General features: G+C 67.6%; 219 protein-coding genes, 3 tRNA genes and 3 pseudogenes (2 of these 225 only partly in view). 115 read left to right on the forward strand and 110 right to left on the reverse strand.

The genetic code is table 11. The features are described from left to right. Positions 1-58, forward strand: a pseudogene (locus L3V85_RS26435) (LysR family transcriptional regulator) (its annotated part extends 296 nt beyond the left edge of the window); the annotation flags it as partial. 58 nt (positions 59-116) lie between these two features. On the opposite strand, the pseudogene L3V85_RS26440 reads toward L3V85_RS26435, so the two are convergent. Further along, positions 117-1,843 (reverse strand): annotated as a pseudogene (locus L3V85_RS26440) (IS1634 family transposase). A gap of 90 nt (positions 1,844-1,933) precedes the next feature. On the opposite strand from L3V85_RS26440, the gene L3V85_RS26445 reads away from it, so the two are divergent. Then, complete coding sequence (locus L3V85_RS26445; RefSeq protein WP_272934138.1) at positions 1,934-2,515, forward strand: LysR substrate-binding domain-containing protein; 582 nt, start codon at positions 1,934-1,936, stop codon at positions 2,513-2,515. Between the two features lie 104 nt (positions 2,516-2,619). Beyond that, a complete protein-coding gene (locus L3V85_RS26450; protein ID WP_237675633.1) occupies positions 2,620-2,814 on the forward strand; it encodes a hypothetical protein in 195 nt (64 codons plus the stop codon). A gap of 3 nt (positions 2,815-2,817) precedes the next feature. Here the strand turns inward: L3V85_RS26450 and L3V85_RS26455 are convergent, their stop codons facing one another. From L3V85_RS26455 to L3V85_RS26480, 6 genes are all read right to left on the reverse strand, one after another. Continuing rightward, complete coding sequence (locus L3V85_RS26455; protein WP_237675634.1) at positions 2,818-3,393, reverse strand: TetR/AcrR family transcriptional regulator; 576 nt, start codon at positions 3,391-3,393, stop codon at positions 2,818-2,820. An 82-nt stretch (positions 3,394-3,475) separates the two neighbouring features. After that, positions 3,476-3,565: transfer RNA gene (locus tag L3V85_RS26460), tRNA-Ser, on the reverse strand. A gap of 59 nt (positions 3,566-3,624) precedes the next feature. Beyond that, positions 3,625-4,956: a serine--tRNA ligase gene (serS, locus tag L3V85_RS26465; RefSeq protein ID WP_237675635.1), complete on the reverse strand. Its 1,332-nt coding sequence runs from the start codon at positions 4,954-4,956 to the stop codon at positions 3,625-3,627. Between the two features lie 23 nt (positions 4,957-4,979). Then, on the reverse strand, positions 4,980-5,945 hold the full coding sequence (locus tag L3V85_RS26470; RefSeq protein WP_237675636.1) for a threonine/serine dehydratase: 966 nt from the start codon (positions 5,943-5,945) through the stop codon (positions 4,980-4,982). Continuing rightward, positions 5,942-6,910, reverse strand: coding sequence for a 4-hydroxy-3-methylbut-2-enyl diphosphate reductase (ispH, locus tag L3V85_RS26475; RefSeq protein ID WP_237675637.1), 969 nt, complete (start codon positions 6,908-6,910; stop codon positions 5,942-5,944). Before ispH ends, L3V85_RS26470 begins: the two co-directional genes overlap by 4 nt. After that, the gene (locus L3V85_RS26480) at positions 6,907-7,350 is read right to left on the reverse strand and encodes an FKBP-type peptidyl-prolyl cis-trans isomerase (RefSeq protein ID WP_237675638.1); all 444 of its coding nucleotides are present in this window, start codon (positions 7,348-7,350) and stop codon (positions 6,907-6,909) included. The genes ispH and L3V85_RS26480 overlap by 4 nt, the downstream gene beginning before the upstream one ends. A gap of 108 nt (positions 7,351-7,458) precedes the next feature. On the opposite strand from L3V85_RS26480, the gene radC reads away from it, so the two are divergent. Further along, the gene (gene radC / locus L3V85_RS26485) at positions 7,459-8,136 is read left to right on the forward strand and encodes a RadC family protein (protein WP_237675639.1); all 678 of its coding nucleotides are present in this window, start codon (positions 7,459-7,461) and stop codon (positions 8,134-8,136) included. Beyond that, entirely contained in the window at positions 8,136-8,792 is a 657-nt protein-coding gene (locus L3V85_RS26490; protein WP_237675640.1) for a Smr/MutS family protein, read from the forward strand. Before radC ends, L3V85_RS26490 begins: the two co-directional genes overlap by 1 nt. 60 nt (positions 8,793-8,852) lie before the next feature. Here L3V85_RS26490 and L3V85_RS26495 read toward each other — a convergent pair whose 3' ends face one another. From L3V85_RS26495 to fabV, 4 genes are all read right to left on the reverse strand, one after another. Then, positions 8,853-10,937, reverse strand: a complete 2,085-nt coding sequence (locus tag L3V85_RS26495; RefSeq protein WP_414080247.1) for a bifunctional 2',3'-cyclic-nucleotide 2'-phosphodiesterase/3'-nucleotidase — start codon at positions 10,935-10,937, stop codon at positions 8,853-8,855. A gap of 106 nt (positions 10,938-11,043) precedes the next feature. Continuing rightward, a complete protein-coding gene (locus tag L3V85_RS26500) occupies positions 11,044-12,273 on the reverse strand; it encodes an NAD(P)/FAD-dependent oxidoreductase (RefSeq protein WP_237675642.1) in 1,230 nt (409 codons plus the stop codon). Positions 12,274-12,323: 50 nt separating this feature from the next. After that, on the reverse strand, positions 12,324-12,743 hold the full coding sequence (locus L3V85_RS26505; protein ID WP_237675643.1) for a group II truncated hemoglobin: 420 nt from the start codon (positions 12,741-12,743) through the stop codon (positions 12,324-12,326). Positions 12,744-12,770: 27 nt separating this feature from the next. Beyond that, complete coding sequence (gene fabV / locus L3V85_RS26510) at positions 12,771-13,967, reverse strand: enoyl-ACP reductase FabV (RefSeq protein ID WP_237675644.1); 1,197 nt, start codon at positions 13,965-13,967, stop codon at positions 12,771-12,773. Between the two features lie 270 nt (positions 13,968-14,237). On the opposite strand from fabV, the gene L3V85_RS26515 reads away from it, so the two are divergent. The 5 genes from L3V85_RS26515 to L3V85_RS26535 all read left to right on the forward strand — a co-directional run bounded on the left by L3V85_RS26515 (position 14,238) and on the right by L3V85_RS26535 (position 18,528). Further along, the gene (locus L3V85_RS26515; protein ID WP_237675645.1) at positions 14,238-15,065 is read left to right on the forward strand and encodes an ABC transporter substrate-binding protein; all 828 of its coding nucleotides are present in this window, start codon (positions 14,238-14,240) and stop codon (positions 15,063-15,065) included. Positions 15,066-15,226: 161 nt separating this feature from the next. Continuing rightward, entirely contained in the window at positions 15,227-15,922 is a 696-nt protein-coding gene (locus L3V85_RS26520; RefSeq protein WP_237675646.1) for an amino acid ABC transporter permease, read from the forward strand. Positions 15,923-16,079: 157 nt separating this feature from the next. Beyond that, positions 16,080-16,790, forward strand: a complete 711-nt coding sequence (locus L3V85_RS26525) for an amino acid ABC transporter permease (RefSeq protein ID WP_237675647.1) — start codon at positions 16,080-16,082, stop codon at positions 16,788-16,790. Next, positions 16,787-17,530 carry an amino acid ABC transporter ATP-binding protein gene (locus L3V85_RS26530; RefSeq protein ID WP_237675648.1) on the forward strand — a complete coding sequence of 248 codons (744 nt, stop codon included), beginning with the start codon at positions 16,787-16,789 and terminating at the stop codon, positions 17,528-17,530. The genes L3V85_RS26525 and L3V85_RS26530 overlap by 4 nt, the downstream gene beginning before the upstream one ends. Then, positions 17,527-18,528, forward strand: coding sequence for an isopenicillin N synthase family dioxygenase (locus L3V85_RS26535; protein ID WP_237675649.1), 1,002 nt, complete (start codon positions 17,527-17,529; stop codon positions 18,526-18,528). The genes L3V85_RS26530 and L3V85_RS26535 overlap by 4 nt, the downstream gene beginning before the upstream one ends. On the opposite strand, the gene L3V85_RS26540 is transcribed toward L3V85_RS26535, so the two are convergent. After that, positions 18,504-19,427, reverse strand: a complete 924-nt coding sequence (locus tag L3V85_RS26540; protein WP_237675650.1) for a LysR substrate-binding domain-containing protein — start codon at positions 19,425-19,427, stop codon at positions 18,504-18,506. The genes L3V85_RS26535 and L3V85_RS26540 overlap by 25 nt on opposite strands. 115 nt (positions 19,428-19,542) lie before the next feature. On the opposite strand from L3V85_RS26540, the gene L3V85_RS26545 reads away from it, so the two are divergent. The 7 genes from L3V85_RS26545 (at position 19,543) to L3V85_RS26575 (ending at position 27,101) form a co-directional block, all read left to right on the forward strand. Next, positions 19,543-20,097, forward strand: coding sequence for a PCC domain-containing protein (locus tag L3V85_RS26545; protein WP_237675651.1), 555 nt, complete (start codon positions 19,543-19,545; stop codon positions 20,095-20,097). Further along, positions 20,090-20,488, forward strand: coding sequence for a PPC domain-containing DNA-binding protein (locus tag L3V85_RS26550; protein WP_093238206.1), 399 nt, complete (start codon positions 20,090-20,092; stop codon positions 20,486-20,488). Before L3V85_RS26545 ends, L3V85_RS26550 begins: the two co-directional genes overlap by 8 nt. Before the next feature lie 25 nt (positions 20,489-20,513). Next, positions 20,514-21,320, forward strand: a complete 807-nt coding sequence (locus L3V85_RS26555; RefSeq protein WP_237675652.1) for an SDR family NAD(P)-dependent oxidoreductase — start codon at positions 20,514-20,516, stop codon at positions 21,318-21,320. A 13-nt stretch (positions 21,321-21,333) separates the two neighbouring features. Then, positions 21,334-22,503, forward strand: a complete 1,170-nt coding sequence (locus L3V85_RS26560) for an acetyl-CoA acetyltransferase (RefSeq protein ID WP_237675653.1) — start codon at positions 21,334-21,336, stop codon at positions 22,501-22,503. Beyond that, the gene (locus tag L3V85_RS26565; protein ID WP_237675654.1) at positions 22,500-24,089 is read left to right on the forward strand and encodes an acyl-CoA synthetase; all 1,590 of its coding nucleotides are present in this window, start codon (positions 22,500-22,502) and stop codon (positions 24,087-24,089) included. The genes L3V85_RS26560 and L3V85_RS26565 overlap by 4 nt, the downstream gene beginning before the upstream one ends. Positions 24,090-24,150: 61 nt before the next feature. Continuing rightward, positions 24,151-25,164 carry a TRAP transporter substrate-binding protein gene (locus L3V85_RS26570; RefSeq protein WP_237675655.1) on the forward strand — a complete coding sequence of 338 codons (1,014 nt, stop codon included), beginning with the start codon at positions 24,151-24,153 and terminating at the stop codon, positions 25,162-25,164. Continuing rightward, positions 25,161-27,101 (forward strand): TRAP transporter large permease subunit, encoded by a 1,941-nt coding sequence (locus L3V85_RS26575; RefSeq protein ID WP_237675656.1) that lies wholly within the window; start codon positions 25,161-25,163, stop codon positions 27,099-27,101. Before L3V85_RS26570 ends, L3V85_RS26575 begins: the two co-directional genes overlap by 4 nt. Before the next feature lie 22 nt (positions 27,102-27,123). On the opposite strand, the gene L3V85_RS26580 is transcribed toward L3V85_RS26575, so the two are convergent. Together L3V85_RS26580 and L3V85_RS26585 are read right to left on the reverse strand one after the other, a co-directional pair. Next, positions 27,124-27,810, reverse strand: coding sequence for an HAD family hydrolase (locus L3V85_RS26580; protein ID WP_237675657.1), 687 nt, complete (start codon positions 27,808-27,810; stop codon positions 27,124-27,126). Between the two features lie 83 nt (positions 27,811-27,893). Continuing rightward, the gene (locus L3V85_RS26585; protein WP_237675658.1) at positions 27,894-29,231 is read right to left on the reverse strand and encodes an MFS transporter; all 1,338 of its coding nucleotides are present in this window, start codon (positions 29,229-29,231) and stop codon (positions 27,894-27,896) included. Positions 29,232-29,408: 177 nt separating this feature from the next. On the opposite strand from L3V85_RS26585, the gene cyoA reads away from it, so the two are divergent. The 8 genes from cyoA (at position 29,409) to trhA (ending at position 36,973) form a co-directional block, all read left to right on the forward strand. After that, positions 29,409-30,434 (forward strand): ubiquinol oxidase subunit II, encoded by a 1,026-nt coding sequence (cyoA, locus tag L3V85_RS26590; protein ID WP_237675659.1) that lies wholly within the window; start codon positions 29,409-29,411, stop codon positions 30,432-30,434. A gap of 1 nt (position 30,435) precedes the next feature. Continuing rightward, positions 30,436-32,439 (forward strand): cytochrome o ubiquinol oxidase subunit I, encoded by a 2,004-nt coding sequence (gene cyoB, locus L3V85_RS26595; RefSeq protein WP_237675660.1) that lies wholly within the window; start codon positions 30,436-30,438, stop codon positions 32,437-32,439. Beyond that, entirely contained in the window at positions 32,432-33,073 is a 642-nt protein-coding gene (cyoC, locus tag L3V85_RS26600; RefSeq protein ID WP_237675661.1) for a cytochrome o ubiquinol oxidase subunit III, read from the forward strand. Before cyoB ends, cyoC begins: the two co-directional genes overlap by 8 nt. Then, on the forward strand, positions 33,070-33,477 hold the full coding sequence (cyoD, locus tag L3V85_RS26605) for a cytochrome o ubiquinol oxidase subunit IV (protein WP_237675662.1): 408 nt from the start codon (positions 33,070-33,072) through the stop codon (positions 33,475-33,477). The genes cyoC and cyoD overlap by 4 nt, the downstream gene beginning before the upstream one ends. Beyond that, on the forward strand, positions 33,477-34,274 hold the full coding sequence (locus L3V85_RS26610; RefSeq protein WP_237675663.1) for an SURF1 family protein: 798 nt from the start codon (positions 33,477-33,479) through the stop codon (positions 34,272-34,274). Before cyoD ends, L3V85_RS26610 begins: the two co-directional genes overlap by 1 nt. Further along, entirely contained in the window at positions 34,258-35,670 is a 1,413-nt protein-coding gene (locus L3V85_RS26615; protein ID WP_237675664.1) for an ATP-binding protein, read from the forward strand. Before L3V85_RS26610 ends, L3V85_RS26615 begins: the two co-directional genes overlap by 17 nt. Beyond that, positions 35,667-36,212 carry a response regulator transcription factor gene (locus L3V85_RS26620; protein ID WP_237675665.1) on the forward strand — a complete coding sequence of 182 codons (546 nt, stop codon included), beginning with the start codon at positions 35,667-35,669 and terminating at the stop codon, positions 36,210-36,212. The genes L3V85_RS26615 and L3V85_RS26620 overlap by 4 nt, the downstream gene beginning before the upstream one ends. A gap of 74 nt (positions 36,213-36,286) precedes the next feature. Next, on the forward strand, positions 36,287-36,973 hold the full coding sequence (gene trhA, locus L3V85_RS26625) for a PAQR family membrane homeostasis protein TrhA (RefSeq protein ID WP_237675666.1): 687 nt from the start codon (positions 36,287-36,289) through the stop codon (positions 36,971-36,973). Positions 36,974-36,983: 10 nt separating this feature from the next. On the opposite strand, the gene L3V85_RS26630 is transcribed toward trhA, so the two are convergent. Then, entirely contained in the window at positions 36,984-37,208 is a 225-nt protein-coding gene (locus L3V85_RS26630) for a SlyX family protein (RefSeq protein WP_237675667.1), read from the reverse strand. 238 nt (positions 37,209-37,446) lie between these two features. Next, positions 37,447-38,958 (reverse strand): MFS transporter, encoded by a 1,512-nt coding sequence (locus tag L3V85_RS26635; RefSeq protein ID WP_237675668.1) that lies wholly within the window; start codon positions 38,956-38,958, stop codon positions 37,447-37,449. Between the two features lie 111 nt (positions 38,959-39,069). On the opposite strand from L3V85_RS26635, the gene L3V85_RS26640 reads away from it, so the two are divergent. Genes L3V85_RS26640 through L3V85_RS26650 form a run of 3 tightly spaced genes read left to right on the forward strand, consistent with a single transcriptional unit; the run spans position 39,070 to position 40,587 of the window. After that, positions 39,070-39,960, forward strand: coding sequence for a LysR family transcriptional regulator (locus L3V85_RS26640; protein WP_237675669.1), 891 nt, complete (start codon positions 39,070-39,072; stop codon positions 39,958-39,960). Positions 39,961-39,994: 34 nt separating this feature from the next. Beyond that, the gene (locus L3V85_RS26645; protein ID WP_237675670.1) at positions 39,995-40,267 is read left to right on the forward strand and encodes a type II toxin-antitoxin system Phd/YefM family antitoxin; all 273 of its coding nucleotides are present in this window, start codon (positions 39,995-39,997) and stop codon (positions 40,265-40,267) included. Beyond that, a complete protein-coding gene (locus L3V85_RS26650) occupies positions 40,264-40,587 on the forward strand; it encodes a type II toxin-antitoxin system RelE/ParE family toxin (protein WP_237675671.1) in 324 nt (107 codons plus the stop codon). Before L3V85_RS26645 ends, L3V85_RS26650 begins: the two co-directional genes overlap by 4 nt. Before the next feature lie 25 nt (positions 40,588-40,612). Here the strand turns inward: L3V85_RS26650 and L3V85_RS26655 are convergent, their stop codons facing one another. Next, entirely contained in the window at positions 40,613-42,217 is a 1,605-nt protein-coding gene (locus L3V85_RS26655; RefSeq protein WP_237675672.1) for an AAA family ATPase, read from the reverse strand. Between the two features lie 91 nt (positions 42,218-42,308). Then, positions 42,309-44,825: an ABC transporter permease gene (locus L3V85_RS26660; protein WP_237675673.1), complete on the reverse strand. Its 2,517-nt coding sequence runs from the start codon at positions 44,823-44,825 to the stop codon at positions 42,309-42,311. 200 nt (positions 44,826-45,025) lie between these two features. Here L3V85_RS26660 and L3V85_RS26665 point away from each other — a divergent pair, with 200 nt between their 5' ends. The 11 genes from L3V85_RS26665 (at position 45,026) to L3V85_RS26715 (ending at position 57,971) form a co-directional block, all read left to right on the forward strand. Then, entirely contained in the window at positions 45,026-45,325 is a 300-nt protein-coding gene (locus L3V85_RS26665; protein ID WP_237675674.1) for a hypothetical protein, read from the forward strand. A 90-nt stretch (positions 45,326-45,415) separates the two neighbouring features. Next, positions 45,416-48,493 carry a formate dehydrogenase-N subunit alpha gene (gene fdnG / locus L3V85_RS26670; protein ID WP_237675675.1) on the forward strand — a complete coding sequence of 1,026 codons (3,078 nt, stop codon included), beginning with the start codon at positions 45,416-45,418 and terminating at the stop codon, positions 48,491-48,493. A 164-nt stretch (positions 48,494-48,657) separates the two neighbouring features. Next, positions 48,658-49,620: a formate dehydrogenase subunit beta gene (gene fdxH / locus L3V85_RS26675; RefSeq protein WP_237675676.1), complete on the forward strand. Its 963-nt coding sequence runs from the start codon at positions 48,658-48,660 to the stop codon at positions 49,618-49,620. Positions 49,621-49,633: 13 nt separating this feature from the next. Next, entirely contained in the window at positions 49,634-50,257 is a 624-nt protein-coding gene (locus L3V85_RS26680) for a formate dehydrogenase subunit gamma (protein ID WP_237675677.1), read from the forward strand. A 10-nt stretch (positions 50,258-50,267) separates the two neighbouring features. After that, positions 50,268-51,296, forward strand: a complete 1,029-nt coding sequence (gene fdhE / locus L3V85_RS26685) for a formate dehydrogenase accessory protein FdhE (protein ID WP_237675678.1) — start codon at positions 50,268-50,270, stop codon at positions 51,294-51,296. After that, entirely contained in the window at positions 51,296-52,744 is a 1,449-nt protein-coding gene (selA, locus tag L3V85_RS26690; protein ID WP_237675679.1) for an L-seryl-tRNA(Sec) selenium transferase, read from the forward strand. Before fdhE ends, selA begins: the two co-directional genes overlap by 1 nt. A gap of 34 nt (positions 52,745-52,778) precedes the next feature. Continuing rightward, positions 52,779-53,894 (forward strand): acyl-CoA dehydrogenase family protein, encoded by a 1,116-nt coding sequence (locus L3V85_RS26695; protein WP_237675680.1) that lies wholly within the window; start codon positions 52,779-52,781, stop codon positions 53,892-53,894. A gap of 14 nt (positions 53,895-53,908) precedes the next feature. Further along, positions 53,909-54,772, forward strand: a complete 864-nt coding sequence (locus tag L3V85_RS26700) for a phosphate/phosphite/phosphonate ABC transporter substrate-binding protein (protein ID WP_237675681.1) — start codon at positions 53,909-53,911, stop codon at positions 54,770-54,772. Then, positions 54,738-55,940: a ferritin-like domain-containing protein gene (locus L3V85_RS26705; protein WP_237675682.1), complete on the forward strand. Its 1,203-nt coding sequence runs from the start codon at positions 54,738-54,740 to the stop codon at positions 55,938-55,940. The genes L3V85_RS26700 and L3V85_RS26705 overlap by 35 nt, the downstream gene beginning before the upstream one ends. 13 nt (positions 55,941-55,953) lie before the next feature. Then, a complete protein-coding gene (gene selB / locus L3V85_RS26710; RefSeq protein ID WP_237675683.1) occupies positions 55,954-57,861 on the forward strand; it encodes a selenocysteine-specific translation elongation factor in 1,908 nt (635 codons plus the stop codon). A gap of 17 nt (positions 57,862-57,878) precedes the next feature. Then, positions 57,879-57,971: transfer RNA gene (locus L3V85_RS26715), tRNA-Sec, on the forward strand. 18 nt (positions 57,972-57,989) lie between these two features. On the opposite strand, the gene selD is transcribed toward L3V85_RS26715, so the two are convergent. Further along, complete coding sequence (gene selD / locus L3V85_RS26720) at positions 57,990-59,057, reverse strand: selenide, water dikinase SelD (protein WP_237675684.1); 1,068 nt, start codon at positions 59,055-59,057, stop codon at positions 57,990-57,992. A gap of 74 nt (positions 59,058-59,131) precedes the next feature. Between selD and L3V85_RS26725 the strand changes: the two genes are divergently transcribed. The 5 genes from L3V85_RS26725 to mnmH are packed head-to-tail and all read left to right on the forward strand — an operon-like array spanning position 59,132 to position 63,531. Beyond that, positions 59,132-59,992, forward strand: coding sequence for a putative selenate ABC transporter substrate-binding protein (locus tag L3V85_RS26725; RefSeq protein ID WP_237675685.1), 861 nt, complete (start codon positions 59,132-59,134; stop codon positions 59,990-59,992). Between the two features lie 10 nt (positions 59,993-60,002). Then, the gene (locus tag L3V85_RS26730; RefSeq protein WP_237675686.1) at positions 60,003-60,815 is read left to right on the forward strand and encodes a phosphonate ABC transporter ATP-binding protein; all 813 of its coding nucleotides are present in this window, start codon (positions 60,003-60,005) and stop codon (positions 60,813-60,815) included. A gap of 44 nt (positions 60,816-60,859) precedes the next feature. Then, positions 60,860-61,651 (forward strand): PhnE/PtxC family ABC transporter permease, encoded by a 792-nt coding sequence (locus tag L3V85_RS26735; protein ID WP_237680655.1) that lies wholly within the window; start codon positions 60,860-60,862, stop codon positions 61,649-61,651. Further along, positions 61,648-62,457, forward strand: coding sequence for a phosphonate ABC transporter, permease protein PhnE (gene phnE, locus L3V85_RS26740; protein ID WP_237675687.1), 810 nt, complete (start codon positions 61,648-61,650; stop codon positions 62,455-62,457). Before L3V85_RS26735 ends, phnE begins: the two co-directional genes overlap by 4 nt. Before the next feature lie 24 nt (positions 62,458-62,481). After that, the gene (gene mnmH / locus L3V85_RS26745; RefSeq protein WP_237675688.1) at positions 62,482-63,531 is read left to right on the forward strand and encodes a tRNA 2-selenouridine(34) synthase MnmH; all 1,050 of its coding nucleotides are present in this window, start codon (positions 62,482-62,484) and stop codon (positions 63,529-63,531) included. A gap of 109 nt (positions 63,532-63,640) precedes the next feature. On the opposite strand, the gene L3V85_RS26750 is transcribed toward mnmH, so the two are convergent. The 9 genes from L3V85_RS26750 to modB form a co-directional block, all read right to left on the reverse strand. Beyond that, complete coding sequence (locus tag L3V85_RS26750) at positions 63,641-64,486, reverse strand: hypothetical protein (RefSeq protein WP_237675689.1); 846 nt, start codon at positions 64,484-64,486, stop codon at positions 63,641-63,643. Between the two features lie 343 nt (positions 64,487-64,829). Further along, entirely contained in the window at positions 64,830-65,711 is an 882-nt protein-coding gene (fdhD, locus tag L3V85_RS26755) for a formate dehydrogenase accessory sulfurtransferase FdhD (RefSeq protein WP_237675690.1), read from the reverse strand. 19 nt (positions 65,712-65,730) lie between these two features. Further along, positions 65,731-66,021: a hypothetical protein gene (locus L3V85_RS26760; protein ID WP_237675691.1), complete on the reverse strand. Its 291-nt coding sequence runs from the start codon at positions 66,019-66,021 to the stop codon at positions 65,731-65,733. After that, positions 66,018-68,366 carry an FdhF/YdeP family oxidoreductase gene (locus L3V85_RS26765; protein WP_237675692.1) on the reverse strand — a complete coding sequence of 783 codons (2,349 nt, stop codon included), beginning with the start codon at positions 68,364-68,366 and terminating at the stop codon, positions 66,018-66,020. The genes L3V85_RS26760 and L3V85_RS26765 overlap by 4 nt, the downstream gene beginning before the upstream one ends. Before the next feature lie 123 nt (positions 68,367-68,489). Beyond that, positions 68,490-68,804: a type II toxin-antitoxin system RelE/ParE family toxin gene (locus L3V85_RS26770; RefSeq protein ID WP_237675693.1), complete on the reverse strand. Its 315-nt coding sequence runs from the start codon at positions 68,802-68,804 to the stop codon at positions 68,490-68,492. Further along, positions 68,801-69,082, reverse strand: a complete 282-nt coding sequence (locus L3V85_RS26775; protein ID WP_237675694.1) for a YlcI/YnfO family protein — start codon at positions 69,080-69,082, stop codon at positions 68,801-68,803. The genes L3V85_RS26770 and L3V85_RS26775 overlap by 4 nt, the downstream gene beginning before the upstream one ends. A 34-nt stretch (positions 69,083-69,116) precedes the next feature. Continuing rightward, positions 69,117-69,905 carry an ABC transporter ATP-binding protein gene (locus tag L3V85_RS26780; protein WP_237675695.1) on the reverse strand — a complete coding sequence of 263 codons (789 nt, stop codon included), beginning with the start codon at positions 69,903-69,905 and terminating at the stop codon, positions 69,117-69,119. Continuing rightward, positions 69,902-70,651, reverse strand: a complete 750-nt coding sequence (gene modA / locus L3V85_RS26785; protein WP_237675696.1) for a molybdate ABC transporter substrate-binding protein — start codon at positions 70,649-70,651, stop codon at positions 69,902-69,904. The genes L3V85_RS26780 and modA overlap by 4 nt, the downstream gene beginning before the upstream one ends. 44 nt (positions 70,652-70,695) lie before the next feature. Next, positions 70,696-71,379 carry a molybdate ABC transporter permease subunit gene (gene modB, locus L3V85_RS26790; RefSeq protein WP_237675697.1) on the reverse strand — a complete coding sequence of 228 codons (684 nt, stop codon included), beginning with the start codon at positions 71,377-71,379 and terminating at the stop codon, positions 70,696-70,698. A gap of 110 nt (positions 71,380-71,489) precedes the next feature. Here modB and L3V85_RS26795 point away from each other — a divergent pair, with 110 nt between their 5' ends. Both L3V85_RS26795 and L3V85_RS26800 read left to right on the forward strand, forming a co-directional pair. Further along, positions 71,490-71,729, forward strand: a complete 240-nt coding sequence (locus L3V85_RS26795; RefSeq protein WP_237675698.1) for a hypothetical protein — start codon at positions 71,490-71,492, stop codon at positions 71,727-71,729. Positions 71,730-71,746: 17 nt separating this feature from the next. Continuing rightward, a complete protein-coding gene (locus tag L3V85_RS26800) occupies positions 71,747-72,406 on the forward strand; it encodes a nitroreductase family protein (protein WP_237675699.1) in 660 nt (219 codons plus the stop codon). Here L3V85_RS26800 and tsaA read toward each other — a convergent pair. Together tsaA and L3V85_RS26810 are read right to left on the reverse strand one after the other, a co-directional pair. Then, positions 72,367-72,864: a tRNA (N6-threonylcarbamoyladenosine(37)-N6)-methyltransferase TrmO gene (gene tsaA / locus L3V85_RS26805; RefSeq protein ID WP_237675700.1), complete on the reverse strand. Its 498-nt coding sequence runs from the start codon at positions 72,862-72,864 to the stop codon at positions 72,367-72,369. The two genes, L3V85_RS26800 and tsaA, sit on opposite strands and share 40 nt — an antisense overlap. Beyond that, positions 72,861-73,208 (reverse strand): winged helix-turn-helix domain-containing protein, encoded by a 348-nt coding sequence (locus tag L3V85_RS26810; protein ID WP_237675701.1) that lies wholly within the window; start codon positions 73,206-73,208, stop codon positions 72,861-72,863. The genes tsaA and L3V85_RS26810 overlap by 4 nt, the downstream gene beginning before the upstream one ends. Before the next feature lie 112 nt (positions 73,209-73,320). On the opposite strand from L3V85_RS26810, the gene L3V85_RS26815 reads away from it, so the two are divergent. Further along, positions 73,321-73,899, forward strand: coding sequence for a hypothetical protein (locus L3V85_RS26815; protein ID WP_237675702.1), 579 nt, complete (start codon positions 73,321-73,323; stop codon positions 73,897-73,899). 16 nt (positions 73,900-73,915) lie between these two features. Here the strand turns inward: L3V85_RS26815 and L3V85_RS26820 are convergent, their stop codons facing one another. The 3 genes from L3V85_RS26820 to apbC form a co-directional block, all read right to left on the reverse strand. Beyond that, positions 73,916-75,613 carry an OFA family MFS transporter gene (locus L3V85_RS26820; RefSeq protein WP_237675703.1) on the reverse strand — a complete coding sequence of 566 codons (1,698 nt, stop codon included), beginning with the start codon at positions 75,611-75,613 and terminating at the stop codon, positions 73,916-73,918. Positions 75,614-75,740: 127 nt separating this feature from the next. Further along, entirely contained in the window at positions 75,741-76,688 is a 948-nt protein-coding gene (locus tag L3V85_RS26825; RefSeq protein WP_237675704.1) for a LysR substrate-binding domain-containing protein, read from the reverse strand. Positions 76,689-76,690: 2 nt separating this feature from the next. Continuing rightward, positions 76,691-77,782: an iron-sulfur cluster carrier protein ApbC gene (gene apbC / locus L3V85_RS26830; RefSeq protein WP_237675705.1), complete on the reverse strand. Its 1,092-nt coding sequence runs from the start codon at positions 77,780-77,782 to the stop codon at positions 76,691-76,693. 76 nt (positions 77,783-77,858) lie between these two features. Between apbC and L3V85_RS26835 the strand changes: the two genes are divergently transcribed. Next, positions 77,859-79,070, forward strand: a complete 1,212-nt coding sequence (locus L3V85_RS26835) for a patatin-like phospholipase family protein (protein WP_237675706.1) — start codon at positions 77,859-77,861, stop codon at positions 79,068-79,070. 3 nt (positions 79,071-79,073) lie between these two features. Here L3V85_RS26835 and L3V85_RS26840 read toward each other — a convergent pair whose 3' ends face one another. The 3 genes from L3V85_RS26840 to L3V85_RS26850 form a co-directional block, all read right to left on the reverse strand. Then, complete coding sequence (locus L3V85_RS26840) at positions 79,074-79,703, reverse strand: DUF4337 domain-containing protein (protein WP_237675707.1); 630 nt, start codon at positions 79,701-79,703, stop codon at positions 79,074-79,076. Between the two features lie 93 nt (positions 79,704-79,796). Further along, a complete protein-coding gene (locus L3V85_RS26845) occupies positions 79,797-81,026 on the reverse strand; it encodes a diaminopropionate ammonia-lyase (RefSeq protein WP_237675708.1) in 1,230 nt (409 codons plus the stop codon). Between the two features lie 5 nt (positions 81,027-81,031). Further along, a complete protein-coding gene (locus tag L3V85_RS26850) occupies positions 81,032-82,219 on the reverse strand; it encodes a M20 aminoacylase family protein (RefSeq protein ID WP_237675709.1) in 1,188 nt (395 codons plus the stop codon). Positions 82,220-82,304: 85 nt separating this feature from the next. Between L3V85_RS26850 and L3V85_RS26855 the strand changes: the two genes are divergently transcribed. Further along, positions 82,305-82,775 carry an Lrp/AsnC family transcriptional regulator gene (locus L3V85_RS26855; protein ID WP_237675710.1) on the forward strand — a complete coding sequence of 157 codons (471 nt, stop codon included), beginning with the start codon at positions 82,305-82,307 and terminating at the stop codon, positions 82,773-82,775. Positions 82,776-82,941: 166 nt separating this feature from the next. Here the strand turns inward: L3V85_RS26855 and L3V85_RS26860 are convergent. After that, positions 82,942-84,266 (reverse strand): annotated as a pseudogene (locus L3V85_RS26860) (IS1182 family transposase). Positions 84,267-84,338: 72 nt separating this feature from the next. Between L3V85_RS26860 and L3V85_RS26865 the strand changes: the two are divergent. Continuing rightward, positions 84,339-84,932: a TMEM175 family protein gene (locus L3V85_RS26865; protein WP_237675711.1), complete on the forward strand. Its 594-nt coding sequence runs from the start codon at positions 84,339-84,341 to the stop codon at positions 84,930-84,932. Here L3V85_RS26865 and L3V85_RS26870 read toward each other — a convergent pair. From L3V85_RS26870 to L3V85_RS26885, 4 genes are all read right to left on the reverse strand, one after another. Next, complete coding sequence (locus L3V85_RS26870) at positions 84,902-85,381, reverse strand: hypothetical protein (protein WP_237675712.1); 480 nt, start codon at positions 85,379-85,381, stop codon at positions 84,902-84,904. The genes L3V85_RS26865 and L3V85_RS26870 overlap by 31 nt on opposite strands. Before the next feature lie 88 nt (positions 85,382-85,469). Further along, positions 85,470-86,156 carry a YceH family protein gene (locus L3V85_RS26875; RefSeq protein WP_237675713.1) on the reverse strand — a complete coding sequence of 229 codons (687 nt, stop codon included), beginning with the start codon at positions 86,154-86,156 and terminating at the stop codon, positions 85,470-85,472. Positions 86,157-86,239: 83 nt separating this feature from the next. Further along, entirely contained in the window at positions 86,240-87,274 is a 1,035-nt protein-coding gene (locus L3V85_RS26880; protein WP_237675714.1) for an isocitrate/isopropylmalate dehydrogenase family protein, read from the reverse strand. A 74-nt stretch (positions 87,275-87,348) separates the two neighbouring features. After that, positions 87,349-87,651 (reverse strand): hypothetical protein, encoded by a 303-nt coding sequence (locus L3V85_RS26885; protein ID WP_237675715.1) that lies wholly within the window; start codon positions 87,649-87,651, stop codon positions 87,349-87,351. A gap of 19 nt (positions 87,652-87,670) precedes the next feature. Between L3V85_RS26885 and metG the strand changes: the two genes are divergently transcribed. Next, positions 87,671-89,767, forward strand: a complete 2,097-nt coding sequence (gene metG, locus L3V85_RS26890) for a methionine--tRNA ligase (RefSeq protein WP_237675716.1) — start codon at positions 87,671-87,673, stop codon at positions 89,765-89,767. Continuing rightward, on the forward strand, positions 89,731-89,997 hold the full coding sequence (locus tag L3V85_RS26895; RefSeq protein ID WP_237675717.1) for a hypothetical protein: 267 nt from the start codon (positions 89,731-89,733) through the stop codon (positions 89,995-89,997). The genes metG and L3V85_RS26895 overlap by 37 nt, the downstream gene beginning before the upstream one ends. 7 nt (positions 89,998-90,004) lie before the next feature. Here L3V85_RS26895 and L3V85_RS26900 read toward each other — a convergent pair whose 3' ends face one another. Then, the gene (locus L3V85_RS26900; RefSeq protein ID WP_237675718.1) at positions 90,005-91,726 is read right to left on the reverse strand and encodes an enoyl-CoA hydratase-related protein; all 1,722 of its coding nucleotides are present in this window, start codon (positions 91,724-91,726) and stop codon (positions 90,005-90,007) included. A gap of 146 nt (positions 91,727-91,872) precedes the next feature. On the opposite strand from L3V85_RS26900, the gene L3V85_RS26905 reads away from it, so the two are divergent. Further along, positions 91,873-93,552 (forward strand): SulP family inorganic anion transporter, encoded by a 1,680-nt coding sequence (locus L3V85_RS26905; RefSeq protein WP_237675719.1) that lies wholly within the window; start codon positions 91,873-91,875, stop codon positions 93,550-93,552. 16 nt (positions 93,553-93,568) lie between these two features. On the opposite strand, the gene L3V85_RS26910 is transcribed toward L3V85_RS26905, so the two are convergent. Next, positions 93,569-94,045 carry an outer membrane protein assembly factor BamE gene (locus L3V85_RS26910; protein WP_237675720.1) on the reverse strand — a complete coding sequence of 159 codons (477 nt, stop codon included), beginning with the start codon at positions 94,043-94,045 and terminating at the stop codon, positions 93,569-93,571. Between the two features lie 69 nt (positions 94,046-94,114). Between L3V85_RS26910 and L3V85_RS26915 the strand changes: the two genes are divergently transcribed. The 7 genes from L3V85_RS26915 (at position 94,115) to L3V85_RS26945 (ending at position 99,707) form a co-directional block, all read left to right on the forward strand. Next, positions 94,115-94,321 carry a DUF3460 family protein gene (locus L3V85_RS26915; protein ID WP_237675721.1) on the forward strand — a complete coding sequence of 69 codons (207 nt, stop codon included), beginning with the start codon at positions 94,115-94,117 and terminating at the stop codon, positions 94,319-94,321. A 78-nt stretch (positions 94,322-94,399) separates the two neighbouring features. Then, positions 94,400-95,236 carry a segregation and condensation protein A gene (locus tag L3V85_RS26920; protein ID WP_237675722.1) on the forward strand — a complete coding sequence of 279 codons (837 nt, stop codon included), beginning with the start codon at positions 94,400-94,402 and terminating at the stop codon, positions 95,234-95,236. A gap of 33 nt (positions 95,237-95,269) precedes the next feature. After that, positions 95,270-96,844, forward strand: coding sequence for an L-aspartate oxidase (gene nadB, locus L3V85_RS26925; RefSeq protein WP_237680656.1), 1,575 nt, complete (start codon positions 95,270-95,272; stop codon positions 96,842-96,844). A gap of 69 nt (positions 96,845-96,913) precedes the next feature. Then, entirely contained in the window at positions 96,914-97,807 is an 894-nt protein-coding gene (panB, locus tag L3V85_RS26930) for a 3-methyl-2-oxobutanoate hydroxymethyltransferase (protein ID WP_237675723.1), read from the forward strand. 19 nt (positions 97,808-97,826) lie between these two features. Continuing rightward, on the forward strand, positions 97,827-98,669 hold the full coding sequence (gene panC / locus L3V85_RS26935) for a pantoate--beta-alanine ligase (protein ID WP_237675724.1): 843 nt from the start codon (positions 97,827-97,829) through the stop codon (positions 98,667-98,669). Next, entirely contained in the window at positions 98,666-99,304 is a 639-nt protein-coding gene (gene queE / locus L3V85_RS26940) for a 7-carboxy-7-deazaguanine synthase (RefSeq protein WP_237675725.1), read from the forward strand. The genes panC and queE overlap by 4 nt, the downstream gene beginning before the upstream one ends. 40 nt (positions 99,305-99,344) lie before the next feature. Next, positions 99,345-99,707 (forward strand): 6-pyruvoyl trahydropterin synthase family protein, encoded by a 363-nt coding sequence (locus L3V85_RS26945; RefSeq protein ID WP_237675726.1) that lies wholly within the window; start codon positions 99,345-99,347, stop codon positions 99,705-99,707. Positions 99,708-99,824: 117 nt separating this feature from the next. Here the strand turns inward: L3V85_RS26945 and nadA are convergent, their stop codons facing one another. From nadA to L3V85_RS26975, 6 genes are all read right to left on the reverse strand, one after another. Continuing rightward, positions 99,825-100,961 carry a quinolinate synthase NadA gene (gene nadA / locus L3V85_RS26950; protein ID WP_237675727.1) on the reverse strand — a complete coding sequence of 379 codons (1,137 nt, stop codon included), beginning with the start codon at positions 100,959-100,961 and terminating at the stop codon, positions 99,825-99,827. A gap of 11 nt (positions 100,962-100,972) precedes the next feature. Next, positions 100,973-101,851: a carboxylating nicotinate-nucleotide diphosphorylase gene (gene nadC, locus L3V85_RS26955; RefSeq protein WP_237675728.1), complete on the reverse strand. Its 879-nt coding sequence runs from the start codon at positions 101,849-101,851 to the stop codon at positions 100,973-100,975. 26 nt (positions 101,852-101,877) lie between these two features. Then, on the reverse strand, positions 101,878-102,912 hold the full coding sequence (locus L3V85_RS26960; protein WP_237675729.1) for an NAD(P)H-dependent glycerol-3-phosphate dehydrogenase: 1,035 nt from the start codon (positions 102,910-102,912) through the stop codon (positions 101,878-101,880). A 24-nt stretch (positions 102,913-102,936) separates the two neighbouring features. Next, complete coding sequence (gene secB / locus L3V85_RS26965) at positions 102,937-103,401, reverse strand: protein-export chaperone SecB (RefSeq protein ID WP_093133231.1); 465 nt, start codon at positions 103,399-103,401, stop codon at positions 102,937-102,939. 127 nt (positions 103,402-103,528) lie between these two features. After that, positions 103,529-103,789 carry a glutaredoxin 3 gene (gene grxC / locus L3V85_RS26970; RefSeq protein WP_106937051.1) on the reverse strand — a complete coding sequence of 87 codons (261 nt, stop codon included), beginning with the start codon at positions 103,787-103,789 and terminating at the stop codon, positions 103,529-103,531. Between the two features lie 20 nt (positions 103,790-103,809). Then, positions 103,810-104,193, reverse strand: a complete 384-nt coding sequence (locus L3V85_RS26975; protein ID WP_414080248.1) for a rhodanese-like domain-containing protein — start codon at positions 104,191-104,193, stop codon at positions 103,810-103,812. A gap of 105 nt (positions 104,194-104,298) precedes the next feature. Here L3V85_RS26975 and gpmA point away from each other — a divergent pair, with 105 nt between their 5' ends. The 3 genes from gpmA to L3V85_RS26990 all read left to right on the forward strand — a co-directional run bounded on the left by gpmA (position 104,299) and on the right by L3V85_RS26990 (position 107,359). Beyond that, positions 104,299-105,042, forward strand: a complete 744-nt coding sequence (gpmA, locus tag L3V85_RS26980; RefSeq protein ID WP_237675730.1) for a 2,3-diphosphoglycerate-dependent phosphoglycerate mutase — start codon at positions 104,299-104,301, stop codon at positions 105,040-105,042. Positions 105,043-105,145: 103 nt separating this feature from the next. Continuing rightward, a complete protein-coding gene (locus L3V85_RS26985) occupies positions 105,146-106,588 on the forward strand; it encodes a S41 family peptidase (RefSeq protein ID WP_237680658.1) in 1,443 nt (480 codons plus the stop codon). A gap of 12 nt (positions 106,589-106,600) precedes the next feature. After that, positions 106,601-107,359 (forward strand): HesA/MoeB/ThiF family protein, encoded by a 759-nt coding sequence (locus L3V85_RS26990; protein WP_237675731.1) that lies wholly within the window; start codon positions 106,601-106,603, stop codon positions 107,357-107,359. On the opposite strand, the gene L3V85_RS26995 is transcribed toward L3V85_RS26990, so the two are convergent. Next, positions 107,356-109,377 carry an AsmA family protein gene (locus L3V85_RS26995; protein ID WP_237675732.1) on the reverse strand — a complete coding sequence of 674 codons (2,022 nt, stop codon included), beginning with the start codon at positions 109,375-109,377 and terminating at the stop codon, positions 107,356-107,358. The two genes, L3V85_RS26990 and L3V85_RS26995, sit on opposite strands and share 4 nt — an antisense overlap. A gap of 237 nt (positions 109,378-109,614) precedes the next feature. Between L3V85_RS26995 and L3V85_RS27000 the strand changes: the two genes are divergently transcribed. Further along, entirely contained in the window at positions 109,615-110,022 is a 408-nt protein-coding gene (locus L3V85_RS27000; protein ID WP_237675733.1) for a response regulator, read from the forward strand. Positions 110,023-110,062: 40 nt separating this feature from the next. Here the strand turns inward: L3V85_RS27000 and L3V85_RS27005 are convergent, their stop codons facing one another. Beyond that, positions 110,063-110,695: a response regulator gene (locus L3V85_RS27005; protein WP_007837167.1), complete on the reverse strand. Its 633-nt coding sequence runs from the start codon at positions 110,693-110,695 to the stop codon at positions 110,063-110,065. Positions 110,696-110,826: 131 nt separating this feature from the next. Here L3V85_RS27005 and L3V85_RS27010 point away from each other — a divergent pair, with 131 nt between their 5' ends. From L3V85_RS27010 to L3V85_RS27035, 6 genes are all read left to right on the forward strand, one after another. Next, a complete protein-coding gene (locus L3V85_RS27010; protein ID WP_237675734.1) occupies positions 110,827-112,146 on the forward strand; it encodes a CHASE3 domain-containing protein in 1,320 nt (439 codons plus the stop codon). 192 nt (positions 112,147-112,338) lie between these two features. Beyond that, entirely contained in the window at positions 112,339-112,503 is a 165-nt protein-coding gene (locus L3V85_RS27015) for a DUF1328 domain-containing protein (protein ID WP_237675735.1), read from the forward strand. Positions 112,504-112,557: 54 nt separating this feature from the next. After that, entirely contained in the window at positions 112,558-112,932 is a 375-nt protein-coding gene (locus tag L3V85_RS27020) for a hypothetical protein (protein WP_237675736.1), read from the forward strand. 35 nt (positions 112,933-112,967) lie between these two features. Next, positions 112,968-113,351: a phage holin family protein gene (locus L3V85_RS27025; RefSeq protein WP_237675737.1), complete on the forward strand. Its 384-nt coding sequence runs from the start codon at positions 112,968-112,970 to the stop codon at positions 113,349-113,351. Then, complete coding sequence (locus L3V85_RS27030) at positions 113,338-113,850, forward strand: hypothetical protein (RefSeq protein WP_237675738.1); 513 nt, start codon at positions 113,338-113,340, stop codon at positions 113,848-113,850. The genes L3V85_RS27025 and L3V85_RS27030 overlap by 14 nt, the downstream gene beginning before the upstream one ends. Next, a complete protein-coding gene (locus L3V85_RS27035) occupies positions 113,847-114,407 on the forward strand; it encodes a ferritin-like domain-containing protein (RefSeq protein ID WP_237675739.1) in 561 nt (186 codons plus the stop codon). Before L3V85_RS27030 ends, L3V85_RS27035 begins: the two co-directional genes overlap by 4 nt. A 97-nt stretch (positions 114,408-114,504) precedes the next feature. Here L3V85_RS27035 and L3V85_RS27040 read toward each other — a convergent pair whose 3' ends face one another. The 20 genes from L3V85_RS27040 to serA form a co-directional block, all read right to left on the reverse strand. Continuing rightward, the gene (locus L3V85_RS27040) at positions 114,505-115,023 is read right to left on the reverse strand and encodes a BON domain-containing protein (protein ID WP_237675740.1); all 519 of its coding nucleotides are present in this window, start codon (positions 115,021-115,023) and stop codon (positions 114,505-114,507) included. Between the two features lie 73 nt (positions 115,024-115,096). Then, positions 115,097-115,294: a CsbD family protein gene (locus L3V85_RS27045; RefSeq protein WP_237675741.1), complete on the reverse strand. Its 198-nt coding sequence runs from the start codon at positions 115,292-115,294 to the stop codon at positions 115,097-115,099. Between the two features lie 127 nt (positions 115,295-115,421). Then, positions 115,422-116,246 carry a DUF429 domain-containing protein gene (locus L3V85_RS27050; RefSeq protein ID WP_237675742.1) on the reverse strand — a complete coding sequence of 275 codons (825 nt, stop codon included), beginning with the start codon at positions 116,244-116,246 and terminating at the stop codon, positions 115,422-115,424. Positions 116,247-116,250: 4 nt separating this feature from the next. Beyond that, positions 116,251-117,132: an EamA family transporter gene (locus tag L3V85_RS27055; RefSeq protein WP_237675743.1), complete on the reverse strand. Its 882-nt coding sequence runs from the start codon at positions 117,130-117,132 to the stop codon at positions 116,251-116,253. 7 nt (positions 117,133-117,139) lie between these two features. After that, the gene (locus L3V85_RS27060; RefSeq protein WP_237675744.1) at positions 117,140-117,562 is read right to left on the reverse strand and encodes a BLUF domain-containing protein; all 423 of its coding nucleotides are present in this window, start codon (positions 117,560-117,562) and stop codon (positions 117,140-117,142) included. Positions 117,563-117,565: 3 nt separating this feature from the next. Beyond that, positions 117,566-118,297, reverse strand: a complete 732-nt coding sequence (gene folE / locus L3V85_RS27065) for a GTP cyclohydrolase I (protein WP_237675745.1) — start codon at positions 118,295-118,297, stop codon at positions 117,566-117,568. 73 nt (positions 118,298-118,370) lie between these two features. After that, a complete protein-coding gene (locus tag L3V85_RS27070; RefSeq protein WP_237675746.1) occupies positions 118,371-119,138 on the reverse strand; it encodes an endonuclease/exonuclease/phosphatase family protein in 768 nt (255 codons plus the stop codon). Continuing rightward, a complete protein-coding gene (gene nudB / locus L3V85_RS27075) occupies positions 119,135-119,611 on the reverse strand; it encodes a dihydroneopterin triphosphate diphosphatase (protein ID WP_237675747.1) in 477 nt (158 codons plus the stop codon). Before nudB ends, L3V85_RS27070 begins: the two co-directional genes overlap by 4 nt. Positions 119,612-119,618: 7 nt before the next feature. After that, positions 119,619-121,424 carry an aspartate--tRNA ligase gene (gene aspS / locus L3V85_RS27080; RefSeq protein WP_237675748.1) on the reverse strand — a complete coding sequence of 602 codons (1,806 nt, stop codon included), beginning with the start codon at positions 121,422-121,424 and terminating at the stop codon, positions 119,619-119,621. A 37-nt stretch (positions 121,425-121,461) separates the two neighbouring features. Beyond that, on the reverse strand, positions 121,462-122,094 hold the full coding sequence (locus tag L3V85_RS27085; protein ID WP_237675749.1) for a DUF502 domain-containing protein: 633 nt from the start codon (positions 122,092-122,094) through the stop codon (positions 121,462-121,464). Positions 122,095-122,103: 9 nt separating this feature from the next. Beyond that, entirely contained in the window at positions 122,104-122,448 is a 345-nt protein-coding gene (locus tag L3V85_RS27090; RefSeq protein WP_237675750.1) for an FmdB family zinc ribbon protein, read from the reverse strand. A 105-nt stretch (positions 122,449-122,553) separates the two neighbouring features. After that, positions 122,554-124,005, reverse strand: a complete 1,452-nt coding sequence (locus tag L3V85_RS27095; protein WP_237675751.1) for a sodium:solute symporter family protein — start codon at positions 124,003-124,005, stop codon at positions 122,554-122,556. Between the two features lie 13 nt (positions 124,006-124,018). Then, positions 124,019-125,584 (reverse strand): ubiquinone biosynthesis regulatory protein kinase UbiB, encoded by a 1,566-nt coding sequence (gene ubiB, locus L3V85_RS27100; RefSeq protein WP_237675752.1) that lies wholly within the window; start codon positions 125,582-125,584, stop codon positions 124,019-124,021. Next, on the reverse strand, positions 125,581-126,150 hold the full coding sequence (locus tag L3V85_RS27105) for a ubiquinone biosynthesis accessory factor UbiJ (protein ID WP_237675753.1): 570 nt from the start codon (positions 126,148-126,150) through the stop codon (positions 125,581-125,583). Before L3V85_RS27105 ends, ubiB begins: the two co-directional genes overlap by 4 nt. A 131-nt stretch (positions 126,151-126,281) precedes the next feature. Further along, positions 126,282-127,313, reverse strand: a complete 1,032-nt coding sequence (locus L3V85_RS27110) for a Tim44 domain-containing protein (RefSeq protein ID WP_237675754.1) — start codon at positions 127,311-127,313, stop codon at positions 126,282-126,284. Between the two features lie 32 nt (positions 127,314-127,345). Continuing rightward, positions 127,346-128,077 carry a bifunctional demethylmenaquinone methyltransferase/2-methoxy-6-polyprenyl-1,4-benzoquinol methylase UbiE gene (ubiE, locus tag L3V85_RS27115; protein ID WP_237675755.1) on the reverse strand — a complete coding sequence of 244 codons (732 nt, stop codon included), beginning with the start codon at positions 128,075-128,077 and terminating at the stop codon, positions 127,346-127,348. Positions 128,078-128,190: 113 nt separating this feature from the next. Beyond that, positions 128,191-128,604 (reverse strand): gamma-butyrobetaine hydroxylase-like domain-containing protein, encoded by a 414-nt coding sequence (locus L3V85_RS27120; RefSeq protein ID WP_237675756.1) that lies wholly within the window; start codon positions 128,602-128,604, stop codon positions 128,191-128,193. Further along, a complete protein-coding gene (locus L3V85_RS27125; RefSeq protein WP_237675757.1) occupies positions 128,604-129,050 on the reverse strand; it encodes an HIT family protein in 447 nt (148 codons plus the stop codon). The genes L3V85_RS27120 and L3V85_RS27125 overlap by 1 nt, the downstream gene beginning before the upstream one ends. Continuing rightward, positions 129,047-132,925 (reverse strand): DUF3683 domain-containing protein, encoded by a 3,879-nt coding sequence (locus tag L3V85_RS27130; protein WP_237675758.1) that lies wholly within the window; start codon positions 132,923-132,925, stop codon positions 129,047-129,049. The genes L3V85_RS27125 and L3V85_RS27130 overlap by 4 nt, the downstream gene beginning before the upstream one ends. A gap of 143 nt (positions 132,926-133,068) precedes the next feature. Beyond that, a complete protein-coding gene (gene serA / locus L3V85_RS27135) occupies positions 133,069-134,298 on the reverse strand; it encodes a phosphoglycerate dehydrogenase (RefSeq protein WP_237675759.1) in 1,230 nt (409 codons plus the stop codon). 177 nt (positions 134,299-134,475) lie between these two features. Between serA and ugpB the strand changes: the two genes are divergently transcribed. From ugpB to L3V85_RS27165, 6 genes are all read left to right on the forward strand, one after another. After that, positions 134,476-135,789, forward strand: a complete 1,314-nt coding sequence (gene ugpB, locus L3V85_RS27140) for a sn-glycerol-3-phosphate ABC transporter substrate-binding protein UgpB (protein ID WP_237675760.1) — start codon at positions 134,476-134,478, stop codon at positions 135,787-135,789. Between the two features lie 130 nt (positions 135,790-135,919). Next, positions 135,920-136,801, forward strand: coding sequence for a sn-glycerol-3-phosphate ABC transporter permease UgpA (gene ugpA / locus L3V85_RS27145; RefSeq protein ID WP_237675761.1), 882 nt, complete (start codon positions 135,920-135,922; stop codon positions 136,799-136,801). Between the two features lie 48 nt (positions 136,802-136,849). After that, positions 136,850-137,698 (forward strand): sn-glycerol-3-phosphate ABC transporter permease UgpE, encoded by an 849-nt coding sequence (gene ugpE, locus L3V85_RS27150; RefSeq protein WP_237675762.1) that lies wholly within the window; start codon positions 136,850-136,852, stop codon positions 137,696-137,698. Positions 137,699-137,713: 15 nt separating this feature from the next. Then, on the forward strand, positions 137,714-138,721 hold the full coding sequence (ugpC, locus tag L3V85_RS27155; RefSeq protein ID WP_237675763.1) for a sn-glycerol-3-phosphate ABC transporter ATP-binding protein UgpC: 1,008 nt from the start codon (positions 137,714-137,716) through the stop codon (positions 138,719-138,721). A gap of 127 nt (positions 138,722-138,848) precedes the next feature. Then, entirely contained in the window at positions 138,849-139,592 is a 744-nt protein-coding gene (gene ugpQ / locus L3V85_RS27160) for a glycerophosphodiester phosphodiesterase (RefSeq protein WP_237675764.1), read from the forward strand. Between the two features lie 52 nt (positions 139,593-139,644). Next, positions 139,645-142,110, forward strand: coding sequence for a DUF3772 domain-containing protein (locus L3V85_RS27165; protein WP_237675765.1), 2,466 nt, complete (start codon positions 139,645-139,647; stop codon positions 142,108-142,110). Positions 142,111-142,132: 22 nt separating this feature from the next. Here the strand turns inward: L3V85_RS27165 and L3V85_RS27170 are convergent, their stop codons facing one another. Beyond that, on the reverse strand, positions 142,133-142,603 hold the full coding sequence (locus L3V85_RS27170) for an Lrp/AsnC family transcriptional regulator (protein ID WP_237680659.1): 471 nt from the start codon (positions 142,601-142,603) through the stop codon (positions 142,133-142,135). A gap of 244 nt (positions 142,604-142,847) precedes the next feature. On the opposite strand from L3V85_RS27170, the gene L3V85_RS27175 reads away from it, so the two are divergent. The 4 genes from L3V85_RS27175 (at position 142,848) to L3V85_RS27190 (ending at position 146,092) form a co-directional block, all read left to right on the forward strand. Continuing rightward, positions 142,848-143,792 (forward strand): ABC transporter substrate-binding protein, encoded by a 945-nt coding sequence (locus tag L3V85_RS27175; protein ID WP_237675766.1) that lies wholly within the window; start codon positions 142,848-142,850, stop codon positions 143,790-143,792. Between the two features lie 82 nt (positions 143,793-143,874). Next, a complete protein-coding gene (locus tag L3V85_RS27180; protein WP_237675767.1) occupies positions 143,875-144,771 on the forward strand; it encodes an ABC transporter permease in 897 nt (298 codons plus the stop codon). Continuing rightward, positions 144,771-145,565, forward strand: coding sequence for an ABC transporter ATP-binding protein (locus L3V85_RS27185; protein WP_237675768.1), 795 nt, complete (start codon positions 144,771-144,773; stop codon positions 145,563-145,565). Before L3V85_RS27180 ends, L3V85_RS27185 begins: the two co-directional genes overlap by 1 nt. Continuing rightward, positions 145,565-146,092: a GNAT family N-acetyltransferase gene (locus L3V85_RS27190; RefSeq protein WP_237675769.1), complete on the forward strand. Its 528-nt coding sequence runs from the start codon at positions 145,565-145,567 to the stop codon at positions 146,090-146,092. Before L3V85_RS27185 ends, L3V85_RS27190 begins: the two co-directional genes overlap by 1 nt. 7 nt (positions 146,093-146,099) lie before the next feature. Here the strand turns inward: L3V85_RS27190 and L3V85_RS27195 are convergent, their stop codons facing one another. Then, positions 146,100-146,378 carry a hypothetical protein gene (locus tag L3V85_RS27195; RefSeq protein ID WP_237675770.1) on the reverse strand — a complete coding sequence of 93 codons (279 nt, stop codon included), beginning with the start codon at positions 146,376-146,378 and terminating at the stop codon, positions 146,100-146,102. Between the two features lie 112 nt (positions 146,379-146,490). Between L3V85_RS27195 and hemA the strand changes: the two genes are divergently transcribed. The 6 genes from hemA to L3V85_RS27225 all read left to right on the forward strand — a co-directional run bounded on the left by hemA (position 146,491) and on the right by L3V85_RS27225 (position 152,054). Continuing rightward, positions 146,491-147,762, forward strand: coding sequence for a glutamyl-tRNA reductase (gene hemA / locus L3V85_RS27200; protein WP_237675771.1), 1,272 nt, complete (start codon positions 146,491-146,493; stop codon positions 147,760-147,762). A gap of 96 nt (positions 147,763-147,858) precedes the next feature. Next, on the forward strand, positions 147,859-148,947 hold the full coding sequence (gene prfA, locus L3V85_RS27205) for a peptide chain release factor 1 (protein WP_237675772.1): 1,089 nt from the start codon (positions 147,859-147,861) through the stop codon (positions 148,945-148,947). Further along, complete coding sequence (gene prmC, locus L3V85_RS27210; RefSeq protein ID WP_237675773.1) at positions 148,947-149,798, forward strand: peptide chain release factor N(5)-glutamine methyltransferase; 852 nt, start codon at positions 148,947-148,949, stop codon at positions 149,796-149,798. Before prfA ends, prmC begins: the two co-directional genes overlap by 1 nt. A 29-nt stretch (positions 149,799-149,827) precedes the next feature. Continuing rightward, on the forward strand, positions 149,828-150,157 hold the full coding sequence (grxD, locus tag L3V85_RS27215) for a Grx4 family monothiol glutaredoxin (protein ID WP_198082926.1): 330 nt from the start codon (positions 149,828-149,830) through the stop codon (positions 150,155-150,157). A 16-nt stretch (positions 150,158-150,173) separates the two neighbouring features. Beyond that, positions 150,174-150,692 carry a cupin domain-containing protein gene (locus L3V85_RS27220; protein WP_237675774.1) on the forward strand — a complete coding sequence of 173 codons (519 nt, stop codon included), beginning with the start codon at positions 150,174-150,176 and terminating at the stop codon, positions 150,690-150,692. Between the two features lie 51 nt (positions 150,693-150,743). Then, positions 150,744-152,054: a hemolysin family protein gene (locus L3V85_RS27225; protein ID WP_237675775.1), complete on the forward strand. Its 1,311-nt coding sequence runs from the start codon at positions 150,744-150,746 to the stop codon at positions 152,052-152,054. A gap of 13 nt (positions 152,055-152,067) precedes the next feature. Here the strand turns inward: L3V85_RS27225 and L3V85_RS27230 are convergent, their stop codons facing one another. Both L3V85_RS27230 and L3V85_RS27235 read right to left on the reverse strand, forming a co-directional pair. After that, positions 152,068-152,736 (reverse strand): lytic transglycosylase domain-containing protein, encoded by a 669-nt coding sequence (locus L3V85_RS27230; RefSeq protein WP_237675776.1) that lies wholly within the window; start codon positions 152,734-152,736, stop codon positions 152,068-152,070. After that, positions 152,733-154,478 (reverse strand): proline--tRNA ligase, encoded by a 1,746-nt coding sequence (locus L3V85_RS27235; RefSeq protein ID WP_237675777.1) that lies wholly within the window; start codon positions 154,476-154,478, stop codon positions 152,733-152,735. The genes L3V85_RS27230 and L3V85_RS27235 overlap by 4 nt, the downstream gene beginning before the upstream one ends. 135 nt (positions 154,479-154,613) lie before the next feature. Between L3V85_RS27235 and L3V85_RS27240 the strand changes: the two genes are divergently transcribed. Together L3V85_RS27240 and L3V85_RS27245 are read left to right on the forward strand one after the other, a co-directional pair. Continuing rightward, the gene (locus L3V85_RS27240; RefSeq protein ID WP_237680660.1) at positions 154,614-155,279 is read left to right on the forward strand and encodes an RNA pyrophosphohydrolase; all 666 of its coding nucleotides are present in this window, start codon (positions 154,614-154,616) and stop codon (positions 155,277-155,279) included. Next, positions 155,230-155,820: a CNP1-like family protein gene (locus L3V85_RS27245; protein ID WP_237675778.1), complete on the forward strand. Its 591-nt coding sequence runs from the start codon at positions 155,230-155,232 to the stop codon at positions 155,818-155,820. The genes L3V85_RS27240 and L3V85_RS27245 overlap by 50 nt, the downstream gene beginning before the upstream one ends. Positions 155,821-155,863: 43 nt before the next feature. On the opposite strand, the gene proB is transcribed toward L3V85_RS27245, so the two are convergent. The 4 genes from proB to rplU all read right to left on the reverse strand — a co-directional run bounded on the left by proB (position 155,864) and on the right by rplU (position 158,810). After that, the gene (gene proB / locus L3V85_RS27250) at positions 155,864-157,003 is read right to left on the reverse strand and encodes a glutamate 5-kinase (RefSeq protein WP_237675779.1); all 1,140 of its coding nucleotides are present in this window, start codon (positions 157,001-157,003) and stop codon (positions 155,864-155,866) included. A 74-nt stretch (positions 157,004-157,077) separates the two neighbouring features. After that, positions 157,078-158,154 carry an Obg family GTPase CgtA gene (cgtA, locus tag L3V85_RS27255; protein WP_237675780.1) on the reverse strand — a complete coding sequence of 359 codons (1,077 nt, stop codon included), beginning with the start codon at positions 158,152-158,154 and terminating at the stop codon, positions 157,078-157,080. 71 nt (positions 158,155-158,225) lie between these two features. Beyond that, the gene (gene rpmA, locus L3V85_RS27260; protein WP_081267930.1) at positions 158,226-158,486 is read right to left on the reverse strand and encodes a 50S ribosomal protein L27; all 261 of its coding nucleotides are present in this window, start codon (positions 158,484-158,486) and stop codon (positions 158,226-158,228) included. Between the two features lie 12 nt (positions 158,487-158,498). Further along, positions 158,499-158,810, reverse strand: coding sequence for a 50S ribosomal protein L21 (rplU, locus tag L3V85_RS27265; protein WP_057592097.1), 312 nt, complete (start codon positions 158,808-158,810; stop codon positions 158,499-158,501). 183 nt (positions 158,811-158,993) lie between these two features. On the opposite strand from rplU, the gene L3V85_RS27270 reads away from it, so the two are divergent. The 10 genes from L3V85_RS27270 to L3V85_RS27315 all read left to right on the forward strand — a co-directional run bounded on the left by L3V85_RS27270 (position 158,994) and on the right by L3V85_RS27315 (position 168,394). Then, positions 158,994-159,986 carry a polyprenyl synthetase family protein gene (locus L3V85_RS27270; protein WP_237675781.1) on the forward strand — a complete coding sequence of 331 codons (993 nt, stop codon included), beginning with the start codon at positions 158,994-158,996 and terminating at the stop codon, positions 159,984-159,986. 52 nt (positions 159,987-160,038) lie between these two features. Then, positions 160,039-160,115 (forward strand) — tRNA-Pro (locus L3V85_RS27275). 113 nt (positions 160,116-160,228) lie between these two features. Next, on the forward strand, positions 160,229-161,962 hold the full coding sequence (gene pilB / locus L3V85_RS27280) for a type IV-A pilus assembly ATPase PilB (RefSeq protein WP_237675782.1): 1,734 nt from the start codon (positions 160,229-160,231) through the stop codon (positions 161,960-161,962). Positions 161,963-161,988: 26 nt separating this feature from the next. Beyond that, positions 161,989-163,218, forward strand: a complete 1,230-nt coding sequence (locus L3V85_RS27285) for a type II secretion system F family protein (RefSeq protein WP_237675783.1) — start codon at positions 161,989-161,991, stop codon at positions 163,216-163,218. Next, positions 163,218-164,183 (forward strand): prepilin peptidase, encoded by a 966-nt coding sequence (locus tag L3V85_RS27290; RefSeq protein WP_237675784.1) that lies wholly within the window; start codon positions 163,218-163,220, stop codon positions 164,181-164,183. The genes L3V85_RS27285 and L3V85_RS27290 overlap by 1 nt, the downstream gene beginning before the upstream one ends. An 11-nt stretch (positions 164,184-164,194) precedes the next feature. Further along, entirely contained in the window at positions 164,195-164,803 is a 609-nt protein-coding gene (gene coaE / locus L3V85_RS27295; protein ID WP_237675785.1) for a dephospho-CoA kinase, read from the forward strand. 69 nt (positions 164,804-164,872) lie between these two features. Next, positions 164,873-166,366 carry an MBOAT family O-acyltransferase gene (locus L3V85_RS27300; protein ID WP_237675786.1) on the forward strand — a complete coding sequence of 498 codons (1,494 nt, stop codon included), beginning with the start codon at positions 164,873-164,875 and terminating at the stop codon, positions 166,364-166,366. Position 166,367: 1 nt separating this feature from the next. Next, positions 166,368-167,402 carry a hypothetical protein gene (locus tag L3V85_RS27305; RefSeq protein WP_237675787.1) on the forward strand — a complete coding sequence of 345 codons (1,035 nt, stop codon included), beginning with the start codon at positions 166,368-166,370 and terminating at the stop codon, positions 167,400-167,402. 30 nt (positions 167,403-167,432) lie between these two features. Then, positions 167,433-168,188 (forward strand): cell division protein ZapD, encoded by a 756-nt coding sequence (gene zapD / locus L3V85_RS27310; RefSeq protein WP_237675788.1) that lies wholly within the window; start codon positions 167,433-167,435, stop codon positions 168,186-168,188. Then, positions 168,185-168,394 carry a DNA gyrase inhibitor YacG gene (locus L3V85_RS27315; RefSeq protein WP_237675789.1) on the forward strand — a complete coding sequence of 70 codons (210 nt, stop codon included), beginning with the start codon at positions 168,185-168,187 and terminating at the stop codon, positions 168,392-168,394. Before zapD ends, L3V85_RS27315 begins: the two co-directional genes overlap by 4 nt. 11 nt (positions 168,395-168,405) lie before the next feature. Here L3V85_RS27315 and L3V85_RS27320 read toward each other — a convergent pair whose 3' ends face one another. The 6 genes from L3V85_RS27320 to secA form a co-directional block, all read right to left on the reverse strand. Continuing rightward, on the reverse strand, positions 168,406-170,379 hold the full coding sequence (locus tag L3V85_RS27320) for an acyltransferase family protein (RefSeq protein ID WP_237675790.1): 1,974 nt from the start codon (positions 170,377-170,379) through the stop codon (positions 168,406-168,408). An 18-nt stretch (positions 170,380-170,397) separates the two neighbouring features. Next, complete coding sequence (locus L3V85_RS27325) at positions 170,398-172,362, reverse strand: acyltransferase family protein (RefSeq protein ID WP_237680661.1); 1,965 nt, start codon at positions 172,360-172,362, stop codon at positions 170,398-170,400. Between the two features lie 86 nt (positions 172,363-172,448). Next, positions 172,449-172,883: an NUDIX domain-containing protein gene (locus tag L3V85_RS27330; RefSeq protein WP_237675791.1), complete on the reverse strand. Its 435-nt coding sequence runs from the start codon at positions 172,881-172,883 to the stop codon at positions 172,449-172,451. After that, complete coding sequence (locus tag L3V85_RS27335) at positions 172,880-173,755, reverse strand: ATP-binding protein (protein WP_237675792.1); 876 nt, start codon at positions 173,753-173,755, stop codon at positions 172,880-172,882. The genes L3V85_RS27330 and L3V85_RS27335 overlap by 4 nt, the downstream gene beginning before the upstream one ends. Continuing rightward, positions 173,752-174,981 carry a bifunctional glutamate N-acetyltransferase/amino-acid acetyltransferase ArgJ gene (gene argJ / locus L3V85_RS27340; RefSeq protein WP_237675793.1) on the reverse strand — a complete coding sequence of 410 codons (1,230 nt, stop codon included), beginning with the start codon at positions 174,979-174,981 and terminating at the stop codon, positions 173,752-173,754. The genes L3V85_RS27335 and argJ overlap by 4 nt, the downstream gene beginning before the upstream one ends. Before the next feature lie 30 nt (positions 174,982-175,011). Then, positions 175,012-177,798 (reverse strand): preprotein translocase subunit SecA, encoded by a 2,787-nt coding sequence (gene secA, locus L3V85_RS27345; protein ID WP_237675794.1) that lies wholly within the window; start codon positions 177,796-177,798, stop codon positions 175,012-175,014. A 169-nt stretch (positions 177,799-177,967) separates the two neighbouring features. Here secA and L3V85_RS27350 point away from each other — a divergent pair, with 169 nt between their 5' ends. Both L3V85_RS27350 and L3V85_RS27355 read left to right on the forward strand, forming a co-directional pair. After that, positions 177,968-178,276, forward strand: coding sequence for a hypothetical protein (locus L3V85_RS27350; protein WP_237675795.1), 309 nt, complete (start codon positions 177,968-177,970; stop codon positions 178,274-178,276). A gap of 62 nt (positions 178,277-178,338) precedes the next feature. Beyond that, entirely contained in the window at positions 178,339-179,325 is a 987-nt protein-coding gene (locus L3V85_RS27355; RefSeq protein ID WP_237675796.1) for an ornithine cyclodeaminase family protein, read from the forward strand. A 19-nt stretch (positions 179,326-179,344) separates the two neighbouring features. Here L3V85_RS27355 and L3V85_RS27360 read toward each other — a convergent pair whose 3' ends face one another. Then, positions 179,345-180,493 carry a threonine synthase gene (locus tag L3V85_RS27360; protein WP_237675797.1) on the reverse strand — a complete coding sequence of 383 codons (1,149 nt, stop codon included), beginning with the start codon at positions 180,491-180,493 and terminating at the stop codon, positions 179,345-179,347. Positions 180,494-180,588: 95 nt separating this feature from the next. Between L3V85_RS27360 and L3V85_RS27365 the strand changes: the two genes are divergently transcribed. Next, positions 180,589-181,215 (forward strand): helix-turn-helix transcriptional regulator, encoded by a 627-nt coding sequence (locus L3V85_RS27365; protein ID WP_237675798.1) that lies wholly within the window; start codon positions 180,589-180,591, stop codon positions 181,213-181,215. Between the two features lie 12 nt (positions 181,216-181,227). On the opposite strand, the gene L3V85_RS27370 is transcribed toward L3V85_RS27365, so the two are convergent. Beyond that, complete coding sequence (locus tag L3V85_RS27370; RefSeq protein WP_237675799.1) at positions 181,228-182,208, reverse strand: Bug family tripartite tricarboxylate transporter substrate binding protein; 981 nt, start codon at positions 182,206-182,208, stop codon at positions 181,228-181,230. A gap of 16 nt (positions 182,209-182,224) precedes the next feature. Next, positions 182,225-183,466, reverse strand: a complete 1,242-nt coding sequence (locus L3V85_RS27375) for a pyridoxal-phosphate dependent enzyme (RefSeq protein WP_237675800.1) — start codon at positions 183,464-183,466, stop codon at positions 182,225-182,227. Between the two features lie 84 nt (positions 183,467-183,550). On the opposite strand from L3V85_RS27375, the gene L3V85_RS27380 reads away from it, so the two are divergent. Next, positions 183,551-184,471 (forward strand): LysR substrate-binding domain-containing protein, encoded by a 921-nt coding sequence (locus L3V85_RS27380; RefSeq protein WP_237675801.1) that lies wholly within the window; start codon positions 183,551-183,553, stop codon positions 184,469-184,471. Positions 184,472-184,478: 7 nt separating this feature from the next. Here the strand turns inward: L3V85_RS27380 and L3V85_RS27385 are convergent, their stop codons facing one another. The 3 genes from L3V85_RS27385 to L3V85_RS27395 form a co-directional block, all read right to left on the reverse strand. Then, positions 184,479-185,138, reverse strand: a complete 660-nt coding sequence (locus tag L3V85_RS27385) for a hypothetical protein (RefSeq protein ID WP_237675802.1) — start codon at positions 185,136-185,138, stop codon at positions 184,479-184,481. 127 nt (positions 185,139-185,265) lie between these two features. Continuing rightward, on the reverse strand, positions 185,266-186,273 hold the full coding sequence (locus L3V85_RS27390) for a response regulator transcription factor (RefSeq protein WP_237680662.1): 1,008 nt from the start codon (positions 186,271-186,273) through the stop codon (positions 185,266-185,268). 29 nt (positions 186,274-186,302) lie between these two features. Continuing rightward, the gene (locus tag L3V85_RS27395; protein ID WP_237675803.1) at positions 186,303-189,941 is read right to left on the reverse strand and encodes a hybrid sensor histidine kinase/response regulator; all 3,639 of its coding nucleotides are present in this window, start codon (positions 189,939-189,941) and stop codon (positions 186,303-186,305) included. Between the two features lie 104 nt (positions 189,942-190,045). On the opposite strand from L3V85_RS27395, the gene L3V85_RS27400 reads away from it, so the two are divergent. The 7 genes from L3V85_RS27400 (at position 190,046) to ureG (ending at position 195,063) form a co-directional block, all read left to right on the forward strand. Further along, positions 190,046-190,348, forward strand: coding sequence for an urease subunit gamma (locus tag L3V85_RS27400; RefSeq protein ID WP_237675804.1), 303 nt, complete (start codon positions 190,046-190,048; stop codon positions 190,346-190,348). A gap of 25 nt (positions 190,349-190,373) precedes the next feature. Further along, a complete protein-coding gene (locus tag L3V85_RS27405; protein ID WP_237675805.1) occupies positions 190,374-190,973 on the forward strand; it encodes a HupE/UreJ family protein in 600 nt (199 codons plus the stop codon). Positions 190,974-190,986: 13 nt separating this feature from the next. Further along, positions 190,987-191,292 (forward strand): urease subunit beta, encoded by a 306-nt coding sequence (locus tag L3V85_RS27410; protein ID WP_093057422.1) that lies wholly within the window; start codon positions 190,987-190,989, stop codon positions 191,290-191,292. After that, on the forward strand, positions 191,292-193,010 hold the full coding sequence (gene ureC, locus L3V85_RS27415; RefSeq protein WP_237675806.1) for an urease subunit alpha: 1,719 nt from the start codon (positions 191,292-191,294) through the stop codon (positions 193,008-193,010). Before L3V85_RS27410 ends, ureC begins: the two co-directional genes overlap by 1 nt. Before the next feature lie 91 nt (positions 193,011-193,101). Next, on the forward strand, positions 193,102-193,716 hold the full coding sequence (ureE, locus tag L3V85_RS27420; RefSeq protein ID WP_237675807.1) for an urease accessory protein UreE: 615 nt from the start codon (positions 193,102-193,104) through the stop codon (positions 193,714-193,716). A gap of 12 nt (positions 193,717-193,728) precedes the next feature. Then, positions 193,729-194,397, forward strand: a complete 669-nt coding sequence (locus tag L3V85_RS27425) for an urease accessory protein UreF (protein ID WP_237675808.1) — start codon at positions 193,729-193,731, stop codon at positions 194,395-194,397. Between the two features lie 15 nt (positions 194,398-194,412). After that, positions 194,413-195,063, forward strand: a complete 651-nt coding sequence (gene ureG / locus L3V85_RS27430) for an urease accessory protein UreG (RefSeq protein WP_237675809.1) — start codon at positions 194,413-194,415, stop codon at positions 195,061-195,063. A gap of 23 nt (positions 195,064-195,086) precedes the next feature. Here the strand turns inward: ureG and L3V85_RS27435 are convergent, their stop codons facing one another. The 9 genes from L3V85_RS27435 to L3V85_RS27475 form a co-directional block, all read right to left on the reverse strand. Then, positions 195,087-195,266: a DUF3606 domain-containing protein gene (locus L3V85_RS27435; protein WP_237675810.1), complete on the reverse strand. Its 180-nt coding sequence runs from the start codon at positions 195,264-195,266 to the stop codon at positions 195,087-195,089. Positions 195,267-195,408: 142 nt separating this feature from the next. Further along, positions 195,409-195,933 carry a hypothetical protein gene (locus L3V85_RS27440; protein ID WP_237675811.1) on the reverse strand — a complete coding sequence of 175 codons (525 nt, stop codon included), beginning with the start codon at positions 195,931-195,933 and terminating at the stop codon, positions 195,409-195,411. Between the two features lie 99 nt (positions 195,934-196,032). Further along, positions 196,033-197,544: a tripartite tricarboxylate transporter permease gene (locus L3V85_RS27445; RefSeq protein WP_237675812.1), complete on the reverse strand. Its 1,512-nt coding sequence runs from the start codon at positions 197,542-197,544 to the stop codon at positions 196,033-196,035. A gap of 37 nt (positions 197,545-197,581) precedes the next feature. Beyond that, positions 197,582-198,070: a tripartite tricarboxylate transporter TctB family protein gene (locus tag L3V85_RS27450; RefSeq protein WP_237675813.1), complete on the reverse strand. Its 489-nt coding sequence runs from the start codon at positions 198,068-198,070 to the stop codon at positions 197,582-197,584. A gap of 130 nt (positions 198,071-198,200) precedes the next feature. Then, on the reverse strand, positions 198,201-199,571 hold the full coding sequence (locus L3V85_RS27455) for a sensor histidine kinase (protein WP_237675814.1): 1,371 nt from the start codon (positions 199,569-199,571) through the stop codon (positions 198,201-198,203). After that, entirely contained in the window at positions 199,568-200,251 is a 684-nt protein-coding gene (locus L3V85_RS27460; protein WP_237675815.1) for a response regulator transcription factor, read from the reverse strand. Before L3V85_RS27460 ends, L3V85_RS27455 begins: the two co-directional genes overlap by 4 nt. A 214-nt stretch (positions 200,252-200,465) precedes the next feature. Then, positions 200,466-201,077: an ATP-binding protein gene (locus tag L3V85_RS27465; RefSeq protein WP_237675816.1), complete on the reverse strand. Its 612-nt coding sequence runs from the start codon at positions 201,075-201,077 to the stop codon at positions 200,466-200,468. Beyond that, positions 201,074-201,292, reverse strand: a complete 219-nt coding sequence (locus tag L3V85_RS27470; RefSeq protein WP_237675817.1) for a hypothetical protein — start codon at positions 201,290-201,292, stop codon at positions 201,074-201,076. The genes L3V85_RS27465 and L3V85_RS27470 overlap by 4 nt, the downstream gene beginning before the upstream one ends. An 85-nt stretch (positions 201,293-201,377) precedes the next feature. Continuing rightward, positions 201,378-202,535, reverse strand: a complete 1,158-nt coding sequence (locus tag L3V85_RS27475; RefSeq protein ID WP_237675818.1) for a porin — start codon at positions 202,533-202,535, stop codon at positions 201,378-201,380. A gap of 213 nt (positions 202,536-202,748) precedes the next feature. Between L3V85_RS27475 and L3V85_RS27480 the strand changes: the two genes are divergently transcribed. The 3 genes from L3V85_RS27480 (at position 202,749) to L3V85_RS27490 (ending at position 206,568) form a co-directional block, all read left to right on the forward strand. Beyond that, positions 202,749-203,357: a nuclease-related domain-containing protein gene (locus L3V85_RS27480; RefSeq protein ID WP_237675819.1), complete on the forward strand. Its 609-nt coding sequence runs from the start codon at positions 202,749-202,751 to the stop codon at positions 203,355-203,357. 75 nt (positions 203,358-203,432) lie between these two features. Next, the gene (bamA, locus tag L3V85_RS27485; RefSeq protein WP_237675820.1) at positions 203,433-205,835 is read left to right on the forward strand and encodes an outer membrane protein assembly factor BamA; all 2,403 of its coding nucleotides are present in this window, start codon (positions 203,433-203,435) and stop codon (positions 205,833-205,835) included. A 16-nt stretch (positions 205,836-205,851) separates the two neighbouring features. Beyond that, positions 205,852-206,568, forward strand: coding sequence for a response regulator transcription factor (locus L3V85_RS27490; protein WP_237675821.1), 717 nt, complete (start codon positions 205,852-205,854; stop codon positions 206,566-206,568). A gap of 2 nt (positions 206,569-206,570) precedes the next feature. Here L3V85_RS27490 and L3V85_RS27495 read toward each other — a convergent pair whose 3' ends face one another. Both L3V85_RS27495 and L3V85_RS27500 read right to left on the reverse strand, forming a co-directional pair. After that, positions 206,571-207,437: an intradiol ring-cleavage dioxygenase gene (locus L3V85_RS27495; RefSeq protein WP_237675822.1), complete on the reverse strand. Its 867-nt coding sequence runs from the start codon at positions 207,435-207,437 to the stop codon at positions 206,571-206,573. Next, positions 207,434-207,595 (reverse strand): hypothetical protein, encoded by a 162-nt coding sequence (locus L3V85_RS27500; protein ID WP_237675823.1) that lies wholly within the window; start codon positions 207,593-207,595, stop codon positions 207,434-207,436. Before L3V85_RS27500 ends, L3V85_RS27495 begins: the two co-directional genes overlap by 4 nt. A gap of 192 nt (positions 207,596-207,787) precedes the next feature. On the opposite strand from L3V85_RS27500, the gene L3V85_RS27505 reads away from it, so the two are divergent. Both L3V85_RS27505 and L3V85_RS27510 read left to right on the forward strand, forming a co-directional pair. Next, positions 207,788-209,389: an ATP-binding protein gene (locus L3V85_RS27505; protein ID WP_237675824.1), complete on the forward strand. Its 1,602-nt coding sequence runs from the start codon at positions 207,788-207,790 to the stop codon at positions 209,387-209,389. After that, the gene (locus L3V85_RS27510) at positions 209,386-210,084 is read left to right on the forward strand and encodes a response regulator (RefSeq protein ID WP_237675825.1); all 699 of its coding nucleotides are present in this window, start codon (positions 209,386-209,388) and stop codon (positions 210,082-210,084) included. The genes L3V85_RS27505 and L3V85_RS27510 overlap by 4 nt, the downstream gene beginning before the upstream one ends. A 21-nt stretch (positions 210,085-210,105) precedes the next feature. Here L3V85_RS27510 and mgtA read toward each other — a convergent pair whose 3' ends face one another. The 8 genes from mgtA to L3V85_RS27550 all read right to left on the reverse strand — a co-directional run bounded on the left by mgtA (position 210,106) and on the right by L3V85_RS27550 (position 222,034). Next, positions 210,106-212,871, reverse strand: coding sequence for a magnesium-translocating P-type ATPase (mgtA, locus tag L3V85_RS27515; RefSeq protein WP_237675826.1), 2,766 nt, complete (start codon positions 212,869-212,871; stop codon positions 210,106-210,108). Beyond that, a complete protein-coding gene (locus tag L3V85_RS27520) occupies positions 212,868-213,299 on the reverse strand; it encodes a hypothetical protein (RefSeq protein WP_237675827.1) in 432 nt (143 codons plus the stop codon). Before L3V85_RS27520 ends, mgtA begins: the two co-directional genes overlap by 4 nt. A 17-nt stretch (positions 213,300-213,316) precedes the next feature. Beyond that, positions 213,317-214,630 (reverse strand): TolC family protein, encoded by a 1,314-nt coding sequence (locus L3V85_RS27525; RefSeq protein WP_237675828.1) that lies wholly within the window; start codon positions 214,628-214,630, stop codon positions 213,317-213,319. Beyond that, positions 214,627-217,758: an efflux RND transporter permease subunit gene (locus tag L3V85_RS27530; protein WP_237675829.1), complete on the reverse strand. Its 3,132-nt coding sequence runs from the start codon at positions 217,756-217,758 to the stop codon at positions 214,627-214,629. The genes L3V85_RS27525 and L3V85_RS27530 overlap by 4 nt, the downstream gene beginning before the upstream one ends. Next, positions 217,751-218,881, reverse strand: coding sequence for an efflux RND transporter periplasmic adaptor subunit (locus L3V85_RS27535; RefSeq protein WP_237675830.1), 1,131 nt, complete (start codon positions 218,879-218,881; stop codon positions 217,751-217,753). Before L3V85_RS27535 ends, L3V85_RS27530 begins: the two co-directional genes overlap by 8 nt. A 68-nt stretch (positions 218,882-218,949) precedes the next feature. Next, positions 218,950-219,282: a hypothetical protein gene (locus L3V85_RS27540; protein WP_237675831.1), complete on the reverse strand. Its 333-nt coding sequence runs from the start codon at positions 219,280-219,282 to the stop codon at positions 218,950-218,952. Between the two features lie 611 nt (positions 219,283-219,893). Next, positions 219,894-220,586, reverse strand: a complete 693-nt coding sequence (locus L3V85_RS27545; RefSeq protein ID WP_237675832.1) for a TetR family transcriptional regulator C-terminal domain-containing protein — start codon at positions 220,584-220,586, stop codon at positions 219,894-219,896. After that, positions 220,583-222,034: a PLP-dependent aminotransferase family protein gene (locus L3V85_RS27550; protein ID WP_237675833.1), complete on the reverse strand. Its 1,452-nt coding sequence runs from the start codon at positions 222,032-222,034 to the stop codon at positions 220,583-220,585. The genes L3V85_RS27545 and L3V85_RS27550 overlap by 4 nt, the downstream gene beginning before the upstream one ends. Positions 222,035-222,312: 278 nt before the next feature. Here L3V85_RS27550 and L3V85_RS27555 point away from each other — a divergent pair, with 278 nt between their 5' ends. Further along, positions 222,313-222,885, forward strand: partial view of an NAD(P)-dependent oxidoreductase gene (locus tag L3V85_RS27555; RefSeq protein WP_237675834.1) — the beginning only. It continues 786 nt past the right edge of the window; the window shows 573 of its 1,359 coding nt (coding positions 1-573); its start codon is at positions 222,313-222,315; its stop codon lies beyond the right edge, outside the window.

Here is a 222,885-nt window from a genome sequence, read left to right on the forward strand (position 1 = left end):
TCCCGACGACTACGCGGTGGTGTTCCTGCCGTATCTGCTGCAGGGCTTTGCCACCCGAGTTCGACACCAACCGCGCTAAGTGCTTGATTTGTATGGGCCAAGACTCTCGGCTGCCACTACAGCAGGCTCAATTGGGTGTCTTGCTGGGGTTTTTTGATCTTCAGTGCGGCCAGCACATCGGTCTGGCGTTGGACGATGGAAGAGACGCCCGCAATGGGCGCGGCATTGTTGATGCTCACACGGTGGCGCTGAATTCGCCGCAAGTCCGCCAGGGCAGCCTCCGGTGACAAATCGCTGCCACTCATCTTCAGGCGCTGGCGCATCACGCGGTACAGGATCAGGGCCAGCATGCAAATGCTCGCATGCGCCTTGATGCGCTCGGGCAGGCGGTGGAACACCGGCGCAATCTCGATCTCCGACTTCAGCACCCGAAATCCCCGTTCGATGTCTGCCAGTGCCTTGTAGCGCTGCACCACCTCTTTGGGTGTCAAGTCCGCCACGTTGGTCACCAGCAGCAGCTTGCCATCCATCGCCTGGGCGCGGGCCAGAGCTGCCTGGTCGATGTCATACGTGAACAGATCGGCATGCAAATCGACCTTGATGATGCGCTTGAGGTGCGCCTCGCTCACCTCATGGAAGAAGCGTGCCGTCACACCCGCATCAGACAGCTTTCTACCCCGGTGTGCCTTGCCTGCATCTTGCGAATCGAGCTTGCCCACCAGCTGGTCGGCGCGCTGGCGCAATTGGTCAATGCGCGCCTGACGACTGGCAGTCTGCTCGGCCGCCTGCTGCGGGTTATGGGCCGCCACCAGACGAAGACCCTGCCATTGCGCCTCATCGATAGTCTCTTCTGTCGTTTCTTGCTCTGATGCGCGGGCTCGGGCTCGGGCGTTGATCGGCTCCAGTATGTCTGCGAACTCGCCATAGCGCCGCCCCGGCACTGCCAGGATGAACTCCAGCGCTTGATCGGTTGATCCGCTGGCCCCACCCGACAAGCGCAACTCGGACAAGGCCTCTATGTTGTCCAGCGAAAGCAGCCCACGGTCAGCCACCACCACCAGGCGGCGGATGTGCGGGTAACGCGCCATCACCTTCTTCAAGGTCGGCTCCAACGTCGGTGCCTCGGCTGTGTTGCCCGCAAACACCTCGTGATAGATAGGCATGCCGTCGGCTGTTTGCACCACGCCGAGCATGAATTGGCGCACCACCATGCCTTCCTTGGACATCCCATAGCGGCGCACGTCACCCTCTTGCTGGCTCAGTCCTTGGGCGCGGATGGTGGTCAGGTCGTAGAACACCACCGACAGATCCTCATCAATCAGCGGGCGCAAAGGCCCGCCACGCATTCATCCACCGCGTCCTGGTGGTCCATGAGCGCATCCATGCTGCGCAGCAGTTGCTGGTGGGTGAGTGCCTCTGCATCGATACCCGGCATGCTGACGGTTTGCAGCCAGCGCAGCACCCCGAGCTTGGAGTCGGGGTCGCACAGCCGGTTAAAGACCATCACCCGCAGGGCATGCTCGATGGGGTTGGTAAAGCGTGCGCGGCGAAAGACAGCAGCCAAGCCATCGAAACCCAACTCGTGCCAGAGTTGATCCAGCGCCCAGACATCGCCCAGGGCCAGTGCGGATTCAAAACGCACCTGGGGAACGGATGTCTCACTCAGTGAGCGACCCTTGGCGCGAAGCAGACCGCCCAGCAGTGAGTCGACTTGTCCATCTGTTTCGTCCACCCGCCCGATGGTGGCCAGCGTGCGCTGGCGGGGTTTGCCGTGTTCGTCTCGGAAGGACTCCACCAACTGGGCGTAGGTGTGGCCGCCTGAGCGGGTGAGCTTGATGAACATAGAAGAAGTGTAGCAAAAAAATACGGGCAATTGCCAACACATCAGCAATAAAACATTGCCACTACATAAAAATCAAAACGCCTCAGCTAAGTGCTTGATTCATATGGCACCGGTCCGCGAAAACATCGGAAAACGGCGGTTTGGTGTCGAACTCGGGTTGCCAGCCTGCATCCACGGGTACAGCTGGAAGTGATGTGCGGGCCGACGCCGCGGCTGCACGAGTTGCTGGCCCGGCATGCAGTCGACCTGGCACTGGTCTCGGTGGCGGGCGATGGCGCGGGCGGCGACGTGATCCGGCGCGAGCCGCTGGTCTGGGTGGCGCAGCGTGGCGGCACCGCCGCATCGCTGGACCCGCTGCCGCTGGCGCTGGGCGCACCGGATGCGCTGGACCATCTGCTGCCGAAGCAGGCGCTCGAGGCTGCGGGCCGGGCGTACCGGCTTGCTTACGCGAGCAGCAGCCTCTCTGGGCTCGTGGGGATGGCGCGATCTGGCCAGGCGGTCATCGTGCTCACGCGCACGGCCGTGCCCGACGATCTGCAGATCCTCACGTCGGAACACGGGCTCCCCCACTTGCCGAGCGTCGGGGTCACGCTCGCATTCGACCGTGAAGAGCCGACCGCATTGACCGCCGCGTTCGCGGCGCACGTCAGGAAGTTTCTTCCCGCGGCTTGAGCAGTACCGTCGGCCTTTCCAAGAAGCAGACCGAGACGGTTGTTATTCAACCGAATCGGTAGAATAATGAAAGCACCCGAATACAGAAATCAAGGAAAGACAGGTTGGCCCTCCCGCACACCGCACGCTCGATCGTCACTCGACGCATGAGGGCGATCGTGCTCTTCGGCGCGGCGCTTTACGGGCTTTATCTGGCGAGCACGACCGTTGCGGCACTGATGCCCACAGTGCGCATTTCGGTCAGCGTGGGACGCGGGATTCTCGGCCCCAGGTTCATCAGCTTCATCTGCGGCTTGTGAGACTCAGCGCGTTGGCGCCGGCCTCTTTTCACCGTGGCCGAGTGCGTCCATTGCCGACGCGACGATGTCGCCACGCCATTCCTTTTTCTGGTCCAAGCGAACGGCCAGCAGTGCCGTGACCGAGAGGCCGGTGAACGCGCTGGTCACGCGGATGATCCGCTCCAGCGTGGTGTTCTGCAGGTCGGTGCCCAGCACCTTGTAGACCAGCAGGCCCATCTCCGTGAGCTTCGGATCGACGTCTTCTTCGCTGCCGGCAAGCCGATTGGCGAAGGCCGACACGCCGGGCCATTCGAAAGCGAAGTCGACGGAAGCCTCCACCGCGGCCCTGTCGCGCTCGATGCCGGGGGGAATGTCTTCGACGCTGGCCAAGAGGGCCATCAGATGGTCGGTGCTGGCCTTGAAGCCCGCCTCGTAGATCGCCTGCTTGCTGGGGTAGTGATGCAGCAGCCCCGCTTTCGAGTAGTTGACGGCATCCGCGATCTGCTGGAGCGACGTATGGTCGAAGCCATGCTTGGCGAACAATCCGGCAGCACGGTCGACGATCTCGGCGTCTATTTGAGCTTTGGTCGGCTTGGGCATCGGGGCAGTCTATGCGCGACCCTTGCGGTCGACGGGCTGGGGACGAAACAGGCAAAAAAATAGCCCCTTGCGGGGCCATTCTTGGAGGAGAGGGAGGGATTCGAACCCTCGGTACTATCGCTAGTACGCCTGATTTCGAGTCAGGTACATTCGACCACTCTGCCACCTCTCCGGTGCTGTCGAGCCTCTGATTATAGCGGAGAAATTTCCGTTATTTGAAGCCCTCGTGCTTCAGGCACGCAAAACTTCGATGCCGCCGATGTACGGCCGCAACGCGGCAGGCACGTTGATCGAGCCGTCTTCGTTCTGGTGGTTCTCCAGCACGGCCACCAGCGCGCGGCCCACGGCCAGGCCGGAACCGTTGAGCGTATGCACGAGTTCGTTCTTGCCCTGCGCGTTCTTGAAACGGGCCTGCAGGCGGCGCGCCTGGAAGGCTTCGCAGTTGGAGACCGAGCTGATCTCGCGGTAGGTGTCCTGCGCCGGCAGCCACACTTCCAGGTCGTAGGTCTTGGCGGCGGTGAAGCCCATGTCGCCCGAACACAGCAGCACCACGCGGTACGGCAGTTCCAGCGCCTGCAGCACGGCCTCGGCATGGCCGGTCATCTGCTCGAGCGCTTCGTAGCTCTTTTCGGGGTGCACGATCTGCACCATCTCGACCTTGTCGAACTGGTGCTGGCGGATCATGCCGCGCGTGTCGCGGCCCGCACTGCCGGCTTCGGAGCGGAAGCACGGCGTGTGGGCCGTGACCTTGATCGGCAGTTGCGACTCGGCCACCACTTCGTCGCGCACGAAGTTGGTCAGCGGCACTTCGCTGGTCGGAATGAGGTACAGCGCCGAATGATCGGGCGCGGGTTCGCCGTCCTGGCCGCCCTTCTTCGCGGCGAACAGGTCGCCCTCGAACTTGGGCAACTGGCCGGTACCGCTGAGCGTGGCGGCGTTGACGATGTAGGGCACGTAGCACTCGGCGTAGCCGTGCTTCTCGGTCTGCAGGTCGAGCATGAACTGCGCGAGCGCGCGGTGCAGGCGGGCGATCGGCCCCTTCATCACGGTGAAGCGCGAGCCCGCGAGCTTGGCGCCCATCTCGAAGTCGAGGCCCAGCGGCGCGCCGAGATCGACATGGTCCTTGGCGGCAAAGCCCAGCGGCTTGGCATCGGCACCGGCGCCGCCTTGCGGGGCCCAGCGGCGCATTTCGACGTTGCCGGCTTCGTCTTCGCCCAGCGGCACGCTGGCGTGCGGCAGGTTCGGCACGGCGAGCAGCAGGGCCTGGATCTCGGGCTGGATCTCTTCGAGGCGCTTGGACTGCGATTCCTGTTCGGCCTTGAGCGCGTTGACCTCGGCCATCAGCGCATCGACAGATTCGCCCTTGGCCTTGAGCGGGCCGATCTGCTTGTTCAGCGTATTGCGGCGCGCCTGGATTTCCTCGGTGCGGGTTTGCAGCGTCTTGCGCTCGGCCTCGAGCGCGGTGAACGCCGACACATCGAGGTAAGGCTGGTTTTTCTTGCGTTTTTCGAGGCCGGCCACGGCGGAGGCCAGGTCTTTGCGGAGCAGGGTGATGTCGAGCATCGGTCGATTTTAGGGGCCGCCCGTCAGGCGACGGTGGCGGGGTCGACGTTGGCGCCGCAGATGATCAGGCACACCTTCTCGCCCGCGCGCGGCACATAGGCGCCGGTCTGCAGCGCCGCCAGCGGCAGCGCGGCGGCCGGCTCCACGGCGAGCTTGAGTTCCTTCCAGAGCCACTGCTGCGCGGCTCGGATGGATTCGTCGGACAGCAGCAGTGCCTGCTCGACCTGCTGCTGCGTGATGTCCCAGGCGATGGCGCCGATGCGGCGCGCACCGAGCGAGTCGGCCGCGATGCCGCCCACTTCGACGTCGACCGGCTCGCCCGCCTCGCGGGCGCGGAACAGGGTCGGCGCCTTCTCGGGCTCCAGCGCCACCACGCGGGCGCGCTTTTCGAACCAGCCGGCAAGGCCGCCGATCAGGCCGCCGCCGCCCACGCTCACGAGCACCGCATCGGGCAGGCCGCCCTGCTGCTCGATCTCGCGGCCCAGCGTGCCGGCGCCGGCCACCACTTCGGGCTGGTCGTAGGCATGCGTGAGCAAGGCGCCGGATTCTTTCTGGCGCGTGAGGCAGGCGGCCAGCGCGTCGGGATACAGTTCGCCGACGACCACCACTTCGGCGCCCAGCGCGCGCAGGCGCGCACGCTTGGCCTCGGGCGAGACGCCCGGCAGGAACACCTGGCAGGGCACGCCCAGCGCACTGGCCGCGGCGGCGGTGGCAATGCCTGCATTGCCGCCGGAGGCCACGACCACGCCGCTTGCGGGAATATCGTTGGCCAGCAGCCGGTTCATCATGCCGCGCGCCTTGAAGCTGCCGCTGACCTGCATGTGCTCGAGCTTCAGCCAGACCTCGGCGCCCGGCGCCGTGACGCCGAAGGCCGACGCCGGCAGTTTCCACAGCGGGGTTTCGCGCAGGAAGTGGCCGGCACGCTCGCCCAGCCTTTGGGCTGCGCTATCTATTTCAGAGCGCCAGTCGGTGTTTTGCTTGTCGTTCAAGAGATGTGTCCAGGTGGCGGAATGTCGTCGAGCTTGAGGCCCTTGGGAAGCGGAAACTTGATGGTTTCCTCGATGCCGTCCATCTTGCGGACCGACACCGCGCCGAGCGCGCGCACCCGGTCGATCACCTCGCGCACCAGCACCTCGGGGGCCGAGGCGCCAGCCGTGAGGCCGATGCGCGTCTTGCCCTCGAACCACTCGGGCTTGAGCTCTTCGGCCGAATCGACCATGTAGCTCTCGGTGCCCAGCCGCTGCGCCAGTTCGCGCAGCCGGTTGCTGTTGGAGCTGGTGGGGCTGCCGACCACGATCACCAGGTCGACCTGCGGGCTCATGATCTTCACCGCGTCCTGGCGGTTCTGGGTGGCGTAGCAGATGTCCTGCTGCTTGGGCTCGCGCACGGCCGGAAAGCGCGCGCGCACCGCGGCGGCGATCTCCGCCGCGTCGTCCACGCTCAGCGTGGTCTGGGTGACGACCGCGAGCTTGTCGGTCTGCGCCGGCGCGACCTTCGCCACGTCTGCCACGTCTTCCACCAGGTGGATGCCGCTGGACAGCTGGCCCATCGTGCCCTCGACCTCGGGGTGCCCCTTGTGGCCGATCATGATGAACTCGTAGCCCTCTTTCGCGAGCTTGGCCACCTCGACGTGCACCTTGGTCACCAGCGGGCAGGTGGCGTCGAAGATCTCGAAGCCGCGGTCGCGCGCCTCCTGCTCCACGGCCTTGCTCACGCCGTGCGCGCTGAACACCAGCGTGGCGCCGGGGGGCACGTCGGACAGCTCCTCGATGAAGATCGCGCCCTTGGCCTTGAGCTCGTTCACCACGTAGGTGTTGTGCACGATCTCGTGGCGCACGTAGATCGGCGCGCCGAACTTGGCGATGGCGCGCTCGACGATCTCGATGGCGCGGTCGACCCCCGCGCAGAAGCCGCGCGGCTCGGCCAGGATGACTTCGGAAATGCCGGTGTTCATAGCACGCCGATGAGCTTCACTTCGAAGGTCACGGGCTGGCCGGCCAGCGGGTGATTGAAGTCGAAGCGCACGCCGGTCTCGTTCGACTCGATCACCGCGCCGGCGTAGCTGCCGCTGCCGTCGGGCGTGGGGAACTGCACCACGTCGCCCACGGCGTACTGCTCGTCGGGGTCGCCCATCTGGGCGAGCAGCTTGCGGGCCACCCACTGCTGCATGTCGGGGTTGCGTTCGCCGAAGGCCTCGCCAGCGGGCAGTTCGAAGGTGGCGTGGGTGCCCTCCTCCAGGCCCATCAGGCGCTGCTCCATGGCGGGAGAAAGCTCGCCGGTTCCCAGCGACAGGGTCGCGGGCTTGTCGGCGAAAGTATTGATGATGTCGCCTGCCGGCCCGGCCAGCCGGTAGTGCAAGGTCAGGAAGGAGCCGAAAGTCACGACTTGGGACATGGGAGCAGCGGAGGTGGGGGAAGACAAGGTGGGTGTCCCGATAAACTGGCCCTCATTTTAAGGATCGGGGCTTCCACCCGGCTCCACCAAGGTTTCACCCAGGGTTTCATGGCATTCAAGGATCTCCCTCTCGACGCCCGTCCCCGCGAAAAACTCATCTCGCGAGGCGCCGCCGCACTGGCCGATGCCGAGTTGCTGGCCCTGCTGCTGCGCACCGGCGTGGCGGGCAAGAACGTGTTGCAACTGGCCCAGCAACTGCTCGAGCGCTTCGGCGGCCTGTCGGGCCTGCTGCACACCGGCGCCGACGATCTCAAGGCCATCAAGGGCATGGGCGGGACCGCCAAGCGCTCCGAGCTGATCGCGGTGCTCGAGCTGGCACGGCGCGCCATGGGCGAGAAGCTCAAGGAACGCACGGTGTTCGACTCCCCCGAGGCGGTCAAGCAGTACCTGCAGCTGCACATCGGCTCGCGCCCGCACGAGGTGTTCGTGGTCGTGTTCCTCGACGTGCAGCACCGGCTCATCATGCTGGAAGAAATGTTCCGCGGCACGCTCACCCAGACCAGCGTCTACCCGCGCGAAGTGGTCACGCGTGCCATCCACCACCAGGCCGCGGCCGTGGTGCTGGCCCACAACCACCCGAGCGGCAGCATCGAGCCGTCGCGCGCCGACGAATCGCTCACGCAGACGCTGCGCGCCGCACTCGCACTGGTCGATGTGCGGGTGCTCGACCATGTCATCGTGAGCCCCGGCCAGAGCTTCTCGATGGCCGAGAAAGGATTGCTCTGATGCCTCCACGTTCACCCGCGCTCAAGAACCTCGCCGACCTCAAGCAGGTGCAGCGCGTGCTGGCCGAGACCCGCGAACGCGAAGCCGCGGAAGCGGCTGCCAAGGCCGCCGCAGAACGCAAGCGCGCCGCCGAGAAAGACCTGTTCGCCCGCGCCATCGGCGCCACCGAACCGCTGCGCCGCAAGGCCGCCGTGCCGCTCGCGCCAGAGCCACCCGCCCCCATTCCGGTGCAGCACCAGCTCGACGAGCAGCGCGTGCTGCGCGAATCGCTCTCCGACGAGTTCGACGTGACCACGCTGCTCGACGTGGACGACGCCATGAGTTTTCGCCGTCCCGGCATCGGCACCGACGTCACTGCGCGGCTGCGCAAGGGCGACTGGTCCATACAGGCGCAGGTCGACCTGCACGGACTGCGCAGCGACGAGGCGCGCGAATCGCTCGGCGGCTTCATCCGCAATGCCTACAAGCAGGGACTGCGCTGCGTGCGCGTGGTGCACGGCAAGGGCCTCGGTTCGCCGGGCAAGCAGCCCGTGCTCAAGACCAAGACGCAGCGCTGGCTGATCCAGAAGAACGAGGTGATCGCCTTCGTGCAGGCGAAACCGGCGGAAGGCGGCGCCGGGGCGCTGGTGGTGCTGCTGGCGCCCGCGCGGCGCTGAGCCAGAAAGCAGACAGGCAGGAGACGCCGGACGCCTCCTGCCTGCCCTCGCAGCTGCCTCTTACGGGGCCGGGTTCAGTTCGAGCTTGTAGACCGAACGGCCCTTGCCGCTGCCGTCATCGGCGGTCAGCAACGAGATGTTGGTCAGGCCCGCGTCCTGTGCCGCGCTCAACTGCCCCTGGCCCGACGTGAACACCACGTTGCCCTTCGTCGTCACCTGCGTGAAGCGCCAGCTGCGTGCCGCGCCGTTGGCCGTGCGCGTGATGGTCTTCTTGGCCTTGATGTAGTCGATCAGCACGTCGCGGTTCGCGTCAGGCGACGGGTAGATCGTCGCGCGGCCGTCCAGCGCCGGGATGAAGCTCGCGCCGCTGGTCGCACGGTAGTTGTTCGTTGCGATGACGAATTCCTTCGCCGGGTCGATGGGCGCACTCAGGTACGTCAGGTTCTTGATGCGGCTGCCCTCGGCCTGGGTCACGTCGATCTCGTACTGCACGTCGGGCGTGGTGAACATGTCGAAGTTGTAGCCCGGGAAGGTGCTGATCAGCTGCTGGTCCGTCGTCAGGTCAGGGTTGATCTTGTTGAAGCGCTTGGCTGCGGCTTCGAGCCAGGCCTTGATTTCAGCGCCGGTGACCTTCACCGCGTACACAGTGTTCGGGTACAGGTACAGGTCGGCCGCGTTGTTGATCGCCACGTTGCCGGCCGCCACGTCCGTGTAGTCGCGGCCGCCTTCATAGCCCGACTTGAAGGGCGCGCTCACCGACAGCACCGGCAGGCTCGCGTACTGCGGCAGATTGGCCGCGATGTAGTTCTTCACGTAGTCGGCCTGCGCCTGGTTCACGATCTGGATCGCACCCGGATCGCCCACGTCCGCGAAGTAGGTGCTCATGCGGAAGTCGGTGGTGCCGATGGGCGTCTTCACGTAGGTGATGGTGGCCTGGTGCTGCGTTTCGACCAGCGGCGCGACGCTGGAGTCGGCATCGACGTAGACGACCTTGCCGGCGCTGTCCTTGCTCTGCGTTGAGCGTGCCTCGACGAAAGTCTTGGTCTTGTCCACGCCCCATGCCTTGCCGTCGTACACGAGATCGAGCCTGATCAGGCCCAGCGCCTTGCCCCACGAGCTGGCCATCACGGCCGGCACACCGTTGACGGTACCCGCCTTGTTGTCCACGCCGGCCTGCGTGTAGCTCGGCTTCGTGCCCGGATCTGGGAACGTGCCGTGCTGGTGACCCATCATCAGCGCGTCGATGCCGGGCACTTTCGAAAGGTAGAGGCCGGGGCTTTCCATCGTCGGCGAGTACGGCGACGCATCGAGGCCGCCGTGCTGCAGCGCGACCACGATGTCGGCGCCCTTGGCGCGCAGCTCGGGAATGTATTTGGTGGCGGCTTCGACGGCGCCTTCGGTGCGAACCTTGCCTTCTAGGAAACGCTTGTCCCAGTTCAGGATGCCAGGCGTGGTGAAGCCGATCACGCCGACCTTCACCGGCACCGTCACGGTCTTGCCGTCGGGCGTCGTGGCGGTGAACTGCTTGGTCACGATGGTGTACGGCGCGAGCAGCGGCTTGCCGCTCTTCACGCTCTGCACGTTGGCCAGCACCATCGGGAAGGTGGGACCGGCGCACTTCTTGGTGCCGTCGACGCCATCGACGTCGAGGCCGCCGCCGAGCACCTGGTTGAGGAAATCGAGGCCGTAGTTGAACTCGTGGTTGCCCAGCGTGCCGGCGTCGTAGCCGGTGGCGTTCATGACCTTGTAGACCGACAGCGGCTGCGTGCACGGAACACGGCTCACCAGTGCTTCATAGTCGGCCAGCGCAGTGCCCTGAATGGTGTCGCCGTTGTCGAACAGCATCGTGTTCTGGAATTCCTTGCGCGCCGCGTTGATCAGCGTGGCGGTGCGCTCGTAGCCGTACGACTTGTCTTCGGCGAGCTTGAAGTAGTCGAAGCTGCGCACGTTGGCGTGCAGGTCGGTGGTCTCCAGCAAGGCAACCGTGGCGCGCGTGCCCTTGGCCACGGCAACCGGCGCGGGGTCGGGCGTGGGCGTGAACGGGGGGATCACGGTGCCACCACCGCTGCCGCCGCCGCAGGCGGTCAGCACGGCGGCAATCACGGCGGCACAGGTGGACATGGGGGCAAGGCGCGAAAGCGACATGGCCGCTGCGTTTTTCATCGAGAGGTCTCTCTTCAGGATTGGAAGAGGACGCAGTCTCTGAAAGCGGAATGACAGGCCGGTGAATCCAACCTGACTTGCGGCGCAATTACGACAGGTGGTTTTTCAGGGGTATTGACGCATCGGCAATCGCCGCCGGCTCGGGGCTGCGGCCCGCCTCAAGAAGCTTGCGGCTCATCATGTGATCGACCGGCGCATTCACCGACTCGACGCAAGTCAGGTGTCCGTCGACATAGTGGAAAAGCGAGAACGCGTTGGGGTTCGCGCCCGGCCCGGGGCGGCGCACGCTGGTCAGGCCCGGCGTGCCTTCGGCCGGCATCAGGCCGACCATCTGCAGCCGCATGCTGCCCTGGTCGGACCAGAACCACGCCACCGCGTCGTGGTCGCGCGCGGCGCCGGTCAGCGTGGCGACGGCCGTGCGCGCCTGGTCGTTCGCGTTCTGCACCGACTCGAGCCGCAGCGCGCGGCCCGCGCGGCGATCGGGGAAGCGCGTGCAATCGCCCACCGCGAGCACGTCGGCCGCGCTGGTCTGCATCTGCGCGTCGACCACGATGCCGTCGGCGCACTCGATGCCGGCCGCCTGCGCGAGCGCGGTCTCGGGCACGGCACCGATGCCCAGCAGCAGCAGGTCGATCGGCTGCTTCACGCCGTTGACCTGCACCGACACCAGCCGGTCGCCTTCGACCTCGAACGCGCCGGTCTGCGCGCCGAGCGCGATGTCGATGCCGGCCGCGCGATGCGTGGCCAGCACATGCGCCGACAGCTCGGGCGACACGGCGCGGCCCAGCAGGCGCGGCGCGCTTTCGATCACCTGCACCGACTTGCCCAGCGCCTTGGCCGTGGCAGCCACTTCGAGCCCGATGAAGCCGCCGCCCAGCACCGTGACCTTCTCGGCCGATGCGAGCCGGGTGCGCAGGCGATGCGCCTCGTCGGCGGCGCGCAGGCTGGCGACGTTCTCCAGGCCCGGCTTCAGGTCGGGCATCTGGCGCGCGCGCGTGCCGGTGGCCAGCACCAGCCGCTCCCAAGGCAGCACGGCGCCCGAACGCAGCGTGACGGTGTGCGCCTCGCGGTCGATGGCCACGGCCGCGTCGCCCAGGTGCAGCGTGATGCCCGCCTCGCGGTACCAGTCGGCCGCCTTGTGCGGCTGCGTGGTCTCCTCGGCGCTCTTGAGGAAGGCCTTGGACAGCGGCGGACGGTGATAGGGCTCGCAGGCCTCTTCGCAGACCAGGTGCACGCGAGCGCCCTGCCCGGCTTCAGCAAGGCCGGCACAGAGCTGGGCCGCGGCGTGGCCGCCGCCGATGATGACGATGGAGTTCATTGGGAAGCGTCTTTCGGAGTCGTTATGTATTCGGTCGCGCGATGGCCGCGTCATTCGCCGCGGTTGCGCATCCAGTCGGCGGTCTTGAAGAAGGAGTCGCGAAGGCGGGCGCGCAGGTCTTCGGGCACGCCTGTCTCTCCCATCGCCTGGTCCATGCAGGCCAGCCACTGGTCGCGTTCCTTGATGCCGATGGTGTGGCCGCCGATGCTCTGCGGCATGTGCCGCGCGCGCAGCATCGGGTGGCCGAAGCGGTCGGTGTAGTGCTGCGGGCCGCCGAGCCATCCGCACAGGAACCAGAACAGGCGCTGGCGTGCGTTGTCGAGGCTGGTGCCGTGCACCGCGCGCAGTTGCGCATAGGCCGGCTCGAGGTCCATCAGGTCGTAGAAGCGCTCGACCAGCGCTTCCACCTTCGGCTCGCCGCCGATCCAATCGAACGGCGTGCCGGCGGGCGGCTTTTCTTGAATCTGCATGGGCGCAAGTATCCGTGCCGCAGGTGCTCAGGCCTGCACGAGGTTCGAGATGCCCACGTCGGGGTTCACGTCGGCCTCGTAGTCCACGCCTTCCACCCCGAAGCCGAAGAGCCGCAGGAACTCGGTCTTGTTGCCCGCGAAGTCGCTGATGGCGTTCAGGTTCTCGTTGGTCACCTGCGGCCAGAGTTCGAGCACGCGCGACTGAACCTGCGGCGCCAGTTCCTTGTAGTCGGCGCGCAGGCGGCCTTCGTCGTCGATGTGCGGCGCGCTGCCGTAGAGGCTGTCGGCATAGAGGCCGTGCACCTGCTCGATGCAGCCTTCGTGCGTGCCCTGCTCCTTCATCACCTTGAACAGCAGCGACAGGTACAGCGGCATCATCGGAATCGCCGAGCTGGCCTGCGTGACGACCGCCTTGAGCACCGACACGCGCGCGTCGCCGCCCTTCGCGGCCAGCGTTTCGCGAATGCCCAGCACCTTCTGGTCGAGGTCTTTCTTGGCGGCGCCGATGGAGCCGTTCCAGTAGATGTCGTGCGTGATCTGCTCGCCCAGGTAGGTGAAGGCGGTGGTCTTGGCGCCGTCGGCCAGCACGCCGGCCTGCTGCAGCGCGTCGATCCACATCTGCCAGTCTTCGCCGCCCATGACGGCCACGGTGTTGTCGATCTCTTCCTGCGTCGCGGGTTCGAGCACCGATTCCTTCACGGTACCGCTGTCGGTGTCGAGGCCGCGCAGGCTCACCGACTTGCCGATGGGCTTGAGCACCGAGTTGAAGACCTGCCCGGTCTTCGGATGCGTGCGGCGCGGCGCGGCCAGACTGTAGACCACGAGGTCGACCTGCCCGAGGTCGGCGCGAATCGCGTCGATGGTCAGTTGCTTCACCTCGTCGGAGAAGCCGTCGCCGTTGATGCTCTTGGCATAGCGGCCCTCGGCCTCGGCTGCGCGATGGAAGGCGGCGGTGTTGTACCAGCCGGGCGAACCGGGGCGGTTCTCGCTGCCCGCGCGCTCGAAGAACACGCCGAGCGTGTCGGCGCCGCAGCCGAAGGTGGCGGTGATGCGCGCGGCCAGGCCATAGCCGGTGGACGCGCCGACGACCAGCACCTTCTTCGGGCCGCCCGCGATGGGAGCCTGGGCCTTGACGTAGTCGATCTGTTGCTGGACGTTGGCTTCGCAACCCGTCGGATGGGTCGTCACGCAGATGAAGCCGCGCACACGCGGTTTGATGATCATGGAGAACTCGCTGGAAGGGATATCTGGAAAGAGCGGCCGGGGCATGCATCGGGGAGAGTGCACTTTGGTTCGCGACCGGCCGGTCGGCGAAGCGAATTTAACCCAGCCCGAAAACCGGCCCTTCAGCAGCCCCACAGGCAAGCAGGCAGCCAGGGCGGCAACGGCGCGCCACTCATAGCCCCGCGCACATGTCGATATATGAATTGACCATTTAATGATCCGAAGTTTTATTGATATGGTTTCGCCCTGCTTTCCCCTTAGGAGAAGAACATGCGCTTGAACCTGATCGCCGCGGCAGCCGCCGCATCCGCCCTGCTGCTCGGCACCGTCGCACACGCCGACCAGCTGGCCGACATCAAGAAGAAGGGCGAACTGGTCGTCGGCGTGCTCGGCACAGACGAGCCCGCGACCTTCATCGATCCGAAGACGCGCCAGATCGTCGGCTACGAAGTCGACCTGGTGAACGCCATCGCAAAGAAGATCGGCGTGAAGCCGGTGCTCAAGCAGATCGCGGTGGCCGCGCGCATTCCGGAACTGCAGCAGGGCCACGTGGACCTGGTGGCCGCCGGCCTCACGCACAACAAGGAGCGCGAGGCGCAGATCGACTTCTCGCTCACCACCTTCGTCACCGGCCAGAAGGCCATCGTGAAGAAGGACAGCGGCATCACCGAAGTGCCCCAGCTCGCGGGCAAGAAGGTGCTGACCATCCGCGGGGGCACCCAGGAGCCGAACATCCGCAAGGCCGTGCCCAATGTCGACGTCGTGACCTTCGACACCAGCCAGCAGGCCTTCCAGGCGCTGCAGCAGGGCAAGGGCGTGGGCTACGTGGACGACGAGGCGGCGCTGCTGCGCAGCTACGCCAAGCTGGGTCCGCAGAAGGCGCAGTACGTGGTGCTCAAGCAGAACCTGAGCACCGAGGCACTGGCCATCGGCATCAAGAAGGGCGAGACCGCGCTCAAGGCCGTGGTGGACGACACGCTGCGCGAACTCGAGAAATCGGGCGAGGCCGAAAAGATCTTCATCAAGTGGTATGGCCCGAACACGGCCTCGGGCTTCCAGACGCGCGACTTCAAGCTGGACAGCGACAAGATCGACTGAGCCCGCGTTTCTCCTTCCCTCGCCGGGGAAGGCCGGGATGGGGGCTTGCGGCCTGTGCATGAGCGCCGCGCCTTGACAGGCGCCGTCGTGCCCCCACCCCAACCCTCCCCCAGCGGGGGAGGGAGCAAATACCCCTCGCGACGGTGATACTGTCGCCCCCCATGCCCCTGTTCGACTATTCCTTGCTGCTCACCGGCAAGTACCACGACATGCTGGTCGCGGGCCTGCTGCTGTCGCTGCAGCTGCTCGCGGCCGCGCTGGTGCTGGCGCTGCCCATCGCGCTGGTGGTGGCGCTGCTGCGCCTGTCGCCCTTCGCGCCGCTGCGCTGGCTCGGCTTTGCGTACGTGGAGTCGATACGCAACATCCCGCTGCTCGCGCACATGCTGTTCTGGTACTTCGGCGCGCCCGAGCTGCTGCCCGAAGGCATCAAGCAATGGCTCTACGCGGGACACATCGAGGCCTTCAGCGCCGTCATCGCGCTGGCGCTGTACACGGCTGCCTTCATGGCCGAGGACATCCGCAGCGGCATTCGCGCCATTCCCACCGTGCAGTTCGAGGCCGGGCGCGCGATGGGCTTCAGCTACCTCGCCACCATGCGCCGCGTAGTGCTGCCGCAGGCGCTGCGCGTGACCGTTCCGCCGCTCATCTCGCAGACGCTGAGCCTGTGGAAGAACACCTCCATCGCCACCGTGATCGGCGTGGCCGAGCTGATGTACCAGGCCGGCCAGGTCGAGAGCGCGACCTTCCGCAGCTTCGAGTCTTTCGCCTTCGCGAGCGCTGCGTACCTCACCGTGTCACTGGCCATCACGGGGCTGGCGACCTGGTACCACCACCGCTATCCGGTGCGGACGATATGAAGCACTCCCCCAGGCTGCGCGCACTTCGTGTCGCTTCTCCTCCCCCCTCGCCGGGGGCAACACCGGCGGCCCGGCAAAGCCGGTTCCGCGGTGTTTTCGGCCTCGGCCGTGCCGGTTCCGTGCATCGCGAGCCATGTGAAGCGGGAGCTGAGCGCTGATGCTGCAGATCATCAACGACTACTGGGTCTACTTCCTCATCGGGCAGTACCCGAACGGGCCGCTCGGCGGGCTGATGCTCACGCTGTTGCTGGCCTCCTGCGGCCTGGTGCTGGCGTTGCCCCTGGGCATCGTGCTGGGCCTGGCGCGCGTGAGCCCGTGGCGCTGGCTGCGCTGGCCGGTGACGGGCTTCGTGTTCGTGGTGCGCGGGCTGCCGCTCCTGATGGTGATCTTCTGGGCCTACTTCTTCCTGCCCAGCGTCACCGGCGTGAAGACCGACCAGTTCACCACCATGCTGATCGCGCTGGTCGTGTTCGACGCCGCCTACCTCGCAGAGATCGTGCGCGCCGGCATCCAGGGCCTGCCGCGCGGGCAGATGGAAACCGCCCGCGCGCTCGGCCTGGGCTACGGCCGCGCGATGCGCCTCGTGGTGCTGCCGCAGGCGCTGCGCAGCATGCTGCCTTCGCTGGTGAACCAGTTCGTCTCGACCATCAAGGAAACATCGCTGGGCTACATCATCGGGCTGGCCGAGGTGTCGTTCATCGCGACGCAGATCAACACGCAGGTGTTCACCAAGCCGGCGCAGATCTACCTGATATTGGGCGGGACGTATTTCATTCTCTGCTTCGGCCTCTCGCGCTTCGCCTACTGGCTGGAACGCAGGCTCGCGCGCCGCGGCATCTCCACCGCCACCGCCAAGGTGTCCGCATGATCGAACTCGAAAAAGTCAACAAGTGGTACGGCAGCTACCACGCGCTGGTCGACGTGACCGAGACCATCCACAAGGGCGAGGTCGTCGTGGTCTGCGGGCCCTCGGGCTCGGGCAAGTCGACGCTGATCCGCACCTTCAACCGGCTGGAGCCCATTCAGTCGGGCCGCATCGTCGTCGACGGGCAGGACATCCAGGCGCCGGGCCTGGACGTGAACGCCTTCCGCTCGCGCATCGGCTTCGTTTTCCAGCAGTTCAACCTGTTCCCGCATCTCACGGTGCTGCAGAACTGCACGATGGCGCCGATGCAGTTGCGCGGCCTCTCGCGCAAGCAGGCCGACGAGCGCGCGATGGCGCTGCTGCACCGCGTGGGCCTGTCGAACAAGGCCAACGCCTGGCCGAGCGAACTGTCGGGCGGCCAGCAGCAGCGCGTGGCCATCGCACGCGCGCTGGCCATGCAACCGCCGCTAATGCTGTTCGACGAGCCCACCAGCGCGCTCGACCCCGAAATGGTCGGTGAAGTGCTGCTGGTCATGCGCGACCTCACGCGCGACGGCATGACCATGGTGTGCGTGACGCACGAGATGGGCTTCGCGCGCGAGGTGGCCGACCGCGTACTCTTCATGGACGAAGGCAAGGTGCTGGAACGCGCCACGCCCGACGACTTCTTCAACCGCCCGCAGCATCCGCGCGCCCGGCAGTTCCTGTCCGACATCCGATCCCCTTTCTCGAGAGACGCATGACCGACGCATCCCTTCCCCTCATCGACGTTTCGGCGCTCGTTGCCGGCACCGCCGGACGCGACGCTGTCGCCGAACAGATCGGCGCCGCCTGCCGCGCGCACGGCTTCTTCTACGTGACCGGCCACGGCGTCGACGCCGCGCTGGTGCGGCGGCTCGAAGCGCTGAGCCACCGCTTCTTCGAGCTGCCCGAGGAAACCAAGATGCAGTGGCGCATGGCCCTCGGCGGGCGCGCATGGCGCGGCTTCTTCCCGCTGGGCGGCGAGCTGACCTCGGGCCGGCCCGACTGGAAGGAAGGCCTCTACCTGGGCACCGAACTCCCCGCCACCCACCCGCTGGTGCGGGCGAAGACGCCGGTGCACGGCCCCAACCTGTTCCCCGACGTGCCGGGCTTTCGCGAGACCATCCTCGACTACATGGCGGCCGTCACCCGGCTCGGCCACCGGCTCATGGAAGGCATCGCGCTGAGCCTGGGCCTGCCGGCCGGCTACTTCGCCGAGCGCTACACGGGCGATCCGCTGATCCTGTTCCGCCTGTTCAACTACCCCTCGCAGCCGGTGCCCGAGGGGCTGGACGTGCAATGGGGCGTGGGCGAGCACACCGACTACGGGCTGCTCACGATCCTGCACCAGGACCACATCGGGGGCCTCGCGGTGCACACGCCCGGCGGCTGGATCGACGCGCCGCCGGTTCCGGGCTCGTTCGTCTGCAACATCGGCGACATGCTCGACCGCATGACCGGCGGCCTCTACAAGTCGACGCCGCACCGCGTGAAGCGCAACACCTCGGGGCACGACCGGCTGTCGTTCCCGCTGTTCTTCGACCCGAACTTCGAGGCCCGCGTGCAGCGCATCGAGGGCCTGGCGGGCGCCGAGGCGCGCGACGACAGCGCCGAGCGCTGGGACCGCGCCAACGTGCACGCCTTCAGCGGCCGCTACGGCGACTACCTGCTCGCGAAGGTGTCGAAGGTGTTCCCTCAGCTGCGCGACGAAGTGCTCTGAGCGGCCCGCATTTCCGGCGCCTCGTCGGGCGTCGGCAGCAGGGCCAGCAATGCCTTCACCAGCGGTGATTCGTCCGTCTTGCGCCAGACCACCAGCGTGTCGACGGAAGTCTTCTCGCCCTTGAGCGGGCGGAACACCACGCCCTCGCGGTGCAGCGCCTTCACGCAGGCCGGCACCAGGGCCACGCCCACGCCGCCCGACACCAGGCTGACGATGGTGTTCATCTGCCGCGCCGGAAACATGAGCGGGCTGAAGCCGCGCCGCATGCAGGTGGTGACGATGGCATCGAACATCTGCGGCCCGATGTGGCGCTCGAAGCCCAGGAAGCGCTCGCCGGCGAAGTTCTCCAGCGCCACGTTGCCGGGGCGCGCCAGCGGATGCGCTTCGGGCAGCGCGAGGATCAGCACGTCTTTCTGCACCAGCCGCGAGCCCAGCGTGGCGGGCATCTCCGCGGGCTGCAGCACCAGCCCCACGTCGAGGCGGCCGGATTCGACGTCCGCCACGATCTGCTCCGTGATGCCCTCGCGAAGCGCGACGCTGGCCTTGGGATGGTGCTCGGTGAAGCGCCGCAGGGTGGGCGGCAGGAAGGTGTAGGCCGGCAGGCTGATGAAGCCGACGGCAATCGAGCCCATGATGCCGGCGGCCGCGTCCTGGGCGCGCCGACGCAGGGTCTCCAGCCCGCCCAGCACCGCGCGCGCGTCGCGCAGCGCCTCTTCGCCGGCCTGGGTGATGGCGATGCGGCGCGAGGTGCGCTCGAACAGCACCACGCCCAGCTCGTCTTCCATTTCCTTGATCGCCAGGCTCACCGGCGGCTGCGACAGGTTCAGCCGCTCGGCGGCGCGGCCGAAGTGCAGTTCCTCGGCCACGGCCACCAGGCAGCGGAGATGACGCAGCTCCATCGATCTGAATCCTGTATTGATCTATATGAATTGTAGATTTGTTGCTATGGATTTCCACTCCTAGACTTTGTCCCACTGCGCCGGCGTTACCCCTGTCGGCGCGGAAGGAGACAACGTGACGATTCAGAAAACGACGGGCCTGCCACGAGCACGCACCGTGGTTCACCCTGGCCCGTACGGGTCCGTGCGGATCAACCACATGCACGCCGACAAGGGCCGGCACTTCCGCCTCTCGCTGCCTGCGGGAAGCACGCTGCACGACAGCCTCGTGCGGGCGCTGGCGGCCGAGAACGTGGCCAGCGCGTCGATGACGCTGCTGGGCGGCGAACTCGACCGGCTCAGCTTCTGCATGGCGCTGCCCGACCCCACCGGCCGCGTGCTCGCCACCTATGGCGCACCCGAGCGGTTGCGCCATGCGCGGCTGATCTTCGGCAACGCCACCTTGGGCCGTTCCGCCGGCGGCGGCGCCATCGTCCATTGCCACGGCGCGTTCAGCGAAGCAAGCGGGCGGGTGCGCGGCGGCCACATCCTGACGGACCGCACCGTCGTCGGGCCCGCGCCGGTGACGGTGCTGGTGACCGCGCTGGACAGTTTCGACCTGCGCGTGGCCTACGACGAAGAAACACGCATGCCCCTGATGCGGCCCGAAGCAAGGGCCGCCCATGTCTGACGTGCGCCTGATCGAACGCGGCCGCATGGGCCGCGTGGCCTACGCACGCATCGGCCCCAACGAAGACCTGATGCAGAGCGTCGAAAAGCTCTGCGTGGCCGAGGGCTTCGGCAACGCCTTCGTGCGCGGCGCGCTCGGCAGCCTGATCGACGCCTGCCTGGAGCGGCCCGACGGCTCCTGCCAGGTGATTCGCGGCCCCGCCGTGGAGGTCGTCAGCCTGGCCGGCGAAGTGCGGCGCCAGCCCGACGGCACGCTGCGCGCGGCGCTGACCGGCGTGGTGGCCGACACCCAGGGCCGCGTCTACGGCGGGCCCTTCGTGGCCGGCGCCAACACCGTGTGCGTCACCTTCGAGATCACGCTCGAGGAGTGGCTTCCTTCCGACGATTCCTGAATCCCGCAACACCGAAAAGACATCCATGACAGATCTTTCCTCCTCTCGCGTCGCAGTCGTCACCGGCGGCGCACGCGGCATCGGCCTGGCCGTCGGGCAATGGTTCCTCGCGCACGGCTGGCGGGTCGCGCTGCTGGACAACGACCACGCCACGCTCGACCTCGCCGTGAGCAAGCTCGCGCAGCCCGAACGCGTGCTCGGCGTGCACTGCGACGTGTCGAACCCCTCGCAGGTCGATGCCGCCGCCAAGGCCGTGGTCGAGCGCTTCACCCGCGTGGACGCGCTGGTCAACAACGCCGGCGTGGCGGTGTTCAAGCGGGTTGCCGAAACCACTTTCGCCGACTGGCGCACGGTGCTGGGCACCAACCTGGACGGCGCCTTCCTGTGCACCCAGGCCTTCGGCGCGCTGATGGCCAAGGCCGGCAGCGGAGCGGTGGTGAACGTGGCTTCGATTTCCGGGCTGCGGGCCAGCACGCTGCGCGTGGCCTACGGCACCAGCAAGGCGGCGCTGATCCACCTGACGAAGCAGTACGCGGTCGAACTCGGCAACGCGGGCGTGCGCGTGAACGTGATCGCGCCCGGCCCGGTCGACACCGAAATGGCCAAGCTGGTCCACAGCGTGGCCATCCGCTCCGACTACTACGACGCCATCCCGCTGGGCCGCTACGGCACCGTGGAGGAAATGGCCAACACCGTCGGCTTCCTGTGCAGCGACGAAGCCAGCTTCATCAACGGCCAGGTGCTGGCGGTGGACGGCGGCTTCGACGCCGCCGGCGTGGGCCTGCCGACGCTGCGCCGCGGCGCGCCGGCCGCCCCCGCCAGCCACGAATGAGGAGCAGCCAGCCATGAGCAACGACACCTTCATCACAGGCTGGGGCCACACGCCCTTCGGCAAGCTCGACGCGGCCGACGGCGAGCAACTGATCCGCGACGCGGTCGAGCCCGCGCTGGCGACGGCCGGGCTGGAAGCCGCCGACATCGACGGCATCTTCGTGGGCCACTTCAACAGCGGCTTCGTGCCGCAGGACTTCAGCGCTTCGCTGGTGGCGCTGGCGGTGCCGGGCCTGCGCCACGTGCCCGCGGTGCGGCTGGAGAACGCCTGCGCCACCGGCTCGGCCGCGATCTGGGCCGCGCTGGACGCGGTGGCCAGCGGCCGCGTGCGGCATGCGCTGGTGGTGGGCTTCGAGATCATGAACGCGGTGCCCGGCCCGGTCATCGCGCAGACGCTGCTGCGCTGCTCCTACGTGAAGGAGGAAGGCGCCACGCCGGCGGGCTTCGCGGGCGTGTTCGGCAACATCGCCGGCGGATATTTCGAACGCTTCGGCGACCAGAGCGACGCGCTGGCGGCCATCGCGGCCAAGAACCACGCCAACGGCACGCACAACCCCTACGCGCACATGCGGCGCGACCTGGGCTTCGACTTCTGCCGCAACCCGTCGGACAAGAACCCTTTCGTCGCCGGGCCGCTGAAGCGCTCGGACTGCTCGCTGGTCTCCGACGGCGCGGCGGCGCTGGTCATCTCGGCGGCGCCGCTGGCGTCGGCCAAGGTGCCCGCGGTGCGGTGGCGCTCGCGCACGCAGGTGAACGACTACCTGCCGCTGTCGCGGCGCGATCCCACGCGCTTCGAGGGCGCGGCGCTCGCGTGGAGCCGGGGCCTCGAAGCCGCGCGGCTCAAGCTGGACGACCTGGGCTTCGTGGAAACGCACGACTGCTTCACCATCGCCGAGCTGCTGGAATACGAGGCGATGGGGCTTGCGCCGCATGGCCAGGGCGCGCGCGCGATCCTCGACGGCGTCACGCGCAAGGACGGCAGGCTGCCGGTGAACCCCTCGGGGGGCCTCAAGTCGCGCGGCCACCCGATCGGCGCAACGGGCGTCTCGCAGCACGTGATGGCCGCCATGCAGCTCACCGGGCTGGCCGGCGACATGCAGGTGGGCACGGGCAAGCCGGGCGCAGTCTTCAACATGGGCGGGGCGGCCGTCGCCAACTACCTCAGCGTGCTGGAGGCGGCGTGAGCCAGGCCCACGCGGCGAACCTGTCGGTGCTGCTGTCTCAGACGGCGGCATTGTTTGCGCAGCGCCCCGGCCTGATCCTCGAGGAGCGCAGCTGGACCTGGCGCGAGATCGACGAGCGCGTCGACGCGCTGGTGCAGGCGTTGCACTCGCTGGGCATGCGGCCGGGCCACAAGTTGCTGGTGCAGTCGCGCAACAACCTCGCGCTGTTCGAAAGCTGCTGGGCCGCGTTCCGGCTGGGCGCGGTCTGGGTGCCGGTGAACTTCAGGCTCACACCGCCGGAAGTGGCCTACCTGGGCAGCGCGAGCGAAGCCACGGTGATGCTGGCCGAAGACTGCTTCGCGGCGCATGTGGATGCGGTGCGCGGCGCCAGCACGCACCTTGCGCAGGTCGTGACCATCGGCACGCCGCGCGCCGGCGAGCATGGCTACGAAGCGCTGCTGGCCGCCCATGCCGGCGCGCCCAAGGCAGTGGCCGATGTCGAGGCCGATACGCCGGCCTGGTACTTCTACACCTCGGGCACCACCGGCAAGCCCAAGGCGGCCGTGCTCACGCACGGGCAGCTGGCCTTCGTGGTCACCAACCACCTGGCCGACCTGATTCCCGGCACCACTGAAAAAGACTGCTCCATCGCCGTGGCGCCGCTGCCGCACGGCGCGGGCATCCATGCGCTGCTGAACGTGGCGCGCGGCGCGGCCACGGTGCTGCCGCCTTCGGACCGGCTGGAGCCGCGCAGCTTCTGGGCGCTGGTCGAGCGGCACCGCGTGAGCAACGTGTTCACGGTGCCGACCATCGTCAAGATGCTGGTGGAAGACGCCTCGGTCGACGAGTTCGACCACCGCTCGCTGCGCTACCTGATCTACGCAGGCGCGCCGATGTACCGCGCCGACCAGAAGCGCGCGCTGCAGAAGCTGGGGCCGGTGCTGGTGCAGTACTTCGGCCTGGGCGAGGTGACCGGCTGCATCACCGTGCTGCCGCCGTCGATGCACTCGCCCGACGATGCGGACGCCAACGCGCACGTCGGTTCGTGCGGCCGGCCGCGCACCGGCATGGAGGTGGCCATCCTCGACGCACAGATGCAGCGCCTGCCCACAGGCGAGGTGGGCGAGATCTGCTGCCGCGGCCCGGCCGTGTTCGCAGGCTACTTCGACAACCCTGAGGCCACCGCCAAGGCGCTGCGCGGCGGCTGGTTCCACACCGGTGACCTGGGGCGCATGGACGCGCAGGGGCTGCTCTACATCACCGGCCGCGAGTCGGACATGTACATCTCGGGCGGCTCCAACGTCTATCCGCGCGAGGTGGAAGAGATCCTGCTGACCCACCCCGCGGTGCGCGAGGCCGCCGTGCTGGGCGTGCCCGACGCCAAGTGGGGCGAGGTGGGCGTGGCCGTGCTGGTGTGCGGGCAGGACGCGCCGACGCCCGAGGACATCCTGGCCCACCTGGACGGACGCTGCGCCCGATACCGCTGGCCGCGGCATGTCTTTTTCTGGGATTCGCTGCCGAAGTCAGGCTACGGCAAGGTCACCAAGAACGAAATACGCCGGCTCCTCGCGGAGCGCGGAGAGATCGGGGAGGTCGCCACGCACTGAACCAAGCCCTCCTTTTCCCCGGACGATCGAATTCAACACAACTACGACATAGAGACAAAGAATGAACATCAACCGCCGTACCGTCCTGCGCACCGCAGCCGCCGCTTCCACCCTCGCGCTCCCGCTGCGCCAGGCCCTGGCCCAGAAGAACGCGTTCAACTACAAGTACGCCAACAACCTGCCCGTCTCGCACCCGATGAACCTGCGGGCCAAGGAGATGGCCGACGCGATTCGCGCCGAGACCAACGGCCAGGTCGACATCCAGATTTTTCCGAACAACCAGCTGGGCTCCGACACCGACGTGCTGAGCCAGCTGCGCTCGGGCGGGGTGGAGTTCTTCACGCTGTCGGGGCTGATTCTGTCGACGCTGGTGCCTTCGGCTTCCATCAGCGGCGTGGGCTTCGCGTTCCCCGACTACGCCAGCGTGTGGAAGGCGATGGACGGCGACCTGGGCAGCCACATCCGCACGCAGATCGCCAAGGCCAACATCGTGGCCATGGACAAGATCTGGGACAACGGCTTCCGGCAGATCACCTCGTCGAGCAAGCCCATTGCATCGCCGGCCGACCTGAAGGGCTTCAAGATCCGCGTGCCGGTGTCGCCGCTGTGGACGTCGATGTTCAAGGCTCTGGAAGCCTCCCCCACCTCGATCAACTTCGCCGAGGTGTATTCGGCGCTGCAGACCAAGATCGTCGACGGGCAGGAGAACCCGCTGGCCATCATCTCCACCGCCAAGCTGTACGAGGTGCAGAAATATTGCTCCATGAGCAACCACATGTGGGACGGCTTCTGGTTCCTGGCCAACCGCCGCGCCTGGGACAAGATGCCGGCCGACCTGCAGGCCATTGTGGCGAAGCACATCAACGCCGCCGGCATGCGGGAGCGCGCCGACGTGGCCGAACTCAACGCCAACCTGCAGAAGGAGCTGAGCGCCAAGGGCATGCAGATCAACCAGCCCGACCCCGCCGCCTTCCGCGACCAGCTGCGCAAGGCCGGCTTCTACGCCGAGTGGAAGTCGAAGTACGGCGATGAAGCCTGGGCACTCCTGGAACGCAGCACGGGCAAGCTGGCATGAGCGCGCCGCGCCCGGCGGCGCGGCCGCCTGAGCCCCCGACGGGCGGCGCGAGCGGCAACGCCCCGCCCGTGAGCTCGCACGGCCACGGCGATGCGGCCAACGAGGCGAACCCGGCGTCCTTCACCTCGCGCACGGAACATGTGCTCGGCGTGCTGGTCGACGGCCTGGCCGCCGCGCTGGTGCTGGCCGACGTGGCCGTGCTGCTGGCCGGCGTGGTCGCGCGCTTCGTGCTGCACCAGCCGCTGATCTGGTCGGACGAGCTGGCCTCCATGCTCTTCATCTGGCTGGCGATGCTGGGCGCCGTGGTCGCCCTGCGGCGCGGCGAGCACATGCGCATGACCGCGATGGTGTCCAAGCTGCCGCCGCAGCGCCGCCGGCTTGCGGAGGCGATCGCGCTGTATGCCGCGCTGGCCTTCCTGGCGATGGTGGCGTGGCCGGCCTGGGAGTACGCGTCGGAAGAACGCTTCATCACCACGCCCGCGCTCGACATCTCCAACGCCTGGCGCGCCGCGGCGCTGCCCGTGGGCGTGGTGCTGATGGGCATGTTCGCGGTGCTGCGGCTGTTTCGCGACTTCGACTGGAAGACATCGACCAAGGCCTTTGCCGTGGTCGTCACGCTGATCCTCGCCTTCACGCTGGGGCGCGCGGTGTTCGAGGACCTGGGCCGGCTAAACCTGCTGGTCTTCTTCGTCGGCGTGGTGCTGGCCTGCGTGCTCTGCGGCATTCCCATCGCGTTCGCGTTCGGCCTGGGCACCTTCGGCTATCTGGCGCTGACAACCGACACCGCGCTGCCGGTGATCATCGGGCGCATGGACGAGGGCATGTCGCACCTCATCCTGCTGGCGGTGCCGTTGTTCGTGTTTCTCGGGCTGCTGATCGAGATGACGGGCATGGCGAAGGCGATGGTCGCTTTCCTGGCCAGCCTGCTGGGGCATGTGAAGGGCGGCCTGTCTTATGTGCTGGTCGGCGCGATGTACCTGGTGTCGGGCATCTCGGGCTCGAAGGCGGCGGACATGGCGGCCATTGCGCCCGCGCTGTTTCCGGAGATGAAGAAGCGCGGCGCCGACGAAGGCGAGCTGGTGGCGCTGCTCGCGGCCACCGGCGCACAGACGGAAACCGTGCCGCCCAGCCTGGTGCTCATCACCATCGGCTCGGTCACGGGCGTGTCGATCGCGGCGCTGTTCACGGGCGGGCTGCTGCCGGCGGTGATCCTGGGGCTGATGCTGTGCGTGGTGGTGTTCATGCGCAACCGCCATGAAGACCTCAGCCAGGTCGCGCGCCCGCCGTGGAAACAGGTGATGCGGCTGGCCCTGGTGGCGCTGCCGGCGCTGGCGCTGCCCTTCGTCATCCGTGCCGCCGTGGTCGAGGGCGTGGCGACGGCGACGGAGGTGTCGACCATCGGCATCGTCTACGCGGTGGTGGCGGGGCTGGTGGTGTACCGGCAGTTCGACTGGCGGCGGCTCGGGCCGATGCTGGTGGCCACGGCGTCGCTCTCGGGCGCGATCCTGCTGATCATCGGCACGGCAACGGCCATGGCCTGGGGGCTGACGCAATCGGGCTTCTCGCGCTGGCTGGCCGAAGCCATGGCCAGCCTGCCGGGCGGCGCGCCGATGTTCCTGGCGGTGTCGCTGGTCACCTTCGTGGTGCTGGGTTCGGTGCTGGAGGGCATACCGGCCATCGTGCTGTTCGGACCGCTGCTGTTTCCCATCGCGCGCCAATTGGGCATCCACGAGGTGCACTACGCCATGGTGGTGGTGCTGTCGATGGGGCTGGGCCTGTTCGCGCCGCCGCTGGGCGTGGGCTACTACGCCGCCTGCGCCATCGGGCGGGTGCGGCCGGACGCGGGCATCCGGCCCATCGTCGGCTACATGCTGGCCCTGCTGGTCGGCACCATCGCGGTGGCGGCCATTCCGTGGCTGTCGATCGGGTTCCTCTGATTCGAGGCCCGGCCGGGATTGCTCAGGCGAGCTTTCCGGCCGGCGCCGGCGGGAACCAGCGCGGCAGGTGCGGCACCGCGTCGTGCAGCGACTCGAGCACATGGAACGCCTGGCCGGTGATCGCCTCGGGCGGATGCTTGAGATCGGGCACCACCACGACCCGCAGGCCCGCCGCGAGCGCCGACCTGGCGCCGTTCTCGCTGTCCTCGAAGGCGATGCAGTCTGCCGGCGCCACGCCCAGCCGCTCGGCCGCGAGCAGGTAGAGCGCCGGATCGGGCTTGGCGCGCGTCACCTCGTCGCCGCCCGCGAAGGCCGAGAAATGGTGCAGCAGGCCCAGGCTGCCGAGGCAGGCCTCGATCTGCCGGCGCGTGGACGACGAGGCCACGGCGCAGCGGATGCCCCGCTCGCGCAGGGCGCTCAGGAATTCGGCCGCGCCGGGCTTGATGGGAAAGAGCGGCGCGCCATCCGCGCGCTCGAGCTGCAGATACCGGCGCACGTGCTCGATGGCGTGGCGGTAGGCCTCGGGACCGCCCAGCAGCGACGCGAGGATCTGCTCGGACTCCACGGTGGACAGCCCCACGACCTGCAGGTACTGGCTGTGCGAAAGCTCGATGTCGAGCGTGCGGGCGGCCTCGATCCAGGCGGCCATGATGGGGCGCTCCGAATCGATGAGCAGCCCGTCCATGTCAAAAATTGCGGCGGCGAACATGCGAGGCATCCTAATGAAAAAGGGGCCGAACCGGCCCCTTTGGAAGAAACAACCGCTGCATGCGCTGCGGCTTGGCGGCTTCGTCAGTCGCGTGCCAACGCCCGGTTCAGGCCCAGCGCGGCCAGCGTGGCGACAGCGCCCGACAGCAGGTACACGCTCACGTAGGCCAGGCCGAAGTGCGCCGACAGGCCCAGCGCGACCAGCGGTGCGAAGGCGGCGCCGATCAGCCAGGCCACGTCCGCCGTCAGGGCGGCGCCGACGTAGCGGTACTTGGGCGCGAAGTTCGAGGTCACGGCGCCGGCAGCCTGGCCGTACGACAGGCCCAGGATCACGAAGCCCACCAGGATGAAGATGTCCTGGCCGATGCGGCCGCCGTCGAGCAGCGTGGGGGCGAAACCGCTGAATGCGGCAATCACGGCGGCCAGGCCGCCCAGCGTGAAGCGGCGGCCGATGCGGTCGGCCAGCAGGCCCGAGGCCACGATGCCGGCGGCGCCGAGCACGGCACCGACCATCTGCACGACCAGGAATTCGGTCACGGACTGGTCGGAGTACAGCGTGATCCACGACAGCGGGAACACGGTGATCAGGTGGAACAGCGCGTAGCTGGCCAGCGCGGCGAAGGCGCCGATCAGGATGTTCGAGCCCTGCGAGCCGACCAGTTCGGTCACGCTGGTGGGTTCGAGCTCGCGCTCTTCGAGCAGGCGCGAGTATTCGTCGGTGGCCACCAGGCGCAGGCGGGCGAACAGCGCCACCACGTTGATCGCGAAGGCCACGTAGAAGCTGTAGCGCCAGCCCCAGTCGAGGAAGTCTTCCGACGGCAGGCTCGAATACAGGTACGCGAACAGTGCGCTGGCAATGAAGAAGCCGATGGGCGCGCCCAGCTGGCCCAGCATGGCGTACCAGCCGCGACGGTTGGCGGGCGCGTTCAACGCGAGCAGCGAAGGCAGGCCGTCCCACGAACCGCCCAGTGCCAGGCCCTGGCCGAAGCGGAAGACCGACAGCAGCACGATGGCCGTGAAGCCCAGGCTGGCATAGCCCGGCAGGAAGGCGATGCCGGCGGTGGAGGTGCCGAGCACGAAAAGCGCCAGAGTCAGCTTGGCTTCCCGCCCGAAACGTCGCTGGATGGCCATCGAGATGACAGTTCCGAACGGACGCGCGATGAAGGCGAACGAGAAAATCAGGAAAGAGTAGAGAACGCCTTCGAGATGTTGCTCGAACGGGAAGAAAACCGCAGGAAACACCAGCACCGAGGCGATGCCGTAGACGAAAAAGTCGAAATATTCGGAGGCGCGGCCGATGATCACGCCGACCGCGATTTCGCCGGGGGCGATGTGCGAGTGGTCGTCACCCTGCCGGGCACCGGTTTCGGGCGAGTTCGGCAGCGGATGGGCGCCTTGCGGACTGATGCTGGACGTCGTCATTGCTTCTGTAATTCGGGTGTCACCTGGGGAAGTGACACATAGGATCATGGACAGTCTATAGCGTCTCACCGAAACACATTTACCGCCATAGGACAAAACGTCCAATAGGCGAAACCCGTCTTCAGGCGTAGATTGTGGGGTCTTTTTGCGTCGCCCCCGCACCTCTTTTCCCCCGGCATGCACATCCTCAAGAACCTTCGCCGATCGCTCCTGCTGCTTCCCGCCGTCCTCCTGGCGGGCTGCAACACGGTGCTGATGAACCCATCCGGCGACATCGCCCATCAGCAGGGACGACTCATCGTCGTCTCCACCGTGCTGATGCTGATCATCATCATCCCGGTGATCGCCCTGACCATCTTCTTCGCCTGGCGCTACCGCCAGTCGAACAAGGAGGCCACCTACAGCCCCGACTGGGACCACTCCACCCAGCTCGAGCTGGCGATCTGGGCGGCGCCGCTGCTCATCATCATCGCGCTGGGCGCGATCACCTGGATCAGCACCCACGTGCTCGACCCCTACCAGCCGCTGCGCCGCCTCGACGCCCAGCGCCCGATCCCCGCGGACACCAAGCCGCTGGTGGTCGAAGTGGTGGCACTCGACTGGAAGTGGCTGTTCATCTACCCCGAACAGGGCATCGCCACGGTGAACGAGCTGGCCGCCCCGGTGGACCGCCCGATCAGCTTCAAGATCACGGCCTCCTCGGTCATGAACTCCTTCTTCATTCCCGCGCTGGCCGGCCAGATCTACGCCATGCCGGGCATGGAGACCAAGCTGCACGCGGTGATCAACAAGCCGGGCGAGTTCGACGGCTTCTCCGCCAACTACAGCGGTGCCGGCTTCTCGGGCATGCGCTTCAAGTTCCACGGCCTGAGCGACGGCGACTTCGACCAGTGGGTCCAGAAGGTCAAGTCCGGCAAGGACGGCGAACTCACCCGCGAGCTCTACAAGAAGCTCGAGGCCCCCAGCGAGCGCGAGCCCGTGCGCCACTACGCCGCCGTGGATCCCGCCCTGTACGACGCCATCCTGAACCTGTGCGTGGACCGCAACAAGATGTGCATGAAGGAAATGATGGCGATCGACGCCGACGGCGGCATGGGCAAGCCCGGCGCCTTCAACGTCGCCACCAAGCAAGCCTGGCTGACCGACTCCCTCGACTCGCCCAAGCGCAAGTACGTCACCGCGATGTGCACCACCGAAGAATAAGATGTTGCAGAACCTAGACCTGACGAAGCTCGTCTTCGGCCGCCTCACCTGGGAGGCGATTCCCTACCACGAGCCGATCCTGCTCGCGACCTTCGCGGGCGTGGTGCTGGGCGGCATCGCCGTCCTCGGCGCACTGACCTACTTCAAGCTGTGGGGCATGCTGTGGCGCGACTGGATCACCAGCATCGACCACAAGAAGATCGGCATCATGTACATCATCCTGGGCCTGGTGATGCTGCTGCGCGGCTTCGCCGACGCCCTGATGATGCGGGCCCAGCAGGCCATGGCCTTCGGCGACAACGCGGGCTTCCTGCCGCCGCACCACTACGACCAGGTCTTCACCGCCCACGGCGTGATCATGATCTTCTTCGTGGCGATGCCGCTGGTCACGGGCCTCATGAACTTCGTGGTGCCGCTGCAGATCGGCGCGCGCGACGTGGCCTTCCCGTTCCTGAACAACTTCAGCTTCTGGATGACCACCTTCGGCGCCGGCCTGGTGATGGCGTCGCTGTTCGTCGGCGAGTTCGCCAAGACCGGCTGGCTGGCCTACCCGCCGCTGTCGGGCATCCTCTACAGCCCCGACGTGGGGGTCGACTACTACATATGGTCGTTGCAGATAGCGGGGGTGGGCACATTGCTGTCCGGCGTAAACCTGCTGGCGACCATCGTCAAGATGCGCGCACCCGGCATGACCATGATGAAGATGCCCGTCTTCACCTGGACCGCCCTGTGCACCAACGTTCTGATCGTCGCCGCCTTCCCGGTGCTGACCGCCGTGCTGGCCCTGCTGTCGCTCGACCGCTACGCAGGCACCAACTTCTTCACGAACGACATGGGCGGCAACGCCATGATGTACGTGAACCTGATCTGGATCTGGGGCCACCCCGAGGTGTACATCCTGATCCTGCCGGCCTTCGGCATCTTCTCGGAAGTGGTCTCCACGTTCTCCGGCAAGCGCCTGTTCGGCTACGCCTCCATGGTTTACGCCACGGTCGTGATCACCATCCTGTCGTACCTCGTCTGGCTGCACCACTTCTTCACCATGGGCTCCGGCGCCAGCGTGAACTCGTTCTTCGGCATCACGACGATGATCATCTCGATCCCGACAGGGGCGAAGATCTTCAACTGGCTCTTCACCATGTACCGCGGCCGCATCCGTTTCGAGCTGCCCATGATGTGGACCATCGGCTTCATGATCACCTTCGTGATCGGCGGCATGACCGGCGTGCTGCTGGCCGTTCCCCCGGCCGACTTCGTGCTGCACAACAGCCTATTCCTGATCGCCCACTTCCACAACGTGATCATCGGCGGCGTGCTGTTCGGCATGCTGGCGGGCATCACCTACTGGTTCCCGAAGGCCTTCGGCTACAAGCTCGACCCGTTCTGGGGCAAGTGCTCGTTCTGGTTCTGGATCGTCGGCTTCTGGTTCGCCTTCATGCCGCTGTACATCCTGGGCCTGATGGGCGTGACCCGCCGCATGAGCCACTTCCAGGACATGTCGCTGCAGATCTGGTTCCAGGTCGCCGCCTTCGGCGCCGTGCTGATCGCGCTGGGCATCGCCTCGTTCATCATCCAGCTGGTGGTGAGCTTCATCCGCCGCGAATCGCTGCGCGACACCACGGGCGACCCGTGGAACGGCCGCACGCTGGAATGGTCGACCTCGTCGCCCCCGCCGGCCTACAACTTCGCGTTCACGCCGCGCGTGCACGACAACGATGCATGGTCCGACATGAAGGCACGCGGCTACGAGCGTCCGCTGGAAGGCTTCAGCCCGATCCACATGCCCAAGAACACGGCCGCCGGCTTCATCATCGCTGCGCTGGCTGCGGTGTGCGGCTTCGCGCTGATCTGGCAGATGTGGCTCGTGGCAGGCATCGGCTTCGTCGCCATGCTCGCCGCCACGATCATCCATACCTTCAACTACAAGCGCGACTACCACATCCCCACGGAAGAAGTCGTCCGCACCGAAGACGCGCGCACGCGCCTGCTGGCTGCCAATGTCTAATAACACCGCTCTTTCTTCCGCCGCCGTGACCGCGCCAGCGTTCGACGTCTTCAACGTCCGCAACGAAGACCATCATCCGGAGAACGGAACCCTGCTGGGGTTCTGGCTCTACCTGATGAGCGACTGCCTGATCTTCGCCTGCCTGTTCGCGGTGTACGGCGTGCTGGGCCGCAGCTACGCGGCCGGTCCCTCGGGCGCCGACCTGTTCGACCTGCCGCTGGTGGCGATCAACACCTCGCTGCTGCTGCTGTCGTCCATCACGTACGGCTTTGCCATGCTGCAGATGCAGCAGCGCCGCATGGGCGGCGTGCTGGTCTGGCTGGCCATCACCGGCTTGCTGGGCGCGGGCTTCATCGGCCTGGAGCTGTATGAATTCGCGCACCTGATCCACGAAGGCGCCGGCCCGCAACGCAGCGCGTTCCTGTCGTCGTTCTTCGCGCTGGTGGGCACCCACGGCCTGCACGTGACCTTCGGCATCGTCTGGCTCATCGTGCTGATGATCCAGCTGCCCAAGCACGGCTTCACCGCCGCCAACCGCCGCCGCCTGATGTGCCTGTCGATGTTCTGGCACTTTCTGGACGTGGTCTGGATCGGCGTCTTCACCTTCGTGTACCTGATGGGATCGCTGCAATGAGCGCGCATATCGAAACCGCCGGCCATGGCGCACATGGCCACGACAGCCATGACCACCACGACGATGGTCCGGTGAGCCACAGCACCTTCAAGGGCTACATGACCGGCTTCGTGCTGGCCGTGATCCTCACCGCCATTCCGTTCTGGATCGTGATGGCCAAGGTGTTCGACAAGCCGAACACCACCGCCCTCGTCATCCTGGCCTTCGCCGTGGTGCAGATCGTGGTGCACATGATCTATTTCCTGCACATGGACGCCAAGTCCGAAGGCGGCTGGAACATGCTGGCGCTGATCTTCACGCTCGTTGTCGTCGTCATCACGCTGGCCGGTTCACTGTGGGTCATGTACCACATGAACACGAACATGATGCCGCACTCGATGCACGACATGAAGAACATGCCCTGATGGCGCCGGCAGTCCGCCAGCGTTCCACCGCCGCACGGGTGGCGCTGGCGGTCTTCGCCGCCCTCGCCTTCTGCGGCTTCCTCGCGCTCGGCACCTGGCAGGTCGAGCGCAGGGCCTGGAAACTGGATCTCATCGCCCGCGTCGACCAACGCGTGCACGCCCCGGCCGGTACGGCCCCCGGGCGAAACGAATGGCCCACCGTCAACGCGGCCAACGACGAATACCGGCACATCCGCATCGCCGGCACTTTCCTCCACGACAAAGAAACGCTGGTGCAAGCCAGCACCCGGCTCGGCGCCGGCTTCTGGGTGCTGACCCCGCTGAAGGCAGCCGACGGCACCGTGGTGCTGGTCAACCGGGGCTTCGTGCCTCCCGAGGCGCGTGAGCGCTCTGCCCGCACCGCGTCCGAGCCCCAGGGCGAGACCACCGTGGCCGGCTTGCTGCGCCTGACCGAGCCCAAGGGCGGCTTCCTGCGCAAGAACGACCCGGCGGCCGACCGCTGGTTCTCGCGCGACGTGCAGGCCATCGCCACCGCGCGCGGCCTGGCTGACGTGGCACCCTATTTCGTCGACGCCGAGGCCACGCCCGCCGCAGCCACCGCACAGCCCACCGACACCCCCGCGTGGCCCGCCGCCGGCCTGACCGTCATCGCCTTCCCCAACAGCCACCTCGTCTACGCATTGACCTGGTATGGCCTGGCGCTGATGGTGCTGATCGCCGCCTGGTTCGTGCGGCGCAGCGAAAATGCGGGCGATGCCGACGCCCGCCCCGCCCCACAAGATGCCCGCCGCGACTGAGGCCGTCGCGGTCGCGGGGGAGCTTCACGCCCCCCGCGCCGGCGTCGCCAGCCTCGATAACGCCACCGGCCACCAGAACATGCAGCAGCTGATCCAGCTGCGCTGGTTTGCCGTCGTCGGGCAGGTGGTCACCATCCTCGTGGTGCACTACGGCTTCGCCATCCGGCTGCCGCTGGACCACATGCTGCAGGTGCTGACCTGCCTGGCCCTCTTCAACATGGTGAGCCTGCTGCGCGCGCGCAGCCACCGGCGCGTGACCAACGGCGAACTGTTCCTCGCGCTCCTGGTCGACGTGGCCACGCTCACCGCCCAGCTCTACCTGAGCGGCGGCGCCACCAACCCCTTCGTGTTCCTGTTCCTGCTGCAGGTGACGCTGGGCGCGGTGCTGCTGAAGGCCTGGTCGACCTGGACCATCGTGGTCATCACCAGCATCTGCTTCGCGGGGCTGGCGTTGTTCTCGCGCCCGCTCGCGCTGCCGCTGGACCACAACCGGGGCCTGTGGAGCCCCTACATCCAGGGCATGCTGGTGTGCTTCGCGCTGAACGCGGCGCTGCTGGTGATCTTCATCACCCGCATCAGCCGCAACCTGCGCGCCCGCGACGCGCGGCTGGCCGACCTGCGCCAGCGCGCCTCCGAAGAAGAACACATCGTGCGCATGGGCCTGCTGGCCTCGGGCGCGGCGCACGAGCTGGGCACGCCGCTGGCCACGCTGGCCGTGATCCTGGGCGACTGGCGCCGGCTGCCGCATTTCAGCTCCGACCCCGAACTGCTGACAGAAGTGGCCGAGATGGAACTGCAGATCCAGCGCTGCAAGAGCATCGTGAGCGGCATCCTGCTGTCGGCCGGCGAGGCGCGCGGCGAATCGTCCGAAGAGACCACCGTCAGCACCTTCCTGGACGACCTGATCGAAGAGTGGCGCACCACCCGCCCTATCGAGGACTTCGAGTACGACAACCACTTTGGCCGGGACCTGCCCATGGTCTCCGACTCCGCCCTCAAGCAGATGATCTGCAACGTGCTGGACAATGCCCTGGAGGCGTCGCCGCACTGGCTGCGCCTGGAGGCGGCGCACGACGCCGACGCGCTGACGATCACGGTCACGGACGCGGGCCCCGGCTTCCTGCCGGCCATCCTGAAGGAGTTCGGCAAACCCTACCAGTCGAGCAAGGGCCGCCCCGGCGGCGGGCTGGGGCTGTTCCTGGTCGTGAACGTGGCGCGCACCGTGGGCGGCCGGGTCGCCGCGGGCAACCGGCCCGAGGGCGGCGCGATCGTGAAGATCACGCTGCCGCTGGCGGCCATCGTGCTGGAAGAAGAGGAAGACGAGGACGACGACGGCGAACAGGAAGCCGAAGAGACCCTCGACCGCGGGACCACCGAAACACAAACGAGGCCATGACCGGAACCGAAGCTGAGCGCCAGTTGCTGATCGTCGAGGACGACGATGCCTTCGCGCGCACGCTGGGCCGTTCGTTCGAGCGACGCGGCTATGCCGTGACGCATGCGAGCAACCTCGAGGAAGCCGGGGCCTTGCTGGAAACCATGTCGCCCGGCTATGCCGTGGTCGACCTCAAGCTCAACGGCGAGGCCTCGGGCCTGGCCTGCGTGCAGATGCTGCACCGTCACAACGCCAAGATGCTGATCGTGGTGCTGACGGGCTTTGCCAGCATCGCCACGGCGGTGGAGGCCATCAAGCTCGGCGCCTGCCACTACCTGGCCAAGCCGTCGAACACCGACGACATCGAGGCCGCCTTCGGGCGCGCCACGGGCACCACCGAAGTCGAGCTGACCAACCGCTCGACCTCGATCAAGACGCTCGAATGGGAGCGTATCCACGAGACGCTGGCCGAGACCGGCTTCAACATCTCGGAGACCGCGCGCAGGCTCGGCATGCACCGGCGTACGCTGGCACGCAAGCTGGGCAAGCAGCAGGTCAAGTAGTAAGTTAACGACCGGGGCATGCAGGGTGCGGATCTTGCAAGCTCGCCATGACACCCCATCCGCATGAGGTTCCGATGACTTCTCGTTCACAGACGCAGCCCTCGCCCCGCGCTTCGGTGCTGGCGGCCCGCGACCAGACCGCGATGGAAGAGCTCTTCAACGCCCTGAGCCACGGCCTGGGCCTGGCGCTGGCCATCGCGGCCCTGCCCATCCTGGTCTACAGCGCGGCGCAGAAGGGCCAGGCGGCCGGCGTCGTCGGCGCCTGCCTGTTCGCGGGCACGGCCATCGTGCTGTACCTGATCTCCACGCTGTACCACGCGCTGCCGATGGGCCGCGCCAAAGCCTGGTTCAACCGGCTGGACCACGCGGCCATCTACCTCTTCATCGCGGGCAGCTACATGCCCTTCCTGTTCGGCGTGCTGCGCGGGCCGCTGGGCTGGACCCTGTTCGGCGCGATCTGCGCGGCCGCCGCGCTGGGCGTGGGCGCCAAGCTGTTCAACCGGCTGCAGCATCCGCTGTGGTCGACCGGGCTCTATGTGGCGATGGGCTGGATGGCGCTGATGGCGGCCGTGCCGCTGTACGAACGCATGTCGGCGGCAGGCCTCGGTTGGCTAGTGGCCGGCGGCCTGTTCTATACGGCCGGCGCTGTCGTATTCCTGTTCGACAACAAGGTGCGCTACGCCCACTCGGTATGGCACCTTTTCGTGCTGGCCGGCAGCACCTGCCACTTCTTCGCCGTGCTCTGGCACTCGCACGGCTGATCTTCCTGACTCAGTAATGCGGCGGTAGCTCGTGGCGCGGGTTGCTGGCCGCCCCGTCCTGCGACGCGTTCTGGCTCTGCTCCCTGAGCTGCGTGACCTGCAGGATCAGCCGGTCGATCTGCTGCTGTTGTCGGTAGATCGTCATGTTCAGCTGGTCCAGCAGGTCTTCGGCGTAGCTCGACTTGATTTCGAGCTCGGTCACGCGGGGTTCGAGTTCGTTCGGTTGGTTTTCCATGGTGCCGCTATTGGACAGGAAGACCGCCCACGGTTTTGTGACGCCGCGCTTAGCCGCGCCATCCTGTGGCATCGAGTGGCTGCGCAAGCAGAACCCTGATCGCAGTCTTTCTCCCTCCCCTTCCGGGGGAGGGTCGGGGTGGGGGCGAGCGGCAATCGAAAAAGCCCCGCGCAAGAACCAGCGCCGCGTGCCCCCATCCCAGCCTTCCCCCGGAAGGGGAAGGAGCAAGACGGGCCCTTCAACAGGCCGGAGACTCCAGCGCCGCCGCACTTGTCTCCGGGTGCGTATCCCCGCGCAGGAACGCAAACACCACCAGCGCCGTCAACACGGTCACCCCCGCCAGCACGCACAGCAGCGTGCCGAATGCCACGCCATACGCATGCAGCAGCGCCGCGCGGTCGACACCGGGCAGCAGCGCCAAAGCCTGCGACAGGTCTCCCGTGGTCACGCGCTGCGCCGCCTGCGACGCGGCCGAAAACGCTCCCAGTTGCAGCGTCACCAGCGCCGTGAGCCCAGCACCCACCAGCGCCAGCGCGATCCCCTCGCCCGCCACCCGCACCGTGTTGAAGATGCCCGAGGCCATGCCCGCCCGCTCGCGCGGCACCACGCTCACGGCCAGTCCGTCCATCAGGCCCCAGGGCAGGCCGATGCCCGCGCCGATCAGCAGCAGCGGCCACACCATCCCACCCAGCGACGTGCCCGGCCCGCAGCGGCTGAGCCAGAAAAGCCCGGCGGCGCACACCAGCAGCCCCACGGCCGAGATCGCGCCCGACGAGAACCGGTGCGCGAGCGATGCCGCCAGCGTCGGCACCACGAGGATCGGCCCCGAGAGCGCGAACATGAAGGCCCCGGCCTCGATCGCGCCGCGCCCCTCGAGCCCCACGAAGCGGATCGGCAGCAGCACCAGCAGCACCACGAAGCCATAGGCCGGCGCCGCGGCCAGCAGTTGCACGCCGACGAAGCGCGGAAAACGGAACAGCGACAGGTCGAGCATCGGATGCGCCACGCGCCGCTCGATGGCGACGAAGGCCGCGCCCATCAGCGCCGCGCCGGCCAGCGCGCCGAGCACCCACGGGCTGCCCCAGCCGCTGTCGGGCGCCTGCAGCACGCCCAAGGTGAGCAGGCTCAGCGCGGCGGTGAAGCTGAGCGTGCCCGGCATGTCCAGGCCCATCGCATCGGGGTTGCGCGACTCGCGCATGTTCATCGACGCGATGCACAGCGCCAGCAGGCTCACCGCGCCGGGGCTGAGCATCACCGCCTGCCAGCCGAAGCTCTGCGCCAGCCAGCCCGAAAGCATCGAGCCGCACGACAGCCCCACGCCGAACGAAGTGCCGATCAGGCTGAAGGCCCGGGTACGCGCCGTGCCATCGAACACCTGCGCCAGCGCCGCCGTGCCCGCCGCGAAGGCCGCCGCAGAACCCAGCCCCTGCAGCGCGCGGGCAAGGTCGAACGCAACGATGCCGGGCGCCAGCGTGAGCAGCGAGCTGCTCAGCGCCACCACCGCCAGCCCCAGCAGAAAGACACGCTTGCGGCCATAGGCATCGGCCAGCGCGCCGGCCGCCATGAGCGTGGCGCCGAAGCTCAGCATGAAGGCGTTGGTCACCCAGTTGAGCTGCACCGGGCTGCCGCCGAGCGTGTCGCGGATCGCGGGCAGCACCACCGCCGGGCCGGTGAAGCTCAGCGGCATGCCCAGCGCCGCCAGGCAGACGGCGGCCAGCAGCCAGTTCTTGGACGAGGAAGACGAGTACATCGGGGGCAAAGCTTTCGCACGGAAAAGACGAGAAAGAGAAGATAGAAAGGAATCAATGAAATAAAAATGGCACCATTGATCCTCAGACTCCCAACCAAAGGTTGCCAATCAATGGACAGTTTCAGCGGGCTCGAATCTTTCGTGCGGGCGGCGGACCAGCTCAGCTTTGCCAAGGCGGGGCGGCAGCTGGGCATCTCGGCCTCGGCGGTGGGCAAGAACGTGGCGCGGCTCGAGCAGCAGCTCGGCGTGCGGCTCTTCAACCGCACCACGCGCCACACGCGGCTCACCCAGGAAGGCGCGCTGTTCCATGAGCGCTGCCGCCGCATCCTCGACGAGCTGGACGACGCGCGGGCCATGATGCAGGACGCCGTCGCCGCGCCGCGCGGCCGGCTGCGCGTGAGCCTGCCGACCATCGGCTACCGATTCCTGCTGCCGGTCCTGCCGGAGTTCAAGGTCGCCTACCCCGAGATCGAGCTCGACCTCGACTTCAACGACCGGCTGGTCGACGTGATCGCCGAGGGTGTAGATGTCGCCATCCGCAGCGGCGAGCTGATCGACTCGCAGCTGGTGGCGCGGCGGCTGGGCCCGTTCCAGTTCGTGCTGGTCGCCTCGCCCGCGTACCTGGCGCAGCACGGCGAGCCGCGCGTGCCGGCTGAACTCGCGAATCACGCATGCCTGCGCTACAAGTTCGTCACCGGCGGAAAGATCGAGGAATGGGACCTGCCCGGCCTGCCGGAGCAGTTGCCGGCCACCCTGCTGTGCAACAACATGGAAGCCATGCTCGGCGCCGCCGTCGCCGGGCTCGGGGTGGCCTACATGCCCGACTTCCTCGCGCGCGATTCGCTGGGGCGCGGCGAGCTGCGGTGCGTGCTGGCCGGCCACATCGCGCGGCAGGGCCAGTTCTCGGCGCTGTGGCCATCGAGCCGGCAGCTGTCGCCGAAGGTGCGGGCGTTCGTGGACTTCGCGAGCGCGCGGATGTTTCAGGCCGAATTCAGACCATAATCAGTCCGACAACGAATTCCCTCAGGGTGAACGCATGAATTTCTCCACGCAGGTCAAGCCCATCAGCTATCTCAAGAGCCACGCCGCGGACATCGTGAAGACGCTTGCCGAGACCCGTGAACCGCTGGTCATCACGCAGAACGGCGAAGCCAAGCTCGTGGTGATGGACGTCCAGTCCTATGAGGAACATGAAGCCACGCTCGCGCTGCTCAAGGTTCTTGCGCTCGGCAATCGCGAAATCGGACAGGGCCACTTCCGCTCCGCCACGGACGTGTTCGCCGACCTGGACAAAGAAGACGGTCAATGAAGGTCGTGTTCCTGCGGTCCGCAGAAGCCGACCTGAAGGACCTGCGCCGCTACATCATCAAGAACTTCGGCCCGGCGGCCTGGGCCGGCAGCTACGGAAAGATCAAGGAAACCGTGGCGATGATCGAAGCACACCCTCATTCAGGACGGGTCCCCGATGAGCTCGAGAACCTGAACACGGCCCAGTACCGTCAGCTCATTTCGGGCATGAATCGGATCATCTATGAAGTACGGGCGGACACCGCCTACATCCACCTCGTCTGCGACACGCGCAGAGACCTGAAAGGCCTGCTCATGCGGCGCATGGTCGGTGCCGCATGAGCCGGGTGATTCGCCGACGCAGCTCTCAGGCGGCTTGAGTCAGTTCGCTGTCCGCCGGTTCGACGACAGCGCCGACAGGTGCCGGCTCCACGGTGGCCTCGGCTGCAACGGCAGGTGCTGCCGCAACAGCAACCACCGCATCCACGGGCTTGGCCACCTTGGCAGGCTTGGTCACCTCCCCGGCCACAGCCTTCGCAGCCACCGGCTTCGCGGCCTCCACCTTCACCGGCTCGCTCGCCATGCGGCTCAGCGCCAGCGCGGCCTTCAGCGGGAACAGCGTGCGCTCGTCGCCCTCGGCGGTGTTGCTCACCGTGGTGCCGCTGGTCTCGCCCAGGCTGGCGGTGCGCACCGCGTCGAGCTTGTGCACGGGCACCATGAACGGCGAGTGCGTGGTGTAGATGATCTGGTTGCCGAAGTCTTTCTCGAAGTGCGCGAGCAGGTCGGCCTGCGAGTGGGCGTGCAGATGCAGGCCGGGTTCGTCCAGCAGCAGGATAGCGTCTTCCGCGCGGCCGCCCTGGGTGTCGGCGAAGAACGCGATGTAGAACGAGAAGAACCACTGGAAACCGCGGCTGCGCTCTTCAAGGTTCACCTCGACTTCATAGGCGCCGTTCGGGTCGGACACCAGCGTGTCGAGGTACTGGCCGTCGAGGTTGAAGCGCACCTTCAGCGGGCGGTCTTTCCAGAGCCGGCGGATCTCTGCCGTCACCACCGAGCCGGCGCGGTTGGCGAGCTGGTTGCGCGTGGCCTGGTCGTTCTTGTCGAGCAGCTCCTGCAGCTTGCGCGGATCGAGCCCCGCCACCTTGCACAGCTTGCCGAAGCTCTGCTGCTCGGGCGTGAGCTGGCCCCAGCCCTCGCGGCCCAGGTATTCGGCGATGTTCTGGCGGCCGGGCAGCGCCGGGTATTCGTCCACGTACACGAAGCGCGGCAGGTTCTCCAGCACCCAGGCGCGGGCGCGGGCCAGCGCGGGTTCGTCGTTGGCGATGGCGCGCGCCATGTCTTCCAGCTCGGCCAGCATCTGGTCCTGCTTGTCGCTGAGTTCGGCGTCGGCCGCGGCCAGTGCCTTGCGCAGCGCCTGCATCGCCTTCACCGCGCCGTCCGACCACTTGATGTAGTCGGGGTTCATGATCATTGCGGCGTCGAAGGTGTCGGCTTCCTGCTCGAGCAGGGCGCGCTGCTCTTCGGCCACCTTCTCGGCGGCGGCCTTGACGGCCGGCACGATCTTGCGAACCTTGGCCTTGATGTCGCCCACGTCGAGCGACAGCGCGCTCAGGCCTTCGAGTCCGGCCCAGCGGGTGGCGGCATAGCCGCGGCCGGCGCTGACGTGGCTCACGCCGGCGGCGCGCGGCAGGATTTCGGCAAGGGCCGCCTGTTCGCCTGGCTCGAGCGCCCAGCGGGTGGTAACGACGGGCGTGTCGCCGTTGCATTCCTCGAGGCGGCGATGGCGCGGAAAGTCCTTGATGGGGCTGAGTTCGACCAGGCCGTCGGTCGGGTTCAGGCTGTGGAGCGCACGCAGCAGATTCGATTTGCCGCTGTCATTTCGACCGAGGATCGCCGTGATCTGTGTGGAGTCGATGGAACCGCTGTCGTTGATCGAGCGAAAGTTGGTGATCTGGAATGACGCCAAGCGCATGTAAGGGGGTTCACTTCGGAATTGAATACGGGGCCGGGCAATGTATTGCATTCCCCGGCCCCGTCCGGCCCCCGGCCGAAGAAAAAGATTGCTACTCGGCCGCGCGGCGCAAGGTGTCGACGACCGGGCGGCGCAACACGTCGCGCAGGCCCCACCATCCCGCGCCCAGCGCCAGCACCGCGCCGGCCAGCGCGCCCGCGAGCGGAACCACCGGCGAGGCGGTCCAGCTGAACTCGAACACATAGCGCGCCAGCGCCCAGCCGATCACCGAGGCCACGATGCTCGCGAGAAAACCCGCGAGCAGCCCGACGCCCGCCAGCTCGGCGCGCTGCACCTGGCGCAGCAGGCTGGCGCGCGCGCCCACCGCGCGCATCACCGCGAACTCGCGCGCGCGCTCCTCGCGCGTGGCCGTCACAGCCGCGAACAGCACCACCAGCCCGGCCGCCAGCGTGAAGCCGAACAGGAACTCCACGGCGCGGATCACCTGGTCGAGCACGCGCTGCACCTGGTTGATGGTGGCGCTCATGTCGACGTTGGTCACGTTAGGGTAGCTGCGCACCAGCGCGTTGTCGAAGCCCCGGGTCTCGGGTGCGCGGAAGGCGCCCATGTAGGTCACCGGCACGTCGGCCAGCGAAGCCACCGTGTACATCACGAAGAAGTTGGCGTGCAGCGAGCCCCAGTCGACCTTGCGCAGCGAGGTGATGCGCGCGTCGTTCTGCATGCCGCCGATGTCGAAGCGCAGCATGTCGCCCAGCTTCAGGCCGAGCGTTTCGGCCAGGCCCTCTTCCACGCTCACTTCGTTCTTCGCGTCGGGCGTCCACTTGCCGGCGGTGATGCTGTTGTGGGCGGGCGCTTCCACGCTGTTGCTGAGGTTGAACTCGCGGTCGACGAGGCGCTTGGCGCGGTCTTCGGTGTAGTCGTCGGGCGTCACCGGCTTGTCGTTGATGGCGACGAGGCGGCCGCGGATCATCGGGTACCAGTCGAACTTGCCCACGCCCGCGTCGCGCAGCGACTTCTGGAAGGCCTCGCTCTGGTCGGGCATGACGTTGATGACGAAGCGGTTCGGCGCATCGGGCGGCGTGGCCTGGCGCCAGCTCGCCACCAGGTCGGTGCGCAGCAGCACCAGCAGCACCAGCGCCAGCAGGCCCACCGCCAGCGCGCTGACCTGCACCACCGCATAGGCCGGCCGGGCGGAAATCTGCCGCGTGGCCAGCACCAGCCATCGCGGCGCGGTGGTTTCGTTCACGCTGCGGCGCAGCACCTTCACCGCGAGCCAGCTCAGCAACGCGAACACCGCCACCGCGCCCGCGAAGCCGCCGACGGCAATCAGGCCCAGCTTGATGTCGCTGCTGGCCGCCATGAGCAGCGCCGCGAAGCCCGCCACGCCCACGCCCAGCACCGCGAGCGACGCCGGCTTGAGCCCGCCCACGTCGCGCCGGATCACGCGCAGCGGCGGCACGCGGGCCAGCTGCAGCACCGGCGGCAGGCCGAATGCGAACAGCAGCGTGAGCCCCATGCCCAGCCCGAAGGCCACGGGCCACAGCGTGGCCGCCGGCAGCGCGGTCTCGACCAGGCCCGAGAGCAGCAGCACGAACACGTAGTGAACCGCAAAGCCGATGGCCACGCCCAGCCCACTGGCGACCACGCCGATCACCGCGAACTCGAAGGTGTAGGCCGCGGCGATGGTGCGCTGGCTCTGGCCCAGCACGCGCAGCATGGCGCAGTCGTCGAGGTGGCTGGCCGCGAAGCCGCGCGCGGCCAGCGCCACGGCCACCGCCGACAGCAGCGCCGCGAGCAGCGCGACCAGGCTCAGGAATTTCTCGGCGCGGTCGAGCGTCTGGCGCATCTCGGGCCTGCCGCTCTCGAAGGAGTCGAGCCGCACGCCGCGCAGTTCGCCCTTCTTTAGCGTGGCGTCGGCCCAGTCGGTGAAGCGCTTGACGGCCGCGTCGTTGCCCGCCACGGCATAGCGGTAGCCCACGCGGCTGGCCGGCTGCACGAGCGCGGTGCGGGCCACGTCGGCCTGGTTGAGCATCACGCGCGGAGAAAAGCTCATGAAGCCGGCGCCGCGGTCGGGCTCCAGCGTGATGACGCGGCCCACGCGCAGGCCGGTGTCGCCCAGCAGCAGGGTGTCGCCGATCTTCAGGCCCAGCGAGTCGAGCAGCGAGGCATCGACCCAGACTTCGCCCGCCGGCGGGATGTCGCGCGTGACCGCTCCCGGGCCGTCGAGCGTGGCCGAGGTCTGCAGGCTGCCGCGCAGCGGATAGCCCGCCGTCACCGCCTTCAGCGCCACCAGCTTGCTGGCGCCGCCCTGTGCGTCTTCGGCGCGCGCCATGGTCGGAAAGCCGTAGGTGCCGGTGCCTTCCAGGCCCAGCGATTTCGCCTGCGCCACGAAGGCATCGGGCGTCGGGTTGTCGCTGACCACCACGGCATCGCCGCCCAGCAGCTGGCGCGCATCGCGCTGCAGCCCGCCCTTCAGGCGATCGGCGAAGAAGCCGACGGCCGTGAGCGCGGCCACGGCCAGCAGCACGGCGACGATCAACAGGCGCAACTCGCCGGCGCGCAGGTCGCGCCAGAGCGTGCGCCAACCCAGGCGGAGGGAGGCATTCATGGCCGCGACGATAGCCGAGAGGCCCGCGCACGGCCGGATTCAAGGGTTATTGCCGGCTTTGGCCTACTTGCCCGCACCCGGGCCCTGTCGCATGATGCGACAAACACCCCTTCGCATCCATCAGGCATTGTTTGACGGCGGCGGCGGGGCAAATAAAAACATTCCACTATCTGGCCATCCTTTCCCCCGAAGGAGTGTCGATGTCGCGATGTCAGCGCCTGCAAACCCTGGGCCTGTGCCTGGCCCTCGGCGTGCTGTTGAGTGCCTGCGATCCCAAGCCCACGGCCACCAGCCCGGCGGCGTCTTCGGGTGCCTCGGGTGCGAGCCCGAGCGGCATCAAGCCAGCCGACTCCGGCGACAAGGTCGAAGAGTCCTCCGCCCACAAGGGCCCGTCCGAAGGCGGTTCGGCCATCGGCGGCATGAGCGGCCCCAATGGCGGCAATACGTCCGGCGGTACGGCCCCCGCGCCCAGCGGCGGCGACGGCTCGGCGCCCAAGTAGCGCGGCCGCCCAGTACAGATTTCCCACGCAAAGCAAAGAAGAAGAGACCACGATGAAACACCCCACTTCAGCGATGCAGGAGGTTCCGTCATGGACATGAACCGCCGCCAATTCTTCCGCGTCAGCAGCGCGGGGCTGGTCGGCTCCAGCATCGTGGCGCTCGGCTTCTCGCCGACCGCCGCGCTGGCCGAGGCCCGCAACTTCAAGCTCGCGCGCACCACCGAGACCCGAAACACCTGCCCGTACTGCTCGGTGGGCTGCGGGCTCATCATGTACAGCCTGGGCGACAAGGCCAAGAACGTGGTGTCCGACATCCTCCACATCGAGGGCGATGCCGACCACCCCGTGAACCGCGGCACGCTGTGCCCCAAGGGCGCGGGCCTGCTCGACTTCGTGCACAGCCCCAACCGGCTGAAATACCCCGAGGTGCGCGAGGCCGGCGGCACCGAGTGGAAGCGCATCGGCTGGGACGACGCGCTCGACCGCATCGCCAAGCTGCTGAAGGCCGACCGCGACGCCAACTTCCAGACCACCAACGCCGACGGCAAGACCGTGAACCGCTGGATCAGCAGCGGCATGCTCTGCGCATCGGCATCGTCCAACGAAACCGGCTACATCACGCACAAGGCATTCCGCTCGACCGGGATGCTGGTGTTCGACAACCAGGCACGCGTCTGACACGGACCCACGGTGGCCAGTCTGGCCCCGACGTTCGGCAGAGGCGCGATGACCAACCACTGGCAGGACATCCAGAACGCGGATGTCGTGCTGATCATGGGCGGCAACGCGGCGGAGGCGCACCCGTGCGGCTTCAAGTGGGTCATCGAGGCCAAGAAACAGAACAAGGCCCGGCTCGTGGTGGTCGACCCGCGCTTCACGCGCTCGGCCGCCATGGCCGACTACTACGCACCGGTGCGCGCGGGCTCCGACATCGCGTTCCTCTCGGGGGTCATCAACTACCTGCTGAGCAACGAGAAGATCCAGATGGAGTACGTGCGCAACTACACCAACGCGCCGTTCATCGTCGGGCCCGACTACAAGTTCGAGGACGGCATCTTCAGCGGCTACAACGCCGAGAAGCGCAACTACGACCCCAAGTCGTGGAACTACGCGCTCGACGAGCAGGGCATGGCCAAGGTCGACATGACCATGCAGGACCCGCAGTGTGTGCTGCAGGTCATGAAGCGGCACTACGCGCGCTACACGCCCGAGATGGTGAGCCGCATCACCGGCACGCCGCAGGACAAGTTCCTGAAGGTGTGCGAGTACATCGCGAGCACCAGCACGTCCACGCGCACCATGACCATCATGTATGCGCTGGGCTGGACGCAGCACAGCCAGGGCTCGCAGATGATCCGCACCGGCGCCATCGTGCAGCTGCTGCTGGGCAACATCGGCGTGGCGGGCGGCGGCATGAACGCGCTGCGCGGGCACAGCAACATCCAGGGCCTCACGGACCTGGGGCTGCTGTCGAACTCGCTGCCGGGCTACATGTCCCTGGCGCGCGACAGCGAGCAGACGCTGGACGACTACTACAAGACCCGCGCGCTGAAGCCGCTTCGGCCCAACCAGATGAGCTACTGGCAGAACTACCCGAAGTTCTTCGTCAGCATGCAGAAGTCGTGGTGGGGCGACGCGGCCACGGCCGACAACGACTGGGCCTTCCACTACCTGCCCAAGATCGACAAGCTCTACGACGTGCTGCAGGCCTTCGAGCTCATGAACCAGGGCAAGCTCAACGGCTACATCTGCCAGGGCTTCAATCCGGTGGGCTCGTTCCCCGACAAGAAGAAGATCGTCGACGGGCTCTCCAAGCTCAAGTTCCTGGTCACCATCGATCCGCTGGTGACGGAGACCAGCGAGTTCTGGCGCAACTTCGGCGAGTTCAACGACGTCAAGACCGCCGACATCCAGACCACGGTGTTCCGCCTGCCCTCGACCTGCTTCGCGGAGGAAGACGGCTCGCTCACCAACTCCAGCCGCTGGCTGCAGTGGCACTGGAAGGGCGCGGAGCCTCCAGGCGAGGCCAAGGGCGACATCGAGATCGTGGCGGGCATCTTCAACCGCATGCGCCAGGCCTACGTCAAGGACGGCGGCGCCTTCCCCGACCCGATCGTCAAGCTGACCTGGCCCTACAAGATTCCGCACTCGCCTTCCGCGCAGGAACTGGCGATGGAATACAACGGGCGCGCGCTGGTGGACCTGGTCGATCCGAAGGACCCGAGCAAGCCCCCGACGGCCAAGGCGGGCGAGCAGCTCTCGGGCTTCGGCCTCCTGCGCGACGACGGCACCACGGCCAGTGGCTGCTGGATCTACAGCGGCGCATGGACGCAGGCCGGCAACCAGATGGCGCGGCGCGACAACGCCGACCCGTTCGGCATCGGCATGGTGCAGAACTGGGCATGGGCCTGGCCCGCGAACCGGCGCATTCTCTACAACGGCGCCTCCACCGACCCGACCACCGGCAAGCCGTGGATCGCCAAGCGCACCCTCATCGCGTGGAACGGCAAGCAATGGACCGGCTCGGACATTCCCGACATCCGGCCCGACGCCAACCCGATGGAAGCCGACGCGGTGCGCCCGTTCATCATGACGGCCGAGGGCGTGGCGCGGCTCTTCGCGCCCACGGGCATGGCCGAAGGGCCGCTGCCCGAGCACTACGAGCCCTTCGAGTCGCCGCTGGTCAACAACCTGATGCACCCGAACAACGCGGTGGCGCGCGCCAACCCCGCGGCGCGCATCTTCAAGGGCGACCTCGAGCGGCTCGGCGTACCGAAGGACTTCCCGTACGTGGCGACCAGCTACCGGCTCACCGAGCACTTCCACTACTGGACCAAGAACGTGCGCACCTCCGCCATCATCCAGCCGCAGCAGTTCGTCGAGATCGGCGAGGAGCTGGCGAAGGAGAAAGGCATCGGCCACGGCGACATGGTGAAGGTGTCGAGCAAGCGCGGCTACATCAAGGCCGTGGCGGTGGTGACCAAGCGCATCGTCGGCCTGCAGGTCGACGGCCGCACGGTGCACACGGTGGGGCTGCCGAACCACTGGGGCTTCGTGGGCGTGGCCAAGCCGGGCTACCTGGTGAACACGCTGACACCCTTCGTGGGGGACGCGAACACGCAGACGCCGGAGTACAAGTCGTTCACGGTGAACATCGAGAAGGCATGACATGAAGCAAGCACTCGATGCATTTCTCCCTCCCCCGCTGGGGGAGGGCCGGGGTGGGGGCACGGCGGCCTCCACGACCATGCGGCGCTTCATCGAAGGCCTGCCCCCATCCCAGCCTTCCCCCGGAAGGGGAATGAGCAAGACCGCCAACCGGAGCCGCTGAGATGTCCTCCCTCCAGACCCTAGACATCGCCGCCCGCTCGGCCACCACCACCCCGTCGCCCGAGATACGCCACCGCCCGCAGGTGCAGCAGGTGGCCAAGCTGATCGACGTGTCGACCTGCATCGGCTGCAAGGCCTGCCAGGTCGCGTGCATGCAGTGGAACGACCTGCGCGACGAGGTCGGCACCAACCACGGCACCTACGACAACCCGGTCGACCTCACGCCGTCTTCGTGGACGGTGATGAAGTTCTCCGAAGTCGAGCCCGAGGCCGGCAAGCTCGAATGGCTGATCCGCAAGGACGGCTGCATGCACTGCGACGACCCCGGCTGCCTGAAGTCGTGCCCCTCGCCGGGCGCCATCGTCAAGTACGCCAACGGCATCGTCGACTTCATCAGCGAGCATTGCGTGGGCTGCGGCAACTGCGTCACCGGCTGCCCCTTCGACGTGCCGCGCATCAGCAAGGCCGACAACAAGGCCTACAAGTGCTCGCTGTGCTCCGACCGCGTGGGCGTGGGCCTGGAGCCGGCCTGCGTGAAGGCCTGCCCCACCGGCGCGCTGCACTTCGGCACCAAGGAAGACATGCACGACTACGCCGCGGAGCGCATCGTCGACCTGAAGGACCGCGGCTTCGCCAACGCCGGCGTGTACGACCCGGCCGGCGTGGGCGGCACGCACGTGATGTACGTGCTGCAGCACGCCGACCGCCCCGGCCTGTACGCCGACCTGCCCAAAGACCCGCACATCAGCCCGCTGGTGTCGCTGTGGAAGGGCGTGGCCAAGCCGCTCGCCATGGTCGCCATGATCGGCGCCGTGGTCGGCAGCTTCTTCCACTACATGAAGGTGGGCCCGATAGAGCCCAAGGAGGACCATCCCGATGCCGACCGCGACGGCCACCCCGACGACGTGGCGGTGATCGAAGAGCCCCCGCGGACCCCGCCGCCACCCACCGCGCCCCGCGCATGAGGAGGAGATTGCGATGACACGCTACTACCTTCGCCGCTACCGCGACGCCACGCGCATGAACCACTGGTTCGTGGCGATCATGTTCTTCGCGGCCGCGCTCTCGGGGCTCTCGTTCTTCCACCCGAGCCTGTTCTTCCTGACCAACCTGTTTGGCGGCGGGCCGTGGACGCGCATCCTGCACCCCTTCCTGGGGGTGCTGATGGTGCTGGGCTTCGTGTTCCTGTTCTTCACGATGTGGCGCGAGAACATCCTCGACAAGGTCGACCGCGAGTGGATCGCCAACGCGCCGAAGATGCTCAAGGGCGACAAATCGAGCATGCCGCCGGTGGGCAAGTACAACGCCGGGCAGAAGCTGGTGTTCTGGGCCTTCGGCATCAGCCTGCTGCTGTTGCTGGTGACCGGCTTCATGTTCTGGAGCCCGTGGTTCGTCGGCTTCTTCCCGATACTGCTGCGGCGCATCGCGGTGGTGGTGCATGCGGTGTCGGCGGTGGTGCTGATTCTTTCGGTCATCACCCACATCTACGCCGCCATCTGGGTCAAGGGCACGCTGCGCGCGATGACGCGCGGCACCGTCACCGAGGGATGGGCCAAGCTCAATCATCCCCTCTGGCATCGCAAAATGACACGAGGTGAGTGATACTGGGCCAATGAGCAGTTCCACCGGCAACCCACCGCCGATCCGGACCACGCGCATCCTCGATCCCGAGCAGATCGCGATGCAGGCCGGACGGCAGATGCCGTTCCTGCGCCTGCCGGCGCGCTCCCTCGTGTTCTTCGACCGGCAGCTCCGGTTGCGGCAGCTCGCGGCATCGCATCCGATGCGCGAATACCTGATCTTCATCGCCGACCTCGCGCAGGCGCAGCACCAGGTGCTGCAGGACTACGCGCCCGTTGCGCTGCCCGCATCCGACGCGCTCGAAGCCGCGGCCAAGGTATTGAAGCCGCCGATGCCCGCCTTCGGATGGACGCGCGACCCGGTGTGGCTGAAAGAGCTTCGCCGACTGCTCGGCCTCTTCCGCGCCCGGCTGCCCGAGGGCGCAGCGCGCGACACGCTCGACCGCGTGGTGGTGGCCGACGATGCATGGATCGAGCAGCAGGCCGACCGCCTCTCGCGCCGCATCATGTTCGGGCTTGACCTCGCGGCCGCGCCGCTGATCGCCGCCGGCCTGCAGGCCTACTGGACGCAGCTCGTGCTGCAGGTGGCCGAGCGCGAAGGCGAGAACATCTACGGCCGCACCGATCCCGGCAACGAATGCCCCTGCTGCGGCAGCGCCCCCACGGTGAGCATCACGCGCATCGGTGCCGATGAGGCGGGCTTTCGCTACCTGCACTGCTCGCTGTGCGGCACCGAGTGGCACTATGTGCGCATCAAGTGCACGCACTGCGAGAGCACCAAGGGCATCCACTTCGAATCGCTGTCGCCGCAGCCCGGCGTCGAACTTCCGGCCACAGGCGTGCGCGAAGGCGCGGTGAAGGCCGAATGCTGCGACAGCTGCGGCCACTACCTGAAACAGATCGCGATGGAGAAAGACCCCGAAGTAGAGCCCGTCGCGGACGACCTGGCGAGCGTCACGCTCGACCTGCTCGTATCCGAAGCCGGCCATCAGCGCAGCGGCCACAACCTGATGCTGCTGTTCGGCGACCCCGAAATACCCGACGACGGCGGAGGCGGCTGATGGCGGCGCCCGAAGAGTCCGTGGTCCACGGCTCGACGGCAAGGCCCCAGGATCTGCCTTCTGTCGATCAACTGCTGCGCCTCGCCGTGCCGGGCGCATTGCTGGCCGAGCATGGCCGCACGCTGGTGGTGAAGGAAGCGCGCGCGCTGCTCGAAGGGCTTCGCGCGCAGGCCGTGGCGGGCAAGCTGATGGCAGCCGAGGTGCAGCACGACGCACTCGGCAACGCGCTCGCCGCACGCCTCCAGACGCGACTCGCACCGCGCATGAAGGCGGTGCTGAACCTCACCGGCACCGTCATCCACACCAACCTCGGCCGCGCGCTGCTGGCCGATGCGGCGCTGCAGCGGCTGCTCGCGGTGATGACCTCGCCCAACAACCTCGAATACGACCTTGCCACCGGCAGCCGCGGCGACCGCGACTCGCTGGTCGAAGAGCTGCTGTGCGGCATCACCGGCGCCGAGGCCGCCACGGTGGTCAACAACAACGCCGCCGCCGTGCTGCTCACCATCGCGGCGCTGGCGCGCGAGCGCGAGGTGATCGTCTCGCGCGGCGAGCTGGTCGAGATCGGCGGCGCCTTCCGCATGCCCGACGTGATGGCCAGCGCGGGCGCGCGCATGGTCGAGGTCGGCACCACCAACCGCACGCATCCGCAGGACTACGAGCGCGCCATCAACGAGCGCACCGCGCTCGTGATGAAGGTGCACACCAGCAACTACGCGGTGCAGGGCTTCACCGCCGCCGTCGACGAAGCCACGCTCGCCGGCATCGCGCATGCGCGCGGCGTGCCGCTGGCCACCGACCTTGGCAGCGGCTCGCTGGTCGACCTTGCGCACTACGGCCTGCCGCGCGAGCCGCTGCCGCAGGAGATGCTCGCGGCCGGCTGCGACGTGGTCACCTTCTCGGGCGACAAGCTGCTGGGCGGGCCGCAGGCCGGGCTCATCGTGGGCAGCAGGGAAGCCGTGGGCCGCATCCGCAAGTTCCCGATGAAGCGCGCGCTGCGCATGAGCAAGCTGCCGCTGGCCGCGCTGGAAGCCACGCTTTCGCTGTACCTGCGCCCCGAACGCCTCGCGCGGGACCTGCCGACGCTGCGCCTGCTCACGCGGCCCGCCGATGCGATCCGCGAGATGGCCGAGTCGCTGAAGGCACCGCTGCAGGCCGCCGTGTCGCCACGCTTCACCGTCGAGGTGGTGCCGCTGCTCGGGCAGATCGGCTCGGGCTCACTGCCCGTCGAACGCCTGCCTTCGGCGGGCCTCGCGCTCGCGCCGGCAGGCACCTCGAAGAAAGGCATCGGCACCGCGCTCGATGCCCTGGCCACCGCGTTGCGCGGCCTGCCCCTGCCGGTGATCGGCCGCATCGCCGAAGACCGCCTGCTGCTCGACCTGCGCTGCCTGGAAGACAGCGCGCCCTTCACGGGCCAGCTCGACATCTTGCGCGAGCGGCTCCTGTAGACCGATTTCCTCAACCACCTGTCTGGAGAAAGCGATGAATCCCCTCGAAGTGCTCGCCGGTATCGAAACGCAGACGCTGCAGCCCCAGGCCCAGCGCACCGACAGCGAGGGACGCTTTCCACGAGAGACGGTCTCTGCGATGGGCCAGGCCGGCCTGCTGGGGCTGGTCTCGGCCACCGCCGTCGGCGGCCAGGGCCTGGGCCTGAAGGAGGCCGCGCAGGTGGTGTCCCGCATCGCGCAGACCTGCCCTTCCACCGCGATGGTCGTGTGCATGCACTACTGCGCCACGGCCGTGCTCGAACAGTTCGGCCCGGAAGCCACGCGCCGTGCGATTGCCGAAGGCAAGCACCTGAGCACGTTGGCCTTCTCCGAAGCCGATTCGCGCAGCCATTTCTGGGCGCCCACCGGTACCGCCCGCGCGGACGGCGCGAACGTGGTGCTCGACGCCCGCAAGAGCTGGGTCACCTCCGCCTTCGAGGCCGACAGCTACGTGTGGTCGAGCAAGCCGCTGGCGGCCGAAGGCGCCAGCACGCTGTGGCTGGTCGATGCGAAGTCCGACGGCCTCAGCCAGCCCGGCCGCTTCGACGGGTTGGGCCTGCGCGGCAATGCCTCGACACCGGTCACCGCGAAGGACATGCGCATCGCAGCCAGCGCCCGGCTCGGCGAGGACGGCAAGGGCTTCGACACCATGATGGGCGTGGTGTTGCCGTGGTTCTCGGTGCTCAGCGCCGCCTGCTCGACCGGGCTGATGGAAGGCGCACTGAGCCGCGCCATCGGCCATGTGAGCCAGACGCGGCACCTGCACCTCGATTCGTCGCTGGCCGATCTGCCCACCATCCGCGCCTACCTCGCGCGGGCGCGCATCAAGACCGACATGGCGCAGGCGCTGCTCGACGACACCGTGGCCGCCATCGGCGCGGGCCGTGCCGACACCATGCTGCGTGTGCTCGAAGTGAAGGCTGCGGCGGCCGAGACCGCGCTCGAGGTCACCGACATCGCGATGCGCGTGTGCGGCGGCGCGGCCTTCCGCAAGGAAGCGGGCATCGAGCGGCTCTTCCGCGACGCGCGCGCATCGAGCGTGATGGCGCCCACGTCGGACGTGCTGTACGACTTCATCGGCAAGGCCATCACCGGCCTGCCGCTCTTCTGAGAAGGAGCCGCGCGATGCCGCATCAGCAGACACTGATCATGGGCGCCGTGGCCTACGCGCCCAAGGTCGTCACCATCTGGGAAGGCTTCAAGGCCTTCTTCGTGAAGAACGGACTGGCCTTCGACTACGTGCTTTATTCGAACTACGAAAGCCAGGTCGAGGCGCAGTTCGACGGCACGCTGCACCTGGCCTGGAACTCGCCGCTGGCCTGGGTGCGCGCCGAACGCATCGCGCGCAGCCGGGGCCTTCAGGTGCAAGCCGTGGCCATGCGCGACACCGACTGCGACCTGCGCTCTGCCATCGTCGTGCGCGCCGACAGCCCCGCGCAATCGCTGACCGACCTGCGAGGCAAGACCATCGGGCTGGGCGCGCTCGATTCGCCGCAGGCCACGCTGATCCCGCTCGACCACCTGCGCACCGAGGGGCTGGTGAAGCAGCGCGACTTCCAAGCGCGCCATTTCGACGTGCTCGGCGGCAAGCACGGCGACCACATCGGCGGCGAGCGTGACGCGGCCCTCGCGTTGATGGCCGGCGAAGTCGATGCCTGCTGCCTGATCGATGGCAACCACCTGGCCTTCGGCCTCGACGGCACGCTGCCTTCGGGCAGCACGCGCGTGCTGGCGCGCACCGGCGCGTACGACCACTGCAACTTCACCACCAGCCCGGATGCGCCGGCCGCGCCGGTCGACCGCTTCGTCTCGCTGCTGATGGCGATGCGCTGGGACGACCCGCAGGTGCGGCCGCTGCTCGAACTCGAAGGCCTGCGCGAATGGCGCAACGGCCGCACCAGCGGCTATGCGCTGCTCGAACGCGCGGTGGACGACGAACATTTCTACGACGGCGATGGCCGCATCACCAACCCCGACTATCGATATTGAGTCGCTGGGCCTCGACCAGGGCGCCCTGCTGCTCATTCGCCGCGCGCTGGCCGAACGGCCGGTGGGCGGCGAACTGCGCGTGCGCGGGCAATCGCCGGACTGGCGCATGCACCTGCAGGCGTGGTGCCGCGGCCAGGGGCATCCGCTGCGCTTCGAGGCAGAGGAAGCAGTGGTCACGCGCGGCCCGCATGCGCAGGGCCGCTGGCTCGGCGCGCAATCGACCGGCCTCGCGCAGGGCGACGCCAACGGCGCACCCGCCGAGGACGCCGCGCCCGGCTGGGGCCTGGCGGCGCGCGGCGCCACGGTGGAAGCCGGCAGCCCGCCCTTCTTCTTCGCGCTGCACCGCCGCGACGAGCTCTGGGCCGCGACGGCCGGCGAGCTCTACCGGCAGGCCGCGGCGGCCCAGTGGGACCCGGGCACGGCCATCGACTGGAACGCGTCCTTCGAGCTGCCCTCCTCCGTGGAAGCGGCCGTGGTGCAGGTGATGACCTACCTCATCGAGAACGAGAACGCCGCGCTGCTGGTGCCGGCGCGCCACCTGGGGCAGATCCACCCGCATTTCCGCGAAGTGCTGCAGCTGCTGGCGCTGCAATGCGCCGACGAGGCACGGCATGTGGAGGTGTTCACGCGCCGCGCCACGCTGCGCGGCAACCAGCCCGCGCTGTCGACGGCCGGCGGGCAGGCGTCGCTGCGCACGCTGTTCGACGCGCCCGATTTCTCGGTCGCCACCTTCCTGCTGGCCGTGCTCGGCGAAGGCAGCTTCGTGAACCTGCTCAACTTCCTGCAAGCGCATGCGCCCGACCCGGTGACGCAGCAGATCGCGCGGCTCACGGCGCGCGACGAGGCGCGCCACGTCGCCTTCGGCATGGCGCATCTCGAATACCGGCTCTCGGTGCAGCCCGACTACCAGGTGCGGCTGCGCAACGCCATCGAGATTCGCTACGACACGCTGGCCGGCACGGCTGGCCTCAACGAGGAAGTGTTCGATTCGCTGGTGCTGCTGGCGGCCGGCGAGTTGTCCCCCGCCGCCATCGCGCGCGGCCATGCGGCCGTGCAGCAGCTGCAGCGCGACATGGCGGCCGGGCGCCGCGCCCGCCTCGCGCGGCTGGGCTTCGACCGCGACGAGGCGCAGCGGCTGTCCGACCTGCACACCCGCAACTTCATGTGACGGCGCACCCAAGATGATCATCGGCACCGCAGGCCACATCGACCACGGCAAGACCACGCTGGTGCGCGCGCTCACCGGCGTCGACACCGACCGGCTGCCGGAGGAGAAGCGGCGCGGCATCTCCATCGAGCTGGGCTATGCGTACCTGCATGCGCCCGACGGCGTCTCGCTGGGCTTCGTCGACGTGCCGGGCCACGAGCGGCTGCTGCACACCATGCTGGCCGGCGCCACCGGCATCGATCATGCATTGCTGGTGGTGGCGGCCGACGACGGCGTGATGCCGCAGACGCGCGAGCACCTGGCGGTAGTGGCGCTGCTTGGCGTGCGCGAGGCAACGGTGGCCATCACCAAGATCGACCGCATCGACGAGAGCATGCGCGAGGCTCGGCTGGCCGAAGTGCGTTCGGACATCGCCGCTCTGCTCGCGCCCACGCCGCTGGCGGGAGCGCCGATGCTGGCTGTGTCGGCGACCACCGGCGAAGGCGTCGACACGCTGCGCGAACGCCTGCTCGACGTCGCGAGCAAGGCACGGGCGCGTGAAGACGACCTGGCGTTCCGTCTCGCGGTCGATCGTGCTTTCACGCTCTCGGGCGTGGGCACTGTCGTCACCGGCACGGTCTTCAGCGGCACGGTGCGCATCGGCGACGAGTTGCGCGTGGTGCCCGGCGACCGCTCGGTGCGGGTGCGCGGCATTCATGCGCAGAACCAGAAGGCCGAATCGGCGCATGCGGGCCAGCGCTGCGCGTTGGCGCTCGCGGGTGTCACCAAGGACGAGATGCATCGCGGCGACTGGGTCTGCGCGCCCGCCATCGCGCTCGCGACCGACCGCATCGACGTGCTGCTCACCCTGTGGCCCGACGAAGCCAAGCCGCTGCGCTCGGGCACCACGGTGCATGCGCATCTGGGCGCGAGCGACGTGATGGCTTCGCTCGCGCTGCTCGACCGCGACGCGCTCGCGCCCGGCGAAACGGCCCTGGCGCAGTTGGTGACGAAGGAAAGCGTCGGTGCATGGCACGGCGACCGGGGCGTGCTGCGCGATGCCTCGGCCACGCGCACCATGGCCGGCGTGCGCGTGCTCGACCCGTTCGCCCCGGTGCGCTACCGGCGCCTGCCGGAGCGGCTGCGCACGCTGGCGGGCTGGGCCATCGACGACCGCGCGGCACGCGTGGCCGCGCTGCTGCACAACGCGCCTCTGGGCATCGACACCGCCCGGCTGGCGCGCGCCCTCTCGCTGCCGGACGAAGCCGCGCTGCCGCTGCCCGCCGACGCGGTGCGCATCGAGCACACGGCCATCGCGCAGCGGCACCTGGATGCGCTCGACGCACAGATCACCGGGCGGCTCGCGGACTTTCATCACGACGCGCCCGACGAGGTCGGCCCCGATGCGCGCCGCCTCAGGCGGCTGGCAGCGCCGCGCACCGACGATGCGCTGTGGCGCCATGCGCTCGATGCACTGGTCGCGCGCGGCGCGCTGGTGCGCAGCGGCACCTGGCTGCATCTGCCCGACCATGCGGCGCGGCTCGGCGAAGCGGAACAGAAGCTGGCGCAAAAGCTGTTGCCGCGGCTGGCGGATGGCGGCTTCGATCCACCGTGGGTGCGCGACCTGGCCAAGGACTGTTCGGCGAGCGAGCCGATGGTGCGGCAGACGCTCGCGAGCCTCGCGCGCCGGGGAGAGGCCTTTCAGGTGGTGAAGGACTTGTACTATCCGCTGGCGACCATCGAGCGGCTGGCCGCGATCGCGCGGGATTGCCTCGATGGTCCGGAAGGTCTGCAGGCTGCAAGCTTCAGGGACGCGACGGGCCTGGGGCGCAAGCGCGCGATCCAGCTGCTGGAGTTTTTCGATCGTGTGGGGCTGACGCGGCGCGTGAAGGATGCGCACCTGCTGCGGCCCGATACGTCGTTGTTCGGGGCGAGGCCGTGAACGACGCGATGAATCATGGGGGGAGATCGTCCCTGGTGGGGCGGCCGGGCTTCAAACCCGGTGGGTGGCGCCAGTCGTCGCCGGGAAGGTTCGACTCCTTCCTCCTTCCGCCGTTTTTGAACGGGCGCCTAGGGCACCACGCGCAGCGAAGGCTCCCCCGCCTCGACGCGGCCGATGACCGCCGCCTGCCCGAAGCCCTCGTCGCGGAAGATCTTCAGCACCGCGCCGACCGCTTCCGGCGCGCAGCTCACGAGCAGGCCGCCCGAGGTCTGCGGATCGCTCAGCAGGTTCTGCGCGGTGGGATGCAGGCCGGGTGCCAGTTCCACGTCGGCGCCGTAGCCGGCCCAGTTGCGGCCCGAGGCGCCGGTGACCATGCCCTCGGCGGCCATCACCACCACGTTGTCGAGCAGCGGCACCTTCGACCATTCGATCACCGCCCTGAGCTTGGCGCCGCGCGCGAGTTCGAGCGTGTGGCCGGCCAGGCCGAAGCCCGTCACGTCGGTCAGCGCATGCACGCCGTCGAGCGCCGCGAGGGCGATGCCGGGGGTGTTGAGCTTGGTCGTGTTCTCGATCAGTTGGCGGTAGCCGATGCCGGACAGCTGCTCTTTCTTGAGCGCCGCCGACAGCACGCCCACGCCCAGCGGCTTGCCCAGCACCAGCACGTCGCCGGCTTTCGCGTCGGCGTTGCGGCGCACGCGGTCGGGGTGCACGAGGCCCATCGCGACGAGGCCGTAGATCGGCTCGACCGAATCGATGGTGTGACCGCCGGCAATCGGAATGCCCGCGGCGCGGCACACGTCCTGGCCGCCGCGCACGATGTCGGCGATGACTTCCACCGGCAGCTGGTTGATCGGCATGGCAACCAGCGCCAGCGCCATGATCGGCCGGCCGCCCATGGCGTAGACGTCGCTGATCGCGTTGGTCGCGGCAATGCGGCCGAACTCGTACGGGTCGTCCACGATGGGCATGAAGAAGTCGGTGGTCGCGATCAGCGCCTGCTGGTCGTTGAGCTTGTAGACCGCGGCGTCGTCCGCGGTCTCGATGCCCACCATGAGTTCGGGCGGGATCATGCCGCCCGCGTGGTTCTTGAGAATCTGCGACAGCACGCCGGGCGCGATCTTGCAGCCGCAGCCGCCGCCGTGCGAAAAACTCGTGAGGCGCAGTGGCGCGAGCGGGTTCATGAGCGTTGGGTTCATGGGGCGATTATCGAATCGCCTTTGCTTTCTACAATCCCGTCCCTTCCTATCCCGCACGTCCCAGAGGCGCATCCATGATGAAAAAGACATTCACCCGACTGGCTCTTGCCCTGAGCCTCTCCGCCGCCAGCCTCGGTGCCTTCGCCCAGGGCGTGCTGCGCGTCTCGGCCATTCCCGACGAGGCGCCCACCGAGCTGCAGCGCAAGTTCACGCCGCTGGGCGACTACCTGAAGAAGGAAACCGGCATGGACGTGCAGTTCACGCCCGTGACCGACTACGCGGCCGTGGTCGAGGGCCTGGCCACCAACAAGATCGACCTGGCGTGGCTCGGCGGCTTCACCTTCGTGCAGGCGCGCATCCGCACCAACGGCGGCGCGGTGCCGATCGTGCAGCGCGCGGAAGACGAGGTGTTCACCAGCAAGTTCATCGTGCCGGTCGACAGCACCGCCAAGACGCTGGCCGACCTGAAGGGCAAGACCTTCGCCTTCGGCGCGCCTTCTTCCACCTCGGGCAGCCTGATGCCGCGCTACTTCTTGCTGCAGGCAGGCATCAACCCCGAGAAGGACTTCAAGACGGTCGCGTTCTCCGGCGCGCACGACGCCACGGTGGCCTTCGTGGCCGCGTCGCGCGCCGAGGCCGGCGTGCTCAACGCATCGGTGTGGGACAAGCTGGTCGAGGCCAAGAATCCGAACGCCGCCAAGGTGCGCGTGCTCGCGACCACGCCGACCTACTACGACTACAACTGGACGGTGCGCCCCGGCCTCGACCCCGCGCTCACCAGGAAGCTGGCCGACGCTTTCCTCAAGCTCGACCCGGCCAACCCGGCGCACAAGGAAATCATGGCGCTGCAGCGCGCGAGCAAGTTCATTCCGACCAAGTCGTCCAACTACGACGGCATCGAGACGGCGGGCAAGTCGGCGGGTTTGATCAAGTGAGCCTGCGCGGATGAGTTTTTCGCTGGAAGGCGCGGGCGTCGTTCACCCCAACGGCCATCGCGCGCTCGCCGGTGTGACGCTGTCCGCCCGTGATGGCGAGCGCATCGCCGTCATCGGGCCTTCGGGCGCCGGCAAGACCACGCTGCTGCGCGTGCTGGGCGCGGCGCTCCGGCCCGGCGAAGGCGAAGTGCGGCTCTTGGGCGCAGGGCCGTGGCAGTTGCAGGCGGCGGCGCTGAAGAAGCTGCGTGCCCGCATCGGCACGGTGCACCAGTCGCCGCCGATCGCGCCGCGCCTGCGCGTGGTCACCGCGGTGCTCGCGGGCCGGCTCGGCGAGTGGTCGACGCTGCGCGCGCTGGGCTCGCTGCTGCATCCGTCGGACATCGCCGGCGCGCATGAAGCGCTCTCGCGGCTGGCCATGGAAGACCGCCTGTTCGACCGCTGCGACCGGCTCTCGGGCGGCCAGTTGCAGCGCGTGGGCATTGCGCGCGTGCTGTACCAGCGCCCCGCCCTGCTGCTGGCCGACGAGCCCGTGTCGGCGCTGGACCCCACCCTGGCCGACGCCGCCATCGGCCAACTGGTCGCGCAGAGCGAGTCGACAGGTGCCACGCTGATGGCTTCGCTGCACGCGGTCGACCTGGCGTTGCGCTGGTTTCCGCGCATCGTCGGCATGCGCAACGGGCTGGTGGTGTTCGACCTGCCCGCCGGCCAGGTGACGGCCGCGATGCTCGATGCGCTCTATGCGAGCGAGGGTGGCGTGGCGGTGCAGAAATCGGCGCAGCCCGTCGCAGCCGAAGCGACTTTTCTTCGTCCGGACTGCCCTTGAGCACGGCCGCCCCCTCCGCCGTCATCCGGCGCGACCCGCAAGCCATGCGGCGGCTGGCCGGTTGCCTTGCCGCGCTGGTCATCGCATGGCCGATGCTGGCGCTGTCCGAGTTCAATCCGTGGGCGCTGTTCACCAGCGGCAATCTCGCGGTCATCGGCGGCTTCCTGGCGGGCTTCTTTCCGCCCGACGGCTCGCCCGCCTTTCTCGCGCTGCTCCTGAAGGCCACGCTGGAGACGCTGGCCATGGCCACGGCCGGCATCGCGCTGGCCTTGCTGATCGGTGCGCCGCTGGGCTTCGTGACCACGCGCGCGCTTTCAGTCTCGCGCATCGGCCCAGGGCCGGGCCGCGTGCGGGCCGGCATCGTGCGGCAGGCCGCACGATGGCTGCTGATGGTTCTGCGCGCGATTCCGGAAATCGTCTGGGCGCTGCTGTTCGTGCGCGTCTTCGGGCTCGGCCCCGCCGCGGGCGTGCTGGCGCTGGCCATCACCTATGGCGGCATGCTGGGCAAGGTCTACGCCGAAATCCTCGAATCGACCGACACCCGGCCCGCGCGCGCCCTGCTCGAGGGCGGCAGCGGCCGGCTCGCGGCGCTTTGCTACGGCCTGCTGCCGAACACCGCGCAGGAGCTGGCCTCGTACACCGTGTACCGCTGGGAGTGCGCGGTACGCGCGTCGGTGGTGATGGGTTTCGTAGGCGCGGGCGGGCTGGGGCAGTTGATGGACCAGTCGATGAAGATGCTCAACGGCGGCGAAGCCAGCAGCATCCTTCTGGTGTTCCTGGCGCTGGTGCTGCTGGCGGACCTGCTGAGCAATGCGCTGCGGAGGCTGCTGGCATGACGACGACCGCACGCGCGCTGCCCTCAAGACCGCCGCCATGCTGGCGATGCCGGCTGGCGCTGCTGCTGATCGGCGCGGCGGTGGTGGCGAGCTTTGTCTATCTGGGCATCGACTACCGGGCGTTGGGCTCGGCGGACTCGCTGAAGCTCATGGGCAAGTTCATCACCGAATTCTTCCCGCCCGACATGTCGCCCGACTTTCTCGCAAAGGTGGGCAAGGGCGCGCTGCAGACCCTGGCCGTGTCCGCGCTCGGCACCGTGCTCGCGGCCATTGCCGGTGCGGTGCTGGCATTGCCGGCTTCGGGGCGCGCGGGCGGCGCCTTGCGCCACGGCTCGCGCTTCGTGCTCAACTTCCTGCGCAGCGTGCCTGAACTGGTGTGGGCGGCGCTGATGGTGCTGGCCGCCGGCATCGGCCCTTTCGCCGGTGCGCTGGCGCTGGCGCTGCACACCACGGGCGTGCTGGGGCGCCTGTTCGCCGAGGCATTGGAAAACGCCCCGCGCGAGCCGGAGCACGCGCTGACGCTCTCGGGCGCCGGCCCCATCGCCGCCTTCAGCTACGCCAGCCTGCCCATCGTGCTGCCGCAGTGGGTGGCCTACGCGCTCTACCGCTGGGAAATGAACATCCGCATGGCGGCGGTGCTGGGCTTCGTGGGCGGCGGCGGCCTGGGGCAGCTGCTGTACTTTCACCTGTCGATCTTCCAGCAGCAGCAGGCGATGACGGTGCTGATCGCGATGTTCGTGCTGGTGACTTTTGTCGACTTTGCGAGCGTCCGCCTGCGCCGTGGCCTCGGACCTGCATACGCCTGACAATCGAGGCATGAGGTTCCTGCCATGAGTCATCGCCAGCCCGTGCGGGTCGGCGACCGCCACGCCTTCGACACGCTGATCGACGCCCGCTCGCCGGCCGAGTTCGCGCTCGACCATATTCCCGGCGCCATCAACTGCCCGGTGCTCGACGACGAGGAGCGCCGCATCGTCGGCACCGTCTACGTGCAGACCGGCGCCTTCGAGGCGCGGCGCATCGGCGGTGCGATGGTCGCGGCCAACATCGCGCGGCACCTGCGCGACACGCTGGCCGACCGGCCCGAGAACTGGAAGCCACTGGTCTACTGCTGGCGCGGCGGCATGCGAAGCGGATCGATGGTCACCTGGCTGCGCCTCGTCGGCTGGGACGCGCAGCAACTCGCGGGCGGCTACAAGAGCTTTCGCCGGCACGTCATTTCGCAGATCGACGCGCTGACGCCCAAGCTGGATCTGCGCGTGATCTGCGGCGCCACCGGCAGCGCGAAGACGCGCGTGCTGCATGCGCTTGCCGCGCGTGGCGCGCAGGTGCTCGACCTGGAAGACTTCGCGAGCCACAAGGGATCGCTGCTCGGCTCGCTGCCGGGTGTGCCGCAGCCTTCGCAAAAACACTTCGAGACGCTGATCGCGGCGGTACTCGAAGGCGTCGATCTTTCGCGCCCGCTGTATGTGGAGGGCGAGAGCATCCGCATCGGACGGCTGTCGCTGCCGTTGTCGCTGGTGGCGCGGATGCGCGCCGCGCAGTGCATCGAGGTGTGCGCCACGCCCGAGGCGCGGCTGGCGTATCTGCTGCGCGACTACGCCTACCTGGGCGACGACCGCGACGCGCTGGCCGACAAGCTGGGGGCGCTGAAGGAACTGCAGGGCAAGGAGACAGTGGCGCGCTGGCAGCAGTGGGCGCATGAGGCGGATCTGCCGCATCTGTTTGCGGAGTTGATGGCACTGCATTACGACCCGCATTACCAGAAGTCGCAGGAGGTGCACTTCAAGGCATGGGCCCAGCGCCGGGGAGTGTCGGCGGCTGACCTGTCGGATCAGGGGATCGAGGCTGTGGCCGAGGCGGTGCTGAGGCTGGGGTGAATGGCCGACTTTCTGCCTGACAGCCACGAAATGGCCAGGAAATTCGGCCCCTGACTGGAGCCGGCGATGACCGCGGCAATGCGGTCACCCCGGCCCTCTGTTCACGATCTCAAGCGCAGCGGAATTTAGCGACGCCCATATACCGCGCACCGGATGGAAGCGTTGCCGAATAGCCGACCGCGATCGCGTAAGCGCCGCCGCCGTGATCGCCCAGCGTGATGCCGGCGCCCGCCCCGGCACTCAGGAAGCTGCCGGTCACCGACGTGCTCGATGGCGACTTGACCTTGGTGTCGAAATTCACCGAGCCGGCGGCATCGCCGACAGTCACCTTGACGGTGCCGGCGACGACCGCGCCTTCGCTGCCGAATGCCAGCGTCGAAGATCCGCTTGCAGCACCGCTGTTGGCCGCGGCCCCACTGCCGCCGCCCACGTACGTAGGACTGGTGAAGACGCCCGCGTCGCAGGTGGTGGTCGCACTGGCAGGCAGGGTCTTCAGTTCGTTCAAGGCAAGGTAGTGATACGCGCGGTTGTCGGCTCCCGTCAGGGTCTCCGCGCCCGAACTGCGCGTGACCGTGCCGGCGGTCCAACGGCCGATCGCGAAGTTCGCGTCGCCATTGATTTCCTTCGTCGCGCTCGATCCCGTCAGTGTGTTGTCGTTCAGGCGGGTCATCGCGCCGCTGGCCGCCTGCTCGCTTTGCGACAGCACGCCGAACGATTGCGCGCCCACGCCGAGCAGCAGGTAGCGTGCACGCTCGGCACGAACGAAGAGCGCCGATACGGAGCCGGAATCCGCTGCGGCAGGCACCGGTGCGGCCGCCTCCGCCATCGGGGACGGCGCGCTGGGCGGGACGATGCCCAGCGGCATGCCGCTGCCGCCACCACCGCTGCCTCCACCGCAAGCGTGAAGAAGGCCAAGTGACAGCAATGAGAGCGAAAAGAGAATCTTGTTTTTCATGAAATCTTGTGTGTGATCTGTTGTGGCTGATTGGGTATGCGATGTCGGTCTTTCTCTGGTGCGGCTTCCTCCTCGATTTCTCCGTGCCGCCGGCCGAAGTGGCTGTCGACCGGCTTCCCATGCGTTTCCCGCAGCGATTGCGGCGCACGAATGCAGCGAGGAATACGCTGCGGGCGCGGATTGTCATGTCGCGTTTGGCTGCACATTTGTGGCCAAAAGTGACTTGGAGAATTCCTGGAGATTTCGTTAGATATGCAACACCGTTGCACTGCCCAACGGCGTCGGAATTAACAAGAATCGGCCACTTGTTATCAGCGCCCGGCGGTCGGGCGCTAGCGGCACGTCAGTTGCCGTGGTTCAGTCCGCCGGCGTAGAGCACCCCGCGCGGCGCGCGGCACAGGCCCCAGAAGCGCAGGCCGCAGAGTTCGGCCATGCGCACGCCCATCGAGGTCGGTGCGGAGATGGTCGCCATCGCCGCGATGCCCAGGCGCGCGCACTTTCGCACCAGTTCGTGGCTGCCCCGGCTGGACATCAACACGAAGCCCGGCTCTTCGAGTCGCCCTGCCATCGCGAGCTTGCCGAGCAGTTTGTCGAGCGCGTTGTGGCGGCCGACGTCTTCCATCAGGTCCGTGAGCTCGCCGTCGACCGTGGCCCACGCGGCGGCGTGGATCGCCCCGGCTTCGGCGTTGAGTGTCTGGCGCGGGGGCATGGCGGCGAAGGCGCGAAGCACTGTCGCCAGGTCGATGCGTTCGATCCAGTCGCGTTGCGGCACGCGCTGCGGCGTGAGGTCGAGCCCCGCAAAACTCTCGACGCCGCACACGCCGCAGCCGGTGCGGCCCGCGAGGCTGCGGCGGCGGTCCTTCAGGCGTTCGAAGCTGCGTGTGGAAATTTCCAGCTGCACCTCGATGCCGGGCATGCCTTCTGGCAAGCCCGCGTCGGAGGCGTCGACCGTCCGCACGTCGATGCCCCGGCAATCGGCGGCGCTGTCGAGGATGCCTTCGCTCAGCGCGAAGCCGAGCGCGAAGGCTTCCAGGTCTTGCGGCGTGGCCATCATCACCGCGTGCGAGACGCCGTTGAACACCAGGGCCACCGGCACTTCGGACGCCAGGGTGTCGTCGCGCACCACGCCCTCGGGCGCGAGGCCGCGTTCGCCGAACACATGCACCGCGTGCCGCGCGAGCGGCGGCAGGGAATCGGATTCGGTGATGGTGGGGTCGTCTTGCATGGCCGCGGCCATTGTCCGCTCAGCCGGGGTTTTCGTCAGCCGGCAGGGTCTCGGCCAGCGCGCGGCCGGCGTCGGTGAGGTGCGCGACCCAGCGGTCGTCCAGCTGCACCACGCGCACCCAGCCGGGCCCGCGCACGCCGCCGATGGATGCATCGCCCATCAGCGTGAGCTGGCGCATGACCACGCTTGCGCCCTGCCCCAGCCGCTTGCCCAGGCGCGGCAGCGACATGCCGCCCTCGCCCGGCGCGTCGGCCAGTGCGCGCAGGATGGCAATGGAAAAGGAATCGGCGTCGAAGGAGGCGGCGGTCATGCCGCCACGGTATCAGCGTCCGCCGGCTCGGGGGCAGGCGCCGCATGCAACGACAGCACCACGGGAATGGACTTGGAGGTCGGCGTGCCCGCGTTCTCGGCCACCGACGACAGCGGCACCAGCGGATTGGTCTCGGGGTAGTAGGCCGCGAGATTGCCGCGTGGAATGTCGTACGCCACCAGCTTGAAGCGATCGGCGCGGCGTTCCTGGCCGTCGCTCCACACGGTCTGGATGTCGACCCAGTCGCCGTCCTTCATGCCCAGCTTGCGGATGTCTTCCTTGTTGATGAAGACCACGCGGCGCTGGCCGAAGACGCCCCGGTAGCGGTCGTCCATGCCGTAGATGGTGGTGTTGTACTGGTCGTGCGAGCGCGTGGTCAGCAGCGTGAAGACGATGGTGTCGCCCTTCTTCGCGAAGCGCGCGCGGGCGCGGTGCGAATGGGTGTCCAGCGGCACGGCATGGGTGAAGAACACGGCTTTCTTCGACGCGGTGTTCCACACCCGCTCGCTCGCGGTGTTGCGCAGGCGGAAGCCGCCGGGGTGCGCCACGCGGGTGTTGAAGTCCTTGAAGTCGTCGAACACGGCTTCGATCTTGTCGCGAATGCGTGCGTAGTCTTCCACCAGCCAGAGCCACGGCGTCTTGCTGCGCGCACCGATGGTGGCGGCCGCGAGGCGCGCCACGATGGCCGGCTCGGACAGCAGGTGCTCCGACGCGGGCGGGTTGATGCCCATCGAGATGTGCACCATGCTCATCGAGTCTTCCACCGTCACGCCCTGCGGGCCGTTGGCCTGCATGTCGATCTCGGTGCGGCCCAGGCACGGAAGGATGATCGCCTCGCGCCCGTGGATCACATGGCTGCGGTTGAGCTTGGTGGTCACGTGCACCGTCAGGTCGCACTGCTGCAGGCCCTTCCAGGTCTGGTAGGTGTCGGGCGTGGCGGCCGCGAAGTTGCCGCCGAGCGCGAAGAACACCTTGCCCTTGCCGTCGAGCATGAGCCGGATGGCCTCGACCGTGTCCACGCCGTTCTGGCGCGGCGGCTCGAAGTCGAACACCTTCTGCAGCCGGTCGAGCAGCGCCGCCGGCGGCTTTTCCCAGATGCCCATGGTGCGGTCGCCCTGCACGTTGCTGTGCCCGCGCACCGGGCAGGCGCCCGCGCCCTCGCGCCCCATGTGGCCGCAGAGCATGAGCCAGTTGCCGATCATCTGGATGGTGGCCACCGAATGCTGGTGCTGCGTGATGCCCATGCCCCAGCAGGCGATGACGCGCCTGGCGCCCAGGTACACGTCGGCGGCGGCGCGGATCTGCGCCTCGCTCAGGCCGGCCTCGCGCACCAGGATGTCCCACGACTCGGCCCGCAGGTCGGCCGCCAGCGACTCGAAGCCGATGGTGTGGGTGGCGATGAAATCATGGTCGAGCACCGAGGGCTCGCCGCGCGCCACGGCCGCGTCCTCGCGCTCGATGACGTGCTTCATCATCCCCTTGATGACGGAGAAATCGCCGCCCACGCGCAGCTGGAAGTAGTGCGTGCTGATGGGCGTGGAGCCCATGGTCGCCATCTCGAGCTTGTCCTGCGGATCGGCGAAGCGCTCCAGGCCGCGCTCGCGCAGCGGGTTGAAGCTCACGATGCGCGCGCCGCGCTTGGAGGCCGCGCGCAGCTCGCCCAGCATGCGCGGATGGTTGGTGCCGGGGTTCTGGCCGAAGATGAAGATGGCGTCGGCCTTCTCGAAGTCGTCGAGCGTGACCGTGCCCTTGCCCACGCCGAGCTGCGGGCGCATGCCGCTGCCGCTGGGCTCGTGGCACATGTTCGAGCAGTCGGGAAAGTTGTTGGTGCCGTACTCGCGCACGAACAGCTGATACAGGAAGGCGGCCTCGTTGCTCGCGCGGCCCGAGGTGTAGAAGATGGCCTGGTTCGGGTCGGGCAGCGCGTTCAGGTGCTGCGCGATGCGCGCGAAGGCGTCGTCCCATTCGATGGGCACGTACTTGTCGCTGGCTGCGTCATAGGCCATGGGGTGCGTCAGGCGCCCCTGGTCTTCGAGCCAGAAGTCGCTCTGCTGGGCCAGCTCGGCCACGGTGTGCTTCGCGAACAGCTCGGGGCCGGCGCGGCGCGCGGTGGCCTCGGCGGCCACGGCCTTGACGCCGTTCTCGCAGAACTCGAAGGTGGAGGCATGGTTGCGGTCGGGCCAGGCGCAGCCGGGGCAGTCGAAGCCGTCGGGCTGGTTGGCCGAAAGCAGCGTCTTCGCGCCCTTGATGGGAATGTCCTGCCGCAGCAGCGCGTTGGTGACGCTGCGCAAGGCCCCCCAGCCGCCGGCGGGGCCCTTGTAAAACTCGATCTTCTGCTCGCTCATGCCGGGAGTGTTCGCGCGCGAGGAGCGGCCGTCAAATTGGATCGGCGTATGCGTCGATTCAAAATGGAAATGAACGGGGCGCCGCGCCGGCTGCTCAGGCAGATGAGAGCGGCCCGGACCGACTCAGTGGTAGTCGTCCTCTCGCTGATGCCTGACGGCGGCCACGACGATCGAGTCGCTCGCCTCTATTTCGAACAACGCAACATAACCGCTGGCACCGAACGGGATCACGAGTTCGCGGATGAAGGGGCTGTCGCCCGCCTTGCGGCAAGTGAACGGGGAAAACGCCAAGGCGGCAATGCCGTGCTCGATGGCCTCTAGAGCCCGCTCGGCCAGCGCCAGGTCGCCGCCCCTTTCGAGTTCTCGCTGAAGAACGAAGTCGAACAGCCGCTCCAGGTCTTCGGCTGCCTGGCGCGTGAACCGGACCGTGTAGCTCACCGGCGCGGAGCGTGTTGCAGCTTCTTCGCCGAGTCGAGCTTTGCCTTGAGGCGATGCACCATTTCGCCCGCATCGACGTAGTCCCCGCCGCGACGCGCATCCGCCAGCGACTTCATGCCCCTCGCCACGAACTCAGCCTGGCTCTTTCGCTGGGAAACACAGGCGCGCACCGCCGCCTCGACGAACTGGGACAAGGACTCGCCTTCGCCAAGCACCTGCTCGACTTCGTCCCGGAATTCGGGCTCGACACGCACGGAAGGGATGGTGGCGGTTTTCATCGCCAAAGTGTATCGCTTATGCGATACACGGGCGTCAGCCGCGCGCATCCTGCATCAGCAACCCGCGCAGCTTGCTGCGCAGCGGCGTGTCCTCGACCTCCTGCACGCCCGCGATGTCGCGCAGCGCGAAGTCGCGGCTGTCGGCGCTGTGCAGGTCGATCTCGCGCACCACCTGGCCGTCCTTGTAGACGAAGGCCACGTCGGCCAGCGCGAGCACGTCCTCGATGTCGTGCGTGATCATCAGCACCGGAATGCCCCACTGCTTGCGCACTTGCGCGAGCTCGTTGCGCAGTTCGGTGCGCAGCATGGGGTTGAGCGCCGCGAAGGGCTCGTCGAGCAGCAGCACCTGCGGCTCGCAGGCCAGCGCGCGTGCCAGCGCCACACGCTGCTGCTGGCCGCCCGAGAGGTTGCGCGGGCGGCTGTCTGCCAACGCCGCGAGGCCGAAGCTGTCCAGCAGCGCCTGCACGCGCTCGGCATCCCTCGCGGACGGCTTGCGGCGTTGCCAGGCGGTCAGGCCGAAGCCGACGTTCTGGCGCACCGTAAGGTGCGGGAACAGCGCGTAGTCCTGGAACAGATAGCCGATGCGGCGCTCGGGCGCGGGCACGTCGATGCCCTGCGCCGCGTCGTACAACGTGCGACCGTCGAGCCGCACATGACCCGCGGTCGGCTGCAGCAGGCCCGCGATGGCCTGCAGCGTGAGCGACTTGCCCGCGCCGGACGGGCCGTAGAGCGCGGCAAAAGGCACGTCGGTCTGAAAGCGCACGGCCAGGTCGAAGCGGCGTGCCCCGTCCTGCACCGAGAGCTTCAGATCGACGTCGATCATGGCTTGCCGAAACCGTAGCGCGTGAGCACTTCCTGCGCGGCGGGCGTCGACAGGAACGCGATGAAGTCGCCGGCCAGCGCCTTCTGCTTGCTGTCGGCCACCACGGCGATGGGGTAGGTCACGGGCGTGTGGCCGGTGGGCGTGAAGGCGATCTTGACCTTGTCGCCGGCCACGGCCGCGTCGGTGCGGTAGACGAAGCCGGCCTCGACCTCGCCGCGGCTCACGTAGTCGAGCACCTGGCGCACGCTGTCGGCCTGCACGAACTTGGGCTCGAGCGCGGTCCACAGGTTGGCTCCGTCGAGCACCTGCTTGGTGTAGCGGCCGACCGGCACGGTCGCAACCTTGCCCACGGCGATCTTCTTGACGCTGGCGCCGCTCAGGTCCTGCAGCGTCTTCACGCCCACGGCGCCCGTGGCGGGCTCGACCAGCACCAGGCTGTTGGTGACGAAGTCCTTGCGCGTGGCGGTGTCGATGACCTTCTGCTCCACGCCGCGGTTCATGGTGTCCTGGTCGGCGCTGGCGAACACGTCCACCGGCGCGCCTTGGCCGATCTGCTGCAGCAGCACGCCCGAGGCGGCGAAGTTGAAGCGCACGGTGGCGCCCGACTTGGCGGCCTCGAACTTGGGGCCGATTTCCTTGAACGCGTCGGTCAGGCTGGCGGCGGCGGACACGGTGATCTGCTGCGCGGCGGCGGCCAGCGGCAAGGCCAGGGCGACGACGAGGGACAAGAGACGGAACGGACGCATGGCAACTCCTTATAAGAATGATGAACGACGAAGCACGGAAACAATCAGCGAAGCGAAAAGAAGCGGTTCGACAGCACCAGCACGGTGATCGACAGCACGGAAGTCACGATGACCAGCAGCAGCGCGAGGTCGTCGTGCCCGGCCTGCACCGCGTCGTAGATGGCCATCGACAGGGTCTGGGTCTGCTTGGGAATGGAGCCGGCCACCATCAGCGAGGCGCCGAACTCGCCCATGGCGCGCGCGAAGGCCAGCAGCGTGCCGGCCAGGATGCCGGGCCACGCCAGAGGCAGCGTGACGCGCAGGAAAACGGAGAACGGCGACTGCCGCAGCGTGCTGGCCGCCGCTTCGAGCGAGCGGTCCACGCCCGAGAACGCGGCGCTGGCCGACTTGAGCACCAGCGGCAGCGCCACCACGGCGGAGGCCACCACCGCGCCGTGCCAACTGAAGATGATGGTGTAGTCGAGGTGCTCGCGCAGCCACGCGCCCAGCGGGCTGCGGCGCCCGGCCGCCACCAGGATGGCATAGCCGATGACGGTGGGCGGCAGCACCAGCGGCAGCATGAACACGGCCTCCAGCACGGTGCGGCCGAAGAAGCGCTTGCGCGCGAACACCCAGCCCAGTGCCACGCCCATGACCAGCGCCAGCACGGTGGCCACGGCGGCCACCTTGAGCGACAGCACCAGGGGGAACCAGTCGGTCGAAGCGATGAGTGAATTCGTCGTGTTCATTGAAATACGGCGGCGATTGTTACACGCTGAGCCCTAAGGTTCTCACGGGGGTGCGCAAACCGATGAGTCTTCATATACTGGCGGATATAGCGTTGGACACCCTGGAACCCATGCGCCCATCCGCCCACGACACCGTTGTCCGTTCGATCTCCGGCAGGCCGGAGCTTCGCCACGTGACGCAGGTGCAGGAGTGGCGCATCGAGCGCGCCATGGACGCCGCCGGCTTCGTGCTGTCCATCACCGCGCCCGACGGCGAAAGCCAGTCTTTCCTGGTGGCCGAGGCCGACGCCAACGACATCGGCGAAGTATTGCGCCGCAAGGCGGTGTACGCCGACCGCCTGGGACAGTGACTCGCATGTGGCGGCACATGACGGGTGCGGAACGCATCCTCGAGGTGCTTTTGACGCGGCGTTCCGTGTCGCCGCGCAGGCTGCAGCCACCCGCCCCCAACCCCGATGAACTCGACGGCATCCTGCAGGCCGGCCTGCGCGCGCCCGACCACGGCGGGCTGCATCCGTGGCGCGTGATCGAGTTCCGCCCACAGAACCGCGAGGCGCTGGCCTGGTGCTTCGAGCAGGAAAAGCTGCGGCGCGATCCGCTCGCCAGCGCGGCCGACCTCAAGAAGGCGCGCGAGCACGCCACCCGCCCGCCTCTGCTGCTGGGCTTCGTGGTGTCGCCGCGCGAGCGCAGCAAGATCCCGGCGCGCGAGCAGTGGCTCAGTGCCGGCGCGGCGCTGGGCAACATGCTGAGCGCCGCGCACCAGCTGGGCTACGGCGCCATCGTGCTGAGCGGCGAGCGCTGCTTCGACGAGACGCTTTCGCGCCAGGTGGGCGTGCTGCCGGGCGAGTACCTGGCGGGCTTCATCAGCATCGGCAGCATCAAGGAAGCGCCGCCGCCGGCGCGCGAGTTGCTGTCGCAGAGCGTGTGGTCGTGCTGGCAGGGAGACGCCTCGCCGCCCGCGCTGCCGGCGGCGGACGCGGCGCCCGATCAGCCCATCCTGTCGTCGGAGCGCGTGCTCGGCAATTGATCGAGCCGGGCGCCGAACCAGCCGACGCGTTCGGTCTCGCGCACGTCGAACCTGGGCACGTAAGGCTTGATGTCGAGCACGGGCGTGCCGTCCATCATGTCGTTGCCGCTGAAGTGCAGCGTGGTGCCGTCCACCGACAGCAGCCGCACGATCGACAGGCCCAGTCGGTTCGGCCGCGCGGGCGCGCGCGTGGCGAAGACGCCGTGCGAGGCGTTGTCGAGAAAGGGCACCACCTCCAGCCGCTCGTGCGCGCACTGGTGCAGGTGGGTGACGAGGATCAAGTAGTCGAAGCCCTCGATGTCGCGCAGGCCCGGCGCGAACTCGGCGAAGACTTCGAGGCGACCCGGTTCGCCGGGCGCGCCGGCCGTCTGGATCGGCATGCCGGCGGCTTCGGTGAAGCGGCTGCGCACCACGCCGACCGGGCGGCAGACGACGGGCTCCAGGGCTTCGGGCTTCATGGCGCGAGCAGGCGGGTGAGCGCGCGGATGTCGGCCGCCGCGGCCAGCCGCGCGGCGTTTTCGATGGCGCGGTAGTGCTTGACGATGTCTTCGCCGACCTGCGTGAGCGCGGTGCCGCCGCCGCGCGAACCGCCGGCGGCCGTGTTCACTGCGGGCGAGGCCAGCGCCTGGTTCATTTCGTCGATCAGCATCCAGGCGCGGCGGTACGACATGCCGAGCAGGCGGGCCGCCGCCGAGATCGACCCCGTCTCGGCCACGGCTTCGAGCACCGCGATCTTGCCGGGGCCGATGGCGATGGCGTCGTCCCGGTAGATGCGCAGGCGGAACTGGACTTTGGATTTCATGTTGGCGCGAAGCGTAAACCAATGCGGGCCGTCATTGTCCGCCCGCGGCGGGCCACCGGCGTCATGCAAGAATGAATACGACGCCCCTGCCCTGGAAAAACGAGGAGTTCACGTGAAAGACCGCAAACTGTTCCTGCCCTCGAAGCGGCCTTGCCGCGCCGCTGCCGCTGTCGTCGTCATGGCGATCGCGATGCTCGGCGGCTGTGCCACCGGCTCGCCTCCCGCGGCGCCTGCCGTGGCTGCTGCGGCCACTGCCAGCGAAGGCATCTCGCCTTCATTCACCGTCTCGGGCGCCGTCGGCAAGCGGGCGAGCTTCGACCTCGCGGCGCTGCAGGCGCTGCCCGTCGCCACGCTGACGGTCGGCGCGAACAGCTACACCGGCGTGAGCCTGTGGGCCCTGCTGAACGATGCGTCGGTGGGCCTGAAGCCCGACACCGCGGTGCGCAACCCTGTGCTCTCGATGTACGCGGTGCTGGTCGGCAGCGACGGCTACCGCGCGGTGGTCTCGCTGGCGGAGATCGCACCCGAATCCGGCAACCGCATGGCGCTGGTCGCCTACAGCCTCAACGGCGCGCCGCTGGGCCGCAACGGCATGGCCCGGCTGGTGATGGCCGGCGACGTGAAGCCGGGCCGTTCGGTCGCCCGGCTGGCCGCGATCGAGGTGTTCGCGGCGCAGCCTTCGGGCCGTTGATCGATTGGCCGGGCGGTCAGTTGAAGAACTTGGCCGCGCTCATCAGCGTCTTGTAGACGCCCCAGGCCAGCGGAATGCCCACAGCCACCCAGGCCAGCGCCACCACCAGCGGGCTCACCGTGTCGGCGCGGCCCGAGCCGCTGCCCACTTCGGCGGCCGAGGCCTTCTCGTGCGCCAGCTTCTTCTCGACGGCCAGTTCGGCGTCGGTCATGAAGTGCTTGTCGGCCACCGGTCGCACCAGCAGGTTGGCGATGAAGCCGATCACCAGCATGCCCACCAGGATGTACATGGTCTGGTTGTAGACCTGCTCGCGCGGCAGGCCCAGGCCCAGTTGGTATTCGCGCATGTAGTTCACCACCACCGGGCCCAGGATGCCCGCAGTGGCCCATGCCGTGAGCAGGCGGCCATGGATGGCGCCCACGAACTGCGTGCCGAACAGGTCGGCCAGATAGGCCGGCACCGTGGCGAAGCCGCCGCCGTACATCGACACGATCACGCAGCAGGCGCCCACGAACAGCAGCTTGCTGCCCGCGCCGGCCGACGAGGGAATGCTCGCGTACAGCACGGCGCCGAGCACGAAGAACACCGTGTAGGTGAGCTTGCGGCCCAGCTTGTCCGACAGACTCGCCCACACGAAGCGCCCGCCGATGTTGAACAGCGACAGCAGCGCCGTGAAGCCGCCCGCCACCACCGCGATGGCTGCCAGCTGCGTCTTGTCGAGCTGGCCGTACTTGGCCGGCAGGTCGATCAGCGCGCCGCCGAACACTTCCTGCAGCATGGGCGAAGCCATGCCGATCACGCCGATGCCCGCGCTCACGTTCATGCACAGCACCAGCCACACGAGCCAGAACTGGGGAATGCCCCAGACCTTCTTCACGTGCACGTGGCGCTGGGTGATCATGGTGTTGCTGGTCTGCGCCGGGGGCGGCGTCCAGCCTTCGGGCTTCCAGCCCGAGGGCGGCACGCGGTAGCCCAGCGCGCCGGCCATCATGAAGACGAAGTAGCCGAGGGCCATGACCACGAAGGTCTGCATCACGCCCACGTCGGTGGCGGTGGAGAAGCGCTTCATCAGGTCGACCGCCAGCGGCGAGCCGATCATCGCGCCGCCGCCGAAGCCCATGATGGCCATGCCGGTCGCCATGCCGCGCCGGTCAGGGAACCACTTGATCAGCGTGCTCACCGGAGAGATGTAGCCCAGGCCGAGCCCGATGCCGCCGATCACGCCGGAGCCGAGGATCATCAGCCAGAACTGGTGCAGGTGGATGCCCAGTGCCGACAACAGCATGCCGCCGCACCAGCACAGCGCCGACACCACGCCAGCCTTGCGCGGGCCCGCGCGTTCGAGCCAGCCGCCCCACAGGGCCGCCGAGCAGCCGAGGAAGACGAAGAACAGCGTGTACATCCAGCCCAGCGTGGCCACGCGCCAGTCGCAGTTGGTGGCAAACAGCTCCGCGAAGAAGCTCATGTCCTTGGCGCAGGCCTGCGCGCCGGTGCCGGCCGTGCCCAGCGCCTTGGACAAGGGCAGCCAGAACACCGAGAAGCCATAGGCCATGCCGATGCAAAGGTGGATGGCCAGTGCGGCCGGGGGTACCAGCCAGCGGTTGAAACCGGGGCCCGCGATGATGCGTTCTTTTTCCAGGAAGCCGGGTTGCTGTTGCACTCCGCTTCCGCCGATGCGATCTCCCTCGAGAACGCCTGCAGATGAGCCTGCCATATTTCTCCTTGTACGCCGGATGTGTAATTTGTTGCCGAATCCGGGCCGCGGAGTGTGAGTGAGCGCTTCATGCGCCGTCAAATTCGATCAGCGCATGGCCCGATTCAAGTTTTGAATGAGTGCGGCGCTAGGTGCCGCCGAGCGTCCCGCTGTGCTGCTGCACCTGCGCCTGCCACTCGGGTGTCCGCAGGAACGCCAGCGCGGCGTCGAGCGCGCGCGAGCTTCGCACGCCGTCCTGCGTCATGAAGCCGATGGGCGTGCGCACTTCGGGCGACACCAGCGGCAGCGCCTCCAGCTCGCGGTGGCTGCGCACCGCCGCCACCATCGCGCCCGGCAGCACGCTGCTGACCGTGCCCACGCTCACGGCCAGCGCGAGCGCCAGCACCGAGTTGGTCTCGATGGCCGGCGCCACCGGCACGCCGGCTTCGCGCAGCGCCTGGTCGATGATGGCGCGGTTGTGCATGTCGGGCGTGAGCAGGCACAGCGGCAGCTGGCCGGCCTCGGCCCAGGGCATGGGCTTGCCGATGCGCAGTTGGTCGGCCGACGCCTTCTTCGCGCGCCGCAGCAGGAAGTAATGCTCGATGCTCTGCGGCCAGGCCGAGAGCTTGATGCCCGGCAGGTGCATGCGCTCGGTGTAGCCGAGCGCGAGGTCGACCGACAGGCTCTCCAGGCCCGTTTCCAGCTCCTGCGAGCTCATCGACAGCACCGCGGGCACGATGCCCGGATGCCGCTGCTGCAGCATGGCCGCGAAGCGCGACAGCATCGGAATGGCCGTGGGCACGGCCGCCATGCGCAAGCGCCCGTGCGGGTCGCCCTCTTCGCTGCGCAGCTCCTGCAGCAGCACCTCGTTGTCGCGCAGCATGCGCTGCGCGGTGGCCAGCACGCGTTCGCCTTCGTGCGTGAGGCCCACGTACACCCGCGCGCGCTTGACGATGACGACGCCGAACTCGCTCTCCAGCGCGCGCAGCGCGTTGGACAACGCCGGCTGGGTGATGTGGCAGGCCTGCGCGGCGCGGCCGAAATGCTTGTGCTCGCTCAGCGCGACCAGATAGCGCATCGAAGCGAGCAGGTTCATGCCTAGGTGTTCTTGCTGATCGAGATGGTGGGGAACTTGGAGGAAAAGTCCTTCGCCTTCTCGGCGATGCCCACGGCCACGCGGCGCGCCACGGCCTTGTAGATGCCCGCCACGTCGCCTTCGGGGTCGGACACCACCGTGGGCGCGCCGCTGTCGGCCTGAAGGCGGATCTTGATGTCCAGCGGCAACGCGCCGAGGTACTCCATCTGGTATTCGGCCGCCATCTTCTTGCCGCCGTCGGCGCCGAAGATGTGCTCGGCATGGCCGCAGTTCGAGCAGATGTGCACCGCCATGTTCTCGACGATGCCCAAGATCGGCACGCCGACCTTCTCGAACATCTTGATGCCCTTCTTGGCGTCGAGCAGCGCGATGTCCTGCGGCGTGGTGACGATCACCGCGCCCGTCATCGGCACGCGCTGGCTCAGCGTGAGCTGGATGTCGCCGGTACCCGGCGGCATGTCGACGATGAGGTAGTCCAGGTCTTTCCAGTTGGTCTGGCGCAGCAGCTGTTCCAGCGCCTGCGTGGCCATGGGGCCGCGCCAGATCATGGCCTGGTCCTGGTCGACCAGGAAGCCGATGGACATCACCTGCACGCCGTGGCGCTCCATGGGCTCCATGGTCTTGCCGTCCGCGCTGTCGGGGCGGCCTTCGATGCCCATCATCATGGGCTGGCTCGGGCCGTAGATGTCGGCGTCGAGCAGGCCGACCGTGGCGCCCTCGGACGCCAGCGCCAGCGCCAGGTTGGCTGCCGTGGTGCTCTTGCCCACGCCGCCCTTGCCCGAGGCCACCGCGATGATGTTCTTGACGTTGGGCATCAGCTGCACGCCGCGCTGCACCGCGTGGCTGATGACCTTGGTGACGATGTTGACCGACACGTTCTCCACGCCCGGCACCGCCTTGGCAGCCGCCACCAGCGCCTTGCGAATGGCCGCGTGCTGGCTCTTCGCGGGGTAGCCGAGTTCGATGTCGAAGGACACGTCGCCCTCCGAGACCTGGAGGTTTTTGAGCGACCGGCTCGCCACGAATTCCTTGCCGGTGTTAGGGTCCGCGACGGCCTTGAGCGCGTCCGTCAGCCCTTCTGGGGTGAGTGCCATTGATCAAACTCCTGAATGGCCGGTAGTCTAGTGCGCTCTCCGAGCCTTCATCGAACAGCTCCTCAATAACCAAAAAATGCCAGAGACAAGCCCCGTCACCGGCCTCCTGCTCACCGGGGGCGGCGCCCGGGCCGCCTACCAGGTGGGCGTGCTGGAGGCCATCGCAGAGATCCGGCGCGCAGCCGGCCCCGCCGCCGGCACCGGCAACCCCTTCCAGGTCATCACGGGCACCTCCGCCGGGGCCATCAACGCCGCCGCGCTGGCCTGCGGCGCCGACAACTTCGACCACGTGGTGGCACACATCGCCGAAGTCTGGGGTCAATTCCACGCCGAGCAGGTCTACAAGGCCGACTCGCTCTCCGTCATCGGTAGCGGCGCGCGCTGGCGCATGCTGCTGGGACTCGGGCGCTACGCGGCCAACTGGATGCGCGTCAGGCCCCGTTCATTGCTGGACAACTCGCCGCTGGCCGACCTGCTGCAGCGCCTGGTGCTGCTCGACCGCCTGCCGCAGCTCATGCAAGACGGCCACGTGCAGGCGCTGGCGGTGACGGCCTCGAGCTACAGCTCGGGCGAGCACGTCACCTTCTTCGAGGCGGCCGTGCCCATGGAGCCCTGGGTGCGATCGCAGCGGATCTCCGTGCGCGACCGCATCACGCACGCGCACCTGCTGGCCTCGTCGGCCATTCCGTTCGTGTTTCCGGCCACCGCGCTGCCGATGCTGCAGGGCCACACCGAGTACTTCGGCGACGGCTCGATGCGGCAGTCGGCACCCATCGCGGCGGCCATCCACCTGGGCGCGCAACGCATCGTGGTGATCGGCGCCGGCCGCATGCACGAGCCGCTGGAAACCCCGGGGCCGAACACCCACACCGGCTATCCGACCATGGCGCAGATCGCGGGCCATGCGCTGTCGAGCATCTTCCTGGACGCGCTGGCGGTCGACATCGAGCGGCTGCACCGCGTGAACCACACGCTGAGCCTCATTCCAGAGGCGGCGCGGGCGTCGAGCGGCCTGCGCCCGCTGGACCTGTTGGTGATCTCGCCGTCGGAGCGCCTGGACGTGATCGCGGCGCGCCATGTCGACGCCCTGCCCGGCGCGGTGCGCTACCTGCTGGGCGGCTCCAGGGTGGCGGCCGACGTGAAAGGCGGCGCGCTCGCAAGCTACCTGCTGTTCGAGTCGGCCTACACCCGCGAGCTGATGGCGCTGGGCCGCGCCGACGCGATGCGCCAGCGCGACGAGGTGCTGCGGTTCTTCGGCTGGAGCAGCCCGGCAGGCGCGTCGGCCTAGAGCCTAGACGTGCAGCGCGGCCAGCACGCCCACCACGAACCCCGCGGCGGCGACGCCGAACATCGCGCGCTCCAGCCACTTCTTCTTGGTGAGCAGGGCGATGGCCGCCAGCGCGATCGACACCTGCAGCACGGTGGTCGCCTGGGCCCAGCGGTGATGCTGGTGCATCTGCTCTTCGGACTGGGCGTCCCAGCGGCTCGCCTCTTCTTCCAGCTTCTTCGCGGCGGCCTGGATCTCGGTCTTTTCCTGCTCGTAGCGGCTCACCTTGGCCTGCCAGCCCGCGCGCTTGTCGTCGGTCGCGGTGTCGCGCGCGAACTCGGCCAGCGCCTGCTTGGTGCTCTTCGACTGGAAGTAATTCCACTGGTTGGACGCTTCGGTCTTCTTGATGGCGGCGTTGTTCTTGTAGAGCCCGGCGTTGGCCTGGGTGGCGCCGCCCATGTACGCGAAGATCGCGCCGAAGGTGGCGATCACCGCGGTGCACACCGCGATCTTGCCGGTCATGTTCATGCCGCCGGACTGCGCCGCCGCGCCGTCGCCATGGGCGCCTGCACCGCCATGGCCGTGGCCGCCCGATGCGGCGTGTTCGAGTTCGTGGTCGTGCGGGCCGTGCACGTGAAAGCCGTGTCCTGACATGGGATCCTTGTTGAAGCAATGCGGGGGATTGGGGCGCGCGAGTATCACGCCCGTCGATGACAGTTGCCTCAACGCGCCGGCCGGCGCTTGCGCCTACCGGCGCCCGTGCGACAGCAGCCACTGCTGCTGCGCCGCGACCACTTCCTCGCCCGAAAGCCCCGTGATCGCGCGGTAGACGCCGGGCGCGGTCGCGCCCTCGGTGTTTACCAGCAGAACGCGGGCCTCGGGGCCCAGACCGGCGGCATGGCGCGCCTCGGCATCGGCCGCGAGCGCCTGCAGCGCCGCCAGGCCGGCCGCGCCGGATTCGCCGCTGAGCACCGGCACATCGCCCGCATCGCCGGCCGCGAGGGTGCGCATCGCCTGCTCGGCCTGCGCATCGGTCACCGTCATGAACAGGTCGACCGCCGGCTGCAGGAAGCGCCACGCGAGCGGCGAGGTCTCGCCGCAGGCCAGCCCCGCCATCACCGAATCGACCGAACCGGTGGCACGGGCCGGCCGGCCGCTTCGCGCGCTCTGCAGGAGGCAGTCGGCCTGCCCGGGCTCGACGACGACGAAGGCCGGGCGCGCGGCGCCATAACGTTCCCAGAAGTGGCTGACCACGCCGGCCGCCAGTCCGCCCACGCCGCCCTGCACGATGACGTGGGTGAACGGGCACGGCGCATCGTTGGCGGCGTGCTCGAGCAACTCGTCGGCGAGGATGCCGTAGCCCTGCATCACATCGCGCGGCACTTCCTCGTAACCGTCGTAGGAGGTGTCGGAAACCACCTCCCAGCCGTTGGCTTCGGCAAGCCGCGCGGCCTCTGCCACCGACTCGTCGTAGTTGCCCGCGATGCGGACAATCTCGGCGCCCAGTTGCGCGATGGGCGTCTCGCGCTCCTCGCTCACCTGTGCATGCAGCACGATCACGCAGCGGCAGCCGATGCTCTGGGCCGCGGCGGCCAGCGCGCGCCCGTGGTTGCCGTCCGTGGCGCTGACGACCACGAAGTCGCGCAGCACGCCGGCATGCCGGCCCGCCAGCAGGTCGGCGGGCGTCCACTCGCGGTCGGGCCAGCGGCGCAGCACCAGCCGCAGCAGCGCCACCGGCGCGCCGAGCACCTTGAAGCTGCCGAGCGCCGAGCGCTTCGATTCGTCCTTGACGGTGAGCCCGCCAATGCCAAGCCGCGCCGCGAGCCGGGGCAACGACCATGCCGGCGTCGGTTGCGGCGAAAGCCGGTTCCAGCTCGACAGCCACTGCCGGCTCTGCCTGCCGCGCGCGATGCTCATCACTTCGCGCAGGGATTCGTCGTACGCGCGCCGACTCGCGCGGGGGTTGGTGAAAAACATGTCGCTCAATTCCCGGTGCCGGTCGATCGGGGAAGGCGCATGCGCACGATCTCCGCGAAATAGCAGGCGCCCGCCGCGAGCACCTCGTCGTTGAAGTCGTAGCTGCTGTTGTGCAGCGGCGTGCCGCCGGGTTCGCCGTCGGCGCCGTTGCCCAGGAACACGAAGGCCCCCGGCACCTTGCGCAGGAACGCACCGAAGTCTTCCGACGCCATCAGCGGCACGACATCGGCATCGACGTTTTCCGCGCCCACGACGGCCGTGGCGGCGGCCACCGCGACGGGCACGCACTCGGCCCAGTTCACGGTGGGCGCGAACTCGTGGGTGTAGCTGAAGTCGGATTCGGCGCCATGCAGGCGGCAGATGCCTTCGCTGATGGCGCGCATGCGCTCGGCCAGCATCTGCTGCACCGCCGGGTCGTAGCTGCGCGTGTCGCCCTTGATCACCACGTTCGACGGAATCGCGTTGCGGATGCCGTCGGTGATGAACTCGGTGCACGAGACCACCGCCTGAGCGCCAGGGTCGAGCGTGCGCGACACGATGGTCTGCAGCGCCAGCACGATCTCCGCCCCGATGACGATCGGGTCGATGCCCATGTGCGGCCGCGCGGCATGCGTGCCCCGCCCCTTCACGTGGATCACGAAGTTGTCCTCGCTGGCCATGATGCCGCCCACGCGCGTGGCGATGGTGCCGGCGCGCATGCCGGGCATGTTGTGCAGGCCGTAGATCTCGTCGACCGGGAAGCGCTCGAACAGGCCGTCGTCCATCATCGCCTTGGCGCCGCGGCCGTGCTCCTCGGCAGGCTGGAAGATGAAGCGCACGGTGCCGTCGAAGTCGCGCCTCTCGCGCAGGAGGCGCGCCGCGCCGAGCACGATCGACATATGGCCGTCGTGGCCGCAGGCGTGCATCTTGCCGGGCGTCGTGGAGACATGTGCGCGGCCGGCGGCCTGCTCGGTGATGTTGAGCGCGTCCATCTCGGCGCGCAGGCCGATCACGCCCCTGCCGTCGCCCACTCTCAGGTTGGCGACGAGGCCGGTGCCGCCGATGCCGGTGTGCACCTCCAGGCCCAACGCCTTGAGCACGCGGATCACGAAGGCCGATGTCTTCGCTTCCTCGAAGCCGGTCTCGGGCATGGCGTGCAGTTGTCTCCGCCAGCCCGTCAGTTCGTCGCGCAAGGGTGTGTCAGCAAGGTTCATGGCGAGATGCTATTGACAACACAGCGATACAGGTGCGCAAAATCGCGCCGTTCGACGCAACGTTTTTGCGTCACCCCATCTCCGCATGACGCCTCTCGACGCCCTCGACCTTCGCCTTCTCGAACTCGTGCAGGCCAACAGCCGCATGCCGCAGAGCGAACTCGGCGAGCGGGTGCATCTGTCGACGGCGGCCGTCAACCGGCGGTTGAAGCGCATGCTCGACGAGGGCGTGATCCAGCGCTACGGCGCGGTGCTGTCGCCCGCCGCGCTGGGCCACCCGCTCACCATCGTGGCCGAAGTGGAGACCGAGAGCGAGCAGATCGAGCTGCTCGACGCAATGAAGCAGAGCTTTCGCGACTGCCCGCAGGTGCAGCAGTGCTACTACGTGACGGGCGAGTGGGACTTCATCCTGGTCTTCGTGGTGCGCGACATGGCGCAGTACACCGCCCTGAGCCGCCAGCTTTTCTTCCAGAGCAACAACGTCAAGCGCTTTCGCACGCTGGTGACGATGGACCCGGTGAAAGTGAGCCTCGACGTGCCGGTTTCAACCACCTAGGAGTCCGCGCGGCAGAAGTTTTTCTGCGCCGCTGTGACCCCACGTTGAGTTGTGCGCGCCTCGCAAGCACTCGCGCGGCGCGTTGGCTGTTCTCGAACGACCACAAGGGCGCCTACTCGGCCTGCCGCAGGCGAGCGGCGCGCGGATTCACCCCCGGCCACGGGCCTCATCTGGCCATCAATGCGCTCATGCGCCGCAGGTTCAGCGCCAGACACACGAGCTTGAACTCGGCCTGGACCTTCTTCAATCCCCGCAGGCTGAACTGCCTGAAGCCCAGCACGCTCTTGATCCACCCGTTGGGCGCCTCCACGATCCACTTCCTCTTGCGGTAGGCCGCTCGGCCTTGGGGCGTCTTCAGCCTGGCATCCATCGCTGCGGTGCGCGGGTATTGTTCGGCGTCGATGTCCAGCGCCTGCTTGCCCTCTCGGCCCAGCGCCACGATCAGCTCGCTCGGGCTGTCCTTGAGCTGCTCGAACACGGCCTCCGAGCGGAAGCCCGCATCCGCCAGCACCTGTCGGGCATCCTCGCCCAGGTTGGCCTTCACCGCGGCCAACAGCACCGGCAGGCGGTCGCTGTCGGCGGCGTTGTTGCTGAGTTCCGCTGCCACCACGAGCTGCGCGCTCTCGTCCACCGCCGTGTGGGCGTTGTAGCCATAGTCGTAGCCCCCGCCCGAGCGCTTCATGATCCGACTGTCCGTGTCGGTGAAGCTCTCCTGGGCGCTGTCCTGGGAACACCGAAGTCGCGCTTGTAGCGCCCGCCCTTGGGCTTGCCGTCCTTGTCGCGGGGTTTGCGTTCGTCGTCGGCGCTGCGCCCGCGGGCCGCATCGGCCTCGCGCTGGCGCTGCTCCAGGCGCAGCTTGGCCTCAGTGATCGCCTTGAGCCGGTCCTCCCGGCGCTTGATCTCCCCGGGAACGTCCAGGTCGGGTTCGTTCTTCTCCAGATCGTCGGCGGCACGCGCTCGGTTGAGCAGGCCGTCGATCTGCGCCTTGAGCTCGCCCTCGGCCTTGACCATCCGGTCATAGCTCATGGCCTTGTGGCGGCTCGCATTCGCCTTGAGCTTGGTGCCGTCCACCGCCACCGTGCCGAGCTTGACCAGGCCGCACTCACGCGCCAGGCGCACCACCTGCACGAACAGCGCCGCCAGCTCCTGCAGGTGCAGCGCCCGGAAGTCCGAGAGCGTGCGGTGCGCCGGGTAGTTCTCCGCGGCCAGCACCCGCAGGGCAACGTCCTCGTGCAGCTTGGCCGCCAGCTTGCGCGAGCTGAAGGTGCCGGTGGCGTAACCGTAAATCAGCACCTTGACCATCATGGCCGGGTGGAACGGCTGGTTGCGCGGCCCGCCCTTGGCATACCGGGCGTGGAAGGCGCTCAGATCCAGGCTGTCGACGCTGTCGCTGATGAAGTACGCCAGATGCCCTTCGGGCAGCCAGTCTTGAAGGGCGTCGGGAAGCAGTCTTTGCTGCTGCGGTTCATAGGGCAGGTAGCTCACGGGCATGCGCCAAATCTATCAAGCCTTCGCGCACTCGTCACGCCTTCTGCCGCGCACGCTCCTAGCAGGCAACCCACGATGTACCCCAAGAACCGCCTCGACGCGCTGACCGACGGCATCTTCGCCGTGGCCATGACCATCCTCGTGCTCGACCTGCGGATCCCCGACGAAACCGCCGTGGGAGCGAGCGAGGCGTCGTTCTACCAGGCCCTGCTGGCGCTGAGCCCCAAGTTCGTTCCGTACCTGCTGAGCTTCTACGTGCTGGGCGCGAGCTGGCTGTCGCTGATCAAGGCCCGCTCGCGCGGCGAATCGGTGGGCGCGGGCTACGCGAAGTGGAGCCTGTTCTATCTGCTGTTCGTGACGCTGCTGCCGTTCTCCACCGTGCTCATGGGCCGCTTCACTTCGCACACGGTGGCAACGGCCATCTACGCGGTGAACATCGGCATCATGGCCGCCACGGCCTTCCTGCTGATGTCGCTCCTGCCGGACCCGGTAAAGGACGCGCACTGGGTGGACCGGCGCATTTCGCTGCTGGTGCTGCTGGCGTCCTGCGTGCTGACGATCGTGCTGAGCTTCTTCAGCCCCGGCAAGGCGCTGTTCGCGTTCCTGCTGAACGGCTTGGCGGGTACGCTGGTGCGGCTTTACCTGCGGCGCGTGCCTACGCCGGGCTGAGCCGGCAGCATCGAGCGCAGCAGCATCAACACCGCGCACACGATGGGCGCCAGCGCAAGCAGCCGGCCGGGCTCGAAGGCCAGCCCCGCGACGGCGCCAACCAGGCAGCCGGCCCAGATCCACCCCGGCACCGCCTCCCAGCCGCGCCGGTGCGCCACGGCGAAACCGATCAACGCCACCCAGCCGAACAGGCCACCGAAGACCGAGAGCACCCAGCTCAGCAGGTAGAACGCCGAATCCGCATCGCGGAACGCGAGCGCGGTGCCCAGGCCACGCCAGGTGTTCCACCAGCCGTCGAACAGCAGGAAACCGGTGGCCGAGGCGGCCCACCAGAAGAACGCGTAGAAGCTTGCGATGCCCGCCAGTGCCGCGAGCCAGCCGAGCAGGCGGCGGCTGATGTCGTCGAAAGGCATGTGATCGCGCCAAGTGGCGATCTGTCCGTTGTCCATATCCCGTGCTCCATTGAAGAGTTGGCAATGGGCACGAAGTTAGGCAGCGGATGCGCGGGCTGCGTGAAGCCCGTGTGAAGTGCCGGAATCAGTTCGTTTCGGAAATGCCCAGCTCGGAGCACACGCGCCCGAGCAGCGCCTTGAGCGAGGCCACCTCGGTTTCGAGCCGCGCCACGTTGGCCTTGAGCGCGGCGACCTCGCCCAGCGACACGTCGTGCGGCGCATAGGCCGCGTCGGACGACGCGCTCCCCGGTCCCGCGACTTCTTCCGCCGGCGCGCCGCTCAGAAGGTGCGCCCAGCGGCTTTCGCGCGCGCCGGGCAGTCGCGCCAGCTTGACGACCAGCGCGCCGGCCGGGCGTTCCGCCAGTTCGTTGAGGAAACCCTCGACCGATGAGATGTCGGCAAAGTTGTGCATGCGGTCGCAAGCGATGCGCAGCTCGCCCGCCGTCTGCGGGCCGCGCAGCATCAGCACGGTCAGCAGGATCACCGACTGCGACGGAATGCGCAGCACGCGGTCGATGTTGTGCTCGTAACGGTAGGCGCGCCCGCCGCTGGTCTCGGCGACGAGGCTGTAGCCCTTCAGGCTGTCGATGGCGGCCTGCACCTGCGACTCGGTGAGTTCGAGCACCGGGTTGCGGCTCGTCTTCTGGTTGCAGCCCGACACCAGCGAGTTGAGCGTGAGCGGGTAGCTGTCGGGCACGGTGCGCTGCTTCTCGGCCAGCACGCCGAGCACACGGGTTTCGAGGAGGGACAGGACGGGCAACGGAGTGGACATGACCAGGCAGAAATTCTCGAAAGTGAAAACACGAAGCACCGCACGGGGCGCGACCGCGTCGCGAGCCCCATGCGCGAAAGAACTCAACCGCCGTTGATGCGGCTGACCAGCGCCTTGGTGAAGGCCTCGGTGCCCGCCGTGCCGCCCAGGTCGCCGGTGCGCACCTTGTCGATGTTCAGCGTCTGGTCGATGGCGGTGCGCAGGCGCGTGGCCAGCTCCGGCAGCCTGACGTGGTCGAGCATGAGCGCGGCGGCCAGCAGCAGCGCGGTCGGGTTGGCGATGCCCTTTCCGGCGATGTCGGGCGCGGAGCCGTGCACCGCTTCGAAGATCGCGGCGTCGGCACCGATGTTGGCGCCGGGCGCCATGCCCAGGCCGCCGACGAGGCCGGCCACCAGGTCGGACAGGATGTCGCCGAACAGGTTGGTCGTGACCAGCATGTCGAACTGCCAGGGGTTCAGCACCAGCTTCATGGCGCAGGCGTCGATGATGACCGTGTCGAGCTCGAACTTGCCCTTGTACTTCTTCTCGTACAGGTCCAGGCCGGTCTCCAGGAAGATGCCCGTGAGCGCCTTCATGATGTTGGCCTTGTGCACGATCGTGACCTTCTTGCGGCCCGTGGCCACGGCCGTCTCGAAGGCGTACTCCAGCAGGCGGCGGCTGCCCTGGCGGGTGTTGATGCCGGTGGCCATGGCCACGGCATGCGGGTCTCCGTCGATGGGCACGTAGTGCTCGTGGCCGATGTACAGGCCCTCGAGGTTCTCGCGCACGACCACCAGGTCGATCTTGTCGAAGCGGCCGCCCGGAATGATGGTGAGCGCGGGACGCAGGTTGGCGTACAGCTGGAATTCTTCGCGCAGCCGCACGTTCGACGAGCGGTAGCCGCCGCCCGACGGCGTTTCCAGGGGCCCCTTCAGCGCGAGGCGGGTGCGGCGGATGCTGTCCAGCGTGGCCAGAGGCAGCGGATCGCCCGCGGCCACCACGCCGCCCAGGCCGGCGATCTGGCGGTCCCACTCGAAGGGCGCGCCCAGCGCATCGAACGCGGCCAGCGTGGCGTCGACGATTTCGGGGCCGATGCCGTCGCCGGGAATCAGGGTTGCGGGAATGCGAGGGGAGGTCATCGGCGGTGTCTCACTTTCTGTATCGGGGGCTGGAGCATACGTCGCGTGTGCGACAGCGCCAGGTGCCACAGTGCTCAAGGCACTGCTTGCCTGAGGTGTTTGTGGTACGCGAAGGTGCCGATGACGCCCTGGACATAGAAGTAGAAAAAGACCAGCGACATGAACAGGCTGGAAGCGCCGACATGCCCTTCCGAGATGAGGACGAACTTGGCGAAAGCGAAATACCCCAGCATCAGAACCGCGCAGACGCGGCTCTTCTTGTAGATGCCGAACCAGCGCCGCGCCCGCGCGTCGATGCCTGCGGCATGGGGTCGATATGGCGGTGAAACGCATCCCGGGACGCGGCCACCTAAAATGCCCGGTTCCCCGTCTGCCACTCCGAAAGCGCCCTTCCCGATGTCCGCCCCGCGCAAGCTCTTCGTTACCACCGCCCTGCCGTACGCCAACGGCAAGTTCCATATCGGCCACATGATGGAATACATCCAGGCCGACATCTGGGTGCGGAACCAGCGAATGAACGGCGCCGACGTCAACTTCGTGTGCGCCGACGACGCCCACGGCGCGGCCATCACCATCGCGGCCGACAAGGCCGGCGTGACGCCGCAGGCCTTCGTGGCCGAGATCGCGGCCGGCCGCAAGCCCTACCTCGACGGCTATCACATCGCCTTCGACAACTGGCACTCGACCGACGCGCCCGAGAACCACCAGCTCGCGCAGGACATCTACCGCGACCTGCGGGCCAACGGCCTCATCGCCACCAAGAGCGTCGAGCAGTTCTACGACCCGCAAAAGGGCATGTTCCTGGCCGACCGCTTCATCAAGGGCGAGTGCCCCAACTGCCATTCGAAGGACCAGTACGGCGACAACTGCGAGGTGTGCGGCGCCGTGTACGCGCCCACCGAGCTGATCAACCCCTACTCGGCCCTGTCGGGCGCCAAGCCCGAGCTGCGCAGCTCCGAGCACTTCTTCTTCAAGCTGTCGGACCCGCGCTGCGAGGCCTACCTGAAGGAGTGGACCGCGGCCCCCGGCCACGTGCAGCCCGAGGTGCAGAACAAGATCCGCGAATGGCTCTACAAGGACGACGAAGGCAAGGGCGGCCTCGGCGACTGGGACATCAGCCGCGACGCGCCCTACTTCGGCATCGAGATCCCCGATGCGCCGGGCAAGTACTTCTACGTGTGGCTCGACGCGCCCGTGGGCTACCTGGCCTCGCTGAAGAACCTGCTGGACAAGCGCTGCATCGAGCTGGGCGGCGACGGCATCTCGTACACCGAGTACATGGCCGACCCCGAGCTGGAGCAGGTGCACTTCATCGGCAAGGACATCATCACCTTCCACACGCTGTTCTGGCCCGCGATGCTGCATTTCAGCGGCCGCAAGGCGCCCAACGCCGTGTACGTGCACGGCCACCTGACGGTGAGCGGCGAGAAGATGAGCAAGAGCCGCGGCACCGGCATCGACCCGCTCAAGTACCTGTCGATCGGGCTCGACCCCGAATGGCTGCGCTACTACATCGCCGCCAAGCTCAACGGCCGCAACGAAGACATCGACTTCAACCCCGAGGACTTCGTGGCGCGCGTCAACAGCGACCTCGTGGGCAAGTACATCAACATCGCGAGCCGCGCGGCGGGCTTCATCGGCAAGCGCTTCGGCGGCAAGCTGGGCGAGGTGTCGGCCGACGGCGACGCGCTGCTGTTCACGCTGCGCGACGCGGCGCAGCAGATCCACTCGCTGTACGACGGCCGCGACTACGCCCGCGCGCTGCGCGAGGTGATGGCGCTGGCCGACAAGGTGAACGAGTACGTCGACCAGAACAAGCCCTGGGAACTGGCCAAGAAGGAAGGCGCCGAGGCGCGCCTGCACGACGTGTGCACCGTGTGCATCGAGGCCTTCCGCCTGCTCACGCTGTACCTGAAGCCGGTGCTGCCGGCGCTGGCCCTGAACGTCGAGGCATTCCTGAAGACCTCGCCCCTGGTCTGGGCCGATGCGACGCAGTCGCTGCCCGCGGGCCACGCCATCGGCGACTACAAGCACCTGATGCAGCGCGCCGACCCCAAGCAGGTCGACAAGCTGTTCGACGCGCCTGAAGCCGCGGCGGCACCAGCCGTCGCGACGCAAGCCCAGGAGCTGCCCGGCGGCGAAGCCATCGCGCCCACCATCACCATCGACGACTTCGCGAAGATCGACCTGCGCATCGCGAAGATCGTGGCCTGCGAGAAGGTCGAAGGCTCGACCAAGCTGCTGCGCCTGACGCTCGACGCCGGCGAGGGCAAGACCCGGAACGTGTTCAGCGGCATTGCCTCGGCCTACCAGCCGGAGCAGCTCGTGGGCAAGCTCACGGTGCTGGTCGCCAACCTCGCGCCGCGCAAGATGAAGTTCGGCGTGAGCGAAGGCATGGTGCTGGCCGCGAGCCACGGCGACGAGAAGGCCCACCCCGGCATCCACGTGCTGGAACCGTGGCCGGGCGCGACGCCGGGCATGCGCGTGCGCTGATCGCTGGCCGGCACGACGACATCATGGTCACGCTGCTGCACCGCGCACTTCTGCTGCTGTCGCTTTCTGCCCTGTTGAGCGGCTGCGCGGTGGTAGCAGTGGCGGACACCGCCGTCAGCGTTGGAGTCGGCGCCGTGGGGCTGGCGGCCGATGCGGCCATCGGCACCGCACGCATCGCCGGCAAGGCCGTGGGCGCCACGGCCGACGCGGTGATTCCCGACAGCAAGTAAGCAGAGTTCAGTCCGCCAGGCCCAGCCGGGCCACGTGCGGCGGCGTGTGCAGCGCCTTCTGCTTGCGCACGAAGGCCGAGCGCAGCGCGGCGTGCGGCTCGGCCGGGTCGAAGAAATTGCGGCGCATGTGCGCCAGTTCCTCGTCGCGGTACTGCCGCAGCGGCTTGATTGCTTCGTCCCGTTCGCGCGCCGCCTTCTTCTTCGCGATGCGCGCGGGCAGCTCGGGCGAAGCGGCGAGTTCCGTCGCCAGCCGGGTCACTTCAGCTCCCAGCTCCTCGGGTGCCGCCTGCAGCACGCGCTCCGCCATGCCGAGCGCGACGGCGCGCTTCGCGCTCACCGGCAGCGCCGACTGTGTGAGCCGCTGCGCCTCGGCCTCGCCCACGCGGCGTGGCAGGGTGTAGGTCCAGTACTCGGAGCCGTGGAGGCCCATCAGAACGTAGTGCGGGTTGAGCACCACGCCGTCGCGGCACCACACCTCGTCCGCCGCCAGCGCGAGCATCACGCCGCCGGCCGCAGCGTTGCCGCCCAGTGCCGACACGGTCAGCCGGTCTGTGGTGGCGAGCACCGCGTGGACGAGGTCGTTCATCGCGTTGATGTTGGCCCACGACTCCTCGGCCGGACTCTCGGCCGCCTCGATCACGTTGAGGTGGATGCCGTTCGAGAAGAAATCGCGCACGCCGCCCAGCACCAGCACCGAAGTCGGGCGCGTGCAGGCGAAGCGATAGGCCTCCAGCAGGCGGCGGCATTGCACGGTGCTCATTGCGCCGCCGGGGAAAGAGAAGTTCAGCACGCCAACCTCGCCGGCCCCGCCGTGTTCGCTGTAGCGGATGTCGGTCCAGGTGCGGCGGCCGGCCGGCAGCTGGAGCGGCGCCGGCACTTCGGGCACCTCGAAGGGCAGCAGCTCGCCCAGCGCTTCGACCGCCGGCAGCTTGTAGCTCGGCAGCTCCGAGCCGGGCGCGCGCCAGGGCCGCAGTTGGGGGATCCACACCGCCCCGTCGACAGTGGCGCGGCAGATGGCGCCGGCGCGGGTGGCGATCAGTTCTCCGGCGGCACCGCGCAGCTCGTCTTCTGGATGGCCGCCGTGCAGGTACCACTGCGCGCCCAGCAGTTCGTCGAGCACGCCGGGTTGGGAATCGGCGGCGCGCAACTGGCGCAGCACCGACGCGGTCGAATCCGCTCGCCAGTCGATGCGCCGCTGCGCCTGCTTCATGAACGGGCGCCAGCCGGCAGCCAGGTCGGCGGCCCGCTGGGGCTGCGGCTTGTACCTGCCCGAGGCGAAGCGCTCCACCGCGAGCATCACCGCGTCGACGGCGGCATCGGCCACTTCGCCCCGGTACAGGTCGCTCTTGCCCGCGAGCGCCGGCACCTTGAAGGGCGACCAGGCCCAGACATCGCCCGCGTCCATTTCGGCCACCGCTTCGAGCACGGTGACGCCCCAGCTTTCGGCGCCGCCTTGCAGGGTCCAGTCGAGCGACGAAGGGCCGCGGTCGCCCGGCGGGCCGGGGTGCACGATCAGGCAGGTGTGGGCGCGCCAGACGTCCTCGGGAATCGCGGTGGTGAGCATCGGCGCCACGATCAGCCCGGGTGCGTGGCGTCGCACGGCGGCGCGCAGGGCATCGTCGTCGCCGAGGGCCAGTTCCACGCCCACGGTGTGGCCGTGGTCCTGGAGTTCGGCAAGAACCCGTTGCGTCAGGCTGTTGAACGCGCTTGCGACAAGCAGGATGTGCATCGGACGCCTTCAGTAATGTTGGTGTCTAAATGTCAACGAACGTCAGAAATGTATCTCGATGAATCGGCACCGATAAGCTGCCCAAAAGTACACACCGGGGGTTGCCCCAGGGCGCGCCAGGCGTGCAGGCCACAATCGGAGGCCCCATGCATTTCCCCTTGAATCTCGCCCGCTTTCGTCCACGCCTGATGGACGCGCTCGCGGACTACGACCGCGCGCGCTTCTTCCGGGACCTGGGCGCCGGCGCGATGGTCGGCATCGTGGCGCTGCCGCTGGCCATGGCTTTTGCCGTCGCGTCGGGGATCAGGCCAGAGGCCGGCATCTGGACGGCGGTCACCGCGGGCTTCCTGATCTCGCTGCTGGGCGGCTCGGCCGTGCAGATCAGCGGTCCGGCGGCCGCGTTCGTGGTGATCGTCTACGGCATCGTCGAGCGCTACGGCGTGGCCAACCTGTTGATCTGCACCGCCTGCGCCGGCGTGCTGCTGTTCATGGCGGGGCTCTTCGGACTGGGGCGGCTGCTGCGCTTGGTGCCGATGTCGATCGTGGTGGGCTTCACCAACGGCATCGCGGTGCTGATCCTGCTGTCGCAGCTCAAGGAGCTGCTCGGCCTGGCGGTGGCGAAGATGCCGGCCGACCCCTTTTTGCAACTGCACGCGATGGCGCTGCAGCTCGGCAGCTTCAACCCGCATGCCTTTGCGCTGGGCGTGGCCTGCGTGGCCGGCCTGCTGCTGTGGCCTCGGTTGCTGCGCGCCGAGTCGAAGATCGGCGCCGCGGTGCTGCGCGCCGGCGGCCGCGTGGCGCGCTCGCGGGGCGTGCAGATGAGCGCGCGCGTGCCCGGCCCGGTCGTCGCGCTGGTCACGCTCACGCTGCTGTCCTGGGGCCTCGAACTGCCCGTGGAGACCATCGACACGCGCTTCGGCGGCATTCCCGAAGGCGCGCCGGCTTTCGCGCTGCCCGACTTCTCATGGGAAACGGTGAAGCAACTGGTCATGCCCACGCTGACCATCGCGCTGCTTGGCGCCATCGAGTCGCTGCTGTGCGCCCGGGTGTCCGACCAGATCAGCGGGCAGTCTCCGCACGATCCCGACCAGGAGCTGATGGCGCAGGGCGTCGCGAACGTGGTCACGCCTTTCTTCGGCGGCATGCCGGCCACGGGCGCCATCGCGCGCACCGTGACCAACATCCGCTCTGGCGGCACCTCGCCTGTCGCGGGCATGGTGCATGCGCTGACCTTGCTGCTGGTGGTGCTGCTGGCCGCGCCGCTCGCGCGCCATGTGCCGCTGGCGGTGCTGGCGGGCATCCTGGTGTTCGTGGCACTGAAGATGGGCGAGTGGCGCGAGTTCGCGCCCACGCGGCTGCGGCAACTTGACCGGCACTACCGGCTGTTGATGCTCGGCACCTTCTTCCTCACCGTGGTGTTCGACCTGACGGTGGCGATGCAGGCGGGTATCGTGCTGGCGTGCGTGTTGTTCATGCGGCGCATGAGCGGGCTGTTCAGCGTGGAGCTGGTGATGCTGCAGCCGCCGGTGCTCACCTACCGCATCTACGGCGCGCTGTTCTTCGGCGCCGCGGCCAAGCTGGACGAGGCGGTGAACGCCGCCGAACGCGCGCCGCGCGGCATGACGGTGGTGCTCGACGCGATGCACCTGATCTACCTCGACGCCACGGGCATCGCCGCGCTGCGGCGACTGCACCGCGCGGTGCTGGCGCGCGGCGGGCTGCTGCGCATCGAGTCGCTGCAGCCCCAGCCGCGCGAGGCGATCGAGCGCTCCGGCTTTGCGGAGGAGCTGGTGGCGGGCCGCCCCGCCGACGCCCCCGGCGCCTGAAAGCGCCGAAGCGGAATCAGGGCGCTTCGGTACCCCGGTCGGGCGACGAGCCGCTGCGCACCACGCGCTGGTCGTCGTTCAGGGTGGCGGTGAAGACCATCGGCGAGCTCGGCGGCTGCACCCAGCGCCATTCCCATTCGGTCTCGCGCCTGAGTGCGTAGGGCGTGACCTTGGCGGGCTTGCCGAGCATCTTGCGCAGGTCTTCCATCATCATGCCGGGCTGCACCCGGGCGAAGTTCTCGGGCGTCAGCACCTGGCGCAGCGCGCTCATCTTGCCGTCCGTGCCGATGGTGATCATGTAGTTCTTCTGGCCCTGCGGCTGGCGGTTGTATTCGAAGATGCGGCCGCGGTTCGGGCCGTCCCAGATGTTCTCTGGCTCGCCGAAACGGGCGCGCACATCGGCCTCGGTGGAGACGCCTTCCTCGAGCTCGCTGATGTTCTTGGAGTCGCAGGCCGCGAGCCCCGCCACGACCGCCAGCAACGCGGTTGCCATGCCGATCCGCCATCCTCGCCGATGCTTCATGCCGTCCCCGGTAAAATTCACGCCATAAAGGTCCAGTCTATGTCCATCTTCCGCCGCCCCCACTACTCTTCCGAGATCACGAACTTCATCGAGCAGATGAAGGAAAAGAAGCCAACGCTGGAAGCCGAACAGCGCGCCGGCCGCGCCCTGCTGTGGGACAAGCACCTCGACCGCAGCCTGCTCGAGGAATACAGCGAAGCCCGCGTGGCGCAGCAGCCCTACGTCTACCAGACCCAGCCCAAGTAATTCATCAGTGACGCCGAATTGGCATCCAACGCCCGTCCGCATTGCGCCGACAGCTATTGAAATGATAGCGATCGACCAATGAACGGAGACGAGGACAACGGCACGCTCGTGGTCGGCATGCCCGACGTGATCGACCAGGTCGCGCTCGCGAGGCTCTATGGCGAGCCGCTGTTCGCGATGCCGAAGGACCTGTACATCCCGCCCGAGGCGTTGCAGGTGTTCCTCGAGGCCTTCGAAGGCCCGCTGGACTTGCTGCTCTACCTGATCCGCAAGCAGAACTTCAACATCCTCGACATCCCGATGGCGGGGCTCACGCGGCAGTACCTGAGCTACGTCGACGAGATCCGCCAGACCAACCTCGAACTCGCGGCCGAGTACCTGCTCATGGCCGCGATGCTGATCGAGATCAAGTCGCGCATGCTGCTGCCGCCCAAGAAGGTGGCCGACGGCGAGGAAGCCGAAGACCCGCGCGCCGAGCTCGTGCGCCGCCTGCTCGAATACGAGCAGACCAAGCTGCAGGCCGCCGCCATCAGCGCCATGCCGACCTACGGCCGCGACTTCTGGAAGGGGCAGGTCTACATCGAGCAGTCGCTGAAGCCGCGCTTCCCCGACGTCGACGTGGCCGAGCTGCGCGACGCCTGGGCCGACATCATGAAGCGCGCCAAGCTCGTGCAGCACCACAAGATCTCGCGCGAGGAGCTCAACGTGCGCGAGCACATGAGCATCGTGCTGCGCCACCTGCAGGGGCAGCGCTTCGTGGAATTCGAGAAGCTGTTCGATGTGTCGCGCGGCACGCCGGTGCTGATCGTCACCTTCATCGCGATGCTCGAGCTCGCGAAGGAAACGCTGATCGACATCACGCAGGCCGAGGCTTTTGCTCCCATCTACGTCAGATTGGCCTATTCGCCAAGCTGACCCAACCGGCTCCCCGACCCAGTGACTTCCGCCGTGCGCGACTTCGACGTCCTCATCGTCGGCAGCGGCCTGGCCGGCCTCTCGGCCGCGCTGCACCTGGCGCCCACGCACCGCGTGGCCGTGCTCACCAAGCGCGCGCTGAACGACGGCTCCAGCGCCTGGGCGCAGGGCGGCATCGCGGCGGTGCTGGCGGCGGGCGACAGCTTCGACGCGCACGTCGAAGACACGCTGGTGGCCGGTGCCGGCCTGTGCGATGCCGAGGCCACGCGCTTCGTGGTCGAGCATGCGCCCGAGGCCATCGGCTGGCTGCGCGAGCTGGGCGTGCCCTTCTCTGAAGAAGACGGCGGCCTGCACCTGACGCGCGAAGGCGGCCACAGCCAGCGCCGCATCGTGCACGTGACCGACGCCACCGGCGCGGCGGTGCAGCAGGTGCTGATCGAGCGGGTGCGCCGCACGCCGAACATCACGCTGTTCGAGCACCACACGCTGGTCGACCTGATCACCGGCCGCAAGCTCGGGCTCGACGACCCGGCCTGCCTGGGCCTTTACGCGCTCGACGACCAGACCGACGAGGTGCTGGCCTTCCGCGCGCCGCACACCATCCTGGCGACGGGCGGCGCGGGCAAGGTCTACCTCTACACCACCAACCCCGACACGGCCACCGGCGACGGCATCGCCGCCGCCTGGCGCGCGGGCTGCCGGGTGTCGAACATGGAGTTCATCCAGTTCCACCCGACCTGCCTGTACCACCCGCATGCCAAGTCCTTCCTGATCAGTGAGGCGGTGCGCGGCGAAGGCGGGCTGCTCAAGCTGCCCGACGGCACGCGCTTCATGCCCAGGCACGACGAGCGCGCCGAGCTCGCCCCGCGCGACGTGGTGGCCCGCGCCATCGATTTCGAGATGAAGAAGCACGGCCTGGACTGCGTGTACCTCGACATCTCGCACCAGCCGGCCGCGTTCCTGAAAGAGCACTTTCCCAACATCCTGGCGCGCTGCCTGGAGCTGGGCATCGACATCACGCGCGAGCCCATCCCCGTGGTGCCGGCCGCGCACTACACCTGCGGCGGCGTGCTCGGCGACCTGAGCGGGCGCACCGATGTGCCGGGCCTCTACGCCATCGGCGAAACTGCCTGCACGGGCCTGCATGGCGCCAACCGGCTGGCCAGCAACTCGCTGGTCGAGTGCATGGTGTTCGCGCGCGCCGCCGCCGGCGCCATCGCCGCGGCACCGGTGCGCGAACGCGCCGAGCTGCCCGCCTGGGACGACAGCCGCGTCACCGACGCCGACGAGGCCGTGGTCATCTCGCACAACTGGGACGAGTTGCGCCGCTTCATGTGGGACTACGTCGGCATCGTGCGCACCAACAAGCGCCTGGAGCGCGCGAGCCACCGCATCGCGCTGCTGCAGGCCGAGATCCACGAGTTCTACGCGAACTTCCACGTCACGCGCGATCTGCTCGAGCTGCGCAACCTGGTTCAGGTGGCCGAGCTGATCGTGCGCTCCGCGCAGGCCCGCCACGAGAGCCGTGGCCTGCATTTCAGCCGCGACTACCCTTCGCTCGCCGAGCACGCCGCACCCACGGTGCTGGTGCCGCCGGCCGACCGATAGGCCCCACCCGCTTCGTTTTCTTCACTCAAGGATGCCCGGCCACCGACGCCCGCAGGGAGAAACCCAACCATGTCGAACACCACACCGCCGACCGAAACGCCACCGGCCTCGCCCTACGGCACGCTGCCGCCGGCCTCCCCGCCCGCGTCGCGCAAGCCCGTGAGCCTGCCGCGCCTGGCCGACATGCACGCACGCGGCGAAAAGATCGCCATGCTCACGGCCTACGACGCCACCTTCGCGGCCATGGCCGACGCGGCCGGCATCGACTGCCTGCTGGTCGGCGATTCGCTCGGCATGGTCTGCCAGGGCCTGAACAGCACGGTGGGCGTGAGCCTGGAAGCCATGCGCTATCACACCGACAGCGTCTCGCGCGGCCTGCGCCGCGTGCAGGGCACGGCCTGGCTGATTGCCGACCTGCCCTTCGGCAGCTACCAGGAATCGCGCGAACAGGCGCTGCGCAGCGCCACCGTGCTCATGCAGGCCGGCGCGCACATGGTCAAGCTCGAAGGCGGCGGCTGGACCGCCGACACGGTGCGCTTCCTGGTCGAGCGCGGCATTCCCGTCTGCGCCCACCTGGGCCTGACGCCGCAGACGGTACATGCGCTGGGCGGCTACCGCGTGCAGGGCAAGGGCGACGCCGCCGGCGCGCTGCTGAAGCAGCAGGCCCATGCGCTGCAGGACGCGGGCGCCGCGATGCTGGTGCTCGAGATGGTGCCGGCCGCGCTGGCCGCCGAACTCACGGCCGAGCTGACGCGCTGCGCCACCATCGGCATCGGTGCCGGCCGGGCCACCGCCGGACAGGTGCTGGTGTTGCACGACATGCTGGGCATCAACCTCGGGAAGATGCCGAGGTTCGTGCGCAACTTCATGGCCGACGCGCCGGGCGTGCTGCCCGCGCTGAAGGCCTACGTGCAGGCCGTCAAGGACGGCAGCTTTCCCGACGACCGACTCCACGCCTGGTAAAGACCAAGGAACCGCTCTCATGTACATCGCACACACCATCGAAGAACTGCGCGGGCGCCTGTCCGCCAGCCAACGCCCCGCCTTCGTGCCCACCATGGGCAATCTGCACGACGGCCACATCGCGCTGGTGAAGCAGGCCAGGCCGCTGGGCGACGTCACGGTCGCGAGCATCTTCGTGAACCGGCTGCAGTTCCTGCCGCACGAAGACTTCGACACCTACCCGCGCACCTGGGACAGCGACTGCGAGAAGCTGCGCGCCGCCGGCTGCGACGTGCTCTTCGCCCCTACCGAGAAGGTGCTCTACCCCGAGCCCCAGACCTGCAAGGTGCACCCCGACCCGGCGCTGGCCGACATCCTCGAAGGGCACTTTCGCCCCGGCTTCTTCATCGGCGTGTGCACGGTGGTGATGAAGCTCTTCCAGTGCGTGCAGCCGCGCGTGGCGGTGTTCGGCAAGAAGGACTACCAGCAGCTGATGATGATCCGCCACATGGTGCGGCAGTTCGCGCTGCCCATCGAGATCGTGGGCGGCGAGACCTTTCGCGCCGACGACGGGCTGGCCCTCTCGTCGCGCAACGGCTACCTGAGCAAGGACGAGCGCGCCGAGGCCGTGCAGCTGTCGAGGGCGCTGCGGGCCATGGCCGAGGCGGTGCGCGAGGGCGAGCGCGATTTGGCCGCGATAGAAGCGCGGGCAATGCAGTCGCTGGCGCAGCGGGGCTGGCAACCGGACTATCTTGTGCTGCGGCGGCGCACCGACCTGCAGGCGCCGTCCGCCGGGGAGCCGCTCGTGGCGCTGGCCGCGGCGCGCCTGGGCAGCACGCGGCTGATCGACAACCTGGAGATCGAGGCTTTCGCAACGCCATGAGCTACAGCGTCAAGGAAATCTTCTACACCCTGCAGGGCGAGGGCGGCCAGGCCGGCATGCCGGCCGTGTTCTGCCGCTTTGCAGGCTGCAACCTCTGGAGCGGCCGCGAGAGCGACCGCGACACCGCCGTCTGCCGGTTCTGCGACACCGACTTCGTCGGCACCGACGGCACGCTGGGCGGCAAGTTCAAGACCGCCGACCTGCTGGCCGACACCATCGCCGCGCAATGGCCGGCCGGCGATGCCGACCATCGGCTGGTGGTGCTCACCGGCGGCGAACCGCTGCTGCAGGTCGACGCGGCGCTGGTCGACGCGCTGCATGCGCGGCGCTTTCGCATCGCCGTGGAGAGCAACGGCACGGTCGAGGCGCCCGAGGGCATCGACTGGCTGTGCATCAGCCCCAAGGCCGGCGCGCCGTGGGTGCAGCAGCGCGGCCAAGAGCTGAAGCTGGTGTGGCCGCAGACCGAGTTCGACCTCGACACGATGGCGCGCACGGGCGAATTCACGCACCGTTTCCTGCAGCCCATGGACGGGCCCGACCGCATCGCCAACACCGAGCTGTGCATTGCGGAGTGCATGCGTCAGCCAGCGTGGCGGCTCAGCGTGCAGACGCACAAGATCACCGGCATCCGCTGAAGCGGACAGCCTCTTTTCCCCCAGAGTTTCTTTTTCGACGATGCGCTTCACCATCAGCCAACGCTTTTTCTTCGACGCCGCCCACACGCTGAAGCGGGAGATCGAAGTGGAAGGCAGCCGCCGTATCCACGGCCACACGTACCACGCGGAGGTGTGGCTTGCCGGGGAGCGCGATCCGGTGACGGGAATGGTGATCGACCTGGGGTTGCTGCGTCGCCGGCTGGAGGATGTGCGCGAGCAGCTCGACCATCACCTGCTGGATGACGTGCCGGGGCTGCATCCGCCGACGCTGGAGAACCTTTGCGTGTTCATTGCGGATGCGTTGCCGGATTTGCGGGCGTCGCTGGCGCGGGTGAGGGTCTGGCGCGAGGCGTTGGGCGACAGCTGCACCGTGGACTTCTAGGTTTTTCTCCCTCCCCTCCCGGGGGAGGGCTGGGGTGGGGCAAGCGGCGCCACCACTGGGCACGCTCTGCCTGGCCCCAACCCAGCCTTCCCCCAGAGGGGGAAGGAGCAATGCGGGTCAGGCGGCGCCGATGCCGGCTACCAGACTGCCAGGCGCCTGGCCGTTCTTCAGCCCGGCCGTGAACGCCAGCATCCGATCGATCGGCACCCGCGCCCGCAACCCCAGCGCCGGATCCACATGGATCTCGCCCGCGCCGGTTTCCAGCGCATTCGCCAGCTCCACCAACCCGTTCATAGCCATCCAGGGGCAATGCGCGCAGCTCTTGCAGGTGCCGCCGTTGCCCGCGGTAGGTGCCTCGATGAAAGTCTTGCCCGGATTCAGCGTACGCAGCTTGTGCAGCATGCCGCTGTCGGTGGCGACAATGAATTCGCTCGCGTCCATGCGCTGCGCCGCATTCAGGATGGCGGAGGTCGAACCCACCGCGTCCGCCAACGCGATCACGTCGGACGGCGACTCGGGGTGCACCAGCACCTTGGCTTTCGGATGCTGCTTCATCAGCAATTCGAGTTCCAGCGCCTTGAACTCGTCGTGCACGATGCAGGCGCCGTTCCAGCTGACCATGTCGGCGCCGGTCTGGCGCTGGATGTAGTCGCCCAGGTGCCGGTCGGGGCCCCAGAGAATTTTTTGCCCCGCCGCGTGCAGCGCATTCACCACGTCGAGGGCGCAGCTCGAGGTGACGAGCCAGTCGGCGCGCGCCTTCACGGCCGCGCTGGTGTTGGCGTAGACGACCACGGTGCGGTCGGGATGCTGGTCGCAGAAGGCACTGAACTGCTCGACCGGGCAGCCCAGGTCGAGCGAGCAGTTCGCGTCCAGGTCGGGCATCAGCACGCGCTTTTCGGGCGAGAGGATCTTCGAGGTCTCGCCCATGAAGCGCACGCCCGACACCACCAGCGTTTGCGCGGCATGGTCGCGGCCGAAGCGCGCCATTTCGAGCGAGTCGCTCACGATGCCGCCGGTTTCCTCGGCCAGGTCCTGCAGGTCGGGGTGCACGTAGAAGTGCGACACCATCACCGCCCCTCTTCCCCCGTCATGTTCGCGCAGCAGGCGGCGGATGCGTTCCTTTAGCGCGATGCGTTCATGGGGCGAAGGCTCGGGCGGCACGCGGGCCCAGGCTTGGCGGGTGTCGCAGACGGAGCCGGCCTGCGATCCGGCGGGTTGTTCGTAGTCGACGTCGATGACGGAAGCGGTCGTCATGGCAAGGCGGCTCAGTTGTCCTGGAAGCGCATCGAATAGTCGACGGCTTTCACGTCCTTGGTCAATGCGCCGACGGAAATACGGTCGACGCCGGTTTCGGCCAGCGCGCGCAGGCCGTCGAGCGTCACGCCGCCCGAGATTTCGAGCACGGCCTTGCGGTCGCCGCCCACGGCGTCGTTGATGCGCACGGCTTCGCGCAGCGTGGGCAGGTCCATGTTGTCGAGCAGCACCATGCGCGCGCCGGCTTCCAGCGCCTCGTGCAACTGGGCCAGCGTCTCGACCTCGACCTCGACGAAGGCTGCCTGCGACGCCACCGGCGCGACCGCACGCAAGGCCGCGGCCACGCCGCCGGCGGCGGCAATGTGGTTTTCCTTGATGAGCACGGCGTCGTACAGGCCGATGCGGTGGTTCAGGCCGCCGCCGGTGCGCACCGCGTACTTCTGCGCCAGGCGCAGGCCCGGAATGGTCTTGCGCGTGTCGACGATGCGCGCGCGCGTGCCGCGCACCGCATCGGCATAAAGGGCGGTCTTGGTGGCGACCGCGCTCAGCAGTTGCAGGAAGTTGAGCGAAGTGCGCTCGGCCGTGAGCAGCGCGCGGGCCGCGCCTTCGATCTCGAGCACGACCTGGTCGGCCGCGCAGCGCTCGCCTTCGGCGCAGCGCCACTCGATGCGCACTTCGGGGTCGAGCTGCCGCAGCGTGGCCTCGACCCAGGGGGCGCCGCACACCACGGCGGCTTCGCGTGCCAGCACGCGGGCGCGGGCACGGCGGGCGGGATCGACCAGCGACGCCGTCAGGTCGCCATCGGCAACGTCTTCTTGCAGCGCGCGTGCGGCATCGGCGCGGGCCAGCGCGGCCACGGCCGACGCTGAAAAATCAAAGCGAAGGCTCATGGCTCTTTCTGTCTCTTCAGTCTTTTTCAGGAGGATTGGCGGGGGGACGGCGCGGGCGCGACGGACTCGGGCACCGGGTCGCGGCCGGTCAGGGCGGCGACGGCGTCCTGCGGACCCATGCGGCCATCGAGCAGCGCGACCACGCCCTCGGAGATCGGCATTTCGATGCCGAGTCCGCGCGCGCGCTGCACCACGGTGCGGGCGCAGTACACGCCCTCGGCCACGTGGCCCAGCGAATCGACCGCCTGGGCCAGCGTGCGGCCCTGGGCCAGCAGCAGGCCGACCTTGCGGTTGCGCGACAGGTCGCCGGTGGAAGTCAGCACGAGGTCGCCCAGGCCGGAAAGGCCCATGAAGGTCTCGGCGCGGGCGCCGAGCGCGAGGCCCAGGCGCGTCATTTCGGCAAGGCCACGCGTGATGAGCGCGGCGCGGGCGTTGAGGCCGAGCGCCAGGCCGTCGCACAGGCCGGTGGCGATGGCCAGCACGTTCTTGACGGCACCGCCCACTTCCACGCCCACGATGTCCTCGTTGGCATAGACGCGCAGCGCCGGTCCGTGGAAAGCCTCGACGAGCGCGTCGCGCACGGCGGCATGGGGGCTGGCGGCTACCAGCGCGGTGGGGCGCCCTTCGGCGACTTCCTGCGCGAAGCTGGGGCCGCTGAGCACGCCCGCGGCCAGGTCGGGTGCGACCTGCGCCCGGATTTCGTGGGCGAACAGGCCGAAGGATGCGGGAGACGCGTCGAGCGCGGGCTCGACGCCCTTGCACAGCCACGCCACCGGCGCGGTGGTGCCGCGCAGTGCAACGAGCTGTTCACGCAGGGCGGCCATGGGCGTGGCCACGATGACGAGGTCGGCGCCGGCCCGTGCCTGGCCGATGTCGCCCGCGCGCACGGCGAGCGAGGCCGGCAGTGCCAGACCTGGCAGGTAACGGGTGTTTTCGCGGGCCTTCGAAATGGCGTCGGCCTGGGCCGCGTCGCGGGCCCAGAGCGTGACCTCGTGGCGGCCCGCCGCATTGACGGCGACCGCCGTGCCCCAGGCACCGGCGCCATGAACGCAGATCTTCATCGGCGTTGGCGGCGTCGTGCCGGCTTACTGTGCGAGGGTGGGCGCGGCCTGGCCGGCGGCCTGTGCCTGCTGCTGCTCGTACATGGCCTGGAAGTTGATTTCAGCCAGGTGCACGGGCGGGAAGCCGCCGCGCTGGATCACGTCGGCCACGTTGCCGCGCAGGTACGGGTACACGATTTGCGGGCAGGCGATGCCGAGGATGGCGCCCATCTGCTCTTCGGGCAGGTGGCGGATCTCGAAGATGCCGGCTTGCTTGGCTTCGACCAGGAACACGGTCTTGTCCTGGATCTTGGTCTGCACGGTGGCCGACACGGTGATCTCGAAGATGCCTTCGGCCACGGGCTGTGCGTCCACGCCGAGCTGGATGTCGACGGTGGGCTGTTCCTGCTCCAGCAGGATCGCGGGCGAATTGGGTTGTTCGAGCGACAGGTCCTTGAGGTAGACGCGCTGGATCTGGAAGACGGGATCTTGGGCTTGCTGGTCGGCCATGGCTGAACTTTCGAGGATCAAAACAATGCCCGCCGGGGAGAGGTTCCCGCAGCGGGCTGCAGATGAATAGGCGAACGATTATCGCCCGACGACCGGGTCGCTTTTGCGACGCCGGTTGCTTTCTGTTTCAGGCGCCCTGCAGCAGGGGCACGAGGCCGCCGCGGCTGTCGAGGGCCATGAGGTCGTCGCACCCGCCCACGTGGGTGTCGCCGATGAAGATCTGCGGCACCGTGCGGCGCTGGGTGATTTCCATCATGGTGTTGCGAGCCTGGGGGTCGGTGTCGATGCGGATCTCTTCGATCTGCTCGACACCCTTGGACTTGAGGATCTGTTTCGCACGCGTGCAGTAGGGGCAAACGGCGGTGGTGTACATCTTGACTGCTTGCATACGATTCATCTCGGGGAAATTCAGGCCTTTTCAACCGGCAGGTTAGCCTCTTTCCAGGCTTTCAGCCCGCCGGCCACCGCTTGGGCCTGCTCGTAGCCGAGCTTCTTGGCCACGGCCACGGCGCGCTGGGCGCGGGCGCCGGTGGCACACACCAGCAGCAAGGGCACGGTCTTGTTCTTGACCGCGCCGGTCAGCTTTTCCTCGAGCTGGTTCAGGGGCACGTTCTTGGCGCCGATCATGTGGCCGGCGGCAAACTCCTCGGGCTCGCGCACGTCGACCAGCACGGCGCGTTCGCGGTTGATGAGCTGCACGGCGCCCTGCGCGGTGAGCGTTCCGCCGCCCGCCCCCCGCACCAGCGGCCAGGCCAGCATGGCACCCGAGCTGAGCGCGATCAGGATCAGCATCCAGTTCGCGGTGACGAATTCGATCAATTTCACGGGGGTTCCTTGAATGGCAAACCGGGGATTTTAGAATGCGGGGTTTCGCAAGCGCAGCCAAAGGCCTCCCTCATGCACAAACTGGTATTGATCCGTCACGGTGAATCGACCTGGAATCTTGAAAACCGCTTCACCGGATGGACGGACGTCGACCTCACCGACACCGGCGTGGAGCAGGCCAAGCAGGCCGGCCGGCTGCTCAAGGCCGAAGGCTACGACTTCGACGTCGCCTACACGAGCGTGCTCAAGCGCGCCACACGCACCCTGTGGCACACGCTCGACGAGCTCGACCGCACCTGGCTGCCGGTGGTGCATTCCTGGCGCCTCAACGAGCGCCACTACGGCGGCCTGCAGGGCCTGAACAAGGCCGAAACCGCCAAGAAATACGGCGACGAGCAGGTGCTGGTCTGGCGCCGCAGCTACGGCACCCCGCCGCCGCCGCTGGAAGCCAACGACCCGCGCAGCGAGCGCTCCGACGTGCGCTACGCCAAGCTGTCGCCCGAGCAGATTCCCCTTACCGAGTGCCTGAAGGACACGGTCGCCCGCGTGCTGCCGTTCTGGAACGAATCGATGGCGCCGGCCATCCGCGCCGGGCGCCGGCTGGTGGTGGCCGCCCACGGCAACTCGATCCGCGCTCTCGTGAAGTACCTGGACGGCATCTCCGACGACGCGATCGTCGGGCTGAACATTCCGAACGGCATTCCGCTGGTCTACGAGCTCGACGACGACCTCAAGCCCCTTCGCAGTTACTACCTCGGCGATGCCGCCGCGGCCGAAAAGGCCGCCGCCGCGGTGGCCTCGCAGGGTAAAGGCTGAAGAAACCCTCTCCTGCCGGCCCATTCGTGGAACCCCGGCAGGCAATTTGCTTCCAAGCTGTGTATATTGGTTCGACAGCCGCCGACAAGGACAACCACTCATGATGGGCCAGAAACTGAAGATCACCGGCTGGGTCGCCGCCGGCGCCGTAGCAGGCGTCCTGACCACCGTCTCGTTGCAGACAGTCGCACGCGGTTCGCTTGCGCCACTGCCGCTCGAGGAATTGCAGCAGCTCGCTGCCGTCTTCGGCATGGTCAAGAGCGACTACGTCGAGCCGGTCGACGAGAAAAAGCTCATCTCCGACGCCATTTCCGGCATGGTCGCCGGGCTCGACCCGCATTCCCAGTACTTCGACAAGAAGTCCTTCAAGGAATTCAGGGAAGGCACCACCGGCCGGTTCGTCGGCGTGGGCATCGAGATTTCGCAGGAAGACGGCCTGATCAAGGTCGTTTCGCCCATCGAAGGCTCCCCGGCTTTCCGCGCCGGCCTCAAGCCCAATGACCTGATCACCAAGATCGACGACACCGCCGTACGCGGCCTGTCGCTGAACGAGGCGGTCAAGCGCATGCGCGGCGAAGCCAACACCAAGGTGTTGCTGACCATCTTCCGCAAGGACGAGAGCCGCACCTTCCCGGTCACGATCACGCGCGAGGAAATTCGCACGCAGTCGGTGCGCGGCAAGATCATGGAGCCCGGCTACGGCTGGATCCGCCTGTCGCAATTCCAGGAACGCACCGTCGACGACTTCGTCAAGAAGATCGACGAGATGTACAAGGAAGACCCGAACCTCAAGGGCCTGGTGCTCGACCTGCGAAACGACCCGGGCGGCCTGCTCGACGCGGCGGTGGCGGTGTCGTCGGCCTTCCTGCCCGAGAACGTCACGGTCGTCACCACCGACGGCCAGCTGGCCGAGAGCAAGTCGATCTACAAGGCGGCGCCGGAGTACTACCAGCGCCGTTCGGGCAGCGACCCGCTGCGCAGCCTGCCCGCGGCGCTGAAGACCGTGCCGCTGGTGGTGCTGGTGAACGAAGGCTCGGCCTCGGCCAGCGAAATCGTCGCCGGCGCTCTGCAGGACCACAAGCGCGCCACCATCATGGGCAGCCAGACCTTCGGCAAGGGCTCGGTGCAGACGGTTCGCCCGCTCGGCCCCGACACCGGCCTGAAGATCACCACCGCGCGCTACTACACGCCGAGCGGCACCTCGATCCAGGCCAAGGGCATCGTGCCCAACGTGCTGGTCGACGAAAGCGCCGAGGGCAGCCCCTTCGCCGCCCTGCGCATGCGCGAGGCCGACCTCGAGAAGCATCTGGCCAGCGGCCAGGGCCCCGAAGTCAAGGACCCGGAACGCGAAAAGGCCCGCGACGAAGCCCGCAAGCGCCTCGAGGAAGAAGCCAAGAAGCCGCCGCAGGACCGCAAGGTGCCCGAGTTCGGCACCGACAAGGACTTCCCGCTGGTGCAGGCGCTCAACCGCCTGAAGGGCCAGCCCGTGCTCGTGAGCAAAACGCAGGTCATCGTCGACAACAAGGAAGAAAAGAAGGAAAACTGAGCCCGGTGGCGCATGGAAGATAGCCAGCTGCTGCGCTACTCGCGCCACATCCTTCTGGAGGAATTCGGCATTGACGGGCAGGAGCGCGTCAGTGCCGGACGGGTTCTCATGATCGGCGCCGGCGGGCTGGGCTCGCCGGTTGCGCTCTACCTTGCCGCCGCAGGGGTCGGCCACATCGTGCTGGTCGACGACGACGAGGTCGATCTCACCAATCTCCAGCGCCAGGTCGCCCACACGCACGCGCGGGTCGGGCTGTCCAAGGTCGAATCAGCCGCGCAGGCCATGCGCGACATCAACCCCGACATTTACATCGAGACGCACGCGGTGCGGGCCGACGATGCACTGCTGTCGCGCCTGGTCAGTCAGGCCGACGTGGTGATCGACTGCTGCGACAACTTCGCCACCCGGCAGGCCGTCAATCGTGCCTGCGTGGCGCATGCCAAGCCGCTGGTTGCCGGTGCGGCGATCCGCTTCGACGGGCAACTGAGCGTGTACGACACGCGCGATGCGGCTTCCCCCTGCTATGCCTGCCTGTTCCCGCCAGACGCGACTTTCGAGGAAACGCGCTGCGCGGTACTGGGCGTGTTCGGTCCCGTGGTCGGAACGATCGGCACGCTGCAGGCCAGCGAAGCGCTCAAGCTGCTCGCCGGCATCGGTCCGTCATTGGCGGGCAAGCTGTTGATGTTCGACGGACGCAGTACCAGCTTCGACACCTTGCGTGTGGCGCGGGACCCGCATTGCAGCGTCTGCGGGCAACGTCCCCACGCTTAGGGCTGCTTCACAGGCTGCTTGGCGCCCTTCGCCTTCGCGGCGCCATTGGCTGCCGCCCCTGCCGTCGGGCGGTTCGCATCGCCCAGCACGCCCTTGCAATCGGCATCTTCGCCCGGCCCGGTCTCGATGGTCGCGGCCAGCGCCAGCAAAGGATTGATGGCCCCCAGCGCCAGCGCGGCCAGCCCGCGCTCGGCCAACGGCGTCACCTGCAGGCCGCCCTTGGGCGCCCCGAACGTACCGCTCACCACCAGCGGCGTGCGGATCGAGAGGATGCTCTTGCTCTTCGGCTCCGGGCGGATCACGAAATCCAGGCCCTCGGTCGCAAGATTGGCCTGGCCGGTGGCGGTGAACACCGCGTTGGTCGTGTCCAGCACCAGCGTGCGTCCGGTCATCAGCCCCTTGTTCACGTCGAAGGCCAGGGCCGCGCAGCGCAGCTCCACATTGCGGTCGCCGCGCAGCAGGAACTTGATGATGTCACCGCCCACCAGCGTCGCGAACACGGGCAGCAGGTTGCCGAACTGGCCGCGCCCCGAGATCACAGCCACGTCGCCGGACACGCCGCCCAGCCAGTTGGCCACCGTGCTGCCCGAACCCGACAGGTTGACGCGCCCGTCCAGCCGTCCCACGCTGTTGCCGGTGGTCTCCAGCTTGGGGAACAGGCGGGCCAGCTGCATGGCGCGCACATCGAGCGAGGCGCGGATGTCCGCCGGGTTCTTCGAGGCGTCGATGCGGATCGCACCGCCGAGCTTGCCGCCGGCCACGCCCAGGTCGAGCGGATCGAGCGTGAGCACACCGTTGTCCAGCTTCACCTGCACGCTGCCACGGTCGAGCGGAATGTCGCGCACGTTCTGGATGCGGTCTGCGGTGTACTTGACGTCGGCATTCATGGCGCGCAGACGCTCGAAGTCGAGCGGCGCGGTGGGCAGCACCTTGCCGCCCGCCCGCTTGACCTGCGTCACGGTCGGCGGGGGCGCCACGCCTTCCACCGTGTTGGCGGTGCGCGCGGTGGGCGGCAGGCCGATCAGCGGGCCGAGGTCGTCCATGTCCATCACCCGCGAGCGCAGTTCGCCCGACAGGTGCGGCAGCTTGCCGGCCTGGTCGAAACGCATGTCGCCGGAAATGTCGGACAGGCCCAGCTTGCCCTTGAGGCCAGCCACGCCCCACAGGGTGCCGCGCTTGCTCAGGTCGCCGCTCAATGCGTAGGGCGAGGTCTGCGGCAGCGCGATGCCCAGCAGCGGGAACAGCGCACCCAGCGTCTGACCCTTGAGTTCGAACTTGGCGTCGATGCCATCGAGCCCCGAGAGCTCGGCCACGGTGCCGCTCGCCTTCAACTGGGTCTGGCCGGCGGCCGCGTTGATTTCCAGCGGGAACGGCGGCGCGCCCGTGGCGTTGATCTGGAGCACGTTGCCGGTGCGGCCGTTGGCGGTCAGCGGCTGGCCCTTGTAGCGGCCCTTGATGCGGTAGCTGAGCGGCATTTCGCCGCGGCTGGTGTCATAGCTCAGGTCGGCATGCAGGTCGACGCCCAGATGCTTGGCCAGGAAGTCGACCGCCCCGCTGTCGACCTGTATCAGGCCGATGCTGGGCACGGTGCCTGAATCGGAGGTGTCCTTGCCAAGCGCCCAGGTGCGGCGCCCGTCCTGCTCCATCTGCAGGCCCACGGTGGGCGAGAACAGCGCCAGGCGCGGAATGTTCACCTTGCTGGCCAGAAGCGGCCAGATGCGGATGTCGAACTCGGCCCGGTCCGCCTTCACCAGGTAGGGGTCCCGCGCCCACGAGGGGTTCGCGAACTCGATGCCGTCGAACTTGACGGTGGCCTGCCGCCAGCCGAGGTTCACGTCGAGCCGGCGCGTGATCTCGAACTTGCGGCCGGTCTTCTCGCTCACATAGCGATTGACAGGCTCGCGCAGCACGTCCCACGGAAAGAACGCCAGCACCAGCACCAGCGCGGCCAGCAGCAGCACCACGAAAGCCAGCAGTTTCTGCCACAGGGGCCGTGAGCGAAGAATGTTCGTTGCCATGTCTTATGGAATACCTTGGGCACGACCCGTCCAGGGTCGGCAGTAGACCGCAGAAACCGTGCGGCATTGCCTACGGCGGAAGCTTTGTTTGTGCATCGTCGGAACCCGCCTACAACGCCCGGTCCTTGAAGCTTGCATGATGCGCGACAAGGAGGCCTCAATGTCCACTTGCAGGCATTCCCACAGGCGGGGGCGCTTCGGATGCTCCTGCCAACGTAAGAGGAAGCGCGGTTCGGCATGGATCCCAGATTGCAGACTTACGTCGTCGAAGACAACCTCACGATCCGTGAAAACCTTATTGGCACCCTGGAAGAACTCGCCTGCGCCGCAGTCGTCGGCTTTGCCGAGACAGAGAGCGGCGCGCGCGACTGGCTGCAGGCGCATACCGGCGACTGGGACCTTGCCATCGTCGACCTCTTTCTCAAGCAGGGAAGCGGCCTGGGTGTGCTGCAGGCCTGCCAGGCACGCGGCCCGACCCAGAAGGTGGTGGTGCTCAGCAACTACGCCACGCCGGACATCCGGCGGCGCTGCGCCGAATTCGGGGTCGACGCGGTGTTCGACAAGTCGAACGAAATCGACGCGCTGGTCGACTTCTGCCTCGGGCAGGCGAGCGCGTTGCGCGCCTCGCCGCGGGCCGCGGGCTGAAGAGGCCGCGTTGGGCCCCTTCCCTATTCCCCGGCTGGCCTCAATCGATCAGCTTGTTCTTCAGCGCGTAGTACGTCAGGTCGCTGTTGGAGGAAAGATTCATCTTCTCCATCAGGCGCGTACGGTAGGTGCTCACCGTCTTCACCGACAGCGACAGCGTCTTGGCGATGTCGCCGGCGGTCTCGCCCTTGGCCAGCTTCAGGAACACCTGGAACTCGCGCTCCGAGAGCTGTTCGTGCGGCGCGGCGTCGTCCTTGCGGTCGAGCTGGCGGGCCAGCAGTTCGGCCACGGCGGGCGTGATGTAGCGCCGGCCCAGCGAAATGGTGCGGATGGCGTTGACGATCTCGATCGGATCGCACTCCTTGTTGAGGTAGCCGCTCGCGCCCTGACGGATCAGGTTCATCGCGTAGTGCTCCTCGGGGTAGCCGCTCAGGATCAGGATGCCGACGTCCGGCGCCTTGGCGCGGATCATGGCAAGCGCGTCGATCCCGCTTTGCCCCGGCATCGAAAGATCCATGACCAGCACGTCCAACTCCGTGGTGCGCACCAGTTCGATGGCTTCACGCCCGCTGGCCGCTTCGCCCGCCACGCGCAGGTCCACGTGCTCGGAGAAGAACTGCCGGAGGCCGGATCGCACGATGGCGTGGTCGTCCACAATTCCGATTTTGATCATCTGTTACTTTCGTCGTTGTGTTGCGCGCATGCGGGCCGCAACATGCCGGGTCCCTGATTGTTGTCAATTATTCACGAACTTGCGTAGTAAGCAGCCTTGAAAGTTTCATGCACTGGTTAGCCCCTCCAAGAATGGCCTTGAGCCTGCTGCTCGCGGCACTGGCCGCGCTGGCCCTCGTCGGCATCAACGAGGCCGGCTACCGGCAGTCCAGCCGCGCCCTCGCCGACATCGAGGAGGCGCAGCAGGTGCGCGGCACGCTCAACCAGATCCTGCAGAACATGCTGGACGCCGAGACCGGCCAGCGGGGCTACCTGCTGACCGGCGAGGCGAACTACCGGCAGCCGTACGACACGGCGGTGAAGCAGGTCGACGGCAACCTCGCGACGCTGCGCCGGCTCTACGCCGGCCGCCCGGCCGAACTCACCCAGCTGGCCGAACTCTCCAAGCACGTGCTGCGCAAGGTGGCCGAGATGGACATGAGCGTGCGCCTGCGCCAGGACGGCAAGGAGGACGCCTGGAAGTTCGTCATCACGACCGACGTGGGCCGCGAGGAGATGGATTCGATCCGCACCACGGCGGGCGAGCTGGTCCGGATCAGCAACGACACGCTGCACCAGAGCCAGGTGCAGGTGCTCAAGTCGCTGCAGCTGGCGCGCATCGGCACCGCCATCGTGGCGCTGGCCGCGCTGCTCGCCTTCTTCCTGTACCTGCGGCAGACGCACGCGCTGCGCTCCATCGGCGAGCGCCAGCAGGAAACCCTTCAGCGCGAAAGGAATGCGCTGGAAGACGAAGTGCGCGAGCGCACCGCCTCGCTGGCCGAGCTGGCGACCCACCTGCAGGATGTGCGCGAAACCGAGCGCGGCTACCTCGCACGCGAACTGCACGACGAACTGGGCTCGCTGCTCACCGCCGCCAAGCTCGACGTGGCTCGGCTGAAGTCGCGGCTGGCGGATTCGCCCGACGCCATCCAGCGGCTGCAGCATTTGACCGAGCTGCTCAACAGCGGCATCGCGCTCAAGCGCCGCATCATCGAAGACCTGCGGCCCTCGTCGCTGTCGAACCTCGGACTGGTCGCGTCGCTGGAGATCCTGGGACGCGAATTCGCCGAGCGCTCGGGCCTGCAGATCGAGATGGCGCTGGAGCCGGTGACCATGGACGAATCGCGCCAGCTCACCATCTACCGCATGGTGCAGGAGAGCCTGACCAACATCGGCAAGTACGCGGAGGCCAGCGAGGCCACCATCGTGCTGAAGAACTACGAGAACCACGTGATCGTGGAAGTGGCGGACAACGGCAAGGGCTTCGACACCCTGCGCATGCGCCCGTCGACGCATGGCCTGGCGGGCATGCGGCATCGCGTGGAGGCGGCGCGCGGCAAGCTGACGGTGTCGTCGACCCCCGGCAAGGGCACGCGGCTGAGCGCCATGCTGCCGGTGGTGCGCCCGACCTGAGCCTGGCGGCCCGGCCGTCCAATCGGCCGCACTCGGCCCACTCGGCTATCTCCTACGCACCCCGCCCCCGACCGCTGACAGGTCCGGCGCGAGGGGCCACTTAAGGTTGCTCCTGTGCCATTCGCAGCTTCCCAGAAGCCCTCCGGATGTGCCGTTTTCAAAACAACGAGGGAAGCCTCGAAGGAGTTCCACATGCTGCATTACGCCGTGGTTTTTCTGGTCATTGCGCTCATCGCCGCCCTGTTCGGCTTCGGTGGCATCGCCGCCAGCGCGGTCGGCATCGCCAAGATTCTTTTCGTGATCTTCGCCATCCTGGCTATCGCGAGCTTCCTGAGCGGCTTGCTCCGACGCAAGTAGCGTAGTTACGATCAACAGGCTCCCGCATTTCATCTTCCCGGAAAGGACTTACACATGAACACGACCAAGACTCCCTCGCAGCTCGCCGACGACGCGCGTCAGACCGCCAACGAAGCGGTGGAATCGACCCGCGCCTATGCACAGAACGCGGTGAATGCGGCGGGTGAAAAGGTCCGCGAACTGCGCCGCGACGCCGAGCCTGCCGTGGAGCAACTCGCAGCCCGCGTGCAGCAAGCCGTGCAGCGCGGCCTCGACGCGGCGTCCACCACCGGCGCGCGCGCCCAGCGCCGCATCGGCCAAGCCGCCGACGTGACCGGCCGCTACATCTCCGACCAACCCGTGCGCTCGGTGCTGATCGCCGCCGCAGCGGGCGCCGCCATCACCGCGCTCATCGTGCTGGCCAGCCGCCGCAGCCGGGACGACTACTGATCCGCTGAGTTCCAGTTCCACCGATCCCCGGCACCATGCTTCATCCGATTTTTTCCACGGTGCTCGGGCATCCGGAACTCGTTGCTGAACACCTCGCCAACTACGCCGCCCTCGTCCGCCAGGAAACTGCGCAGGCGGGGCGCGGTCTCGTCGCCCGCATCGTCGCGGGGGTGCTGGCCGCGGCCAGCGCCATGCTGGCCCTCGGGCTGATCGGCGTGGCCGTGCTGCTCGGCGTGCTGCACGGCAGTTTTCACTGGGTGCTGGTGGCCGTACCCGGCGTGGCCGTGGTGATCGCGGCGTTCTGCGCCTGGTACGCGACACGCCCCAGCCCGAGCCACGGTTTCGACGACCTGCGCTCGCAACTCGAGGCCGACCTGCAGGCCTTGCATGACGCCGGAGCCCATCATGGCCAGCGCTGACCGCACACCCCTGACCCCGCAGCAACGCCTGGCCCTCTCGCGCCGCGCGCTGGTGCGCCAGCTCAACGGCGGCGGAGAGGACGCGCACGACGCGTTCCTGAACCACGCCCCCGCGAGCGCAGCCGACGACGACCTGGAATACGCGCACCACGACGCCGCGCAAGCAGGCCACGCAGAGCGCCACCAGCCGAACGGCGCTGGCGGCGGTGTCTGGGTGCCGCTCGCGCGCAGCATCGTGCAGCGCTGGTGGCGCCGCCATCCCGCCCATGCGGCAGGCCAGCTGGCCCGCCCGATGCTCGAGCACTACGCCCGCAAGCAGCCCGCCAAGCTGATGGCTGTGGCCGCGGCGACCGGCGCGGTGCTGGTGCTCGTGAAGCCGTGGCGCCTGCTCTCGGTCACGGCCGTGCTGGCGGCGGTACTGAAGACATCCGACGTGGCTGACATCGTCAACACGTTGATGCAGAAGAACCCAAGCCCCCCACGAAAGGACCCTCCATGAAAGCCGATGTTTCCTCATCCACCAAGGCCTCCGGACACAAGCACCTGGTGCTCGACCAGGGCGGCCTGGACGCCGCGCGCAAGAGCCTGGACGACGGCGCCGTCACGCCCAGCTACGGCCCCTGGCGCGACGACGTGGTCAAGCTGCTGAACGACGCGCTGGCCACCGAATTGGTGTGCGTGCTGCGCTACAAGCGCCACTACTTCACCGCCAACGGCGTGGAGTCGCCCGCCATCGCCGACGAGTTCCTGGTGCACGCAAACGAAGAATCGGGCCATGCGGACCGCATTGCCGAACGCATCGTGCAACTGGGCGGCGAGCCCGACTTCGCGCCCTCGCACCTGCTGGAGCGCAGCCATGCGGCGTACGACGAATCGACCGACCTGCAGGCGATGGTGCGCGCCAACCTGATCGCCGAACGCATCGCGGTCGAGTCGTACCGCCAGATGATCGCGCTGATCGGCGACAAAGACCCGACCACCCGCCGCATGCTCGAGGACATCCTCTCCGACGAGGAAGAGCACGCCGACGAGCTGAAGGACTGGCTCGGACACTGAGCCCGCCTTATCCTTCGTGGCCCCCGAACCTGACGGGGGCCACAAAGCAAAAAGCCCGGACATTCCGGGCTTTTTTGCGTGCGGCGAATCGCGGGAATCAGCTCTTCACTTCGAGCTGGTTATCCACCGAGGTCACGCCCTGCACGCCCTTGGCGATTTCTTCGGCCCGCGCCTTGGCGGCGGCAGTGGGCGCCGGCCCCTTCAGGCTCACGGCACCGCCCTTGGTGTCGACATTGATCTTGATAGCGCTCAGGTCCGGATCCTTCGCAAGGCCCGCGGAAACCGAAGCGGTGATGGCGGCGTCGTCGACCTTCGCGCTCATGGTGGCACCGGCCTCCTTGGCGGCTTCGGCGACATTGGCCATGCCCTGCTTCACTTCGGCGGTGGTGCCGGATGCGTCGACCTTGGCCTTGGCTTCACGCACGGCCTCACCGGTTTTGGCCGCGGCGGTATCTGCGGCCTGCTCGGTCTTGGCGACTGCGCTGTCGAGCTTCTCGCCCGCGGTGCGATTGTCAGACTTGTCACAGGCGGCCAGCGTCAGCGCGGCGCCCGCCACCAGCACGGCCAGCCATGCGCGCGAATGCGGCATGGCGGCGGGTTGTGGATGCTTTTTCATTTGATTTCCTCCGTTCGCTCTCTGCAAAGAAAAAAGGGCTGCACGCACACGCGCGCAGCCCTGGCCAGCGGGATCAGAGCTTGTCGGCGCCCGACTTGATCGCGTCCTTGGTCTTTTCCTTCACGTCGCCGTAGGTCTTCTGCACCTTGCCGGCGGCCTGGTCGCCAAGGCCTTTGCTCTGGAGCTTTTCGTTGCCGACAACCTTGCCGGTCACTTCCTTGATCTTGCCCTTGGCTTCTTCGACGCGTCCTGCCACTTGGTCCTTGTTCATGTCGCTTCCTTCCTGTGAGGGGTGGGTGAAATACCGTGGGCCGATATGACCCACTGACTTCAATCTAGGCGCTGCTTCTCGGCACGGGGCGGAGCCGGAAGCCCGAAGCGGTGTAGGACAACAAGGCTCAGGCGGTGACGATCCATCCTTCAAGCGGATCGAAGCCCTCAGGCAGGCCGTGGCCCGGCCCCGCGCTGCCGGCGCGCTGCAGGCCCCATGCCGCCTGCAGAAGGCACAGCACGGCGTCGATGTCGTCGCCGCGTGCATCGGCCAGCAATTCGGCGCGCTGCGGCGCCGTGACCCAGAGCCGCAGGCCCAGCCGCGATGTGCCGGCTTCGAGTGCGGCCAGCAGGTCGGTGCGCGCGGCCAGGCGCTCGGGCGTCTGCTTGCGCCGGTCGTCGCTCTTGTAGCTGCGCCGGCCGATCAACTCGCGCGCCAGCAGGCCGGGATAGGCCTCCAGCGCGATGCAGTCCTGCCGGCTGCCCGGGTGCAGCCCGGGAATCCGCGCCCCCGACGCCAGCAGGCGCGGCACGCCCGCGTGCAGCATGTACGCGACTGGCGGGTTGACCCACTTCATCGACGGGCTCGATCCCGCGGGCAGGTCGGCCGCGCGGTGCGCGAACTTGCCGCCGACCGGGCGGGACGCGCAAAAGGCCGCGAAGGTGTCGCGGATCTGCGCGCGGCTCAGTCCGGCGTAATGCAGCATCAGCGCTTCCCACTGCAGCGGCCAGCCCAGGTGCTCGACCAGTTCGCGTGGCAGGCTGAACGGAAAGTCGAAACCGCCGACCCAGGCGGGCGTGTCGCGCAGCCAGTCACCCCACGCGTCGAGCAAGGCAAAGCGACGCAGCCCGGTCAGCGCGACGCGGCCGTCCTCTTGCAGTTCACCGACGGCCACGACGATGGGCTTGCGCGAGGTCGGCGCGCTCGAGAAGTCGCAGCCGAACAGCACCATCGCCTCAGCCCAGCGCGAGCGCCACCACGCCGGCGGCGATGAATACCGCGCCCAGCAGCCGCAGCAGCCGGTCGCCTTCGCGCAGCAGGTGTCCGCCGATCAGCGCCGCGAACAGCATCGACACCTCGCGCGCCGGCGCGACGTGCGAGATCGGCGCCTGCTGCACGGCGTACAGCACCAGCACATAGGAAACCGGGCTGACCGCCGCCACCAGCGCCGCATATTTCCACTGCGAGCGCCACATGCGCGCGGTCGTGGCGCGGTCTTTCAGCGCCACCGGCAGCAGGAGCACGATGCGCACGAGGTTGCCGAAATAGTCGAGCAGGATCGGCGACATGACGAGGAACTTGACCGCGTAGCTGTCGACCACCGTGTAGGCCGCGATGAAACCGCCCGTCAGCACGCCGTAGCGAATGCCTTTGTGCACCCGCTCACGCTGCGCCGCGTCATGCGACTTGCGCCAGAGCTTCGGCCCGCCCGCCACCAGGAAGACGCCGAGCACCACGCCCGCGATGCCCGCCACGCCGAAGAGGCTGATCTTCTCGCCCAGGAAGAGCACCGCCACCAGCGACGACAACAGCGGCCCCGAGCCGCGCGCCAGCGGATAGACCACGGTCAGGTCCGACCTGCGGTAGCCGCGCAGCAGCACGATGAAATAGAAGACGTGCAGCACGCCGCTGAGCACGACGAAGCCCCACTCGGCCGCGCCCCAGCCGGGCACCACGTTCCAGCCCAGGGTGATGCCCACGGGCGCCCAGATGAGCATGTTGAACACGCTGGTCTGGAAGCTGAAGCGCGCATCGCCGTTCGCCTTCTTGGCGACGATGTTCCAGCCTGCGTGGATGATCCCGGCCAGCAGGATCAGTGCGAATGCGGAGAGCGGCACCCCTGGATCAGTGGCGGCCGACGATGGCGGCCGTGGCCATCAGTTCTTCGAGCAGCGCCAGCGAGACCTTGCCCGACACCGCATAGGGGTTGAGTTCGGGTTTCTCGGAATATTTGAGCAGCGTCGAGGCATTGAGCTTCGACAGGTTGACCTGCCCCATCGTCCAGCCGCCGAAGCGGCGTTCGAAGATTTCCTCGTAGTGCAGCAGCACCACGTCTTTATGGCGCGCGTCGCGCTGAATGTGGCCGTAGAGCTCGCTGATGGCCATGCGCCCGCCCTCGATGGCCTGCAGGAAGGTGCCCGCGCCGTAGCAAAGGATGCCGGTGATGCCGCAGGCCGTGTTGTGCGAGCGCGATTGCGCGAGGATCGACTCGATGGCCTCGGGGCTGGTGTCGACGGCGCGGCTGGCGTAGAGAAGTCGGACCAGCATGGCTCAGCTCTTTCTTGGCAGGAGAGACAGGAATTCGCGGCGCAGGCTCGGGTCCTTGAGGAACACGCCGCGCATCACGGAGTTGATCATCTTGCTGTCCATTTCCTTGACGCCGCGCCAGGCCATGCAGAAATGCTCGGCTTCCATGACGAGCGCCAGGCCGTCCGGCTGGGTCTTTTCCTGGATCAGGTCGGCCAGCTGCACCACGGCTTCTTCCTGGATCTGGGGACGGCCCATGACCCATTCGGCCAGGCGCGCGTACTTCGACAGGCCGATCACGTTGGTGTGCTCGTTGGGCATCACGCCGATCCAGAGCTTGCCAATGATCGGGCAGAAGTGGTGCGAGCAGGCGCTGCGCACGGTGATCGGGCCGACGATCATCAGCTCGTTCAGGTGCTCGGCGTTGGGAAACTCGGTGAGCGAGGGCGCGGCCACGTAGCGGCCGCGGAACACCTCGTTCAGGTACATCTTGGCGACGCGGCGAGCGGTGTTGTCGGTGTTGTGGTCGTTCTCCACGTCGATGACCAGGCTCTGGAGCACGCCCTTCATCTTGACCTCGACCTCGTCGAGCAACGCCTCCAGATCGCCGGGCTGGATGAACTCGGCAATGTTGTCGTTGGCATTGAAGCGCTTGCGCGCGGCGGTGATGCGCTCGCGGATCTTGACGGAGACGGGCGTACCCTCGTCGTCGTCTTTTCGATCGGGCAGCGGTTCGACGTCGGTTTTCCTCAGCATGGCGGGGATCGTACCAGTGAATGGCTCCAGACATTCGGGGCCGCAACGCCCGTCCCTTCTTGGAGCAATGCTATCAATTAAGGAGCGAAAAATCGGCCACCAACGGGAGGTGGTCGGACATTCGGGCCCATATGGGGCCGCGCGGCACCGCGCAGGCCAGCGGCTCCAGCCTGCGCCCGTAGACGAAGTCGAGCTGCGCCACCGGCAGGCGCGAGGGGTAAGTGAGCGTGCGCGGGCCGCGCAGGTCGCTGGTGTCGCGCATGCCCATGGCATTCATGGCGTAGCGCATGCGCGCGCCCCAGTCGTTGAAGTCGCCCGCCACCACCACGGCCTCGTCGGGCGGCACCTCGCGGTCGATGAACTCCCGCAGCCGGGCGATCTGCCGCACACGGCTGCCCTTGATGAGCCCCAGGTGCACCACGATGGCGTGCACCCGCCGGCCTTCCACGTCGATCACCACGTGCAGCAAGCCGCGCTGCTCGAAGCGGTGGTCGGAAATGTCCTGGTGGCTGGTGCGCAGCACCGGCCAGCGCGTCAGCAGCGCATTGCCGTGCTCGCCGTGGCGCGTGACGGCGTTGGTCTCGTAGACGGCGGTGTAGCCCTCGGGCGCGAGGAAATCGGCCTGCGGCAGCTCCGGCCAGCGCGCGAAGCGGGCGGCGGCCTGCCGGTTCATCTTGCGCACTTCCTGCAGGCAGACGATGTCGGCGTCGAGCTGCTCGATGGCATGGCCCAGGTTGTGGATTTCGAGCCTGCGCGCCGGCCCGATGCCCTGCACACCCTTGTGGATGTTGTAGGTCGCGACCCGGAGGTTTTGCGCTGCTGATGCTGCCGGCTGGTTCATCGCACAAATTCTGTCAGCAACAGAATGGCTTCGGCGTTCGATGGGGAAAAACAAGCGTCGGCGGCTTCCCGGTACGGCAGCCATTGCCACGCGGTGTGCTCGCGGGGCTCCAGCACGGGCACCAGGCGCTCGGGCACGCACAGGCCGAACAGGTGCTCGGTGTTGTGGGTGACGCCGGGCGCGTAGCGGGCGCGCCAGCGGGGATAGATTTCGTAGACGTTGCGCAGCTGCCAGTCGACCAGTTGCAAGGCCAGCGCGGTGCCTTCGCCGCACTGGATGCCGGTTTCCTCGGCCACCTCGCGCGCCGCGGTGAGCGCGAGCGGCTCGTCGGCCAGGTCCTTGCTGCCGGTGACCGACTGCCAGAAGTCGGTCTCGGCATCCGCACGCCGGATCAGCAGCACATCGAGCGCCGGCGTGTGGATCACGACCAGCACCGACTCCGGAATCTTCCAGGGCCGGGGGCTGATCGTCATGGCCTCGTCAAGCCGCCTGGGGCGTGTTCCGCAGCTTGATGTGCAGTTCGCGCAGCTGCTTCTCGTCGACCGGGCTCGGCGCCTGCGTCAGCAGGTCCTGCGCGCGCTGGGTCTTGGGGAAGGCGATCACGTCGCGGATCGACTCGGCGCCGGTCATCAGCATGACCAGGCGGTCCAGGCCGATGGCGATGCCGCCGTGCGGCGGCGCGCCGTACTGCAGCGCGTCCAGCAGGAAGCCGAACTTGAGCTGCGCGTCTTCTGCGCTGATCTTCAGCGCGCGGAACACCTTGCTCTGCACTTCCTCGCGGTGGATACGCACCGAACCGCCGCCCATCTCGATGCCGTTGAGCACCATGTCGTAGGCCTTGGCGATGCACTTCTCGGGGGCGGTGTCCATGAGGTCTTCATGGCCGTCCTTGGGCGCGGTGAACGGGTGGTGCACGGCGCTCCAGCGCTGGCCTTCCTCGTCGAACTCGAACATCGGGAAGTCGACCACCCACAGCGGTGCCCAGCGGTCGTCGAACAGGCCGCTCTTCTTGCCGAAGGCGCTGTGGCCGATCTTGATGCGCAGCGCGCCGATGGCGTCGTTGACGACCTTTTCCTTGTCGGCGCCGAAGAACAGGATGTCGCCGTTGCGGGCACCCGTGCGGGCGATGATCTCGGCCAGCGCGTTGTCGTCGAGGTTCTTCACGATCGGGCTCTGCAGGCCTTCGCGGCCGGCGGCTGCGTCGTTGACCTTGATGTAGGCCAGGCCCTTGGCACCGTAGATCTTGACGAATTCCTGGTACGCGTCGATTTCACCGCGCGACAGGCCGCCCTCGGCACCGCCGCCGGGCACGCGCAGCGCGACCACGCGGCCGCCGGGCATGGTGGCGGCATTGGAGAACACCTTGAACTCCACGCGCTTCATCAGCTCGGTGAGTTCGGTGAATTCGAGCTTCACGCGCAGGTCGGGCTTGTCGGAGCCGTACTTGAACATCGCGTCGCCGTACGTCATGGTCGGGAACACCGGCAGGTCGATGCCCGCGGCGTTGCGGAACACGTTGCGGATCATGCCTTCGAACATCTCGCGGATTTCCTCTTCGGCGAGGAACGAGGTCTCGATGTCGATCTGCGTGAATTCGGGCTGGCGGTCGGCGCGCAGGTCCTCGTCGCGGAAGCACTTCACGATCTGGTAGTAGCGGTCGTAGCCGGCCACCATCAGCAGCTGCTTGAAGAGCTGGGGCGACTGCGGCAGCGCGAAGAAGCTGCCGTCGTGCACGCGGCTGGGCACGAGGTAGTCGCGCGCGCCTTCGGGCGTGGACTTGCCGAGCATCGGCGTCTCGATGTCGATGAAGCCGTTGGCGTCGAGGAACTTGCGGGTTTCCATCGTCACCTTGTAGCGCAGCATCATGTTGCGCTGCATGGCCGGACGGCGCAGGTCGAGCACGCGGTGCGTGAGGCGGGTGGTTTCCGACAGGTTGTCGTCGTCCAGCAGGAACGGAGGCGTGACCGAGGGGTTCAGCACCTTCAGTTCGTGGCAAAGCACTTCGATCTTGCCGCTCTTGAGCTGGTCGTTGGTCGTGCCCTCGGGGCGCGAACGCACCAGGCCGGTGATCTGCACGCAGAACTCATTGCGCAGGTTTTCAGCCACGGCGAAGGTGGAGGCGCGATCGGGGTCGCACACCACCTGCACATAACCTTCGCGGTCGCGCACGTCGACGAAGATCACGCCGCCGTGGTCGCGGCGACGGTTGACCCAGCCGCACAGGGTAACGGTTTGGCCCATCAGGGCTTCGGTCACGAGACCGCAATAGTGAGTACGCATGGCCATAGAGAGGACTTCCGGCGCCTTGACGGCGCGTTCGTTTTTATGAGTTGGATGGCTTGGTCGCCAGCACGGCGGGGCCGCCAGGAACGACCACCCCCATCGAGACGATGTACTTGAGCGCTTCGTCCACGCTCATCTTGAGTTCGATGCAGTCGCTGCGCTTGAGCATCACGAAGTAGCCGCCCGTGGGGTTGGGCGTGGTGGGCACGTAGACGCTGAGGAAGTCTTCGTTGCCCAGGTGCGCGGCCACTTCGTTGCCCGGCGCGCCGGTCACGAAGGCGATGGTCCAGACGTTTTCGCGCGGCCACTGGACCAGCACCGCCGTGCGGAATGCATTGCCGTTCTCGGAGAACAGCGTGTCCGAGACCTGCTTGACGCTGGAATAGATGGAGCGCACGACCGGAATGCGGCGCACCACGGCGTCGCCCCAGCCGAGCAGGCGCTTGCCCACGAAGTTGCTCGCGACGGCGCCGACCACCAGCAGGATGGCCAAGGTGAGCAGCACGCCCAGCCCACGGATGTTGTTCTCGTACAGCCAGCGCTGCCAGGCGCCGGGCAGCACCCAGAGCGTCTGGTCCAGCGTGTCGATGATCCACTTCAGCACCGCCAGGGTGATGAACAGCGGAACGATCACCAGCAAGCCGGAGAACAACCATTTGCGCAGGGCGAGCATGGCGGTCGATCAGTCGCTGCTTGTGGCGGCCGGCGCGGGTGCCGGGGCCGCCGGAGCGGGGCTGGGAGCCGCGCTGGAAGAGGAAGGAGCCGCGGCGGGAGAAGAAGAATCGGCGGGCTTGGCGCTGTCGCCGGAGGCGGGCGCGGTGGCGGGCTCGGACTTCTTGCCGCCGCCGTCGCGGAAATCGGTCACGTACCAGCCCGAGCCCTTGAGCTGGAAGCCGGCGGCGGTGACCTGTTTCTCGAACGCGCTCGCGCCGCACGCCGGGCACACCGTCAGGGGCGCGTCGGACATCTTTTGCAGGGCGTCCTTGGCAAAGCCGCAGGCACTGCACTTGTAGGCGTAGATGGGCATGGAGATCCGGAGGTCAAAAAAGCGGCGCAGCTGCCGCTCGCAAAGCCCTCGATTATAGGGGCGCCCCCGCCAAAGGGCGCCCTGCCCGACCGCCGAGCCTGGGCTTCAGGCCGGCTCCGCAGCCAAAGGGCGGTGCGGCGTGTGAGTGTTCGCCAACCACTGCGGCAGCAGCGAACCCGCCACCATGCCGACGAACGAGCAGAGCACGCCGGCCAGTTGCGCCGGAAACACCGCGCCCCAGGCCGACACGGCCAGGAACAGCAACCAGACGCCGATGCCCAGGACGATCGAGGCGACCGCCCCTTGCGTGGTGGCGCGGCGCCAGTACAGCCCGCACACCAGCGGCACGAAGGCTCCCACCAGCGGCACCTGGTAGGCACCCGACACCAGTTCGTAGATCGGCGTGCCCTGCATGCGGATGGCATAGGCCAGCACCGCGGCGCTGAACAGCAGCACCGTGATGCGCATCGTCATGAGGTTCTGGCGATCGGTGCCGGCCGGGCGGAACTGGCGCCAGATGTTCTCGGTGAAAGTGACGCTGGGCGCCAGCAAGGTGGCCGAAGCGGTCGACTTGATGGCCGACAGCAGCGCACCGAAAAACAGCACCTGCATCACGAACGGCATCTTCTGCAGCACCAGCGTGGGCAGCACCTTCTGCGGATCCTCCTTGAGCAGCGTGGCGGTCTGCTCCGGCATGATCAGCAGCGCGCTGGCCACCAGGAACATCGGCACGAAAGCGAACAGGATGTAAGCCAGGCCGCCGATGACCGGGCCACGCGTGGCCGCCTTCACGCTGTTGGCGGACATCACGCGCTGGAACACGTCCTGCTGCGGAATGGAGCCCAGCATCATGGTGATGGCCGCCGCGAAGAAAAACACCATGTCGTGCCAGCTCGGTTCGGGCCAGAACTTGAAGAGGTCCTTGCTCACGGCGAAGGCGACCACCTTGTCCGCGCCGCCGGCCATGCTGCCGGCGAACATCGCGATCACGGCCAGGCCGGCCACCAGGATGATCATCTGGATGAAGTCGGTGACGGCCACCGACCACATGCCGCCGAACAGCGTGTAGGCCAGGATCGAGATCACCCCGATCACCATGCCCATCGGAATGCTGATGACGCCGGCCGACAGCAGGTTGAACACCAGCCCCAGCGCCGTGACCTGCGCCGACACCCAGCCCAGGTAGCTCAGCATGATGATCAGCGAGCAGGCCACCTCGACGGTGCGGCCGTAGCGTTCGCGGTAATAGTCGCTGATGGTCAGCAGCGTCATGCGGTAGAGCTTGCCGGCGAAGAACAGGCCCACCAGGATCAGGCAGGTGCCCGCGCCGAACGGGTCTTCGACCACGCCGTTCAGGCCGCCCTCGATGAACTTGGCCGGGATGCCGAGCACCGTTTCGGAGCCGAACCACGTGGCGAAGGTGGTCGTGACGATCATGAAGAGCGGCAGGTGCCGCCCGGCGATGGCGAAGTCGGTGGTGTTCTTCACCCGCTTGGCGGCATAGAGGCCGATCGCGATGGTGACCAGCAGATAGACGATGACCAGCGTCAACAACACGGCGAAAACTCCTCTAGAACAAGCGCACGCGCACCAGCAATTGCATGGCGAGCAACCCCAATACAAAACCTATGCCACCGTAGACGATGGTCTGCAGCAACCGGTTGGTGCGTTTTTGTTCGGCCAGCAGTTCGAGCAGTTCGCGCCGGTTGTCGGCGGGGCGATTTTCCAGGAAATCGTGCAAAAGTCGCGGGAATTGAGGAAGCAATTTGGCGTAACGCGGCGCCTCGGCCTTGAGCTGCTGCAAGAGCTTCTTGGGTCCGATCTGGTCGACCATCCACTTCTCGAGGAAGGGCTTGGCGGTGGCCCAGAGATCGAGGTCGGGGTCGATGTTGCGGCCCAGGCCCTCGATGTTGAGCAGCGTCTTCTGCAGCAGCACCAGTTGCGGCTGGATCTCGACCTGGAAGCGGCGCGAGGTCTGGAACAGGCGCATCAGCACCATGCCCAGCGAAAGCTCTTTCAGCGGACGGTCGAAGTACGGCTCGCACACGGTGCGGATGGCCGCCTCCAGCTCGTCGATGCGGGTGCCCACCGGCACCCAGCCGCTTTCGAGGTGAAGCTCGGCCACGCGCTTGTAGTCGCGCCGGAAGAAGGCCACGAAGTTCTGCGCCAGGTATTCCTTGTCCGACTCGGTCAGCGTGCCGATGATCCCGAAGTCCAGCGAGATGTAGCGCCCGAAGGTCTCCGGCTCCAGGCTCACCTGGATGTTGCCGGGGTGCATGTCGGCATGGAAGAAGCCGTCGCGGAACACCTGCGTGAAGAAGATCGTGACGCCGTCGCGCGCCAGCTTGGGAATGTCGACGCCGGCCGCGCGCAGGCGGTCCATCTGCGCGATGGGCACGCCCTTCATGCGCTCCATCACGATGACCTCGGGGTGGCAGAAGTCCCAGAACATCTCGGGGATCAGCACCAGGTCGAGCTCGGACATGTTGCGGCGCAACTGGGCCGCGTTGGCCGCCTCGCGCACCAGGTCGAGCTCGTCGTGCAGGTACTTGTCGAACTCGCCGACCACCTCGCGCGGCTTCAGGCGCTTGCCGTCAGCCGAGAGGCCCTCGACCCAGCCGGCCATCATGGCCATGAGCGCCAGGTCTTTCTCGATCACGCCGCGCATGTTGGGCCGCAACACCTTGACCGCGACCTCGCGCAGTTCGCCCGCGTTGGTGCGGATGGTCGCGAAGTGCACCTGGGCGATCGATGCGCTGGCGATGGGCGTTTCGTCGAACTGCACGAACACGTCGCCCACCGGGCGGCGGAACGCGCGCTCGATGGTGGCGATGGCCACCGACGAAGGGAACGGCGGCACGCGGTCCTGCAGGAAAGCCAGCTCGTCGGCGATGTCGGGCGGCAGCAGGTCGCGCCGGGTCGACAGCACCTGGCCGAACTTCACGAAGATGGGGCCGAGCCTTTCGAGCGCCTCGCGCAAGCGCTGGCCGCGCGGCGCGTCGAGGTTGCGTCCGAAGGACACGATGCGCGCGACCACGCGCAGCCAGGGCTTCTGGAAGCTGGTGAGCACCAGCTCGTCGAGGCCGTAGCGCAGCGCGACCCAGACGATGAACAAGCCTCGATAGAAGCGCCTCATTCGGCGTTGCTCGCCGGGCCGGTCGTCGAAGCGCCGGCGCGTGCGGTGCGGTCGCCGACGAACTGGCGCAGCGCGCCCACCACGCGGCGCACGGCATTGCCCAGCGTATGCGCGGGCACGTCGCCGATCACCCGGGCGAGGTCGTCCTCGATGTCCCAGCGCACGTGATCGACCAGCCAGTTGACCTCGGCGGCCAGTTGCACGTCGCCGATGATCTGCACCGAGGGCTTGTCGCCGCGCAGCGTGGCGCGGGCGATGTCGAAGGGGGAATCATCGGTGACGGTGAGCGTCAGCTCGGGCACCGAGCCCGCCGGGGCCAGGTCGAGCAGGCCGGCCGGCGTGGCCACCAGTTCCATGGTCACGAAGCGCCACTGGAAGCGCACCACCCGCCCCTGCTGGCGCAGCAGCCGCTGCTGGGCTTCAGGCTCCTGCTGCAGCACATGGTTCAGGAACAGGACCGCGCGATGCTGGATCTCGTGGACCGCCCAGTCCGGCGGCTGCAGGCGCTCGCCGATGCGATTGAAAAGGTCGCCGAGAAAAGAAAAAGGGGACGATGGTGTGGCCATAGTCCCCATTATCCCCGTCATACCGCCCCCCGGCTTTGCACTTCGCTTCGCTCCGTGTCATTCGCCACCCCCCGTGGGGGAGGCGCGGCTCGCCTTGGGGCGGCCCGGCGGCGGCCGCCTTCGCGCTTACCTTATTGAAGCGCTTGCACGCCGGCAACCAACCAGCCACTGGTGCCGCTGATGGGCTTGGTCATGTTCCAGACTTCGCGGAACGGGCCGGGGCCTGCCGAGGCGTCTTCGCGGATCATGCCGGAGAACTCCACGCTGGCCATGTAGGCGTCGGGCAGTTCCTCGATGCCGAGCAGCTTGGCGTCGAGCATCACGACTTCGGTCTTGTTCGACGCGCCACCGGTGTGGCTGGCGCGGTCGGCCAGCTGCGAGCGGATCTCGTCGACCATGCTGTCGGTCATCATCGAACGCAGCATCGACACGTCGGCACGGTCCCATGCATCCTGCAGCGTCACGAAGTTGCGCTTGGCGGCACCGAGGAAACCCTCGACGTCGAAGCCGGCGGGAATGCCCCACGACTGCGAACCGCCGAGCGCCGAGCCGATCATGCTGCCGCCTGCCGCTGCACCTGCCGCGGAGAGGCTGCTGCCGTGGCCGGCCGCGGGCGTTGCGTCGAATGCGGTCGCATTGCGCTCCCAAGGACGCGCCGAGGCGTCGTTGCCCACGTTGGCCGGGCTGTATTGCGCCGGTGCGCTGGCATTGCTCGGGCTGGCACCTGCGCCCTGGAACGCGAAGCCGCCCTGGCGGCTGGCGCCCGAGGCTTGCTGCGAGCGCGCCTTGATCATGCGCCACACCACCACGCCGGCCAGCACGAGCAGGCCGATCAGCAGGATGTTGCCGAAACCGGCGCCAAGGCCGAGCGAGTGCGCGAGCCATGCGAGGCCCAGGCCGGCCGCGAGGCCGCCGAGCATTGCGCCCCACGGACGCTTCGGTGCGGCGGCTGCGGGAGCGGCGGCACCGGGCTTGGCGGCGGCTGCGTTGGTCGCGCCCTGCTGCGCGGGTGCGCCGGGCGCTGCCGGCGGGGTGGCCTGGCGCTGCGTCACGTTGGACGACTGGCGTCCCACCGACTTGCCGCCACCCATGCGGGCCGCTTCAGCCTGGACACTGCCAAGCACCAGCGCGACCGCCAAGAACAAAGAACCCAAACTCTTCATGTCGTCTCCTCTTGAGCGAAAGATTCGCCTCATCAACATTTGATTCCAACATGGAGGGCAGCGATTCCCCCAGTCATGTTGTGATAGTCCACATGTCCGAAACCGCCCTCTTTCATGAGGGTCTTGAGCTCCTCTTGCGAGGGATGCATCCGGATCGATTCGGCCAGGTAGCGATAGCTCGCGTCGTCGCCGGCCACGAGCTTGCCCAGGCGGGGCAGCACGTTGAAGGAGTACCAGTCGTAGGCCTTGGCCAGCGGCTTCGCGACCTTCGAGAACTCGAGCACGAGCAGCTTGCCGCGCGGCTTGATCACGCGGTTCATTTCCTTCAGCGCGACGTCCTTGTGCGTCATGTTGCGCAGGCCGAAGGCCACCGTGACCACGTCGAAGTGGTTGTCGGGAAAAGGCAGCTTCTCGGCGTCGCAGACGGTGGTTGGCAATGACACGCCGGCGTCGAGCAGGCGGTCGCGGCCTGTGCGCAGCATGGCTTCGTTGATGTCGGTGTGGACCACCTGGCCGGTGGCGCCGACCTTCTTGGCGAAGGCCAGGGCGAGGTCGCCGGTGCCGCCCGCGATGTCGAGGACACGCGAGCCTTCGCCCACGTTCGCGACCATCACGGTGTAGGCCTTCCATGCACGGTGCAGGCCCGCGGACATCAGGTCGTTCATGATGTCGTAGCGCGAGGCGACCGAGTCGAAGACGCCGCGTACGCGTTGCGCCTTCTCGCTTTCGTCGACTGTTTCGAAGCCGAAGTGTGTGGTGCTCATGCAACCGATGTTAGGCCGGAAGCCTTCACATCAAGCCGACGACCCCGCGGGCACGGCGGACATTTGTTGCTTTTTTCGTGCGCCCTTTACGGCTGTAGGGCCATGTCCTCGGCTCAGTGGCTGCTGCAGCCGTGCCCGCCCTGCTCGATCATCGGCGCGTCGCGATCGACGCCTGCCTCGGCCAGCCGTTGCTCGTAGGTGGCCCACAGCTCGGCCTGCTTGGCGCCCAGCTCGTAGAGCAGGTCCCACGAGTAGATGCCGGTGTTGTGGCCGTCGCTGAAGGTCGGCTGCACGGCATAGTTGCCCACGGCCTCGAGGTCGACCAGCTCCACGTTGCGCTTGCCGGTCTGCAGGATCTCCTGCCCAGGGCCGTGGCCCTGCACCTCGGCCGACGGCGAGTAGATGCGCATCAGCTCGAAGGGGATGCGAAAGCTCGCGCCGTCCGAGAAGCCCACTTCGAGCACGCGCGACTGGCCGTGAACGGTGATCGATTGCGGCGTCGGTGCGCCCGGTTTCAAGCCTGCCATCAGAAACTCCTTGTGCCCAGGCGCTCGATCATCGCAGCCTCGACGGCCGGCAGCTGCGAGGCGATCTCCGCCTCACGCGCCGCATTGCGCTCGCGCTGCACCGGAGCCCACACGGAGCCGGGGAAATGGCTGTCGTCGGTAAAGCGTGCAATCACGTGCCAGTGCAGATGCGGCACCATGTTGCCGAGCGCGGCGATGTTCATCTTGACGGGCTCGAGCCGCTCGCGCATGCACTGCTCGACCACGGCCACGGCCTCCGTGCACAGCACGCGATCGGCCGCTTCCAGGTCGGAAAACTCGGCCGCATGCTCGCGCCAGATCACGCGATAGAAGGCCGGGAAGCCCGCCTCTTCCGCATGGATGACGCGCAGCTTCGCGCCCTCGAACACGAGGCGCCCGCCCAGGCCTTCGCAGAGCACGCAGCCCTGCGGCACCGCCGCCGTCATACCAGCACCCGCTCGATGCCGCCCTGGTTGGCGGCGGCCACGTACGTTGGCATCCAGTCGGCACCGAGGATCTTGTTGGCCATCTCGACCACGATGTAGTCGGCTTCGAGCAGGCCGTTGTTCAGGTCGTTGCCGTAGCGCGAGAGGCCTTGCAGGCAGCTCGGGCAGCTGGTGAGGATCTTCACGTTGTCCTTCTCGCCGACCTTGCCGCTGTCGCGCAGCGCGGCCTCGCCCTTCTTCAGCTCGCTTTCCTTGCGGAAGCGGATCTGCGTCGAGATGTCGGGCCGCGAAACGCCCAGCGTGCCCGACTCGCCGCAGCAGCGATCGTTCTTGAGCACGTTGTCGCCGACCAGCGCCTTCACCGTCTTCATCGGGTCCTGCTGCTTCATCGGCGAATGGCAGGGGTCGTGGTACAGGTAGCCGCCACCGCCCGCCTCGGCGAGCGTGATGCCCTTCTCGAGCAGGTATTCGTGGATGTCGATGATGCGGCAGCCCGGGAAGATCTTGTCGAACTGGTAGCCCTGCAGCTGGTCGTAGCAGGTGCCGCAGCTCACTACCACCGTCTTGATGTCGAGGTAGTTCAGCGTGTTGGCCACGCGGTGGAAGAGCACGCGGTTGTCCGTGATCATCTTCTCGGCCTTGTCGAACTGGCCGCTGCCGCGTTGCGGATAGCCGCAGCACAGGTAGCCCGGCGGCAGCACGGTCTGCACGCCCGCATGCCACAGCATGGCCTGCGTCGCAAGGCCGACCTGCGAGAACAGCCGCTCCGAGCCACAGCCCGGGAAGTAGAAGACCGCCTCGGTTTCCGGGGTTGTGGCCTTCGGGTTGCGGATGATCGGCACGTAGTCGGCATCCTCGATGTCGAGCAGCGCGCGCGCCGTCTGCTTGGGCAGGCCGCCCGGCATCTTCTTGTTGATGAAGTGGACCACCTGCTCCTTGATCGGCGCCACGCCCAACGAGGCCGGCGGCGCGGAGGTCTGCTTCTTCGCGAGGCCTCGCAGCAGGTCGTTGGCCAGCCGCTGTGCCTTGAAGCCCACGCCTACCATGCCCGCGCGCATCGTCTTGATGGTCTGCGGATTGGTCGCGTTGAGGAAGAACATCGCGGCCGCGTTGCCGGGCCGGAAGCTCTTCTGGCCCATCTTGCGCAGCAGGTTGCGCATGTTCATCGACACGTCGCCGAAGTCGATCTTCACCGGGCACGGCGTGAGGCACTTGTGGCACACGGTGCAGTGGTCGGCCACGTCCTCGAACTCTTCCCAGTGCTTGATGCTCACGCCGCGCCGCGTCTGCTCTTCGTAGAGGAAGGCCTCCACCAGCAGCGAGGTCGCGAGGATCTTGTTGCGCGGGCTGTAGAGCAGGTTGGCGCGCGGCACGTGCGTGGCGCATACCGGCTTGCACTTGCCGCAGCGCAGGCAGTCCTTCACGCTGTCGGCAATGGCGCCGATGTCGCTCTGCTGCATGATCAGCGACTCGTGCCCCATGAGGCCGAAGCTCGGCGTGTAGGCGTTGGTCAGGTCGGCGTGCAGCGTCTCTACCTGCCCTGCGGGCGCGCGCAGCAGCTTGCCCTTGTTGAAGCGGCCCTCTGGGTCGACCTTGGCCTTGTATTCGGTGAACGGGCGCAGCTCTTCGTCGCTCAGGAACTCGAGCTTGGTGATGCCGATGCCGTGCTCGCCCGAGATCACGCCGTCGAGGCTGCGCGCCAGCGCCATGATGCGCACCACCGCGGCATGCGCGGTCTGCAGCATCTCGTAGTTGTCGCTGTTCACGGGCAGGTTGGTGTGCACGTTGCCGTCGCCCGCGTGCATGTGCAGCGCGACCCACACACGGCCCTTGAGCACGCGCTTGTGGATGGCCGTGCATTCGGCCAGGATCGGCGCGAACTCCGCGCCCGAGAAAATCTCCTGCAGCGGCTGGCGCAGTTGCGTCTTCCAGCTTGCGCGCAGGGTGTGGTCCTGCAATTGCACGAATTGCGCGTCGACGTCGCGCAGCCAGCCGGCCCACAGCGTGCGCACTTCCTGCACCAGCGCCACGGCCTGCGCCACGCGGTCTTCGAGCAGCTCGGCAGCGGGAATTTCGTGCGCGTCGTCGGTCTTGCCCAGCGGCAGGTTGCCGCGCGTGAGGAAGGCTTCGAGCTCGTCGGTGAGCGCGAGCTTGTTCTGCAGCGACAGCTCGATGTTGATGCGCTCGATGCCGTCGCTGTACTCGGCCATGCGCGGCAGCGGGATCACCACGTCTTCGTTGATCTTGAAGGCGTTGGTGTGCTTGCTGATGGCGGCCGTGCGCTTGCGGTCGAGCCAGAATTTCTTGCGTGCCTCGGGGCTGATGGCAATGAAGCCTTCGCCGCTGCGCGAGTTGGCGATGCGCACCACCTCGGAGGTGACACGGGCCACCGCGTCGGCGTCGTCGCCGGCGATGTCGCCGAACAGCACCATCTTCGGCAGGCCGCCGTGCTTCTTCGACTTGGTGGCGTAGCCCACCGCCTTCAGGTAGCGGTCGTCCAGGTGCTCCAGGCCGGCCAGCAGCACGCCGGAGCGCTTCTGCTCGGCGAACATGAAGTCCTTGATCTCGACGATGCTGGGTACCGCGTCCTTGGCGTTGCCGAAGAACTCCAGGCACACGGTGCGCGTGTGCGCCGGCATGCGGTGCACCACCCAGCGGCAGCTGGTGATGAGGCCGTCGCAGCCCTCTTTCTGGATGCCCGGCAGGCCCGAGAGGAACTTGTCGGTCACGTCCTTGCCCAGGCCTTCCTTGCGGAAGGTGCGGCCGGGGATGTCGAGGCGCTCGGTGCGCAGCTTGGTTTTGCCGTCGGCGGCGTAGTACTGCAGCTCGAACACGGCGCTTTCGGCGTCGTGGATCTTGCCGAGGTTGTGGCCGATGCGCGTGACTTCGAGCCATTCGGCCTGCGGCGTCACCATGCGCCACGAGGCGAGGTTGTCGAGCGCCGTGCCCCAGAGCACGGCCTTCTTGCCGCCCGCGTTCATGGCGACGTTGCCGCCCACGCACGAGGCTTCCGCCGAGGTCGGGTCGACCGCGAACACGAAGCCCGAGCGCTCGGCCGCGTCGGCCACGCGCTGGGTGACCACGCCGGCCTCGGTCCAGATGGTGGGCACCGGGTCGGCCAGGCCGGGCAGCGGCATGTGCTCGACCTCTGTCATCGCCTCGAGCTTCTCGGTGTTGATGACCACGCTCTTCCAGGTCAACGGAATGGCGCCGCCGGTGTAGCCGGTGCCGCCTCCGCGCGGGATGATGGTCAGGCCCAGCTCGATGCAGCCCTTGACCAGCAGCGCCATCTCGGCCTCGGTGTCGGGGCACAGCACGACGAAGGGGTACTCCACGCGCCAGTCGGTGGCGTCCGTGACGTGGGACACGCGCGACAGGCCGTCGAACTTGATGTTGTCCTTGGCCGTGAGCCGGCGAAGCACGCGCGTGGCCTTGCGGCGCAGGGCGGCGACGTCGCGGAACTTGGTGTCGAAGGCGGCCACCGCGTCGCCGACGAGGGCGGTGAGCTCGCCCACGAGCTGGTCGCGCGGCAGGTCGCTGTCGGGGGTGCGGCGCTTCTGCACCTCGGCCAGGCGGTGCCTGAGGGCATCGACCAGCTGGCCGCGCCGGCGCGGGTTGTCGAGCAGGTCGTCGACGAGATAGGGATTGCGCTGCACGACCCAGATGTCGCCCAGCACCTCGTAGAGCATGCGTGCCGATCGGCCGGTGCGGCGCTCGGCGCGCAGGGTCTGGAGCAGGTCCCAGCCGCGTTCGCCGAGCAGGCGAATCACGATCTCGCGATCGGAGAAACTGGTGTAGTTGTACGGGATCTCGCGCAGTCGCACAGGCTCTGCGGCCTGTGACAACAGCGTATTCAACGCGGTCGGAGCATTCATCGGGGTGGCGCCACGGCCAGGCGCTGCGCGCCCATTCAGCCGGGCTGGGGATTTTAGGGCAGCGACTGGGGTCTTGCCTCGTGGCGCCCGCTACGCCCTTGTGCTAAGCGCGGCGGCGCCGCGTCCCGGCACCCCGGAAAAGCTCAGAACAGCACGCGGCTGCGGATGGTGCCGTTCACCTTGGCCAGCTTCTCCAGCGCCAGATCGGACGAGGCGGCGTCGATGTCCATCACCACGTAGCCGACCTTCTCGTTGGTCTGCAGGTACTGCGAGGCGATGTTGATGTTGTTGTCCGAGAAGATCTTGTTGATCTCGGACAGCACGCCCGGCACGTTCTTGTGGATGTGCAGCAGCCGGTGCTTGCCGTGGTGCGCGGGCAGCGCCACCTCGGGGAAGTTGACCGACGAGATCGAGGTGCCGTTGTCGCTGTACTTGACCAGCTTCTCGGCCACTTCGCCGCCGATGTTGGCCTGCGCCTCCATGGTCGAGCCGCCGACGTGCGGGGTCAGGATCACGTTGTCCAGCCCGCGCAGCGGGGACATGAACTCGTCCTTGTTGCTGCCCGGCTCGACCGGGAACACGTCGATGGCGGCGCCCCAAAGCTTCTTGGCCTTGATGGCATTGGCCAGCGCGTCGATCTCGACCACGGTGCCGCGCGCGGCGTTGATCAGGATGCCGCCCGGCTTCATGGCGGCGATCTCCGCCTCGCCGATCATCCACTTGGTGGAAGGCAGTTCGGGCACGTGCAGGGTCACGATGTCGCTCTGGGCCAGCAGGTCGTTCAGCTTGGGCACCTGGCGGGCATTGCCCAGCGGCAGCTTGCTGACCACGTCGTAGAAGGCCACGTGCATGCCCAGCGCCTCGGCCAGCACGGAAAGCTGGGTGCCGATGGAGCCGTAGCCGACGATGCCCAGCGTCTTGCCGCGGATTTCGTGCGAATTGACGGCCGACTTGAGCCAGCCGCCGCGGTGCGCCAGGGCGTTTTTCTCGGGAATGCCGCGCAGCAGCAGGATCGCCTCGGCCAGCACCAGTTCGGCCACCGAGCGGGTGTTGGAATAGGGAGCGTTGAAAACCGCCACGCCGCGCTCGCGGGCGGCGTCCAGGTCGACCTGGTTGGTGCCGATGCAGAAGCACCCCACCGCCACCAGCTTGGGCGCGGCCGACAGCACGTCGGCCGTGAGCTGGCTTTGCGACCGGATGCCCAGGAAGTGCACGTCGGCCAGCTTGGCCTTGAGCTCTTCGCCCTGCAGGGCCTTGGGCAGGGTCTCGATCTGACTGTAGCCGGCCTGGCGGATCACCTCGAGGGCCGAAGGATGAATGCCCTCAAGAAGAAGGAACTTGATCTTGCTTTTGTCGAGAGAGGTTTTGCTCATCCCCGAAGGCTAGCATGGTGCAGCGCAGCAAGCGGGCGCACCAAACAGGAGCGCGGATGGTCAAAAGGGTTTCCCCGGTTTGAGTGAAATCGCGTTCATGCGAAAACAATCGCCGCGAAACGTTCACATTCGTAACCTAATATCGCGGGTTTCTCAAACCCCTCAGGAGTTTTCTTCATGCGCTTCAAGACGCTCGCCATCGCTTCGGCGCTGGCCACCACGCTGGTGATGCCAGTTCTCGCCCAGGCCCAGACTGAAATCCAGTGGTGGCATTCGATGGATGGCGCCCTGAACGACTGGGTCAACGACCTGGCCAAGCAATTCAACGAAAGCCAGAAGGACTACAAGGTCGTCGCCACCTACAAGGGCGAATACGACCAGTCCATGGCCGCCGGCATTGCCGCCTTCCGCGCCGGCAACGCACCGGACATCCTGCAGGTGTTCGAAGTGGGCACCGCCACCATGATGTACTCCAAGGGCGCCATCAAGCCCGTGGCCGACGTCATGAAGGAAGGCGGCCAGAAGTTCGACCCGAAGGCCTACATTCCCGCCGTGGCCGGCTACTACACGGCCCCCAACGGCCAGATGCTGTCGTTCCCGTTCAACAGCTCGACGACGGTGTTCTATTACAACAAGGACGCCTTCAAGACCGCCGGCCTGGACCCCGAAAAGGCCCCCGCCACCTGGCCTGAAGTCGTTGCGGCCGCCGCCAAGCTCAAGGCCAGCGGCAGCCAGTGCCCGTTCACCACCTCGTGGATGAGCTGGGCCCAGCTCGAGAGCTTCTCGGCATGGCACAACACCTCGTACGCCACCAAGAACAACGGCTTCGGCGGCCTCGACGCGCGCCTGGAATTCAACTCGCCGTTGCATGTTCGCCACTTCGAGAACCTGTCCAACATGGCCAAGCAGGGCCTGTTCGTCTACAAGGGCCGCGCCAGCAAGCCGATCACCTCGTTCACCTCGGGCGAGTGCGCCATGTTCATCGGCTCGTCGGGCAGCTACGCCAGCGTGAAGCGCGATGCCAAGTTCAAGTTCGCCGAGTCGGCACTGCCGTACTACCCGGACGTGCAGGGCGCGCCCCAGAACACCATCGTCGGTGGCGCCAGCCTGTGGGTGATGTCGGGCAAGCCGGCCGCCAACTACAAGGGCGTGGCCGCGTTCTTCTCGTTCCTGTCGAGCCCCAAGGTCCAGTCCGAGAGCCACATGCGCACCGGCTATCTGCCGATCACCATGGCTTCCTATGAGCTGACCGAGAAGACCGGCTTCTACAAGGAAAACCCGGGCACCGACGTGGCCGTGAACCAGATGATCAAGAAGACCACCGACAAGTCGCGCGGCGTGCGCCTGGGCAACCTGCCCCAGATCCGCGCGATCGAAGACGAGGAAACCGAACTGATCTGGACCGGCAAGAAGACCCCGAAGGAAGCCCTGGACAGCGCCGTCAAGCGCGGAAACGAACTTTTGGTGAAATTCCAGGCCGCAAACAAGTAAGCTCTGCACCCGGCGAATCGGCGCGAACGAATGTTCGTTTCGGTTCGTTTTAACATCGCAAGCCAGCCTGCCTCCGTGCAGTGCTGGCTGTTTGCTTATTTAGTGTGTCTGTGACCTGAACGCCCATCCCATGGAAAAACGCGTCCTCTTCCGCTCGAGCTGGTTGCCCTGGGCTTTGCTCGCCCCGCAGCTGATCATCGTCGGCGTCTTCTTCTTCTGGCCCGCCGGCCAGGCGCTGGTGCAGTCGCTGCAGCAGCAGGACGCTTTCGGCAACTCGATCACATGGGTCGGCTTCGACAATTTCGTGGCGCTGTGGAACGACAGCACCTACATGGCGTCGTTCCAGACCACGCTGATCTTCTCGACGCTGGTGACGGTGCTGGGCCTGGCCATCGCGCTGCTGCTGGCCGTGTTTGCCGACCGCGTGGTGCGCGGCTCGAGCTTCTACCGCAGCGTGCTGATCCTGCCGTACGCGGTGGCGCCGGTCGTTACCGGCCTGCTGTGGTCGTTCATGTTCTCGTCGTCGATCGGCATCGTCGCCTACTGGCTCAAGAAAATGGGCTTCAGCTGGAACCACCTGCTCAACGGCGGCGACGCGATGGCGCTGGTCGTGATGGCGGCGGTCTGGAAGCAGATTTCGTACAACTTCCTGTTCTTCCTGGCGGGCCTGCAGTCGATTCCGAAGTCGCTGATCGAGGCCGCGGCCATCGACGGCGCGCGCCCGATGCGCCGTTTCTGGACCATCCAGTTCCCGCTGCTCACCCCCACCACCTTCTTCCTGCTGGTGATCAACATGGTGTATGCCTTTTTCGACACCTTCGCGATCATCGACGCGACCACGCAGGGCGGCCCCGGCAAGGACACCGCCACGCTGGTCTACCGCGTGTACTTCGACGGCTTCCGCGGCATGGACTTCGGCGGCGCTGCCGCGCAGTCGGTGGTGCTGATGGCCATCGTCATCTGCCTCACGGTGCTGCAGTTCCGCTACGTCGAAAAGAAGGTCCAGTACTGATGACCTCCTCTCTCATGCAACTCATTTCCTCGACCACGGAGGCCCGCCATGGTTGAGCGCCGCCCCTCCCTCGGCATCCTCGCGCACGCGATCATGATCTTCGGCGTGCTGCTGGTGGTCTTCCCGATCTACCTGGCCTTCATCGCCTCCACGCACACGCCGCAGGAAATCATGCAGGCGCCGATGCCGATCCTGCCCGGCGCCAACTTCTGGGAAAGCTACAAGGCCGCGCTGACCGGCGGCGGGCGCACCAGCACCAACGTGTCGGTGGCCCGCATGATCTGGGTCAGCTCGGTCATCACCTTCATCATCACCTTCGGCAAGATCAGCATCTCGCTGCTGTCGGCCTTCGCCGTGGTGTACTTCCGCTTCCCGCTGCGCAGCCTGTGCTTCTGGCTGATCTTCATCACGCTGATGCTGCCCGTCGAAGTGCGCATCGGCCCGACTTACCAAGTGGTTGCCAGCCTGGGCATGATCAACACCTTCGCCGGGCTCTCGGTGCCGCTGATCGCCTCGGCCACGGCCACCTTCCTGTTCCGCCAGTTCTTCCTGACGGTGCCCGACGAGCTGGTGGAAGCCGCCCGGGTGGACGGCGCCGGCGCGATGCGCTTCTTCAAGGACATCCTGCTGCCGCTGTCCAAGACCAGCATCGCGGCGCTGTTCGTGATCCAGTTCATCTACGGCTGGAACCAGTATCTCTGGCCGCTGATCGCCGCGACCAGCGAGAACATGTACCCCATCGTGGTCGGCATCAAGGCCATGACCGGCAACGGCGAATCGCCGGTGGACTGGAACGTGGTCATGGCCACCGCCGTCCTGGCCATGCTGCCGCCCGGCCTCGTGGTGGTTCTCATGCAGAAGTGGTTCGTCAAGGGCCTGGTCGATACCGACAAATAAAACGCTGAACGAAAAATGGCTGCTCTCTCTCTACGCAACGTCATCAAGCGCTACGGCCACGGGCCGAAAGCCAACCAGGTCATCCACGGCGTGAGCGCCGAGATCTCCGACCATGAGTTCATCGTGATCGTCGGGCCCTCGGGCTGCGGCAAGTCGACGCTGCTGCGCATGGTGGCCGGCCTCGAGGAAATCTCGGCCGGCGAAATCTCCATCGGCAACCGCGTGGTGAACAACCTCGAGCCCTCGGAACGCGACATCGCGATGGTGTTCCAGAACTACGCGCTCTACCCGCACATGACGGTCTTCGACAACATGGCCTACGGCCTGAAGATCCTGAAGGTGCCGGTGGCCGAGATCAAGACGCGCGTCGACAAGGCCGCCAAGATTCTCGAGCTGGGCCATCTGCTGGCGCGCAAGCCGCGCGAGCTGTCGGGCGGCCAGCGCCAGCGCGTGGCCATGGGCCGCGCCATCGTGCGCCAGCCGCAGGTGTTCCTGTTCGACGAACCGCTGTCGAACCTGGACGCCAAGCTGCGCGCGCAGACCCGCCTCGAAATCCAGAAGCTGCACCGCGAACTCGGCATCACCTCGCTGTTCGTCACGCACGACCAGGTCGAGGCCATGACGCTGGCGCAGCGCATCATCGTGATGAACGGCGGCGTGATGGACCAGTTCGCCACGCCCGAAGAGGTGTACAACCGCCCCGCCACCACCTTCGTGGCGAGCTTCATCGGTTCGCCACCGATGAACCTGCTCAAGCACGCGCCGGGCGTGCGCCCGGGCCAGATCCTGGGCATCCGCCCCGAGCACATGAAGCTCGACGAAAGCGGTTGGACGGTGCAGGTCGAGCAGGTCGAACTGCTGGGCGCCGAGCGCCTGGTGTACGGCCGCATCGGCGACGAGCAGATCATCATGCGCACCGACGAAGGCGACCATCCGCCGGTGACCGGCGACACGGTGAAGATCGCCGCGCGCGAAGACAAGCTGCACTGGTTCGACGCCGGCTCCGGCAAGCGCGTGGACTGATCATGCTCGCCCCCAGGCTGCGCGCACTTCGTGTCGCTTCGCCAACCCCCTACCGGGGGCGACACCAGCGGCCCGGCAAAGCCGGTTCCGCGGTGTCTCGCGAAAAAGCCGGGAGCACACCCGAAAGATGACCATGAATTCCTGGCCCTACCCCCGCTGGGTCGCGCACCGCGGCGCCGGCAAGCTGGCGCCTGAAAACACGCTGGCCGCCTTCAAGCTGGGCGCGTCCCACGGCTACCGCATGTTCGAGTGCGACGCCAAGCTCAGCGCCGACGGCGTGCCCTTCCTCATGCACGACGCCAGGCTCGACCGCACCACCAGCGGACGCGGCATCGGCGGCGAGCAGCCGTGGCATGCGCTGTCGCAGCTGGACGCCGGCAGCTGGCATTCGCGCGGCTACGCGGGCGAGCCGCTGCCGACGCTGGAGAACATCGCGCGCTTCTGCCTGGCCAACGGCCACCTGCTGAACATCGAGATCAAGCCGACACCGGGCGTCGAGCGCGAAACCGGCGAAGTGGTGGCACGCGAGGCCGCGCGCCTGTGGCAGGGCGCGGCCGTGCCGCCGCTGCTCACCTCGTTCCAGGTCGATTCGCTGAAAGGCGCACAGGCTGTTCAGCCCGAGCTGCCGCGCGGGCTGCTGCTCGATTCGCTCTGGAAAGGCTGGCTCGAAGCAGCCCAGCAGCTCGGCTGCGTCGCCATCGTCTGCAACCACGCACTGTGGGACGCGGGCGTGCTCGCGCAGGTGCACGGCGCCGGCATGCGCGCCCTGAGCTACACGGTGAACGACGAATGGGCCGTGCAACGCCTCATCGACCTGGGCACCGACGGCATCATCACCGACCGGGTCGACCTGTTCAGCCCGGCCGGCTGAGGCGCACGTTTCTTACAGGCGCTTACTTCATGGCCGCTTCTATGATGCGGCCATGAAACGGACCTCTCGCCTGGCGAGCTTCTGCCTCGCCACCCTGCTGGCCCTGTCGATGTGCGGCCTGGCGCTCGCGCAGCCCGACGCCAGCATGAACGCGGGCAACGGCAGCAACCCCAACAACAGCGCCAACACCGCCGTCGCCGCGCCCCCCGCGCCCACGGTGGCCGAATTGCGTGCGCAGTTCAACAAGATCACCGCCGCCACCGGCAGCAACGCCGACGACGATCCGCGCAAGCAGCTCGCGCAGATCAGCGACATCGGCGCGCAGGCCGACAAGTTCGTGGCCGCGCGCACCGGCGACCTCGCCGACCTCAACGCTCGGCTCGGCGAGCTCGGCAATCCGCCCGCCGCCGGCGCCACCGAAGACCCCGACATCACGCGCCAGCGCGCGCGCCTGACCAAGGAGCGCAACGCGCTCGACGCCGACATCCGGCTGGCAAAGCTGCTGTCCATCGACGTGCGCCAGCGCGGCGCCGACCTGGTGTCGCAGCGGCGCGAGATGTTCGAGGCCCAGCTCACCGAGCGCGCGGCCTCGCCGCTGACCGGCGAGTTCTGGACCGACCTGCAGGATGCCTGGCCCGACGACCTGGAGCGCCTGCAGGCCATGGGCTCGGTGGTCAACGACGGCTTCGTGCAGGCGCTGGCGCCCGCGTCGCGCACGCTGGTGATCGCGGCGCTGATCGGCGCCCTGCTGCTGGCATGGCTGGGCGTCTGGGGCGCCGAGCACCTGCTCGCGCGGCTCGCGACGCGCGTGCTGCCGGCCGGCCGGCTGCGGCGCTCGCTGCTGGTGATCGCCATCGTGGCAACCCATGTGCTGCTGGTGGCGGTGGCCGCGCACGGCTTCGTCGAAGTGCTCAAGGCCCACGCCACCTGGGATGCGCAGGCGCGCAAGGCCTTGCAATCGGCGGCGCAGGCGCTGACCTTCATGGCCTTCGTCATCGGCCTGGGCCGCGCGCTGCTGGCCACCTCCCGCCCCTCGTGGCGGCTGCCGCCGATTCCCGATGCCACGGCCAGCCGGCTCGCGGCACTGCCCTGGCTGGTGGCGCTGGTGGCGGCGTTGGCCTGGACGCCGGCCGAAATCAACGCGCTGATCGACGCCAGCTTCGCCGCAGTGGTGGCCACGCATGTACTCACGGCGCTGATCCTCACCGCGCTGGTCGGCACGGTGATCTACCGGTTCAAGGCCCTGCGCGCGGACGCGCCCGAGGCCGGCCTGCCCGAGCGGCCGATGTGGGTCGGTTTGCTGGTGGCGCTGATCGGCGCGCTGATGATCGCCATCTGGGTGCTGGTGGCGCTGGGCTACGTGGCGCTGGGCAGCTTCCTGGCCTCGCAGCTCACCTGGACCGGCATCGTGGCGGCGGCCTTCTATGTGCTGTTCAAGTTCGCGGACGACGTGTTCATGGCGGTCGTGTCGTCGCGCAGCACCTTCGGCCAGCGGCTGCAAAAGAGCTTCGGCCTGGCGCCGCAGACGCTGGACCAGGCCGCCACGGTGCTGTCGGGCATCAGCCGCGTGGCGCTGTTCGTCTACATGCTGATCGCGCTGGCCGCGCCGCTAGGCACGTCGCCCGGCGAAGTGTTCCAGCGCAGCGGCAAGCTGGGCACCGGCGTGAAGGTGGGCGAGTTCCAGCTGGTGCCGGGCGCCATATTGAGCGCGCTGACGGTGGCGGTGGTGGGCTTCATCCTGCTGCGGGTGTTCAAGCGCTGGCTCACGCGCAGCTACCTGCCGAATACGCAGTTCGAGCCGGGCATGCAAAGCTCGATCACCACGCTGCTGGGCTATGTCGGCGGCATCCTGGTGGTGGCATTCACGCTGTCGGCGCTGGGCATCGGCATCGAACGCATCGCGTGGGTGGCCAGCGCGCTGTCGGTGGGTATCGGCTTCGGTTTGCAGGCGATCGTGCAGAACTTCATCTCGGGGCTGATCCTGCTGGCGGAGCAGCCGGTGAAGGTGGGCGACTGGGTGGTGCTGGGCACGGCGGAAGGCGACGTGCGGCGCATCAACGTGCGCGCCACCGAGATCCAGCTGGGCGACCGCTCGACGCTGATCGTGCCGAACTCCGAGTTCATCACCAAGACCGTGCGCAACATGACCCTGGCCAACGCCGAGGGCCGCGTGCTGATCCGCCTGCCGATGCCGCTGACCACCGACGCGCAGCGCGTGCGCGAGCTGATCCTGGCGGCCTGCAAGGCGCACGAGGGCGTGCTGGAAACGCCCGCGCCCTCGCTCACGCTCGAGGGCATCGAGAACGGGCTGCTGATCTTCCAGGCCATCGCCTACGTGGCGAGCCCCCGGCTTGCGGGCGGGGTGCGCAGCGACCTGCTGTTCGTGATCCTCGACGAGCTGAAGAAGGCATCCCTGCCGCTGGCGGTGCCGACGATGGTGATGGCCGCCGCCCCCGAGGTGCCGGCGCCGATCGTGCCTTCGTCGCCCGCCTCGCCGATCCCCGGCGTGCAGAGCTGACCGAAGCGCCGCCGCGCCTCCCTCACTCCAGGGGGAGCGCCGTGGTGAACTTGATTTCGTTGAGGCACACGCTCGAGCGCACCGCCGACACCCCGGGCATGTGCATCAGCGTGTGCATCAGGAACTGCGAGAGCGACTCCAGGTCCTGCGCGACCACCTTGAGCACGTAGTCGAAGTCGCCCGTCACCGAATAGCACTCCAGGATCTGCTTCATGTCGGCGATCAGGTCCTGGAACTTGGGCAGCTCGTCGACATGGCCGCGCGCCATGGTCACGTGGATGAAGGCGATCACGCCCAGCCCGACGCGGCGCGCATTCAGCCGCGCGGCATAGCCGTGGACCAGCCCCAGTTCTTCCAGCCGCCGGTGGCGCCGCAGGCACTGGGCAGGCGAAAGGTTCGCCACTTCCGCCAGCTCCAGGTTCGACGCGCGGCCGTTCACCTGGAGGTGCTCCAGAATCCGCCGGTCGATCCGGTCGAGTTCGACATCATGCAATTTCATTTCTCCCAGACCTTTCTGGATGCAATTTTATGGTGCAAAGCGGGGTAAGTCCGGGTCTTTCATGCACCTTAATTGTGCAAAGTACGATCTAGACTCCGAGCGCCGGAGTTGCAGCACGCAATTCCAGCCCCCTGGATTCCCTGCCCCGGCACCCGCCGGCGGCGCACTCAGACGCATCCCTTCCCCATCCGGAGACCCCTACGTGAAAAACGCTTTGCTTCGCACACCCTTCAGCGCAATGGCCCTGGCCCTCGGCATGCTGGCCGCCGCGCCTTCGTTCGCGGCCGACACCAAGTCGGTGGCCGTGACGGCCATCGTGGAGCATCCGGCGCTGGATGCCGTGCGCGACGGCGTGAAGGCCGAACTCAAGGCTTCCGGCTACGAAGAAGGCAAGAACCTCAAGTTCACCTATCAGAGCGCGCAGGGCAACGTGGGCACCGCCGCCCAGATCGCCCGCAAGTACGTGGGCGACGCGCCCGACGTGATCGTCGCCATCGCCACCCCGTCGGCGCAGGCCGTGGTCGCTTCCACCAAGACCATCCCGGTCGTGTACTCGGCCATCACCGACCCGGTGGCCGCCAAGCTGGTGAAGAACTGGGACGCCACCGGCACCAACGTGACGGGCGTGTCCGACCTGTCCCCGCTGGAAAAGCATGTCGCCCTCATCAAGCAGGTGGTGCCCGCCGCCAAGCGCATCGGCGTGATCTACAGCCCCGGCGAAGCCAACTCGGTGGCCATCGTCGAATCGCTCAAGAAGGCCGCCTCGGCCGCCGGCATGACCGTGGCCGAAGCCGCCGCCGCCCGCACGGTGGACGTGCCGACCGCCGCCCAGAGCCTGGTCGGCAAGGCCGACGTGATCTACACGCCCACCGACAACAACGTGGTCTCGGCCTTCGAAGGCATCGTGAAGGTGGCCCAGCAGGCCAAGCTGCCCGTGGTGGCTGCCGACACCGCCACCGTCGAGCGCGGCGCCGTGGCCGCCCTGGGCCTGAACTACAGCGACATCGGCCGCCAGACCGGCAAGATCGTGGTGCGCATCCTCAAGGGCGAGAAGCCCGGCACCATCGCCTCGCAGACCAGCACCAACTTCGAGCTGGTGGTGAACCCCGGCGCGGCCAAGCTGCAGGGCGTGACGCTCTCCGACGAGCTGCTGAAGACGGCGAAGGTCGTGAGCACCAAGTAATCCCTGCGACGGGCCCGCGCCCCGGTTTCATCCACCGGGGCGCGCCCGTTTCCGCCTCGCCGCCTGCCGGAAGCCTCCCCCCATGTCCCTCATCGCCTCGCTGGGCGCCATCGAGATCGGTCTGATATTCGGACTGGTCGCGCTGGGCGTCTTAATGTCGTTCCGCATCATCAACTTTCCCGACCTCACGGTGGACGGCAGCTTTCCGCTGGGCGCCGCCGTGGCCGCGACGCTGATCGTCGCCGGCTGGAACCCGGTGGCCGCCACCGCGGTGGCCTGCGTGGCCGGCGCCGTCTCGGGCTGGGTCACGGCCTGGCTCAACGTGAAGCTGAAGATCATGCAGTTGCTCGCGAGCATCCTGGTGATGATCGCGCTGTACTCCATCAACCTGCGCGTGATGGGCAAGCCCAACGTGGCGCTCATCACCGAACCCACGGTGTTCAGCATGGTCGACTTCGGCGGCATGCCGGAGCAGTGGGCCAAGCCGCTCTTGCTGCTGCTGATCGTGATCATCGCCAAGATCGTGGTCGACATGTTCTTCGCCTCCGAAGCCGGCCTGGCGATGCGCGCCACCGGCGGCAACGCGCGCATGGCGCGGGCCCAGGGCATTTCGACCGACTTCCACACCATGGCGGGCCTGGCGCTGTCGAACGCGCTGGTGGCGCTGGCAGGCGCGCTGTTCGCGCAGAGCCAGGGCACGGCCGACATCTCGATGGGCGTGGGCACGATCGTGATCGGCCTGGCCGCGGTGATCATCGGCGAGACGCTGATGCCCGCGCGCAGCATGGTCATCACCACGCTGGCATGCATCATCGGTGCTCTGCTCTACCGCTTCTTCATCGCGATGGCGCTGAACACCGACTTCATGGGCCTGCAGGCGCAAGACCTGAACCTGGTCACCGCCGTGCTGGTGGCCTTCGCGCTGCTGGTGCCGGCCTACAAGCGCAAGCTGGGCGCGCTTTTCAAGGGGAAGAACTGATGCTGCGCGCCCAACAACTCGAAATGACCTTCAACCCGGGCACGCCGATCGAGAACCGCGTGCTGCGCGGGCTCAGCCTGGAAATTCCCACCGGCCAGTTCGTCACCGTGATCGGCTCGAACGGCGCGGGCAAGTCGACCTTCCTGAATGCGGTGAGCGGCGACCTGATCGTCGACAAGGGCAGCATCGAGATCGACGGCAAGGACGTGACCCGCATGAACGCCTGGCAGCGCTCGGGCATGGTGGCCCGCGTGTTCCAGGACCCGATGGCCGGCACCTGCGAGGCGCTGACCATCGAGGAAAACATGGCGCTGGCCTGGAAGCGCGGCGAGCGGCGGGCCTTCGGCTTCGCGCTGAACCGCAACCTGCGAGAGCTGTTCCGCGAGAAGCTGTCGATCCTGAAGCTGGGGCTGGAAAACCGGCTGGCCGACCGCATCGGGCTGCTGTCGGGCGGCCAGCGGCAGGCGGTGAGCCTGCTGATGGCATCGCTCAAGCCCTCGCGCATCCTGCTGCTGGACGAGCACACCGCCGCGCTGGACCCGAAGACCGCCGCCTTCGTGCTGGAACTCACGGCCAAGATCGTCGAGGCCGGCCAGCTGACCGCGATGATGGTGACGCACAGCATGCGCCAGGCGCTGGACTACGGCTCGCGCACGGTGATGCTGCACGAGGGCCAGGTGATCCTCGACGTGGCCGGGCCGCAGCGCGCCGGGCTCGACGTGCCCGACCTGCTGCGCATGTTCGAGCAGACCCGCGGCGAGAAACTGGACGACGACAAGCTGCTGCTGTCCTGATGCAGTCCTCGAGCCCTCTCCTGCCGCTCGTGCGCGCGATGCGCGCCGGCGACCTCGACGCCGTGCTCGCGATCCAGCTCGCCTGCTACGGCGCGGGCTTCGTGGAAGATGGCGAGCTGATCGCAAGGCGGCTCGCGGCCGCGCCGCACACGGGCTGGGTCGCCGAGCACGGCGGCGGCGTGCGGGCCTATCTGGCGGGCTATCCGTCGATGGCCGGCAAGCTGACGCCGCTGCACGGCGAGTTCGAAGTGGCCGCGCAGGCCGATTCGCTCTATCTGCACGACCTGGCGGTGCACCCCGATGCGTCGGGGCTGGGCCTCGGCCCGCGGCTGGTGCGCCACGCCTGGGCGCATGCGGCGCAGGCCGGATGGCGGCATTCGACGCTGGTGTCGGTGCAGTCGTCGGTCGGTTTCTGGGAGCGCCAGGGCTATGCGACAACGCAGCCCGATGGCGCCGAGCAGCAGGCCCGGCTGGCCACCTACCCCGGCCGGTCGATCTACATGATCCGCCGGCTGGACGCGGCCTGAGCGGCTTTCAGCGGCGCCAGCCGCGCATCGCCAGCCATTGCACGATGCCGCAGACCACCACGAGCGCGGCGTAGGTCGCCATCATCCCGTCGCGCCCGAACACCACGAGGCCGCCCGCCAGCACCCCGACGCCGGCCAGGAAAACGAACGCCAGCTGCGCCCACCAGCGCGGCACGCCGGCGCGCCCGCCGCCCAGGTAACGGCCGGCGAACACCAGCACCAGCGCCATGAAGGCGGCAGGTGCAACGAAATTGAGCAGGTGATCGAGGAGGTCGAGCAGGTCCATCGGAGGGCCGCATGCGTGGGTGAGGTCATGCGGCAGGGCTTATGGCTGTCATAGGGAAAGCCATTTGTCCCTCTGCAAGCCCGGTGCGGCTGCTGATTTTATAATCACGGGAATGTCTGTCTGGGCTCTTGGCTTGAACCACACGACCGCGCCGCTCGATCTGCGCGGTCGTTTTGCGTTCGCGCTCGACCAGATCGCCCCCACGCTGCAGAGCCTGCGCAGCTCCTTCGGCTCCGGCCGCCATCCCCAGGTCGAGGCCGCGATCATCTCCACGTGCAACCGCACCGAGATCTACTGCGCCTCCGAGCACGCCGCGCTCGACCACACCTTCGGCTGGCTGGCCCAGAGCGGCGGCGTGACGCCCGCGCTGCTGCGCTCGCATGCCTACACCCTGCACGACGACGAAGCCGCGCGCCACGCCTTCCGCGTGGCCAGCGGGCTCGATTCCATGGTGCTCGGCGAGGCCCAGATCCTCGGCCAGATGAAAGACGCGGTGCGCGCCGCAGAAACCGCCGGCGCGCTCGGCAGCACGCTCAACCAGCTGTTCCAGCGCTCCTTCGCCGTTGCAAAGGAAGTGCGCACCGCCACCGAGATCGGCGCGCACTCCATCAGCATGGCCGCCGCCGCCGTGCGACTGGCCGGCCAGCTGTTCGAAGACCTGCGCAAGACGCGCGTGCTGTTCGTCGGCGCCGGCGAAATGATCGACCTCGCGGCCACGCACTTCGCGGCCAAGGAGCCCAAGTCCATCGGCATCGCCAACCGCACGCTGGAGCGCGGCGAGAAGCTGGCCTCGCGCTTCGGCGGCGAAGCCATGCGGCTGGCCGACCTGCCCTCGCGGCTGGCGGAATTCGACATCGTCGTGAGCTGCACCGCGAGCACGCTGCCGATCATCGGCCTGGGTGCCGTGGAGCGCGCGCTCAAGGCACGCAAGCACCGCCCGATGTTCATGGTCGACCTGGCCGTGCCGCGCGACATCGAGCCCGAAGTGAAGGCGCTGGAAGACGTGTACCTGTACACCGTCGACGACCTCGCGCAGGTGGTGCAGCAGGGCCACGCCAACCGCCAGGCCGCCGTGGCGCAGGCCGAAGTCATCATCGACGCCGGCGTGCAGAGCTTCATGCACTGGCTGGGCCAGCGCGGTACCGTGCCGCTGATCCAGCAACTCAACGCGCAGGCCGACGAATGGCGCGCCGCCGAGATGGCACGCGCCCGCAAGCTGCTGGCCAAGGGCGAGTCGGTCGAGGCCGTGCTCGAAGCCATGTCGCGCGGACTCACGCAGAAAATGATGCACGGCGCGCTGGCCGAACTGCACGCGGGCGATGCCACTTCGCGCGAGCAGACGGCGCAGACCATCTCGCGCCTGTTCCTGCGCAAAGAGCGTTAGCGACGCTCGCCAGCGGCCCGGCTCCGCCGGCCGCAGCCTTCATTGCGCCTGCCGCTGCATTGCGGCTTCCTCCCATTTTTTCGAGCCCCTTCCGCCGTGAAATCCTTTCTGCGCCACCAACTCGAACGCTACGCCCAGCGCCTGGGCGAGCTCGACTTCCTGCTCTCGCGCGAAGACATCATGAGCGACATGGCGCAGTACCGCACCATCTCGCGCGAGCATGCCGAAGTCACCCAGATCGCCGGCCGCTATGAGCGCTACAGGCAGCGCGAGGCCGACATCGCCGGCGCCAAGGAGATGCTCGACGACCCCGACATGGCCGAGATGGCACGCGAGGAAATCTCCGGCGCCGAGGCCGAGCTGGTGCAGCTCGAGGAAGAGCTGCAGCGCCTGCTGCTGCCCAAAGACCCGGACGACGCGCGCAACGCCTTTCTCGAAATCCGCGCGGGCACGGGCGGCGACGAATCTGCCCTCTTCGCGGGCGACCTGCTGCGCATGTACACGCGCTATTGCGAGCGCGCCGGCTGGCGCTGCGAGATCGTGAGCGAGAGCGAGAGCGAACTCGGCGGCTACAAGGAAGTGGTGGTGCGCATCGTCGGCGACGACGTGTTCGGCCACCTGCGCTTCGAGTCGGGCGGCCATCGCGTGCAGCGCGTGCCCACCACCGAGACGCAAGGCCGCATCCACACCAGCGCCTGCACGGTCGCCGTGCTGGCCGAGCCCGACGAGACCGTGGCCGTGCAGATCAACCCGGCCGACCTGCGCATCGACACCTACCGCGCGAGCGGCGCGGGCGGACAGCACATCAACAAGACCGACTCCGCCGTGCGCATCACGCACATCCCGACCGGCATCGTGGCCGAGTGCCAGGACGACCGCAGCCAGCACCGCAACAAGGCCAAGGCGCTGCAGGTGCTGTCGGCGCGCATCCAGGAGAAGGAGCGCAGCGAGCGCGCCGCCAAGGACGCCGCCATGCGCAAGGGGCTGATCGGCAGCGGCGACCGCTCGGACCGCATCCGCACCTACAACTTTCCGCAGGGCCGGCTCACCGACCACCGCATCAACCTCACGCTCTACAAGCTGCTGGCCATCATGGAAGGCGACCTCGGCGACGTGCTGGACGCCCTGCGCGCCGCGCGCGAGGCCGAGCAACTGGCCGAGCTGGAATCGAGCCTGCCGGCGTGATGACCGTCGACAACCCCAAGCCGTCCACCGTGGCGCAGGCGCTGGCCGCCGCGATCGCACTGGGCATCGACCGGCTCGATGCGCAGTTGCTGCTGCTGCATGCGCTGGGCCGCGCGCCGCACGACCGCGCTTGGCTGCTGGCGCACGACACCGATGCATTGCGGGACGAGGCCTGGTCCGCGCTTTCCACGCAACTGTCGCGCCGCCTCGCGGGCGAGCCGGTCGCCTACCTGCTCGGCGAGAAGGAATTCCACGGCCTCGACCTGCGGGTCGACGCGCGGGTCCTGGTGCCGCGGCCCGACACCGAGACGCTGGTCGAATGGGCGCTGGAGTGCCTCGAAGGCCATGCCGCGCCGCGCGTGCTCGACCTCGGCACGGGCAGCGGCGCGATCGCGCTGGCCCTGCAGCATGCGCGCGCCGATGCGCAGGTCGATGCGGTCGATACCAGCGCCGACGCGCTGGCGGTCGCGCAGGCCAACGCCCAGCGCCTGGGCCTGCCGGTGCGCTTCGCGCTGGCGAACTGGCTCGACGGTGCCGAAACCGGCTACGCGGTCATCGCCAGCAACCCGCCGTACATCGCCGCCAACGACCCGCACCTGCCCGCCCTGCGGCACGAGCCCGTCTCCGCGCTGGTCGCGGGTACCGACGGGCTCGACGACATCCGGCAGATCGTCCGGCACGCCCCCGCGCACCTGGCGGAAGGCGGCTGGCTGCTGCTCGAACACGGCCACGACCAGGCCGCCGCCGTGCGCCAACTGCTCGCAGAACGCGGTTTCGCCGAAGTGCAAAGCCGCGAAGACCTCGCCGGCATCCAGCGCTGCTCCGGCGGAATCTGGCGCACGGTGAAATAATCCCCTCAGCCCACTTTTCAGGAGTCCCCATGTCCGACGCCCAACAACGTATCGACGATCTCGTCAAGACCAACGACCTCGTGCTCTTCATGAAGGGCAACGCCAGTTTCCCGATGTGCGGCTTCTCCGGCCGCGCGATCCAGATCCTCAAGGCGGTTGGCGTCGACACCAAGGCGCTCAAGACCGTCAACGTGCTCGAAGACGACGGCATCCGCCAGGGCATCAAGGAATACAGCAACTGGCCCACGATCCCCCAGCTCTACGTGAAAGGCGAGTTCGTCGGCGGCTCGGACATCATGATGGAGATGTACGAGTCGGGCGAGCTGCAGCAGGTCATCGGCGGCGGCGCCTCGGCCTGATACGGCAGGCTCCGCGATGAGCCACGATCACGGCCCCGACGACGGCCATTCTCATGGCCATTCCCACGAAGGCGAACCGGCCTGGAAGCACGACGGCGTGCGCGTGGTCGCCGCCAACCAGCTCGACGTGAACACCGCCCAGACGCCCGGCATGAACCGGGCGGCGGCCATCAACTTCGCCCGCGTCGGCGCGCAGAAGCTGTGGGCCGGCACCGTGACCATCCACGCCGATGCCAAGACCGGGGCCCATCACCACGGGCATCTCGAATCGGTGATCTATGTGGTGCGCGGCCGGGCCCGTATGCGCTGGGGCGACAAGCTGGAGTTCACAGCCGAGGCCGGACCGGGCGACTTCATCTACGTGCCGCCTTACGTGCCGCACCAGGAAATCAACGCCAGCGCCACCGAGACGCTCGAATGCGTGCTGTGCCGCAGCGACGGCGAAGCGGTGGCCGTGAACCTCGACATCGAACCCGTCGAGAAGCCCGAATCGGTACTCTGGGTCGACCCGACCCACCCCCACGGCGGAGTCTGAGCGCTTTCCGGGGGCCGAGTCATGGCACCATGGCATTCTTAGCGTGCCACCATGACCCTGACCCAAAGCCTGCTCATCATCCTCCTGCTGATCGCGCTGAGCGCGTTCTTCTCCCTTGCCGAGATCACCCTGGCCGCTTCACGCCGCCTGCGCCTGCGCCAGATGGCCGACGAAGGCGACCCTCGGGCCGAGAAGGTGCTGCGGGTGCAGGAGCAGCCGGGCCACTATTTCACCGTGGTGCAGATCGGCCTCAACGCGGTGGCCATCCTCGGCGGCGTGGTGGGCGAAGGCTCGCTCAGCCCCTACTTCGCCGTCTTCTTCGAGAAATGGCTGAGCGTGGAAGCCTCGGCCAACGTGGCGTTCCTGTGCTCGTTCGTGATCGTCATCGCGGTGTTCCTGGTGTTCGCCGACCTGTTTCCCAAGCGGCTGGGCATGAGCAGCCCCGAGCAGCTGGCGGTGCGCGTGGTCGGGCCGATGCTGCTGCTGATCACCGCCTTCAAGCCGCTGGTGTGGTTCTTCACGAATTGCACCGACCTGCTGTTCAAGGTGCTGGGCATGCCGATGGCCCGCGACGACAAGATCACGTCGGCCGACATCCTCGCGATGACCGAGGCCGGCGCGCGCGCCGGCGTGCTCGCGGTGCGCGAGCAGCAGGTGATTGCCAACGTGTTCGAGCTGGAGACGCGGCTGGTGAGCAGCGTGATGACGGCGCGCGAGAGCATCGCCTGGTTCCTGCACGACGACCCCGAGACGGTGCTGCGCGCGCGCATCGTGGCCGAGCCCTTTTCGGCCTACCCGGTGTGCGACGGCGACATCGACCACGTGCTGGGCTACGTCGACGCCAAGGACATGTTCCAGCGCGTGCTCAGCGGCCAGCCTCTGGCCTTCGACCAGGGGCTGCCGCTGCACAAGGCACTCGTCATTCCAGACCGGCTGTCGCTGACCGAAGTGCTCGAGCAGTTCCAGCAGGCGCATGAAGACTTCGCGATCATCGTCAACGAATACAGCCTGGTGGTGGGCGTGATCACGCTCAACGACGTGATGAGCACGGTCATGGGCGACCTGGTGTCGACGCCCGACGAAGAGCAGATCGTGCAGCGCGACGAGAACTCCTGGCTCATCGACGGCATCACGCCCATCCAGGACGTGCAGCGCGCGCTGCACATCGACGAGCTGCCGCACTCGGAGGAATACGAAACCCTCGCCGGCTTCCTGATGGTGATGCTGCGCCGCGTTCCCAAGCGCACCGACAACGTGAGCTGGGGCGGCTATACCTTCGAGGTCATGGACGTGGACAGCTACCGCATCGACCAGGTGATGGTCACCAAGGGCTCGGGCACCGCCAAGGCGCCGGCGAGCTGAACATCCAGCGGTTTCAGGCGGCCGAGCGGTCGCGCTCGCGATCCTTGTCGTTGAACACCCAGAGCCGCTGGTTGGAGAACACGGCGTTCGGGTACGGCGACTTGCCGCGGCTGCCGTTGTAGCGGCCGAGTGTCATGTAGAGGTCGCCGTTCTCGCGGTCGAGGTAGTGGCGCAGGATCACGCAGCCGAAGCGCAGGTTGGTCTGCATGTGGAACAGCTTGGCGGGGTCGGCGTCGCCGATCACGCGCGTCCAGAAAGGCATCACCTGCATGTAACCGCGCGCGCCGGCGCTCGACACGGCGAACTTGCGGAAGTTGCTCTCAACCTGCACCAGCCCCAGCACCAGGCTCACTTCGAGGCCCGAGCGCTTGGATTCATACCAGGCGGTCTGCAGGAATTCCTTGCGCGACGGCCAGTCGGGAATCTTCTTCTTGAGCCGTTCGCTCATTTCGCCGAGCCAGCGCAGGTAGACCAGCCGGGCCTCGGTGTTCGGGAACTCGGGCACCGGCGGCGCCTTGTTGTGGATGGCCGAACTCAGCGCTGTGCGCACCGAGTCGATCAGCGGCTCCTCGATCTGCGCGCCGGCCTGGGCGGTCCGGGGCAGCGACAACATCGTGAGGGCGCTCGCCGTCATGGCGCCGCCCAGGCAATGGCGTCGCGAGAGACCGCCCTCCAGGCTCATTTCGCGAGCTTGCCGGTGATGAATTCGGCGATGCCGGCGGCGGGCACCTTGGTGGCCGCGGTGTCGCGCCGGCCCTGGTATTCGAGCTGACCTTCCTTCAGGCCGCGGTCGGAGATGACCACGCGGTGCGGCACGCCGATGAGTTCCCAGTCGGCGAACATCGCGCCGGGGCGCTCGCCGCGGTCGTCGAGCAGCACGTCGACGCCCTTGGCGAGCAGCTCTTCATAGAGCGCTTCGGCCGCGACCTTGACCTCGGGGCTGCGGTCCATGCCGATCGGGCAGACCACCACGGTGAACGGCGCCAGCGCGTCGGGCCAGATGATGCCGCGCTCGTCGTGGTTCTGTTCGATGGCGGCGGCGGGCAGGCGCGTGATGCCGATGCCGTAGCAGCCCATCTCGAGGAATTGCGGCTTGCCGCCTTCGTCGAGGTAGGTGGCGTTCATGTCCTTGCTGTACTTGGTGCCGAGCACGAACACGTGGCCCACTTCGATGCCGCGCTCGATGGCCAGCACGCCCTTGCCGTCGGGCGAGGCGTCGCCGGCGACCACGTTGCGGATGTCGGCCACCAGGTCGGGCTCGGGCAGGTCGCGGCCCCAGTTGACGCCGGTCATGTGGAAGTCGACCTCGTTCGCACCGGTGATCCAGTCGGCCAGCACGGCGGCCTCGCGGTCGGCCACCAGCTTGACGGGCTTCTTGAGATTCAGCGGGCCCAGGTAGCCGGGCTTGCAGCCGAAGTGCTCGTCGATTTCAGCGAGGGTCGCAAAGCGGAAGCCCTGGTCCAGGCCGGGCAGCTTGCTGACCTTGATCTCGTTCATGTCGTGGTCGCCGCGCAGCAGCAGCAGCCAGACCTGCGAGCCCTTGGGATTGCCGGCCGCGTCGAGGATGTCGGTGGCCAGCACCAGCGACTTGATGGTGGTGGAAAGCGGCACGCCGAGCAGCTCGGCCACGTCGGCGCAGGTGCTCTTGCCGGGGGTCGGCGTCTTCTCGAGCGCCTTGGCGGCGGCGGGACGCGGGCCGGCCGGCGCGAGCGCCTCGGCCTTTTCCATGTTGGCGGCGTAGTCGCTGTCGGGGCAGTAGACGATGGCGTCTTCGCCGGTGGCGGCGATCACCTGGAATTCTTCGCTCAGGTCGCCGCCGATGGCGCCGCTGTCGGCCGCCACGGCGCGGTAGCGCAGACCGAAGCGGTCGAAGATGTTGCGGTAGGCCTGCGCCATGATCTGGTAGCTGGCCTTGGCCGCGTCGAGGTCGCGGTCGAAGCTGTAGGCGTCCTTCATGATGAATTCGCGCCCGCGCATCAGGCCGAAGCGCGGACGGCGCTCGTCACGGAACTTGGTCTGGATCTGATAGAAATTCTTCGGCAGCTGCTTGTAGCTGCGGATTTCCTGGCGCGCGATGTCAGTCACCACTTCTTCGCTGGTCGGCTGGATCACGAAGTCGCGGTCATGGCGGTCCTTGATGCGCAGCAGCTCGGGGCCCATCTTCTCAAAGCGGCCGGTCTCCTGCCAGAACTCGGCCGGCTGCACCACGGGCATCGTCATCTCGACGGCGCCGGCGCGGTTCATTTCCTCGCGCACGATGGCCTCGACCTTGCGGATCACGCGCAGCCCCATGGGCATGTAGGTGTAGATGCCCGTGCCGAGCTTCTTGATCATGCCGGCGCGCATCATGAGCCGGTGGCTCGCGACCTCTGCGTCAGCGGGCGCTTCCTTGAGGGTGGAGACAAAAAATCGGGAAGCTTTCATCGGGATCGCGGTGATGGAAACGGGAATGGAAGTGGGGAACTGCTCCCCCGGAGAGACCCTGAGAGCCTGCATCGCAGCTTGCCGAGGGCAACCCGGCATGCATAATCGACTCAGTTCAAAAATTGGGGTTTGATTATGCTCGACCGGGACGGCTTCAGGCCCAACGTCGGCATCATCCTGCTCAACCAGAGAAACCAGGTTTTCTGGGGCAAGCGCATACGCACGCATTCCTGGCAGTTTCCGCAAGGCGGCATAGACCGCGGCGAAAGTCCCGAGCAAGCCATGTTCCGGGAACTGCATGAGGAAGTGGGGCTCCATCCGGAGCATGTGCGCATCGTGGCCCGTACCCGCGACTGGTTGCGCTACGAGGTGCCGGATCGGTTCATCCGCCGTGACGCACGGGGCCACTACAAGGGCCAGAAACAAATCTGGTATTTGCTGCAACTCGTCGGCCACGATTGGGATCTCAACCTGCGTGCAACCGACCATCCCGAATTCGACGCCTGGCGCTGGCATGACTACTGGGTGCCGCTCGACGTCGTCGTCGAGTTCAAGCGCGGCGTCTACGAGATGGCGCTCACCGAGCTTGCTCGCTACCTGCCACGGCAGGATTTCCGCAACCGCTTCCTGCGCAGCAACGTGCGCGCCCGAGAATTCGAGCGCCATTCGCTGGACGCCGGCGCGCCGCCCGGACTGGACCTGCCGCCGGGCGGCAGCTTCGATCCGCATCCAGACATTCCTTCAGTGAGCGATGAACCTTCTGCCAACCACAACGCGCCCTTCCTTCCGACGCAACGCTGAACGCGCGCTCCTGCTCGCCTGCTTCGGCATCCTTGCCGGATGCGCCTCGGGCAACCACGATACCGACAACGCCGACTGGGCCCAGGCCGGCATGCCGCCGCCGCCCAAGCGCTCCGAGACAGACAGGGAGTGGGCCGAAACCGCCGTTCCGCCGCCCCCGGCGTTCAGCGAAAGCCGCTTGCTGCAAATCTCGATGCCGCCGTACATGAGCCTGCAGTTCGGCATCGACCCGAACACGATCGCCATCACCGGCGACGGCATCGTGCGCTACGTGGTGGTGGCGCACAACCGTTCCGGCGGCGCCGTCAACGCCTTCTACGAAGGCGTGCGCTGCTCGACCTCGGAGATGAAAAGCTACGCCCGCTACAACGAAGGCCGCTGGCACGAGAACGAAAAGCCCGAATGGAAGCGGTTCTACGACCTGAACTCCAGCTACACCAAGGCACTGGCCGGCCAGGCGCTGTGCCGGGGTAATGCGCCGCGCGCATCGGTCGGGGAAATGGTCCAGAACATCCGGAATCCGGTCCGGGAAGTGCAATAAGCAAAAACAAACGGGGCCCTGGGCCCCGTTTCAGTTTTCTGCCTCAGCTGGGCATCAGCACCATGTTGTCGCGGTGGACCATTTCAGGTTCCGCCACGTAGCCCAGCAGGCGCTCGAATTCGGACGAGGGCTTGCGGCAGAGCAAGCGCGCCTCCACGCTCGAATAGTTGGCCAGGCCCCGGGCCAGTTCGACGCCCTCGGCATCGCGCACTGCGATCACGTCGCCTCGCGAGAACTCGCCCGATACGGCCGTCATGCCGATCGGCAGCAGGCTCTTGCCCTCGGCCCTCACCTTGGCCGCCGCGCCGGCGTCGACGACGACAGCGCCGCGCAGCTGCAGGTGGTCAGCCATCCAGCGCTTGCGGGCCTGGTGTTTGGCGGTCTGCGCCACCAGCAGCGTCCCGATGGATTCGCCCTTCGCCAGGCGCAGCAGCGCATCGGCTTCTCGCCCCCAGGCAATGACGGTGGAAGCGCCTGAACCCGCGGCACGCTTGGCCGCAAGGATCTTGGTGATCATGCCGCCCTTGCCGATGCTCGACCCCGCGCCGCCGGCCATGGCCTCGAGGGCCGGATCGCCCGCCGCGGCCTCGTGCACGAACTTCGCTTCCAGATCTTTGCGCGGGTCGGCCGTGTAGAGGCCCTTCTGGTCCGTGAGGATGACCAGCGCATCGGCCTCGACGAGGTTGGCCACGAGCGCGCCGAGCGTGTCGTTGTCGCCGAACTTGATTTCGTCGTTGACGACGGTGTCGTTCTCGTTGATGACCGGGACGACGCCCAGCCGCAGCAGCGTGACGAGGGTCGAGCGCGCATTGAGATAGCGCTCGCGGTCGGCCAAGTCGGCATGCGTCAGCAGGACCTGGGCGCTCCCGATCTGGTTCTCGCGCAGCTTGGTCTCGTACATCTGGGCCAGGCCCATCTGGCCGACTGCCGCCGCCGCCTGCAGTTCATGAATCTCGTGCGGACGGGTGCGCCAGCCGAGCCGCTTCATGCCTTCGGCAATGGCGCCGCTCGACACCATCACGACCTCGCGGCCGTCGCGCACGAGTTCCGCCAGCTGACGGCACCATTCGCCGATGGCGGCTTCGTCGAGACCGCGCCCCTCGTTGGTCACGAGGCTGGAGCCCACCTTGACGACGATACGGCGGGCGTCCCGCAAGGCGGTGGATCCAGAATTCGAAGTCATTTCGGCTGTAGCGGTCTTGAATGCTGCGTTGATTGCTATCTGATTTGTAGCATCTTTCGATGCTGTGCCGCCGGTCAGTCGCCTTCGGGCGGCAGCGGAATGAAGCGCGGATCGATCTCGACCGGCTCATGCTCGGCCACCTGCTGCGCCTTGACCTGCTGATAGATGGCTTGCACCAGATGCTCGCAGCCTTCACGCGTGAGCGCCGAAATCTCGAACACCGGGCCCTTGAAGCGCAGGCGCTTGACGAAGTCCTTGACGCGCGCGGCGCGTTCGTCGGCGGGCACCATGTCGAGCTTGTTCAGCACGAGCCAGCGCGGCTTTTCGTAGAGCGCGGCGTCGTATTTCTTCAGTTCGCCGACGATGGCCTTGGCTTGCGCCACCGGATCGATGCTGTCGTCGAACGGCGCCATGTCGACCACATGCAACAACAGGCGGGTGCGCTGCAGGTGACGCAGGAAGAGATGGCCAAGGCCGGCGCCTTCGGAAGCGCCTTCGATCAGGCCAGGCAGGTCGGCCACGACGAAGCTTTGCTCCGGGCCGACGCGCACGACGCCGAGGTTCGGGTGCAGCGTGGTGAAGGGGTAATCCGCAATGCGCGGGCGGGCATTGGAGATGGCGCTGATCAGCGTCGACTTGCCGGCATTCGGCATGCCGAGCAGGCCCACGTCGGCCAGCACCTTGAGTTCGAGCTTGAGGCTGCGCTTCTCGCCGGGCCAGCCGGGTGTCTTCTGGCGCGGGGCGCGATTGATGGCGCTCTTGAAGCGCATGTTGCCGAAGCCGCCGTCGCCGCCCTTGGCGATGGTGATGACTTCGCCTTCCGCCAGAAGCTCGAACAGCACCTCGCCGGTTTCGGCGTCGGAGATGATCGTGCCGACCGGCATCTTGAGCGTGATGTCGTCGCCAGCGGCACCGAACATGTCGGAGCCCATGCCGTGCTCTCCGCGCTTTGCTTCGTGGCGGCGCGAGTAGCGGAAATCGACGAGCGTGTTCAGATTCGAGTCGGCCACCGCGAAGACGTGGCCGCCTCGGCCGCCGTCGCCGCCGTTGGGGCCGCCGAACTCTTTGTATTTCTCATGACGGAACGACACGCAGCCGTTGCCGCCATCGCCCGCGGCGATGTCGATGAAGGCTTCGTCGACGAACTTCATGGGATGTCCAGTTTACAAATGAAGAAGCCCCGGCAATGCGGGGCCTCGGGCTGATCGAAGTGACTCGAGGCTTACGCCGCGGGCGTCACGTTGACCGTGTGCTTGTTCAGTGCACCCTTTTGACCGAACGACACGTGGCCGTCGACCAGGGCGAAGAGCGTGTGGTCCTTGCCCACGCCGACGTTCACGCCGGGGTGGAACTGGGTGCCGCGCTGGCGCACGATGATCGAGCCTGCGCTGATCAGTTCGCCGCCGAAAGCCTTCACGCCGAGCATCTTGGGCTTGGAATCGCGCCCGTTTCGCGTTGAGCCGCCGCCTTTTTTCTGTGCCATGGAATCTTCTCCTTAGCCGGCGATCGCGCCGATTTGCAGTTCGGTGAACTGCTGGCGATGGCCTTGACGTTTCTGATAGTGCTTGCGACGGCGCATCTTGAAGATGCGAACCTTGTCGTGCTTGCCGTGCGACAGTACCGTGACTGTCACCGTTGCGCCGGACACCAGGGGCGTGCCAACCTTGATTTCAGCGCCGTTGCCGACGGCCAGAACCTGGTCGATCACGATTTCCTGGCCTACGTCCGCAGCAATCTGTTCTACTTTAATTTTTTCGCCGGAAGCAACGCGATACTGCTTGCCGCCGGTTTTTATGACCGCGTACATGTAAACCTCTTAGAAATTGAGTCCCCGCGGCGAATTCCGCAGAGCCCAAGATTATAGCGCGGTTTGTGTTCGCTAACCACCCCCAGCCCCCGCCACCCCTTGCGGAAGGTAACGGCTCCCTATAATTTGCGCGTCCCGGCCCATCGGCCGCCCTTACTTTCAGCAGCGCCCCGCGCCCCCGCTTTGCCAGTTCCAGCCGCCGACACCTCCCCCACCGCCACCGTGCTGGACCTGATTGCAGGTGACATGATCGAAGTCGATCGTGTGATCTCCCGCCGTCTGGATACAGGCGTGCCGCTGGTCAGCCAAGTTTCCAAGTACATCATCTCCGCGGGCGGCAAGCGCCTGCGGCCGGCGCTGTTGCTGCTGATGTCCGGTGCGCTTGGGTACACAGGGGAGCAACGATTCAATCTGGCGGCCGTGGTGGAGTTCATCCACACGGCGACGCTGCTGCACGACGACGTGGTGGACGAATCGACCCTGCGACGTGGGCGCGCGACGGCCAACGAATCTTTCGGCAATCCAGCCAGCGTGCTGGTGGGCGACTTCCTTTATTCGCGCGCCTTCCAGATGATGTTGGACGCCAACAACATGCGCGTGATGCAGATCCTGGCCGAAGCGACCAACGTGATCGCCGAGGGCGAAGTGCTGCAGTTGATGAACATGCACGACGCATCGCTGGACGAAGCCGCCTACCTGCGCGTCATCCGCTCGAAGACCGCCAAACTGTTCGAGGCAAGCACCCGGCTCGCCGCCGTGCTGGCCGGCACCACGCCCGAAGTCGAAGAAGCCTGCGCCACCTATGGGCAAGCGCTCGGCACCGCCTTCCAGGTGATCGACGACGTGCTGGACTACGCAGGCGATGCCAACGAGACAGGAAAGAACGTCGGCGACGATCTGCGCGAAGGCAAGACCACGCTGCCGCTTATCTTCGCGATGCAGCGCGGAACGCCGGCGCAGAGCCAGCTCGTACGTGCCGCCATCGAGGCCGGAGACACCGCACAGCTGGGCAAAGTGGTCGAGATCGTTCGCGAAACAGGGGCACTCGACGCCTCCCGCGAAGCCGCCGCCGCCGAAGCACAACGAGCAATTCATGCATTGAATGGCTTTCCGTCCAATTTGCACGCTTCAGGTTTGCTACAATTGGCGGCTCAGTTGCTTGAGCGACGTGCCTGAACACCTCACCTGAGTTGGCATCTAGGACGAATTCTCTTTTTCTTGCAACCATCGGGGTGTAGCTTAGCCTGGTAGAGCGCTACGTTCGGGACGTAGAGGCCGGAGGTTCGAATCCTCTCACCCCGACCAGCCTTTGGCTGGCATAAATAAATGGCCATGCCTGTTGCTGTGTAGCGATTTACAGCACAGGAGTGTTCAGCGATGATCGTGAAGCACTTTTTCACATCTTTTGCATTCGCTGAATGGCCGCTGCCGAACTTCCAGTCAAAGAATCCGCGCAGATAGCGCTTCCAGGGCTTGCGCGTGCCCTGGTTTCCGCCGGCAAGCTGCCCGCCAAGACGGCGGAAGACATCTATCAAAAGTCGCTGAGTGGCCGCACCAGTTTCATCGCGGAACTGACCGGCACGGGAGCCGTATCGGCCGCGGACCTTGCCCATACCCTTTCCAGCGCGTTCGGCGCTCCGCTGCTCGATCTCGACGCCATCGACCACCAGCGCCTGCCCAAGGATCTGCTTGACCCGAAGCTCTGCCTTGCCTACCGCATCGTCGTTCTCAGCAAGCGCAATAACCGGCTGATCGTCGCCACGGCCGATCCGTCGGACCAGCAGGCGGCGGAAAAGATCAAGTTCGCCTCGCAGATGGGCGTGGACTGGGTCATCGCGGAATACGACAAGCTGTCGCGCATGATCGAAGCCGCCGCCGTGAGCGCGGCAGAGACCATCAACAGCATCGTCGGCAGCGAGTTCGAGTTCGACGAAGTCACGGCCGACACCTCGGGCGATGCCAACGAGCAGGCGATCGCCGAAGTCGAAGACGCACCGGTCGTGCGTTTTCTGCACAAGATGCTCCTCGACGCCGTGGGGATGCGGGCGTCGGACATCCACTTCGAGCCCTACGAGCACAACTACCGCGTGCGCTTTCGCGTCGACGGCGAACTGCGCGAGATCGCCAGCCCGCCGACCGTCATCAAGGACAAGCTCGCCTCCCGCATCAAGGTGATTTCTCGGCTCGACATCTCCGAGAAGCGCGTGCCGCAGGACGGCCGCATGAAGCTCAAGATCGGCCCCGACCGCGTGATCGACTTTCGCGTGAGCACGCTGCCCACGCTGTTCGGCGAGAAGATCGTCGTTCGTATTCTCGACCCCAGCAGCGCGCGCCTGGGCATCGATGCACTGGGCTACGACGCCGACGAGAAGGCACGGCTGCTGCACGCCATCGGCCGTCCCTACGGCATGGTGCTAGTGACCGGCCCGACGGGTTCGGGCAAGACCGTGTCGCTCTACACCTGCCTGAACCTGCTGAACCAGCCGGGCGTGAACATCGCGACGGCGGAAGACCCGTCGGAAATCAACCTGCCCGGCGTCAACCAGGTCAACGTCAACGAGCGTGCGGGCCTGACTTTCGCGGCCGCGCTGCGTGCGTTCCTGCGGCAGGATCCCGACATCATCATGGTCGGTGAAATCCGCGACCTCGAGACCGCCGACATTTCGATCAAGGCCGCCCAGACGGGCCACCTGGTGCTCTCGACACTGCACACCAACGACGCGCCGACCACGCTCACGCGGATGCGCAACATGGGCATCGCGCCGTTCAACATCGCATCGAGCGTGATCCTGATCACCGCGCAGCGCCTTGCGCGGCGCCTGTGCACCGTCTGCCGTGCGCCCGCGGACGTGCCGCGCGAGGCACTGCTCGACGCAGGATTCCAGGAAGAACAGCTGGACGGCAGCTGGAAGCCCTACCGCCCCGTCGGTTGTTCGGCATGCAGCGGCGGCTACAAGGGCCGCGTCGGCATCTACCAGGTGATGCCGATCTCGGAGGCCATCCAGGAAATCATCCTGCGCGACGGCAGCGCGCTCGACATCGCACAGCAGTCCGAGAGGGAAGGCGTGCGTTCGCTGCGCCAATCCGGCCTGCGCAAGGTCATGCAGGGCCTCACTTCGCTCGAAGAAGTCGTGGCCTGCACCAACGAATAACGCACACACTGAAAACCGGAGATCGAATGGCAACAGTGGCATCCTCCCGCTCCCAGCCCACGCACAAGGAATTTGTCTTCGAGTGGGAAGGCAAGGACCGCAACGGCAAGCTGGTGCGCGGCGAACTTCGGGCCGCCGGCGAAAACCAGGTACAGGCTGCGTTGCGCCGCCAGGGCGTGCTCGCCTCGAAGATCAAGAAGCGGCGGATGCGCTCGGGCAAGAAGATCAAGCCCAAGGACATCGCCATCTTCACGCGCCAGTTGGCGACGATGATGAAGGCCGGCGTGCCGCTGATGCAGTCCTTCGACATCGTCGGACGCGGCAACGCAAACGCGAGCGTGGCCAAGCTGTTGAACGACATTCGCAGTGACGTGGAAACAGGTACGTCTCTTTCGATGGCCTTCCGCAAGTTTCCGAAGTACTTCGACAACCTCTACTGCAACCTGGTGGAGGCCGGTGAGGCCGCCGGTATCCTGGAAGAGTTGCTGGACCGCCTTGCCACGTACATGGAAAAAACCGAGGCGATCAAGTCCAAGATCAAGTCGGCGCTGATGTACCCGACTTCGGTGATCGTGGTGGCGTTCGTGGTGGTAGCCATCATCATGATCTTCGTGATACCGGCGTTCAAGCAGGTGTTCACCTCGTTCGGCGCCGACCTGCCGGCACCCACGCTGTTCGTGATGGCGATCAGCGAGTTCTTCGTGTCGTACTGGTGGCTGATCTTCGGCGGCCTCGGCGGCGGCATCTACTTCTTCCTGCAAGCCTGGAAGCGCAACGAACGCGTGCAGAGAGTCATGGACCGGGCACTGCTGAGAGTGCCGATTTTCGGCGTGCTGATCGAGAAGTCCTGCGTGGCTCGCTGGACCCGTACGCTGGCAACCATGTTTGCTGCAGGCATACCGCTGGTGGAAGCGCTCGACTCCGTGGGCGGTGCCTCCGGCAATACCGTCTACGGAGATGCCACAGCCAAGATTCAGCAGGAAGTCTCGACCGGCACCAGCCTCACGGCAGCCATGACCAACGTCAATCTCTTCCCCTCGATGGTCATCCAGATGACCGCCATCGGCGAAGAATCCGGCTCCATCGACCACATGCTGGGCAAGGCCGCCGACTTCTACGAATCCGAAGTGGACGACATGGTCGCGGGCCTCTCGAGCCTGATGGAACCCATCATCATCGTGTTCCTCGGCACCATCATCGGCGGCATCGTCGTCTCGATGTACCTGCCCATCTTCAAGCTCGGCCAGGTCGTCTGATGCTCGTTTCGCGGGAGATCGACACCGTTTTCGCCGGTGTCCTGGGGTTGTTGATCGGCAGTTTTCTCAATGTGGTCATCTACCGTATCCCGGTGATGATGTACCGCGACTGGCTGGCCGAGGCCGTGTTCAACCTGATGCCGTCCAAGGACACCCCCTCGCTCTGGTCGCTGGTCTTCGGCCCCAAAGCCACGCCTCCGGCAGGGCTCGAGGCGGCGGCAGAGAAGGCGGCGCCGGCCATCGAAGCCCTGCCGCCTTTCAACCTCATGCGCCCGGCATCCCGCTGCGGCAGCTGCGGCCACCAGATCCGCTGGTACCAGAACATCCCCGTACTGAGCTATGTGCTGCTGCGTGGCCGCTGCGCATCCTGCAAGACGCCTATCAGCCCGCGCTACCCGCTGGTCGAGCTGATCACCGCCGGCCTCTTCGCGCTGTGCGCCTATCGCTTCGGCATCACCCCCACCGGCGCCTTGTGGGCCGCATTCGGGGCATTGCTGGTGTGCCAGTTCCTGATCGATTTCGACACCCAGTTCCTGCCCGATTCGCTCAACTACCCCCTGCTCTGGCTCGGCCTCGTCGGCGCAGCCATGGGCTGGACCGGTGTCTCGCTCAATGCTGCCGTCTGGGGCGCGGTGTTCGGCTACCTGAGCCTGTGGCTTGTGTACCATGGCTTTCGCCTGATCACTGGCAAGGAAGGCATGGGCTATGGCGACTTCAAACTGCTCGCCGCGCTGGGTGCGTGGCTGGGCGCCGACTACCTTATCGCGATCATCCTCGTCTCTTCGCTGGTGGGCGCCGTGATCGGGCTGACGCTGCGCTTTGCCGGCAAGCTGGCGCACAAGGACATCCCCATCGCCTTCGGCCCGTTCCTGGCCGGCGCGGGCCTGGTCTGCCTCGTGGCAGGCCCGGAGCTCGTGAAGCAATGGATTCCCTTCGCGTTCCCGCTGGGCGCGCTGGTGCATTGACCGGCCGGGCCATGGTGCGCCGCATCGGGCTGACAGGCGGCATCGGCAGCGGCAAGAGCACGGTCGCCGCGCTGCTGGTCGCGCAGGGCGCGGTCCTGGTCGATACCGACGCCATTGCACGTTCGATCGCGCAGCCCGGCGGCATCGCCATGCCGGCCCTCGAGGCCGCCTTCGGCCCCGGCGTGATCGCACCCGACGGCGGCATGGACCGCGCCGCCATGCGCCAGATCGTGTTCGCGGACGCTGGTGCCAAGACCCGGCTCGAATCCATCCTGCACCCGCTGATCGGCGCGGAAACCCAGCGCCAGGCCGCTGCCGCGGGCCCGGATGCCATCGTCGTCTTCGACGTCCCGCTGCTGGTCGAGTCCGGCCGCTGGCGCGCCATCGTCGACCGCGTGCTGGTGGTCGACGCGAGGGAAGAAACCCAGCTGAAAAGGGTGATTGCCCGCTCGGGCTGGACGCCCGAAGCAACAAGGGCAGTGATCGCCCAGCAAGCCCCGCGCAAAGCACGCCGGGCCGCCGCGGACGCCGTCATCTACAACGACTCCCTGACCCTCGAGGAACTCGGTTCAGAGGTGCGGGGTCTCTGGGAACGGTGGGTTGGGACGGGCACGCGATAATCAACGATTGACGCCGCGACGGCTACACGACGATCACGTCAAACGGCGCACGCCTCAGCGCCCCTCACGATGCTTTTCAATTCGTATCCTTTCATCTTCATATTTTTCCCGCTGGTCCTGATCGGCTTCTTCCTGATCGGTGCGCGCAGCCCCCGGGCGGCGGCGGGTTTCCTGGCACTGGCCTCGCTCTTCTTCTACGGTTGGTGGAGCGTCAAGGCGCTGCCTCTGCTGCTGGGGTCGATCTGCATCAACTACTGGTTCGGGCTGCGGCTCACGCCTTCTCCCAGCCGGGAAGACAAGCACCGCAAGGCGCTGCTGATCATTGCGCTGGTGGTCAATCTCGGGGTGCTGGCCGTCTTCAAGTACGCCAACTTCTTCCTGGAAAACATTGACGCCGGCTTGGCCGCCGCGGGTTTCTCGCAGATCGACCTGGTGCACATCGTGCTGCCGATCGGCATCTCGTTCTACACCTTCACGCAGATCGCCTTCCTGGTCGACTGCTGGCAGGGCAAGGTGCAGGAGCGCAGCTTCATCCACTATGCGCTGTTCGTAACCTACTTCCCGCACCTGATCGCGGGCCCGGTGCTGCATCACGCGCAGATGATGCCGCAGTTCAACAACCCGGCCACCTACAGGATCAACGCCCGCAACCTGGCGCTCGGGCTGGGCATCTTCGTCTTCGGCCTCGCCAAGAAGATGCTGATCGCCGATCCGCTGGGGCAGTACGCCGACATGATGTTCAAGGGCGTGCACGAAGGCGTGCTGCCTTCGCTGTATACGGCCTGGTTCGGCGTTCTTGCCTATACGCTGCAGATCTACTTCGACTTCTCCGGCTACTCGGACATGGCCGTCGGCCTGTCTCTTTGCGTGGGCGTGCAGCTGCCGCTCAACTTCCGGTCGCCGTACAAGTCGACCAACATGATCGAGTTCTGGCGCCGCTGGCACATCTCGCTGTCGACCTTCCTGCGCGACTACCTCTACGTGCCTCTGGGCGGCAACCGCAAGGGGCCGGCGCGCCGCTACATCAACCTGTTCCTGACGATGCTGCTGGGCGGCCTGTGGCACGGCGCGGCCTGGACCTTCGTGATCTGGGGCGCGCTGCATGGCGCCTATCTCATGGTCAACCACTTCTGGAACGCCAAGGTGCGGCGCGGCAACACCAAGACCACGTGGTACGGCCGCGTGATCGGCTGGTTCATCACCTTCGTCTGCGTCATGATCGCCTGGGTCGTGTTCCGCGCCGACAGCATGACGGCCGCCATCGAGATCTACAAGGGCATGCTGGGCATGCACGGCGCGCCCGTTTCGGCGTTCGGCGAGTTCAAGGTTCCGTTCCGCAAGCCCGAGTTCTTCCAGACCATCCTGGTGGGCCTGGTGATCTGCCTGGCGCTGCCGCCCACCATCACGCTCGACCGCTGGATCCCGAGCGTCGCCGGCCTGGCCGGCCGGCCGCGCCTGCAGCGGCTGGCGACCTGGGTCACGGGCTTGGGCTGTGTCTATCTTTTTGGCCTGTGTGTGTCGAAATTCGGCAGCTACAGCCCGTTCCTCTATTTCCAGTTCTGACATGGAAGACACGAAATCGGCCAAGACCTGGCTGGGAATCTTCGCCGCAGGCTATCTGGTGTGCTGCGCTTTGTTGCTCATCAGCCTCTTCACGCCCATACCCTATGGCGACCTGACCCGCATCGGGCGCATCTCGGAGCGTCAGTTCGGTTGGCACGCGCCGCCACCGCCCATTCCGGACGCCGACGTCAAGACTTGGCCGGTCAACGAATCCGACATCCTGGTCATCGGCGATAGTTTTTCAGTGCGCTACGCCTGGCAGGCATCTCTTGTCGGGGCAGGCTACAAGGTGACGACCACCCACTGGGACAACCTCGGCGGAACGCTGTGCGGGGACTTCTCGAACTGGCTTGAGAAATCCGGCTTCAAGGGCAAGGTCGTGATCGTCGAGAGCATCGAGCGCCTCCTTGAATACCGGATCAAGGAGTCCGAGTCCTGCCAGACGATGAAGCACCCCTTCAATCCGACGCCCCCGCCTTTCGAGAACCCGGCAAAGCCCGCCCCCGGCTTCCAGATCAACTGGGACGCCCAACTGCTCAGTGGCTGGCTCACCTACAAAAACACCAAGGCCATCCTGCGCTCCGACAACTGGACCAACACGCCCGAGCACTGGGGCCCGCTGATCGATGCGCGCGTCGTGCCCGACGGCTGCAAGCAGTTCAGCCATCAGGCCTGCGACAAGCTGCTGATGACCGCTGAAGACCGCATCAATCCGGCGCTCTCGCTCAGGTCCGCACAGTTCATGAAAAGCTTCGAAGACACGGCCGCGCCCTACAAGGTCTTGTGGATGGTCGTGCCGAACAAGACCACGGTCTATTTGCAACAAGATCATGCCGACGTGTTCCGCGCCGCGTTCAACCCGCAAAATATCGGGCCAGACCTGTTCGCCGTGGCGGCCGAGAACCGCTTCAAGGTGATGGACTTTTTCCCCGCCAACGAAACCCATGTCTCGACCCGCGGATACATTCTTTTCGGTCAGCGTATGCTGGAGGCTGTGCGACAAGTGTTTCCGCCCCCGGCAGCCAAGTCGCAATGAGCTCGAACCTGACGTGAAAAAACGATACGCGTGATCCTTTACGAGTACCCCTTCAACGAGCGCATCCGCACCTACCTGCGGCTGGAGCACCTGTTTCGCCGCCTGGGCGAGCTGGTACCCGCTGAATCGCCGCTGTCCCACCATTACGCCCTGATCACGATCTTCGAGATCATGGACGTCGCCGCGCGGGCCGACCTCAAGGCCGACGTACTGCGCGACCTCGACAAGCACAAGACCGTCTTCAACAGTTATCGCGGCAACCCGGCCATCGCCGAAGCGGTGCTCGACCAGGTCGTCAGCCAGCTCGAGCGCAACTTCACCACCCTCAACGGCGTGGCCGGCAAGGCCGGGCAGGCGCTGACGGAAAACGAGTGGCTCATGAGCATCCGCAGCCGAGCCGGCATTCCGGGCGGCACCTGCGAATTCGACCTGCCCGCCTACTACGCCTGGCAGCACCGCCCCCCGGCCAGCCGCCGGGCCGACCTCGAACGCTGGTCGAACACGCTCTCGCCGCTGGCCTCGTCGATTTACCTGCTGCTCAAGCTGCTGCGCGACGCCGACGTGCCCTACAAGGTGATCGCCACCAACGGCCAGTTCCAGCAGAACCTGCCCCAGGGCCGCAGCTTCCAGCTGCTGCGCCTGCGCATCGACCCCAAGCTGGGCCTCATTCCTGAAATCAGCGGCAATCGCCTCATGGTCTCGGTGCGTCTCATGCGCCACGACAAGGACGACCGCCTGCACCAAAGCTCGGACGACGCGCCTTTCGAGCTGACCCTCTGCGCATGACCGCGGTGAACGACAAAGGCGAGCGGATCGTCCGCTGCCCCACGTGCGGCGGCGACAGCATCTACGCACCGAGCAACGCCTATCGCCCGTTCTGCAGCGCACGCTGCAAGGGCATCGACCTGGGCGCCTGGGCCAGCGAGGAATTCCGGATGCCGGCCGAAGCGCCGCCGGACGACGAGCCCTTCGGCGATCCCAAGATCCAATAAATACGAGCGGGCTATTTCCCGTTCGCGTCTTCGTCCAAGAGTGCCGGATCGATGTACGTCGCAAAGTTGCGTGTGTATCTGGGCCGCAGGTGGCCAATGTCCTTGTAGGCCGGCGAATCATCGTCCGGCATGCTGCGGATGCAGGCGCCGGAAGCGCAAAGGCTGTCAAAGGGCTCGATGACCTGCGCTCCGTTCGCCAATGCCACCTGCTTCAACCGCGCATTGAGCTCCGCCTGATCCTGCGGCACCGGGGCCGTGAGGCGCCCGGACGACGCCGTCATCGTTCCCAGGCGGTCGCCCTGGATCTGCTTCAGCGGATCGAAATCCAGGCCCACCGGGTTGCCCAGCACGAGATACACCTTCTTGCGCGCCGAGACCCGTTTCAACACCTCGCCTAGCGACTTCAACGAAAGATCGACACCATCCCCGCTCACGAACGGATGCGCGGCTTTCCTGTCGTCCAGAAAGTAGTTCACGAGGAGGCCGGTGCCCGTGAAGTAGCAACTCCAGCAGGCGCCCAGCACGACCGTGTCGATCTGCGGTTGCAGTGCCAGCTCGAGCACCGCGGCGCGGCGCTCGCCGCAGTCGCCGCCGGCATCGAGCCGGGAGAACAATCCCGGTACTGGCGGGCAGGAGCCTTTGGTCGCGAAGTACACGGTGCGCGCCTTGGCTGGCTCGGTGCGTACCAGTTCCAGAGCACGCGGCGCATATTGCTCGACATGGCTGTCCCCGATCAGGAGCACGTTGTGCTTTCCCTGGCCGGTGCGGTAAACGAATTGTCCGCCCAGCGTGTCCTCCTGAAAGCCGTCGTAGTAGTTGTCTTCTTGCGTCGCATCCGCCACGGCCTGCAACGCCTGGCTGGCGTTGCGGGGGGAAGGCATTCCCAGGAACACCAGCACGCCGGCCAGTGCTAGCGCGGCCCCGCCGCCCGCCAGGCCGCGCAGCAGCCCCGTCGACAGGTGAAGCTTGACGAAGCGCTCGACGAATCGATAGGTTCCCCATGCCAGCACGATGGCCGCAACGACGAGCGCCACGCGCAATTCGAGCGAGGGCTCTCCTCCTTCAATGATGCGCGCGTACGACAACAGCGGCCAATGCCACAGATAGAGCGGATAGCTGATCAGCCCGATCCACACCATCAGGCGATTCGACAGCAGATATCGGTTGAGCACGCCACTCGGTCCCGCGGCGATGCAGCTCGCCGCACCCAATACCGGCAACAGCGCCCACCACCCTGGAAATGCCTTCGTGCTGCGCGTCATCACGAGCCCCAGCACGATCAACCCGACGCCGACGATCGATTGCACATGCCTCACCCACGGCCGCGAGTCCGCCGAGCCGTTCGCAGCCTGGAGTCGCATCGCCGCGAGCAAGCCGCCAGCCATCAATTCCCAGGCACGCGACAGCGGCGAATAAAAGGCGGCCGCGCGATGCGGCTGCACCGTCAGCACATTGATCAGGAAAGAGATCGCGGCCACCGCCAGGGTCACGCGCAGGATGGGCCAGCGCTTGCGCCAGGCCAGCCCCAACAGCAGCGGCCAGAAAATGTAGAACTGTTCCTCGATACCCAGCGACCACAGGTGAAGAAGCGGCTTTGTCTCCGCAGTGGCGTCGAAATAGCCAGACTCGCCCAGGAACACCAGGTTGGCGAAGAAGGCGGCACCACCCGTGATCTGCTTGCCGAGTTGCGAAAACTCCCCCGGCAACAGCACGTACCAGCCGAAAGCCAGCGTAGCCAGCAAGACAAGAAGCAGTGCCGGGAAAATGCGCCTGATGCGCCTCGCGTAGAAGTCCCGGTAACTGAAATCGCCGGCCGCCAGGCTCTGCAGGAGGATGGTCGTGATCAGGAAGCCCGAGATCACGAAGAAGATGTCGACCCCGATGAACCCCCCGGGCAACAGGCTCGGGAACGCGTGATAGACCAGCACCGAGCCCACCGCGATGGCGCGCAGGCCGTCAATGTCCGGGCGGTACTTGGGGTGCATCGTGCAATCGGTCCTTGGCTACCTGACGGGCTGGGCAACGTCGCTCTTGCGCAGCACTCGATCGATGTAGGTGGCGTGGTCTCGCGTGAACTCCAGGCGAAGATGGTCCCCGTCCTTGTACGAAGGATCGCCATCCGGCATGGTTCTCTGGCACTCATTGTCCTTGCACAGGGTGGCCACGGCATTGATGGGCTCCGCACCGCTTGCGGCCGCAATCTCCAGCAGCCGGTCGTTGAGCTGCTTCTGATTGGCAGGAAGCGGTGCCGTAGGCGTTGTCGGCGCGGCGGTGATGTGCCTCAGTCTGTTGCCCTGAATCAATCGCCTCGGCGTGAAATGCTCGCCTCCCGGATTGTCCAGCAGCAGGTACACCTTCTTTTTCTGCGACAGGTCGTGCAGGAGCGCTTCCAGCGAAGCGAGCGATCGGGCGATGCCGTCTCCGCTCTGGAAGGGATGCACCACACCATCGGGGCCGCGGAAGTAATAGTCCAGCGCCCCCGAGTCGAGAAAGTAGCAATTCCAGCAGCCGCCGATCACGACCGTCTTGACCTGGGGATCGTAGGCGAAGGCCAGGGTCTTATTGCGCCGCTCAGGGCAATCGACATTCTTGTCCGCGAAGACACCAGGCACCGGCGGGCATGAACCCAGAGTCGCGAAGTAAGCGGTGCGCGTGTCCTCGGGGAAAGCTTGTGTCACGGCCAGCGCCCGTGGCGCGTACTGTTGCACATGGCTGTCTCCCACGAAGAATGTATCGGCCACGCCCGTTCCAGCCTTGTAGACCCGCTGGTCACCGACCATGTCGCGCGTGAGGCCGCCGTAGTAGTCGGCGTCCACCGCAGCATTGGCCACGGCCTGAAGCTGTGCATTGTTGTTGCGCGGAGAAGGAACACCGAACGACACCACTGCGCCCGCTAGCGCCAATACCAGCATCGAGACCACCAGTCCACGCAAGACCCCCGTGGTCTGCCGGCGCCTGACGAAGCGCTCGACGAATCGGTAGGTCGCCCAGGCCAGCACTACGCTGGCAATCACGGCCGCGATCCTGGCGGTCACCGAATGATGCAGCGGATCATTTTCGACAAGGCGGACATACACCAGCAGCGGCCAGTGCCAAAGGTACAGCGGATAGCTGATGAGCCCGATCCATACCATCACGCGGTTGGAAAGCAGGTACCTGTTCAGCACACCTGTCGGCCCGGCGGCGATGCAACTCATCGCACCCAGCGTAGGCAACAGCGCCCACCAGCCCGGGAACGCCTTGATGGCGCGGATCATCACCAGCCCCAGAACGATCAGTCCGATGCCGAGCACGGATTGCAAGTGGCTGCGCCATGGGCTGGGGTTCGGCGGCCGCAGCCGCATGCAAGCCAGAATGCCCCCGACCATCAGTTCCCAGAACCGCGAAGCCGGCGAATAGAACGATGCTGTCGGAAAAGGATGCACCGTCGCGACATTGACCAGCAACGAGATTGCCGCAATTCCCAATATCACGCGCACGATCGGCCATTGCCTGCGCCAGGCAAGACCCAGCAGCAACGGCCAGAAAATATAGAACTGCTCCTCGATGCCCAGCGACCAGAGGTGCAGCAGCGGCTTGGTCTCCGCCGCCGTGTCGAAGTAGCCCGCTTCGCCCCAGAAAACCAGGTTGGCAACGAAGCCAGCCCCGCCCACCGTCTGCGTGCCGAGTTCGGCGAACTCATCGGACAACAGCAGGTACCACCCGGCACACAGCGTAACGAGCAGCACGATGGCCAGCGCGGGGAATATGCGCCGTACCCGGCGGGCGTAGAAGTCCTTGAAGCTGAAGTCGCCCGCTGCCAGGCTCTGCAGGATGATGGTCGTGATCAGGAAGCCCGAGATCACGAAGAAGATGTCAACGCCGATGAATCCCCCGGGCAGCAGGCTCGGGAACGCGTGATAGAGCACCACGGACGCTACCGCGACGGCGCGTAAGCCGTCGATGTCGGGGCGGTACTTGGGGTGCATCAATCAGTCGAGGGGTCCATTGAACATCCGGGAGCCGGGCCTCTTCTTCCAGATCCGAAAGAAGGGCTCGTGCGCCCGGCATGGGTCTAGGCCGCGTCTTGCTGCGCGAACGGCAGCCCACGCTCCTCGGACAGCCACTGCAGCACGGGCAGCGCGCCCGGCAACACCGGCGTCACCTCCAACGGCAGCTGCTGCCAGGCCATCTGCTGGCCTTCGCGCATCTCGAATTCGCCGCTCCAGGCGGTGACCTTGCACCAGTGCAGGCGCACCAGCGCGTGCGGATAGTCGTGTTCGGTGATCTTCCAGACCTCGGCGCCGTCGATGGTGATGCCGAGTTCTTCCTGCAGCTCGCGCCGCAGCGCCTGCTCGACCGTTTCGCCCGCCTCGATCTTGCCGCCGGGAAACTCCCAGTAGCCCGCGTAGGCCTTGCCTTCGGGCCGGGTGGAAAGCAGCAGCGCGTCGTCCGACAGGCGGATCAGCACGCCGACGGCGACTTCCGTGTGCTTGCGCGGCTCGCTCACGCGTTGCTCCGCCCTGCGTAGTCCCGCGCGAACTGGTAGGCCACGCGGCCGCTGCGCGAACCGCGCTCCAGCGCCCAGACCAGCGCCTCGGGCCGCGCCGCGGCAATGGCGGCTTCGTCCGCGCCGAACGACGAGAGCCACTGCCCCACGATCGTCAGGTACTCGTTCTGGCTGAAGGGATAGAAGCTCACCCAGAGGCCGAAGCGCTCCGACAGCGAGATCTTTTCCTCGATCACCTCGCCGGGATGGACTTCGCCGTCCTCGGTGTGGGTGTACGAGAGGTTGTCCTTCATGTACTCGGGCAGCAGGTGGCGCCGGTTGCTGGTCGCGTAGATCAGCACATTGGGCGTCGACGCCGCGATCGAGCCGTCGAGGATCGACTTCAGCGCCTTGTAGCCCGGCTCGCCCTCGTCGAAGCTCAGGTCGTCGCTGAACACGATGAATTTCTCGGGCCGCTGCGAGACCACCTCGACGATGTCGGGCAGGTCGGTGAGCTCGGCCTTGTCGACCTCGATCAGGCGCAGCCCCTGCGGCGCGTAGGTCTGCAGGCAGGCGCGGATGAGCGACGACTTGCCGGTGCCCCGCGCGCCCGTCAGCAGCACGTTGTTGGCAGGCTTGCCTTCGACGAACTGCTGCGTGTTGCGCGCGATCTTTTCCTTCTGGACGTCGATTTCCTTGAGCGAATCGAGCGACATCGCGGCCACGTGCTTTACCGGCTCGAGCACGCCGTGGCCCGAGCTGCGGCGGCGGTAGCGCCAGGCGATGGAAGCGTTCCAGTCGGTCGGCTCCGCCAGCGGCTGCGGCAGGATCGATTCGATGCGGTTGATCAGCTGTTCGGCGCGTTCGATCAGCTTCTGGAACTGCTCGTTCATGACCGGTAGTCGGCGTTGATGGTCACGTATTCGTGGCTGAAGTCGCAGGTCCACACGGTTTCGCTGGCGTCGCCGCGGCCCAGGCCGATGCGCACCGTGATCTCGCTCTGCTTCATCACGCGCTGGCCGTCTTCTTCGCGGTAGGCCGGATTGCGCCCGCCCTTGACCGCCACGTGCACGTCGTCGAGGAACAGGTCGATGCCGGTCTGGTCGAGGTCGTCGATGCCCGCGTAGCCCACGGCCGCCAGGATGCGGCCCAGGTTCGGGTCGCTGGCATAGAAGGCCGTCTTGACCAGCGGCGAATGCGCCACGGCATAGGCCACCTGCTTGCACTCCGCGGCGTTGCGGCCGCCTTCGACCTGCACGGTGATGAACTTGGTCGCGCCCTCGCCGTCGCGCACGATCGCCTGTGCCAGCTGGCGCGCCACGTTCTGCATGGCGGACACCAGCGCCTTGCCGTCGGCCGAATCGAGCGAGGTGATGGTGGCGTTGGTCGCCTTCTGCGTCGCGATGACCACGAACGAGTCGTTGGTCGAGGTGTCGCCGTCGATGGTCACACGGTTGAACGAGGCGTCGGCCAGCAGCCTGGCCAGCGGCTGGACCAGCGACGGGTCGATCTTCGCGTCGGTCGCCATGAAGCCGAGCATGGTCGCCATGTTCGGGCGAATCATGCCGGCGCCCTTGCTGATGCCGGTGATGCTGACGGTCGCGCCGCCGACCTGCGCCTGCTGGCTGAAGGCCTTCGGGATCGTGTCGGTGGTCATGATGCCTTCGGCCGCGCGCGCCCAGTGGTTGGCGTCGGCATCGGCCAGCGCGGCCGGCAGGCCGGCTTCGATGCGGTCGACCGGCAGCGGCTCCATGATCACGCCGGTCGAGAACGGCAGGATCTGCTCGGGCGAGATTTCCAGCTTGCGCGCGAGCGCGATGCAGGTGGAGCGCGTGCGCATCAGCCCGTCTTCGCCCGTGCCGGCGTTCGCGTTGCCGGTGTTGATCACCATCGCGCGGATGCCGTGGTTCGCGGCCAGGTGCTCGCGGCAGACCTGCACCGGCGCGGCGCAGAAACGGTTCTGGGTGAACACGCCGCCGACCGCGGCGCCTTCGTCGATCAGCACGACGGTCAGGTCCTTGCGATTGGCCTTGCGCACGCCCGCTTCGGCCACGCCGATGCGGACACCAGGCACCGCGAACAGCGCGGCGGGATCGGGAGCAGACAGGTTCACGGGCATGGGATGTCTCTTCTTAGGTTCCGGATCTGGTCAGGTCAGCTTGCCGTGGCATTGCTTGTACTTCTTGCCGCTGCCGCAGGGGCACGGGTCGTTGCGGCCGACGCGGGCGAAGGCCAGGGCTTCGGCGCTCAGGGCGCCGGCACCCGCGGCCGCCGCGCGGCGCTGGCTTTCCTCGTCGACGCGCACCTCGACCTCGCCGGTTTCCGTCGGCGCGGTGTAGGTGATGTTGGTGACGTTCTCGCCGCGGCTCTCGAGCGCTTCTGCGGCTTCCTCGAGCTGTTCGCCCGATTGCACGCGCACCGTCATCAGCTGGCGCGTGACTTCGTTCTTGACCGAGTCGAGCAGTTGGCCGAAGAGCTCGAAGGCTTCGCGCTTGTATTCCTGCTTGGGCTGTTTCTGCGCATAGCCGCGCAGGTGGATGCCCTGGCGCAGGTAGTCGAGCGAGGCCAGGTGTTCGCGCCAGTGGGTGTCGATGCTCTGCAGCAGCACCATGCGTTCGAACTGGGTGAAATTCTCCTGGCCGATCAGCGCCACCTTCGCGTCGAAGGTTTCGTTGGCGTGCTGCAGCACCTTCTCGACGATGTCCTCGTCGGCAATGGCTTCCGCGGCCTCGACATCCTTCTTGAGCGGCATGTCGATGCCCCACTCGGTGAAGAGCGTGTTCTCCAGCGCGGCCAGGTCCCACTGCTCCTCGACCGATTCGCTGGGCACGTACTGGCGCACGAGGTCGGTGAAGCAGCCTTCGCGCAGGCCGGCGATCTGCGCCGTGAGGTCGCCCGCGTCGAGGATGTCGTTGCGCTGCTGGTAGATCACCTTGCGCTGGTCGTTCGACACGTCGTCGTACTCGAGCAGCTGCTTGCGGATGTCGAAGTTGCGCGCCTCGACCTTGCGCTGCGCGCTCTCGATGCTGCGCGTGACGATGCCGGCCTCAATGGCTTCGCCGTCGGGCATCTTCAGGCGGTCCATGATCGCCTTGACGCGGTCGCCCGCGAAGATGCGCATCAGCGGATCGTCCAGGCTCAGGTAGAAGCGCGACGAACCCGGGTCGCCCTGGCGGCCCGAACGGCCACGCAGCTGGTTGTCGATGCGGCGCGATTCGTGGCGTTCGGTCGCGATGATGCGCAGGCCGCCGAGCGACTTCACGAACTCGTGGTCCTTGGTCCATTCGGCGCGCACATGCTCGATGTCGGCCTTCTTGGCTGCTTCGTCGCGGCCCTCGTCGGCCTCGATCGCCTCGATCATCTTCTCGATGTTGCCGCCCAGCACGATGTCGGTACCGCGGCCGGCCATGTTGGTCGCGATGGTGATCATCTTCGTGCGGCCGGCCTGCGCCACGATGTCGGCTTCGCGGGCGTGCTGCTTGGCGTTCAGCACCTGGTGCGGCAGGCCCGCCTTCTCGAGCAGGCCGTCGATGATTTCGGAGTTCTCGATGGACGATGTGCCCACCAGCACCGGCTGGCCGCGCTCGTAGCACTCGCGGATGTCCTGGATGGCGGCTTCGTACTTCTCGCGCGTCGTCTTGTAGACGCGGTCGAGCTGGTCGTCGCGCTTGCTGATGCGGTTCGGCGGAATGATCATGGTCTCCAGACCATAGATTTCCTGGAACTCGTAGGCTTCGGTGTCTGCCGTGCCGGTCATGCCGGCGAGCTTGCCGTACAGGCGGAAATAGTTCTGGAAGGTGATCGAGGCCAGCGTCTGGTTCTCGGCCTGGATCTCCACGCCTTCCTTGGCTTCCACGGCCTGGTGCAGGCCGTCGCTCCAGCGGCGGCCGGTCATGAGGCGGCCGGTGAATTCGTCGACGATCACCACTTCGCCCTGCTGAACCACGTAATGCTGGTCGCGGTGGTACAGGTGACGGGCACGCAGCGCCGCGTTCAGGTGGTGCATCAGCGTGATGTTGGCCGGGTCGTAGAGCGACGCGCCTTCGGGCAGCAGCTTGAACTCGCCCAGGATGCGCTCGGCGTTCTCGTGGCCGTCTTCGGTCAGGAAGACCTGGTGCGTCTTCTCGTCGACCGTGAAGTCGCCGGGCACCGTGACGCCTTCGCCGGTGCGCGGGTCGGCTTCGCCTTCCTGCTTGGTCAGCAGCGGCACCACCTTGTTGATGGCCAGGTAGAGGTCGGTGTGGTCTTCGGCCTGGCCGCTGATGATCAGCGGCGTGCGGGCCTCGTCGATCAGGATCGAGTCCACCTCGTCGACGATCGCGTAGTTCAGGCCGCGCTGCACCCGGTCGCCGGGCTCGTAGACCATGTTGTCGCGCAGGTAGTCGAAGCCGTACTCGTTGTTCGTGCCGTACGTGATGTCGCTGCCGTAGGCCTGCTGCTTTTCCTCGCGCGGCATCTGCGGCAGGTTGATGCCGACGGTGAGGCCGAGGAAGTTGTAGAGGCGGCCCATCCAGGTCGCGTCGCGGCTGGCCAGGTAGTCGTTCACCGTGACCACGTGCACGCCCTTGCCGGTCAGCGCATTCAGGTACACCGGCAGCGTGGCGGTCAGCGTCTTGCCTTCGCCGGTGCGCATTTCGGAAATCTTGCCGTTGTGCAGCGCCATGCCGCCCAGCAGTTGCACGTCGAAGTGGCGCATCTTCATGACGCGCTTGGAGCCTTCGCGCACCGTGGCGAAAGCCTCCGGCAGCAGGGCGTCGACGGTCTCGCCCTTGGCGATGCGGTCCTTGAACTCCTGCGTCTTGGCGCGCAGTGCCTCGTCGCTGAGCTTCTCGAACTCGGGTTCGAGCGCATTGATGCGTTCCACCGTCTTGCGATACTGCTTGAGGAGCCGATCGTTGCGACTGCCGAAAATCTGGGTCAGGAAGTTGGTTGCCATGGGTGGAGATGGGCGGGCGCCTGACGCGACAGGCACTTCGACCGGATTCCCTAAGATATGGTGAAAGCAGTTGGGCGCGCTTTCAATGAAAGCAAGCGGCCTTTTTTCCGGCGCGAACGTCGGCAAACCGGGCATTTTAGCTGTCTTGTTTCTAACCCCTGGATTACCCATGTATCGCCGCACGCCACCTCCGATTTCGCTGCAGCAAGCCGCGGAAGGCTCGCCCACCCTGGGCAGCCTGATGGCGCGCGCCCGCGACACGGCGGAGCGGCTGAAAGCCGTGGAGGGCCTGATTCCACCCGCCATGCGCGGGGCTATACAGGCCGGCCCGGCCGAGGGCGATGTGTGGTGCCTGCTGGTGCAGGGCAGCGCCGCCGCCGCCAAGCTGCGCCAGTTGGCCCCGATGCTGGTGACGCGGCTCAAGAACCGGGGCTGGGACGTCGCGAGCATCCGCATCAAGGTGCATACAGGCCGCTGACTGAATGGATGGGTGGGCGGGTGGTCCTATATTTTTCGTCTGGAATTGGATAATATTTCCAGATGACGCCATCCACCGCCCCCGCCGACGCCCGGCTCCTTCTGCTCGACAAGAACCAGGTCGACACCCTGCTCTCGCCCGACGACGTGCTCCGGGCCGTCCGCGAGGCCTTCGTCCTGCACAGCGAGCGCGAAGGCCGGGTGTTCCCGGTGGTGCGCGAACCGCTGAAGACCGGCGGCGTGTTCGGCATCAAGTCGGGCGACGTGCAGGCCCAGGGACTGCTCGGTTTCAAGGCGGCCGGGTTCTGGCCCGCCAACCGGCAGCGCGGCGGCGAGCCGCACCAGGCGACGATCCTGCTGATCGATCCCGCCACTGGCCGCCCCCTGTGCGTGATCGACGGCAACGCGGTCACGACCGTTCGCACCGGCGCGGCGGGCGGGCTGGGCCTGCAGCAGCTCGCGCGGCCCGACAGCACCCGGCTGTGCCTGTTCGGCACCGGCGTGCAGGCACGCATCCAGCTCGACTTCGCGCTGCGCCTGCTGCCCTCTCTGAGCGACGTTCTCTATATGAGCGCCGACGGCCAGCGCAAGCCGGCATTCGAAGCAATCTTTGCCGGGCGCTGCAACATCGCCCCCGCCGCCGACCGCAACGCGGCCGTCTCTCGAAGCGACGTGGTGATCACCGCCACGCCGGGCGGCGGCGCCCTCTTCGAGCTGGAGGCCGTGCAGCCCGGCACCCATCTGAACTGCGTCGGCGCCGATACCCGAGGCAAGCGCGAGCTGCCGGAAGGCCTGCTGCCGCGCGCCCGGCTTTTCGTCGACGACAGCACCCAGGCCCGGCAGATCGGCGAAACCCAATGGGCACCCGACACGCCAGTCACCGAACTCGGCGACCTGCTGAGCGGAAAAACAAGCTTCCAGCGAGCCCCCGGAGACATCACCGTCTTCGACATGACCGGCCTCGCACTGCAGGACTTGACCGTCGCGCGCCTGCTGCACGCGCAGGCGGACGAAACAAGCTCGGGCACGCGCATCGCCTGGCCCTGGTGAGCCGGGCCGCGGCGGCGCTCTATGCGGTCTCGCCGCCGAACAGCCCGGTCATGAACTGCGTCGACTTCAGGCCCGTGCCGGTCAGCAATGCAACCGTCGTCTCGCCAGCGCGGATGTCGCCGCGCTGCGCCAGCACGTCGATGGCCGCCGCGGCCGAGGCGGATGTCGGCTCGGCGTAGAGCCCGCTCGCGGCCAACTGGCGCACCGCAGCGGCGATCTGCTCCTCGGTCAGCGCCACCGTTTTGCCGCCGGTCTCGCGCAGCGCCTGCAAAATTTCCCGCAGGCGCACGGGCCGCTTGATCGCTGTGCCTTCCGCGATGGTCGGCTGCACGGCGCGCTCCACCAGCGTGTCCACGCCCGCCACGAAGCTCGCGTCGATCGGCGAGCAGTTCAGCGGCTGCGCGACGAAGATGCGCGGCAGCTTGCTGATCTGCCCCGCCGCCAGCAGCTCCTTGAAGCCGATCCAGCAGCCCAGCACGTTGCTGCCCGCTCCGGTCGGAATCACCACGTTGTCGGGCGCAACAAAGCCCAGGTCTTCCCACAGCTCGTAGGCCAGCGTCTTCGTGCCCTCCAGGAAGAAGGGGTGCCAGTTGTGGCTCGCGTAGAAGATCGATTCCGACTGGCGCACCGCCTCGTACTCCGATTCCTCGCGCGGCCCCGGCACCAGTTGCACTTCGGCCCCGAAGGCGCGGATCTGCGCCACCTTGGGCGCCGGCGTGTAGCTGGGCGCCAGCACCTTCACGCGCATGCCCGCCGCCGCACCGGCGGCCGCAATGGCCGCGCCGCCATTGCCCGAGCTGTCCTCCAGCACCGCGTCGACGCCGATCTGGCGCAGGAAGGACATCATCACGGCCGCGCCCCGGTCCTTGAAGCTGCAGGTCGGGTTGAACCATTCGAGCTTGAAATACGGCTCCAGCCCGCCCCAGCGCTTTTGCACCAGCGGCGTACAGCCCTCGCCCATGCTCGCCGGCCTCTCGATGACCACCGGCAGCGCCGCGCGATAACGCCAGAGCGAACGCTCACGCGAATCGATGTCGTCGCGCGAGATGCCGGGCAACGGCGTGACCAGCATCGGATTGCCGTCGTCGGAGCGCCAGCGGCGCTCCGACAGTTCGTGATGCTTGCCGGTGCGCGGATCGACGTAGCGCGCGCGTTCTTTCGAGGTCATTCGCGACTCCATCGGCCAAAACTGGATAATACATCCAGTTTTATACTATTTGTATAATTTGGATTTTTAGTCCAGCGCTGGATACATTCCATGCCATGAAAAAGAAGTCGAACAAGCAGGTGCTCGAAATGCTGCGCAACATGGCCGAAGGCCTGGGCCAGACCTTCGCGCCTTTCTGCGAGGTGGTGGTCCACGACCTGAGCAATCCGAAGAACGCGATCTACGCCATCGAGAACAGCCTGAGCGGCCGGGAAGTCGGCCAGTCGGTCACCGAACTGGGCCTGGCGCGCATCCAGGACCCGGAGTTCCCGGCGGTGATCGCGAACTATGCCAACACCTTTCCGGACGGGCGCAAGGTCAAGAGCACCTCGATCGGCATCAAGGACGAGAGCGGCGAGTACGTGGCGGCGCTGTGCCTGAACGTCGACCTCACGCTGTTCCAGAGCTTCCAGGGCGCGATCTCGCAGTTCACCCGCATCGACGACAAGCAGGTGCACGAGCACATCGAGGCCGGCGGCAACCACACCGACCGCATCCATGCGCGCATCGACGAATTCGCGGCCGCGCGCGCGACCACCTCGCGCTCGCTCAAGCCGGCCGACCGCAAGCAGCTGGTGCAGGATCTGAAGAAGGCCGGCCTGCTGGAAGTGCGCCGCGGCGCGGAGATCGCGGCTGCGCACATGGGCGTGTCGCGCGCCACCGTCTACAGCGACGCAAAGTAAGCCGCCTCCGGGCTACTGGGGCTGCAGGCCGATCTCGTGCGCGGCCTTCTGCCAGCGCTCGGCCTCGGCGCGCAGGAACGCGCGCAATTCCAGCGGCGTCGAGCCCTTCATCTGCACGCCCAGCACCGACAGCCGCTCCTTCACCGACGCATGCTCGAGGGCGGCAATGGCCTCGCGGCGCAGCTTCTCGATCACGTCCAGCGGCGTGGTGGCCGGCGCGACCATGGCCCACCACTGGTCGATCTCCAGGCCCCGGAGATTGTTCTCCGCGAGCGCGGGCACGTTCTGCAGGCCGGGAATGTTCACCCGCTGCGTACTCGTCACCAGCAGCGGCCGGATGCGGTTCGCGCCCAGCAGGCTGGAGCCGCTGGCCATCGTCGCGAAGTGGCCCGCCACCGTGCCGGCGGCCACGTCGGTGAGCGCGGGCGCCGAGCCGCGGTACGGAACCATGTTGAACCTGATCTTCGTGCGGCTCGCGAGCAGTTCCGCCGCCAGGTGGCTCACCGTGCCCGCGCCGCTGTGCGCGATGGCCGGCGGCGCGGCCTTGGCGGCGGCCGTGCGCAGGAAGGTCTTGAAGTCCCTGCTGTCGTCCTCCATGCCCGCGAAGAACACCAGCGGCGACGTGCCGATCATGGTCACGGGCGTGAAGTCGCGCAGCAGGTCGTAGGGCAGCTTGGCGGTCACCGCCGGCGCGATGGCGTGCGGCAGCTCGACGATGGCGATGGTGTAGCCGTCGGGCGCGGCCTTGGCGGCGGCGTCGGTGCCGATCATGCCGGCGGCGCCGGGCTTGTTGTCCACGATCACCGGGCTGCCGATGGTCTGGCTCATGCGCTGCGCCATCGCCCGCGCGATGGCGTCGGTGCTGCCGCCCGCGGCCCACGGCACGACGAGCTTGATCGGCTTGTCGGGGTAGGCAGCCCAGGCGGGCAGGCTTACGGCGAGCAGGGTCGCGGGGCCGGCGGCCAGAACGGCCCGGCGATTCATCGTCGGCATGGGAACTCCTAAGGAATCAGGGTGCGGGATCGGGCCAGCTCGGATCGCTCGACGCGCTGGCGGTCAGCATCAGCACCACGCGCGAGCCGGCCTCGATGGCGTTGCTCTCGCGCAGCTGCTTCAGCGCGGCAAGGCTGCCGGCGGAACACAGCTCGGCGCTCACGCCGGCGGCGGTGAGCAGGCGGCGTGCGGCGCGGGCCTCTTCGTCGCCCACCACCACGGCACTGCCGCCGGTGGCGGTCGCGGCCTGCCATTGCAGGTAGGTCACGGTGGCGCCGGCGGTCGAGAACTGCGCGGTGTGGCCGGGGTAGCTGCCATTGATCGCGCCGCCCGCCTGCACGCACGACAGCCGCGCGAAGGGCTCCACGAGCCACAACTTGGGCAGCCGTGCAATGCGCCCCGCCGCCAGCAGGTCGCGAAAGCCCGCGTAGATGCCCCACGCCAGGTCGCCCCGCGCGGTGGGAATCACGATGTGATCGGGCAGGCCGCCGTCGGTCACGCATTCGAGGGCGATGGGCTTGTAGCCTTCTATGGCCAGCGGCGCGCTGCCCAGAGCCGGCAGGCGGTAGTTGGTGAGCGCGAAGTAGCCGGGGTACTGCGAACGCTCGCGCACGAAGGCCCAGCGGCCCGCGTTGTCGGCGAACACATAGCGCCGCGCGCCCAGCGCATCGAGCTGCCGCGCATAGGTGGCCGGCATGCCCTCGTAGGTGGCCACCTCGCAGCCCAGGCCCGCGGCCCAGGCGTAGTGCGCCGCAGACACCGCCGCGTTGCCCGACGAGGCCAGCACCAGCGTGTGCGCATCGAAGTCGAAGGCCTGAGCCACGCCCACGGCGGTCATGCGGTCCTTGTGCGAGCCGGTCGGATTGCAGGACTCGTCCTTGAGCGCCAGGCTGGCCACGCCGAACTGCTTTGCCAGCTCGGGCATCTGCTGCAGCGGCGTGTTGCCCTCCCCCAGCGTGAAGCCGGGCGCATAGGGCATGGGCATCGCTTCCACCGGGCCGTCGGGCAGGTAGCTGGCGCGCAGCGCGACATGAACGCCCTCGCGCTTGCAGGCCGAACAGCCGTCGTGCGTGAGCGTGATCGGGTAGAGCGCATCGCATCGCAGGCACTGCAGCCCGCGCAGGCGTGGGTTCCGCAGGGGCTTGGGCGTTCGGTCTCGGACCATGCCCGGCAAAGCGCCCGAAGAAGAGGCCGAGGGATCCGCTGGCGGTAGCGCGAACTTGAAGTCCAGAACTGGCGATGTCGTCACGGGCGTCATGTGTTGTAGGTTGTGCCCAAATCTTATGCAATCGGAAATAAAATTACGCAGCCCCAGATACTCAACCGATAACAAAACTTATCGATGCGCTTTGCCGAAATCGAGACATTCCGGGCCCTGATGCGCGGCAGCTCCACGCGCAAGGCCGCCGCCTTGCTGCATCTGACGCAGCCCGCCATCAGCCAGTCCCTCAAGCGTCTCGAAGCACAGGCGGGCATGCTGCTGTTCGAACGCACCGGCGGCCGGCTGGTGCCCACGCCCGAGGCGCGCGCCCTCTGGATCGAGGTCGAGCGGGTGTTCATCGGCATGGACGCCATCGAGCACCGGGTGCGCAGCCTGCGCGACTTCGGCGTGAGCCAGCTCGAGCTGAGCTGCTTTCCGGCCTACGGCCTGGGCTTCATGCCGCGCGCGCTGGCGCGGCTGAAGGCGCACCGCGGCGCGAGCCCCTGGCCGCAGGTGTCGCTGCAGGTGCTGAGTTCCAAGGACGTGCGCGACCGCGTGGCCATGGGCATATCCGACTTCGGTCTGATGGCCGACGAACTCTCGCTCGAAGGCATCGACCACTCCACCTTCGCGCGCTTCCCCGGCGTGGTGGTGATGCCGCCGGACCATGCGCTCGCGCGCTTCAAGACCATCAAGCCGGAGCAGCTGGCCGAGGCGCCCTTCATCGCGCTGAACCCCGAAGACCCTTCGCACCAGCGGCTGGAGGCCGCATTGGCACCGCACGGCGTGGCGCTGCGCGTGCTGGTGCAGACGCCCTATGCTGCCAGCGTCTGCGAGATGGCGCTGCGCGGCCTGGGGGTGGGCCTGGTCAATCCGATCACCGCGCTCGACTATGCGGAACGCGGCCTGGTGGTGCGCAAGTTCTCGGTCGACGTGTACTTCACCTGCCTGCTGGCCATGCCCGCGGGCAAGGTGCTGTCGGCCACCGCGCGCGACTTCATCTCGCTGATGCGCCAGCAACTGGCCGAGGACGAAAAGCGGATCCTGCGCTACCTGCGCTGAGCGCAGGTCACTTCAGGGTGAACTCGTGGTTGAGCCCGATCACGAAGCCGCGCAAGCCCTGCGAGCCGGTGCGCGAGGTGCTCACGTCCACGCTGATGAGCGGCGTGAGGCTGAAGCGCCCGCCGACGCGCGTCGTCCATTCGCCCGCCGCGCGGTTTCGCTCGGCGATGAGCGACACCGTGTCGTTCAGGGCCCATTCGACGGCGGCCCCGCCGCGCGGCGTGCGAACGCCGGTACCGGGCGCCCAGTCGGCGCCCAGGTTCATGTGCACCTGCAGGCTGCTGGCGGGCCGCCAAGTCATCGGCACGACGAACTGCCCGCCCGTGCGGCCGCCACGCTTGAAGTCGGAAACGGTGCTGGCCGACAAGGCGGCGCTGAACGGCGCGTCGGGCGCCTGCCCGAGGAAGTTCCACTTGACCTGCGGACCGCCGGTGACCGAATGAACGCCGCCCACCGAGTTGCGGTCGAGGTTCAGGCCCAGTTCCACCGGCCCCACGCGGCAGGCCGGACCGAAGTGAAAGCCCGTGACCGGCTCCGCGCCGGCGCGGCCCCACCAGGTTTCGTATTGGCATTGGCCCGGGTCGAGCGTGCCGGCATCGTCCACATCGAAATGCCCGGCGGCATGTGCGCCCAGGCTTGCGAACGCAAGACAGGAAGCGGCAAGCATCCGGCCACGGGGCAGCGGTGGTGTTGTCGTTCCTTGCCTGTTGTTTTTCATCGAAAGCATCCCCGCGCCATTCTAGGAATGCCAAAAGTCGACGCCATGACGCGGCGCCCCGCCGCTCAAGAGGCGTTCAGATCTCGAACTGCGGCTGCAGCTCCCGGATGCGCTTGATGGCCACGCCGGCGGCGGCCGTGCGGGTCTCGACACCCAGCTTCACGTACACCCGCTCCAGGTGCTTCTTGGCGGTGGCCGGGCTGCTGCCCAGGATCTCGCCGATGTCCTTGTTGGTCTTGCCCTTGACCACCCAGTAGAGCACCTCGGCTTCGCGCGCCGTGAGCTTCAGGCTCAGGCTCATGGCCTCGATCACGCCGGTGCCGGACACCTCGCGCATGATGATCATCCACTCGTCGCCGTCGTCGTCGCTGCCCGTCTGCTGGTGCAGCCGCAGCGTGAGGCTGCCCGCCCCCTGGGCGATCGACAGCGGCGGCGGCTCGATGCCGCGCTGCTGTGCATCCGGCGCGTGCTTGCGCAGCCACTCGAGCACGACGGGCGGCGTTTCGGGCGCACGGGTCTCGCAGTAGCGCTGCAGCAGGTCGCGCGCCAGCACGGTCTGCCAGATCAGCCGCCCCTCGGGCAGCCGCACGGTGATGCTCGCGTAGCCGAAGGCATCGAGCGCGTTGCGCGCCTGGCCGGCCTGCTGCGCGTCCTGACGGGCGCGGCGCGCGCCCTGCAGATGCACGTTCATGCGCGCCAGCACTTCCTTCGGCTTGATGGGCTTGGTGACGTAGTCGACACCGCCCGCCTCCAGCGCGGCCACCAGGTGCTCGGTCTCGGTCAGGCCGGTCATAAACACGATGGGAATGTGCGCCGTGGCGGCATCGGCCTTGAGCCGGCGCGCCACCTCGAAGCCGTCGATGCCCGGCATCATGGCGTCGAGCAGCACGATGTCGGGCCGGGCCTGCGCGGCGCGCTGCAAGGCCTGCTCGCCGTTGGTGGCGATCAGCACCGTGTAGCCCGATTCGTCGAGCGCGTCGTGCAGCACCGCGAGGTTGTCGGGCACGTCGTCCACGATCAGCACGAGGTCGCTGTTGGCGCCCTGCTGCTCGCGCAGCGTACGGGCAAGCGGCGATGTTTCCATGGTCGGTATCGAAGGGGTGGTGGTCGTCGTCATGGCGCGCTCACCGCGGCCTCGGCCAGCGCGCGGCTCATGGCTTCGAACTGGAATTGCCGGGCCAGCGCGCGCTGGGCCTCGGTCCATGCCATGCATTCGGGCTGCGCCGCGTCGATGTCGTCGAGCTGGTTCATGATGCCGCGGAAGTAACCCAGGCCCACGGCCTCCTCGAGCGCCCGCAGCCGGGCCAGCGAAGGCGCCTGCAGCGCGCGCGGCGCCGCCGCCGGCACGGGCTTCGCAGCGGCGGCCTCGGTCCATTGCAGGCCCAGCCTGCGCTCCAGCCAGTCGAGCAGTTCGGTGTGCCGCACCGGCTTGACGAAGAAGTCCTCGGGCGCGATGCCCACGTCGTTGTCGAGTCCCTTGTCGAAAGCGTTGGCCGAGACGATGGCCACCGAGGCCTCGGTCAGCCCCAGCTTGCGCGCGCGACGGATGGTCTCCCAGCCGTCGATGCCGGGCATGGCGAGGTCGACGAACATCGCGTCGGGCCGGTAGCCGGCGGCGATCAGGTCCAGCGCGTCGTGCCCGCTGGCCGCGCTGCGCAGCTCGAAGCCCAGCGGCGCGAGCACATGGCCCAGCAGGTCGCGGTCGGCTTCCTCGTTGTCGACCACCAGCAGGCGGCGGCGCGGGCCTTCGTAGCCGCGCCGCGCGCGCTGCACAGGCAGCGGCCGGCCGATGCCGCCCACGGTGTCGTGCACGCGCGGCAGGAACAGCCGCACGCAGAACAGCGAGCCTTCGCCCGGCGTGCTGCGCACCTTCATCTCGCCGCCCATCAGGTCGGTCAGCATCTTCGCGATGGTCAGCCCGAGCCCCGCGCCCGGCGCCGCCGACGCGCCCGCCGCCCCCACCGCATTGCCGCGCGCAAAGGGCTCGAAGATGCGCTCGATGTCCTCGGGCGGCATGCCGGGGCCGGTGTCCTCGATCTCGACCGACGCGAACTCGCGCGCATAGGCCAGCCGCAGCGTCACCTGCCCCGCCGCCGTGAACTTGATGGCATTGCCCAGCAGGTTGATGAGGATCTGCAGCACGCGCTTTTCGTCCGCGCGCACCACCTCCGGCAACGGGCCGGCGGCCTCGAAGCGGAACTGCAGCCCCTTCTCCGCCGCCTGCAGCTCGAACATGTCGGCCAGTTCGCGCAGCGTGTCGGCAAAGCGCATCGGCCGCGCATGCAGCGTGAGCTTGCCAGCCTCGATGTGGGCGATGGCCAGCGTGCCTTCGATCAGCGACAGCAGATGCTCGCCGCCGCGCTTGATGACCGCCACCGCCTGCTGCCGGTGCGGCGGCACCGACTGGTCTTCGCCCATCAGCTGCGCGTAGCCCAGGATGCTGTTGAGCGGCGTGCGCAGCTCGTGGCTGATGGCGCTGATGTAGCGGCTCTTGGCCTGGTTGGCCTGGTCGGCGGCCTGCTTGGCGAGTTCGGCCGCGAGCTTGGCGTGCTCGGCCACTTCGCGCGCCTCGTCGGCCGCCTGCTTGGCCGCCTGCAGCGCGCGGTCGGTCTCGCGGTGCAGCTCGATCTCGCGCACCAGCAGGTGCGTCTGGCGGTTCGATTCTTCCTGCGCCACCTTGCGGCTCTGGTGCGCCAGCACCAGCCACCACGCCACGATGCCCGCGATGACCAGCAGCGCCATGTAGGCCTTGAGAAAGCCCGAGCGCAGCGACAGCTTCTGCACGCCCGCCAGCGCGGCCGCCACGTCGGCCTGCGAAGCCAGCTCCAGCGCGCCTTCGCCGAACGCGCGCAGCTCCTGCTGATAAAGCACGCCGAACACCACCGCCAGCAGCGGCACGATGACCAGCATCAGCAGCAGGAAGTGGCCCAGCCCCGTATCCAGGTAGCGCCAGCTGCGCCGCGGCAGCAGCCAGCGCAGCACCGCCGACCACTGCGCCGACAGGCTAGCGTGCGGCTTGCACAGGTCGCCGCAGCGAGCGTCGAGCGTGCAGCACAGCGAGCAGATGGCGCCCTGGTAGGCCGGGCAATGAGCCATGTCGGGGCCTTCGTACTCGCGCTCGCAGATCACGCAGTGCTGCACCGTGAGGCGCCGGTAGCTGCCCTGGCCGCTGTCGTCATGCTCCACCTTCGCCCAGCGCACCGCGCGGGGCCCCGGCGCGGGCGCGAAGGCCACGGCGCCATGCGCCCACGAGCCGCGCGCCAGGTAGTACTTGCCGCCCGTGGCCCATGCCAGCAGCGGCGAGGCCACCAGCGCCGTGCCCAGCGCGATCAATGCAGAGAACGCCTGCGCCAACGGCCCGAACAGGCCCAGGTGCGCGGTGATCGAAAGCCCCGAGGCCAGCGCCATCGCGCCCACACCCACCGGGTTGATGTCCCACAGGTGCGCGCGCTTGAACTCGATGCCCGGCGGCGACAGTCCCAGCGGCTTGTTGATGACCAGGTCTGCCACCACGGCCATCATCCAGGCGATGGCGATGTTGGCGAACAGCCCGAGCACGTCGCCCAGCGCCTCGAACACGTTCATCTCCATCAGCATGAAGGCGATCAGCGCGTTGAACACCACCCACACCACCCGCCCCGGGTGGCTGTGCGCCACGCGCGAGAAGAAGTTGCTCCATGCCAGCGAGCCGGCATAGGCGTTGGTGACGTTGATCTTGAGCTGCGAGATCACCACGAACAGCGCCGTGGCCGCCACCGCCCAGCCGTAGTTCGGAAACACGTACTCGTAGGCCGCCAGGTACATCTGGTTGGGGTCGACCGCGCGTTCGGCCGGCACCATGTGCGTGATCGCCAGGTAGGCCAGCAGCGCCCCGCCCAGCATCTTGAGCACCCCCAGCACCACCCAGCCCGGCCCGCCGGCCAGCACGCCGGCCCACCAGCGGCGCGCCGTGGCCGCGGTGCGCGCGGGCATGAAGCGAAGGTAGTCGGCCTGCTCGCCCATCTGCGTGATCAGCGCGATGCCGACCGTGAGCGCAGCGCCAAAGAGGTGCAGATTGAAGCCCTGCGTGCCGGCCCTGACACCGTTGTAGTGCACAATGCCCGCGAAAGCACCAGGATCGCGCATCAGCACATAGCCGAAAGGCACGACCAGCATCAGCAGCCACAGCGGCTGCGTCCACAGCTGCAGCCGGCTGATGGCCGACACCCCGTGCGTGACCAGCGGAATCACCACCAGCGCGCACACCAGGTAGCCCCAGACCGGCGGGATGCCCAGCGCCAGCTCCAGCGCATAGGCCATCACCGCCGCCTCGAGCGCGAAGAAGATGAAGGTGAAGCTCGCGTAGATCAGCGAAGTGAGCGTGGAGCCGATGTAGCCGAAGCCCGCGCCGCGCGTGAGCAGGTCCATGTCGACGCCGTAGCGCGCCGCGTACACGCTGATCGGCAGGCCTGCCAGGAAGATGATGAGTCCGGTCGCCAGGATCGCCCAGAAGGCGTTGGCGAAGCCGTACTGCACCAGCAGCGTGGCGCCCACCGCCTCCAGGATCAGGAAAGACGCCGCCCCGAAGGCCGTGTTCGCCACCCGCCATTCGGACCACTTGCGAAAGCGCTGCGGGGTGTAGCGCAGGGCGTAGTCTTCCAGCGTTTCGCTGGCGACCCAGCTGTTGTAGTCGCGCCGCACCTTGACGATGCGCTGCGGGGCGTCGTCCGGGGTGGTTGTGGCGGCTTCAGGGTTCACACCGTTTCGGTGCATCTTCCGTGCCATCCGTACGGCTTTTGGCGAACAGGGCACGACTGTTGCAAAGAAGCCAGCTTGCCCATAATGACCGCCTCTCCCCGCCACCCGATGCCAATCCCATGGAACTGACCCCGCGCGAAAAAGACAAGCTGCTGATCTTCACCGCGGCGCTGCTCGCCGAACGCCGCAAGGCACGCGGCCTGAAGCTGAACTACCCCGAAGCCATCGCCCTGATCTCCGCCGCCGTGATGGAAGGCGCGCGCGACGGCAAGAGCGTCGCCGAACTCATGAGCGACGGGCGCAACGTGCTCACCCGCGCCGACGTGATGGAAGGCATCGCCGAGATGATCCCGGACATCCAGATCGAAGCCACCTTCCCCGACGGCACCAAGCTCGTGACCGTCCACCAGCCCATTGTCTGAAACTCGAAGAACAAAAGGACTTTCCATGCGCCACAACATTTCCAGAACCCTTGCCCTCGCCGCCTTGCTGCTGCCGCTCGCGGCCAGCGCCCACACCGGCGTCGACGGCGGCATGCACCACGGATTCGTCACCGGCTTCATGCACCCGCTGACCGGCGCCGACCACCTGGCCGCGATGGTCGCGGTCGGCCTGTGGAGCGCGCTGGCCGCGCGCCGGGCCTGGCCCGACCTGCTGTGGGCGCCGCTGGCCTTCGCCGGCATGCTGCTGGCGGGTGCGTTGATGGGGCTGGCCGGCGTGCAGCTGCCGGCGGTCGAGCCGATGATCGCGGCCTCGCTGCTGGTGCTGGGCCTGCTGGTGGTCACGCGCGTGCACCTGCCGGCCGTGGTGGCGATGGCCGTGGTCGGCGTGTTCGCCGTCTTCCACGGCGTGGCCCACGGCTACGAACTCGCGAGCGAACAGGGCGCCGCCCTCACGCTGGCCGGCATGGTCAGCGCAACGGTGCTGCTGCACGCGGCCGGCATCGCGGTGGGCTGGGCGCTGCGCCATGCCAACGCCTGGCTGCCGCGCGTGGCCGGCGCCGCGGTGGTCGGCCTGGGCGCCACGCTGCTCGCGCAGGCAATCTGAGGCAGGGCCGCTCATGATTCCCGGCGAACTCTTCACCGACGACGGCGAGCACGCGCTCAACCCCGGCCGCCGCACCCTCACGCTGGTGGTGCAGAACACCGCCGACCGGCCGATCCAGGTCGGCTCGCACTATCACTTCGCCGAGACCAACGGCGCGCTCGGCTTCGACCGCGAGGCCGCGCGCGGCATGCGGCTGAACATCGCCTCGGGCGCCGCGGTGCGCTTCGAGCCGGGCCAGCAGCGCACGGTCGAGCTGGTCGACTTTTCCGGCGATCGCATCGTCTACGGCTTTCGCGGCCTCGTTCAAGGAAAACTCTGATGGCGACCATTGGCAGACGCGCCTACGCGGAAATCTTCGGCCCCACGGTGGGCGACCGCGTACGCCTTGCGGACACCGAACTGCTGATCGAAGTCGAGGCCGACTACACCCTGCGCGCCGGCGGCTACGGCGAGGAAGTGAAGTTCGGCGGCGGCAAGACCATCCGCGACGGCATGGCGCAATCGCAGCGCACCCGGGCACAGGGCGCGGTCGACACCGTGCTCACCAACGCGCTCATCCTCGACCACTGGGGCATCGTCAAGGCCGACATCGGCCTGAAGGACGGCCGCATCGCCGCCATCGGCAAGGCCGGCAACCCCGACGTGCAGCCGGGCGTGGACATCGTCATCGGCCCCGGCACCGAGATCATCAGCTGCGAGGGCAACATCGTCACCGCCGGCGGCATCGACAGCCACATCCACTTCATCTGCCCGCAGCAGATCGAGGAGGCGCTGTCCTCCGGCGTGACCACCATGCTCGGCGGCGGCACCGGCCCCGCCACCGGCACCTTCGCGACCACCTCCACGCCCGGGCCCTGGCACATCGAGCGCATGCTGCAGGCGGCCGACGCCTTCCCGATGAACCTGGGCTTCCTCGGCAAGGGCAACGCGAGCCTGCCGCACGCGCTGCAAGAGCAGATCGAGGCAGGCGTCATCGGCCTGAAGCTGCATGAAGACTGGGGCACCACGCCCGCGGCCATCAGCAACTGCATGGACGTGGCCGACGCCACCGACACGCAGGTGGCCATCCACAGCGACACGCTCAACGAATCGGGCTTCGTCGAGAACACCATCGCCGCCGTGGGCGGACGCGCCATCTGCGCCTTCCACACCGAAGGCGCGGGCGGCGGCCATGCGCCCGACATCCTGCGCGTGGTGGGCGAGGCCAACTTCCTGCCCTCTTCCACCAACCCCACGATGCCCTACACCGTGAACACGCTCGACGAGCACGTCGACATGCTCATGGTGTGCCACCACCTGGACGCCGGTATTCCGGAAGATTTGGCCTTCGCCGAATCGCGCATCCGCAAGGAAACCATCGCCGCGGAAGACGTGCTGCACGACCTGGGCGCCATCAGCATGTTCAGCTCCGACAGCCAGGCCATGGGCCGCGTCGGCGAGGTCATCATTCGCACCTGGCAGACCGCGCACAAGATGAAGCTGCAGCGCGGCACGCTACCCGAGGACAGTGCGCGCAACGACAACTTCCGCGCTCGGCGCTACGTCGCCAAGTACACGATCAACCCCGCCATCGCGCACGGCATCGCGCACGAGGTGGGCTCGCTCGAAGTCGGCAAGTGGGCCGACATCGTGATCTGGAAGCCGGCCTTCTTCGGCGTGAAACCATTCACCATCCTGAAGGGCGGCACCATCGCGATGGCGGCCATGGGCGACCCGAACGCATCGATCCCCACGCCGCAGCCGGTGCACTACCGCCCGATGTTCGGCGCCTACGGCGGCTCGCTCGCGAAAAGCTCGCTCACCTTCGTCTCGCAGGCCGGGCTGGCATCGGGCATCAAGGAACGCTACGGCCTGGCCAAGCACCTGAGCGCGGTGAAGAACATCCGCGGCGTGCGCAAGAAGGACCTGATCCACAACGGCTACACGCCGAAGATGGAGATCGACGCGCAGACCTACGCGGTGCGCGCCGACGGCAACCTGCTGACCTGCGAGCCGGCCAAGCTGCTGCCCATGGCGCAGCGGTATTTCCTGTTCTGAGACCCGGGCGTGCGCCTGCTTGACAGGCTGCGTATCCTCGAAGGTATTCATCCAGCCAGCGGGCGCCTTTCAGGGGCGCTCCATTTGCATCATGCTCACCGCCAACAAACTCATGCCCCAGGGCCGCGGCCTCGCGCCCGTGCTGCTCAAGCGCGCAGCCACCATCGAGCTCGACTGGGACATCCGCCAGAAGAGCCGCTTCGACGCCACCGACTCGCAGGGCCGCCAGATCGGCGTGTTCCTGCCGCGCGGCACGGCCGTGCGGGGTGGCGACGTGCTGGTGGCCGAGGACGGCTCGCTGGTGCGCGTGATCGCGGCGCCGCAGCCCGTCCTGCGCATCACGCACTGCACCGCCCACGGCACGCCTTTCGACCTGACGCGCGCCGCCTACCACCTGGGCAACCGGCACGTGCCGATCGAGCTGAAGCCCGACCACCTGAAGATCGAGCCCGACCATGTGCTGGCCGACATGCTGCGGTCGATGCACCTGATCGTGGTGGCCGTCGACGAGGCCTTCGAGCCCGAGGGCGGCGCTTATGGCTCGCACGAGCATTCGCACGGCCACGGCCACGATCACCACGGCCATGACCACCATCATGGCCACTCGCATGGCGACAGCGGCAGCAAGGGCCCGAAGCCGCTCGTGCTCGCGCCGGAACTGCTGGGCGACGACCATGGCCACGGCCCTCATGGCCACTCGCACTGAACAACCGCCGACGTGTCCGCCCAAAGCCTGCTGCAGCTGATCTGGCTCGCCTCTCCGGCGCTGCCCGTGGGCGGCTTCTCCTACTCCGAAGGCGTGGAAGCGGCCGTCGAATGGGCCGGTGTCGATTCCGAACCGCGCGCCGCCGAATGGCTCGCCGACCAGTTGCACCTGAGCTTCGCGCGCGGCGACCTTGCCGTCTTCGCACAGGCCGTGCAAGCCTGGCGCGCCAACGACACGAAGCGTGTCCGCCAGCTCAACGACTGGGTGCTGGCCACCCGCGAATCCGCCGAATTCTTCCTGCAGACCGAGCAGATGGGCCGCTCCTTCGTCGAGTGGCTCAAGCTGCACCACGCCGACACCGCCCAAGTCTTCGCCGACCTGCCCGCGAGCTACCCCATCGCCTTCGCCTTCGCGGCCAGCCGCACCGATGCCACGGTGCACGACTGCTGCCTGGCCTTCGCCTTCGGCTGGGCCGAGAACATGGTCGCCGCCGCCGTCAAGGCCGTGCCGCTGGGCCAGAGCGCGGGCCAGCGCATCCTCGGGCGGCTGTCGAACGAAATTCCCGAAGCCGTCACCCGCGCCATCGCCCTCGGCGACGACGAGCGCCAGGCCTTCGCGCCCCTGCTGGCGGTGTTGTCGGCACGCCATGAAACACAATATTCCCGCCTCTTCCGAAGCTGAACCGGACACCCTTCCATGACCTCCGCCCTGCACCACATTCCCCACCGCACCAAGAGACTGCCCCCGCTGCGCGTGGGCATCGGCGGCCCGGTCGGTTCCGGCAAGACCACGCTGCTCGAAATGCTCTGCAAGGCGATGCGCGACAAGTACGACCTCATCGCCATCACCAACGACATCTACACCAAGGAAGACCAGCGCCTGCTGACCGTGGCCGGCGCGCTGCCGGCCGAGCGCATCATGGGCGTGGAGACGGGCGGCTGCCCTCACACCGCCATCCGCGAAGACGCGTCGATCAACCTCGAGGCCATCGACCGCATGCTCGAGGACTTTCCGGACGCCGACGTGGTGTTCGTCGAATCGGGTGGCGACAACCTCGCGGCCACCTTCAGCCCCGAGCTGTCGGACCTCACCATCTACGTGATCGACGTGGCGGCCGGCGAGAAGATTCCGCGCAAGGGCGGCCCCGGCATCACCAAGAGCGACCTCTTCGTCATCAACAAGACCGATCTCGCGCCTTATGTGGGCGCGAACCTCGACGTGATGGAACAGGACACCCAGCGCATGCGCCGCCAGCGCCCCTACGTGATGACCAACCTCAAGACGCTCACGGGCGTGGCCGAGGTGGTGTCGTTCATCGAGGAACGCGGCATGCTCGCCGCGGGCTGAGGCCGCCCGACAAGACCATCAATTCAAGGCAGGCCGAGGTAGACCCGCAGATCGTCCTTGACCGTGCCCGCCGAAGCCACGGCGGTGCGAAGGCGCTCCTCGCTCACGCCGAACCACTGGGTCCAGTAGTCGACCTCCTTGAGGTCGGTGACATCGATCCGCTCATCGTCCTGCGGAATGCGGATCTCGCTGTCGTCGGGCATCGTCGTCTCCTGAAGGGGAAGAAATGGGGTTGAAGGACAGGAGACGCAGTCTCCATGCCCCTCGCCCGCCGCCAGCCGGACGACGCCGACGCGGCGTGCAGGACATCGTCCTACCCGCCGCTTTATTCTTCCCGGGGTCGCTTCAGAGTTCGCTGCCGTCCCGCAGCTGCCGTGCCTTGTAGACCAGCCGTACGCTCGCGCGGCGCGGGTCGCTGACCTGCTGCACATAGACGTCGGTGTCGTTGCTCACCCATGCGGCATACGCGCTGCCCGGGTCGCGCGAGGCCAGTTCGTTGCCGAACATGCCGCGGCCCCATTGCACGAGCGCGGCAAAGGCGGCAGCGCCGCTGTCGGAGGCGCCTTGCGCCGTCGCCACGTACTCGACGCGGCGCAGCTCCGAGGCGGCAAAGAAGAAGGTGGGTTCGAACAGCAGCCCGGCCATTTGCACGGGTGCCCCGCGCCAGCTGCCGAGAAGGCCGCCGCCCAGGCGCTGGGGCCGCTGCACGCGCTCGGCGGCGGGCAGCGCGGCCTGGAGTTCGTCGGCCGTCATGCCCAGCCGCACGCCCGGCGGCAGGGCCTGCGCATGCAGGGCGCCGGAAACGACAAGGGCGCTTGCAGCAAGCGCCCGGATAAGAGTCAGTGAAACAGTGGATCGCAAGGTTGGCATCGGGGAGGAAGGCAGCGGCACCGTGGGACCGCGAGTATGACGCGGAGTTCCATGCGGGCCGTTGCCTCCTGCGCCCGGGCCTGCCGGGCGGCCCGTGCCTCAGTCCTCGACGAAGGCTTCTTCGCGCTTGGCCTTCACCGAAGGCAGCAGCACCAGCACCAGCAGCAGCGCTGCGGCGATCAGCAGGCCCGCCGACAGCGGACGCGTGACGAACACGCTCCAGTCGCCGCGCGACAGCAGCAGCGCGCGGCGCAGGTTCTCTTCCATCATCGGGCCCAGGATGAAGCCCAGCAGCAGCGGCGCGGGCTCGCACTTGAGCTTGAGGAACAGGTAGCCCACGATGCCGAAGATCGCCACCATCCACACGTCGAAGGTGTTGTTGTTCTCCGAGTACACGCCCACCGCGCAGAACAGCACGATCGACGGGAAGAGCCACTTGTAGGGAATGGTCAGCAGCTTGATCCAGATGCCGATCATCGGCAGGTTCAGCACGATCAGCATCAGGTTGCCGATCCACATCGAGGCAATGAGGCCCCAGAACAGTTCCGGGTTGCTGGTCATGACCTGCGGGCCGGGCTGGATGTTGTGGATGGTCATCGCGCCCACCATCAGCGCCATCACGGCGTTGGGCGGAATGCCCAGCGTCAGCAGCGGAATGAAGGAGGTCTGCGCGCCGGCGTTGTTGGCCGACTCGGGGCCGGCCACGCCGCGGATGTTGCCCTTGCCGAAGGCGATCTCGCCCTGCTTGAGCTTGATCTTCTTCTCGATGGTGTAGGCCGCGAAGGCCGACAGCAGCGCGCCGCCGCCCGGCAGGATGCCCAGGGCGGAGCCCAGCGCGGTGCCACGCAGCACGGCAGGCGTCATGTCCTTGAAGTCCTGCTTGGTGGGCCACAGGCCCTTCACCTTGGCGGTGAACACTTCGCGCTCATGCTCCGGCACGGCCAGGTTGGCGATGATTTCGCCGTAGCCGAACACGCCCATGGCGATGGCGATGAAGCCGATGCCGTCGGTCAGCTCCGGAATGTCGAAGCTGTAGCGCGCCACGCCCGAATTCACGTCGGTCCCCACCAGGCCCAGGGCCAGGCCCAACAGGATCATCGTGATGGCCTTGAGCAGCGAGCCCGAGGCCAGCACCACGGCACCGATCAGGCCCAGGATCATCAGCGAGAAATATTCGGCGGGGCCGAACTTAAAGGCGAGTTCAGTGAGCGGCGGCGCGAAGGCGGCCAGGATCAGCGTGCCCACGCAACCCGCGAAGAACGAGCCCAGGCCCGCCGCAGCGAGCGCGGGCCCGGCCCTGCCTTTTCTGGCCATCTGGTAGCCGTCGATCACGGTCACCACCGACGAGGATTCGCCCGGCAGGTTCACCAGAATCGCGGTGGTGGAGCCGCCGTACTGCGCGCCGTAGTAGATGCCGGCCAGCATGATCAGCGCCGACACGGGGGGCAGCGCATAGGTCGCGGGCAGCAGCATCGCGATGGTCGCGACCGGGCCGATGCCCGGCAGCACGCCGATCAGGGTGCCCAGCAGGCAGCCCACGAAGGCGTAGACGAGGTTCTGCGCCGTGAAGGCGACGCCGAAGCCGATCGAGAGATTGGTAATCAGGTCCATGTGTCTTGTCTTTGGTCTTGTTGTTCTTCTTCGTGCATCAGCCGGAGATGAAGGTCGGCCACACCTGGAACTGCAGCTTCAGCGCCACCACGAAGGCCAGGTAGCTGCCCAGCGCGAGGATGCTCGCGAGCACGGTCACGCCCTTCCAGCCGAAGTTGTCGCCCGCCAGGCTGGCGATGAAGGTCAGCGCGTAGATCGCCACGATCAGCCCCATCGACGGCAGGCCGATGCTCGGCAGGCCGCCCAGCAGCACGCCGAAGATCAGGTTCGCGCCGATGATGAAGACCAGCGGCTTCCATGCGATGCTGCCGATGGGCTCGCCGTCTTCCGTTTCCACGCTGAGCGCCTTGAGCGTGATGAGCACGCCCATGAGGGCAATGAGGATGCCCACGATCAGGGGAAAGTAGCCCGGGCCCATGCGGGCGCCGCTGCCGACGTTGTAGGTCGTGGCTCCCCATGCGAAGGCCACGCCGAAGGCGCTGAAAAGTACGCCTGAGCAGAAGTCTCTCTGACTCTTGATTCTCACCGTTGATGTCTCCTGGAACTGCATTGATCGGCACAAGACGTGCGCAGCCGATCCTAGGAATTCAGGAGCCCGGTGTGTATGAACAAAACATTGCCGTTCGGCAATGTGGGGAACCTGCGGGGTCCGTGCGTCAGTCGCCGGCCATCGGCAGGTCGATGCACACGCGCAGGCCCGGCGCGGCATCGCCCAGCTGCAGCTTGCCGCCGTGCAGCGCGACCACGGCCTGCACGCTGGCCAGCCCGAGGCCGTGCCCCGGCGTGCTGCGGTCCAGGCGATGAAAGCGCACGCCGATGCGCTCGAACTCGGTGGGCGGAACGCCGGGGCCGTTGTCCTGCACGAACAGCTGCGCCCTGCCGTCCACCGTGTGCGTGCCGATGCGCACCGTGGCGCCGCCGCCCGCGTACTTGAGCGCGTTGTCCAGCAGGTTGGCCGCCGCGCCGGCGAGCAGGTCGCGGTCGCCCAGCGCGAAGGCCCTGTCGGCCGGCTCGCGCAGCAGCGTGATGCCGCGCATCTCGGCCACCGCCTCGTACAGCTCGGCCACGTCGTCGGCAATGACATGCAGCGCCACCTGCGCGAACTGCTGCCGCCGCGCGCCGGCCTCGACCTCGGCGATCTGCAGCAGCTTCTCGAACACCACGGCCAGTTCCTCGAGCTCGCGAATGGCCGTGGCCACGGCCTCGCGCTGCGGGTCGCCCGCGCCCAGTTCCTGCTCCACCGCGCGCAGCCGCACCAGCACGCGCGTGAGCGGCGTGCGCAGGTTGTGCGCGATGGTGTTGGACACATGGCGCACGCCGTCCATCAGCGACTGGATGCGGTCGAGCATCGCGTTGATGTCGTGCTCCAGCAATGCGAATTCGTCTTCCTCGCCCGAAGGCTCGACCCGCTCCTGCAGTTCGCCGGCCGCGATGCGCGCCGCGGTGCGCCGCACCGCGCCCACGCTGCGCTCCAGCTCCTGGCGGAACACGAAGGTGCCGCCGATCAGCAGCAGCACCGCCACGATGCCCGCCGCCGCGCTCGCGCTGGCGACCAGCGACTCGATCGACTCCTGGTCGCGCAGGTCGTGCCCCACCACCAGCAGGCCGCCGTCGGACAGGTGCCGCATCACGATGTAACCGATGGCGCTCTGGCCCGAGCGCACCACGCGCCGGTGCACGCCGTCGCCGGCGTCCGGCGCCAGCGAGGGAATCTGGTCGAGGTTGCCCGCGAGCTTGCGGCCCTCGCGGTCGGTGAGCAGATAGATCTCGTTGTCGGAGTTGCGTCCGTCGGCCAGCGCATAACCGATCTCGCCCACCACGCCGTCGGCGCCGCGCGCGTCGTAGCGCACCATCAGCTGCTGCATGCTGGCCGACACCTGGCGCACCATGCGCTGCTGCAGCACGCCCACGGTCTGCATGTAGACGATGGCCAGCGCCGCGAGCATGGTGATCGCGACCAGCAGCCCGTAGTAGAAGGCCAGCCGGAAACCCACCGAGCGCCACAGCTGGCGCAGCGTGCGGATCATTGCGGCGGTGCCAGCGTGTAGCCCACGCCGCGCACGGTGTGGATCAGCGTCGGCGCACCGCCCGCGTCGAGCTTGCCGCGCAGCCGGCTCACCTGCACGTCGATCACGTTGGTCTGCGGATCGAACTGGTAGTCCCACACGGCCTCCAGCAGCATGGTGCGGGTGACCACCTGGCCCGGATGCATCATCAGGTAGGCCAGCAGCCTGAACTCGCGCGGCTGCAGCGCGATGGGCCGGCCCGCGCGCTCCACGTGGCGGCGCGCGAGATCGAGCGTGAGGTCGGCCAGTTGCAGCAGGCGGATCTCTGGCCCGGTGCGCGAGCGCCGCACCAGCGCCTCGGCCCGCGCCGCGAGTTCCGAGAAGGCGAAGGGCTTGGCAAGGTAGTCGTCGCCGCCGGCCTTGAGGCCGCGCACGCGCTCGTCGAGCGCGCTCAGCGCGCTGAGCACCAGCACCGGCGTCTTCTTGCCGAGCGCGCGCATCGTCGAAAGAATGGACAGCCCGTCGACCTCGTTGGGCAGCATGCGGTCGAGGATCACCAAGTCCCACGACTCGCCGGTGGCACGGGCCAGCGCGTCGGTGCCGTCACGGCTGATCACGGCCACGTGGCCGAGCGAACGGAAGCCCTCGGCAATGTAGCGGGCGTTGTCGGCGTCGTCCTCGACGATGAGGCAGCGCCACATGGCGGTGGCGCCTAGCACCTCGGCGCCGCGCCCTCGTGCGGGGCAGCGGGGTAGACCGGCGAATGAAGAAGATCGGGGAGGGGCTGCGTTCTGGTGCTCATGGCAATGGAGTCGGCCGGCCCACCGTCCATCCGGGCGCCGCCGGGACGATCCTAGCCGCGATTCAACCAGAGAATGCGGCGCCGCTTCATTACCATTTGTCCATGTTGGGCTGCTATGCCTGCGGCTGAAGAAGCGGCAGGCGCAGCGTGAGGCCCAGCACGCCGCTGGCGTGCGGCGCCGAATAGATGCGCCCGCCGTGGTGGCTGGCAATGCGCTCGCAGGCCTTGGCGCTGGCTCTCACGATCGCCGCATGCGTGCTGTCGAAGAACCCGGCAAGGGGCGGCCGCGCATCGACGGCATCGAGGTCGCGCCAGTGGATCACGGCCTGCTTGCCGTCCGCATGCGCGGACACCTGCAGCGTGGCATCGGCGCGCATCACGCTGGCGGCATAGGCCGTGACCTTGGCGAAGAGTTCGCCCAGCTCCGACTCGATCGCGAGCACGGGCACGGCCTCCCGCGGCAGCTGGATGTCCAGTCGGATGGCCTCGCGGGCCGTGTCGCCCGAGGCCGCGCCCAGCAGCGGCCGCAGGTCGTGCACGCGGCTCGCGCCCAGCCGATGCCGCATGTCCCGCGCGGATTGCGCCGCGAGCTCGCGCGCCTTCGCGCCCTGCCGCAGGTTGGCGACGAACAGCGAACCCATCATGCAGATCACGCCGCCGAGGCCGAGAAGAATCGCGCCGGCGATGATGGTGCCGAGATGGCCGGTCTGCAGTCCGCCGGTCATCGGCGGGCTCCCTCGGGCGGCGCGTCGGCGCCGCGCGCGCAGTCATTGCCCGGGCCGGGCCGCGGCGCTTCGCAGGCCTGCCAGCCCGGCGCCTGCATGCGGGGAACGAACTGTGGCGGCGGCGGGCGGTAGGGCATGGGCGGCGGGGGCAGGACGATGCAGCCCGCAAGGCTTGCACCCGCCAGGGCGCCCGCGAGGAGTCGGAGTCGGTTCATTGAAAACTCGTTGCTGTGGATGAACGAACGGGCAACGAAGAAAGAGGGCACGCGCCCTCTTTCCCCGCGCGGCGCGAAACCAGCGTCAGAACGCGTGGCGAATGCCGAAGTCGTACCCGGTCGACGAGCGCGGCAGGCCCGTGTAGGTCACGCCGGTGCTGCCGTAGCCCGTGGTGCTGGCCGAGACCAGGCTGCCGGTGTAGTTCACGTCGTTGCGGTTGTTCACGCGCGCGATCGTCGCGTACAGCGCGGTGCGCTTGGACAGGTTGTGCACGTAGCCGATGGCCAGCTTGCGTGCCAGCGGATCCTCGCCCGTGACACCGGCCGCGCCTTCGTTGTAGCGCACCTGCGAGTACGACGCGCGGATCAGGCCCGCGCCCACCGGCACCGTCGCGCCGATCAGGTAGCCGTTGTAGCTGTCGTGCGTGTTCGTGAGCGCCGTGTCGAACTTGTTCTTCACGTTCGACAGTTCGCCGAACAGCTTGACCGGGCCGAAGTCGTACGAAGCGCCCAGGTTGATGGTCTGCACTTTGCGCTCCAGCGTGGTGGTGTCCACCGCGATGCTCTGGCCCACGCCCAGCGCCACGTCCAGCGGGCCGTTGGCATAGCCGAAGCGCCCGCCCACGTAGCGGCCCGCGTTGCTGCTGGTCGCGGCCGTGGTGCTGGTGGCGCTGGTGCTGGTGTTCTCGTCGAAGGCGTATTGCAACTGGCCGTAGAAGCCGCCCAGGTTCGGCGGCAGGAAGTAGCCCACCGAGTTGCTGGCACGCACGTAGTTGGCGTTGTTGATGGTGGTGTTGCCGCTGACGGTGCTGATCACGTTGGTGCCGGAGCCGTTGGTGCCGAAGGGGTCGAACACGGTGTCGTTCCAGAAGGTGGGCGTGTAGTCGCGGCCCAGGCGCAGTTCGCCGAAGCCACCGGACAGGCTCACGGTGGAGCGGCGGCTGAAGGTGGAGATGCCGGTGGCGCCGTCGTCGTTGGTGATGGGTGCTTCGAGCCAGAAGCTCGCGGCCAGGCCGCCGCCGAGGTCTTCGGTGCCGCGGAAGCCGATGCGGCTGGAGTTGTAGCCGGAGTTACCCAGGCTGGTCTTGCTCGACTTGATCGTGGCGCCGGTGACCGGGTCGCGCGAAGTCGCCGACTGGTAGGTGACGGCGGCGTCGACCACGCCGAACAGCGTGACGGACGATTGGGCAGAGGCCAGGCCACAGACGGCCAGGGCAGCGAATGCCGTGAGGGATTTCTTCATTCAGGTTTCTCCGGTTTCAACCGCTCTACATCGAGCGGCAGTCACGCATGGTCTCGTCCAAATTCGGAGGAATCTTGTGAATGCCTCGTCTTTGCGCGGACTGTTGTTTGCGTGCACATCGCAGGCCCATCGCGCACGCCACCGCCGGAAACACCTCGTACGAAAAGTCTCCCAGAAGCCGCGCAATGCTTCGAGGCCGAAGGAGTTCCATCCATGACCATTGCCTTGCAAAGCACCATCGCTTCGTCGCTGGGCGCGCAACAGCTCGCCAACGCATTCAGCCCCGCCTTCTCGCACCTGCGCATTCTTCGCAACCTCGTCATTCCCATGCCCGAGGGGCATGCGGTGCGCACCGCGCGCCTCGACGCCGTGGTGGTGTGCGAGACCGGCGTCTACCTGTTCGAGATCAAGGCCTGGCGCAATGCCTTCGTCTACCGCAAGAAGTCGGACCAGTCGCCGCCGCGCTGGTTTCTTCAGGTGAACGGCTGCAAGAACGCGCGCGAAGTGAAAGACCCCGCCTGGCAGGGCGGGCGCAAGACCACGCAGCTGCGCAGCCTGCTGCCCGACGACCTGCGCCTGCAGTACTTCGTGCTGCTGCCGTGCGAAGGCATCGAGCTGGAAGGCGTGATGCCCGCGGCGGTCATCACCCAGCAGGACCTGCCTTACATCGCGCGCCTGGTGCGCAACAACGGGCGCACCGCGCGCACCTATCGCCTGCTCGACGCGCAGGGCATCGACCGCACGGTGGCGCGCCTGCTGGAAATACAAGGGACGCTGTCGATCGAAGACCACGAGCAGAACTGCCGCGAAAGGCTGCAGTAACGCCCGGAAACAGCACAACCCCGGCGAACACGGGGAGTCCCAAATTTCTACGACATTGACGCGGACCATGCGGCGATGCATCTACCGAAGTCCCTCGCAGCGGCCGCCGTGCTGCTCGCCTCGCTGGCGGCCCTCCCCGCATGGGCCACCGATCCTTTCACCGTCAAGGACATCCGCCTCGAAGGCCTGCAGCGCGTCGAGCCCGGCACCGTGTTCGCCACCATGGGCCTTCGCACCGGCGACACCTACAGCGACGAGCGCGGCGCCAACGCCATCCGCGAGCTGTTCAAGCTGGGCCTGTTCAAGGATGTGCGCATCGACGTGAACGGCAACGTGCTGGTGGTGGTGGTCGAGGAGCGCCCCGCCGTCGCCGACGTCGACTTCGTGGGCGCCAAGGAGTTCGACAAGGCCGCGCTGCAGAAGGCGCTGCGCGAGATCGGCCTGGCCGAGGGGCAGGCCTTCGACAAGGCGCTGGCCGACCGCGCCGAGCAGGAGCTCAAGCGGCAGTACATCAGCCGCAGCTTGTACAACGCACAGGTGATCACCACCGTCACGCCGCTGGAGAACAACCGCGTGAACCTGACCTTCACGGTGACCGAAGGCGAGCCCGCGCGCATCAGGGAAGTGCACGTGGTGGGCAACAAGGCCTTCAGCGAAAGCACGCTGCTCGACCTGTTCGACCAGGACACCGGCGGCTGGCTCGCCTGGTACACGAAGTCGAACCAGTACTCGCGCACCAAGTTCAGCGGCGACATGGAAACGCTGCGCTCCTTCTACATCACGCGCGGCTATCTGGAGTTCCGCATCGACTCGACGCAGGTGGCCATATCGCCGGACCGGCAGACCATCGTGCTGACCATCAACATCACCGAGGGCGAGAAGTTCGCGGTGGCCGGCGTGAAGCTGGCGGGCGACTACATGGGCCGCGACGACGAGTTCAAGACCCTGGTCACCATCCGCCCCGGCCAGCCCTACAACGGCGAAGCCGTGGCCGCCACCACCAAGGCCTTCACCGACTACTTCGGCACCTTCGGCTATGCCTTCGCGCGCGTGACGGCGGAGCCCGAGATCGACCGCGCGAACAACCGCGTCACCCTCGTGCTGAAGGCCGAGGCCTCGCGGCGCGCCTATGTGCGTCGCATCAACATCGGCGGCAACGCCAAGACGCGCGACGAAGTGATCCGCCGCGAGTTCCGCCAGTACGAAGGCGCCTGGTACGACGGCAACAAGATCAAGGCCTCGCGCGACCGGATCGACCGCCTGGGCTTCTTCACCGACGTGAGCGTGGACACCATCGACGTGCCCGGCTCGCCGGACCAGGTCGACCTGGCGGTGAACGTGACCGAGAAGCCCACCGGCTCGCTGCAGCTGGGCGCGGGCTATTCGTCGACCGACAAGGTGTCGCTGAGCTTCGGCATCACCCAGGAGAACGTGTTCGGCAGCGGCAACTACCTGGGGCTGAACGTGAACACCAGCTCGTACAACCGCACCATCTCGCTCACGGCCACCGACCCTTACTTCACCAAGGACGGCATCTCGCGCACGCTGAACGTGTTCCACACCACCACGCGCCCCTACTACGAGGCCGACGGCAACTACAAGCTGGCCAGCGACGGCGGCTCGGTGCGCTTCGGTTTCCCGGTGGGCGAGCAGGACACGGTGTTCCTGGGCATCGGCGTGGAGCGCTATTCGTTCACGCCCGGCACCAACGGCACCTATGCGCTGGTCGATGGCTCCTACGTGTACACCGCCACGCCGCAGGCCTACCTCGACTACTTCAAGTGCACGGGCACCGCGCCGAGCGTGACCTGCGCGAAGTCGAGCGTGGTGGGCATCCCGGCCACGCTGGGCTGGTCGCGCGACGACCGCGACAGCGCGCTGGTGCCCACGCGCGGCAAGCTGCAGAGCGCCAACCTCGAAGTGGGCGTGGGCAGCGAGCTGCGCTACCTGAAGACCAACTACCAGTACCAGCAGTACTTTCCGCTGTCCAAGCAGTACACGCTGGCCATCAACGGCCAGCTGGGCTATGCGCGGGCGCTGGGCGACAGCACCTACCCGATCTTCAAGAACTTCTACGCCGGCGGCCTGGGCTCGATCCGCGGCTTCGAGCAGAACTCGCTGGGCCCGAAGGATTCGGTCACCGACGGCGCCCTGGGCGGCACGCGCAAGGCGATCTTCAACATGGAGTTCAGCACGCCCTTCCCCGGCGCGGGCAACGACCGCACGCTGCGGCTCTACACCTTCCTGGACGCGGGCAACGTGTTCGCCGATCGCACCGCCAGCATGACGGACGCGCAGTGGAAGGCGCAGAACCGCCTGCGCGCCTCTGCCGGCATCGGCATCAGCTGGATCTCGCCGCTGGGGCCGCTGCGGCTGGCGTACGCGGTGCCGCTGCTCTACCAGAAGGAAGACACGGCCAACAACATCGCGGCCGACCGCACGCAGCGCTTCCAGTTCCAGATCGGAACGTCTTTCTGAGCCGGGGGCCGCAGCCATGGGTCGCATCCTGCTGGTGGAGGACGGGCGCGACAGCGCCTCCCAGTTGCTCGCGCACCTGCACGGCGCGGGCCACGAGGTCGAGCAGATCGGGGACGGCGCGGCGGCGCTGGAGCGCATCCTGACGGCGCCGCCCGCGCTCACGCTGCTGGACATCGTGCTGCCGCGCGGCGTGAACGAGGAAGGCGGCGAAGACGGCATCGAGGTGCTGCGCAAGGTGCGCTCGCACGGCAACAACCACCCGGTCATCATGCTGACGGCCCGCGCTCAGGAGTCGGACCGGCTGCTCGCGCTCGACATGGGCGCGGACGACTACGTCTGCAAGCCCTTCTCGCCGCGCGAGGTGGTCGCGCGCGTGAACACGGTGCTGCGCCGCTATGCGCAGCGCGAGGCGGCCGGGCGACCGTCAGCCGCGGTGAACTTCACCAGCGCATCCGGGGCGCAGGGCAATGCATGGCTGGAAGGCCAGGCGCTCGCGCTCACGCGCCGAGAGCTGCTGTTGCTGCGCGCGCTGTCGAACGACCCGGGCCGGGTGTTCACCCGCTCGAAGCTGCTGGAGGCCGCGTTCCCCGAAGCGCTCGATGTCAACGAGCGCGCGGTGGACGGGCACATCAAGAACCTGCGCAAGAAGCTGGCGGACGTCGCGCCCACGCACGACTGGATCCGCTCGGTCTACGGCGTGGGCTTCAGCTTCGCGGAGCGGCCGGCCTGCTGAGTTCAGCCCGTGGTGCGCGGCGGCACCAGCGCCTTGATGCGCGCGCTGCCTTCCAGCGCGCGAGGGTGCATGGGCCTTCCGCCGACGCCCATTCCTGGCATGCCAGGCATGCCGGGCATCCCTTGCGGCGGCGGCATCGCGCCCGGCGGCATGCCGCCCGGACGCGGCGGCCGGTCGATCGTCGGATTGGCGGCCGGGTCGACCACCAGCGCGAGCGTGGCCACGTAGCGCTGGCGTTCCTCGCGCACCGCGCCGAGCACCGTGTCGCCGGCCTTCAGCGCAATGCCGTCGACGCTGTTGAGCGTGTCGCGCACCCGCGAGCGCTGGTAGAGCGAGACCTGGGTGTAGAGAAACTCGCTGAGCGCATCGGGCAGGAAGAACTGCGAGGTGAGCACGGCCCGTGTTCCGTTGAGCACCTTCATGTGGACGTGGGTGGTGCGCCCCGCGTACCAGCCCGGATAGACGGTGGTGAAGGCCGCCGTGCCGTCGCGGCCGGTGAACTGGCTGCCGCGCAGGAAGGTCTTGCCCTCGAGGGCGCCCGAGCGGTCGTCGCCCTGCTCCGCGAAACCCGAATAGCGCCCCTGCATGTCGCAATGCCAGAGGTCCACGCGCAGGCCGGGAAGCGGCTTGCCCGCCACATCGCACACGGTGAAGCGCACCTCCAGCGGCACGCCTTCCAGCCCTTCGGTGATGTCGCGGCGGACCCGCGCCACGTCCAGGTAGTAGGGGCCTTCGGTGGTCTGCGCGGTCAGCGGGAGTGTCGGCGCGGCGGCCTCGGCCGGGCGCGTGGAGGCGGCGGCCAGCGTGGCGGCGCCCAGGGTGGCCAGCAGGCCGCGGCGGCCGATGGAGGATGTGTTCTGGCGTGTCATCGTTCTTTCTCGTTCCCGGCGGGGCCGGTGGATTTCGCTCCGGCAGGCCGCGTCGCGCGGCCCTCGGCCCACAGGACCAGCAGCCACCATGCCTGGGCAACCAGCCCCAGGAACACGGTGATCGCACCCAGCAGCGCAAGGCTCAGTTCCGGATTCATGGCCCCATGCTGCGGCCGCATCTGGGAGGAAAGATGGAGGGCCCCGGCCGGGATTTCTCCCAATTTCCTCCACATTCCGCCGACACCATCGGCGTCCTGCCCCCCTCTTTCGTCCACCGCCGCCCGCCCTTTTCGCCCGACTCCCCGGTCGCCATGCATGCCGCAGAATGCGGCCATGCCCGTGCCTTGCCCATGCCGCAACTGACCCTTTCCCGCAAGATCTTCCTGGCGCTGGCCGCCCTGCTGCTGGTGCTGCTCATCAGCTTCGCGGGGCTGTCGATCATTGCGCTGCAGCGGGGACTGGGCTCCTACGTGGCCGAGATCGAGATCCGGCGCATGGACTGGCTCGCGCAACTGGTGCTGAAGAACTACGTGGCCCACGGCGACTGGAAGAACCTGCGCGACAACGACGACGCCTGGCAGCGCCTGCAGATGGGCCGCTTCGCGAGCCTGCTCGACAGCACCGCCGCCAACGGCGACGAGCGGCGGCTGCCGCCCTGGTACGAATACCGCACCATGCGCCCCGAGCCGCCGCCGGACGGCGCGCCCACCGGTGCCCCCGCTGGAGCGCCCAACGGCGACCCGCCGCCCATGCCACCCTCCCCGCAGCTCGACCTGCTGCCGCGCCGCATGCTCGGCGCGCCGCCGCCCTGGGTGTTTCCCGACCCGCGCGGCATGCACGATTCCATCTACCAGCGCCTGGCCGTGCTCGACGCGAGCGGTGCGCGCGTGGTGGGCGCCGACATCGACATGGCCAACGCCGCGCGCATGCCGATCCGGCACAACAAGTCGGTCATCGGCTACCTCGCGCTGGCGCCGCTGCAGGGGCTGGAAAGCGAAGCCGACCGCGCCTTCATCGCGCGCCAGTCGGGCGTGATCGTGCTCACCGGCCTGTGCGGACTGGGCTTCGCGCTGGTGCTGTCGTGGCTGCTCGCGCGCCGCTGGTTCAGGCCCATCGACGAACTCACGCAGGCCGCGCAAGACGTGGCGCAAGGGCGGCTTTCCACCCGCGTCGCGGTGCAGGGCTCGGACGAACTCGCGCTGCTGGGCAAGACCTTCAACGACATGGCGCAGCGCCTGGACACCGTCGAGGCCTCGCGCCGCGCCTGGCTGGCCGATGCGGCACACGAGCTGCGCACGCCGCTGGCCGCCATGCGCGCCGAGATCGAGGCCCTGCAGGACGGCGTGCGCACCTTCGACGAGCGCACCGCGCTGCGGCTGCACCGCCAGGTGATCCGCCTGGGACAGCTGGTCGACGACCTGCGCAGCAGCATGCGCGAACCGCAGAGCGACCTGCTCACGACCACGGTGTTCCCGCTGTCGCTGCTGAAGGAAGCACTGGACCACACGCGCGACCGCTTCGCCAAGCGCGGCATCGTGGTCGACCGGCATGCGGTCGACCATGTCACGGCCTCGGCGCAACCGGTGATCGACGGCAATGCGCACCGGCTGCACCAGGTGTTCATGAACCTGCTGGAGAACACGCTGGCCTACACCGACGAAGGCGGCAAGCTGCGGCTGGACGTGATCGTCGAAGGCGCATGGACCGGCAACTGCCTCACGCTGCTGTTCGACGACAGCGCGCCCGGCGTGCCCGACGAGGAGCTGCCGCGCCTGTTCGACCGCCTGTTCCGCGGCGAGACCTCGCGCAGCCGCGAGCACGGCGGCTCCGGCCTCGGCCTGTCGATCTGCCGCGCGACCATCGAGGCGCACGGCGGCACCATCGAAGCGTCGGCTTCGCCGCTCGGCGGGCTGCGCGTGACCATCACCCTGCCACTGGCCACATCCTCATGACACGCATCGTCATCGTCGAAGACGAGATCGACATCGCCTCCGTGGTGCAGGACTACCTGCGCCATGCCGGCTACGAAACCACGCACTTCACAGACGGGCAGAGCGCGCTCGACAGCATCGTGGCCACGCCGCCCGACCTCACGCTGCTCGACATCATGCTGCCCCGGCTGGACGGCATCGAGGTGCTGCGGCGCGCGCGCGAGCACACGGCGCACCCGATCATCATGCTCACCGCGCGCATCGAGGAAGTCGACCGGTTGCTGGGCCTGGAGCTGGGCGCCGACGACTACGTGTGCAAGCCCTTCTCGCCGCGCGAGCTGGTGGCGCGCGTGCGTGCCGTGCTGCGGCGCACCGCGCCGGGCAATGCGCCCGGGCAAGGCTCGTCGCAGAGCGACGCGCCGGGCCTGGTGCTGGACGACGTGCACTGGCGCGCTTCGCTCGAAGGCACGCCGCTGAACCTCACGCGGCGCGAGTTCGGGCTGCTGCAGGTGCTGTCGCGGCACCCGGGGCGCATCTTCTCGCGCGCGCGGCTGCTGGAGCTGGCCTACGACGACACCGTGGACGTGACCGAGCGCGCCATCGACAGCCACGTGAAGAACCTGCGCCGCAAGCTCGGCGCGGTGACGCCGGAGCACGACTGGATCCGCTCGGTGTACGGCGTGGGCTTTGCGTGGGAAGCGCCGGTGCCGGCCTGACCGCCGCCCGGCCTCTTCGCTTCACTGCCAGCCGAAGCGCCGGATGTAGAAGCGCTTCATCAGCGTCGTCAGCACCGCGTAGCCCAGCAGGATGGCTACCAGCCAGGGGAAGTAGCCCGGCGGCAGCGCCTGCAGTCTGAAGTAGCCCGCCAGCGGCCCCATCGGCAGGAAGATGCCGGCGGCCATGATGAGCACCGTCATCGCCGTGAGCGGCCAAGCCGCGCGGCTGCCGATGAACGGCAGCTTGGGCGTGCGGATCATGTGGACGATCAGCGTCTGTGTGAGCAGCCCCACCACGAACCAGCCCGACTGGAACAGCGCCTGCTGCCCCTCGGTGTTGGCGCCGAACACGTGCCACATCAGCACGAAGGTGGTGATGTCGAACAGCGAGCTGATCGGCCCGAAGAACACCATGAAGCGGCCGATGTCGCCGGGGTTCCACTTCAGCGGCCGGGTCACCAGCTCCTCGTCGACGTTGTCGAAGGGGATGGCGATCTGCGAGATGTCGTACAGCAGGTTCTGCACCAGCAGTTGCAACGGCAGCATCGGCAGGAAGGGCAGGAACGCACTGGCCACAAGCACCGAGAACACGTTGCCGAAGTTCGAGCTGGCGGTCATGCGGATGTACTTCAGCATGTTGCTGAAGGTCTTGCGGCCCTCCACCACGCCGGCCTCCAGCACCATCAGGCTCTTCTCGAGCAGGATCAGGTCGGCCGCCTCCTTGGCGATGTCCACCGCGGTGTCGACCGAGATGCCGATGTCGGCCGCGCGCAGCGCGGGCGCGTCGTTGATGCCGTCGCCCATGAAGCCCACCACATGGCCGTTGTCGCGCATGGCGCGTACCAGCCGCTCCTTGTTCAGCGGCGACAGCTTGGCGAACACGTTGTGGGTCTCCACCGCATGCGCGAGCGAGGGGTCGCTCATGCGGTCGATGTGCTGGCCCAGCAGCACGCCGTCCACCTTCAGCCCGACCTGCTGGCAGACCTTGCGCGTGACCAGTTCGTTGTCGCCCGTCAGCACCTTGACGGTGACGCCGCGTCCGGCCAGCGCGGTGAGCGCGGGCGCGGTCGATTCCTTGGGCGGATCGAGGAAGGCCACGTAGCCGACCAGCGTCAGGTCGGACTCGTCGGCCACCGAGTAGGCGGCATCGGTCGAGGGCTGCTCCTTCACCGCCACGGCCACCACGCGCAGCCCCTCGTGGTTGAGCTCGCGGGTGATCTGCAGCACGCGCTCGAACAGCAGCGCGCTCATCGGCATGTCCTGGCCGTCGACGCGCACGCGCGCGCATACGCCCAGGATTTCTTCCACCGCGCCCTTGCAGATCAGCTCGTGGTGGTCTTCGCGCTCCGACACCACCACCGACATGCGCCGGCGCTCGAAGTCGAACGGGATCTCGTCCACCTTGCGGTAGTCCTGGCGCAGGTTCAGCTCGCTCTGCAGCTCCACGTGCTTGAGCACCGCGTGGTCGAGCAGGTTCTTCAGCCCGGTCTGGTAGTAGCTGTTGAGGTAGGCGAACTTCAGCACCTCGGCCGACTGCGTGCCGAACACGTCGGTGTGGCGCTCCAGGAAGATCTGGTCCTGCGTGAGCGTGCCGGTCTTGTCGGTGCACAGCACGTCCATGGCGCCGAAGTTCTGGATCGCGTCCAGCCGCTTCACGATCACCTTCTTGCGCGACAGCAGCACCGCGCCCTTGGCCAGCGTCGAGGTCACGATCATCGGCAGCATCTCGGGCGTGAGGCCCACGGCCACGGAGAGCGCGAACAGGAAGGCCTCGGTCCAGTCGCCCTTGGTGAAGCCGTTGACCAGCAGCACGATCGGCACCATCACCAGCGCGAAGCGAATGAGCAGCCAGCTCACGCTGTTGACCCCCGCCTGGAAGGCCGTGGGCGTGCGGTCCGACGCGGTGACGCGCGTGGCCAGCGTGCCGAAGTAGGTGCGGTTGCCGGTGGCCACCACCAGCGCCACCGCCGAACCCGACACCACGTTGGTGCCCATGAACACGATGTTGGCCTGCTCCAGCGGACTGCTGCCGCTGCCCTGACGCTGCGCGAACTTCTCCACCGGCAGCGATTCGCCGGTCATGGCCGACTGGCTCACGAACAGGTCCTTCGCGGCAAGGATGCGGCAGTCGGCCGGGATCATGTCGCCGGCCGACAGCACGACGTGGTCGCCCGGCACCAGGTCGCGGATCGGCAGTTCCACGCGCTGCGGCGCATGGCGCGCGAGCGGCCGGGCGTCGAAGTAGCGCTCGGCCACTTCGGCGGCCTCGGTGCGCAGGTCGCGCCGGATCACAGTGGCGGTGTTGCTCACCAGCGCCTTGAGGTTCTCGGCCGCGCGGTTGGAGCGCCCCTCCTGCACGAAGCGGATGAGCGTCGACAGCACGACCATGGTGCCGATGACGACCGTGGCCTTCACGTCCTCGGTTGCATAGGACACCACCGCGAGCAGCGTCAGCAGCAGGTTGAACGGGTTCTTGTAGCAGTGCCACAGGTGCATCCACCAGGGCAGCGGCTTTTCATGCGCGACTTCGTTGGTGCCGTGCTGCGCGAGGCGGCGCTGGGCTTCGGCGCTGCTGAGGCCGTCCTCGTGCGAGTCGAGCCACACGAGCAGCGACGGGATGTCGTCGTCGGCCGCGCGGAACAGGTCGCGCGACAGCCGCTCGGACACGGGCTGCGTGCCGCCGCGCCCGCCCTTGGACACCGTCTCCAGCATCTCGCCCCGGCCGAACAGCCGGGAGGTGTGGCGGCTGCTCAGGAAGGCCTCGAACCAGGTCTTGAAGATGTTCATCCGCGTGCTCCCGGCTGGATGGAGGAGGAGGAAGAAGCCGAAGTGTCGTGCATCGGCCCCGCGAACGGGAAAGCCGGTGCGCTGTCCAGCGGTTCGTCGCGCCAAGAGAAGGCGGGTCGCACGGGCGACGCGATGCCGCCCAGCGTCTCCAGGCGCACCAACACCACGGGCAGCGTGGTCAGGTGCAGCGCCAGGCACTGCACCAGCCGCGTCGCGGTGCCCAGTGGCCCCTGGAACTCGCCGCTGAGCGCCCACTTCACCGCCGGCATGCCCAAGGCCTGCTCCTGCGAGCGGCGCCAGTAGAGCCGCGCATCGAAGAAGCCGCAGCGCAGCGCCTCGCGCGCGGCGTCGAGCGCATCGGCGTGGACGATGAGCGTCAGCCGGTGGTTGAGCAGGCGGCTCACCTGTCCGGGTTCGAAATCAGCCATGGCGAATCTCCTTGGGTTCACAGCGCGGGGCGCAGCCCGACGCTCAGTTGAAGTTGCACGGTAGCGGTGGCCAGGTCGGCCTGTGCCTGCAGGAAGGCCTGGTAGGCGTCGTCGGCCGAGCGCTGCGCGGCCAGGAACTCCAGCAGCGAGGCCTGCCCGTTGCGGTACGACAGGCGCATGCCCGACAGCACCTTGTCGGAATCGGCGAGCACCGATTCGCGGTAGCGCCGCAGGTTCTCGCGCGCTGCGAGGAACTGCGCATAGTTGGAGCGCACCTCGGCGTCGGTCTTCAGCTCCGCTGCGCGCAGGCCCAGCATCGCCTGCGTGACGGCCGACTCGGCCTGGATGATTTCGCCCTTCTGCAGCCGCGAGAACGGCAGCGGGATCGACAGGCCCACGGTCAGCGTGCGCGAAGGCGGCGAACCCGGCGTCTCGTTGCCGTCGCCGTCGAAGCTGCTGCGCCCGCGAGGCGTGCGGCCGTAGCTCAGGTTCACCGTCGGGTCGACGAAGCGGTTGGCCTGCGCCAGTTCGGCATTGGCGCGCGCGTTGTCGAGCGTGGCGCGGGCGATGAGCACGTCGTCGCGCTCGCGCAGGGCCTGCGCGATCAGCGCGTCGACGTCTTCCTCGAGCGCGAAGGGCTTGAAGCCGCAGTCCAGCCTGGCCTGGCCGAACAGCTCGCCGAAGCGGCGGCCCAGCGGCACCGACAGGTTGACCAACGCAGCCTTCGCGTCGGCGCGGGCCTTGACCACGCCGGCCTGGAACTGGTCGCGCTCGGTGCGCGACTGCAGCAGCTCCAGGCCGCCGGCATCGCCCGCCTTGCGCCGCACTTCGTTGGCGCGCACCACGTCCGACAGCGACTTGAGTGACGACTCCTGCCGCACCAGCGCCTCGCGCGTGCGGCAGGCTTCGGCGAAGGCGGTGGCCGAGTCGTTGTAGAGCTGGTGCTTGAAGCCTTCGACGTTCGCCTCGGTCAGCGCCACGTTGCTCTTCGCGGCCTTGATGCGCTTGTCGCGCTTGCCGCCCATCTCGATCACCCAGTCCAGCCCGATCGACTTCGCCACCGGCGGCTTCGGATCGATGGCGCCGCTGAACTCCTTCGGCCCGATGCCGAGCGACAGGTTGGGGTCGGGGCGCACGCCCGCGATCGACACGCCGGCCTGGGCCGAGGTGACCGACTCGCGCTGCGAAGCCAGGTCGAGGCTGTGCTTCTCGACCGCGTCGAGGTAGCTCGCGAAATCGGTCGTGGCCTCGCCCTGGGCGAAGGCCCAGCCGGCGCACAGCGACAGCAGCACCGCGCAGGCGGGGTTGCGGCGGATGTTCTTTTTCTTCATGCGTGTTGCTCCTGCAGGTCCGCGTCCGGCGCGGCCGTCTCGGCCTCGGCGCGCCTTCTGGCGGCGGCTTCGGCCCGGGTTTCGACAAGGTGGTAGAGCGCCGGCAGCAGCACCAGCGTCAACAGGGTGGCGGTCACGAGGCCGCCCACGACGACGGTGGCCAGCGGCCGCTGCACGTCGCTGCCCAGGCCCATGGCCAGCATGGCGGGCGTGAGTCCGAACGCGGCCACGGTGGCGGTGACCAGCACCGGGCGGATGCGGCTGCGTGCGCCCTCGATCACCGCCTCGCGCAGCGGCCGGCCGTCTTCGCGGCGCAGCCGGTTGATCTGCGAGATCATGAGCACGCCGTTGAGCACCGCCACGCCGAACAGCGCGATGAAGCCGACCGCGCTCGACACGTTCAGCGTCATGCCGCGCAGGTGCAGCGCGGCCAGGCCGCCGAGCATGGCCAGCGGCACCACCAGCAGCACCATCGCCGGCTGGCGCAGGTTGCCGAACTCGGCGAACAGCAGCAGGAACATGATGGCCAGCGTGAGCGGCAGGATCACCATCAGCCGGGCCTGCGCACGCTCGAGGTTCTCGAACTGGCCGCCCCACGCGATCTGATAGCGCAGGTGGTCGTACTTCACGCCGCGCTCGATGGCCGACTGCGCCTGCGCCAAGAAGCTCGACAGGTCGCGGCCCCGCGCATTGAGCTTCACCGTGAGGTGCCGGCGCGACGACTCGCGCGTGATGGTGGTCTCGCCCGACACGGTGCGGACGCTCGCGACCTGCCCCAGCGGCACCTTGGCGCCGTTGGGCGCGGTGAGCATCAGGCCGGCGATGGCGTCGGGGTCGTTGCGCGTGGCCTCGGGAAAGCGCACCGTCATGTCGTAGCTCTTCTCGCCCACGTAGACCTGCCCGATGGCCGCGCCGCCCATGCCGGTGGAGATCAGGTCGCTCACGTCGGCCACGTTGATGCCGTAGCGCGCGGCGGCCGCGCGGTCGACGTCGATCTTCAGGTTGGGCAGCGGCGGTTCCTGGTCGATGACCACGTCGGCCGCGCCCGGCACCTTCTCGAGCACGCCGATCACGTCGCCAGCGATGCGGCGCATCTCGTCGAGGCTGTCGCCGTAGATCTTCACCACCAGGTCGCTGTGCGCGCCCGAGAGCTTGTCCTGCACGCCATCGATCATGGGCTGCATGAAGCCGACGGAAAAACCGGGCAGCTGCTTGTAGCGCTCCGCCAGCTTGCCGATCAGCTCCTGCTTGCTCATGCCCGACTTCCAGGTGTCATAGGGATGCAGCCCCACGCTGGCCTCGATGTGCGAGACGGTCCAGGGGTCGGTGCCGTCGTCGTTGCGGCCGGTCTGCGTGACGATGTACGAGACCTCGGGGAACTCGCGCGTGGCGCTGCGCAGTTCGTTGGCCAGGGCCGTGGCCTTCTCGAGCGTGATGCCCGGCGGCATGGTCACCTGCAGCCACAGCGAGCCCTCGTCGAGATACGGCAGGAAATCGCGCCCGATGGTGCCGCCCAGCCCGATCACCCCCAGCAGCGCCAGGCCGCATGTCGCCACCACCCAGCGCCCGCGCCCCAGCACGCGGGAAAGAAAGGCTTCGTAGCGCAGCGTGAGCCATTCGAGCGGCCGGTTGTGGAACACCCGGCCCGGCTTGCGGAAGGCAAGGTAGGCCAGCCCCGGAATGAGCGTCAGCGCCACCAGCAGCGCGCCGACCAGCGCCGAGCCCACGGCAAAGGCCATCGGCGAGAACAGCTTGTATTCGATGCGCTGGAACGCGAAGAGGGGCAGGTAGGCCGCGATGATGACCAGCATGCCGAAGAAGATCGGCCGCGCGACCTGCACCGTGGCGGCAATGGCGTCGGCGGGGGTCAGCGGCTTGTCCTGCGCCTCTTCGCGCCGCCGCAGGATGCCTTCGACCAGCACCACCGCGCCGTCCACCAGGATGCCGAAGTCGATGGCGCCCAGCGACAGCAGGTTGGCCGGCACGTTCAGGTGCCGCATGAAGACGAAGGCGATCAGCATCGACAGCGGAATGGTTAGCGCCACGATGGCCGCCGCGCGCGGGCTGCCCAGCGACAGCAGCAGCACCAGCGTGACCAGCACGATGCCCTCGGCCAGCGTCTTGCCGACCGTGTGCGTGGTGGCGCCGATCAGCGCCGCGCGGTCCAGGTACGGCACCACCTTCACGTCCTTGGGCAGCAGGTTGTCGTTCAGGTCTTTCACGGCCGCGTGCACGCCCTCGATCACCTGCGAGGCCTGCGCGTCCTTCAGCAGCAGCGTGATGCCCGAGACGGTGTCGGGGTTGTCGTCCTTGCCCAGGATTCCGCGCCGCTCCACGTTGCCGTAGCTCAGCGTGCCGAGGTCCTTCACCAGCACCGGCGTTCCCGACTTGGCCGTGACCACCACGTTGCCCATGTCCTGCAGCGAGCCGATGAGGCCCGTGCCGCGCACCACGTAGGCCTGCTCGCCGCGGTTCATGAGGCTGCCGCCGGCGCTGCCGTTGTTGGCGTTGATGGCGTCCTTGATCTGCTGCAGCGTCACGCCGTACTGCACCAGCCGGGCGGGGTCGAGCGACAGCATGAACTGCGTCGTGAGGCCGCCGAAGTTGGCCACGTCGATCACGCCGCTGACCTTCTTCAGGCGCGGAATGACGGTCCAGGACTGCAGCTCCGACAGCTCGCGCAGGTCGCGCGTCTTCGACTCCAGCGTGTAGCGGTAGATCTCGCCGATGGGCGAGGTGTAGGCGTCCAGCCCGGGCGTGGCGCCATGCGGCAGCGTGACGCCGCTGATGCGCTCCTGCAGCCGCTGGCGCGACCAGTAGCCTTCCACGCCGTCCTTGAACACCACCACGATCAGCGACAGGCCGAAGGTGCTCTTGGAGCGCAGCACGTGCAGCCCCGGCGTGCTGAGCAGCTCGCGCTCCAGCGGCACCGTGATCTGCTGCTCGACTTCCTCGGCCGCGAGCCCGGGCACCTGCGTGACGACCTGCGAGGTGACGTCGGCGATGTCGGGGTAGGCCTCGATGGGCAATTGCTTCCAGCAGGTCCAGCCGTAGAGCGCGACGAACGCGAACACGATCCACGCGATGCCGCGCCGGTGGAAGCACAGGGTGACGAGGCGCTCAATCATTGAGGAGCACCCCTTCCTTCACGGCGATGCGCTCGCCGGCCTGCAGCCCCGAAAGAATCTCGATGCGGTCTCCGATGACCGGCCCCACCGCGACCTTGCGCGCCTCGAAGGCGAACGGTCCCTTCTCGACGAACACCTTGGTGTAGAGCCCGCTCTGCACCAGCGCCGAGGCCGGCACGGTGAGCGCCGGATGCGCCTCGCCCGAGAACACCACCTTGGCGAACATGCCGGGGCGGAAGCGCCCCTGGCGGTTGTCGACGGCCACGCGGACCTTGACGGTGCGGGTGTCGGCATCGAGCACCTCGCCGATGTATTTCACCGTGCCGTCGAAGGCCTGGTCCGGGTAGGCGCTGAGGTCGATGCGCGCCTTCTGGCCGACGCGCAGCGCGGCGATGTCTTTCTCCGACACGCTGGCGGTGAGGAACACGGTCGACAGGTCGGCCACGGTCATGACCGGCGCATTGATGTCGTTCCAGTAGCCGCCCTGCGCACCGGTCATCTCGATCACGCGGCCGCTGATGGGCGAGCGCAGCACGTAGTCGCGGTGCGATCCGCCGCCCGTGCCGGCACCGAGTTGCGCGAGGCGGTTCTTCGTCACCTGTGCGTCGCTGGTGGCGGCGCCGAAGGCCAGTTCGGCGGCCTCGTAGTCCTTGCGCGCGGTGATGTCGGCCTCGAAAAGCAGCTTCTGCCGCGCGAAGTCGCGCTGCGCCTGCCGCAGGGTGGCCTCGGCCTTGGTGGCGTCGCCGAAGGCGCTGCTCAGGTCGGCCGAGTCGAGCGTGAAGAGCGGGTCGCCGGCCTTCACCGAATCGCCCAGTGCGCGCTGCAGCTTGACGATGCGGCCGGTCACCGGCGAGGTGACCTTCACCAACTTTTCAGGCGCGGCCTCGATACTGCCGGGCGCGGAGATCGGCCGCTGCACCTGCTGCGATTCGACCGCCGCCACCTGCAGCGATGCGCGCAGCGGGGAGTTTTCAGGCACGGCGATCAGGACGCCGTCGTGCACCACGGCGCGAGCGGTGGGTGCCGGCGATGCGGCGACGGCTTCGGACGCCAGCATGCGGCCCGCGTCGCAGCCGGCGAGCGTGAAGCCCGCGGCGAGCGCGGCAATGAGTGTTCTGTTCATGGTTCTTCTCCTGGGGATCGGGAGATCCGTTGTCGTGTTTGTGTTGGTCGTGTCGATACGGGCCGCCCTCACGGCCGCGCCGCGCGCGGCGGCTGGCGGAAAGACAGCAGGCGTTCGAGCAGGCCCGAGCGGGCCGGCGCATCGAACGCACGCCCGCCGACTTCCACGCAGCGGCGGCGTGCAGCGCGTGTCAGGCAGCGGAAGACTTGTTCGCGCTGCCAGGCAGGCAGCGTCGAGAGCGCATCGGCGATGACGCGCCCGGAGGCGAGCGAGAGGGTGGCCGCGAAGGCGGCGGGGCCGTGGCTCTGCAGCAGTGCCTGCAGGACACGGGGACGGCGATGGGCCAGCGCGACGTGCAGCGCGCAGCCCAGGGTCTCACGGCGGTGCGAGAGGGCGAACATGACGAGGACTCCTGCGGCATCGGCGCGCAGGAGTCCTCACGCCCGGGTTCAGGCGAGTCGAGGCCTCCGGGGCAGCGCCGGATGCGGGTTCATTGAATGGATCGGAGGAATGGCGGGCGCGCGCGAGCGCCAACTAGGGTCTGGGTCCATGGTCTTCTCCTGGGCTCTCTCGAACCGGTTGATGCAACGGAAGCCCCGATGCATGGACGCGCGCGCAGCCACCGCCCGCGGGCCGGCCGAAGATCGCGAACGCGAGCTGGCCGACACCGGGCGGATGGGTCAGTGAACTGGACGTGAGGAGATGGGCGCGACACCAAGGCTCCATGGGGAGCCGGGGCATCGGCAAAGGGCTGAGGTCGGCGCGGCGACCGTCAACCCGGGGAGCGGGTGTTCAGGCGGCCGGGCAGGCGACAGCGGCCATCACGGCACGCTCTGCATCACTGCTGCAACAACTGGCACTGTCCACGCAAGGTGCTCCAAAAAACAAGATGCGCGGATTATTGCGATGCAGCAATGCGAGCGTCAACAAAAATTCACAACTGTTTTTGCTTTGTGGCCTATGCGATGCATCGGGCTGCAAGCGGCTCTGGCCGTGGCTTTGCGGGGCATGCCTATTTTTCAGGCAGCGGCTCCGGCCGGCTCGTCACCACCGCCGACGTGGCCGGTCGCGTCAGACCCAGCGCGCCTTCGAGCATGCGCATGATGGTCTCGCGCGCCAGGTCGAAGTCGGCCGGTTCCAGCGCCTTCTTGCCGAGCAGCATGCGCATCTGCCACGCGAAGTCGGCATAGGTCTGCGTCATGGCCCACAGCGTGAACAGCAGGTGCGCCACGGGCAGCGGCGCGGCGTGGCCGGTGCTCATCCAGCGATGCAGCACGGCGGCCTCGGCGCGGAATGCGGGCACCAGCTTGGCCTCGATGTCGTCGCCGCACTGCGGCGCTTGCGAGATGATTTCCTGCGCGAACAGGCGCGAGCCCGAGGGATGGTCGTACGAGAACTGCAGCTTCTGCGTGACGTAGCGCTCCAGCGCGGCATGCGGCTCCAGGTCGGCCGCGGCCAGGCTGTCGAGGTTGGACAGCCAGGAGTCGAGCACGTCGTTGAAGACGCGCCGGTACAGCGCCTTCTTCGAAGGAAAGTAGTACAGCAGGCTCTGCTTGGAGATGCCGGCCTCGGCCGCGATGTCGTCGATGGAGACACCGCCGTAGCCCTGCAGCGCGAAGCGCTCCTGCGCGACCGCGAGGATCGCGCTCTCGATGTTCTGACGGCGGGCCTGGCGCTTCACCGCGGGGGGGCGAACGGCGCTCATGGGTTCTTCATCCGCGCAAGAAAGCGAACCAGCCGCTCGTCGCCGCACTGCGTGACGTTGAAGCGGTACCACGCGAAGGGCTGTGGCGCGCTGCCGAAGTCGCTCGCCGCCGCGAGCGGCAGGCCCTGCTTTCGCGCCTCCTGCAGCACCGCGTCGGCGGAGGGCCTCGGCTCGCTGCCGGGCGACCAGCCGGCGCAGAGGAACGGGCCGCCGTCGGGCACGTGCAGCGCCTGCAGCCCGGCGCCCGTCAGCAGCGACAGCGTGCGCTCGCCCGCGATCTTCAGCGCGGTGTTGAGCTTCTGCAGGAAGCGCGGATAGCCCGCATCGGACAGCACCTCGCAGGCCACGCGCTCCTCGAACTCGCTCGGCCCCAGCGTGGTGTGCAGGCAGCGCAGCGCGGCGTCGTCGCACCAGCGTAGCGGCAGCAGCACATGGGCCAGCCGCAGCCTGGCCGACAGCGTGGTCGACACGCTGCCGATCTGCGCCACGCGCTGCAGCCCGTCCATCGCCGCGAGGCTCGGCGCCTGCAGCGGCGAAAGGCTTCGCCAGCTGTCGAGTTCGACCACGCGCAGGTCGTGCCGCTCGGCCGCCTGCAGCGCCTGGTGCGCACCCTGCGGATTCATGCAGATGCCGAGCGGGTTCGACACCGCCGTCGACACGAACAGCAGACGCCTGCGCGCTTCGCAGGGCAGTTGCGGCGCGAGGCCGTCGAGCGCCGCGATATCGAGGCAGCCGCCGCGCCGAGGCACTTCGAGGATGCGCCGGCCCAGCGTGAGGATCAGGTTGCGCAACTGGCGCGACGCGGGCGACTCGACCAGCACCGCGTCGCCCGGCTCTGTCCATGCCTGCAGCAGGCACATGGCGGCGCCAAGGCTGCCCGCGGCGGTCATGACCTGCTGCGGCACCAGCGCGGGCAGCTCGGTGCGATGGCGCGCCGCGATCAGTTCGCGCAGCCGCGTCAGGCCAAAGCCGGGGCGCGCGCCGCCGTCCCACTCGGGCGCTGTGCGCGCGACGCGGCGCATCGCTTCGCGCACCAGGTCGTCGCCGCGGTACTCGGGCGGAGGCGGCCGGTCATTGCCGGGGGAAGGGTCGGCGATGCGCGGCACCGCCTCGGGCTCGTCGGCCGCGCGCGCGGGCCGGTGCAGCACGTAGTAGCCGCTGCCCGGCCGCGAGGCCAGCACGGAGCGCGCACGCAGCGCGCTGTACGACTCGGTGACGGTGAAGGTGCTGATGCCCAGCTTGCCCGCCAGCGCGCGCACCGAAGGCATCTTGGTGCCGGGTGCGAGACGCCCGTCGCTCACCCGCAGTTCGACCCCCACCACCAGGCGTTGCGCCAGCCCGAGGCCGGGGGCGGCATCGTCCATCTCGCCCATCAGGCCTTGCATCCATCCGGCGCCGGCCTGTGCCGGCTTGAGCAACGCCGTGGCGTTGCCGCGTGAACCTTGCATCGCTGTGTCTCCTTGGGAACCCATGTGGCAACCATGCATGCGGCGGTGCAAGAAAGGGTTTGCCCTGTGGAACTGTGCTGGGCAGCGGACCAAACGGTGCGCCCGGCGGCGGCAAACACTTTCTCGCTTGCCGCTTCAACTGTGTATGGGCGGCACCCCTCGTTTGCTGAATCATCGCGACATTCGACCACTTGGTCAAACTTCACGAGGGCTCGATCCCTCGTGTCGAAACAGATCCCCACCACGATCCTGGAGCCTGAACGCCCATGAGCAGCACGATGAATCCCGTCGCTCCCACCGCACATCTCGCGTCAGATGTGCGGGCGGGCCGCCTCGACCCCGCGCAGTACGCCAAGAACTTCTGCGACGCCCATCCGCCATTGAACGTGGTGCAGGCCAACATCGAGGCCGAGCGCTGCTACTACTGCTACGACGCGCCGTGCCAGACGGCCTGCCCCACGGGCATCGACATTCCCACCTTCATCCGCCGCATCGCCGACGGCAACCTGCGCGGCGCCGCGCGCACCATCCTCGAAGAGAACCCACTGGGCGGCATGTGCGCCCGCGTCTGCCCCACCGAGGTGCTGTGCGAGCAGGCCTGCGTGCGCAACACCAACGAGAGCAAGCCGGTGGAAATCGGCCTGCTGCAGCGGCACGCGACCGATGCCTTCTTCGAGAAGCCCGGCACGCCGCTGTTCGTGCGCGCGGCCGACACCGGCCGGCGCGTGGCGGTGGTCGGCGCGGGCCCGGCCGGCCTGGCCTGCGCGCACCGGCTCGCGGTGCTGGGCCACCAGGTGGTGCTGTTCGATGCGCGGCCCAAGCTCGGCGGCCTCAACGAATACGGCCTGGCG

Origin of the sequence: Variovorax paradoxus (genome assembly GCF_022009635.1) — a bacterium.
Lineage (GTDB): Bacteria > Pseudomonadota > Gammaproteobacteria > Burkholderiales > Burkholderiaceae_C > Variovorax.

Coding starts and splice junctions, on each gene's coding strand:
- ugpA (WP_237675761.1), top strand. CDS start 135,920: ATGGAAAAACGCGTCCTCTTCCGCTCGAGCTGGTTGCCCTGGGCTTTG.
- L3V85_RS26660 (WP_237675673.1), bottom strand. CDS start 44,825: ATGAATGCCTCCCTCCGCCTGGGTTGGCGCACGCTCTGGCGCGACCTG.
- ugpQ (WP_237675764.1), top strand. CDS start 138,849: ATGACCATGAATTCCTGGCCCTACCCCCGCTGGGTCGCGCACCGCGGC.
- L3V85_RS27025 (WP_237675737.1), top strand. CDS start 112,968: ATGCTTCATCCGATTTTTTCCACGGTGCTCGGGCATCCGGAACTCGTT.
- L3V85_RS27105 (WP_237675753.1), bottom strand. CDS start 126,150: ATGGCCACACCATCGTCCCCTTTTTCTTTTCTCGGCGACCTTTTCAAT.
- L3V85_RS27365 (WP_237675798.1), top strand. CDS start 180,589: ATGAAAAAGAAGTCGAACAAGCAGGTGCTCGAAATGCTGCGCAACATG.
- queE (WP_237675725.1), top strand. CDS start 98,666: ATGAGCTACAGCGTCAAGGAAATCTTCTACACCCTGCAGGGCGAGGGC.
- L3V85_RS27325 (WP_237680661.1), bottom strand. CDS start 172,362: ATGCACCCCAAGTACCGCCCCGACATCGACGGCTTACGCGCCGTCGCG.
- L3V85_RS27545 (WP_237675832.1), bottom strand. CDS start 220,586: ATGAGCGCCGTTCGCCCCCCCGCGGTGAAGCGCCAGGCCCGCCGTCAG.
- L3V85_RS26535 (WP_237675649.1), top strand. CDS start 17,527: ATGACCGACGCATCCCTTCCCCTCATCGACGTTTCGGCGCTCGTTGCC.
- L3V85_RS27235 (WP_237675777.1), bottom strand. CDS start 154,478: ATGAAAGCTTCCCGATTTTTTGTCTCCACCCTCAAGGAAGCGCCCGCT.
- fdhD (WP_237675690.1), bottom strand. CDS start 65,711: ATGCAAGACGACCCCACCATCACCGAATCCGATTCCCTGCCGCCGCTC.
- ureC (WP_237675806.1), top strand. CDS start 191,292: ATGGCGACCATTGGCAGACGCGCCTACGCGGAAATCTTCGGCCCCACG.
- L3V85_RS27470 (WP_237675817.1), bottom strand. CDS start 201,292: ATGAACCGACTCCGACTCCTCGCGGGCGCCCTGGCGGGTGCAAGCCTT.
- secB (WP_093133231.1), bottom strand. CDS start 103,401: ATGGCCGACCAGCAAGCCCAAGATCCCGTCTTCCAGATCCAGCGCGTC.
- cgtA (WP_237675780.1), bottom strand. CDS start 158,154: ATGAAGTTCGTCGACGAAGCCTTCATCGACATCGCCGCGGGCGATGGC.
- L3V85_RS26915 (WP_237675721.1), top strand. CDS start 94,115: ATGTCCATCTTCCGCCGCCCCCACTACTCTTCCGAGATCACGAACTTC.
- L3V85_RS26875 (WP_237675713.1), bottom strand. CDS start 86,156: ATGTCCACTCCGTTGCCCGTCCTGTCCCTCCTCGAAACCCGTGTGCTC.
- L3V85_RS27165 (WP_237675765.1), top strand. CDS start 139,645: ATGAAACGGACCTCTCGCCTGGCGAGCTTCTGCCTCGCCACCCTGCTG.
- pilB (WP_237675782.1), top strand. CDS start 160,229: ATGGCCGCTGCCGAACTTCCAGTCAAAGAATCCGCGCAGATAGCGCTT.
- L3V85_RS26835 (WP_237675706.1), top strand. CDS start 77,859: ATGCCAGAGACAAGCCCCGTCACCGGCCTCCTGCTCACCGGGGGCGGC.
- L3V85_RS27010 (WP_237675734.1), top strand. CDS start 110,827: ATGGCCTTGAGCCTGCTGCTCGCGGCACTGGCCGCGCTGGCCCTCGTC.
- L3V85_RS26455 (WP_237675634.1), bottom strand. CDS start 3,393: ATGCCCAAGCCGACCAAAGCTCAAATAGACGCCGAGATCGTCGACCGT.
- panC (WP_237675724.1), top strand. CDS start 97,827: ATGTACATCGCACACACCATCGAAGAACTGCGCGGGCGCCTGTCCGCC.
- cyoC (WP_237675661.1), top strand. CDS start 32,432: ATGTCTAATAACACCGCTCTTTCTTCCGCCGCCGTGACCGCGCCAGCG.
- L3V85_RS27130 (WP_237675758.1), bottom strand. CDS start 132,925: ATGAATGCTCCGACCGCGTTGAATACGCTGTTGTCACAGGCCGCAGAG.
- L3V85_RS26515 (WP_237675645.1), top strand. CDS start 14,238: ATGCGCTTGAACCTGATCGCCGCGGCAGCCGCCGCATCCGCCCTGCTG.
- L3V85_RS26540 (WP_237675650.1), bottom strand. CDS start 19,427: ATGGAGCTGCGTCATCTCCGCTGCCTGGTGGCCGTGGCCGAGGAACTG.
- L3V85_RS26490 (WP_237675640.1), top strand. CDS start 8,136: ATGCCTCCACGTTCACCCGCGCTCAAGAACCTCGCCGACCTCAAGCAG.
- ispH (WP_237675637.1), bottom strand. CDS start 6,910: ATGAACACCGGCATTTCCGAAGTCATCCTGGCCGAGCCGCGCGGCTTC.
- grxC (WP_106937051.1), bottom strand. CDS start 103,789: ATGCAAGCAGTCAAGATGTACACCACCGCCGTTTGCCCCTACTGCACG.
- L3V85_RS26840 (WP_237675707.1), bottom strand. CDS start 79,703: ATGTCAGGACACGGCTTTCACGTGCACGGCCCGCACGACCACGAACTC.
- cyoB (WP_237675660.1), top strand. CDS start 30,436: ATGTTGCAGAACCTAGACCTGACGAAGCTCGTCTTCGGCCGCCTCACC.
- L3V85_RS27090 (WP_237675750.1), bottom strand. CDS start 122,448: ATGCCCATCTACGCCTACAAGTGCAGTGCCTGCGGCTTTGCCAAGGAC.
- nadC (WP_237675728.1), bottom strand. CDS start 101,851: ATGAGCCTTCGCTTTGATTTTTCAGCGTCGGCCGTGGCCGCGCTGGCC.
- L3V85_RS26995 (WP_237675732.1), bottom strand. CDS start 109,377: ATGGCAACGAACATTCTTCGCTCACGGCCCCTGTGGCAGAAACTGCTG.
- L3V85_RS27175 (WP_237675766.1), top strand. CDS start 142,848: ATGGCCCTGGCCCTCGGCATGCTGGCCGCCGCGCCTTCGTTCGCGGCC.
- L3V85_RS26530 (WP_237675648.1), top strand. CDS start 16,787: ATGATCGAACTCGAAAAAGTCAACAAGTGGTACGGCAGCTACCACGCG.
- bamA (WP_237675820.1), top strand. CDS start 203,433: ATGCATCTACCGAAGTCCCTCGCAGCGGCCGCCGTGCTGCTCGCCTCG.
- L3V85_RS27030 (WP_237675738.1), top strand. CDS start 113,338: ATGGCCAGCGCTGACCGCACACCCCTGACCCCGCAGCAACGCCTGGCC.
- nadA (WP_237675727.1), bottom strand. CDS start 100,961: ATGACGACCGCTTCCGTCATCGACGTCGACTACGAACAACCCGCCGGA.
- selB (WP_237675683.1), top strand. CDS start 55,954: ATGATCATCGGCACCGCAGGCCACATCGACCACGGCAAGACCACGCTG.
- L3V85_RS27045 (WP_237675741.1), bottom strand. CDS start 115,294: ATGAACAAGGACCAAGTGGCAGGACGCGTCGAAGAAGCCAAGGGCAAG.
- L3V85_RS27395 (WP_237675803.1), bottom strand. CDS start 189,941: ATGCACCGAAACGGTGTGAACCCTGAAGCCGCCACAACCACCCCGGAC.
- L3V85_RS26645 (WP_237675670.1), top strand. CDS start 39,995: ATGAATTTCTCCACGCAGGTCAAGCCCATCAGCTATCTCAAGAGCCAC.
- L3V85_RS27190 (WP_237675769.1), top strand. CDS start 145,565: ATGCAGTCCTCGAGCCCTCTCCTGCCGCTCGTGCGCGCGATGCGCGCC.
- L3V85_RS26855 (WP_237675710.1), top strand. CDS start 82,305: ATGACGCCTCTCGACGCCCTCGACCTTCGCCTTCTCGAACTCGTGCAG.
- rplU (WP_057592097.1), bottom strand. CDS start 158,810: ATGTACGCGGTCATAAAAACCGGCGGCAAGCAGTATCGCGTTGCTTCC.
- L3V85_RS27320 (WP_237675790.1), bottom strand. CDS start 170,379: ATGCACCCCAAGTACCGCCCGGACATTGACGGCCTGCGCGCCATCGCG.
- L3V85_RS26655 (WP_237675672.1), bottom strand. CDS start 42,217: ATGCGCTTGGCGTCATTCCAGATCACCAACTTTCGCTCGATCAACGAC.
- L3V85_RS26635 (WP_237675668.1), bottom strand. CDS start 38,958: ATGTACTCGTCTTCCTCGTCCAAGAACTGGCTGCTGGCCGCCGTCTGC.
- L3V85_RS26775 (WP_237675694.1), bottom strand. CDS start 69,082: ATGAAAACCGCCACCATCCCTTCCGTGCGTGTCGAGCCCGAATTCCGG.
- L3V85_RS26570 (WP_237675655.1), top strand. CDS start 24,151: ATGAACATCAACCGCCGTACCGTCCTGCGCACCGCAGCCGCCGCTTCC.
- L3V85_RS27120 (WP_237675756.1), bottom strand. CDS start 128,604: ATGGCAGGCTTGAAACCGGGCGCACCGACGCCGCAATCGATCACCGTT.
- L3V85_RS26945 (WP_237675726.1), top strand. CDS start 99,345: ATGCGCTTCACCATCAGCCAACGCTTTTTCTTCGACGCCGCCCACACG.
- L3V85_RS27490 (WP_237675821.1), top strand. CDS start 205,852: ATGGGTCGCATCCTGCTGGTGGAGGACGGGCGCGACAGCGCCTCCCAG.
- L3V85_RS27465 (WP_237675816.1), bottom strand. CDS start 201,077: ATGACCGGCGGACTGCAGACCGGCCATCTCGGCACCATCATCGCCGGC.
- L3V85_RS27480 (WP_237675819.1), top strand. CDS start 202,749: ATGACCATTGCCTTGCAAAGCACCATCGCTTCGTCGCTGGGCGCGCAA.
- tsaA (WP_237675700.1), bottom strand. CDS start 72,864: ATGAAGCCCGAAGCCCTGGAGCCCGTCGTCTGCCGCCCGGTCGGCGTG.
- L3V85_RS26765 (WP_237675692.1), bottom strand. CDS start 68,366: ATGAGCGAGCAGAAGATCGAGTTTTACAAGGGCCCCGCCGGCGGCTGG.
- L3V85_RS26730 (WP_237675686.1), top strand. CDS start 60,003: ATGAGTTTTTCGCTGGAAGGCGCGGGCGTCGTTCACCCCAACGGCCAT.
- L3V85_RS27360 (WP_237675797.1), bottom strand. CDS start 180,493: ATGACCTCGAAAGAACGCGCGCGCTACGTCGATCCGCGCACCGGCAAG.
- L3V85_RS26585 (WP_237675658.1), bottom strand. CDS start 29,231: ATGACGACGTCCAGCATCAGTCCGCAAGGCGCCCATCCGCTGCCGAAC.
- prmC (WP_237675773.1), top strand. CDS start 148,947: ATGACCGTCGACAACCCCAAGCCGTCCACCGTGGCGCAGGCGCTGGCC.
- L3V85_RS26725 (WP_237675685.1), top strand. CDS start 59,132: ATGATGAAAAAGACATTCACCCGACTGGCTCTTGCCCTGAGCCTCTCC.
- L3V85_RS26620 (WP_237675665.1), top strand. CDS start 35,667: ATGACCGGAACCGAAGCTGAGCGCCAGTTGCTGATCGTCGAGGACGAC.
- L3V85_RS26680 (WP_237675677.1), top strand. CDS start 49,634: ATGACACGCTACTACCTTCGCCGCTACCGCGACGCCACGCGCATGAAC.
- L3V85_RS26920 (WP_237675722.1), top strand. CDS start 94,400: ATGAACGGAGACGAGGACAACGGCACGCTCGTGGTCGGCATGCCCGAC.
- ureE (WP_237675807.1), top strand. CDS start 193,102: ATGCTCACCGCCAACAAACTCATGCCCCAGGGCCGCGGCCTCGCGCCC.
- L3V85_RS26610 (WP_237675663.1), top strand. CDS start 33,477: ATGGCGCCGGCAGTCCGCCAGCGTTCCACCGCCGCACGGGTGGCGCTG.
- L3V85_RS27245 (WP_237675778.1), top strand. CDS start 155,230: ATGAACCTTCTGCCAACCACAACGCGCCCTTCCTTCCGACGCAACGCT.
- L3V85_RS26705 (WP_237675682.1), top strand. CDS start 54,738: ATGGCCGCATCACCAACCCCGACTATCGATATTGAGTCGCTGGGCCTC.
- L3V85_RS27410 (WP_093057422.1), top strand. CDS start 190,987: ATGATTCCCGGCGAACTCTTCACCGACGACGGCGAGCACGCGCTCAAC.
- L3V85_RS26795 (WP_237675698.1), top strand. CDS start 71,490: ATGCGCCCATCCGCCCACGACACCGTTGTCCGTTCGATCTCCGGCAGG.
- gpmA (WP_237675730.1), top strand. CDS start 104,299: ATGCACAAACTGGTATTGATCCGTCACGGTGAATCGACCTGGAATCTT.
- mgtA (WP_237675826.1), bottom strand. CDS start 212,871: ATGAACATCTTCAAGACCTGGTTCGAGGCCTTCCTGAGCAGCCGCCAC.
- cyoD (WP_237675662.1), top strand. CDS start 33,070: ATGAGCGCGCATATCGAAACCGCCGGCCATGGCGCACATGGCCACGAC.
- folE (WP_237675745.1), bottom strand. CDS start 118,297: ATGCTGAGGAAAACCGACGTCGAACCGCTGCCCGATCGAAAAGACGAC.
- L3V85_RS26780 (WP_237675695.1), bottom strand. CDS start 69,905: ATGATCGACGTCGATCTGAAGCTCTCGGTGCAGGACGGGGCACGCCGC.
- L3V85_RS26630 (WP_237675667.1), bottom strand. CDS start 37,208: ATGGAAAACCAACCGAACGAACTCGAACCCCGCGTGACCGAGCTCGAA.
- apbC (WP_237675705.1), bottom strand. CDS start 77,782: ATGGCACTCACCCCAGAAGGGCTGACGGACGCGCTCAAGGCCGTCGCG.
- panB (WP_237675723.1), top strand. CDS start 96,914: ATGTCGAACACCACACCGCCGACCGAAACGCCACCGGCCTCGCCCTAC.
- coaE (WP_237675785.1), top strand. CDS start 164,195: ATGGTGCGCCGCATCGGGCTGACAGGCGGCATCGGCAGCGGCAAGAGC.
- L3V85_RS26750 (WP_237675689.1), bottom strand. CDS start 64,486: ATGAAAAACAAGATTCTCTTTTCGCTCTCATTGCTGTCACTTGGCCTT.
- serA (WP_237675759.1), bottom strand. CDS start 134,298: ATGAGCAAAACCTCTCTCGACAAAAGCAAGATCAAGTTCCTTCTTCTT.
- L3V85_RS27500 (WP_237675823.1), bottom strand. CDS start 207,595: ATGAATCCGGAACTGAGCCTTGCGCTGCTGGGTGCGATCACCGTGTTC.
- L3V85_RS27005 (WP_007837167.1), bottom strand. CDS start 110,695: ATGATCAAAATCGGAATTGTGGACGACCACGCCATCGTGCGATCCGGC.
- fabV (WP_237675644.1), bottom strand. CDS start 13,967: ATGATCATCAAACCGCGTGTGCGCGGCTTCATCTGCGTGACGACCCAT.
- L3V85_RS27225 (WP_237675775.1), top strand. CDS start 150,744: ATGACCCTGACCCAAAGCCTGCTCATCATCCTCCTGCTGATCGCGCTG.
- L3V85_RS26975 (WP_414080248.1), bottom strand. CDS start 104,193: ATGCTGATCCTGATCGCGCTCAGCTCGGGTGCCATGCTGGCCTGGCCG.
- L3V85_RS27220 (WP_237675774.1), top strand. CDS start 150,174: ATGAGCCACGATCACGGCCCCGACGACGGCCATTCTCATGGCCATTCC.
- L3V85_RS26695 (WP_237675680.1), top strand. CDS start 52,779: ATGAATCCCCTCGAAGTGCTCGCCGGTATCGAAACGCAGACGCTGCAG.
- L3V85_RS27530 (WP_237675829.1), bottom strand. CDS start 217,758: ATGATTGAGCGCCTCGTCACCCTGTGCTTCCACCGGCGCGGCATCGCG.
- L3V85_RS26560 (WP_237675653.1), top strand. CDS start 21,334: ATGAGCAACGACACCTTCATCACAGGCTGGGGCCACACGCCCTTCGGC.
- secA (WP_237675794.1), bottom strand. CDS start 177,798: ATGGCAACCAACTTCCTGACCCAGATTTTCGGCAGTCGCAACGATCGG.
- L3V85_RS27000 (WP_237675733.1), top strand. CDS start 109,615: ATGGATCCCAGATTGCAGACTTACGTCGTCGAAGACAACCTCACGATC.
- L3V85_RS26865 (WP_237675711.1), top strand. CDS start 84,339: ATGTACCCCAAGAACCGCCTCGACGCGCTGACCGACGGCATCTTCGCC.
- L3V85_RS26900 (WP_237675718.1), bottom strand. CDS start 91,726: ATGCACATCCTGCTTGTCGCAAGCGCGTTCAACAGCCTGACGCAACGG.
- L3V85_RS26870 (WP_237675712.1), bottom strand. CDS start 85,381: ATGGACAACGGACAGATCGCCACTTGGCGCGATCACATGCCTTTCGAC.
- L3V85_RS26905 (WP_237675719.1), top strand. CDS start 91,873: ATGCATTTCCCCTTGAATCTCGCCCGCTTTCGTCCACGCCTGATGGAC.
- L3V85_RS27060 (WP_237675744.1), bottom strand. CDS start 117,562: ATGCTGGTCCGACTTCTCTACGCCAGCCGCGCCGTCGACACCAGCCCC.
- L3V85_RS27195 (WP_237675770.1), bottom strand. CDS start 146,378: ATGGACCTGCTCGACCTCCTCGATCACCTGCTCAATTTCGTTGCACCT.
- L3V85_RS26850 (WP_237675709.1), bottom strand. CDS start 82,219: ATGAACCTTGCTGACACACCCTTGCGCGACGAACTGACGGGCTGGCGG.
- ubiE (WP_237675755.1), bottom strand. CDS start 128,077: ATGAGCACCACACACTTCGGCTTCGAAACAGTCGACGAAAGCGAGAAG.
- ugpC (WP_237675763.1), top strand. CDS start 137,714: ATGGCTGCTCTCTCTCTACGCAACGTCATCAAGCGCTACGGCCACGGG.
- serS (WP_237675635.1), bottom strand. CDS start 4,956: ATGCTCGACATCACCCTGCTCCGCAAAGACCTGGCCTCCGCCGTGGCC.
- fdhE (WP_237675678.1), top strand. CDS start 50,268: ATGAGCAGTTCCACCGGCAACCCACCGCCGATCCGGACCACGCGCATC.
- L3V85_RS27445 (WP_237675812.1), bottom strand. CDS start 197,544: ATGGACCTGATTACCAATCTCTCGATCGGCTTCGGCGTCGCCTTCACG.
- modB (WP_237675697.1), bottom strand. CDS start 71,379: ATGAACACGACGAATTCACTCATCGCTTCGACCGACTGGTTCCCCCTG.
- L3V85_RS27435 (WP_237675810.1), bottom strand. CDS start 195,266: ATGCCCGACGACAGCGAGATCCGCATTCCGCAGGACGATGAGCGGATC.
- L3V85_RS27230 (WP_237675776.1), bottom strand. CDS start 152,736: ATGAGCCTGGAGGGCGGTCTCTCGCGACGCCATTGCCTGGGCGGCGCC.
- mnmH (WP_237675688.1), top strand. CDS start 62,482: ATGAGTCATCGCCAGCCCGTGCGGGTCGGCGACCGCCACGCCTTCGAC.
- L3V85_RS26880 (WP_237675714.1), bottom strand. CDS start 87,274: ATGACCTCCCCTCGCATTCCCGCAACCCTGATTCCCGGCGACGGCATC.
- L3V85_RS26810 (WP_237675701.1), bottom strand. CDS start 73,208: ATGAAATCCAAAGTCCAGTTCCGCCTGCGCATCTACCGGGACGACGCC.
- phnE (WP_237675687.1), top strand. CDS start 61,648: ATGACGACGACCGCACGCGCGCTGCCCTCAAGACCGCCGCCATGCTGG.
- L3V85_RS26820 (WP_237675703.1), bottom strand. CDS start 75,613: ATGGCAGGCTCATCTGCAGGCGTTCTCGAGGGAGATCGCATCGGCGGA.
- L3V85_RS27125 (WP_237675757.1), bottom strand. CDS start 129,050: ATGACGGCGGCGGTGCCGCAGGGCTGCGTGCTCTGCGAAGGCCTGGGC.
- L3V85_RS27505 (WP_237675824.1), top strand. CDS start 207,788: ATGCCGCAACTGACCCTTTCCCGCAAGATCTTCCTGGCGCTGGCCGCC.
- L3V85_RS26760 (WP_237675691.1), bottom strand. CDS start 66,021: ATGACCGCCGCCTCCTTCGACGCCGATTCCTTTTCCATTGCCATCCTG.
- L3V85_RS26520 (WP_237675646.1), top strand. CDS start 15,227: ATGCCCCTGTTCGACTATTCCTTGCTGCTCACCGGCAAGTACCACGAC.
- L3V85_RS26615 (WP_237675664.1), top strand. CDS start 34,258: ATGCCCGCCGCGACTGAGGCCGTCGCGGTCGCGGGGGAGCTTCACGCC.
- aspS (WP_237675748.1), bottom strand. CDS start 121,424: ATGGCCATGCGTACTCACTATTGCGGTCTCGTGACCGAAGCCCTGATG.
- L3V85_RS26700 (WP_237675681.1), top strand. CDS start 53,909: ATGCCGCATCAGCAGACACTGATCATGGGCGCCGTGGCCTACGCGCCC.
- L3V85_RS27375 (WP_237675800.1), bottom strand. CDS start 183,466: ATGACGCCCGTGACGACATCGCCAGTTCTGGACTTCAAGTTCGCGCTA.
- proB (WP_237675779.1), bottom strand. CDS start 157,003: ATGACTTCGAATTCTGGATCCACCGCCTTGCGGGACGCCCGCCGTATC.
- L3V85_RS27040 (WP_237675740.1), bottom strand. CDS start 115,023: ATGAAAAAGCATCCACAACCCGCCGCCATGCCGCATTCGCGCGCATGG.
- L3V85_RS27185 (WP_237675768.1), top strand. CDS start 144,771: ATGCTGCGCGCCCAACAACTCGAAATGACCTTCAACCCGGGCACGCCG.
- L3V85_RS27300 (WP_237675786.1), top strand. CDS start 164,873: ATGCTTTTCAATTCGTATCCTTTCATCTTCATATTTTTCCCGCTGGTC.
- L3V85_RS26480 (WP_237675638.1), bottom strand. CDS start 7,350: ATGTCCCAAGTCGTGACTTTCGGCTCCTTCCTGACCTTGCACTACCGG.
- L3V85_RS27380 (WP_237675801.1), top strand. CDS start 183,551: ATGCGCTTTGCCGAAATCGAGACATTCCGGGCCCTGATGCGCGGCAGC.
- L3V85_RS27305 (WP_237675787.1), top strand. CDS start 166,368: ATGGAAGACACGAAATCGGCCAAGACCTGGCTGGGAATCTTCGCCGCA.
- L3V85_RS26580 (WP_237675657.1), bottom strand. CDS start 27,810: ATGTTCGCCGCCGCAATTTTTGACATGGACGGGCTGCTCATCGATTCG.
- L3V85_RS26910 (WP_237675720.1), bottom strand. CDS start 94,045: ATGGCAACCGCGTTGCTGGCGGTCGTGGCGGGGCTCGCGGCCTGCGAC.
- L3V85_RS27335 (WP_237675792.1), bottom strand. CDS start 173,755: ATGAACGAGCAGTTCCAGAAGCTGATCGAACGCGCCGAACAGCTGATC.
- L3V85_RS27020 (WP_237675736.1), top strand. CDS start 112,558: ATGAACACGACCAAGACTCCCTCGCAGCTCGCCGACGACGCGCGTCAG.
- cyoA (WP_237675659.1), top strand. CDS start 29,409: ATGCACATCCTCAAGAACCTTCGCCGATCGCTCCTGCTGCTTCCCGCC.
- L3V85_RS26495 (WP_414080247.1), bottom strand. CDS start 10,937: ATGTCGCTTTCGCGCCTTGCCCCCATGTCCACCTGTGCCGCCGTGATT.
- L3V85_RS26960 (WP_237675729.1), bottom strand. CDS start 102,912: ATGAAGATCTGCGTTCATGGCGCCGGTGCCTGGGGCACGGCGGTCGCC.
- grxD (WP_198082926.1), top strand. CDS start 149,828: ATGTCCGACGCCCAACAACGTATCGACGATCTCGTCAAGACCAACGAC.
- L3V85_RS26825 (WP_237675704.1), bottom strand. CDS start 76,688: ATGAACCTGCTCGCTTCGATGCGCTATCTGGTCGCGCTGAGCGAGCAC.
- L3V85_RS26800 (WP_237675699.1), top strand. CDS start 71,747: ATGACGGGTGCGGAACGCATCCTCGAGGTGCTTTTGACGCGGCGTTCC.
- L3V85_RS27535 (WP_237675830.1), bottom strand. CDS start 218,881: ATGAACAGAACACTCATTGCCGCGCTCGCCGCGGGCTTCACGCTCGCC.
- ugpB (WP_237675760.1), top strand. CDS start 134,476: ATGCGCTTCAAGACGCTCGCCATCGCTTCGGCGCTGGCCACCACGCTG.
- L3V85_RS27315 (WP_237675789.1), top strand. CDS start 168,185: ATGACCGCGGTGAACGACAAAGGCGAGCGGATCGTCCGCTGCCCCACG.
- ureG (WP_237675809.1), top strand. CDS start 194,413: ATGACCTCCGCCCTGCACCACATTCCCCACCGCACCAAGAGACTGCCC.
- L3V85_RS27050 (WP_237675742.1), bottom strand. CDS start 116,246: ATGGTGCTGTTCGGCTGCGACTTCTCGAGCGCGCCGACCTCGCGCAAG.
- L3V85_RS27475 (WP_237675818.1), bottom strand. CDS start 202,535: ATGAAGAAATCCCTCACGGCATTCGCTGCCCTGGCCGTCTGTGGCCTG.
- L3V85_RS26990 (WP_237675731.1), top strand. CDS start 106,601: ATGGAAGATAGCCAGCTGCTGCGCTACTCGCGCCACATCCTTCTGGAG.
- L3V85_RS27385 (WP_237675802.1), bottom strand. CDS start 185,138: ATGCTTGCCGCTTCCTGTCTTGCGTTCGCAAGCCTGGGCGCACATGCC.
- L3V85_RS27285 (WP_237675783.1), top strand. CDS start 161,989: ATGGCAACAGTGGCATCCTCCCGCTCCCAGCCCACGCACAAGGAATTT.
- L3V85_RS27540 (WP_237675831.1), bottom strand. CDS start 219,282: ATGTTCGCCCTCTCGCACCGCCGTGAGACCCTGGGCTGCGCGCTGCAC.
- L3V85_RS26575 (WP_237675656.1), top strand. CDS start 25,161: ATGAGCGCGCCGCGCCCGGCGGCGCGGCCGCCTGAGCCCCCGACGGGC.
- hemA (WP_237675771.1), top strand. CDS start 146,491: ATGTCTGTCTGGGCTCTTGGCTTGAACCACACGACCGCGCCGCTCGAT.
- L3V85_RS27550 (WP_237675833.1), bottom strand. CDS start 222,034: ATGCAAGGTTCACGCGGCAACGCCACGGCGTTGCTCAAGCCGGCACAG.
- L3V85_RS27520 (WP_237675827.1), bottom strand. CDS start 213,299: ATGGCTGATTTCGAACCCGGACAGGTGAGCCGCCTGCTCAACCACCGG.
- L3V85_RS27455 (WP_237675814.1), bottom strand. CDS start 199,571: ATGATCCGCACGCTGCGCCAGCTGTGGCGCTCGGTGGGTTTCCGGCTG.
- L3V85_RS26665 (WP_237675674.1), top strand. CDS start 45,026: ATGTCGCGATGTCAGCGCCTGCAAACCCTGGGCCTGTGCCTGGCCCTC.
- selA (WP_237675679.1), top strand. CDS start 51,296: ATGGCGGCGCCCGAAGAGTCCGTGGTCCACGGCTCGACGGCAAGGCCC.
- selD (WP_237675684.1), bottom strand. CDS start 59,057: ATGAACCCAACGCTCATGAACCCGCTCGCGCCACTGCGCCTCACGAGT.
- L3V85_RS26845 (WP_237675708.1), bottom strand. CDS start 81,026: ATGTTTTTCACCAACCCCCGCGCGAGTCGGCGCGCGTACGACGAATCC.
- L3V85_RS27405 (WP_237675805.1), top strand. CDS start 190,374: ATGCGCCACAACATTTCCAGAACCCTTGCCCTCGCCGCCTTGCTGCTG.
- L3V85_RS26505 (WP_237675643.1), bottom strand. CDS start 12,743: ATGCAGATTCAAGAAAAGCCGCCCGCCGGCACGCCGTTCGATTGGATC.
- L3V85_RS27510 (WP_237675825.1), top strand. CDS start 209,386: ATGACACGCATCGTCATCGTCGAAGACGAGATCGACATCGCCTCCGTG.
- L3V85_RS27525 (WP_237675828.1), bottom strand. CDS start 214,630: ATGAAGAAAAAGAACATCCGCCGCAACCCCGCCTGCGCGGTGCTGCTG.
- L3V85_RS27110 (WP_237675754.1), bottom strand. CDS start 127,313: ATGAAGAGTTTGGGTTCTTTGTTCTTGGCGGTCGCGCTGGTGCTTGGC.
- L3V85_RS26525 (WP_237675647.1), top strand. CDS start 16,080: ATGCTGCAGATCATCAACGACTACTGGGTCTACTTCCTCATCGGGCAG.
- nudB (WP_237675747.1), bottom strand. CDS start 119,611: ATGACGATCAGCCCCCGGCCCTGGAAGATTCCGGAGTCGGTGCTGGTC.
- L3V85_RS27350 (WP_237675795.1), top strand. CDS start 177,968: ATGTATCGCCGCACGCCACCTCCGATTTCGCTGCAGCAAGCCGCGGAA.
- L3V85_RS27240 (WP_237680660.1), top strand. CDS start 154,614: ATGCTCGACCGGGACGGCTTCAGGCCCAACGTCGGCATCATCCTGCTC.
- L3V85_RS27460 (WP_237675815.1), bottom strand. CDS start 200,251: ATGTGGCGCTGCCTCATCGTCGAGGACGACGCCGACAACGCCCGCTAC.
- trhA (WP_237675666.1), top strand. CDS start 36,287: ATGACTTCTCGTTCACAGACGCAGCCCTCGCCCCGCGCTTCGGTGCTG.
- fdxH (WP_237675676.1), top strand. CDS start 48,658: ATGTCCTCCCTCCAGACCCTAGACATCGCCGCCCGCTCGGCCACCACC.
- L3V85_RS26550 (WP_093238206.1), top strand. CDS start 20,090: ATGTCTGACGTGCGCCTGATCGAACGCGGCCGCATGGGCCGCGTGGCC.
- L3V85_RS27290 (WP_237675784.1), top strand. CDS start 163,218: ATGCTCGTTTCGCGGGAGATCGACACCGTTTTCGCCGGTGTCCTGGGG.
- modA (WP_237675696.1), bottom strand. CDS start 70,651: ATGCGTCCGTTCCGTCTCTTGTCCCTCGTCGTCGCCCTGGCCTTGCCG.
- ugpE (WP_237675762.1), top strand. CDS start 136,850: ATGGTTGAGCGCCGCCCCTCCCTCGGCATCCTCGCGCACGCGATCATG.
- ubiB (WP_237675752.1), bottom strand. CDS start 125,584: ATGAGGCGCTTCTATCGAGGCTTGTTCATCGTCTGGGTCGCGCTGCGC.
- L3V85_RS27180 (WP_237675767.1), top strand. CDS start 143,875: ATGTCCCTCATCGCCTCGCTGGGCGCCATCGAGATCGGTCTGATATTC.
- L3V85_RS26985 (WP_237680658.1), top strand. CDS start 105,146: ATGGGCCAGAAACTGAAGATCACCGGCTGGGTCGCCGCCGGCGCCGTA.
- radC (WP_237675639.1), top strand. CDS start 7,459: ATGGCATTCAAGGATCTCCCTCTCGACGCCCGTCCCCGCGAAAAACTC.
- L3V85_RS27390 (WP_237680662.1), bottom strand. CDS start 186,273: ATGGAAACATCGCCGCTTGCCCGTACGCTGCGCGAGCAGCAGGGCGCC.
- L3V85_RS26500 (WP_237675642.1), bottom strand. CDS start 12,273: ATGAACTCCATCGTCATCATCGGCGGCGGCCACGCCGCGGCCCAGCTC.
- L3V85_RS27495 (WP_237675822.1), bottom strand. CDS start 207,437: ATGACACGCCAGAACACATCCTCCATCGGCCGCCGCGGCCTGCTGGCC.
- L3V85_RS27015 (WP_237675735.1), top strand. CDS start 112,339: ATGCTGCATTACGCCGTGGTTTTTCTGGTCATTGCGCTCATCGCCGCC.
- L3V85_RS26735 (WP_237680655.1), top strand. CDS start 60,860: ATGCGGCGGCTGGCCGGTTGCCTTGCCGCGCTGGTCATCGCATGGCCG.
- L3V85_RS27440 (WP_237675811.1), bottom strand. CDS start 195,933: ATGCCAACCTTGCGATCCACTGTTTCACTGACTCTTATCCGGGCGCTT.
- rpmA (WP_081267930.1), bottom strand. CDS start 158,486: ATGGCACAGAAAAAAGGCGGCGGCTCAACGCGAAACGGGCGCGATTCC.
- L3V85_RS27035 (WP_237675739.1), top strand. CDS start 113,847: ATGAAAGCCGATGTTTCCTCATCCACCAAGGCCTCCGGACACAAGCAC.
- metG (WP_237675716.1), top strand. CDS start 87,671: ATGTCCGCCCCGCGCAAGCTCTTCGTTACCACCGCCCTGCCGTACGCC.
- L3V85_RS27085 (WP_237675749.1), bottom strand. CDS start 122,094: ATGCTCGCCCTGCGCAAATGGTTGTTCTCCGGCTTGCTGGTGATCGTT.
- L3V85_RS27070 (WP_237675746.1), bottom strand. CDS start 119,138: ATGAACCAGCCGGCAGCATCAGCAGCGCAAAACCTCCGGGTCGCGACC.
- L3V85_RS26555 (WP_237675652.1), top strand. CDS start 20,514: ATGACAGATCTTTCCTCCTCTCGCGTCGCAGTCGTCACCGGCGGCGCA.
- argJ (WP_237675793.1), bottom strand. CDS start 174,981: ATGCCCGTGAACCTGTCTGCTCCCGATCCCGCCGCGCTGTTCGCGGTG.
- L3V85_RS27370 (WP_237675799.1), bottom strand. CDS start 182,208: ATGCCGACGATGAATCGCCGGGCCGTTCTGGCCGCCGGCCCCGCGACC.
- L3V85_RS26650 (WP_237675671.1), top strand. CDS start 40,264: ATGAAGGTCGTGTTCCTGCGGTCCGCAGAAGCCGACCTGAAGGACCTG.
- L3V85_RS27355 (WP_237675796.1), top strand. CDS start 178,339: ATGACGCCATCCACCGCCCCCGCCGACGCCCGGCTCCTTCTGCTCGAC.
- L3V85_RS26640 (WP_237675669.1), top strand. CDS start 39,070: ATGGACAGTTTCAGCGGGCTCGAATCTTTCGTGCGGGCGGCGGACCAG.
- L3V85_RS27400 (WP_237675804.1), top strand. CDS start 190,046: ATGGAACTGACCCCGCGCGAAAAAGACAAGCTGCTGATCTTCACCGCG.